Raw genomic sequence first — 217332 nt, 5'->3', positions numbered from 1 at the left:
CAGCAATTCTATTTTCGGTATGAGACCAATACTCTTTTTCAATTTATAATCCAGTTCATTCGCCCATTTTGTCGTTAGAAACTGGACGATCTCTTCCTACCATTGATAAATAGATGCCGATTTCGCCATTCGCTGTCTATCGTATAAGCCATGGACACCCGCTCAGGATTCTGGGAGTTCCATGCATCTTCAGCCATCTGGATCTTTTGTTTTGCCGTTTCCAATGTAAAAGGTGGCAATGGATGTTTCTGTTCCATAAATTTTAAATAATATGATTAACAATTTCTTTTGACTTCAGAACAAGTTCATTTGACCTAAAAAGCTGACTTTCAATAATAGCGCTTTCAAACAATAGATAGATATGCGCAGCCAATAAGCCCTCACCTAGTATTTCTGTGAAAAATCTTCTCAGATCATTTTTGTGAGACTGTATGACAGAAAGAATTGCACTTTGATTTTTTGAGAGCTCAGAAAGAATATTTAGGAAACTACAACCTCTAAAATTTTCTTTATTATTCATATGAATAATAAAATCAAATGCAGCCAATATGGATTGTTTATGGCTGACTGAGTCTTGCGTATATGCGCGGAGCTCCGAAAACCAAAAGGCATGTCTAGAGGTCAAAAAAGCGATGCAAAGATCATCTTTGGATTTAAAATGCTGATAAAAACTAGCTTTGGCAACCTTTGCCTCACTTATGATCTGATTTATCCCTGTGCTATTGTATCCCTGTTGATGGAATAATAAGGAGGCTGTATTTAAAACTCTCTCTTTCAGGTTATCCATTTCTTTAAAATTTTGTAATACAAAAATAGAAAACAATCATTAAACAGACAAGTCTGTCTGTTTAATGATTGTTTTAAATAGACGCATAAAAGATACCTGTCATAAAACAATACTAGCTGTAATTTGTCTTATATTCAGTCGGTTATGGTTGTTTTTTTGAAGTTATCACTATATATAAAATTAGCTGTAAAGAACTTTTATCAGCATTCTCAAAAACTTAATGTGCATTAAGTTTACTACTTAATCTAGATTATTCTTTAAAAGAGCGGCCTTATCTAATTTTATAAGTGAGAAAAATAGGTCGCGAATGTGGCCTATTGAGATTATCAAAGATTATCAAAAAATTAAAAAACAACATTATGGCAAGTTTTCCAATTCGTGATCAAAAGAAAGATCATTTGATTACTCCAGAAAATGCGGCTCTAGTCATTATTGATTATCAGCCAGTACAGGTTAATTCGATTGCCTCCATGGATAGGCAACTCCTTATCAACAATATTGTTGGGTTGGCCAAGATGGCAAAGCTCTATAATCTTCCTATCATCCTCTCCACTGTCAATGTGAAAACTGGTTTGAACTTTGAAACAATTCCCCAATTACGGAAAGAGCTTAAAGGGATACCTTCTTATGATCGTACGACAATAAATGCTTGGGAGGATGTGGAGTTTTTAAAGGCTGTTAAAGAAACAAAACGGTCTAAACTCATTATGACTGCCTTATGGACTGAAGCCTGCCTTTCCTTCCCTTCTTTGGATGCACTACAAGAAGGATTTGAAGTTTATCCGGTTGTTGATGCTGTCGGGGACTTCTGTAGCAGCACATGATGCCGCATTGCGCAGAATTGAACAAGCCGGAGGTCAGCCGGTTAGTGTTGCACAACTTTTCTGTGAATTACAAAGAGATTGGGCGAGAGCAGATACCGCCCATGGCTTTATGAATCTTTTATAGAAACTGGCGGAACTGCAGGTATTCAGTTTTCCTATGACAAAGCGGAATAAAGAATGGGTATAAAAACATTATAATGGTTAACAAGCTATCCCCAGGATAATCTTTATCAGCGATCCTGGGGATAATTGAAAATAGCTCAACGATTCCTGGCATCAATTAACTAACTTTATGTAAAAGAACCTAAAAAATGAAAAAAGTATCTAGCTATTTGAAGGTGATCGCTTTTTACCTGCTTACATTGCTTATTTTTGTTGGCTCATCTGCGATTACAAAACAGCTTCCTTCATCAGATCTGTTCTCTATAATCGTTGCATCCATCCTTACTTTTGCCTTGGTTTATTGGTTCGTTCGTAATGATAAAAGTACACTTTCCAAAAATGGACTAGGTTATAATAGAAAGAGTCTTATATACTTTACATCAGGATTTGTCATAGGTATGGTTATGGTCTTTATTATGACCGTGATTGTATTCAATTTTAGTAAGGTTACTTTTACCCGATCACAAACTTTCAACCCAAATATTTTTGGTGTATATATTCCTTTGTTTCTTTTTGTGGCTTGTCGTGAAGAGCTTGTCTTTAGAACATATATGCTTTGGAAATTAAAGGCAACTACTGGTTCTTTTATCGCAATGATTATTGTTGTAGTGATTTTCATTATTGAGCACCTTCTTGGAGGGTATACCGTTGTAAACGCACTTATTGGATCGGGATTAGGAGCGATCCTATTTGGATTTGCTACCCTAAGAACAGGAAATATTGCGTTATCAGCGGGGCTTCATTTTGCTTGGAATCTAACACATTGGTTATTTGGCTTCAAGGGAATACAGGTTTTTTCGTTGAAACAGTTCACAAAGGAACAGAACAGCAGGCTGAAACAGTCGCATTTATAGGCTATGTTGTTGCAATGACAATAGGCATCGGTGTAGTTTATCTATTCTTTAAACCTTTAAAACTGCGATTGGAAAAATAAAGAATCAACTAAAAATTATCAATACTAGGAATACGATAGAGTAGCCTTCATTATTTCAAAAGATCATTTCACACATCCAAAGCTTCTCCCCTGATCTATATAGCTTGCAACCTAGTCATAATCCAGCATCGGCATCGACTTCCGTATCGGGCTGCTCAAGTCTAAACGAGCTATTCCACCAGATATTCATAATCAGGTGGAACTCTTGAAGGGCAATATGCGTCTGAAACAGGCAGAGAGTCATACATTGATCGAGATCCAGATTCCTTTTTAACAACGATCGGCTAATTAACTTTCTGTTTCAAAGATAATTGTAATAAAAGAAGTTTCTAATGTGAGCGTCAAGGTCAAGAATGAATGCGTTTCGAAAATAAAACATAAAATATGTTATATATCAATATTTTATACCTATACTTGTAACATAATCAGGCTCCGCCTTTGCTTTTCTGAAATCGTCAAAGTTTCACTTTCCGCTCAGTTTTGCATTTTCAGAAGCTAATTTTGTTGTCAAAATAATAGGTGAAGTACCTTTTTTGAACTTGCATAAACCCAAGCCCATTAAAATACAAAACATCATTTCTTGTGAACAAATAGATTTATCATTGCAGGGATAGCAGTATCTTTTCAATAGGTTTAATAATGAATAATTTAATACTAATATATAATACAATGCAAGAAGGAACAGTAAAATTCTTTAACCAGACAAAAGGTTTCGGTTTTATTACACCAGCTGATGGTGGTGAAGACATTTTCGTACATGTTACCGGTCTAATCAATGAAGTACGTGAAAATGATAGCGTAACATTTGATGTAGAAAACGGAAAAAGGGCATTAACGCAACTAATGTACGTATCGCTTAATTAAGTAGAATACTCAATCTCGAAGTTGCATGGCGCATCTTCTAAGAAAGTGTAACAGATTACTGTTGCACTTTTTTTTTTGTTCCTCCCCTTATCAACTAATCGGTTGTTCCTTAGTTCTTTTTAAGCTTAAATCAACATTTCAAGATCCTTTAGTTAGATACGGGAAATTAGGGAGGTGTAATTTTTTTAGGACTATACGCAGATGGAAACGTCTTATTTGGAAAGGAATAGTACAAGATCGAATAAATCGTTGTCTTATGTAATAGAAACAAGACTGGGTTTAAAAAAACTTTTATATAATGTACTCAAATTCTATAATAAGCGTGAGAAAACCTGCTTCGGTTTTCCTAATTTTATCCTGTAATTAGAAAAGAAGATACTTTCAAGAAAAAATGGAATCATTGGATAAGGATAGGGAATTATTATTAGCCATTTCAACTGGAGACGAAAAAGCATTTGGTCGTTTATATGAAATCTATTATGCCAAACTGATCGTTTTCTTAAAGAAGTTTACCTATGAAGATCCTTCCAAAGCCGAGGATATCCTACAAGAGGCCTTCTTGCGCGTATGGCTATACCGCGATCGTATTCTTGAAATTGACAACTTCCAAGCTTGGCTTTATAAAGTCGTCAGCATGGAGAGTTTAACGTTCTTACGCAAGGAAGTCCATGCCAAAAACAAGGTTTCCCGACTTAAGTTGCAATACGACCAAGAGCTTCTGTCTACTATACATCTGCCCCGCGCAATGGAATTTGATGAGATCAAAAAGATTGTTTATCAAACCGTTGCCAGTATGCCCGATCAGCGTCGAAAAATATATTTACTTAGCCGAGAAGAGCATCTCAATTCCAAAGAGATCGCCAGCCAACTTGCAATTTCGACGAGTACCGTACATAACACAATCAGTACCGCCCTTAAGCAAATCCGGCAAGCTCTTTCGGATCAAGGCTATCCAGTTTCCTTTGGAATTCTATTGTTATTAAAAATATTTTAAAAAAATAATAATCCCCAATAGTAGTCCGTTCAGAAACTACATTCCTATAATCAAAGGGGGAATAGATTGCTTTTTCTTTAAATTTTATTAAACCAATATCATGCACCTAAACCGGATAGACTATCTATTGGAATGTTATTACCTGCAACAATTGACCGAAGCAGAGTGGTCTGAACTGCATCATCTTCTGTTACAGGATGATCAAGAGACGGTCGAACAGGCTTTTATTCGATTGATGGAGAAATATAACACCGATCAGGAGACATTCGCTCCATTGGAGACCAGCCAAATTGAGCGTATCCTAGCCATTGATAAAGTTCCTGAAACCGAAATAATAATGGGTGGTCCTACAGAACATAAATCCAATGTTTTCCAGCTCAGACTTGGGATTGCGGCGGCTGTAGCCTGTATTGTTCTCGTTTGTGGGATCTACTGGTATCAACCCGAATCTAAAAAACGCCATCTCAACGAACCATTGCGGCAGACTTTGAGCCAGGACATGATGGTGGCATGCTCAGTTTGCCTAACGGAAGAATAATCCAACTTGACAACAGCAGTGACAATAAAAATTCTTTAGCTGTGAGTGCTGGAGTCTCCTTGCAGTATGATAGCGCGCAGGCCGTTTATTCTCTGAGTCAACCTCAGGCCCAAGCGCAAAATATTTATCACACCATTGAAACTCCAAATGGAAGACGCTATCACCTCACGCTGAGTGACGGTACACAGATCTGGTTAAATGCAGGTAGCAAATTGCGCTTTCCAATTGCGTTTAATGGTGCATTACGCGAAGTTTTCCTGACTGGTGAAGCTTATTTTGAAGTCAGTAAAACCCACAGCTCCCCTTTCTGGTCAATATCAACAACAATGACAGCAAGATTGAAGTCTTGGGAACGCATTTTAACGTTTCCTCCTATCCCGAAGACAATGGTTTTGTGACAACCTTACTGGAAGGTAAGGTTCGTATTTTCAATAAACAGGCTGAATTGATTTTACAACCCGGTGATCGGGCTATTAGTTATGCAGATGGCTCTATACAATTAAAAAATAGGGCGATAAACAAGACTGATGTTGACTGGAAAAATAATTACTTCAGCTTTTCAGATGATAACATCGAATCTGTTATGCTGGAACTGGCGCGATGGTATGATATCAAGGTAGAATATCAGGGACCAAAATCAACGGCCACATTTTCGGGTAAGATAGGTAAAAACTCAGTTTCACCCAAGTCATGGAAATCATCGGTGGAGCCGATATTAAATTCAGTTTAGATACAACCGCTACAAACCGCAAAGTCGTCATAAAAACGGCTTATTAAACCTACAAACATAAAGATACTGTTCCCCTCAAAGGGAACAGTATGAGAATTATAAAACTAAATTTAAAACCAATTTTTAAGTATGAGACACTTTACCCCAATTAAGTGCCCTTTCAAATATGCGGATATGCATTTTTGGAAGCGGAAAGCATCATTGATGCTAACATTCAAATGTGGTGTTGTACTGGCAGGAATGAGCTTGCAGTCGATTGATACACTCGCATTTTCACAATCAGCAACCCACAACAATCAGCGTATTCTTCTAGTGACAGCACTCAAAAAAGTAGAAGGCAAAACCGGGTTGGTATTTTTTATAGATCTGCAGATATCAAAGATATTTGGGTGGTGGATCCCAATCTGATCAACAAGACCAATGAAGCGGTACTAGAGGAACTTTTTAGTCAGATACCATTCCAGTACACCATAAAAGGTAATACCGTTGCTATCAATAGAATTAACAAATTGAAGCCTATATCAGGTATTGTAAAAGATGCGAAGGGAGATCCTATTGCAGGCGCCAGCGTAACAGTTAAAGGTACGGCTAAAGGTACTTCAACGGGACCTGACGGTGGATTTAGTTTAGAAGTATCCGAAGGAGAAATCCTTTTGATCCGTGCCGTTGGTTATGAAATCCTGAAGTTCCGGTCGCCAATCTGGCGCAACTAAAGAATATTGTATTGAAACAGCAAACGCAGGTACTCGATGAAATGGTTGTAGTAGGTTATGGTACCCAGAAAAAAGCTGTTGTGTCCGGTGCTATAGCCTCCGTAAAAGGCGAAGAACTGGCCAAGTCTTCCTCTATCAATCTTTCCACCTTTGCTGGCCGTCTGCCTGGTGTGACAGCGATGCAAAATAGTGGTGAGCCGGGCGGTGATGGTTCTACGCTACGTATTCGTGGTATAAACTCCTTGTCTGGAGGCAATAGCAGTCCATTGATTGTCATTGATGGTGTGCCTTCAAGAGCAGGTGGTATCGACCGAATCAATCCAAATGATGTGGAAAGTGTCTCTGTACTGAAAGATGCTTCCGCAGCAATTTATGGCTCGCGCGCGGGTAACGGAGTGATCTTGGTTACAACCAAACAAGGCAAGATGGGTAAACCACGGTTCACCTACGATTTTACCTATGGTCTCCAACGTCCTACACGAACACCCAAGATGGCAAATTCGGCACAGTACACCGATATTATTAATGAAGTAACCAAAGTATATCCCGAAGATCCATCCCAATGGTCAGCGATATGGAAAGCACTTAATACAGGAACAGGTATCTATAAAGGCCCCTCGAAGACTATCGAAGCAACCTATACTCCTGCAGATCGACAAAAGTATATGGATGGATCCGATCCATTACGTTACCCAAATACCGACTGGTTCTCCGCTACAATGAGAGATTGGGCTCCACAACAACGCCATAATCTACAGATCACTGGCGGTACAGAAAATACAAAATACCTTGTTTCGCTGGGTTATTTGGATCAAGATGCTATTTATAAAAATTCGGCGACCTATTATAAACAGTATGACCTTCGGACAAATTTTGAATTTAAGCTAAATGATTACATTACAGCACGGCTGGCCATCACCGGTCGGGAAGAGTCTCGCAATTACCCCACACGCAGTGCCGGAACGATCTTTCGGTTCCTGGTCCGTGGACTCCCCACAAATATCGCTACATGGCCCAATGGTCTCCTGGTCCAGACCTGGAACAAGGAGCCAATCCTGTCGTTATTACCACAGGTGATACGGGGTACGACCGCAATACCAGAGACTATTTGCAAAACACGGGGTCCATTGATGTTAAGATCCCTGGAGTTAAAGGGTTGAAATTAACGGAACTGCCTCAATAGACAAGTATTGGGGCGTAGCAAAAGATGGGAAACACCATGGACACTTTACGACTGGGATAAAATAACTTTCGAGGCCGATGGTGTAACACCCAAGCTTACAGCACGTGTGCCTGCCGGAATAGAACGTAAAGCCCAACTTAGAGAGGCACAGGAAGATCAACTGGCAGTAAACCTTTCGGCTCTTCTATCCTATGACACAAGTCTAAAAGGGGACACAATATCTCCACTATCGCAGGATTAACACGTGAAAAAGTAACAAATAACGGCTTTTTGCCAATCGAATGGATTTCCCTTCCGCTCAGGTTGAACAATTAAATTTCGGTGACCGCGAGCGTCAGACAATGGGCAACGAGAATGTTTATGATAGAGCCCGCCTGAGTTATTATGGCCGGTTCAATTACAACTACAACGAAAAGTATCTTATCGAATTCAATTGGCGTGTAGATGGATCTTATGTTTTCCCCGAAGATGGGCGATTCGGGTTCTTCCCTGGAGTTTCTGCTGGCTGGCGTATCTCAGAGGAGAATTTTTTAAAAATAACGTTTCCTTTGTCAATAACTTAAAACTTCGGGCCTCTTGGGGGCAAATGGGTGCTGAGGCTTATTATGGCGGAAGTTTGCAGGAATATAAATATTTGTCCCTCATGAATACTGGGTCTGGTGTTTTCAATGATAGGGTGTTTCAAACACTCTACGAAAGTGATATTCCAAACCGTTACTTTACATGGGAAGTTGCCAACAATAGCAATATCGGATTGGAAGCATTGTTTTTAAATAACCGATTAAATCTAGAACTTGACTATTTCTATAATAAAAGGACAAGCGTTTTAACAAAAAATCCAGGGCAAATTCCCGAAAGCTCTGGTATTGCTGGTAATCTCCCTATTGCCAACCTTGGTAATCTCATCAATAAAGGCTACGAGTTTAAATTGACTTATACCGATAAAATTGGAGAAGTTACTTATAACGTCGGTGTCAATGGTGGTTATGCGCGCAATAATGTCCAGTACTCCAGTGATGTCGCCAATACGCCGCAACATCAGCGGCAGATTGGAAAGGTGACGGATTCATGGCTCGTTTATTTGTATGACGGCGTATTTAAAGATCAGGCAGCCATTGATGCGAATACAATAGATTACAGTGGACTTGGGCAAAATAAGCTTAGACCGGGTGACATGAAGTTTGTCGACTATAACGGGGATGGAAAAATCACAAGCGATGATAGGGTCCGTCTTAATCAAAATGGTAGTCCCACATTTACTGGCGGCTTTAACTTCGCTGCTCAGTATAAAGGATTTGACATAAGTGTGCTGCTGCAAGGTGCCACAGGAGGACTTCGGAGAATCGCCTCACTTGAGTCTGGCGCTATCGGAAATTACCTCGAATGGTCCTATGAAAACCGATGGAGTATCGACAATCCTAGCGACAAAGATCCCCGATTGACAAACCGATCGGATCAATATTATATGAACGATAATACCTATTGGATTAGGAGTACCAACTATCTGCGGCTCAAAAATGTTGAACTAGGTTACAATTTATCAGACGATTGGTGCAAACGGATCGGTCTCCATTCTGTTCGGCTTTACACGAATGGTATTAACCTTATCACATGGGATAAAATAAAGATATGGGATCCCGAATCAGATAATAGTGCCGGCGCATATTATCCACAATCCAAAATCATCAGTTTTGGTGTCAAAGTCGGTTTATAAACTTTAGTACAACATTAAAAGCATAATTATGAAAACGATTATTAAAAATAAATTCTTTTCTATCCTGATATTGGTGATCTTTCTTTCAACATCCTGTAAAAAGACTTTCTGAATGTTACTCCCCGCGATCGCTTTCAGGATGAAAAAGTATGGCAGGACTCTGTGCTGGCTGAAAAATTTGTCAGTGATATTTACAATGCATTTGAAACCAGTAATTCTGGTTTTACAGAGCAGATGCAGGCCTCCGCTACCGATGAAGCGATTTGGAATCACTCCGATGCCTTCCGTTTATTGAATATGGGAACTATCACGGGGCAACACTGGGCTGGGATGGCACATCGAGATGGTGGGAACGGATGTATGTCTACATTCGATTCAGCAATATTGCCATTGAACGCCTTTCCGATGCAAGCAAAAATGGAATCTCCAATCAATATTCAAAAGATAAACTCCTAGCACAGGCTTACTTTATTCGCGCTTATTGTTATCATCAGTTACTCCGTTATTATGGTGGCGTTCCGATCATAACAAGCAGTTACGACTATTCGGAGGATCCCAGCATTTATGAAATCAAACGGAACAGCTATGAAGAATGTGTCAACCTGATTGTCAAAGATTGTGATGAAGCTTCCAGACTACTTGGACGTAAAAAATTGGATAAAGGACGTGTCACAGCCCTCGCCATTTTAGCACTTAAATCCCGAATGCTCCTTTACGCAGCAAGCGATCTACATGACAATGCGAAATTGACAGCAAAAGTTACAGACCTGAGTGATTTAAAAGATAAACTACCTTTATTATGTTATATGAGTGGTTCCCAGCAAGAACGGTATAAATTGGCGCAGGCCGCAGCTAAAGCTGTATTAGATGCTGGAACTGGATATAAACTTAATCTTTCGGATCCAGTATCTGCTGCCGAAGGTCGGGCAAATTATAAAAGCATTGCCATGGGTGGCGGAAGTAAAGCTCCTGGTATCGATCCTGCCGCTGCGACTGATCTTCTTTTTGCACGTTATTTCATCATTGAAAGTAGCTCCTCACAGGGCCTGCATAATGGACCAAATGGCTACCGAAATTGGGGTGGTAACCAGCCCATTGGGTGGTTGGTGGATGATTATGAGATGGCGGACGGTAGCAAATTTAGCTGGAACAATCCCGCACAGAAATCTGCTCCTATAAAAACAGGGATCCGCGTTTTTATGCTTCCATTCTCTACGATGGTGCAGATTGAAACCCAGAGACAAATCGGGTTATGGATTTGATCCGGCCAATCAGATCCAAACCGGTTCCTACGATTTGATAATAGATGGGAAATTGACTAAAGTTTCTGGACTTGATACCAAGCAAAGTTCAATAGAACCACATAATGGAACCTGGACAGGTTACTATATTCATAAGTTTATTGATCCAGATCCTGATATTGTCGATGCTCAAGGAAGACAATTTGTACCTTGGCCCTATTTTAGATATACCGAAGCGGTGTTTAACTACATTGAAGCATGTATTGAACTGGGTGAAACGGCGCCAGCCAAAGATTGGTTAAATAAAATTCGATTCCGCGTCGGTATGCCTGCTATTACTGCAACGGATCAAAATACGTTGCGGGAAATATATCGACATGAACGCCGCATAGAAATGGCTTACGAACAACAGCGTTTTTTTGATGCGCGCCGTTGGTTGATTGCCGCCGAAACGCTGGGCCGTAAAGTGACGATCATCCAAGTCAATGGGACATTCAAACCCGGAAAATCACTCTCAGGCACTTATAGATATGATGAAACTATATACGATTATACCTATACACCTCAAGAATTTAATACAAGAGAAGATCGTGCCTGGAAAAATCAGCTTTATTTCTTACCACTTTCACGGGATGAGATCCGAAAGAATCCATTGCTAGTTCAAAATCCTGGCTACATTGAATAAATAGCAAGCTACCTTTCATTACACGGGGCATTTGGTTGACAAATGCCCCGTTTTTTCTTCCTTATCATCGTAATGTTCACTTATTCTACATCCATTACTATTGAAGCAAATAATGACCATCGACCCGAGTATAGCTTATTACCTCAGCAGATGCTGCTCTGTGTTGTTATAAATTTAATTAGTGATGGAATAATTTGAATAATATTATAGCGATCTAATTATGGATCTTTATACCGTTAGATATTTAGCTTGGCTGCTAGGTTTATCTTGATCATTTCATTAGTTTTGGTAGTGTTTCCCTGTCAGAAAGCGCTTTTTTAATCATCAATACAGTCCACTGGATGTTAAAAGGAGCCTAACAAAACAAAAAAGGTAATGACGCCTTGATTATTGTTGCTTTGCCGCTTTATTATTGTCAAACAGGTAAGTTCCGAAATTATAGGCCACTTGCTTGTCGTCTAATAAGGTAAGTTCCGCCATAAAATCGCCGTTTGGTAAATAGTTGCTAATTTTAAAATGATAGGTTTTAATTTGCGGTAATGTTGTTATGTCGAATGCTGGCTCATCAGGACTTCTGACAGAACTCATTACATATAGCGAAAACTGTACATCTTTTCCACCTATTGAAAGTCGACTACGTCCAAATGTGTCCTTTGGTTCAGAGAAAACAATAGAAACTTCGTTTTCCTATCGACTCGGTAAATTCCATTTGTCTTCATGGTACGAAGACCAATGCTTGGCGAATACCGGGAGTATGTCATTTGAATACTGTCTTTGTCCAGAAAATGTAAATAGACGTCATTGGAAAAGATAATCCCACCACGTTTATTGAATACACGACTTTTACCGGCATGCCACACTTCCCCTTTCAGATCCGAGCTGTTTACAAACTCGTTTGTGTCGGACCTATTTTGTCCACTACACCGAATAAACGAAACAACCGCGAGCAATATAAAGTATTTTTTCATAGCTAGATGATTTGATTTTTCTTGCTAATGCTAATTTTTTCTAAACAACAAGGCCATGACCACAGTAACAGAAAGTATTGTAGAAAATACAAACAGTATATTGTACAGCCAGGATCCCTGTGGATAGAAGCTATCGTTAGCCAGAAAAAACTTTTGCTGTTCAGGATCATTCGGGTTATAAAACAATAGGTATTCTTTAGCTACCTTTTTTGAGTAGCTCTGTTTAACAATTCAATCCGCATTTCCTCAAAACGCCGCTGCCCCATAATGGGGAAAAATGAATACAATTTTTCTGCTTTATCTATTTTTTGTGAATACGAACGTCCATTGGTCGTAAACTGATATTCCAAATCGACATATGCGTATTTAGTCTTTCCGCCTTGAATGTCAGCTGTAAGGTTTAGGATGGAAGGCGTTACTGCGACCCAGTTGGGATGCGTCAGCACAAATTCTTTCCGCTCCAAATACGGACTTACGGAAAAGATACTAATCACTATACTATAAACAACGATTAACAAAATAACGGATGCGGTGAGCTTGCTCATTTGCATTGTTACACGTTTCCCGTTGACATCATATCGAACCTTCTCGCTACCATCTAGATTGCTTAATTTGCTGACAATCATTTTTGTCAATGGAAAATAGAGCAGAGAAGAACATATCAAGGCATAGAGCAGATAACGGTAACTGTTGATTACAAAAACAAACACAACGATAAAGGCGGCAACCACCAACCATTGAATGCATGTCCAAATTATTTTCATCTATATAAATTTTCGAAATAAAAATAAGGGATTCGACAATATTCATGACCTCCTATTTAAAATCCGTGAATAGAAAATTACGATTCGTTGGACAATTGGAAAGAAACGCTAACACTTATATCATGGTTTTTACTACCATTTTCTCGATCCCTAAATCTACAATGCCGATTTCAGCATTCGGTTGTTGGACAATAGATAAATGATATAGATTATGTTAACCCTGTATTTATAGGAATTCATCTCTCTTGTTTAGAATTATTACTAATAATACTGTACTTTTGTCCCATCATCATACTTTATCGAAAGCAATGGCAAATAAGACGACCAAAAAAATAGTCTAAAAAAGTATTTCAACAATTACATCTTTATATCGGATTACTTTTTGGTCTTATTTTTTTGACCGTTTGTGTTACAGGTATGCTCCTGAGTTTTGAGAAAGAACTGACGCCTTTGCTATGGCCTAAAGAACAGCGGGTTTTTGTCCTAGAAAATCGCTTACCCATCGATGCGATTGTATCAAAGGCAAAAATATTTTTCCGAATAAAAGGCTTTTTCGTATGGAAATCTTCGCTGATCCCTCAAGGAGTTATCGGGTTCAATATGGTTCAAAAAAAAAAATATTGGTATGCCTATATCAACCCTTATACGGGTGAAGTCCTGTCTAAAGGCGCACAGGCGGAGCGTTTTTTCAAAAAGTATTGGACATCCATCGGTTTCTTTTGATTGACAAAATTGGAGCTACCATTACGGGGATCTCGGCCATTGCGACCCTATTTCTCGCGATAAGTGGGATTTACCTATGGTGGCCCAAAAATAAACTCCTGCTCAAGCAACGTCTTAAAATCAATATGTCCGCTTCTACCAAAAGAAAGGTGTGGGATTTTCACGCTGTGGGGGATTCTATGCGGCATTATTTCTTCTTATTTTTACCCTAACCGGTTTAACCTGGAGCTTTGACTGGTACAATAAGCAGTTTTTTAGACTATTTGGTGCAGATATCAAGATAACAAAAGAAAGGTGAAAAATCCAACAACGAACATTCCTGTTGTCTTTTCGCCTCTTGAGACGATGTATCAGCAGATTAACAACCTTTATATTAATCCGGGAAATATACTAATGACATTTCCAGATCAGGGAAATCTAGCTTTTCATTGACAAAAGAATCTTTTGCTGGCACACTGTTGCAGATCAATCAGGCTTATTTCGACAGCAGATCTGGAAAGCTGATTAAAAACACCCCCATGAACAAGTTGCCTTTGGCCGAGCAAATGCGAAAGATGGTTAAGCCCATCCACGTTGGTTCGGTATTTGGCCTTCCTTCAAAATTATCGTGTTTCTGGCGGTTAGTCTTGCGGCCACCCTCCCGATAACCGGTCTGTGGATATGGCTCAATAAGAAAAGTAAAAAGACAACAGCCAGAAAAAAGCGTAGACCTAGAGATCAAACTGCACCCCTAAATTTGCCATAGTCCCAGTCCCTTTGATATAATAACGACCTTCATTGGTTGCACCGCGTACTTCGGCATGGATGGGATAGTAATCAGCATTGAATAAATTGTTGATGGAGAATAAAAAGGTGAATTTCTGATATTTGTATCGCGTTTGAAAATCAACCAGATTATAACCGGAAATCGGGTATTTTCCATAATTATATTCTGCCGCAGGAAATACGTCCCGCCACCCAAATGGAGGTATTGCAAATACACATTCCATTGATCCGTTAACTTGAAATCGGCATTTAGATTAATCTTGAATGGAGAAATAATGGAGTTGTCTAATTTATCTTTGTAGTTGCCTTCATTTTTCAGATCCTGACGTCCATCCATATAACCAAGCACAGTTCCTAAAGACAACCATCGAACGGGCTTTATGTTTCCAACAAACTCAATCCCATAAATGTGTTGTGGTACTTGACTCAGTTCATAATTGCCCGGTGTAGAGGTTTCCGCAAAAGTGGTTCCTTTCTTAGACGTGCTATAATACCCCGTCACCTGGTAGTCCCATATATCCATCTTACCATTTACGCCCAGTTCGAAATTATTGACCACCACAGGTTTAGGATCTATTTGGCTCAATGGCACACCATTACGCAGAATAAGCCCGACATCACCGATGGAATATCCTTGTGAGAACGAAGCAAAAGGTTGCGCATAACTATATTTATTGTACCGCGTGGCGATATTAAAGACAAAAGCATCTGAATTATTATTTTCACCAGCAGTTAGCTTTCCATTTTTGGTCAGATCACCCACCTTAAACCGGATATTTTCATAGCGCACCCCGCCTTTTAAAATCCAATCAGTACCAATGTTCAATTTACTCTGCAGGTAGAACGCCACATTGTTCATATTCATATCTGGTGTAACCAGATCATCTTTCATAGTTTTCTGTACGGTATGATCCTTCAGAAAATCAGCACCGTAGATCAGGGACATATTGGTCGATGCACCCAGCTGAAAAGGTGTATTAAAGTTTAGCCTTGCTCCTTTGTGGTCAGAATAATTTTGATTGTAAGTTTCAAAGACCGTATTCATATCCTCATAGTACAAGCTCAAATTTGCGGCTGTCTTTCCATATTGACCATCATACTTTAAATGAAATGCTTTGTTATAGGGCGTACCACCGTTAATGACGGTATCAGAAGGCATGCCAATGGCTGGTGACTTGTCAAAATCGCCTTTGGTACCGACATATTTACTATCCTGTAAGCTACGATAATAATTACCCATAAATTCGACATGATGATCAGGGGCTAGTTGATAGCCAATTTTGGCGAGGACATTATAAGAATCTGTCTCACCCAGTCCATAAAACGGACTGGCAACTGCCCCATCGGAGCTGCGAACCACACCGGTGCGCCCAGCTTTACCTTGAATAACATAATCCCATTTGTCTAACTGCCCTGAAAATACCTGAGCAATATTGTATCCATAAGTTTCGCTCGGTTTTACCAGATTCAGCGAATTATTGAGATAGGTTGACGAACTCAGTTTTTACCTTTCTGCGGCTTTTTGGTAATGTAGTTTATCACACCTCCTGCAGCCCCATTACCATACATCGCTGTAGCACCATTAATAACCTCGATGTGATCGATTGCACTGGCATCGATCGTCCGCAAGTCACGCCCACCATTACGTAAAGGAGTAGATTGTGGAATACCGTCAATCAATACCAAAAAATTGCGCCCACGAATTTTGGCTATAAAGTTATTTTGACTTTCCTCGCTGGGTGAAATGCTGGGCACCTTCTGCATCAAGATGGATGGCAGGTTATCGTTGATCTGTCGCTGCTGATCGAGCGCCTTACCACCGATATAGGTGATCGATGATGGCACTTCATCAATATGTTCCGCTAATCGACTTGCTGTAACCACAACCTCATCCAAACTCTGTTGCTCAGCAGTCAACGTAAAAGCCTCTAAATCATATTGCTCTTCGCGCAATTCAATATCTTGCGATAGCTTGCCAAAACCGACGGAACTTAATGTCAATCGGTATTTACCATAATCAATATCGGTTAATCTGAAGTAACCGTCTTTATCAGACTTGGTACTCTTTGCACCATGTAGCTGAACATGCACACTTGCCAAAGGCATACCTTGCGCATCGACTACCCTACCTAAAATCGAGCCCTTTTGTTGTGTTTTGGAAACCGAATTATGTAAAGGAGTTTTGCTGCTAAATACTGACCCTGTGGAGACGAATGGGGATAAGGAAAAAGAACAAGATAATAATGCGATTGTGAGCTTAGATGGATTAACTTTCATTTCTTGTAGCGGTCTGTAGATGATTATGGTGCCAATTAAATTCAAAATAATAACGGCCCAAAGATATCATTATTTTGAATAAATCTAAATACAGGTACAGGAAAAATATTTCCAAGCTATCAATTATTGTGTACGCAGCACAGACAAGCCCTATTGTCCGTGCTGCGTGCTTAACCTTTGAGTAAATCCCTTATTGTGTAACCTGAAAGCTACTTTGGACTTCGTTAAGTTTTGCATATGTAGTTGTTAATATGGAAGCTGGTAGATCTAACTTAAAGTAATTTATCAAAACCGACTGTAGCTCCTTCTCGTTGGTGATTTCGCTGCTTTCCTTGCCACCCTTATTATCGCGGATATTAAATTCCTTGTTGAAAAGCGCGTATCGTGCATGTTCATCAACACGGGTGATCATTAGAAACTTATTAAACATTGAACTGGGACCGGTCGCTACATACCAATTGGCCATATCCACATCCGATACCTGCACTTCCTCTAAAGTAAACTTATAAATGGGGAGCCATTCATTTTTGAACACATCCAACCGGTAGAAATTATCGTCCAGGCTGATCAGACGAAATCGACCGTTTGGAGTTTCCTGCTCCGAATTAAATACGATCGGCGCTGTCAGTGTCATTGAGCCAAAGCCCACATCGACTAGATACTTCTTGCCTTCGATATCGGTCGTCAGCAGCATATGTGTACGTGCGGTTTCTGAGCCATCTTTGCTGCTCCACAACACTCGCGCCAGATGCATTTTCATATTAAATCCCAGCGTTTGCAATACTTCTTTGAATAAAGAATTCTGCTCGTAACAATAGCCACCCCGTTTTTCAGTGACCAGCTTCTGGAAAATATCCGCTGTATCGATTGCTGGGACAATGCCTGTAAATGAATCTATGTTTTCAAAAGTAATATGCTTCGGATGCGCCTGCGTAAGCTTTTTTAATGTTTCTAGATCTCCAGAAATGCCTTCCGATATTGCTATTCGCTCCAGATAGCCTTTTAATGTTGAGTCTTCCATTATTTTAAAAATTAAATCTCTATTCTCATTTCCAATAAATTGGGCTTAAACCCTGCTTTGCTGTATGCTTTTTCGCACTTTCGTTCTGATCGTAAACCTGCAGTCTGACCTCGGAGATCTTTTGTTCCTTTGCCCAGCTTGTCAATGCCTCCAGAATTAATTTGTTGATACCCTGACCGCGATATTCAGGCCTGACATACATAAATCCCAAATGGACATATTTCGCATACTTTTGATAAGGCTTGGCATCGACTATTTTGGCATAACCCGATCCGACGATCTGATTGCCGATAGCAGCCACCAGAACCTCTGCTTCCGCTGATTTTATTAATTCCAGCAGATCATAATAATGAAATTCTCCTTCTTTTAAGGTTTCGTCATAGGGGCGCTCGGCTGCAACAATTCCCTGTTCAAATTCAAGTAATACATCGATTTCATTCTCCTGTGCTTGTCTGATTTTTAGTTCCATTTCTAAGAGCTGTGTTTGTGCTAATTGTAATTATACCTGTTCAAATTTGGGGCAATAAACGGTTAATGCAATATACTAAAATCGGCGGCTCGAGGATCGGATTAAATGTCAGGTTGTTGTAAATTGCTACAAAAGTGTAGGGCTTGTTACAGAAGTAAATAACACAATCGATTGCATTTAATTCCTTTTCGTAACATGTAAGTTTTTTGATAAATTAATAGTAAACAATTAAAGATAAATTATGAGAAAAATTAAATTCGCGGCACTTCTCGGTGCGGCACTGATCTGTTTTGTTTCCTGTCAGAAGACTATTGTTAAATCAGAGGCCGAGGAAAAACTGTCCTTGCGGGCGGCGACCCCAGGTCCCAACGGCTATGAAGTTCCGCTAGGTGGCAATGCCTTTGTTACTGCAGCACCCTCCGGCGCAGCTGAAGTTGTCAATAGCAATGGCTTAGCCAACTGGACCAATGCCAATAGCATTGTGAGCACCTATGTCAAATTGCCGCAGGGAGTAACATTAAGCGTGAAAATCCGAGCGAAAGTATTGCCCAATGGTGACAGCAGCGTGGTCAAGCTGACCATCAACGGTGTCAGCAAGCAGCTGAGTCTCAAGGGCGGCACGGTAAAGGATTATACCGTCGGTAACTATACAATCAATGCTGGCGGTTATGTCAAAATGGACCTGCAGGGTGTTTCCAAAACTGGCGGTTACTTTGCCGATGTTTCCCATCTTATTTTGAGCGGATCAGCGACAACAGGTACCGCAATCTACAGCGACAATAATATCGACAATACCTACTATTGGTCAAGACGTGGACCTTCCTGTCACTTAGGCTACACCGTACCGACCAGTCAGCAGGTCTCCTATTATTATAGCGAAATCAACGTCCCTACCGGTGAAGATAAAATTGGTTCCTATTTTATGGCCAATGGATTTGGCCAGGGCTATTTTGGCATGCAGGTCAATTCGGCTACGGAGCGCCGTGTCCTGTTTTCAGTATGGAGTCCTTACAGCACGGACAATCCAGCAGAAATACCCGTTGAAGATCGTATTACACTCAACCGCAAAGGAGCTAACACCACGACGGGCGAGTTTGGCGGCGAGGGTTCCGGTGGACAGAGTTACATGAAATACAGCTGGACAAGTGGTAAGAGCTACAAATTCTTACTTAAAGGTGAGCCTGATGGAAATGGTGCCACTGATTTTACCGCCTGGTTTAATGATCCTTCGGTCAACAGCTGGGTACTGGTGGCGAGCTGGAAAAGACCCAAGATATCCACTTATCTGACCAACTTCCACAGCTTCCTTGAAAACTTTAACGCCGATAACGGCTACCTTGGACGCTCGGCAGATTATAAAAATCAATGGGTACGGACAGCTTCGGGCACCTGGATGCCGGTGGTTCAGGCCAAATTTACAGTGGATGGAACCTATTCCAGCAACCAGCGCATCGATGCCATGGGCGGCAGCAATGGAAATAGCTTCTTCCTCAAAAATGGCGGCTTTTTCAATACCGTGGTTAGCCCCGGTACCTTGTTTACGGTAACCAATGGAAATGCTGCACCTGCGATAGATCTTACGACACTGCCTAACCACAGCGGCGCTGTGACAGGGCATGTTGCGTGCCTTCAAAAAGGGCTTCCGATTATGTCGGAAGCCCTTTTTGAAGGTAGCTATTTGCGCACTGGATTTATTGGTGCCAGATATTCCTAATCGACGACTTCCAAATTTATTAAATCAGCATTTTATTGTAAAAGTGATTTAACTGATGTATTTTTATGGCCGTGAAAAGAATATTTCTTTACATATTTCTATTTTTGGTTATCGGGGAATCGACGATGCTATCCCAGCTGGCAAAATTGCCCAAGCTGTATCAGCATTTTACGATCCATAATGAAATAGGTCCTCCATTATCGCTCATGGAATTTCTTTCTATGCATTACTGGGGGCAGGATCTTCCTGACAATGATGAGCAGGAGGATATGAAATTACCATTCAAAAAATACGATCTTACAGCGTTTTCATTTGTATTTGTATCAAATCATAAGCTCCATTTTTCTAAACCACCTCAAGTAGCCTTCATTAAAGCCTTTGGCTTAGCTAAACCTGATAATTATTCTCAATCCTATATCTCGGCCTTATTCCGTCCTCCACAAGTATAATTTGTAACTAATCAGTATGTTCAAAACAACCTGATTTTTTTCAAGTTGTAGGCCTTTTTATGTTCAAAAACAAGGCTTGCACGACTATTTTATACATTATACTTTATTAGAATGCTTAATAGAATAATACAGTTTTCAGTTCAAAACAAACTGGCGATTGGTCTATTTATAGTGCTATGGGTCAGCTATGGCATCTACCAAATGACCAAGTTGCCCATTGATGCAGTACCAGATATTACCAATAATCAAGTTCAGGTCATCACAACAGCTCCTTCGCTTGGTGCTGAAGATGTGGAACGCCTCATCACTTTCCCCGTAGAATTGGCTGTCAGCAATATTCCCGAAATTAAGGAAAGCAGAAGTATGTCAAGGTTCGGTCTATCATTAATTACCATTGTCTTTGAAGATGGTACCGATGTGTACTGGGCGCGACAACAGGTCAGCGAACGTCTTTCGCAAATTGAAATCAACGAAAATGCGAGTGCCCCAATGCTGGCTCCCGTCACTACTGGCCTGGGGGAAATTTATCAATATGTTCTTAAACCTCAACAAGGATACGAACAAAAATATACTCTGGCTGATCTACGGACAATCCAGGACTGGACCGTTCGGAGACAGCTCCTCGGCACCCCTGGTGTAGCTGATGTCGCGACTTTTGGTGGGGAGCTCAAGCAATATGAGGTTGCCGTCAACCCCGCTAAGTTAAAAGCAATGAATATTAGCATCAGCGAAGTATTTGCTGCCTTGGAAAATAATAATCAGAATACGGGTGGAGCTTATATCGAAAAAGGTCCGGCTGTGCTTTATATACGGAGTGTTGGTTTGACCAAGTCCATTGCCGATATCAATAAAATCGTTGTTAAAGATAATGCCGGCATTCCGGTATTGATAAGTCATGTTGCCGATGTCAAGCTCGGATCGGCGATCCGTTATGGAGCGCTGACCATGGCCGGTCAAGGTGAGGTCTGCGGCGGTATCGTCATGATGCTCAAGGGAGGCAACTCATCGGATGTTATTAAAGTTGTAAAAGATAAGATCGATCAAATTCAGAAAAATCTGCCCAAAGGTATTGTTATCGAACCTTTCCTCGACCGGACAAAAATGGTAAACAATGCTATTGGAACCGTTGAACATAACCTGCTTGAAGGTGCGCTTATTGTTATATTGGTCCTTGTTCTATTTTTGGGTAATCTCCGCGCCGGACTTATCGTGGCCTCAGTCATTCCGTTATCTTTACTCTTTGCCATCAGTATGATGAATTTATTTGGCGTCAGTGGCAATTTGATGAGTTTAGGCGCTTTAGATTTTGGTTTGATCGTCGATGGAGCCGTAATTATTGTAGAGGCTATTTTACATCATATTCATTTCTCCAAAAAGTATCATCATGTGGATCGTTTATCCCAGCAGCAAATGGATCAGGAAGTAACTTCTTCTGCTGCCCGCATGATGAATGCTGCTGTTTTCGGACAAATCATTATCCTGATCGTCTACCTCCCTATTCTTTCGCTTACCGGAATTGAAGGCAAGATGTTTAAACCAATGGCTCAGACGGTTGCTTTCGCTATTCTAGGCGCCTTTATCCTATCGTTGACGTATGTGCCCATGATCAGTGCAATCTTTGTGAGCAAAAAACTCAATCATCAACCTAATTTCTCAGATAGAGTCATGGCTGGTTTGGAAAAAATTTACCAACGCGCACTAATCCGGGCATTAGCCGTTCGTAAAATACTCATTGCGATTACCATCTCACTTTTTGCGATTTCAATCCTTGTTTTTTCGAAAATGGGCGGTGAATTTATTCCACAATTGGAGGAGGGAGATTTTGCTGTAGAGACTCGCTTACTTGTTGGCACAAACTTATCGACCACGATCAATGCCATCGACCGGGTTTCTGTGGCCCTAAAAACCGTTATCCCGAAGTTGAAAAGATTGTATCTAGGATCGGGAGTGCAGAGATACCTACCGATCCCATGCCTATTGAAGGTGGTGATATGATCATTGTGCTCAAACCGAAGTCCGAATGGACGAATGCTACATCATTTCCAGAACTCGCCAGCAAGATGTCAGCTACGGCGCAGGAAGTGATGCCGGGAATTACAACGGGATTTCAATTTCCCGTGCAGATGCGTTTTAATGAACTGATGACAGGTGCAAAACAAGATGTGGTCTGTAAGATTTACGGTGAAGATCTGGATAAGCTGGCCAGCTATGCTGAAAAGCTTGAGAGATCGCCAAATCTGTCAATGGAACAGCAGATTTGTATGTAGAATCCGTTATTGGAATGCCGCAGATCGTGATTGACTACAACCGGGATGAAATTGCAAAATATGGTCTAGATATCGCCACAATTAATCGTACCGTCAATGCAGCTTTTGCTGGCGCTGCTGCAGGCAAGATTTATGAAGGCGAAAAAGCTTTGATCTTGTGATACGTGTTGGCGATGAAGGGCGTCGCAACATTGAAGATGTCAGAAATCTACAGATCACCACGCCAAAGGGAATACAAATTCCGCTTAATCAGCTCGCTCATATTGACGAAGTTGAAGGCCCCAATCAGATCCAGCGCGAAAATGCCCGCCGCCGCATTATCGTCGGATTCAATGTTAGGGGCGTGATGTTCAGAGTATTGTAGATGAACTGGAAAAGAAAGTCAACACAAAGCTCAAAATGGATAGCGGATACACCCTGACTTATGGCGGAACATTTGAAAATCTTCAACAGGCCAAGTCCCGCCTGAGTGTTGCTGTACCCGTTGCATTGCTTTTAATCTTTGGAATGCTCTATTTTGCGTTCTCTTCCCTAAAAGACGGCGCACTTATCTACACCGCGATCCCACTTTCTGCCATCGGTGGTATTTTTGCTCTAGCAATTCGTGGAATGCCTTTTAGTATCTCCGCAGGTGTAGGTTTTATTGCACTATTTGGCGTCGCAGTTTTGAATGGAATCGTGTTGATTTCCGAATTCAACAGGATAAAAAAGGAAGCTGTGGTTACAGATATGAAGGAACTGATTCTGATGGGTACCCGAAATCGACTTCGGCCAGTACTGATGACTGCCGCAGTCGCATCTTTAGGTTCTTACCCATGGCATTAAGCAATGGTGCGGGAGCTGAAGTGCAACGCCCACTGGCAACGGTCGTTATCGGTGGCCTGATTTCCGCAACCTTCCTGACGCTATTTGTATTGCCCGCTTTGTACTTACTTTTTAATAAGAAAAATATAATAAAGGCAAAAGTTATCACCCCTGTCCTATTGATCTGTTTTTTCCTACCACTGTCCAATCTTTCTGCACAGACAGCGACCACTATCCATCCTATATCTTTAGCAAATGCACTACAGATGACAGCGCACAATAGCTATCGTATACAGCAGCTTCGGCTCGCTGAACAGTCCAAAGAGAAATTAGCAAAAACAGGGTTTGATCCGTCAAAATTAGAAATCTCTGGCGATTATGGCCATGTAAACAGTACTTATCAGGACAATCGCGTTGGTGTTAGCCAGATGCTGAGCTTTCCCGTAGTGTACAAGAGACAGACAGCCCTTCTGCAAAATGATCTTTCCATTGCACGAGAAGCAACTAAAATCAATATACTCGAGATTCGTACGGCCGTTAAAAGGCTTTACTTTGATTATTTGGTGATGGACAAGCGCAAGGAGCTCTTACTACACGCAGACAGCCTATATCGTCTCTTTGAAGCCAAAACGAGCAAACGCTTTGAAGCCGGGGCTGCGAATATATTGGAGCAGACAGCAGCAAAGACACAGCGGCAGGAGATTAACAATCAATTGAGTTTGCTCCAAAAAGATATGAACATGACGCTGAATCGCTTTAATTTTCTATTACAAGATAGTATTCGCTATGTTCCGGCATCCGAAACCGTCAAGTATCAATGGACTTCGCTCCTCAAGGCGGACTCGACCGGACTGATGGAAGCACTTCCATTTTACCGGATTGCGCAGCTTCAGACTGAAGCTGCACAGCAACAGTGGCAACTGGAGCGCGCCAAACTTCTTCCTGAGATTACCCTGGGATATAATAGCCAAACGTTAAAGGGGCCGCAGACTATTAACGGCCAAGAGGTTATGTACCGCTCATCCGATCGCTTGGGCTATTTCAGTGCCGGCATCAGCGTACCTCTTTTTTGGTGCCCAATCCAATCGAATAAATGCCGCTAAACTCTCCTGGCAAAGCCAGTTGAAAGAACTCGCTTATGTTAAAAACGAGCTCAAAACAGAGCGTGATAACGCGCAGGAACAAGTCCAAAAATTTGAAAAAGTGCTCCACTACTATGAGAGTCAGGGATTAAAGCATGCCGAAACAATTTTTGTCACCGCCGATCAGCAATTTGTTAATGGTGAAATAGATTACCTACAATGGGTCATTCTTGTCAATCAAGCCATCAACATACAAAGTGAATATATGAACACCTTAAACAGTTACAATCAGGCAGCCATCCAACTAAGCAAATTATACAATGAATAAATCGATAAGCACAATAATATACGGGAGTTTCCTCCTTTTCTGCAGTCTTTCCTGTACACGGGGAGAAAAAGCGAAAACAAAACAACAACAGTTGTAGCGGATTCTTCTCATGTGGATGAAAATGTCCAATTGGATCCAAAACAGCTTTCCGCAGCCGGTATCGTCGTTGGATCACCGACAGAGGAGCGTATCAGTGGTAAAATTACCCTCCAGGGTAATGTGGCCGTGGCACCAGAGCATACCGTGAGTTTAAGCTTTCCAATTGGCGGTTATATCAGGTCCACCACCATGCTCCCCGGAAAACCCGTTCGAAAAGGTCAGGTACTAGCAACCATTGAAGACATCCAATTTATCCAACTTCAACAGGATTATTTGACGGCCCAGACAAATTATGCGCTAGCCGAGACAGAATACAAAAGGCAGTACGAACTGAATCAAAGCAAGGCTAGCAGTGACAAAGTATTTCAACAGGCCAAAGCTGAAATGGATCGTGAACGAATACTCATTAGTTCATTAGCCGAAAAGCTTCGTCTGATTGGAATTGCTCCACAAAAACTGACCACGGCAAACATAAAAAAAGAGGTTCCTATCATTTCGCCGACCAATGGTTTTATTACGAAAGTCAATATTACTGTGGGTAAATACACCGCGCCTACAGATATTCTATTTGAGATTGTCAATCCATCGGATATGTATCTTTCGCTTAAAGTTTTCGAAAAAGATCTTCCAAAAATAAAAATCGGAAGTACAGTTGCTGCCTATACCAATTCTGATGTAACAAAGAAAATTGCAGCAGCCGTTTTTTTGGTCAACCGTACTTTTGACGAAAATAGAATGGCGGAAGTCCTGTGCCGTTTTCAGCAATCTGAATCTATATTGACCCCAGGAATGTTTATGAACGCAGATCTGAATGTAGACAATACCACTGCTTTAGTTGTGCCCGAAGACGCTGTCGTCCGTTGGCAGAATAAATATTTTGTCTTTGTTCAGCGCCGTTCAGGAGTATTCCAGATGAATGAAGTAAAACTTGGTATACAAGACAAAGGGAAACAACAGATTATTTCGCAAGAGATCAACGCAGATACCGCACTAGTCTTAAAAATGCCTTCGCACTTTTAATGAAAGCACAAAATAAGGAAGAATAGGACCATATCTTCTGAATGAATAAATATAAGCGGGTGGTCTATCGTAAGATAGGCTGCCCGCTTATGGTTTTCTTAAAGCTTAATGCTAACACCCAATCCCAACCTAAAACTCGAAGATTGAACAGCATTTAACTGGCTTATCGTGCTGGTACCATCGATCTTAAACAGTTGGTCCGTACCTGTTCCAGTCTTCAGGCCTGTATAACCGATCTGTACAAAAGGGAAAATTGTTTTGGCAACCTGGCGCTCCAGCCGGAAGTTCGCTTCCCAGCCCAGACCTTTTGCTTTATGGGTAAAGCTAATGGGATGGTTAAAATCCTCCTGCAGGTTCCAATTGGCATTTGCTACATAACGGGGAAAATATAGGCCGCTGACATCAAGCCGCAGACTCCAGTGATCAGTATGATAATCAGTCTTTAATCCCAAAATAAGACCATGCCATCGGGGTTTATAGGTGCTTTTCAATTCTTTGCCTTCGACAAGCGGCGTCACGCCATCCAGCATATACAAGGTTTGATAGCGACCAAAATAGCCGGTATGTGCTGCAAATGCGAACTTTTCAGTTGTCCGGATTGTGTAAAAATTTCCGCCCGGATATTGCTTGATTGACCTCGATTGGCCTTAAAATCATAATCTGCTGTTTTTACAGCTCTATTATCGCTTGCATAATCAGCATCATTGACGGTACCTTGGCTGATCCAAAAGTGACTAAAGGAAACGTCGGCATGTAAAACCGAAGATAGCGCTACCGTTGAGGAAAGTCCTATTTCAGGTCCCTGAGTTTCCGCCATTTAAGTTCGGATAATATATTGGGATTTTGTCCATTTTCATCACCCGCAATATTCCAGTCCAATTTTTCCTGATTCCAGCCAATAACAGGAGTTATCGCGAATTTAGGCTTTTTTCTTGCGCAAAGACTGCAAATGCAAACAAGCTGGAACAAAAGAGGGCAAGATATTTTTTCATACACAAAAAGATCATACACCCCGATCTACTGGGGTGTATGAAAAGATCAGCTTAATAATTAATTTTTAGGATAGACCTGTGCAATAAAGGACTTATCTGTTGCGGATAATACCGTATTGTTGCCAACACTAAAACCATTGGTTGTCAACGCGCTGCTGATAGAATAGTGCATAATAGAATTCTTGTCATAGCTGCTGTACTGGGTCTGTGTTGTTGCATATTTTGCAAACAGATTATTATCAACATCACTTTTACTCCAATAATTTGGATATCCCGCGTAATAGGTATATACCTTGTCTTTATCCCATGGAATAGCCGCCAAAGGATGCTGATGTTCGTGGATCATACCGAGTGCATGACCAAATTCATGGATTACCGTCCGGCTAAATTCGGAATCTGGTGTATTGTCATCAAACCAGCCAAAATTCATGGTTTCCTCATTCGAAGCGATACGCAATGCGTCAGTACCAATATACGAGTAAGACCCAGCACCATCCGTGAAGGTAACTCTTAACTGTGCGTTACCACTGGTGACAAAACGAAAGGTAATATTGGCGTACTTGGACCATTCATTGGCGTATTGCATTACTTTTTGGCGCACTTTGGTCGATCCACCATACAGGCGTACGGTGATAACACTACCATTGGTCCATTTTTTTGCGCTGATCACCGCGCCTCTAGGATCTGTACCACCAGGCAAATAGACGTCTTTACAGACATGTGCATCTTTAAAGCCGGCTGGTATGTCAGCTTTTGAAACAGGTTTCAGTTCTTCAGAATCTTGTGGGGCTTCTGTACTGTCTGCGTTTTTGTTGCAAGCTACGAGCGTAGCCGAAGCGGAAATGATCAATCCAAATAGGATTTTTTTCTTAATTCCATACGTTTAATTTTTTAATCAATCATAATTTAAGTCAGCTTACAACGTGGCCACATGAAAAACTAACAACCAAAAATGTAACACTGATGTTACATTAAATCAAATCTAAAAAATATATTTTATTGAAACAATAGTATTTTTGATAAAAAATAAATTAAGTTTAGTTACTGTGTATTGTTTCCTTACAGTCCCTCACCAATCGGCTAACAATGCTTGTTCGAAGGTAATATTAATAACATTGTAAAAATATTTAATGTATTCTACAACAATTTGTTTTCTTAAACGTTTTCTAATCATAGATAACATTTAAATTATGATTAGATTTAAGAAAAACGCAACTTATTTTTTTAGTTGTGGACTGGCGGCACTTCTTCTAACGGCTTCTGTCTCCTCCTGTACGAAGGACAATACGGTTCTTTATCCTGCTGATACAGCAGCAAACTATTTGGAAAATCTCCGTAACTACAAAAAGAGCGATCACCAGATTATGGCGGGTTACTTTCGTACTTGGCGGGACAAAGCAACAGATCCTGCGACCAACAAGACATCCATGAAGGAACTTCCAGACAGTTTGGATATCGCCTTTGTCTTTCCAGACTATACACCTGAGACCAATGCTTTTGGGATTCGTTAAAGACCTCCTATGTACCGCATTTAAGAGCACGTGGTACCAAAGTGGTGATGACTGCGGATATTGGTGCTGCGTTGGATAAGAGTTTTCCAAACACTGCCGCAGGTTACGAGGCACTTGCAACCAAAATCATAAATGATAAAATCACAAAGTATGACTTGGATGGTATCGATTTTGACGTCGAACGCTCCTCAATACCGAAGATTTACAACGAGCCACAGGTGTTTTTACAGCCCTTTCGAAATCTTTGGGGCCAAAATCTGGTACAGGCAAGTTGTTGATCTATGATACCAATCAAGAGGGCAATACACCGTTATTTACAGCCGTTCATGGCTTACTCGATTACGTATTGGTGCAATCTTATGGTCGTTCGGTCAATGGTTTGCAGAGTACTTTTAATTCCTATGCCGGTAAAATCCTTCCCAATCAATATTTGATCGGTTTTTCTTTTTATGAGGAGAATGGTGCAAATTGGGGTGATGTTACCTCGCCATTGGCAAGCAGCAGAGCATATAGCTATACCAACTGGAATCCTACACAGGGGAAAAAAGCTGGCGTATTTAGTTATGCAATAGATCGCGATGGCGTCCCTTATGGGCAAAATCAGATTGTCCCAACCAACTACTCGGTTACGCGACAATTAATCTCATTGGTTAATCCCTAAAAAATAGCCTATAGCTAATCTGGCAATTTCCGCTTTTGGCTATTTCGCTTAGTTTAATAGCAAAAGGCTGACTTACATTTTTGCAAGTCAGCCTTTTTTGTATTACTGTGCATTTAACCAATGTAAAGTGAAACGCTACCCTGTCCGTATCTAGAAGAGGAAACTATATTTTAATACCGACTGGAATCCACGTAACGGAATGGTTTGGCGGTTTTCCAGGTTCGCAGTCAAACTGTAACTGGTATATATTTTTTTGTTGCCGATATTATTGATATTGAGTTCCAGACTATGTTTACTTTTAAGTGGTTTATAGCGGACGGATGCGTCTAGAAAGCCATTGGCGATTGGATCAAGTCCACTGCTTTGATAACTACCATAACTCCAGGTTCCCTTCACAAAAGATAAGTGCCAACGACATACAGCACTCCCAAACTATGGGTATTTGATGTATATCGGTTGGAACTCCGCTCCGCCTCACTTTTTAGTCGATTTCGAAAATTGCTATAGGTATACTGATAGGATAATGTCGTATGGGAGATGCCCTTATATTCTAGCCTTGGGCTGACTGTTATTGTCGTTCCAGTGGCTGCAGCAAATTGACCATTCAAAAATTGATTGTATTTATTTTGATTGGCGCTTGCATTGACACCCAAATAAATTCCCTCTTTCAATAAGGATTTCGACATACCCAGTGTCAGGGCATTACTGCTCGTCCGATTGTCATAGGGCATCAACTTACTGATAATCCCCTGCTGTGTCACATCCTGACCGACTAGATAATCATTTTGTGTCCGCAGATGTGACGCTGTTACATTCAGGTAAAATAAGCTGATTGGTCGTTCGATAGCATAACGCAATGTATATGCTTGGCTTGCTGTAAAATACAGTGGTGCAGCGAAACTTTTTATTTCCCTGAAATTACTCAAAATTGGGTTCGGATAAAGCTGATTTAGATCCGAGTTTTCTTGATTGAAACGTAGGGACAATAAGAAATAATCTCTATTAGGTAGGTAGGCTTGCATAGATACAGTCGGTGTAAACAGTAGTTTCTTCGTCACTGTGGTTGAACCCGCTTGACGATCCGCAATATCCCAGGCGTTCCAGGTCAAAGGAAAGGCGCCGGAAAGGATAAAGTCTTTATTTTTCCAGTCCAGTTTTACACCAGCAGACATTTGCTGCTGTTTCCAGCGCAGATTGTTGTCGGGAAACCTTTCGTTATCAAATACAGCCCCATCTTTGACCAAGTTTAATGCCGAGTTGAGTTCTTTATCGAGGTAATTTAAACGGGCAAAGTAAGTACGTTTTAAGCGTGTATTATTACGTGTATAGGCCACTTGTATATTACCATTGGTCTGGGGTAAAGAAACCGTTTGTCGAACAGCATCATAGGGCTGATTTTGATTTAAATAATTCGCCATCACGCCAGGCAATACCTCCAGGCGGTCCTTATGCCATTTTCGATCCAGATCCAGATTAAAGGTGATCAGATCCTTATTTTTTAATTTGGGCGTATACTCCATGGATTCGGATATAAAATTCAGCTGATCCCGCCCCCATTGGTCATAGCGTGCACCATCATCCAGTAGCCAGGTGTGGTGGTTTTGGTTTTCGGCTTTAAAATCGATTGTATTTTTTAAATAATACCGATTATCATTACCTTCCAAGGTGAAGCTACCACGCCCATAAAATGGTTTTTTTGTCGTATTATAATAATTATTGTAAGTGACTTGACTGCCATCAGCCAATAGATATTTTTGCGTGCCATCGCTGCTGAGCCGCTCCCGATCGGCCCACAGATTGCCATTCACGCTAGAACTCCATGCCTCGGACCACTTATAAAATTGATTGGTATTAAAGGCGACAGATCGATTGTTGTAGTATTTGTTTGTCGGCACTGAGGGCGTTGCCGCTGCGATCGGTTCGGTCAGGTTGAATGAGTTGATGGATTCCACATCGTTGTTAATGCGCTCACCAATTGAATTATATTGCAGTGTATTCAGGGTTTTATACTTCTTTTTGAAGCTCATGGTATTCCCATTGATAAAACCATCAATTGGTGCAGCAATACCAACAGTAGCTTCGCCTGACCAGATCATTTTCGCATCTTCGTTAAGAACAAGATTCAAGGCGACATCTTCAGAGTTGCTTACCCCTTGTTTGACTTTTTTATGTTCATGATTTTGGACAAGCTCAACGTCTTTGACCGCTTTGGGTTGTATTGTTCTTGTGCCAACGCCATAGCCATTTTGAAAGATATTGTCCCCATCGACATACATCCGGCTGACGGTTTTACCATTGTGCTTGATGACGCCGTTGTCGTCAACCTCTATACCGGGCATGCGGCGCAGTACATCGCCGATGTTCCTGTCTTCTGCAGAAACAAAGTTGTTGACCGCATAGCGTGTGGTATCACCGGCGCGACGTACCGCCAGCGGTTTGCTCTTGACGGTAACATCTGCCAGTTGAATAGACTTTTTGACCAGTTCAAAGTCCATTTTTTTGCTTTGGTCTTTATAGTCCTTACGGATTTTCTCATACGAAATATGGCTGACCTCGACCCATTGGGCTTTAGACATCTCTTCTTTTGTCAGATTAAATGCATACTGCCCCGCACTATTGCTTCTGACGGTATGGAGGCTACTGTTGGCATAACCGATAACGATGGTCGCATAGGCTATGGCCTGTTTGTTGCTACTGATGGTACCCTCAATTTTCTCCTGGGAAAAAGTAAGTGTGGAGACCATAGTCAAGCATAGGCTGCAAAAGATTTCTTTCATCAGAATCGTTATTTGATCGTGCGTTCAACCGGATTGTTCAACTGAAATTTTTGTTTATTTTTTCCGTTTTCTTTCATCAGGGCCTCAGCTTGTTCCTGCGAGATTTCGCGTCCGTCCTGTGTTTTGAACTTTACGGTAGCACCGGCGGGTAATTGCGCCATCATCGCTCCCAGCTTGTCCGCTTTACTATTTTCCATCGCCTTGCGGTATTTTTCATAGGGAAGTTCGGGTAGTTTGTCGATCTCCATCAAGGGCATCTTGTCGGTGACCTTATCCAATCCCGCATAACGAAAGCGAACCTCATTGGTCAAATCTTTGGCTTCAAGGATGGCACCGGGCAAGCCATTCAGCTTCCAGGGGCCCACCGGAAATGGGATTTCTTCGGTAAACCAGGCCTCATAGGTGCGACCACCAAATTGTCCTGTCGCCTTGATGCATGCATAGCCGCCGATATCCCGCTTTTCTTCGCTGATGGCCCAATCTATTTTATAGTTTTTGTTAGGGTGCACCTTATACAATTGGCCGAGCATCGTCACTAGACACGGGCTTTCCCCAGTTCCGAAAGGTGTATACAGATTGACCAGTCCATCGGACTGATCAACAGCATCCATACTGATATGAAGTGCCCCTTGCTCCTGATTCTTTTCCATAGGTGCCATGGAATAGAAAGAGCTTCCATTACCGATATACAGGTACATGGAACGTGTAATAGGGTCTTCCTTTTTTGTACTATCAGCGATATGTTCAAAATCATACTTAATAAACATATTCACTTGATTGTCTTGAGCAAATAGCCCTTGGACGAGGAGAAAAAGACCGATAATAACGGTCAGCGAAAACTTTGTTGTGTTCATTTTTATTACTTTTATATTGTCAGTGGATCAAAAGTAGAATGGAAGTGCGGCTCTCATTTCTATTGCTTTGTTAAATACTGTTAACCGGAAACGGAATTGTTAACTACTGTTAAGTAATGTTATGAACTGTTAGCAAATCCCTCTTTTTCGTGGATTTTAGCTAGCATTGTAGCTGAGAATTTTATTATGAGTACACACAGGAAAACACGCGTTATCATTGCCTTACTGATCGCTAGCACGATAGCTGTTATTGTCATGCAGGTGTTTTGGTTGTCCAATGCCTTTCGTATCAACCAGCAAAAGGAAAAGATCATGATTCAAGGTGCGATCAAAGATGCCATAGATGTCGTGCGCCTCAAAACGTATTTCGGTATTGACACCTCCCTTTCCAAAGAACAATCCTCCATTCTGCGTGCAATGGGTGGTATACTTGACCAAGTTTCCAATAATGAACTAAAGGGTGTGCAGATTCATCGGCAGATTACAAAAGATTCAACGACGAAGAAAAGCTGTGATACCTGTACAAACGTCTCAAAAAAGACGACCCACGAATTTCGGATGGATATCGCAGAAAGTGGCAAGGATGTCGAAAAAAGCTAGTAGATTCGATTTTACGGGCAAATCATATGAGCAAAGTGCCGAAGCATGTAAAAGTCACCACGCATAGGGTTCAGGATACCTTCGTTCAACTTTCTTCACAGGGTAACAAAGAGATAGATACCGCATTCGCAAAAAAGCCTGGACAGCCATCAAAGTCTACCGTCACGCGACATTCCAGTGGTTCTGCTGTTAAGGTATATGCAAACGATACCGAATCCACACAAAAAGATTTGGATACGCTTGCTATTGGCCGGTTGCTGGATTCATTGATAGACACCAATTTTGATGAACTGCAACTGAAAAATCAATTTAAAGTGTCCTTTGCTGCCCTTGCAGATAGTGCCAAGCAACCCTTGATTCCGTCGCTCACTACCTCTTGGTGAGAAGTACCATCAGTCCTAGCTACAGCGCCGTGATTAGTGTAAAACCTGATTTATTCACGAGCTTAGATGGCATGAAATGGCTTCTCTTCGTTTCTATCCTTATTTTGGGGATGCTATTTTATACAGCGCTTGCCCTCATCAATTCCTTCAATCGCGAGAAGCAAATGACCGAGATTAAGAATGATTTTATCTCCAATATGACCCACGAGTTCAAACACCGATCGCCACAGCGAGTCTGGCGGTGGAGTTGATGAGTAAGTTTGGGATAAAGGACAACCCCGAAAAGCTAGATGAATACCTCAATATCTGCGGTGCTGAACTCAAGCGTGTGTCAAGTATGATTGAAACCGTGCTTCGGTTGGCGCAAGATAATCCATATATTTTAGAAAAAGAGTCCACCGATCTCAGCCAGATCCTGCATGATTTTCAGCGTCAGACAAGATCCAAACTTGATGAAGCGAAAGGAACGTTGATAATAACAATCGCAGACGATTTTCCAACTGTTGAAGTGGACAAGACACATTTGGAAAATATTCTCTATAACCTACTCGATAATAGCTTGAAATATAGTCGACAAGTGCCTGCTATTCAGATTGGTGTTAGTCTAGAGAAGCAATACTTTCGGCTATCCTTTGCTGACAATGGTATGGGAATTCCAAGGGATTACTTGGACCGTGTATTCGATCAATTCTTTCGGGTACCCATGGGCAACGTGCATGCAACCAAAGGCTTTGGCTTAGGCTTATCCTACGTAAAAAAATTGTGGAGCTCCATGGTGGCACCATTCAGGTGGAGAGTCAATTAGACAAGGGAACAACATTTGTCCTTTATATTCCAGTTAAATCTTAATTCGTTTGTTATCACCCTTATGAATAAAATAAAAGTATTATTGGCCGAAGATGAACCTATGATGGGCAAGCTGATCAAGGAAGCCTTAGAACTCCGAGACTTTGAAGTCGTTTGGGCTGTGGATGGTCTCAAAGCATTTTCCTCATTCTGTGTTGCACGGCCCGACATCTGTATATTTGATGTGATGATGCCCTACAAGGATGGGTTTACCTTGGCGCAGGAAGTACGTGGACTAGCGAGCGAAGTTCCGATTATATTCCTGACGGCAAAGTCGACGATTCAGGATCTCGCCACAGGTTTTGAGGTTGGTGCCAACGATTATATCAAAAAACCATTCAGCATGGAAGAATTGATTATTCGAATGCATGCGCTCCTCAATAGGCGCTCTTCCTTGAAAAAATCTCCTAGCAGCTTGACAGAAGAATATGTCATTGGCAAATTTCATTTTAGCTTCAGGAATCTACAGCTCAGTATAGGCAATAAACAGCAGATACTATCTTATAAAGAAGCTCAATTACTGAAACTACTGGTTGATCATCGGGATGCTGTACTCGACCGTAAGGTGGCGCTGGACTATGTTTGGGGTGATGATAGTTATTTCAATAGCCGGAGCATGGATGTTTTTATCAGTAAACTGCGCAAATTTTTGGAAGGAGATCCCACGATTAAGATTGTCAATATCCGCGGCAAGGGGTTCAAGCTAGTTGTTGGTTGACCTGTCTGTTGAGCTTAATTTTTGCCGATTAGGTACCCATTCTTTATTAAATCGCTTTGCCTGTAGTCCCATATAACCTAGATTGATGGTTAAAACATCCTCGCCTTTGTTACCGCTGGTGTAGTTATCCAAGATAAGACAAAAGGAGATAAGCAATTCAATATCAGCGTTTTCGTTGCTCGTGATTCGATAGGTATCTCCTTCCAGCCAGGTAATCAGATCCTTTTGCCACCAGGCGATCTGATCATGGTCTTTATAAATGGAACATTTCCTGCCCCGATGGCGATATATGTCGTATACTGCATCCTTTGTTATACATTGGAAGTGTGATCTAAAATAAGAGACTGTTTTAAAAGTATAAATTTGGCTTTCAGAAAATGAAATGACATATTTGGCCTTGATCCATTGGAGACATTTAACAATCCTTATTTTAAGCATATTATTGTCTGCACCCATCACCAGTATTTCAGGTTTGAGCTGGAGCGGTTGTTTCGAAACGACATAGGTTAATATATCGTTTATGAAAACCTTGTATTTGTCGCCAAGTGAAAGTTTCTTTTGATAAATATCTATAATCATGGCGAATGAAAAAGTCTTGTTTCGTGAAACACAAAAATTGATAAGCGCTAAAATCAATCCTTATCGTATAATTTTTATTTGCACTACAGATCTGGACATTTATATATCCTTTCAATATCCGAGGCCTGGCGGAGCTCTTTTAATTGATATCTGGTATCATTGCTATCAATAGAGACATGCTTAGGTAAAGCCATTACCCCATTTTCTATTTGCATCACTAAATGGTTATCCACATAGTATTGCTGGATTTCCTCCTGATCCTCTTTATTCGTTTCATTATTGTGGTAACGCCGTATTTCGGATGAAAAAATCAATAGGCCGTTTTCAAAATAGTAGGCATATGTCCAGGAACTTGCTGCCTGATCATCATCCCCCACACCACTATCAGTCACTTTTTCACGGTATTATTTTCGCTGTAAATAACAATAGAAGCCTTTATGACCCCACATTTGTTGCTATACGGATAAGACTTTGTTTTGAGCTTCAGTGCATCGATCCGCTTTACCTCTTTGCTGATCCTGCTGCTGTGGTCAAGCCCTATTTGTGTGGAATTGTTTAATATGCTGTCCAATATTCTTACTTCTTGATCAAAACGTTGCCGCCAGCCCATACCAAACTGTTTTTTCAACTGCTCAAAATATTTTTCATTATGCTGCTCGTACCGTTGCTTCTCGCCAGGTATAATTTCGCAACCACCTTCGATGCGTTCATAGCGGATACCCCATTTTTTGATGGTGCTGTCCAATGCGCAGTAATATCCCTCCGGAGGCAGCTCACCCTGCCGATAATCTATCCATTTTAAGCTGCTGTCTGCGCCTTTTCTTCCTTCCGCGGTATTATTTCGGGCGGTTTGTGTTCCATCGCAGGAGAAGAAAAGAAAAAACAACAGGCAGAAGTAGTATCCTATTTTCATATGATTTCCAAAGCTGTATAGTTCGATAAATCTGTTCCTAAAATCCGTGGTTTTATGCGCCACATCATGGTTCTGTTCTGAGGATTCCCTTCGGTCAGATCTTTTCTCAAAAACGAAAAAGGTAGATATTATTTTTAGGAAATACAAGTTCATCATCCTGAACTACAGGGTTTTCGTTTAGGTCTTCTGCCATTTTCTTGACCAAATTTAGCGGGCTACTGGAAAAGATCGGCATCTGTTTAAAATGAAGCTGCCCTGCCCTATTATCGGCAAAGATTTCGGTCAATTGTTCATCCTCATATTCCAATGTCAATCCGGTTGTCATGCGATGTTGCATCAGGACAACACCCCGCTGATCATTTGCATTTGTTGCTTCTATTGCCTCCATGACGGTTTTCAGCTCGGCTTCGGTGATAAAGTCTTTTAGTAAGTTGTAGGTATCCAAGACATAATCTTTCATGTCTGCGGGGTTATGTTCTGATGTAACTTTACCTAGAACCTCATCAAAGGCAGCAACCTGTAGCCTGCTCATCCGAAACGTCACTTTTCCTAATCCCAAAGTGGGCAACAATTCCCAATGACTATTGTCAGTTTTTTCTCTCATGTTTGGATCAACTATCAATACCTTCTAAATCTCATTATTATCCTGCTGAAAGCCCTTGATCTCCTTGTGCTGATTTTTTCGTGTTTCAAAGGCGACGAATTCTTCACAGGCATTTTGGATAACTTCGGGCAGAGGATCCTCATTTTTACGCCAGCTAATTTTCTTTATTGGCCAGTCACAGTTTTCGTTGTAAGATTTATGCGCTTTCAGCTTTTCATTGGTCAGTCTAAAATCGTTGCACCAATAGGCATGGCCCAACCTGAAATTTGTATAGAAATCGTCTAGGCTGTCAAATAGCGCATGAGCATAAGCTGATGTTTTTAATATATTGTTCCAGGCCGTTTCTTCGCTGATCAATCCAGCCATAAATGAGGTCCGGGATAATTCAATGACCCGGTTTAGGTCAAATCCCCAGAGCAATTGTGGAGGTCTGTTATCCTTTTGTTCCCAACAACTCTCGACATAGGCCTCAGGCAATTCTGTGAGGGCCGCTATCCTGCGTTGCATGTTTTGTCTGGCCTCTACTGGCATCAATGCCTTATCGGTGGCAAAAAGCTGGCTGTGCATGCCGTTAAAAAGCCGGTCAATGGTTTCGTGATAGGACTGCGCCGACAGCACCCCCAGCTTTGGTCATTGCCCGTGAGCCGCTCCTCTTTGCTTGTCACTATAAAAGTCCTGAAACCCTTCACTGCCGCCCCCTGGCTTCACAAGGCCAGTACTCCAGGGTTTCGATCCACTCACCATGCTGATAACCATCGGGCGCATCCAATTGCAAAGCTTCCCGTTTCTCCTGCGGGAGCCAGTCGGCACCATACAGTTGGTAATACCGCTTTTGCTCCTTGATTCGTTTACGGGTCATTTTCCGAACTAAAAACTGCCGAGTAAAGCCCCAAGGCTAATGCAAGTACAATGCCGCTATAGTACATCCAGGATTGTACTTTATTTATTTCCCGCAGCCTGTCCAGCACGGCATAGGTAATCACGACCACCACAGCAGCGAGTACAAAAGCTGCCCATCCTGAAACAGCGGCATTACCATCCTGCGGATTATACTTGGGACGGGCGTCCTTTTCGCCCGGTTGATTCTGGATAAATTCTTGCATATCTGTTATTTAAAACGTTTTCCTACCGCGTTAAAAAATAAGTTTGCGTGTAAATGGTGCCTTCCGAACTTGCGGTATTTCTAAAAGTCAACTTGTTAGCCGTTAGTTCAACAATTGTTTGTTCGTTCTCCCACAACAGGAGTTTATTATTTGCTTTCACTTCGTAAGGCAACTCATCCTCACCCTCGGCATTTGTTTTTACGCGACCATTGGCGGAAAAATCGAAGTAAACGTTTTTAGGATCATTGTTAATGACTTCAGGTGGTTCATTCCCTGTTTTTGTTTCCTCTATAAATTCCACGAGGTTCCAACGTCCCAGAATTTTCTGCCGCATGACCTGTACGATTTTATTTTCCTCACTGTCTCCCTCCTGATCTGGATTGTCTTTTTTACAGGCGGAACTTAGGGGCAGGACCGCAATTATGAGGAATATAGTTGTTAAAAATTTATTGGTTTTCATCGACTTGCTATTTTCTTAACGTAATTGTGGTTGTATATGTTATATCATCTTCTTGTTCAATACTGCGCATAATGAAACTCGTCTCGGTCAGTTCTATGATCGTATAGGTGCCGCCGTCAATATCGATTTCAGCACCATTCAGTTTATAGTCATCCTGTCTTTCATCGGAACTATTGATGACATAATATATGATGCCATCCTGACCAAAATCAATATAGTCTCCCGTTTCTCCTGGCTTTGTTTTTACCTTGGGGGATTTGGAGGTTCAAGCGTTTCTGTAGCCTGCGAGACAAAGGTCCATTTTCCCAATATCCTTTCCGATATAGGCTTATCGGATATTTGATCTTTTTACAGCCCACCACACTGAAGGTGAGGAGCAAAACGAAAAGATTAAAAATTGTCTTTTTCATCGGTCTATAATTTATTTTCTATTTACTCCACATGATATTTTAAAGAGAGGTAATAGTACCTATCGTCCTTTGGCTGGTAATAGGCTGTGTCCTCCACCTCATCATTGGTGGTGGAATAATCGACAACAGTTTGCAATGCGCCAAGCTTTTTACCTATAGCGGCAGCCACCTTTTCGGCACGCGCCTTTCCGTCAGCAAAAGCTGCTGCGATCACCTTTGAAAAATCTTTTACGGGTAGATAATTTACCTTTCGAGCAGTAATTGATTGTGTACCGTTTTTATCCATCATCAGGTTACTCAGCTTAATGATATCAGCAGGGGCCGATGTTTCAAAACTGTACTGGCTACCTATGGCACTGTACTGCGTTAGTGCAAAGGCCAGTTTATCTTCTTTAAACCGGCTGATATCAAGGCACGCTGCTTTAACCTTTTCGAAAAATGCTTTTTTCTTTCAATGGGCTTCTTTTCTTCGAGATAGGCAAGCTCTTCGGTAATGACGATATCCAGGGTATACGACTTGACGGTTCTTTCGATTTTTGCCATACCTCTTACTTCTATAAAAGGCTTTTCTGTACTTTGTCCATAAACGCTGTAAACGCTTACAATGGAAAACAGGAATACAAGGATATTTTTCATCTGTATAAATTGTTTATTCATTCGTTAATTTTCCCTTTAAGGCATTCATGCTGCCTTCGGCGGTTTTAGTTGTGATGAAGCTATCAGATTTATTCATTGAGTGTATGTTTTAAGCGGCATTCATGAGCTCGCTTTGCTTGATTATTCATTCTCCTGTGTGATTATTCATTCACAATTTGTTTTTTAATTGTATTCCTAAACTCGTTTCACTCGGTTTGAATAAATCATGATGGTTTCATGATATTTTTATTAAAACTTTTGTAGAAAACGGAATTTTCGCTCAAAAAACTTCCGATCAGTGGTACCGGTTTCATGACTTCATTCGATGCATTGATAATACCCAAGACCAAAAGGATCAGGGGAGCAAGCGTGAGTAAAGAAAAGATACCAGACAAGGTCGGTATGACGGTGATCAGGATTCCGGTGATGACCGAAATGATGATACTAAAAATAAATACACCCAGGCTTTGTTCCAGATGATAGCTTACATAGGCATCTTTTTCGGTCCGGTTTTTATAAGAGAAATAAGCGATCAGCCAGCCAACGATGGTGATATAGGATACGATTGCAGTGGTTTTGTTGTCCATAAGATAAAATTTAAAATGAAGTTCTTTTTATACAAAGGTGCTACCGAAGGTCAACATTGTCCAAGAATAAGGCCTATACAAAGTATCTACAAGTGAAAAAGAATAGCTCTATAAAACGTCTACAGCGCTGTTTGATCTATTTTTGGACCCTGTAGGCCGGGGGATGAGCTAGATATTATGGATTAAGTTGTATTTTTATGAACAAAGAATTTTGAAAATTACTATTCCATACCGCGAACTGTTATGAAGATCTCTATAAGCCTCAGTCTGATCTTACTTGTATTTTTCAGCTTGCTAAAGCCTGCCGGTGCGCAATCGCGCATTGCGGATTCGCTGCGGACAGTTCTCCGCCAGCCGGATCTGGCCACTGAAAAGAGGGCAATGACACTCGCACAGCTTGGCCGGGTCCTGTATGAAACGGATCTGCCTGCAGCTTTAGCTTCGGCAAATGAAGCTTTGCGCTTAAGCCGCGGACTTTCCGATGGCCAATACGCTGCCTTCGCGCTGGCCACATTAACCTACCTGAATGTGCAACGGGACAGTCTGGTACTCGCCCAACGGAATATCGATAGTGCATTGATCTATAGTGCGACATCTACAGATAAGGTTGTCAATGGCTATGTATGGTTAAGAAAGGGCTGGCTGGAATATATCGTTAATCAGCCGGACAGGTCCAGCGCCAGTTTGTTTAAAGCACTTAAAACCTTAGAAGGACAACCTGCGGATGCTTATCGGAGCTTGGTATACCATTACTTAGCAAGTATTTACGGAGACCTCAAAGACAATACAAAGTTAAAGACATACACCAAATTAAGCCTTCAATCGGCGTACAGTTCGGGTGACCCAGATATGATCTGTAATGCTTACCTGGCTGTAGGTTCCTCTTTCCTGAAGGATTTTAGACTGGATCGCTCGAAAAAGCAATTACTGGATTCTTCGATTTTCTATAACCGACAACTGCTACAATTGTCGAAGGCGCAATCCGACAGGATTATCAACCATATCAACAGTGGAGCTGCTGCGCTAAATCTAGCCAATATTTATTGGGAGTTCTTTCCGAAGCAGTATAAAGACAGTGTTGATAAATACATCAACCAAGCCCTGATCATTGGCCGAAAGTCCGGTCACGAGGAGATCATTGCCAATAGTTATGGAATATTGAGCGAGTATGCTATTGCTGATGGCGACTACAAGGCCGCGGAAAAGCTCTTTCTGTTGGGGCTCAGCGAAGTAGAAAGCCATGTTGGCAGCAGCCTACAGGTCAAAGCTTCTATGCTCAAGGGACTGGCCTCTGTCGCCGAAAAAGCGGGCGATCCTGCTAAAGCATTGGCTTACTTCAAGCGATATATGCAGTATGAGAGTCAGGTCTATGACGCTGGAAAAATGGCCATTGCACAAAGGCTGGAAGTCCAATACGAGGCCGAGAAGAAGGATAAAGAACTGGAGCGGCTGCAAGAGCGAGCCGCCTTTAACAAAAAGCTCAATGTTATTTACATCGGCCTGATTATCGCTGGTGCACTTGCGCTTACTTTTCTTTTCCGTTCCTACCACTTTCGGCTCAAATCATCCATTCAACAGGAAAAATTGCAGGCAGAAGAAGCTGCGCGGCTTAAAGCAGAACAGGAACTGTTGCAGGAAAGGCAAGACAGGCTCCAAAAAGAGCTGCTGGCCGGCAATCTGCAAGTAGAGCAAAAAATGAGCTTCTCCAGACGATGCGCGATAAATTGGCTGACCATCCCGAATATGATATGCTCAAAAATCAGATGGAGCGCATCCTAAAGGAAGACCTGCGGATGGATGAAGATGTGGAACATATCAAGAGCAGTCTAGCCGATATACACCCCGAGTTTTTTAATAGGCTGCAACAGTTAGCCGAGAACAAGCTTACCCGTCTGGATCTAAAGCATTGCTCCTATATCCTGATGGGGCTTTCCAACAAAGAAATTGCCAATCGACTTGCTGTAGACCCTAAAAGCATTCTGATGGCACGTTATCGGATCAAACAGAAGTTGAAACTTGAAAAAGAGGATAGCCTGGATCTTGCCATACAACGGCTGAGCTGAAAACAAAAGCATACTATTCGTTGAATTTTATCAGCCAACCAGTGAACATTCAATTCACTTTCTAGCGGAGCTACCGCTGCGACTTACTCCGCACGTAATCGCTCAACAGGATTTGTTCGTGCTGCACGATAGACCCTTGCCCCGATGATTAAACAGCAGCTTAATGCCACAATAACCAATGTGCCAACATAAGGTTCAAGTCCTACTGGGGAGTGATAATGATAGATCACCTGAAAAATAAACTTACTTGTAAATAGATAGCCCAAAACTGATCCAACAGCAAATGCAATCAGGAGAATACGGACAAACTCTTTACTGATCAATTGAATGATCTGAACGATCGAAGCACCCAGTACTTTACGAACACCGATTTCCCGGTTTCTCTTATCAATATTTAATGAAATCTGCGCAAATAATCCCGATGCCGATAAAAGCAAGGTTACCACAGCGAGAAAAAATGCGATGGATCGAAAAGCTTCGGTCATTCGGATCTCTTTTTCAATCACATCCGACTGTAGGTATGCGCGGTACGGCATATTTGGCATTAACCGATTCCAGGTTGACTGCAAATATTTATTCACTGCTCCAAGTTTTTTCTTTGTCAGCGCGAATAACCAACGATTTATATTCATCTGGTTTTGCCAGATGTAATACACAAGGTGGTACAAGTCCGTGTAGGCCATATTCTTTGTAATCATTCACCACACCGACAATGGTATAACGCACACTGTCCAAGGTTACCTGTTGTCCGATAGCCTGTTTCAGCTGCAGCCGCTGAAGAAAAGTTTCATTGACAATAATTGACTCTTCCGAATCCTTTCCTGTGCTGAAAAAATGACGGCCTTGCAGTAGTCGAATGCCCATACTGTTTAAATAATCTTCACCTCCAATACGTGCGACCTGTGTTTGTATTTGATCTTTTCCGGCTACGGCAGTTTGCGTGTAGGAACTTTCACCAATCTGTTCGGTGGTCCCTGCCAGGTTTTTGATCATTGGATTCTGGCGCACTGCTGTGCTGAATAAGGTATATTCTTGGGGAGTATTGATGGTCACAACTGCGACCTCATTTATGGCATAACCAAAATCAGCCTTTTGTTGGAAACGTGCATTTTTGGCCATCACAATTCCAACGACCAGTGCAAAACAAGACAAACTAAACTGCGCGACAAGCAAAAATCGTGTAAAACGGCTTGATGCACCTAAAGCAGTTTTTCCTTTAAGGATCGATATTGGCTGGAAGGAAGTGATATACAACGCCGGATATAATCCTGAAAGGATTGCACAGACTGCTGGGATAAATAGCAGAAATAACCAGAAACCAAAATCGCGCCGATAGTCAGGAGAAAGATCAAGGCCAGTAAGCTGATTGACTGTTGGTAATAATAACTGGACAAAAAGTATGGCCAGAGCGGCAGATAAGAGGCAAAGAATCATGTTCTCCGTCAGAAATTGCCCGACAAGCTGCCGTCTGACGCCGCCAACCACTTTTCGTATGCCGATCTCCTTCAGTCGGCTACTGGCAAATGCGATAGAAACATTGGTAAAGTTGAAACAGGTGATCAACAGGATCAACAGGGACATAATCGCTGGAACAATAACCAATACACCACGTGGATTTGTATTCAGCTGGCTACCATAGATATACCCCGGCATATCAATATCCGAACTGGTTGCCAGTTCTGCAAAAGGTTGAAAGGTAAATCCTTCGATGCGCTGATCCTTATGATGCTGATTGTTAAGTGCTATATAGGGATTCAGGTTAGCCATGGCAGAGGTCGCCCCTTCCCTATCAGTCAATTCGATAAAGGTGGTGACGGCATTTGGCCGACTCAATCATCCGCGGCTGAAAGACCGAATTTAGCTCCATTGTTATAGGCGGTAATCATATCAAATTGAATACTCGAATTGGTCGGAATCTGTTTTGTGACGGCCGTGATTGTATAGATATTCGGTGTACCGTCTGCTGCAATCAGTGTCACAGACTGTTCTACAGGGTTTTGTTTTGGAAAGTATTTATCAGCGACGGTTTCACTGATGATCAATTGATTGGGTTGGTCAAAACCGGAGAGATTTCCATCTCTCAGCGGAAAATTAAATAAATCAAAAAGCGGTCTATCTGTAAAATGAATGTGCTCATCAAACGTGTGCTCCCAATCTTTACCACTACAGCTGCATTGCTGAACCGCACAGTGCGTCCCAAGCCAGTCTTTTCTTTTACCAGGGCATCCGCAATTGGAGAAGGTATAGTCGCCCATGGCTGCTTGGTTCCATCCACCATGCGTATGCTGTTCAGACGAAAAACAGCTTGCTCACTCCGCAGGTTTTTGTCAAAGTTTGCCCTATAGTTGTAATTAAGATAGGATAATATGCAGCAGGCAATGGCGAACCCCAAACCTAAAATATTAAGCGTCACATAGACTTTGTTGTGCCAGAGTATTCGGATGGCAATCTTCAGGTAATTGGAGAACATACGATCATTTTTAGCTATCACAAGCCAAATACCATACCAGTAGCTCAGGAATCTTAATTTATGCCTCCTAAGGCCCATCACTAGCTATTGTAGCGCTGTGGATAAAAAGCGCAATGTACGTATGCGGACAGTTTTTAAAAATACTGTTCACATACGTACACTGCCAGTAAAAAACCAAAGAAATTTGTAGATTGAGCACTATGGAAGACCGGTCACTTTTAGAAAATATCAATAGACATATTACGCTCACGGAAAACGAGTGCTCGTTGTTTTTGTCCCTGCTTAAGAAAAAGAAAATACCCCGAAAAAATAAGCTCTTGACGCAAGCAATTGTGCGATTCGATCTATTTTGTTGATTGCGGTGCGTTGCGGGCATTTTATTTGGATGTATCGGGTAGAGAATCCACGATTATGTTTGCTGTAAAAGACTGGTGGGTAACGGATATGTATTGCTTTGTAAATATACTTCCTGCCATGTTGACCATAGAGGCCATTGAAGAAAGTACGGTTTACCAATTGAAGAAAAATGATTTAGAAAAGTTGTATCAGACGGTACCGCAATTTGAACGCTTTTTTAGGATATTGATGCAAAATGCCTATATCCGGGAACAATTGCGTGTGGTGCAAAATCTTTCGATGACAGCAGAAGAACGCTATGATATATTTGTGAAAAAATATCCTGAGGTTGCAAACAAGGTAAAGCAAAAGCAGATCGCTTCGTATTTGGGTATCACTGCTGAATTTTTAAGTATGATCAAGCGAAAAAGTTGGAAACCTTAAACTAGTTTATTTTTTTGTATCTGATAAGGCCGTTATTTAGCATCAACTAACGAACGTAAAAACTATGCTTATTTTAATTGCAGGCCCCTATCGTGGTGGCACCAACGATGATCCGATTTTGATGAAGCGGAATCTAGACAAGCTCGAATCTTTTGCACTGGATATCTTTCGGAAAGGCCATATTCCCTTTATTGGAGAATGGATGGCCCTTCCACTGATAAAATTGGCTGGATCAACCAAGGTCGGTGACCAGCAATGGGAAGAAATTCAATATCCTGTCGCACATCGGATGCTCGAAAAATGTGATGCTGTATTGCGTATTGAAGGAGCATCCAAAGGTGCGGATGAAGATGTGCGCCTGGCAAAAGAAAGAGGATTAAAAGTGTATTATGATATCGCCGAAATCCCTGTGGAATGCTAATGTAGGGTGAACCAGTTGATACTTAAATCGGAGTTGGATCTTTACCGCTCTGATTTGAGTTTATCAAGACTTTGGTTAGCCGTAGTATATATCACCGATTAGCTGACCAGATTCTCTAAACTCGTTTGCTATTTATCGCCTTAGCCCAATTTGTCCTTTTGCATCGTGGACATTGTGGAGAATCAGTACTGACACGAGACAAGACATTTCCGCAATACATGCATGCAAATGGTCCTTCATTCGCCGAAGTATCAACAGACCTGTAGGATGAGGGAAAAAGTGGTAGCCCATATTTGGTTTGTTCATCGGAATAAAAAGTACACTCAGAGTCCCATCAACCTCCAATACTCCTTCCCTAACTTGGCCCAGGTGCTCGATATTCAAATTTCGTAGTTCGGAAAAGAACTCCATCCGTGAAAAAGTGTTATCATTCTCATGTTTGATGTCAAAAACACCATCTTTAACAATCAGCAATACCTTGCCCTCTAGTAACTGAGCCACTGTTTCCGACTTCGAAGTAATCCAAGTGATGGTTTTATAAATTGCGATTACGCATATAAAAACAACAACGGCATGAAAAATTGGGATATCCTCCTGGAACATAGGATCTCCTGCTGCGGATCCCAAACCTATTATAATTGCGACCTCAAAAAGTGTTAGCTGCCGTACTCCTCTTCTTCCAGACAAGCGTAGTATCGTTAAGATAAGCAAAAACATAATAGTCGAACGGAGGCCTATTTCAACGAGAAATGAAGTGTCTATGTCGTTGGCAAAAATTTTCTCCAAGTTAATCATAATTCAAAAACAAGCTATCGATTCCTTAAAATTCCATCCGCCTTCTAAATCATTTATATTATAATCAAATAATATATAGGCTAGTCTTTAAACAAAAAAGCTAGGTTGGAAAGGTGCCTAGCTTTTAAAATTCTTCATGATTGGACAAGCAATCTATATATATTCAACAATGTCCAGGTATAAACTGTTTGAAATAATTTCATTTTATAGCGACAGAGAAAAAAAAAAGCATGTGAGAGCCTAAAAGTAAATTAAAACAAACGAATCCTAAAAAGCATTTGTTATTTAATTAGTTTCACTAAACAAATAATAATATGATTTTAAACAAAACATTTTTCGCGTCTCTAGCCACAGCAGCCATCCTAGTTTCATGTAATAATCAGACACCACAGGAAAAAGCCGCTGAGAGTATGGAACACGCTGAGGAAAAAGCTGCTGATGCCAATGAAGAAGCGATGAATACTTCAGAAGATGCCGCGACGAAAGATGCCGAAGCTGTAGTTTATTCAGATAAAGCTGCGGCCAATGCAGCAATTGCGTCAGTACCCGCTCCAACACTATCCAATGATAAAGCCAAAGAGCTTTATACAAAATTAGGTAAAACATGGGTAGATCGTATCAATGCTGACTCGCATGAGAAAGCAGTGGATAAAGAGAAATCGTTGTTGGATATTAAAAATGAAATCGAAAAAGATCTTGCAGACGGAAAGATATCCGCTGCAGACAAAGATAATATCATGAAATATCAATCCGATTGTTTAGCGGCTATCAAAGCTGCACTTTAATACCAAATTATCAGTTCAGTCCTAAAGGATATAGGGTGGTTTATCTTAAAACCATCCTATATCCTTTAGTTTTTAACACACATAAGGTTACTTACCTTTCAAAAAGATTCAATACGCTTCCCCAGAATAAATACAGGAGCATATGTCTGTGCATGTTTCGGTTTTAATTTTAAAGTCCCTTTTTCCCCTGCAGCCAATAGCCTTGATGTTTAACAGCTGCATGCATTTGCGTTCGGATTACTTTTCGAAAGTTTTGTACGGAGTTTACATTCCCTGTAAGCACAAAGTAAGCGTCGGACCAATATTCATTTTTGAAAATGGGTAACTCTTTAATCTGATCTGGATCAGAAAACAGGGTTGATTTTGGAAACACAATGCTATTTTCCAAGCCGAGTATTTCCGGGATAGCATTGTTCTCTGCATCCAATTCAAAAAGGAACAGATGTTCCTTCTTTTGCTCCTCCATAACAGGCAAAAAGAACAGGCCAATGCCAGTGAAGTTTCATCGCCAAAGAATACGATTTTCTCCGCCGCTTTATCGTAGTACTTTTGTTCTGTTCGCGGTTTGTTCAGTACCAAGCGATCGCCAACTTCCAAATGATTCATAAAGTCGCTACCACAACCATTTCCATGGATATGTGCGATTAATTGCAGGCTATTTTTTTCGCTGTTTATCTCAGCAATGGTGTATCTTCTGGCATTGGTATCAGAAACACGTATATCAAAAAAGGCACCAACGGAAAACTGCAGTTTTTCAAAATCTCCCTGTAAACTAATTCGTTTGACAGTAGTCGACAAATATTCAGTTTGACTTACTTGTACCTCGGGAATTTGCGATACGAATAAATTAAGGGTATCAAAGACCCATTTTGGAGCGCTCGGCATAATGTTATGTTTTGATTGAACACAAAGAACGCCACTGACCTCAGCATAAAAAAGAATAAAGAGTTGTATTGATTGGACTAATCGCGGTTTTTGCTACGAAACACTTTGGCACTCATACCGGATATCTTGGTAAACAAGCGGGAAAAATAGGGGTAATCTTCATAACCCAATTCAAAAGCAATCTCCTTAACTGACTTGTCAGAATGATAGAGCAATCGTTTGGCCTCCAAAATCACACGTTGCTGGATATGATGCGAAACAGAAAAACCAGTTACATTTTTCACCGATTCATTGAGATAGGAAACCGAAATATTAAATTGAGCAGCATATTCCGCCGGACGTTTCAAGGTCTGAAAATTTTGTTCCAACGAGAGGAAAAAGGCTTTATTAATCCGTTCGAACCGCGATTGTGACTCAGCAGTGTTGCTATATTTCAAATACAACGATAGCTGCAACGCAATCAAGGTATTGGTGCTGTCCCTCAATAAAGAAAAATGCAATTTGTCAGTCGTGCGTTCGTAGAGTTCAATGCACAAATTATACGTCTTCTCAATAATCTCAAGATCTTCCAAGTCAATCGCCAAAGGTTTTAGGGGCGAGATGCTCTGCAAAATAGTAAGATATTCGGCAGCGATATTTTCGTTGCTGATGATCAGCATAAACATTTCTATATCTTCCACCTTCACTGCCCTATGCACTTGATCCGGCGATTGATAATATATGGTCGGTTTATCTGTGCGGTATTGCTGAAAATCTATTTCCATTACAGTAACACCACTTTTCTGTAAAACAAAGAAATGATAATCGTGCCGATGTGCCTGCATGACTTCCTCATCTTCCCAAAAAGATTCCGATGAAACTTTTGCAAGTGCAATGCCATGCCCAAATTCTTTGGGCAGCGTCCTTACTGGAATATCTTTTTTGTGCTGCATCTGTTGCTGGAAATTTATCATTCGCTTTTATTAGCCGCTGATTGGAAAACAATCTATTTTAATTACATTCCGATTAAAATGGTAGTAATAATTCCTCGCCGAGAATAAACAGTTCTAAACTATCCGCCAAATAGAAACCCATACAACGGATCATATTGGGGATATAACCGAAAAACCGCTTAAAAGCCCCGCAAAATGAGTGGGGTGTTTGTAACCCACCTGCTGGGATATCTGGCTGATTTTTAAATCAGTGGTCTTTAGCAAGATCTTGGCCCTATTCATTTTACAGGCCGTCATATAACCAAAAATAGTTTGGCCAACATACTTTTTGAAGTTCAGCTTCAGGTATTGTTCATTCGTCCCCACCTCTTTTGAAAGGGCTGAAATGGTGTAATTCTGATCCAGGTTGTTTTCAATCATTTCTTTTACCAGAAGCACTTTCTCCTGTTGATCAGCCGGCACTTTTGATCGGGCAGATTTGATGTTGTTTTGCACTGAATCTAATAATAGACAGAGGATCATGCTAACTTTTGCCCGCAAATAAACGCGCATAAGTACATTTTTGAGGCTCGTTTGCTTTAAATCCATCAATTTGCCAACAATGGCTGGAATATGGTCTATCAAACAGCAGTTTTGTTCATCCCTGAATAGCAATTCATGCGAAAAGCTATCTTCCAAACCAACTTCACGGATATAGGCATGGTCGAAAGCCAATATAAAATAATTGCTTTTCTCATTGCCAGCAATAGCTAAAGTGGCATCGTTTAACTTAATAAATACCTTTTGTTCCGCCGCAATGTCCCCTTTAAACCATTGTAATGGATTGCTACCTGATCAGCAAGATTGACAACTAAGGCATAAACTTCTGTTTTTAAACTCACTTCATACTCGGCACAGTTTTCTGCTGCAATCATCCGTAAGCCATTTGCTTGTCGATCTATCACCATTGGCTCCTCGGCCAGATCACCCCTATCTTGATAAATTTCTTTCTGCGTCATCTTGTTTTCGGAATACGTTACTTTCTTGCGTATAATACTTTTTACTTTTGCGTCGCCTTATTTAGATTAAATACAAATAATTATCAAAAATACTGTTATCGTTTCAATGGAACAAATAAAATATATATTAACTCTTGCTCTTACCTGTTCGTTCTATTTCGTATATGCCCAGGTTGCCCGTATTTCCGGTACTGTTCATGATAACGAGGAAAAGGCGTCTCCCACGTTACTATTCAGATTAAGAACAGTCAACTCGCGACAATGACTGACGCTCAGGGGCATTACCAATTAACGAATGTACCCTACGGTGATCATGTGCTGTTCATTTCCTCCTTAGAGCTACATGCGAAAGAAATCTCCTTACGTGCTTATCAAAAGAGCCAACATGTCAATATCCATGTGGAGATGAGAAGCAAAAATGACCTTGAAGAGGTGAAGGTAGAACGTAATTCAACCAAAAAGAAATGGAGATCGGTGGCTTTGCGGTGGCCGTTGTCGAAACAAAGGAAGCTGCACTGCGCAACCTGACCACTAATGAGCTGCTCGACCGGACCGTCGGTGTACGTGTCCGCCAAAATGGTGGTGTTGGATCCCAGATTGAATATAACCTCAACGGGATGTCGGGCAGCACAATAGGTATATTTTTGGATGGCATAGAAGTTTCTACCTATGGATCTTCGTTTAACCTCAATAATATTCCGCCCGCCATGATAGAGCGCATCGAAGTATACAAAGGGGTGCTCCTCTCATTTGACGGGCGATTATGTGGGCGGTGCCATTAATGTGGTCATGAAAAAGATGTTGCCCAAAACAATGCGACTGTAGCGACTTCTTACGGTTCTTTTAATACCTTCAATGCCGATGCGAGCCTCACCCTGCGGGATAAAAAAACGGACTTTCATTTAGAGGTTCCGGCTTTTATACCTACACGGACAATAGCTATGAAATGTGGGGAAATTCTCAAAATATACCGACAGAAATGGGATACTGACCCGGGATTTTAGGGCAAAAAGATTTAACGATACCTATCGGTCAGCAGGTGGACGTTTTGAATTTGGTTTTACAGATGTGAAATGGGCAGATCAGTTTTTCTTGGGTTATAATATCTCAGACACCTATAAAGAAATACCCCACGGCACAACGACTGCTCAGCCCTACGTTGGCCGTTTTTCGAGTATAATGCACATGTATTCAGCTTAAACTATAACAAACGTAATATTTTTGTGGATGGATTGACACTGAATGTCAATGCTGTACGCAGCAAACGCAGCACCTATGTGCAGGATACGGTAACAACATTGTATAATTGGGACGGAAATCCGGTGGTGCTACATACAGATTATATGATCGAAAATGGTCTTCCCCCAATGACGATGAAATCACCCAACGGGGCACAACAAGGATTGCCGTCGATCACACAGGTCGATCGCACAATAACAAATGTCCGTTCAAATTTAGGTTATATGATCTTACCGGGCCATCGGGTATCACTCAACCACAAGCTGGAAAAAACCGACCGCGACGATACCAATCTCCTAAGGCCTATCAATAAAGATTTACTGATATTAACAGGCGTTACCAAGAATATTCTATCGGCAAATTACGAAGCACAGACTTTTAATAATAAGCTGAAAACTAATATACTGATAAAATATACCGCCAACAGTACCCAGCAGACCAATCCAAACCCAACGTATAACGCTGATGGATCATATACCCTCAATCCAGAGACAAAAACACCTTTAGCGACAACTTTGGGTATGGTGCCACGATTTCATACAATATCTTGCCGAATCTGTTTTTGATTACTTCGATGGAGAATGGTAAAATCATGCCCTCCGAAGAACAGATGTTTGGGAATCTCGAAACCAATATATTGCCTAATCTCAATCTTACACCCGAGAAAAATATAAATTATAACCTAGGTTTCCGATTGGCAAATATAACATTTGACCAGCATCGGTTCTCGTTCTATGGAAGTGCCTTCTGGCGAAACGGCTACGACAAGATTACCCGACAGACAGTCGATAGTATTGTCACGGATTCCGATCTGGATATTCAGGCATCAGCTTTCGTTAATCTGGGTCGTACGCAGTCCAGGGGTGTGGAAGCTGAGTTGATCTATGTCTTTGACAACAAACTTAATGTCATGGTCAATTTTTCTAAATTCAATGCCCTATACAAACGGCAATTCGATGCCGCCGGACGTGCAGATGACCGCTATAATCTACAGATTCCAAACGAACCTTATTTTACAGTCAATGCAAATGCACAGTATCGCTTGGATAACGTCTTTCAAAAACGTGCCATCATGAACCTTTATTACAATATGGGCTATGTAGGGCATTACGATATCGCATGGCATCCTTCTGAGGGGAGCCTCACCCCTAGCCAGTTTGCACATGATCTAGGACTAAGCTATCGCTTTCCTCCGGAAAACTGGTGGCAAGTTTTGATACAAAAACATCTTTAATACAGCGTTGTATGACAACTTTGGTGTTCAAAAGCCTGGAAGGGCATTCTACATCAAACTCAATTACACGATTAGCAAATTCTTATAGTAAACAATAGTAAAATGAAACCATCATGATTTATTCGATCATGCTAATGAATAAATCTGATAGCTTCATCACAATTAAAAAAACAAATTTATACAGATGAAAAAAATCTATTAAAAACCGTTCTATTTGGCGCATTGGCTGCGTCAGTAACCTTAGGTAGTTGTAGTAAAGATAGCGGGAATCCGGGCGCAGTAGTCCCTCCAGAGGAAAAACCTACTGACAACAGATGGATTACATTGACCGCTGCACTAAAATTGACAAACGATGGTGACGGTAATGGTGGTACAATGGCCTACGCCATTTCACCTGAGCAAGCGATTGACCCTGCTTTTGAGCTCGATGTTTTTAATGGCAAAGGCTTGAAATTTGATTCACCTAGAACCTCGCGTATACAGGCATCTGCAGATGGAAAATTTTTATACGATATTCAATATACAGGAACTGATGGTGGTATTTTCCAGAAATACGCCGTAAATGGGGCAGAAAAATATGTAAAAAGTGGCAACGAAGTGAATGCAGCTGTTATTCTGGGCACCTCACCACGTTGGGTTAAATCAGCTGAAGGGATCGGTATTGGTGTGAGTGCAACAACACTGACATCTTTACAGGTACATTTCCGGCGGTAACTTTTGGCAATATCAAGTCTACAGCTACTGTGGCGTCTATCAATTTGGATAATCCAAGTATTTTAAACACGGCTTCATTTACTATTCCATTTACTGATGAGCAGTTGGCTCAAGGTTATTCGATCGGCCGTATCGATGTGCCGATCATCAACCAGGCAAAGAATAAAGTCTATATCGGCTGTAATATTTCGAAAGTCAATCCAAAGGGCACTCCTAGCCAAAATCAGGAGACGGGCGTAGTTTCCTGGCCAAGCGATGCTGCCAATATTGCGGGTACGGTCACTTTGGTTGTAGACTATCCTTCATTTAAAAATCCGAAATTGATCTGGTCTACACAAAGCAAATATGGTAATAATGGTTACCGTACCATGACCCAGTATATTGCTGAAGATGGCCATGTTTATCAATCCACTGGTGCGAACACAACGAGCTACCCACATATCTTGCGCATTGATAAAAATACCAATGACTATGACAACAGTTATGTATTCGATTTATCGAAAGCACTAGGTGTTAGTGGTCTTGCTGGAATCAAAGCATGGAAATACCTAGGTCAAGGTAAAGCATTTGTCCTATATGACATTGATAAAAAGGTGGTTATTTGGCGCTAATAGACCTCAATGCTAAAACAGCAACAAAAATTGCCACAGAATACGAGTCTAAATTAAACTTTGATCAACAGCAAAGTATAGCTCAGGTGGGCGACAATGTGTATGTTCCATTGACACCTATCAGCGAAGCCGGAAATGTATTTGTTTACAACTGGAAAACGGGTAAATTGACGAAAGGTGCTAAGCTATTGAATGGTACAGGACATCGTTATATCGGTGCTTATTAATACAATATATATTGTATAGGACCTCATTTAAATGGTCGCTCTGATTTTACAGAGCGACCATTTTTGTTGCGATCCAATTTTAACTAGAAATGATTTTATCTTTTAAGCGATAGCTGATTAAGGAAAATAACTGGCCATATCCCGCTGGTGTATACCAGCGTTTAATTCCTTTTTTAAAGAAATGGTCACAGCCCTGGAAAAATCACCCTTATAGTACAGATGGATCTGTTTTGCATGAAGGTCGGTAGCCATTGAATAGTTGGAAATGATGTCGCTTGGTTTTTTCTGAATTGTTTTTTCAAGAAGGAAAGCCATATCATTTAAATGGTACACCCAGTCTTGAGCAAGGTACTTCATTGCCGTATCTCTTCGCCAACAAGGTTCATAGTGATTATTATTCACAGTGTAATTCGTCAGCGCAAAGTTTCTACTTGTCTTTCGTATGCAATAGTTCGCATGGACAATGGCATAGTCTCCACCGGCATCAGCAATAAATAATTGCGCTCCGGTCAATCGCACGAGATTAAACGCTCCAATGTAACTTACAGCTTCCTGTACTGTTTTGCAGGTTTTGAGTACATCCGTGACAACCTCCTCGCTCCGGTCCTGTTTGTTGGGGTTCCGAATAGCTGCAATTTCATCTATTGCTGTGTAATCCATAAATAGGCCATGTTCGTTCATGCCGCCCTGCGGATTTTTGTACATTATTTTATTCAGTTTCTCCTCATCAGAAAGCTCTGTCCAGATCATATAACCATAGGTTTCTCTTTGCTGTGGGTAAAACCATAACCTATATTTAAGATCAGGCGACTCATCTTCGTTATTTCCGACCCAAATATGTCGACCATCATTGACCATAAATATGGTACATGCAGCACTTGTTAAGCAAGTTATAAGACACAAGACGATAAAAAGCTACAATAAAATTTTCGTTCCATCGGGTAATGATTTTTACAAATTTACCCTAAGACAGCGCATCTGCTGTTCGCGTTTATCCACCCGAACACATTCCATTGCTATTTAAGGTCTTTCAGTTTGATTGAGGGGGCTTATATTTTTTAACCAGTCGAGAATTTAGTATTTTTATTCTAAAATAGATCTTATAATATAGCTCCAATGAATGCTTTTCTTATGTGTTTTTCTGGCGGTGCATGTGTTCTCTTTAGCTTTATGCTTTTTTTTTCTATCCACATGCACAAAATGTAAAGGCTAACAGATGGCTTGCCCTATTTGTATTGCTGATGGGCAATTTGCTTTTAGAAGTTAGCCTTCGCGGATTTGCACTTCGATTTACTCGTTTCAGTATAGGGTTTAATGCTTTGCAATTTATGATGGCACCCAGTCTTTTGTTAAGCGCTCTTTACTTTGTAAAACCTACCAGAACTTTTGCAAAAAAAAGACTTTTTACATTTCTTGCCCGCCTTGGCTTTTGTAGCGGCTGCATTACTTCTAGTTGAAGGTGGTACTGATCTGATGATCAAGAAACTATTTCCTATAGGCTCGGCGGATTTTCTGGTACGTGACCTATTGCCTTTGCAGCTGGTGCTATATATCATCTGTACTTACCTTACATTGATTCGCTATAAAAAGGCGGCCAAAACTGCGACTACTTTTGGCGAAAGCTTGACCTGGCTTCACCATTTTTTACTGGTTCTGAGTTTGGTGCTGCTATTTTGGATCAACGATGCTTTGATAGGAATAAATTTTATGCTCGAAACTATGCCTGTCGTATATACAGGTGCTATCTTTTTATGGCTACTTTGTCTGGCCAGCAATATATTAGCCTGATATCCCAGAACACCGTTCCAACCGATATGATCGATGATCCACAGCCAAAACGGACGAAAAAGGAAGCACGAATAAGCCAGCCTATACTGGTCACTCTCGCAGCGGAACTAAATAAACAGATTGTTGAGCAACAGATTTATTTAGATAGTGAGTTGAGTCTTCCCATTTTGGCAGAGAAGCTTGGTATTAGTGTTCACGATGCTTCTTACCTAATCAATGAAGTCACTGGTTATAGTTTCTACAATTTCATCAATTGCCAACGTGTGGAACAGGCAAAAAAATTGCTGGTTTCTGGCGAGGCAGAAAGGCTAAATATGGTCGGAATAGCTTTTGCATCCGGTTTTAATTCAAAGACAGCATTCAATACCGCTTTTAAAAAATGGACTAATATGTCACCTATGCAGTATGTCAAAAGTTTGGACAAGCCATAAAGTATTTGGATCCAGAAAACACAATAAGACTATTTTAATATCCGCTGATGTAGATTTAAAAATCATTGAATACAGCGTCTTATAATCGACCTAAATTTTGCCTGGACATTTTTTACGATAACCTGTTTTTATTGAAACGTATTTTCAGGTCTAAGGCCCTTCAATTGTTTATTAATTATACGGATACTATCACGTAAAGCATTGTTTTGATCCTCAGATCCTCAATCTGTTGCTGGATGTTTTCATCTCTTATTTTTGACCTTCCTTCTGGTGATGAGGCACGACCGCAGGCTGCTAAGGAAAGCAAAATTATAATGGCAAGTTTTTTCATGTTTTTTAGCTGATAGTTGGCGGAGTCCTAAAAACTTACAAAGTAAATCTACTGCTGTAAGTTTTTGAACAGTTCCGCTACTTATAGGAAAATTAGAAAATATGAATCGAGCAATAGATAACGACCAAATCCTTACATTTAATAAAAAGTAGCGATGATGGATGAGAGACAGTTCTTAATACTTATTAATGAGCATCAAGGGATTATCCATAAAATATGTCGCTTATATCGCGATGTTCGCGAAGATCGGGAGGATCTTTTTCAGGAAATAACTTTTCAGCTCTGGAAATCCCATGATAGCTTTAAGAACAACTCGAAAATAAGCACCTGGATTTATCGCATTGCCCTGAATACTGCCATAGCTACATTCCGTAAAAAGAAACAAGATGTCGAATATCGTCCTACTTTGCCCGAAATGGCCGAAGAACAGCCGGATGAAGAACTTGCTTTACGCCAGGAGCGATTATTCAGCGCTTTAAAACAACTTGATGATGGAGACAAGGCGATCATTACCCTGTACCTTGAGGATTTGAGTTATCAACAGATCGCAGATATTATTGGCATAAGTGAAAATTATGTCGGTGTCAAACTCAATAGAATAAAAATCAAAATTCAGAACCTTCTAGCCTGTTAATTATGGAATTTAATGAACTAAAATCTACCTGAATACGGTGAAAACACCCGAAATTTCTCCAAGGGAAATCCAAAAGATGTTATCAGAGAATAGACATCCTGTTTTAAAAAACATTAGGAAGCAATTAACCATAGAAATCATAGGTTGGTGTATTTTCCTGACATGCTACTATACGATGTTTGACGGCGACAGAAAACCTGTCTGGATCAATATATTGCTTGTTTTCTCAATCTTGTTGCCCATCATCCATAACCTTATGGGCTATCGTTTTGCAAAATATCTTGTCCAGGGTAGCAATATCCAGGAATCGTTGAAAAATTACCTGGCAAAGGTCAAGCGTTATGCCGCAATCTCCATTATTTCAAAGCAGCTGTTTCTGATCGGGCTTCTACTTTTTTTTACCTATGGACTAAGCTTTAATACAAATAAGTCTATTTCGCTGGTTATTATAGGTTTGCTGTTTATCATTCAACTTCTGCTCACCTTTAGGATATGGGCAAAACGTTTGGCTGGCTTGGAAAAGTCAATCAACTTGCTGAATTGATTGGCCTCTCCTCTTGGCTTTTTCGTTAAGGTTGGTATAATAGGCGATTGTCGATTTATCCTGTTGTGGTCAAATTTGACCTTATTTATACATAGATGATCAATTATATTTTGTAACTTCACCCTAGCCAATCACTAAAGATTGGAAATTAAGCACAAGCATATCTCCCGCGCACAAAATCACATGTCCCAGTCCGTTAAATTCGACAATGTAAATACATTGTTTTCTAAAGCTTTAAAGCAAAAAATCAATCATTATTTTATAAATTCAGCAAAGCAAAAACGGGTAACCGAAGAATTTATTTGAAAGCTTCCATCCTATTGACGAGCTTTATCCTACTCTATATTCTTTTTGGTATTCGTGCCGCTTCATTGGAGCATTGCGATCCTATTATGCGCCATTTTCGGGGCCAACCTCGCTGCGATTGGTTTCAATATTATGCACGATGCGGGCCACAATTCGTTTTCGGACAACAAGCGATTGAATACCGTCCTATCCTATTCACTCAATCTCTTGGGTGGCAACATCTATTTCTGGAAACTCAAACACAATATCGCCCATCATACCTATACCAATATCGACGGTGAAGATCATGATATCGAGGTTAAATTCATGCGCATACATCATGATCAAAAATTAAAAAACATCACCGCTACCAGCGCTTTTACTTTCCGCTGTTATACGGTATCTCCTATCTCGCCTGGATTTTTATCAGGATTACGAAAAATACTTCCGCGGCCGTATGGGCAATGATACGGAGCGTTTTCATTTTCCGGTCAGGGAGCGTATTATTTTTTGGGTTAGTAAGCTCATCCATTTTACGTTATTTGTGGTTGTTCCCATTATATTTGTCGGCTGGCTGCCTACGCTTCTTGGTCTATTGATTGCCGGTGTAGTCTGTGGAATGAGCCTGGCAACTGTATTCCAATTGGCCCATGTGGTTTCGGGAACAGAATTCAAGACCATCGAGGCCTCACGCGTGGATGAAGAATGGATGATCCATCAGATTCAGTCAACAGCTAACTTCGCTACCAAGAGCAAAGTATTGACCTGGTTGCTTGGAGGCCTTAATTTTCAGGTCGAACATCACTTGTTTCCAAAGATTAGCCATGTACATTACCCAGCGCTCAATCGTATTGTGAAACAAACCTGTAAGGAGTATAAATTACAATATAACGAATTTAAAACATTCTGGGCGGCTTTCCGGTCGCATATCGGCGTCATCCATGCGATGTCAAGATAATCTGAAAGCAATGCTGATGTAGTTCCGCGAGGCAATAATTGTCCGGCGGAGCCGATCAATTAAGCCTCTTGTTATTTGTTAAAAAGTGCGTATGCAATAACTGATTATTTCATACTTTTGTGTGAACCCAATAATTAGCTAATTTTTCAGAAACAAGCGCTATGCAATTTAACTTCACCTTTGATTCCAGTCCTTTTAAGACATTGATCGCTTTTCATAAGATTATCAAATCTTTTGAGGAAACGGCATCGTCCGAAGTTGAATTCCAGGCTACTTATGCGAAATCTTTGCTGGAAGAGATCAAAAAATATCCGGCACTGGTCAACGGAATTGAAAAAACCGAGGATTTACACCAATATGAGCCTATTATCAAAGTCCTTTTAGCAGATCTGTTCCCCAGATCGTTGACTAAAAACGAAATAAAGGCCGTTACGATTCCCTTCTATCTGTATACCTTCAATCATAGCGAACGCTTAGACAATATCCTCCGTGATGCCGGCGATCATTACGATTTTAGCTACCGTGATATCGCTCCGGATACCTATTATATTCTGAATTGCTGTATGATCATCAGTCAGTACTATGGTATAAAAGTGGATGCCATGGATACACCGATATTCTTGGATATTCCGGATAAAAATAATATCATGCATCATTACCGGGTACTGTTCAATGCAGATTTTATGGATATTATTCCGACAGATCGTGCATTGGAGCTTTCCGAAGCGGACATTATTGAGCTGATTGACAATTTTTCAGATATCGCCCTATGGAAATCCAAATTCCCTGAGCAAAGCTGGATTCTGAAAGGCTTCGCCATTATGACCCTTTTGATGCGACGACGGAGAATGCCGTGTCAAGCTTCAAAAGTAATTTACTACGTGAAGACAAGGCGGCTCAGATGGAAGAAATTCAGGATATTTTCAGATCCATTTACAAAATAGACGATCTGCGGATCGGATTGACCTCCTTTGAAAAAGTCAGGAAGAGTTTAATTTGAGAATCGTTGAAAAACAGTTGTACAGCCATCTGCTTTACGATTCGACTATTGCCGAATGTCAGGAGATGCTCTGTAATGAAACGTTGGAAAATATGCTTAAAAAAGAAGAGCTGCTGGTTGTCCCGGACATCGATAAATTACCTACAGTAGACCCAAAAAAGCATTTTTATCAACAAACTCAAACAGCAGCATGTGAAGAGCTTTATCTTTGTCCCCTTGATACAGGATGACAAAGTACTCGTATATTGAGATGTCCTCCTCCAAGGTGCGCGCACTGAATTCGGTCAATGCCAATAAACTCGACGTTGTTTTACCTTTTATAAAAGACAAAGTATCCAAGGCATTTTCTGAAACAGAGAACCAGATTGAAGCGATCATCCAAAAGAATATACCTCGATTCATCCCAGTGTCAAATGGCGCTTTCAGGAAGAGGCAATCCATTACCTCAATGATAGAGCTTTTGGAAAGGATTATACCTTACAGGAGATCGTCTTTGAACATGTGTATCCGCTCTATGGCCAGATTGACGTACAGGGCTCTTCGGAATCCAGAAATCAAGCGATTAAGCAGGATCTGATCAATCAGGCAAAAGACCTGATCGCGCTTTTCACTGCGATAAACGAGCAGCATAGCTTGCCCCTGTTTGAGCAGAAGGTCTTTGACTTGGAGCGGAATCTGGAAACACTTGACCATTCACTTTCCACCGATACCGAACAGGTTATCCTGGATCATTTTAATCTGGATGTACATCCCATTCTGGACAACTTTCGGAAAAGCAATAAAACTAGCCCCATCGTTGCGGCTATTGATGCCTATTTCGATCGAATAAACCCAGCCCTGGGCGGATTTTATGAGGCACGTCAGGATTACGACAATTCGATCACCCTGATCAATAAAAAGCTGGTCACGATCCTCGACGAAAAGCAAGTCGAGGCACAGGACTATTTTCCGCATTATTACGAGCGCTATAAAACAGATGGCATCGAGCATAACCTTTATATCGGAGCTTCCATTGCGCCGGATAAAAACTTTGAACTCTATTATCTCAAAAATTTGCGCTTGTGGCAATTGCAGGTCATGTGCGAAATGGAAAGTCAGTTTAGAGTGCTGCAGCCAACACTACCGCACCAGTTGGAGGTGGCTTCGCTGATACTGGTCTTTGCAACACCGATTTCCATCCGTTTCAAAATGGATGAAAAACAGTTTGATGTCGACGGATCCTACAATGTACGTTATGAAATCGCGAAAAAACGTATTGACAAAGCGAAGATCAAAGGCTCGACAGAGCGTATTACCCAGAAAGGAAAATTGGTCATTGTCTATTCACATGTTCATGAAGAGACGGAGTACTTGGGGTACATCAACTTGCTTCAACACAAAGGTTTATTGAATGACGATATCGAAAAATTTGAAGTTGAGGATTTGCAGGGACTGATTGGTCTTAAGGCCATTCGCGTTGGATTTAAAGTGCAGGATAATAGATAAACGCGGTTATTTGTTATGAAACGTAGTTTTTATTTCAGTTCTTCAATCTCTTTCACAGTAAGCCCAGTGCCCTTAGCAATATACTCTTTAATTCCTGGTCATTTATTCTCCTATTTATTATGGCCAATAGCGTAGTGAGTACTACAACTGAAAAGGAGTTTTGATTAGCACGTAACTCGGACTCATTTTGATCCAGTATTTTGTAACTATTGAATGAGTAGCTAATTCAGTACCCACAAACTCTTGCAAATAGAAAGATGGCCTATAATCACAATTGTCATCTGCCAAAATCGCAATTGCTGTGATGGGAACTTGATACTTGTCGAATATCTTGTAAAAATAGCGGAACATACGTTCGGCCAGGTCTCCTTTTCCTTTTCGAGATTGAACTTCGATATGGCATAACACAAATTTTTCGCTTCCATCTTTAAGATAAACCTTGACAAGCTTGTCAACAAAACGTACTCCCTTTCCATTTGGTTCGGGTGGAAATAAACTTTCAAACTCTTTGTCAAGGTAATCAAACGGCCTAGATAGATCGAATATGTCATTTGCTTTAACAAAGAAAAAGCGTAGAAAATGTATAAAGGTCTGTTCTAAAATAGATTTCCAAAGCAGGTCATCCGTGCGATTTGAAAACTTTGTCATAACTCTGGTTATTAATTAGTTAACAAATATACGGATAGTAAATATAAAATGCTAATAATTTTAGTGTTGTGTATTTGTATTGAGACGCCTCATAGGTATGATTCCATGAGAGTGATATCCTTCGGTCTTGTTATTTCTTATGTACATTGATTTTTAATTCCAGTGAAAAGCTACAGGTACTTTTTGTAATCCACTGTTACATCGTTATTCACTTTTGGTCCAGCGGTGCTCCGGCCTGATCGATGATTCTATTGAGTTCTTTGGTCATTTTCTCCACCATTGATGGGTACTTTGCTTTCAAATTATTGTTTTCTGAAATATCTGCCGATAGGTTGTACAGCTGAACAGCGGGCATATTGAGCTGTTTGGCTTTGTTTTCATCGGGGCGCTCCAGCCACCGGATCCATAGGAAAGCGCCAGTTTCCAATTTGCGTGACGGATTGAAAAGTTTCCAGAAATAGAATGGAGTATCGTGTATTTACGCCGATAACCTTTTGCACCCTTAAATAGTGGCAATAGACTAAAACTATCTTCGCCTTCGTTGGCTGCCAATTTTGGTTGGTCAATGCAGCAGCGGTTGCCATAAAATCAGTCAGGGATATGGTGGCTTCACTTACTGCCCCGGCACGGATCATCGCGGGCCATTTGGCAATAAAGGGAACACGATGGCCGCCTTCATATATATCTGCTTTATTTCCCCGAAAAATATAGTTTGCCAAATGTCCTTTTTGTTTAAGCTGCTCTAAGTTGGCGGCTGGCGCAGCACCATTGTCGCTGGTGAAAATAATAAGCGTGTTTTGTGCCAGTCCAGCCTTTTCAACAGCCTGTACGAGCTGGCCGACCACAGCGTCGGTCATTAACACAAAATCACCATAAGGAGTAGTTCCAGTTTTTCCGATATAGTCAGCTGTAGGGAGAATGGGTGTATGAGGCGAAGGAAGTGCAAAATAGAGAAAAATGGCTTCTTACCCTTTTGTTGTTCACCGATATAGTCCACAGCCTTCTGCGTCAGATGCGGCAATACCTCGGCATGCTTGAAATCATTGCCAATAGGCCCTTCACGCCAGAATGCCGGGCCAGGGCTTGCTGCAATGCTATCTATTGCAGTAGCAGTAACCTTGTTGTTCTCGATGTATACGTAGGGTGGAATATCCAAGGAGGCTGTGATCCCATAAAAATAATCAAATCCGTGGGAGGTCGGTCCGTCTAGGATAGTTTTCATCAGATCAACATTACCTGTAGCATCTTTCTGCCAGCCAAGTCCCAGATGCCATTTCCCTATGACAGCAGTATGATAACCATTTTCTTTAACAATGAGGCTACGGTAGTGCGTTCCTTTGCAATAAGTGGTGGATCATAACTCCATAATACACCATCTTGCAGGAAGTCCGCCAGTTGTATCGTCCCGTGAGTATACTGTAACGCGACGGTGTGCAGACGGAAGATGAGGTATGTGCATCGGTAAATACCATCCCTGCAGCGGCCAGCTGATCCAAATGGATTGTTTTGATTTTAGAATTTTTGTTTAAGGAACTTAGATCGCCATAACCTAGGTCATCAGCCAGTATATAAATAATATTCGGTGTATTCTGGGCGAATAGTGATGTGCAAATCAATAGGGCCGCAATTGCGAGAAGGTTTTTCTTCATTTCTTGCTTTTAATCTTTATTTAATCGCTTTGAAATCAACTCAATTGTTGAAGTTTGTATAGGAAAGGAGTTGGACAGCTCTTTCCATTTATCCAATGCATTTTTGTTTGTTCGATGCTATCTTCTATCAATTGTTTGGATAGTTTTGCTCCCAGCCCGAGTTTTCGCAAATGGCTGATTGTGGGCTTGGTGCCTTCACCCATTACCATTGTACTCTGCTCGCCATTCGGCCCACTGGAAAATGTAAGGTCATAGGCGGGCGCAAGTTTCCATTCGCCATATTCGTCCATTAAAAAGCTGAAGTTCTTAGCGTGATCATCTCTATTGTGCGCCAATACGTTAAAGACGGCGAGGCGAAACATTTTTTCTATTTCTCGGACATCTTTTGTGAGTGCGCCCGTTAAATTGAGCAAATCTTCATAATCTAATGCTGGTGTTCTGAAATCACTATGCAATAATCCACTTGCGGTATGCATATGTAGGCGCCGATTACCATCCCTATCAAAACGTTTAACGGCAAAATATCCAGCTCCTTTTTGCGAAGGTAACAAATGTACCTCAGGCATTAAAATACCTGCTTCTTTCGCCATCAATGCATAAACATATTCAATGGCGCCAGCATCATGGCCATCTTGGCTGTTCGGGAATTTAACAAGCCAATGTTCAAACTCCATATCGAGCTGCTTGGCGCCATAGACGATATGCTGTCTCTTCCCATCAAGACCAATCAATGCTTTCGGGCGAGCCCCTGCGGATGAGCCGTTCAAGGCCAGTAACTCCTCAATTACATCTTCAGAAGTTCCTCTTAATACTTCCTGAGTTTGTTCTGCTAAAGCGTCAAGATCAATGAAATCATTAGCGTCGTCAGGACTATGATCAGGCTCATAAATCAAAGCTCCCATACCAAACCGTCCGACATGAGCCAAGCGATCCAGTGGCGAAAGATGAGCAGGCAATATGCCTTTTGATCTTGCTGAACGGTCGAAAAGCAATCGTCCCCATCCATCGGGTAGGCTATCGCTAAAGACTCCGGCCAAGCCTTCAAAAGGTTGGCGCGGAAGCGCGACAACGCCCGTTTGCAAAGGCAAGCGGAACGGTGAGATCTCCAAACCTTTCTGTAAGAACTCCATATCGTATTCATAATAGATAACCCCGTCTCGAATGGCTAAACGTCCTACGCGCTGGATTTCAGCTCCGAAATCCAATCCGACCTTAACTTCTACAGTTGGATAATTCATTGCTTACTTCCTCTTTTCCGTGATATTTGCGTTGTATCTTTCAAAACATCATCAATCGATGTAAAGTTCGGCTTTACTGGTTTTAGCTCATTAAGGATATCTTCTATCCCACCGACAACCATTAAAAGTTTCAAAAAGGACTCCAGTGAAATAACCCCTGTTTGTTCAAATTTTCGTAAAGTAGCCAAGGGAACCCCCGATCGTTTAGATAAACCAGCCTGTGTCAATTCCATGGAAAGACGCCTGTCCCGAACGTTGTTGGCTAATTTCTGCTGCGCTTTAGAGATAGATATAAGTGATATCATAATAGTACTTATTAGTAAATAATAGTAGTTACTAATATTATTGTAGTACAAATATAATAAAATATGTTGATGAAATAAATACCTAAGCGGGCGATATGCTATTGATTTACCTAAATATTGGATAATAGGACAAATGGAGGGATTTATAGGTACTTATATGCCGAAAATGGTCACAATTCGGGTGAAGTTACTTATTCCCGTTTTTTCAATGACAATCAATATCTTTTTAAAGGGCCTGAAGAGATGAAAAATGAATATGACGTCGTGGCCTGGTACAATATTAAATACGTATTCGTTAAAGAAATAGCCTATTAGAATAGGCTCTTCAACTGATTTTTATAGGTCCGGCCCAGTGGCAGCTTCTCCCCGTCCTTCAAATGTACATAAGCCATATCGTATGAGGTAATATGGACACCCAGGACAATATAGGATTTATGAATACGGATAAAACCGAGGTCACGGTATTTTTCTTCAAAGTTTGACATGCGATCAAGGATCATATATTTTTTAAAAGGCGTAACAAGCACTATATACTCGCCACATCCCTGCACCCATCGGACATCCGCCAGCAAGATCTTGTTCATGATATAATCCGATTTAAACATGATGTATTCTTCCTTTTTCTTTTTTTCCATCGAATCACGGAATTGTAGGAAATCCTTTGCTTTTAAAATCGCTTTGTTAAAGCCTGCAAAATCCACCGGTTTGACCAGGTAATGGATCACATCCAATTCGAAGGCCTTTACAGCATATTGGGTTTCCATTGTCAGAAAGATACACAGGGGCTTATACGGTAAGTTCAATAAGAGATCAATACCATTGATAAAAGGCATATTGATATCCAGGATAACGAGATCTACGGGGTTCTTTGTGAGATAGTCTAACGCGTCCTTTGGGTGCTGAAATAGCGCTACGAGCTCCACATCCGCTATTTGACTGCAGTAGTGCTCAATAAGCTCCAATGCCGGGTATTCGTCATCAACCCCTACTATGCTCAATTTTGCCATAAATATTCAATTTGTAAGCTAGTCTGGTAGCTATTGTCTTCACGTAGACCAGTCCTAAAAGTAAATTTCTCCGGATAGTATTTTTCCAGTAGCGAAAGAATTGCTGTATTCCCTAACCCACTATCCGTTAGGTTATCCGACAAATTCTTGTGTTCAGCCACGGAGTTCTCGACCTCAAACAAAAACTCACGCTCTCCTATGGTATACCTGATTGTGATGAAGCTGTCAGCCTCTATACCAAGAGCACTGTGCTTGAGCGCATTTTCAAATATGGTCAGGAAAATTGCTGGTGGAATCTCAATAAGCTCCAGCGCTTCCTCCTGCCGCAGGTCAAAGCGGATGTTAAGCTGATTATTGTAGCGGAGCTGATACAGGTCGATCAGGGAGACAATCGATGCAAATTCCCGGGCGATGCTTATCTTGGTTTTATTGGTATCATAGATCACATATTGTAGCAGCTTACTGAGCTGTAGTATAGATGCTGAGGTGTTTTCAGCTGAACGAATGCTTCCCGAATAAATATTGTTCAGGATATTGAATAAGAAGTGCGGGTTTAATTTGGATTTAAGCAGATCCAGGTGCAACTTTTCTTTTTCCTCACCGAGATCTTCGTAATCCTTTTCGATCAGAAATTTATCTTTTGTGATCCCCAAAAATGATGCAACCAGGATAACAATACCCTGTACAATATATACATTGAACAGAAAGGTTGTATTGGAAAGGTTGTGATCAAAACGAACGTCGAAGACTGCCGGTTCCAACAAAATCCGAAAGAGGCTTGATACCAAAAAACAGATCAGCGAATAGAGAATAAATTTGGGGTATTTATTGGCGAGATAAAATTGTGGAACAAGATAAAAATAGACCAGATAATAGATCCCTACATTGAAAAGAAAGACGACCAGCACCCCCAGATCAATTCCGGCATATCCAGAAAGTAATTTTCTGTAAAGATCGTCAGCAACAAAAACACCGATAGGAAAAAGATATGTTGCAGTTTCACCAAAAGCCCCAATGCGACTGCATCAGTTTTCGAGAATCCTGGAATTCAGCAAGATTCTAAAAACCAATAATAAAAAGACAATATTTACAACCAACAGCATTGTTTATCCTGGATTTCGACTCAATCAAATATAAGATCTTTTGGGAGGTCAAACTGCAGTTTACTGATAAAAACTGTCGTTGATTGAAAAATAAAATTATCAAATCCGCTTATAAATATATTTGGGTGAAAGGGATACCAATATAAACTTACATGAGCATCAAGATATTTTTTATGTCCATCATTTTGCTGGCCTTTAGTCCGCTGGCGTATGCGCAGCGCAGTGATACCTATAATATGTGGTTTCAATACCTGTTATCCGCCAAACTGACGGACAAGAGTACCCTTACGGCCCTGTCGCAATATCGTTCCTTTGATTTGGCTTATGACACGCGCCTGTTTTTGGTCTCGGCTTACGTGGATTATGAGGTTGCTGATGATGTTAGACCTGCATTGGGTGCGATGTTTCTCACCTTGAATTCCTATAAAGCAGACGGTGGAAAAAGAACACGCTACGAAAAAGACCCTTTCAGCAAGTCAGTTTAGGCGGAAATATCGGGCGCACGTCGGTTTCGCACCGTTTTCGGGTTGAAGAACGTTTTATCAACAACCCCAATGAGTTTGTGCTCCGCCTACGTTACCTGATTTCATTGCGGATCCCTTTTAACAAAGCTGGCCAACCCGAACAATACTATGGCATTCTTAAGAATGAGATCCGGATGAATGCCAAAAAGATGAACCCTTTGACAGCAATCGCCTGACGGCAGGCTTCGGCCGGAAACTGGGTAAAAATGCCGCTGTCGAAATTGCCTGGATCAATCAGGTAGAGACGGGCAGACCCAGCAACTATGCCTATGTCGGCTACAGAAACAATTTCGATTGGAGAAAAAATAAATAATAACATAAACATTCTTAGCTATGCTTACATTCCTCGGTTTTTTGATGATCGTCATTTTTATGCTCTTGATTATGCTGAAGAAAATGACACCGATTACCGCCTTAGTCATTATTCCGGTCTCGGTAGCACTACTTGCGGGCTTTGGGTCCGATCTTGGTGAAATGATGAAAAATGGTGTAAAGGAAATCGCGTTGACCGGTGTCATGCTGCTATTTGCCATTCTATATTTTAGCTTAATGATAGATACGGGGCTTTTTGAACCGCTGGTTAATATCATATTAAAGGCGGTTGGGGATAATCCCGTCAAAACCACCCTTGGTACAGCGATATTAACTACCCTGGTTTCGCTCGATGGCGACGGCTCCTCCACCTATATTATTGTGGTTGCGGCCATGTTGCCCTTATACAAAAACAGGGCATCAACCCATTGGTGCTTACCTGCATAGTGATGCTTTCTGGTGGTATTATGAATATCCTTCCCTGGGGCGGCCCTACCGCTCGAGTAATGAGTTCGCTCAAACTTGGGCATACCGAAATCTTTGTTCCTATGATTCCTATTATGGCGATAGGCATTTGCTGGGTGTTAGTTGTGGCCTATATTTTAGGCGTAAAGGAAAAGGGGCGCATTGCCAAACAAGGTAAATTCAAGAAATACACAAGCACAGGCATCGCCGGCGATCTGGATCCGACGCTACTTCGGCCCAAATTAATCTGGATCAACCTCCTGCTTACCCTTATCCTGCTCGTGGTTATGATTCTGGATATCGCCCCGTTGGGCATCGCCTTTATGGTGGCATTCTGTATCGCTTCAGTCATCAACTATCCTAAATTAAAAGATCAGCAAAAATAATGGCAAAACATGCCGGCAATGCGTTATCGGTTGCGGGCATGATCTTTGGAGCCGGTATTTTCACAGGGATCCTCAATGGCACAGGAATTATGCAGGCCATGGGCAATAGTATGATTGGCATTGTTCCAAAAGGCTGGGGCATGCACCTGAGTATTATAACCGCGATTTTCAGCGTGCCGCTCACCTTTTTCTGACGAATGATGCCTATTATTTTGGTATTCTGCCTATTGTCGCCGCAACAGGTCATAAACTGGGAATCCCAGCTGATATACTGGGGCGTGCTAGTCTTGTCGGTCAGGCCTCTCACCTGCTGAGCCCGCTGGTTCCTTCCACCTATTTATTGGTGTCACTCGCGGGTGTAGATTATGCAGACCATCTCCGGTACACGTTAAAATGGGCCATAGGATCCTCGCTTGTTATGTTATTGGCTGCCGTCATGCTGGGCACTATTTAACCCTACAATCTGAGATAATTTCATTATATTTCACTAGTAAAATAAAGACTTAGATAGCGCGATTTTCAGATGAACCTCTTTTATGCAAGGCAAACTTTTACTGGCCCCTACCTCAAAAATCTAACATTATACGTGTTTTTAGCATTGATTGCCGGTGTTGCCATGGGGTATTTTGCACCAGAGGTAAGCCGCGCACTTGGTGGTGTAAGCCGTTACTTTTTCATGATCCTGGAGATGCTTATCCTTCCCGTTATTTTTATGGCGGTGACCCATGGTATCTGTCAACTCGCAGACCTCAGCAATGCGCGTCGGATTGTATGGCAGGTGCTGCTTTATTTTATAACAATCAGTACGATCGCCATTGCATTGGGTTTTTTCTTTGGCTTTATTATTCAGCCTGGTGCTGACACCGGGATTCGTCTTGCAGCAGGCAGTCCCTCACTGCCCGATCAATTTGAATTGGATGATCAGCAATTACATACCTTTTTATACGTCAACAGGCACGGTATCTTTCTCAGTTTTTCCATTATCGTGGGAATACTGATGAATTTTTCAAAAGAAGAACCCGCTTTCTGAACGTACTCGACCAGGGACAGCAGCTGTTTTATACCTTTATTAAATACCTCTATTTTATTTTGCCCTTGATTATCCTCTGTAATATCGCTTATGGGGTAGCGGTGTATGGTGTAGATACTTTATTGCCGCTGAGCAAGGTTGTGGCCACCGTATACCTGGCAGATATTGTATTTATCGTGGTTGTACTCGGTTGATCTCCTATGTGTTGAAATTTGATCTGCTCCGCTTTTTGGTCAACATCAAAGAGGAAATCCTGCTTGTGATCACGACTTCTTCGTCAAAAGCCGCATTTCCGCTTATTTTTGAGAAATTGGAATCCGAAGGCTATAGCCGTAAAATCTTACGGTTTGTGATTCCCTTGGGCTATAATTTTAATCTTGCTGGCGCATGCATCTACCTCGCTGTGGCCTGCTGTTTTCTAGTGCAGTTTTACCAGATTCCACTGGATTTTGGCGACTATCTGTTGTTGTTTGTTATTATCACTTTTACGTCCAAGACCGCTTCGGGCGTGCCCGGTTCCGGATTTCTGGCACTTATATTCACACTCAATAAATTCGGGAAGATTCCATTAACAGATATTGCCCTACTCTATAGCGTGGACCGTTTTATGAATGAAGCCCGGTCGGTCACCAACTTTATTAGTATTGCCGTTGCCGGAGCGAGTATCTCCAAGATAGCCCAGCGCCGCCAGTAAAGTTGTTTTCATAAAAGGAGTGATGGCGCGCCCGCCAATCACTCCCAACTAAACCACCACCAAATAAACATATATTAAATAAACGCAGTCTTTTTAGGTTTCTACTCAAAGGCGTTTAATTCCCAAAACCGCCAGCATATTGTCCATAAGCTGTCAGTGTAAAGCGGAAATAACGCGCTTGCACCGGCGCATAGAAACTGATATTCCGAAGTTGGGGATTAGCCGCTGTACCTGCAGGCATACTGCCCGTATAAGAGCCTTGTACGGTCCAGTTGACCCCATCATTGCTGCTGGCCACACGCATCGCTGTAGGCGCCGAAATATACGTTGAACCAAAGTAATCCCAATATCGTGGCGTAAAGGTAAATCCGCTTATATTTTTGGTTTTGCATATCCACCGTAAAGGTAACCGCTGGCGCTGTGCCAAAGGCCAATGCCGAATGCCAGCCGGTCGCCGCATTGTTATCAAACACCAATGCCGGTGCCCCGGAGCATAGTCGTTGTCCGTGGAACTGGCTGTTGCCGTCCAGGCCGTCCGGTCTACCCGATTGCCCACAGGTGCGGGATTGGCTGGATTGATATTCTGCAATTGTACATCCACTGAAAGGTAAGCAAGACCTAGGGTTTCATGCGGTGCTACTGGCCCTTCGTCTGCAATACCCAGAGGCAACAGATAACTACGGCCCGGCACAAAACTCGTGGTATTGCGCAGTGCCAACGCAAATGGTGTTGCAGCATTGAGGCTTCCGCTGGCAATGGAAACGCTGGCCGGACTGAAAGCAAAGCTGTTCGCCGGAAAAGCCACATAATTTGTTTGGTTGGCCTGATTATATCCCGCCAGCAGATCCTGCCGATCCCGTAGCGCCACAATCAGTGCCTGACCAAAGGCTGTATTTACGCCCGCTGTCAGATTTAAATTACCGCTGATTACATCACCAGTGGGTGTACGGTTGATCACAATCGGTATGACACGGTTGCTGGGCGCGCCATTGAGCTGTGTGGTGATCTGGTTAAATCGTACCCGCAAATACATGACCTGCCTGTTGCTGCTCAAAGGAAGACCGGAATTTGTACTGGCCAGGCGTATTGGCACCACATACTGCTTGCTGAAGTCCAGATTGCTCGTTTGTCCCAATGTGATGTGCAATGAGTCAACGGAACGTTCCTGCCCGGCAGGAATACGGACCTGACCGGTGTTTGTTAACACAAAAGCATCAGCAGGAAAAGCCGGAGACTGCGTCTTATTTGCCAGATCATATGCGGAAAGCAGTGAGGTGTCTATGGCTGCTGTGACCTGTACTTCCCGGTCAAAGGCCCGTGTCAATAATACCGGAAAAGCTGTCCCCGCTCCCGCGAGCACATTGCTGCGCGCCGTGACATAGCTGGCGTCAGCAGTATTATAGGTAGCACCGGCAGGCATATAAATAATCAAGTCCTCTGGTGTACTCATATTATCCTTACTGCAACTGACTATTGCGCAGACCAGGATTATCCAGCCTATACTGCGTACAATTGAGGTACGCAGTTTATTTAAATATCTTTTCATACGATCTCTTATCTATCGTTAATAATTATTTATTGTCTAAACGCCTACTCGCAACGTACATTGGGCACCCATTGAATTGTGCTGGCAGCAACCGCATCGCGGTTGTGGCCACTGATATCACGTACGGTCCTTCCCTCCGCTGCATTAAATTTCCAGTAGCCAATTAGCCCCGCACTGGCCGGGTCTATACCACATTTTCCATTGCTAACCTCAGCCTGCGTCAATGCTCTGGACCAAATACGCGCTTCACTAATAGCACCATTTAATCCGCGACCCCGGGCCGAACGCCCAAAGTGAAAACCGTCCTCCCACATATTTGTCAGATCCACGGTTCGACTCGCCGTTGTCGTCGCCAGAAGTACCCCATCGACATAAACTTTGAGTTGGCTGCCGTCATAAACTGCCGCAATATGGTACCAAGTTCCGGTGTTAAACGTAAAATTCACATTTGTGGAAGTTGGGCCCCCGATACCTGTAGCTGATTGGGCTGGACAGTCACATCTCCAAAACGCAACAGGAAGGTTTCCTCGATGCCCATAATGCTGCTGATAAAGGGTGAGCCCGCCTGAAAACGATTGACCATGATCCGCGTCTCCATCGTAATAGCTGGCATAGCCTTTAATGCATCATTATTCTGTGAGAAATCCACTTTAAAATAATTACCGTTAAGTGATGCTGCCGTAGTAATTGTCACCTGATTGATAATCAGGTAAAGTGTTCTGGAAGATTCTATTAGTGGTATTCCGGATACATTACGAACCGTAACCGGCATCATATAGGCTTTGCCGACCTCAAAAAGCTCGGTTCCATTCACTCGGAGGCTGACTGCATCGGACACGGTCATGCCGGGTTGTATCTGTACTTCATTGGCAGACAGTGCATAAGATCCCTGTGGAAGCGCCTGATAGGCTGTGCCAAAACGCTGATTGTAGGCTGCAATTAATGTGGTATCTACCGCTATTTGCGCTGTCACCGCCCGTGCAGTGGGCTGTGTGGCTGTGACCGTGAAAGCCTGTGCTCCACCGGTATTATCTACCGTCAGCCTTGCTGTGTTATTGACTTCCGCTAAGGTTAAATAAACACTGTTTGTATTGACTTCATCGCTTTTACAGGCAAACAATAGACTGCCCATTAAAAACTGAATAGCCAACTATATATTCTTTTTTCATGATATTACCTCCTTCAATTAACGTACTGCGGGATTCATAATCTGTATGGCCTGTCGGGTCCATTTATAATCTGGATTATTCGGATATTCATATTCGGTATGGTAGCTTCCAATGCCGCCCTTAGGCCCTTCTGTCGGATTCCAATACGCAAAGCCCAGCAGCGAGGGGATCGTGCCCAGTCGTGGATCGGTAAAATTTACACCGCCATCCCGCCACCAATTTTCAAAATTTTCACAGGGCACAAATTTATGTGGCGGGCACTCACCAAGTCCATAGTTCAGCAGTCTGCCCTGGAGAACCGAGGGTGAACTCGAACCATAGGCCTGTTGCATAAAATAATTGTAATAGGGTGCCACACCGGGATGACTGTATCCATCAATAATCAGTAGCTTGTCGGTCCCCGATGCCGGGCCAAGATATTTTCCTAAGGCCTGAAACAGCCGCAATACATGTGGGTTGTTGCCATTTACGGCATAACGGTTTCCAAAAAGGAATTGACTTCTGCAAGTTCCCCAGGTTCATAATCTAGGTCAAATCCGTCAATATTATATAAAGCAATTGTATCGGCAATGGCTTTTGCGACATTATCTATCGCTTGCATGACATTTGTTTCAACCAATTCAGGATCATTCTGCCGCATAATCCGTTCCACGCCACTGCCAAAACTTGTGATGACAAATCGTGTTCCTTTTTGTTGCCGTATCCGTTGCATGGTCTCAAAATTGTGTGAGCCAATGGGTGGCATCCCACCCCAAAATGCAACGATGTCTACACTGTCGGGAATCTGGTCTATTACACTGACCGTCTCCGGGCTCCCCGGCGTCCCAAGTCCACCCCACCAGCCGAAGTAGATCTGATGGTCGCTGCGCTTGTATGCCCGTAAGTTTTCGTAATATTCATCACTTCCGACAGGAACCAGTTTTGTGACCGGCTCCGGCACCGGGATATTCTGCTTTTCGCAGGCAGCAAGCAAAGCAGTCCCGGCAAAAGACAAGTATATAGCAGATTTTTAATTGTTTTCATTGTGTTTTCAATTTTTGTTTACACCTCTATTCCGGACAGCGGATCCCGGTGACCCACAGCGGGGTCCCATTGACTGTTCCCGTATGTCCATGCCCCGTCGCGTCAGCGATCGTATTCCCTTGGCCAGCATCAAACTTCCAGTAGCCATATAAGCCATCCGATTGCGGATTTACAGCACACATATTATTCAAAAGCTGAATGCCCGTGCGCGCCTGCGTCCAGAAACGCAATTCCTGTACTTGAATGGGGTTGCCATTGGCGCCAAAAAACATCTGGTTGAGATTAAAAGTACTTCCCGGAGGTGCTACTGTAGCAGCATCTTCGACACCGTTGACATAAATGCGAAAGCTGTTGGCCTGCCCGTCAAATACATAAGCAATATGGTACCATTGATTGACCGAAAAACGAGTCCGGGATGCCGGTTGTACACCTTTATATTTGATCTGCAGCTGATCGGGTGATATCACGACATCACCAAAACGGGAATAGATCTCATCCGGATAAGCTGCAAAGAGTGTCATATTATTGCGGAATGGTCCGCTTGTCACGCGTACCCGCATTTCTACGGTAAAAGCGTTCAGGTTACTAATCGGATCCGGAATGGCAAAACTGACACCATTGGCCTGCGACAAGTCCAGGGCTGGATTCACCAGCACTTGCTGGATCTGTGCATAAAGCACTTTGGAACTCTCCAGAATCGGAAAGTCATTAGAAGAAACACTTGCTACTTCAATAGGGACCAAATATTGTGTACCGACTTCAACGGCTCCCGCCAATGGGAGTATCTCAATCTGTATTGCGTCTGATACACTTGAGCCACGACGGATAGCTGCCTGAGTAGCACTCAACCGTATAAGCTGGGCGGGCAATGCCTTGAAATCTGTGCCGTTCTGTGCATTATAGCTGTCCACCAGCGCCGGATTGATACGAAAAATGACATCCAAGTCCTGATTGACGACCGCGGAGGCACTTGCCGTTACAGACAAGGAACCACCGGTATTATCCACGGACAATCCCACAAAAGGGTTAACCTGTGCACGGGTGATGTATATTCCACGCTGCTCCACAGCTGATTTCCGGCATCCTGCCAGCAAGCAACAGAGCAAGCCAAACAGGACGAAAGGAATCTTTTTATCCAATATTTTTTCATAACCATAGTCTATTAAATAATCAATCGTCCATTACCTCGGTTTGGCATCCCACCAGACCCGCGTACCACCATTATCGGGTCCCCGAGCAAGGTCAATGCTCGCGCGACCTGTGCACCGTTCTCCTGATATTGTTGTAAGGGATAAGGCAAGCGGCGGACCTGTACGGTACTATTGACTGTTCCACCGCTCCGGTTGAGCGCTATGGGAAATAACCTCGGAAAATCCGTGCGTCTGAATTCTGCCCAGGCTTCCTGTCCATTGGGGTACATGGCGATCCATTTTTGGGTGATGATACGCTCGAGATTGGTATTAAAGTTATCCGCCTCATTCCATCGAATGGTACTGCCGCCCAAGGAAGCCGTACTGTAGGCACTGCCCGGCGCATAGTCGGTATAATTTGCCGGTCTTGCCGTCGCATTGGACAGATAACCTGTAGGCATCGCTACCCCTAACTCCGCAAAAGAGAGCTGAACACCAGTTTCGTACAAGGACTGCGCATTGCCCCCATGTTCCAGCCCCGCAATGCACCTTCAGCACGGAGAAAATAAACTTCAGATGCCCGCATCCAGGGCAAGCCTGTGTCGTTGGTCACATTCAGCTGTGAAAAGGGCTGATACACCGCCGGCACCACATTGATGCCTGTACGCACTCCTACATATTCATTGGGACGTACAGTGGAAGTTGCGAAGAATACCCCGATCCGCGGATCGCCATAACCACGTAAATAGGAATCCATGGATGCGCCCATCCGTGCTTCATTGTAATCCTGGGTTAAGGTGCGTAAGGGATTTTTGAAATTTAATCCCGCCGCCGGCTTTTGTATGGCCGCATCCCCACAGCTGTTAAGAGGCCTGCAGGATGGCTGACCGCCTCTTCGGCAAAGCGTTTGGCATTCGCCGGATCGACATAAGCCATCCGAATCGCTAAACGCAGTTTCAATGAATTGGCATATTTTGCCCATTGCAGGTAGTTGCCCGCATAAATCTGGTCGTATGGTGCCAGCGGTGTCCCCGCTGCTGCCCCACGTTGATGCAGCAGATTTGCCGCACGTCCCAGTTCGCCGATAAAAGTTCGGTATAGACTTTCCTGGCTGTCGTATGCCGGGGTGAAGGTGCCTGTCGGGATCTGCGAATAAGGAACAGGACCATAACTATCGGTCATGCGTACCATGCCTGTGATCTTGATCAGCTGTGCAACAGAAAACTGCAGGAATCACCCGAGAGTGTTGTTGCCTCCTGGACCTGCTTCCAGGCATTGAGCAACCGGCCCGTCAGGTTAAACTGCTCGTTCACCCAGGTCAGGTTGAAGCCATAGGTCAGGTTGTTGGTATTTCCGTTCCAGTTGTTTGCCTGGGCCATGTAGCCCGAATAACAATCTGCGGCAAGATTAAATGCGATTTGGTAGCTGTTTACAAAATTGGTACCGGCACCGGCGTCAGCGGCCGGGACAACAGCATTGATCATAATCGGAAAATTGCGTCCCGTGAGGTAACCGTCGGCTTCCATCTGCTCACGTGTGGCATTATATGGATTGGTATTGTATTCAGCATAATTTTTGGTGCAGGCAGCAGCGAGTACGGTCAATACCGCGCAGCCGATTCCCAACATCCGAAATCTATATCTTTTATATGAATTTTTCATTGTTATGTACGTTAAGGTTAAAACTGAGCGCGGACACTGAAACCAAAACTCCGGTAGCTGGGCTGGCGGAAATAATCTATCCCCTGATCATAAGTACCCGTAGAGGAAGTCGATTCAGGGTCAAATGGTGATTTATTGTAAAACATAAATACGTTTCTGCCCGTTAGCGCCACACGAATATTTGGTGCCTTTGGACCAAACCATTTGGCCGGAAGATTATACCCTAGGGCAACTTCACGCAAGCGAACATTTGTCGCACTGTAAATATAGTAAGCTGCCATACCGCTCGCACCGTTGCCCAATAGATTGTAGTAGCCCTGTACATTGGGGTATTTGCTACCATAGACCATCACACCGCCGTTATCGCGGTCCAGTGCCGACTGCTCCGAAACGCCAAATGCATCCATAATGGATTGGGTATAGGAAGCGCCTATTCCCCCTACCCGGGCATCGATCAGAAAGGAAAGGTCTACACCTTTGTAAGAAAATTGATTGTTCCAGCCCAAGGTATAATCCGGCATGGCACGCCCCACATAGCGCCGCGGAATTGTTGTGCGACCGATCGAACCATCGCCAGGATTTACCCATAGGTTACCCTGATTATCTTCCCGCAGTACCTGGGAAACATAAAATCGGCCATTGAACCGCCTACGGTCAGCACATTCTCAAAATCCCCAGACCACCAACACGGCGCTGCTCATTTTCATAAGGCTCACCCGTGGCCGGATTAATAAAACCTTCTGAAAGACGCATGACACGGTTTCTATTCAGTGAAAAGACCAGGCCTGATGTCCAGTCCAGGGCACCAAATTTGCCACGGTGGGACAAGCTCGCCTCAATTCCCCGGTTGCGGATATCACCCGCATTATAAAAGAACACCGTATAGATGCTGCTTCCCAACAAGGGCTGTTCGAGCAGCTGATTGGTTGTATTGGACTGGTATACGGTCGCATTCAGTGACAGTCGGTCGTGTAGGAAGCGTAGCTCCATGCCGGCCTCGTACGACTTTGTCCGCTCCGGACGGTAGTCTGCAAATGGGGCTGGTCGGAAGGAATCGTCTACTAAAGAAAATACCGGATTGGCTACGCCAAAACGGGGTGGATTGCCTACCTCGGCATAGGAGAAACGAAGTTTAGCAAAAGATATCGCCGCCTTGGAGATATTCCATTTATCGCTGATCACCCCGAAATACCGATAGAAGGATAGAAATAAGAGGAGGTCGTGGCAAAACCCGACGGCAACTGCGAAGGCCATTCATAACGGCCAGTTAAGTCCATAAATAGCCAATTCTGATAGCCCAGTTGGGTGGTTGCAAAACAGACTGCAGCTCGGTGGCACTATAACTCTGTGTCGCTGGATTATCTGTATTTTCCTGTACAGAATAAAAATTAGCGAGACGTAGCAGGTTACCGCCCGCCCCTAAACCGTCCATACGGTCTTTCTGATAGCTTCCACCCAGATTGGCCCGCAAAGAAAAACGGTTGTCTGCAAAATTATGCTTCATACTGGCAATCAGGTCCAGGTATGTATTTTTGTTCGTCGTCTTGCCGGTCTGATAATAGCCAAATTCGGAAGCAAATAGTCCCCAGGTACCGGCCGGTCTTTTGGTCTCGCTTTCCAGCACACTATTGTCGATACGGACACGGCCGGTCACATCAAGCCAGTTTGTCACTTTGTAGTTGGCCGTGACACTCATCATATAGCGATCGGTATTGGATACACGACTTTGGGCATCGGTAATCCAATAGGGATTTTGCATGCCTAGGCCCTGATCCTGATAAGGCCAGAACTGGGTCGCAATCAAGCGGTTTGGATCATAGCGTGAATACACCTGATACTTTTTAAAATCATCTCCCGGCGGAAAGAGGTAAACAGGTACGATCGGGTTTTGGTATTGACCCTGCGCCACCATATTATTGTCTTTTAGACGCACGTACATTCCGCTGAAATCTGCGGTGAGACGATCTGAAAGCTGCGCGTTGTGGCGCAGGTAAAAGTTATAGCGGTCAAAGGTGTTATTTCTGATAATACCTTCAGCATTGTTTGTTCCTACTGAAAAAGTGTCTGGCTTCTTTCCGTACCACCAGCTATACTTGCTCCATTGCTGATGTTGTAACCCGTCTGGAAAAGTCCCGCGGCCGGTAGTCCGAAGGTTGAGGCAGCTTTGTTCCCAGCTGGCATATTCCTGTGGATTAGACTGACCATAGGTATTTTGAAAACGTGGCATTACAAAAGGCGTAAAGAAATCCGAACTGTGGGATACATTGACACGGATATTGCCAAACAGTCCCTCGGTGTCACCACGGGTACCTTTTTTGGTATTGACCAGAAGCACACCATTGGCACCCTGATTACCGTACAATGCCGTCGCGGAGGGGCCCGTCAGGGCGGTGATGCTTTCAATATCTTCGGGATTAAAGCTGGAGATCCCCTCCCCGCTGACGACTCCTTCAAAAGGACCGTTGGTGCCGCCACCATTGTTATTCGGAATAGGAATACCGTCGATCACATAAAGTGCGTTGTTGTTTCCGGCTATGGACTTTGTGCCCCGCATGACCACCCTTGTCGCGCCACCGATCCCCGATGAGCTTGAGTTGATGGTGACCCCGGCAATCTTTCCGGTCAGACTGTTCACAAAGTTGGCATCTTTATTCCGCGTAATTTCCTCGCCTTTAAATTCCTGCACATTATAAGTCAGTGCTTTGACGGATTGTCGGATACCCAAAGCTGTCACCACGACCTGATCCATTTTCATTTCTTCCTGTTGCAGGACAATCTGGAGCATTTCTGCGGACTCGACTTTGTGCTCTTGCCGCACATAGCCGACAAAGGAAAAAACAAGAATATCGCCGATGCTGGCGTTCAGGTTAAACTTCCCTCGGCGTCCGTTGCGCCACTCTGTCCGGTATTTCGGTTTAATATGGATACACCGGCAATACGTTGTCCCGTACTGTCGCGTACGATACCCTGTATCGGGATGAACATTTCCGTTTCCGGACTGCTTGCAGGCAATTTTTGGCGCAGCACGACGGTATTCGCATGAACAGTATACGCCAGGGGCAGCCCTTCAATACAGTCTCCAGCGCTTCACTGACCGATACATTAGACAGATCAATACTGCGCTTTTGATTTTTGGGAATAATCCGTCCATCGTAGAAGAGATCGTACCCGCTTTGCTTGCGGATCTCTTTCAAAAGAGATTCCAGAGAGGCCTGCTGTCGCCTTATCGTAATTTTCTGTGCAGAGGTCAACGCGCTCACGTGTGTTAGCGACACGATGAGAAAGGCAGTGGTTAGTCGCATAATCAGCCATATTTTACGGCATAGTATTCCATCTATACCAATTTTAATTGTATATTTTTATACATTTGTTTAGTTTGGTTAATATACAGCATACCTTGACTTTCCAGGGCTTTGGTAGCTGGATGTGTAAACAATTGAAAGATTGGGCCAAATCTTAACCAGGGGTGTTTCAGGCACTTCTGGTTAATCTTGTGGATCTAATAGGTTATCCGAAGTCTCTTTTCATTTTATCATTCATTTTAGGGTTTATATAAGGGTTATTTAGAAACATATACCTTACGGCCCTGGATTTTGAAATGGGCCAGTCCCGAGGATTCAATTAACTTCAGCACGGCAGACAGGTTGTTCTTGCGTGAAATCCAGCCACCAGCCTCCATATCCGCGGGTACGCTGCTATCATAGATAAATTCGACGTCATACCATCGGGCAATTTTGCGCATTGCTGTTTTAAAGTTGATATGATTAAGGGAGAAGTCGCCATCTTTCCAGTCCACAATTTCATCGATGTCCACTTCCCTGACGGTGATGCCCTTGGACGTGGCAATGGCCTGTTGTCCCGGACGGATGATCTGGTTCCGTTGTCCATGGATGACCCTTACTGATCCTTCCAACAGTGTCGTATTGATCGCTGCCTCATCCGCATAGCTATTGATATTGAAATGAGTCCCAAGTACTTCGATCTCCTGATCACCCGTTTTGACCACAAAAGGATGTGCCTTGTCTTTTGCCACTTCAAAATAAGCCTCGCCTGTTAATTCCACCCTACGCTGTCCCTTACTGGTATAGAGTGCCGTACTGTAGGTCAGGCTCGAGGCGGCATTCAACCATATCTTTGTTTGATCGGGAAGCGTCACGACATAAGTCTGACCGTTGGTTGTGGATAAGGTATTGCTACTATGTGCATTGGTACTGTTACCCAAGATCTGATATAGAATTTGACCATCAGCTGTTTTGGTGACGGTGACTCCTGCCTGACGGGCGATCTCGCCTTCACCTGCTTCGCCCAAAAGAATCTGCTTCCCATTGGCGAGCGTAAGCGTCGCACCGACGCTACCGGGAGCGATGTCTTTATGCTGCGGCACAGTTACGAGCGTATTGTTGTGTGAAGACTGACTATAATAAAAATACCAGCGCCAAATGCAAACAGCAGGATTGCTGCCGCTGCAATACGCGGCCAACGCCTGATTTTCTTTATTGATACCCCGGCAGCTGCTGCCGGATCAGCTCCAGCTGCTGCTGTTTCTGCAGTTCGTCAAAACCGGAAACATCCGCTGTCTGCAGCTGATGGTACCAGCTTTCGACGATCGCCTGTTCTTCGGGAGTCGCTTGTCCCTCCAGATATTTAAGTAGTAATTTTTCTGATTCTTTCATTGGTTATTCAGAGGGCCGCATTGCTGGCCCTATATACCTATGACAAATAACAGGATGCGAACAAGTATCGAATCATCAAAAAAATAAAAAAACAGGTAAAAATCAGATAATCAGAAAGATAATAAAATAGAAAGGTCCCAGATTTTTCCTTAGAATTTTGAGTACATTGGTCATTTGTTTGGCAATCGTATGCTCGGAGGTACCCAGACGCTCCGCGATCTGCTTATGGGAGAGCCCTTCTTCGCGGCATAGTTTGAAAACCTCTTTCATCCGCGGTGGCAGGCTGTCCACCTCTTTTGGATCAGCTCCTGGAATTCTTTTTCCCGTATCTGTAGGTCAATCAGGTAATTCCCTTCACGTATAAATTCCTGCAGCGAATCCAGGTAAGGAGCTTCTTTGCGCCGTTTATAGATCAGGTTGAGCGAGCGGTTTCGGATTGCTGTAAACAGATAATTGGCCAGTCCTGTGGTCAGCGTCAATACTTCGCGCTTAACCCAGAGTTCAGTAAAGAGATCCTGAATCAGATCTTGCACATCTTCGGCGCGACCCAATTTCTTCCAGGCATGCTGCTGCAGTGCAGTTTTATATCGGTCATAAATTTCCAGATAGGCCGCATGATCGCTAGCCTTGAGAAGATTAACCAGCTCCGGGTCCGAAAGATTACGATACTGCTTCATCTGCTGTTTTCAACTATATTTTTGTCCGTCGATTCATTCGGGTAGATCATGAGGACATACAGCCTCAACTTGTCAACATTTAAGATTTATTTGTCAATATTAAAGATTTATTTGCAATTGTCCTAAAATTTGGCTGTTAAAATCAAGTGCCCTAAAAAAGAAAGCGCCGGTATTAGTACCGGGCGCTCTTCAACTAAACCACCACTAAATAAACATGTAATAAATAAACGCAGTCTTTTTAGGTTTCTATTCAAAGGTATTTAATTCCCCAAAACCGCCCTTCCTACCCTGTGTCGGATTCCAACTGGCCTCCCAATAATTTCCTGCCATTTTCTTTTCTCCACCGTGGTATATTCGGCATAATCAACCATGATAGCTGTGGCATTAGTAGTCATAGGACTGTCCGGGATTATCGGCAGATCGTGTGGGATTTTGTTTTGTTCCTTTAAACGAAAGTACCGTATTTGGCAACGAACTGAAAACTAGCACAATTTATGGATCACCTAATTATGATGCCCCATAGGCAGTTTGATTCTTTTTAATTCTTCTAAATCATGAATAGGACGCTCTAATTCGTAAGGAATAGGCTGTCCCGAAAACAGTTGAAAATATTGCAGGCAGGCGTCTTTCCACCAGACGGCATCGCGCGCTTGCATTCTAAGCTTGGATTGTACCGATTTAAAACGATAAGGATCTATATGTTTCTCCATTCGATCCCAAACTTTTTGAAATTCACGTACTTTCTGAACCCCTTGATCATAATGGTAACATAACGCTGTCCAAAGTGTTTTACCACTTTTCATCCGATAGTCCCAGGGCACATGATGAAACCATAACAACAGATTTTCCGGACAGTTTGCGCGAACGCCATATCGCTTATCCAAGGGTGGATTATATTGCGCAACAGCATTGCTCCCATATATACTACGGTCAAAACCTATTCCCAGGCTATCTGCGTTATGATAATACCAAGGCATCCAATCCGGACGACCACCGGGTATGTCTCCCCAGGGTTCGGGTCCGTAATGATGGTCAAAGGCAAACAAATGATGCAAGCCTAGCGGCATCATATAGTCAACGGCAGCCTCCCGTGAGTTCAGCATGATTTGTTTAACGGGATCAACAAATGCCTCCTCGCGGCTAAATGTGAGGCCTATCCATTCCCCTGCGATTTGCGCTGAAGAAAGTGTATTATTCCAGGCCAGTCGCCCAAAGGCATACCAATTGGCTTGCGCAAAATGATGACCTGTCCAATTGCTATCTTGACCAATATTGGCGACAGCCGCGATTGCAGTCTCGCGATGCAGATTTCCACTGCTAGCTGTCATCTTGGCTATAGTAGATCCCTCCCCATGAGCAAAAGTATCGCTATCCAGTACTTCCCTAAATAAGGGCGCCAAGTACACCAAATGGTTGGAGAAGCCTAAATACTCCTGTGTCAACTGAAATTCGAGCATCTTGGCTGTATGCGGCATGGCACCGAACAATGGATTGAACGGTTCGCGGGGTTGAAAATCTATTGGTCCATTTTTATCTGGACAATAACATTATCCCTAAATTTCCCATCAAGTGGCACAAATTCCTGATAGGCTTGTTTAGCTCGGTCATCTTTGGTGGGATGATAAACAAATGCCCGCCAAAACACCATACCTCCATAGGGTTTTAGTGCATCGGCAAGCATATTCGCACCATCCGCATGTGTCCGCCCGTAATCCTGTGGCCCGGGCTGTCCTTCTGAATTCGCTTTGACTAAAAATCCGCCAAAATCGGGTATCAAGGTATAAATTTCCTTAGCCTTGGCTTTCCACCAGCGTTGAACATCTTTACGGAGAGGATCTGAGTCAGGTAAACCACCCAAAATTTTGGGAGAAGAAAAATTCACTGATAGATATACTTTGATCCCATATTTGCGAAAAACATCTGCTAGCGCTTTCACTTTGGCAAGATAACCCGCATCCAATACCTGTGCAGAAGCATTTACATTGTTCAATACGGTAGCATTAATACCAATGGAAGCATTGGCCCGCGCATATTGCTCGTACCTAGGTGATAGCTTTTTCGGCAGTTCCGCCCAGTGCCATAGCGAATGACCGGCATAACCGCGTTCTATGGTACCATCCAAATTATCCCAGTGATTCAGTACACGAATATCATAGGATGGTATCTCAATGATTTTGGAAGAGGATAACTGCCCGCCTGTTTCCTGCAGGCGCAACAAATGATAAGCAGCGTATAATAAGCCGATTGGACGACTGGCGACAACCTGGATTTTTTCTCGTTCTGATTGATTTGATAGCCATCTTTTAACTGCTTTTGCTTCACATCGATTTGCAGGGTGATCGCAGCTCCTTTCCAATAGTCCAACAGCTCTTGCTTTGCCAAAGCTACAGTTGGATCCGCTGACTTTATACCTAGGATATCTACGCCATGTATCGCCTTCCCGAGTTTGGAAAATCGTAACCACAACTGACTCCCATCTTCCGGTCTGGCGAGAAAAGGAATACACAACAAAGCCATCAATAAAAGCAACTGCACACGCATAATCAAAAAATGTTAGAGAATGTATAAAATCGTTCGTTAAGACGACATGCCATCTATGGTTTTAATAAATCCGTTTTCATCATATTCAAGCTCGATCACTTTCATGCTCCTTAACCAGGTTTTTCCGCCCGATGGAACAGAATCATGATAAAAAGATACCATTTGCCCCGGAATTCCAAAATACTATGATGCGTGGTCCAGCCAACAACCGGTGATAAGATCACTCCTTGATAAGTGAATGGACCATATGGGTTGTCCCCTAGGGCATAGCAGATAAGGTGACTGTCGCCTGTTGAATAAGAAAAATAATATTTGTCTTTGTATTTATGCATCCAAGATGCCTCAAAAATCGTTTTTCGGAATCCCCTTGTTTTAAGGATTGTCCATTTTTATCCAGAATGACAAGATCACGCGGCTGTTCTGAAAACTCCAGCATATCTGCCGCTAATTTCACAACCTTGGGACTCAATGCGGCGTCATTATCCTGCGGCAATTCGTTCGGCACAACAATTTTATTGTTTCGATAAAATTGCAGCTGTCCACCCCAGATACCACCAAAATACAAGTAATAGGATCCATCCTGATCCTTAAAGGCACATGGATCTATGCTGTAGCTTCCTTTTATTGGATTGGACTGCGGTATAAATGGCCCATAAGGTCTATCCGCTACAGCTACTCCGATTCGAAAGATATCGTTTTTATCCTTCATGGAAAAATACATATAGTATCTGCCATCTTTCTCCGTCACATCCGAATCCCAAAGCTGTCGACCGGACCAAGGAATATCTTTTACCGCCAATACTTTCCCATGGTCAACCACTTCAGCTTGTACATCTTCCAAGGAAAATACATGATAGTCTTGCATATCAAAATGATCGCCATTATCATTTTCGGCTATCCCACTCTCCCGATCATGAGAGGGATAAATGTATATCTTATTTTCAAAGACATGTGCGGATGGATCCGCCATGTAGTCAGTTGGATATAAATATCTACTCTTTTTCATTTTTTTACGATTACTTTTTTTTGAGTCAATGCAATAATATCTTTTAAAAAGGGTTTGGCTTGATAACGACGGTCAAACAAGAGCGGATAATCCGTACGTCCAGGAATAGGCCAGCCATTTTTCCATGAATCTCCATCCCCAACGCCCCAGAGGGTCACTCGGGATATCTTATCCTGATGTTTCAGATATAGCCTAAAAAAGTCAACATATCGTTTTCCAAGTTCCGCCATCTTGTCTGCCGGCAAGCCTTTTTCATAGGGGTTCGCCTTCTTACTGTAAGCATGGCGTTCGCCAACTTCAGCCCCATATTGGGCCGCACATGTGGAAGTACGGAAATGTCCATCTCTGTCACCATCACTTTCACACCTAGACCTGCAAACCCAAGAATGGTCTTTTCAACTTCTGCCAACGATGGATTGTCCAGCGCATTATGTTCCTGCATACCGATTCCACTGATCTGTCCGCCAGCGGCTTTCACCTGTTGCACCATGGCCATAATCCCTTTTCGCTTTTCGGGAATGGCTGTTGAATAGTCATTATAATACAATTCGGCATTGGGATCGGCTTCATGGGCAAACTGAAATGCCAATTTGATAAACTCGGGACCAATAATTTCGTAAAATTTACTTTTACGCCATTCCCCATTATCCAATATAGCTTCGTTGACAACGTCCCAACCGGACACCTTCCCTTTATATCGAGACACGACAGTATGTATATGCTTGCGCATGCGCTCAATCAATATATCCCTGGATACATCTTTTCCATTTTTATCAACAAAAACCAAGCCGGAGTCTGCGAATGCCAGATTAATGTATGACCGATGATCTGCATCTTATTTTGTTGGCCAAAAGCTATAAAGCGATCTGCGTCTTTAAAGAAAAATTCTCCCTCGCGAGGTTGCAAAAACATACTTTTCATGCAGTTCTCAGCCACAATGGAGTTGAATTGTTGTTTGACGACTGCAACGGCCCTAGCATCCCTTTCCCAAATCTGATCGAGGTTGAGGGCCGTCCCAATAAAAAAATTTATCTTCAAAAGCTTCCTTTAAGGACAATGAGTCAGGCTCCTGGTTTATACAGGGCGTAGCCGCAGAGAAAACATTTACGCCCATAAGGGTTGTTGCAGCCAATACAATAGTCTTTAGTATATTCATGGTCTAGTTGAGTTTAATTATTATGTCGGGATTCAATATCCTGATTGATTTTGTCTATCGTCCTGTCATCCAATTCGTATTTGGAAATGATATACATGGCAAGTAACAGAAGCAGCGCTGGAATGACAGCCACCAACCATAGGATCCCTATTTGGGCTGTGGCGGACTGTGCTGTTGCATTATCTTTGTCAAATGCAACATAGGCGAGCACCAGTCCCGAATAATACCCCCAAGGCCATACCGGCCTTGTAAAAATACCTGTGAGCGCATTGACAATTCCAGATATCCTTTTACCGGTTTTGTATTCCCCATAGGATATGACCTCCGGTACCAGTGCCCACATATATCCTGTAGCGACGATAACCCCTGTAGATTTGATAAATTGCGCAATCAGCACCAAGCCGATATTCCCCTTAAGGGTTTCATTTGATGAAATAATATATAACATCAGCATGCCCAGAATCGCGATCCCCAGGAACACATAGAACATTTGCTTCTTTCCGATTGCACGTTTGATTGCCGGCACAAGGGGCATAAAAATAAATGCAGGTAAAGATCCCAAGGCCATAAAGTAAGGAAGCATATCCGGCGCATTGACATTATAGATCATATAATAAGAACCTGCCGAATTTCCGACGGCCATCATGGCAAAAGCAGTAATGAAGAAATAAGCCAGAATACGCAAGGGCCGGTTGTGCTTAAATTCTTGCCATAGATCAGACACCCGAACGTTTTCGGTATCTTTCTCATCCATAATGACCCGCTCTTTTGTTTGTGAAAAACAAAAAATAGCAGTACCAAACCAACCAAAGCATAGATAAACATTGTCGTAAACCAGGCTTCGGCAGAGTCCTTCGAGTTGATCTTTCCATCCGGAGAGAAATATTTCACGACAATAGGTACACCGTAGCCAACCGCGAGCCCGCCAATATTGGCCATAAACATGCGGATGGACGTCAGTTTCGTCACCTCATCCGTATCTCTCGTTAAAGAGGCATTTAAAGCACCATAGGGAACATTAATCAATGTATACAACATCGACAGCCCGACATAAGTGAGGTAAGCATAGGTCAGTGAGCCTGAAAACCCATTCCAAAAGCACAATATCGCAAAACCCGTAAGCGGAATTCCTCCCAGAACTAAGTAAGACCTATATTTACCCAAACGGGGATTGCTTTTGTCGACAAACGCGCCTACGATAGGATCCCAAACAACGTCAACAATACGTACGACGAGAAACATAATACCCGCTGATGCCGCAGATATTCCATAGACATTGGTATAAAAAAGCAATAGGTACATCGAAACGGTCTGGTAAATAAGATTCTGCGCCAGATCTCCTGCACCGAAGCCTACCCTTTGTTTCATTGAAAGCTTATAAAAGCCCTTGGCAGGCTTTACAGCTGTTGTCATTTGGTCCATATATAATTGGTTAATCGAATATTGAATTACTGAGGTAAAACTACAAGTACCTTTTCGAGGGCGACTGATACAAATGTTTTATATGCTAATAAAAATGTTTAAAAAGACCCTTAAACACGGAATAATAGAAAACATTGCAACGAATTCACCCTCGAAGGATACTTGACTCTATTTAATCGGCTACATATTTTATGAGGTAGCTTTTTGTCTGTCCCCGGTAAATACAATCGACTTTGGCATGATCTGCGAGCGAGCCCGCTTGCCTTACTGTAATCTTCACCTCTGGATTAGCTGAAAATGCTTTTACAGCAGGAATCTTTTGCCTTTTACCTGAATAGGAGCCGCAATTTCATAAGTATTGTATCCAATGATCCCATTCTCATCTGTAGATCTTACCGGAATGGCAGATAGGGCTAGTTTTTTACCATCTACAGTAATATCGACTGTCGGTGCTATTGGACGTACAATTTTTTGATCTTTCGAACTAAAGCCTAGTCCAATAAAATCAAAAAGTGCATTTTCATCTCCACCTTCTGCAACTAAATATAAGGCGTGTTTGCGGTCCAGCTGATCAACGATATCGGCTACATCGACCGTAAATTGTGTGACCTCCGATTTGGAATTTGCTGGAATACTTATTTGGGCAATCCTTTTGCCTTTCCAAACCTCATTATCCCAAGGGCCATCTAACCATACATTGACCTTAAATGCGGCTTTTGTTTTTGGTGTTATAAACAGGTTGAAGGCTGTTTGGTTCCCTTTTAGTTCCTTGAAAGGCTTTCAATCCAAATTTATCCTGATGGAGTCCCCAAATCCGAAATATTTGAAACCGACAATATGTCCATTTTTCATATTGGTTATGGGCATATGATTATCCCAAACATCCCAGGAATCCTGTTGTAAACTGATATCAGAAAGATAACAAGCGTAGCCAGCAGAATAGTACTGGTAAGGAGCTAAGCCGTAAAATGGAATCCTTCGGAAGTGACTTCTGCACCTTTATACTCCTTTCCTGTTTAGCTTTGACTGTCAGGTTTTCCTGATAGGGATCAAAGGCACGGATGGAAACCATCCCACCCTCCTTCACAGATTTTTCGTCCCATTCCACCTTGATGGGTTCGACCACAGCCTGTCTTGCAAAGCCAAATCCTCGTGGTGGTCTGTGATAAAATACATACCATTGTCCATTGATCAGCTCAATACTGCCATGTGTATTATGCCCGGCATTGCTGGTTTCAATACCCGAACCATCTTTGTTCAATACCGGAGCCCTGGAGTCTACCAATACCCCACCACCCTTCCATGGCCCTAAGGGTGAATCTGCGACCGCATAGCGTAGGGTTGAATTGGAACTAGCTACACCATATTCGGGTCCCGAATAACCACTATATACCGTAACGTATTTGTTGCCGACTTTTCGGATGGAGGAAGCCTCAAAAAAATTAAAAGTTCCCAGATCCTCACCTTTAAATATATTCGGATATGTGGTTCCTTTTGGGTCGCGCAGCTCACCATATCGTGCGCTCGCCGGCAGAAGATAATTGATAATTTCAGTTCCGGGTCTTAGGGAATACATGGTTTTTTGATCCAATTGTGCCGCCATTGACCGTTGAAATCCCCAGAACCCATATGCCCGGAATCCGATTTCGAAATCGGGGTCTTTCGGATCCGTCACGTACTCAATATAGACCGCCGGATCAAAGCCCAGGATGCTTCCCGGCAAAGTACGTTTGCCATCTTCCGTCAGATTTATTGGTTTAAAGGGGCCGTTTGGCCGGTCTCCTTTGACAACCATGGCTTCCTGTGCTCCCCTCTGCTGTGTGGAAACAAATAATATTCCTTCTTTCCATCTTTCCTTTTGACCTCCACAAGGTCTGGGGCATACATAACATCCCATTTGGCGTCCATTGGATAGGTGAAAATAGCGCCTTCATCCCGCCAGCTTGTTAGATTATCAATAGGTGCAGACCACATACGGATATCCGGGCCGCAATAACTAGTAAAGCGTAAATCATGGGAGCCGATGATATAAGCACGATATTTTCCAGGGTGATCTGGATCTTCAAAAACACGGGGCTCACCATCAGGAAGATGCTCCCAAAGCGGAAGATAGGGATTTCCGATCGATTGGTGCACGTATCCTTTACTGTAATCCATTATCTTATTTTGTTGCTGTCCCATCAAGATCTTTGTAGACAGAATCCCTGTGACGGATAATAATAATACCATTGTCCGTTTTTTTAGGACAATATTCAGTTGCTTCATAAAATTCTATAAATTAGTTATTTAAATTGCTTAATTATACTTTTCGTTGCGCCATTCAATTTATTTGTCCACGTTTAGGGTTCCTCCCTACCAATGATCGGTACGAAATGGAATCGCCAATAATCCCTCTTTACTGATCAGGTTTGCATCTTCTGGATTATTGCTCCAGGCATAGCGAACAGCTTGTGGATGTTTGACTGTTGGATGGCTCAGCACGACTTTATTGTGTTGAATAAACGCATTCGCCCATACAAATTTTCGGTCCGCACCCGCTATAGCGAAATGCTGTAATGTTTTTCCATGGCGGATTGCCAATCCTTTTCCGATTTGATCAAAGGAAACCAGGATCTTATCTCCTGCTATCTGCATCCCTTGGTATCGGGGTCCGGATGCGGCTATATCTTCGCCATAGACTAGCCTACGAGCCGCTAAGAATAGTCGCTTCGCAATATCCTTTTTATTTAACGGATGAATGTCATTCCATTCCCCTAGATCGTAAGTCACTGCTAATGCCGTTCCCGGTATTTTATGACTGACCTGAAACTGAGCTTCTCTCAGAAGCGCCCAATTTGAGCCGGTTGGAACCGTATCCTTAGGCATAAAGTTGGGGAGCTGCACCAGCAAAAAGGAAGCTGTGCTTGTTGATACAGGGTACGCCAGTTTTTTATCAGCGCGCTTAGATAGCTTTCATAGTACTCGGGCTTACTTGTATTTGCTTCGCCCTGATACCAGATTACCCCCTTAATACGATAGTTTGCCAAGGGATAGATCATCCCATGATATAGACCCGAACCAGCTTTAGCAAGTTGCTGCAGCCGACTTTTGTACTTGTCTACCTCATGTTGATCAATTCCGACTTGCCAACGCCACCCACCGGCCAGATCTATCGCGACATCATCTATTTTCAATTGATATGGCTTATCGGGTGTAAAGCCTCCATCGGTGCCATTGCACCGCAGTCTGATGCTCAGGCTGTTTTGTCCGGTATGAAGTATACCCGCAGGCACATCATAAACCCGTGGTGGATAACGATAAGCTGTCGTACCAATGAAATGACCGTTGATATAAACGGAATCACTGTCAGTCAAGGTGCCCAAATACAATTTCGCATGCCGACCGTCTTTGGCCGCTGGAAGCATAAAATGCTTTCGATAATAAACAATACCCGGTTTGGATTCTTTTGATTACTCCAATAATCAGGTACTTGCACAACTGGCCAGGACGAGTCGTCAAAGTCTTCAGCGGTCCATAGGTTCTGGCCCTTATCTTTTCAAGTATTTGGAGACTATCTACCGCTGCCCGATCAATCAACAGGTCGGGGAACTGCTTTAAGTGCTGCTGATCAATCCAGCTTTCTATCCCCGAGCCACCCAGGCTGGAAACGAGCATTCCTACGGGAATACCATTATGCTGGTAAGATTCCTGCGCATAAAAATATGCTAAGGCTGTCCAGTTCATGACATCCGAAGCGATGCCCGAGTGCCACCTCGCGCCGGAAAGTATTGCTTCTTTCGGCTCCAGCGCACTATTTTGCGTCGGTACCTTAAAATAACGTATCATGTGATTATTGGAAACATTGATCTCCGGAAATCGCTCAACAAGTCGCTGGATCGGTGTTTCCATGTTGGACTGTCCCGAACAGAGCCATACATCGCCGATCAGAATGTCCCGGATCACGAGTTCATTGATCTCCATGAGATATGGGCCGCCATACTGCTGTGGTGGAATAGTTACGCTCCACTTACCATCTTTTCCAGTTTCGGTATAATAATAGCTCCCCGAAAACGAAGCGTTATTTTTCGCCCGGAGCAGCCCAGCCCCAAATCTTAAGTTCGGTATCTCGTTGTAAAACCATACAGTCGCTCACAAGTGCAGGTAGGCGCAGCTCGGCCCAACAGGGCTGGAGCAGCAAGACCAAGCCAATGGCCAGCATGACATGGCGCAAAAAATATGGCACAAAAAGAAAGCGCGCGCTATTCATCATATCCCTTTCGTTTATTTTCCGAACTTCCAACAATCAAAAAATAAGATATTCGATGGCGCTTTACCTTTAAAGACAAAGTACAGATCATGGACGCCGGTGACTTTATTGGAAAGCGGCGTATCCACCGTGGTCCATCTGTCGTCACCCCTGTCATTGGTACTGGTATTGTTGCTAAAAGTAGGCCATCAACGGCATTTAACCTTACCTCCATGTTAACGTCACTATGGTGTGTTGTACCGAGTCTCGCAAAGAATGTTGTTGCCCCATTTTCACCAAAATCAACGTTTTTCAGGCTCGTGTAGGCGCCATTTTTGAGTGCTTTGATAAAAACACCCACTTGATTATTTTGATATGATTTAACATATTCGGACCAGGAGATGGTTTCCGCCTGCGTGAGTTCATAAGGATTTAATGTTGTAAGCGCTTGGACCCCGCCCGAGTTCATCTTCATCGCTTGCACACTGCCATCGGGATTAAACTTTAATTCCTGCATGGCGACCGAGCGTGTGAACCCACCGCCGCCTCTCAAAGCCCCATTATGGTAAAAGAAGTAACTTTTACCCTTAAAGTCGATCACTCCGGGATGGTTGGTGAAAGCCGTACCTTCGGCAGGCATGATAACACCCCGTAGGTCCAGGGACCTTCAGCTTTTTTGCTTGTCGAATAAGCGATATATTCAGGTAAAGGACCTCCCGGCCAAAAAAGATAATACAAACTGTTTCTTTTATACAACCAAGGACCCTCTTCATAGCCCGTAGGTCGTTTCGGGTCGCCCTCCCTTTTTCCGAATGCTGCCGCCGTCATTGGAACCTCAACGATATTGCCCGTATAGGAGATCATATCTTCATTCAGCTTGACATATTTCAGCTGGGGATTACCCCAGTACATATGCGCCTGCCCATCATCATCAATAAATACAGTCGGATCGATATCGCCCCATTCACTCTGAACAAGCGGTTTTCCCAAAGGGTCATGAAATGGCCCTAATGGGCTATCACCGACAGCAACGCCGATCGCTCCACGATTGTTCAGCTTGGAAATGACAGGTACATACAGATAAAATTTGCCGTTTTTTTCAACACATTGCGCCGCCCAGGCGTCGCCTTTGCCCATTCAAAATCAGTATACGAAAGGATAGCACCATGATCGGTCCAATTGACCATATCGTTGGTTGAATATGCCCGCCAGTTGTTCATATTAAACCAGGTCGATTCTTCCTCATCCTGTGTGGTATAGAGATAGAGGCGATTATTGTATACCAATGGTGCTGGATCGGCCGTGTAGGCTGTTTGTATAATCGGATTCTGGGCCTTTAATGTATTGATCGTTACCAAGACCATAATCAGAAATCCAAAAAGTAAGCGCGTTAAAAAATGTCGTCTCATATCGTCTTAGTTTGTTGTAAAGTGGAAATAATCAAAATCTACGTAGCCGCCAGCCGCCTTACTTGCGTAATTAAAAAGTGCAAAGCGATACCCCATAAAATGAGGTATTGTATAGCTCATCTTCAGTTCGTTGCCGATGGCTTTCCACTGGCTTCCGTTGGTGCTGTAATAAAATTGGGCGATATCCTTTCTGTTCCTAAAATCGCAGCTGGCTTTTAGAAATATACGTTGTTCTTTTAGGGCTATTTTTGCTACCTCTTCCGGAATCCCGGTATGCGCATTGACCATAACCAATGATTTGTCTTTCCCTTCCATCCGGACTCCCAGCAGCCCATAGTTTTTTTGCAGTAGGGACAAACCGGCGAAATCGCCATCTTTCATCTGCGACACATCAATAGCGATCGAACCGCTACAGGTGGGGCCTATCGTACGTTGTGTCAGCGTGTTTTTGGCCTGCAGAAAGTCGTTGGCAAGTTCACCCGTTTTTAAGCGCAAAAACCCGATACGTTCCGTTACCGACCATAAGTTTGAGTCAGGCTGATGGTTCCATTGCCATACTAAGGGCAATGCAGATTGGTCTTTCGTTCGGCTAAACTCGTCGGAGCTCACAATACCCGGCATGAGGCCTTTGCTCTCGGGTAGTTTCAGCTTGCTTGGAACTTTGCCCTCTTCTCCCATTACTGGCCATGCGTCTTTCCAGCCGACCGGTACCAAATAAGGAATCCGACCGACAGCACCATGATCTTGAAAAAGGTAAGCATACCATTGTCCATTGGGCATATCAATCAAACCGCCTTGCGCCACGCCTTGATCTTGTAAAACAACTTTCCCTTCATATGGACCTTCCAATTGGCGCGCGATGTACAATTACGGTGCGCATTCCGCCTGCAGGCCAGGAAATATTAAAAGATAATACATGCCGTTGATCTTGAATAGCTGCGAACCTTCGGCCGGTAATCCCATCTTGGCGCCCTTGGGCAAACTTGGTAAGGTAGCATTTTCGATCAAAGTACGTTCGGTTCCGGCCCTAATCCCCGTAAGGTCTGCCTCCAATTCAGCAATATGCAGACGCCCGCTACCCCAGATCATATATATTTTCCATGATCAAAGAACAAGCTATGATCATGCAACATCGGGCGAAATTCATGTGCGCGCCAAGGCCCATTTTCTATATCTTTTGTGGTATAGATATGTGTTTTCCCCGTATTGGAAGAAAAGGTGCTCAGATAATAGCGGCCCTCATGAAAGCGCAGGCTACTTGCCCAGGAGCCATGTCCATAGGCATTTTTATGATGCGACAGGTTGAGCGCATCACTGTCTGCCAAATGATCATAGGCATAGTTAACCAGGGTCCAGTTGACGAGGTCCTGGGATTTCATAATCGGAACCCCGGACTCATGTGCATGGTCGTGCTGCTCATATAGTACGTATCGCCGACCCGTATCATCGACATATCGGGTACATCGGCGAAAATAATCGGATTTTGTGCCTCCTGTGCCGATACAGCTTTGCAGGAAATTACGATCAGAAACAGGATAAGTTTTCCTAGGCTTTTCATTTTTTAAATAGCAATTGCGAAACATGATAGAGGTCATTTTCCACACATTGAAATCATGCCCTCCAGGCTCCAAATAATAGATATGAGGTACCCCCTCTTCCGAAAGATATGCATGAGTACGCTTACTGATGTTGAGCAAACCATCCTGCTCACCACAGGAGATCCACAGCAGTTTTAGCCTGTCTTTAGCTTCTTTTGGAACAGGTAGCAATTCCTGCGGCATCTTTGTATTGGGTGCAGAAGAAAAGCCACCGACCCAGGCAAAGGTGTCGATATGGCCCAGTCCGAAATTCAGCGCCTGCCCTCCGCCCATCGACAGCCCAAAAATCGCTCGCTGTTCGCGGTCCTTGAAAACAGGAAACTGTTTTTCAATAAAAGGAATCAGGTCGTTGAGCAGGTCTTTTCAAAAGTCGAAAATGCAGCCACCCGATCAGGTGCCATGACATTCCCGCCGGCGCGATCATCCTGCATCGCACGGCCATTGGGCATAATCACCAACATGGGTTCCATTTTCCTTCGGCATAGAGATTATCAAAAATAACCTGTGGGTTTCCATGTCTGAACCATTCCCGTTCATCGCCGCCTATTCCATGCAAGAGGTACAGTACCGGATATTTGTTTGCGGTGTTGTATCCGGGAGGCGTATAGATTAAGGCTTTTCGTAACCCCTACCGTCTTTGATGGGTAAACAAGGGAGTCGATTTTTCCAGTCGATGGCAATTTTCGCTCCACATCAAATCCTTGTGGTGCAGCCTGCTGCGCTTGAGCCATTAAGCTGGCGGAAAAAGCACACAATAGGGTGCAGATTATCTTCTTCATCGTATAATTGGTTTAACAGTACATCAATTTTAGGTTAGGCAAGCGATAGAAACAACAGCCTAATTTCAATTTATAAACAATAGCTGATTCAATAAGAGCAACAATAGCCCATAACAAATTAAGTCGCCACTTTCCTCTTGAGCACCCGCAATGCCGCTGCCACAATGGCGTCGGCGTTTAAGCCATATTTATCCATCAATGCGCTTGGCGGTCCCGATTCACCGAAACTATCGTCTACCGCCACATATTCCTGCGGACAGGGCATTTGTTTGGCCAACAATTGTGCGACACTGTCGCCAAGTCCACCGATACGGTTATGTTCTTCAGCGGTAACGACACAGCCTGTTTTAGCAATGGAAGTCAGTATTGCACGCTCATCCAAAGGTTTGATGGTATGGATATTAATGATTTCGGCATCGATACCCAAGGTTTCCAATTCTTCTCCCGCAAGGATGGCTTCCCAGACAAGGTGCCCTGTTGCCAAAATGGTCACTGCGGTGCCGGGATTCAGCATGACGGCTTCACCGATCACAAATTGCTGATCTTCAGGTGTGAAAACGGGAACAACAGGTCGTCCAAACCGCAGGTAAACCGGACCTTTGTGTCTGGCAGCAGCAAGCGTCGCAGCCTTCGTCTGATTATAATCGCAAGGGTTGATCACCGTCATTCCCGGAAGCATTTTCATCAATCCGATATCTTCCAATATCTGATGGGTCGCTCCGTCTTCGCCCAAGGTCAGGCCAGCGTGTGAAGCTGCGATTTTTACGTTTTTATCGGAGTAAGCAATAGATTGCCGGATCTGGTCGTATACCCGTCCTGTCGAAAAATTGGCAAATGTCCCTGTGAACGGTATTTTTCCACCGATGGTAAGTCCTGCCGCAATCCCCATCATATTTGCTTCGGCAATGCCGATCTGAAAGAAACGTTCCGGAAAGGCCTTGATAAAATCGTTCATTTTAAGGGAACCGACGAGATCTGCGCAGAGAGCAACCACATTTTCGTCCTCCTTTCCTGCTTCCAGCAAACCGGCACCAAATCCAGAACGCGTGTCTTTTGATTCTGTATATGTATATTTCTTCATCTTAATTCTATTTCAAAATTTCCTTTCTAGGAGACGATATAATCGCCTAATGTTTCTGCATTCTGATTTAAAGCGGCACGTAGCTGCTCATCGTTGGGTGCAATACCATGCCATTTATGCGAGCCCATCATAAAATCGACGCCATTACCCATTTCGGTATGGAGCAACAGCATGACTGGCTGGCCAGCTCCGGTTGAAGCCTGCGCTTTGCGAAGCCCTGAAATCACAGATTCGATATCATTTCCACGCATGACCTCAATGACCTTCCAGCCAAAAGCCATCCATTTGCGGGGCAGATCGCCCAGCGAAAGGACATCGTTGGTGGCGCCGTCAATCTGGGCACCATTGTAATCTACAATACCGATCAGATTGTCCATTTTGTTGTGGGCGGCATACATCGCCGCTTCCCATACCTGTCCCTCCTGCAACTCGCCATCGCCCATCAGTGCATATACCAATTGTTTATCCTTATTGAGTTTTTTTGCTTGGGCAGCACCTATGGCGACAGAAAGACCCTGTCCTAGGGAGCCTGAAGCGACGCGGATACCCGGCAGTCCTTCATGCGTTGTGGGATGCCCCTGAAGCCGCGAATTGAGTTTTCTAAAGCTGGCAAGCTCATCAATGGAAAAATATCCTGCCCGCGCCAAAACACTGTAAAATACCGGAGATATATGTCCATTGGAAAGGAAAAACAGATCCTCCCCACACCATTCAGATCAAACTGATCGTTGCGCTGCATCAATTCGAAATATAGACAGACCAACAGCTCGGTACAGCCCAATGATCCGCCAGGATGTCCAGACTGACAGCCATGCACCATGCGGACGATATCTCTTCGGACCTGCTTAACGATCGCCTCTAAATTATGTATACTATGTTTCATCATGACCATCTCAATTGTTACTTTGTGCAGCTACCCGTTTATGATCAGCTAAAAATTGGGCAAGCCCGCTGTCCGTCAATGGATGTTTTAACAGCGAGAAGATCGCCTGCAAAGTTCCTGTCATGACATCCGCACCGATCTTGGCACAACCCAGTATATGCGCACTATGACGTACCGAGGCCGCAAGAATTTGGCTCTGAAAATCATAATTGTCATAGATGGTCCGTATTTCACGGATCAGTGCCAGCCCATCGACAGAGATATCATCAAGCCTGCCCACAAAAGGCGATACATAAGTGGCTCCGGCTTTTGCGGCCAAGAGTGCCTGGCCCGCAGAAAATACCAGGGTACAGTTGGTCTTAATTTGTTTTGTGCTAAAATATTTGATGGCTTTAATGCCATCTTCGGTCATTGGCACTTTAACAACAATCTTATTGTCCAGGGCTGCCAAAAGCAGGCCTTCCGCAATCATTGCGCTATAATCAGTCGAAATCACTTCAGCACTTACATCACCGTCTACAATAGCACAGATCGCTTTGTAATGTGCATGTACAGCAGCTGTTCCCGTAATTCCTCTTTAGCCATGAGCGAAGGATTAGTCGTTACTCCATCTAAGACACCTAAATTTTGAGCCATACGAATCTCACTGAGACTTGCGGTATCGATAAAAATTTCATTTTTTTGAGTTGATTAGTTTTGTATTCGCCGGATCTCCAGCGATTGGTTATAAGACAAAACTATCGCTTTCAGCTAGATACGATTGCAACAAATAAAAAAAAAAAAGAAGGGTAAAAATGTTTAAAACAGATTATCCTTCTTAAAAAATGCATTAAAACAATGCCTTTAAGCAACGATTGTATGCTTATTGGACGGATGTACTTTTTGTGACTGGATGTATTCACTTGGCGTCATTTGATATTTAGCCTTGAAGACTTTTGTAAAATAGTTTGGATTGGCAAATCCCGTTTCGTAAGCGATTTCAGAAATGGACTTATCGCTTTTTTCTAACAAGCTCGCCGCCTTTTCTAGTTTTACTGAGCGGATAAAATCTACGGGTGACATTCCGGTAAGTTCCAGTAGTTTGTTGTAGAGGGAGGCTCTGCTCATCGAGGTGTGGGCACTCAAGGCTTCGACCGACAACTGCGGATTATCGATATTATCGTGCACATAACTGAGCACTTTCTGTAGAAATTTATCCTTTTCGGATTTGATCGTCATTTCGGGAGCTAGTATAGATACCTGTTTACTGTAGACTTCCTTAAACGCCTGGTTCAGCTGCAGCAAACTGTTAACCTTAGCCACCAGGACATCCATATCAAAGGGTTTGGTCAGGTAACCCACCGCACCCGACTCCAGGCCACAGACAAGGCCGTTATCCACCTGCGATGCCGTCAGTAAAACGACAGGGATATGTTTTGTCCGCTTATCCTGTGCAAGCTTCTGTGAAAATTCCATACCGTTCATATAGGGCATCTGAACATCGCTCACCACAAGGTCCGGATGATGAAATAGTGCCTTTTGCCAGCCGTCCTTCCCGTTGGTGGCCTCGATAATCTGATAATGCTCTTTTAGAGACTCGTGGAGGTAGTACCTAAAATCTTCATCATCTTCAATAATCAACACCAGCGGACTTTGTCTAAGCTCTAGTGGCTGTGCTGATACAACCGCCTCCGGCTCCTGTAGCCCTTCGTATAGCGGCTCGGCCTGATCCAGCCATAGGTCAAATTTAAAGGTGCTCCCACTGTCGGGCTGGCTGTTTACCGAAATTTCGCCATGGTACATCTGAACAAATGACTGTGCGATCGAAAGCCCAATACCGGAACCCTGGCTTGCTACAATACCCTCCGTATCATGCTGGAAAAAGCTTTCAAATATCGACTGTTGCAATTGCTCAGGGATACCTATGCCCGTATCACGCACCTCAAGATACACATGCAGTTTGGTGTCGACCATGCTTACCGAAGATAGCGTTACTGCAATATCCCCACCCTTTTTCGTGAATTTAAAGGCATTATAGATTAAATTAAATAAAACGCGCTCAACCTTATTACGGTCAAATCGGCAATATAATTTTTCCTGGCAAGGATAAAAAGAATAATCTATTCCTTTTGCAAGGCCATGTCCTGAAATGAGCGATATACTTCCTGGACAAAAGAGACCAGCTCACCGGCTTCATCCTGCAATTTCAGTTCATGGTATTCCATTTTTCGAAAATCAAGTAACTGGTTGACCAGGTTCAGTAGGCGACGTGCATTACGGCTGATCAAATTAAGCTGGTCGCCCAGTTTGCTATCTTTATTTTTAGCGACCAAAGCATCTATCGGGCCCATGATCAAAGAGATCGGCGTTCGGAATTCATGACTTAAGTTGGTTAAAAACCTGATTTTCATCGCATCCACTTGATGCTTGGTCTCCGCATCCCTTTTTGCTGTTCGATCAGCTGCCGCGCCTGGATGCGTTCCTGCTCAAGGGCAAATTTCTGCTTCAATTTTTGAATACCACGGTGCCTGATGGACAGCAGCACTGCGATGAAGGCCAGTACATAAAATAAATAGGCATAAATTGTACGCCAAAAGGTGGCGCAACGTGTATCGCTATCGATTTGATTTCCTTGTTCCAAACACCATCATTGTTGCTCGCACGTACCTCAAAGACATAATCCCCAGGATCCAAATTCGTGTAATAGGCGCTATTTTCCTTTCCGTTACGAATCCAGTTTTTGTCGAAACCCACAAGGCGGTACTCATATTGGTTATCTTCCGGCACGGTAAGGTTTAGTGCCGCAAAAGAAATAGAAAAATTCTGTTTATACTTCAGGTTGATCCGATCGGCAGTCAACAGAGACTGTTGTATTGGACCTTTTTCGCTAGGCTGAATGACCACATTGTCAATTTTTAGGTCGGTCAGTGCGACTTTGGCCGGATTGCTGTTGGTTTTTAAATGAGCGGGATAAAAATGGTTAAACCCCTTCTGTCCGCCAAAGTAAATTTCTCCGTCATCCATTTTTAACGATGCCCCGAGCATAAAGGCACCTTCTTGCAATCCGACTGCATTTGAATAATTCTTAAACTTATTTTGTGCTGGAGAATAACAACTCAAACCTTTGTTCGTTGAAAACCAAATCCGGCCTCTATCGTCTTCGATAATGCTCTGGATGGCACCATTCGCGAGTCCATCTTTCTCGGAAAGCGTCTCAAATACTGATTTTCCTTTTCGCAGCAGACCGACCCCATTACCGTTTGTTCCGACCCACAAATTCCCTTTTTTATCCGTATGTATAGCTAATATATAATTGCTTGGAAGCTTATTTTTTGCTTTATCATAACCTGTCGTCCGTTGTTTCAAAGGATCGTACATCAGCAGTCCCGAGCCATAGGTACCTATCCACATGTTATGATCCTGATCTTCCGCCAGCGCACGTATAAAATTCCCCGGCAGCTCGATCCCATCGTCTGACTGCTCTTCGCGCTTGTATTTTTGACAATTCCGCTCCCCTTCTGGATGATGTTCACGCCGCCGCCGTTTGTCCCGACCCAGGTATTTCCCCGAAAGTCAACTTTCAAACAAAAATATCGTTATTATTCAAGTTGTCTGTTCTACTGCCGACAGTGTATCTTTTGAGGTTTCCAGAAGGAGATCATAACAGATCAGTCCCTGTTGATAGGTGCCGATCCAAAGCTGGTCCAGGTTTCTTTCCAAGGTCAGCACCGTGAGATCTTTAGGCAGGTTGGCAGAAAGCGCAACAGGCGACAATCGATCCGTAGTGCGATCGTATTTCCAAATGCCACCACCGTCCACGCCTAAAAACACCTTATTTTGGTAGGCTGCAAACGAGGTCACTATGGCTGGATCGCCGGTCATACCTTCCAGGAAATCCAGGCTTTTTAAGCTAAATTGACTTAAATTGGTGTCGAATTTATTTAAGCCGCCCTGAAAGGTACCTATCCAGTAGATTCCACTGTTGTCCTTAAAAATAGAACGTATCGATTTATGGGAAAGGCTATGCACATTACTTGGGTCGGGCTTAAAGGTCCGAATGGTAAAATCACTGGTATTAAGGACATCAAGGCCATTGTCCGTTCCGATCCATAGGTCCTGCTTTTGGTTGTAACACAAGGTATAAATGCGTGGACTGCTCAAAGAACCTTTTCCGGCTCCAAATTTATTGAACTGCGTATCGCCCGGATTCAAATATTTAAGTCCGAGCATAGACCCGATCCAGATTCTACCCCGATCATCTTCGACAATGGAAGTAACTTCAATCCCATTCCCATAACCTTCCTGTTCCGAAAGAACTTCAAAACGTTTGATGGTCTTTAAATCTGCTGCGATACGAAAAATTCCGTTCTCCGATGATACCCACATGTTGTTGTGCCGATCACGAAAGACGCAGCCCGTTACTTTGCCGGCAAACGTTTCCACAATACGTCGATAGGTCGGATCCATCTTTTTTGTAGATCATTGACATCCAGGATATACAGCGCACCATAGGACGCGATCCAGATATTTCCATTTGCGTCCTGATCAATTGCGTTAATTGCCGTGCTGAGCCATTTACCATCGGGTGTAAGATTATACGAGCGGATGCGGTCCGCTTCCCGATCATAATAACTTAATCCGCCGCCATTTGTACCAATCCATATTCTGCCCTTCCTGTCTTCACTTAAGGCCGAGATATGGTTTGCCATTAAACTGTTCGCTTTATTGGCATCATAGCGATAGACATTGTAATGACGCCCGTCGAAGCGGTTCAGCCCATCCTCTGTCCCCAGCCAAAGAAAACCATAGCTATCGCGATAGATACTATAGATGGTATTGGAAGAAAGTCCGTCTTTTGAAGTATAGCGCTGAAATGTTACAGGCTTGTTTTGCCCATAGGAAAATAAGGTTAGCAACATCCAGCTTAATGCCAGTAAAATCCGTATCATATCTTTAGGTATATTATCCAACCCCAAAAACTTGAGGTGAACTGTCAACTAAATTATCAAATTAATCCCGACCAAACTAGTCTGCACAAGGATTTACACGCTATTGGCAGTCATTTTTGACATTCTTATCCTTCATTTAAACATTCTTGCTATCCGTACGAATTTACATTGGCTAGCTTTGGTCTACAATTATAAACGCTTTGAAAGGCATCTCCTCTTATGGGGAAATTGTGTCTCAGTGATGCAACCGGTTGCGATGCAATTAAGATCGGGAAAATAAACCAATTATTAAACAAAAATATGATAGCACAGAACAGTCCCTAAATGACGGTTCATTTTTGCCAAATGAACCGCGCGAACACAGGTATTATTATACCTAACCAGTTCAAGAAAAATTAACCAATCATTCTTCAACCTATTTATCAATCAACATGCGATGATGATTATATGTACACTCACACAAGTAAGGCATTGGAAAAAGCTATGGGGTATAGCTAAACCGTTCACTTTACTGCTGTTCCTGCTTTATGCGGGACAAGCAACACTCTATGCCCAGGCCAAGCGGCCGATCACGGGCGTTGTCGTCGATAGTAACCACAAAAAAGTGAGCGGCGCTTCCATTAGGGTAAAAGGCACATCATTGGCCACGGTAACCGACGACAACGGAGCTTTTATGATCCAGGTACCGGAAGCTAATCATTTGTTGACGGTTTCCAAGCTGGGATACGGCCAATTGGAAGTCGATATCCACAATAAGAACAGCGTAGAAATAGTGCTGAGCGATAAGACCATCGAAATCGAAGAAACGGTGGTAGTCGGTTATGGCCGCCAGAAAAAGGAAACCGTTGTTGGCGCTATCGCGCAGACTTCAGGCAAAATTCTGGAACGCGCGGGCGGTGTCTCCAGTGTAGGGGCTGCATTGACCGGCAACGTGCCGGGGTGATTACCACGGCAAGTACAGGAATGCCCGGAGAGGAAGATCCCGTATTGTGATCCGTGGGCGTAGCACCTGGAATAATACAGACCCCTTAGTCATGGTCGATGGTGTGGAACGCCCACTATCTGCGGTTGACATCAGTTCCATTGAAACCGTCTCAGTACTCAAAGACGCCTCGGCAACGGCCGTTTATGGCGTCAGAGGGCAACGGCGTTATTTTGATCACCACCAAGCGGGGTAGAGAAGGCCAAATGCTGATACGTGGTACCGTCAATAACATCGTTAAGACCGTTTCCCAGCTTCCGGGTAAAATGGATTCCTACGATGCACTGCTGCTGCGCAATAAAGTCATTGCGTATGAACTGGGCATCAACCCGGCCAGTTGGGCCGATTATACACCGCAGGATATCATCAATAAATACCGTTTCCCGGCCGACCAAACCGAAAGAGAACGTTATGTAAATACCGACTGGGCAAAAGAGCTTTTTAGAAGCCAGGCATTTTCGCAAAATAGCAGTGTGAATATTGCAGGCGGCACCCCTTTGTCAAATATTTTGCCAATGCGGATTACCTCTACGAGGGCGATATGTTCCGCCAGTTTGAAAATGCCAGGGTTATAAAGCCGGCTATGGTTTTAACCGGCTCAATGTACGTTCGAATCTGGATTTCCAGCTGACGCCAACAACCAAATTTTCAACAAATCTCGCGGGTTCACGTGCTGTCCGCAAAAGTCCATTTGGTGGTGGCAATAATTACTCCTATTGGATTGCAGCCTACACCGTAGCGCCGGACGTTATCTATCCACGTTATTCCGATGGCACCTGGGGATTTAATGCGCCAAACCCAAATGCCGGAATAAACTCTGCCCGTGTACTGGCCATCAGTGGAACGGAGTATACGACTACAAGCCGCATTACCACAGATTTTACGCTCGAGCAAGACCTTAAATTTTTAGCAAAAGGACTGAATGTTCGTGGAACGCTGTCGCTGGACAACACTTTTGTTGAAGCCAACCGTGGTATCAACGACGCAAATAACAACACCCAAAGCAAGTGGATAGATCCCAAAACCGGACTTCCGACCTACCAGATCCCTTTCGATGGCACCAATAGATTTGATTTTGTGGAAGGCATCGACTGGACCACAGGAGCAGGATTTGTCGACGACAGACTCACGTACAGAAGGTTATTTTATCAGTTGCAATTGAATTACGCAACGACCATTGCTCAGCAGCACAATATTTCGGCGATGGGGCTAGTCAACCGCAATCAATACGGAAGAGGGAGCACCGTCCCTTCCTATCGCGAAGACTGGGTATTCCGCACGACCTACAACTATAAAAACAAATATATGCTCGAGTATAATGGCGCATATACCGGATCGGAGAAATTCGCCCCGAAAACAGATTTGCCTTTTTAATTCTGGTGGTGTCGGCTGGTTAGTTTCGGAAGAAGAGTTTATGAAACCGTTATCTTTTTGAACACTTTAAAGCTGCGTGGCTCCTATGGGGATATCGGCGACGATAGTGGTGGTGGACAATTTCTCTATTTAACCCAATGGGCTTACGGCGGTACTTCAGGAATGGGTGTCGACGGTCGTTTTTCCTACTCCGATGGAAATACCAGTCCATACATCTGGTATAAAGAAAATGTGCTTGGCAACCCAAATATCCGCTGGGAAAAGTGAAGAAGTTAAACTTTGGCGTGGACTTCGGACTGTTTAACGGACAGATTTCCGGAAAGGTAGACTTTTTCAAGGATCATCGGACGAACGTGCTGATCACGGGGGCGGAAGGTCCATCCCCTCCTATTTCGGCGTGGAAGCCCCAACGGCCAACCTCGGAGAGGTAGAAAATAAAGGTTACGAGGTCGAACTGAAATTCAATAAACAACTCAACCCCGATTGGCGGATATGGGCCGATATCAATTTTACCCATGCCAAGGATAAAGTCATCAATGCCGATGCTCCTGAGTTGCTGCCCGAATATCAAAAACCGGACAACAAACAGGTGAGTCAAACCTATTCCTATGTCAGCTCCGGATATTACAATACCTGGGATGAACTTTATGGCAGCACCATACACGAAAGCAATGACCTTGCTAAGCTTCCCGGCAATTATCACATACTGGATTATAACGCTGATGGTATTATCGATGCCAAGGACAATATCCCCTATGCCTTTCCTCCGTTCCACAAAACACCTACAATTGTACGGTTGGCTTTGACTGGAAGAATTTTAGTGTTATGACGCAATGGTATGCTGTCAACAATGTCACCCGTCAGGTTGTCTTCAATAGTTTCTCGGGGCAACTTAATTTGGCCTACGATGAGGGATCCTACTGGTCAAAAGACAATATCAATGCCGATGTGCCACTCCCACGATGGCTATCACAATCGAGCAGCTACGCACCTGGCAACAGGTATATGTTTGACGGCTCATATATTCGGTTGAAGACAGCAGAAATTGCTTACAATTTCAATCGCGAATCCGGCGTAATCAAGCGCCTGGGGCTTCAAAATCTGCGCCTGTTCCTGAATGGCAACAACCTGGTCTTTTGGTCGAAAATGCCGGATGACCGGGAATCCAATTATGCCGGCACAGGTTGGGCTTCCCAAGGCGCTTATCCTACGGTAAAGCGGTTTAATCTAGGTGCAAACATTACTTTTTAAAGCAATTAGACAGATGAAAAAATATTTCAAGGTAATTTTTATAACGGTGTGCTGTGGTCCTCTACATCATTACTCTCCTGCAATAAATATCTAGATAAAGAGGAACAGTCCAATGTATCATCCAAAGAAGCATTTAAAAACTTTATCAACTTCCAGGGCTATACAGAAGAACTGTATAACTGCGTGGTCAATTTCAGCAACAACTACTGGACCAACTCATGGAACTGGGGCGAGGATGAAATAACCTCCACAGCCAACAATTTTCATTTCGTAAACAAGATCGATCAAGGCAATTTTTGGGGTTGGCAAAGGGAATTCGACGGTTGGGGTGCTGGTTGGATGGATCAGGGTGATTTTACCACCAGAAACGACGATGTATTTGCCAATCGTGCCTTCCGAGATCTATGGAGCGCCGCCTGGTTTGGGCTCCGTAAGATAAGCCTGGGCTTAGAAAATATCGATAAACTGACCGAAGCAACGCAGGAAGAAAAGAACCTGATCAAGGGACAACTTTTATTTTTCCGCGGCTGGTTTCACCACCGACTGATGGAATATTTTGGCGGTATGCCCTACATCAATTATGTACTTCCCAGCGACCAAAAGCTCCGCCTGCCCAGACTTAGCTACCAGGCCTGTGCGGATCTTGCCGCGGCCGATTTTAGGAAGCGGCCAACCTCCTACCGATTGATTGGGACAATACAACCGCTGGACAGCGTACATTAGGTAAAAACCAGCTGCGCATCAACAAAATCATGGCACTGGCCTATCTTGGCAAAAACTACCTTTGGGCGGGAAGTCCACTGATGAATTTTCAGTCTACCGGAAGTAAAACCTATCAGGCCGATTATTGCAAAAAAGCGGCCCAGGCCTTTGGCGAATTGCTGTCCCTTGTGGAGAGCGGCCAGACAAATTATGCGCTGGTACCCTGGCCAATATCCATTTAAATTTTTATACCACAGGGCAAAACTGGGCCATGCCAGGCAGTACAGAGGCCATATTCAGGGGCCTTATATTGATGCATGGGTTTCTAACTGGGGAACGAGCAAGCAATATATTCCACTGGAGGTTGGAGATGGGGACCTTAAGTTTAACCCAACGGCAAATTACGTCGATTACTATGGCATGAAAAGCGGCCTGCCGATCAAGGACATAACCCAGTCCGATGCAGAGTCGGGATACAATGCCGAATATCCCTGGAAAGATCGGGATCCGCGCTTTTATAAAGACATTATTTTTGACGGGACAAAAGTCGTTCAGGGAAATATGTCGGCATCCGAAGAAAAAACCGCTACGCTAATCTATTCACGGGCGGAAGCTATCGGGATACCCGCACCGGCAGCCAGACGGGCTACGTCTTGCGCAAATTTATCCCTTTAACATCCAATAAATATGATCAGGCCTATAGTTACGGTACCAATCTTCATATTTACGTTCCTTACATGCGCCTTGCGGATGTCTATCTGATGTATGCCGAATCTGCCCTGATGGCTTCCAATTCGGCCATGGGCAAAGCAGACAATTATGGCAAAACAGCAGTTGACGCAATCAACATTGTACGCGACCGCGCCGGTGTGGGCCATGTCGATAGCAAATTTCTCAGCTCCGCAGCCGCCCTGCTCCCTGAGCTCCGCCGCGAACGCGCGGTGGAACTTGCCTTCGAAGGCCACCGCTTTAATGATCTGCGCCGCTGGTTGTTATTGACCGAAGCGCCTTACACCTTAAAGAAAGCAGTTTCCTTTGATCGAGCAGGCCTGTTTAACAACCAGGATCCATCTCAAAATCGTGTCGTCAATATCCAAGAGCATATCATTTTGGAGCGCAAATTCACGAGCAAACATTACTGGTTGCCACTAAAGGTCAGAGATGTCAATATGTATCCCGAGTTCTATCAGAACCCAGGCTGGTAACAAGTTTTTCATTTAACCATTCAAAAATGAAGTACAAAAAATTAACGATAGCACTATGTCTTGATTAAGCTGGATCGCCACCACCGAAGCAATGGCCAAAACATCCCTTGATCCAAGCCCTGGACAAACTAAAAATATATTCCGGACATTTTTGACAGCCGCAGCTCCGGACAGTAGCGGCATAGACAGTACGGCACTTGTACAGGTCGCATTCCGCAAAGTCCAGAAAAAGATCTCATGGGCAATGTGCAGACCATTAATATCCCGCAATTGCTCGACAAGAGCTACAATACCCACAGCCTGGAAAATCTAGATGCCTTTCTTCCCGGTTATAACGGGAATATCTGGGGATGAACGGTTATCTGGTCTTAGTGGATGGATTTCCGCGCGATGCCAATAATGTTATGCCTACCGAGATCGAGCAGATCAGTGTGCTAAAAGGAGTCAATGCCATTGCACTCTATGGTAGCCGGGCAGCCAAAGGTGTGATCAGCATCAGCACCAAGCGCGGGAAAGCTGGCGGTCAGCAGGTTAAAATCAGGGCCAATGCTGGTGTCAATACGGCAATCAGTTATCCAAAATACCTGGGCTCAGCAGAGTATATGACATTGTATAATGAAGCCCGCCAAAATGATGGGCTAAGCCCACTTTACAGTGCCGAAACGATCTATCAGCACGCAGCCGGGACAAACCCCTTTCGTTACCCCAATGTCGATTATTACGCATCGGACTATATCAAAGACCATTATAACCGCTATGATGCGACAGCCGAAATTTCGGGGGCAATCAGCGGGCGCAGTACTATACCAACTTTGGTTTTTGGTCCGAAGGAGCCATGCTCAATTTTGGACAGGCCAAGAAAAATGGTGGTGCCAATCGATTTAATATGCGTGGCAATATTGATGTCAAAGTCAGCGATATCATCTCATTGAATGTAGATGCAGCAGCCAGCTTCTATATTTCCAAGGGGTGAATGCAAACTATTGGGAGGCTGCGGCCAACATTCGACCACACCGCTTCTCGCCACTCATCCCGATCGATATGATCGAGGAAGGCGATGTCAACTCGATGGTATATGTCAACAACAGTAATTTTCTGATCGATGGCAAATACCTGCTGGGGAAGTCAGCTGGACCAGACCAACGCCTTTGCAAATGTCTATGCCGGTGGCACCAACCGTTACCTCAACCGGCAGTTTCAATTTAATACAGGTTTGAATTTTGACTTAAAAATATCCTGGAAGGCCTGGTTTTCAAAACCAACCTCGCCGTGGACTATCAGTCCAATTACAATCAGTCCTACAACAACAATTATGCGGTATATCAAGCTTCATGGAACAACTATGATGGAAAAGATCGGATCAGTGGCCTCACAAAATATGGTGATGACCGCATATCGGGTATCCAAAATATCAGCAATAGCAGTTATCGGCAGACCATCGGGCTCAATGGCTCCCTGAATTTTAATCGCACGTATGATAGCAAGCACCATGTGTCGGCAATCCTATTGGCCAATGCCTTTCAGATCGCTACCTCCGGTAGCTACCATAAACTCAGCAATGCCAACTTAGGGCTACAGTTAGGCTACAACTATTCAGGTAAATATTATGTTGACTTTAGTAGCGCCTATAGCCATTCAGCGAAATTGCCCGCGGGAAACAGGCAGGCCCTCTCCCCGACACTGGCTCTTGCCTGGCGCCTGTCAAAGAAAACTTTCTCGCCAACAGTACTGTTGTCAATGAGCTAAGATTGTCCGCTTCGGCAGGGATTTTAAACACCGACCTGGACATCAGCGATTATTTCCTGTATCAGGGCTATTATACCTACAACAATGGAGCCTGGTATAGCTGGGCGGATGGCGCATTGGTACACTCTTTTGACCGACGTAGAGGTGACAATCCAAACATGAAATTCCCAAAACGCAAGGAATTTAACCTCAGTCTTGAAGGCGGACTTTACCATAACCTGATCACCTTCAATACATCTTACTTTTTTAACCGCATGAGCGGCGGTTTGGTACAAGCGGAAACGCAATATCCGATGTATTTTATGACCGGTTGGCCCGTTTACTCGGATCTTCCCTACATCAATTACAACAGTGACGAACGCCGGGGTCGACTTTGGTGTCAATCTGAACAAGCAGATAAACCAAACTTTTGTGTCCCTGGGGTTCAACGGTATGTACTATACGACGAAGGCCGTAAAAGGGATGAGCTCTATCAGTTTAGCTATCAAAATAGAGCCGGAAAACCGCTCGACGCACTTTGGGGATTACAGCATGATGGTTTTTATAGCAGCCAGTCCGACATAGACAATTCGGCCTTTTCTTCATTTGGTGAGGTAAAACCCGGTGATGTGAAATATAAAGACCAAAATGGGGACGGCACCATCGATACGCGCGACGAAGTCTACCTGGGTAAAGGCGGATGGGCCGGATCACCACTGACACTCGGACTCAACCTGACGGTCAAATGGAACAACCTTACCCTATTCGCTGCCGCTACAGGTCAGTTTGGTGCCAAGGCCATGAAAAACAGTTCCTACTTTTGGGTAGATGCGGAGGATAAATATTCGGTGCTCGTCCGCGACCGCTGGACAGAGTCTACCAAAGAGACTGCCACTTATCCGCGCCTGACCACCTTCAACAGTGATAACAATTTTCGAAGCTCCGACTTTTGGCTCTATAAAACCGATCGCATCAACCTGTCCAAAGTGCAGCTTTCCTACGATTTCCCCAGACGAATACTCAGTTCCAAATTTATCCATGAATTAGGTATTTACGCCAACGGATCCAATCTGTTGATGATTGCAAAGGAAAAAGAAACCATGCAACTGAATGTTGGACAAGCGCCTCAAACCCGATTCTTCAACGTCGGCCTAAAGGCGCTATTTTAATCATGAATAGTAAAAATGAGAATGATGAAAAAATACTAACCCTAGCTATCCTGAGCAGCCTGTTATTTTCCTCCTGCGAAGATATGTTTGAGCCGGCTCTAGAGAATAACCTTGAAATTGAAACGGCCAATAGCCGGCCTTTATACGCCCAGGGACTGCTTTTAAACGGATATAACCGGATTCCGGGCAATAGCTACAGCTTTGATGAGGTCGCGACAGACAATGCGGTGAGCAACGATAAGAACAATACTTTTCTAAAAACGGCAACCGGACAGTGGACAAGCATCAACAACCCTTTCGACCAATGGCGCAACAGCTATGCTGCCATACAGTATCTGAACAATTTTCTGTCCTTAACAGATCAGGTCGAATGGGCCATGGAACCGAAAGTCAGCGTCCTGTTCAACGACCGAATGAAGGGCGAAGCCTATGGCCTCCGTGCGCTGTTTATGTTCCATCTGTTACAGGCGCATGGCGGCAGGTCAAGCACAGGAGAAATACTGGGCGTACCGATCCATTTAACTCCCGAGACCGTCAATTCGGATTTCAATCAACCTCGTGCATCATTTGAAGCCTGTATGCAACAGTTGTACGATGATATCAAAAAGGCGGAGGAGCTATTGCCGATGGATTATGAAAATATCAGCAATGATAGCCAGGTTCCGGTCAAATATGCCGGATCCGTAAATGCCAACGATTACAATCGCGTATTTGGCTCCACGTTCAAATTACGGATGACCAAACGCATCGCACAGGCTATCCGTGCCAGGGCAGCGCTATTAGCCGCAAGTCCGGCCTATAGTGAAGGCAGTAAAACGACCTGGGAGCAAGCCGCGACCTATGCGGGACAGGTCATCCAGGCCAAAGGCGGTGCAAGTGGTATCGACCCCAAAGGGTTTACCTGGTACAATAAAGAGGTGGTCGACGGCTTAACCTCCGGATCCAATCCAGCCGAAATCCTTTGGCGCACCGACAAAGGAAATAGCAATAGCATGGAGCAAGACCATTTTCCGCCTACCTTATTTGGCAGAGGCCGGCTCAACCCCACGCAGAACCTGGTCGATGCCTTCCCCATGGAGAATGGCTATCCCATTAGCTATGCCAATTCGGCCTACAATAAAGCCAATCCTTACGATAAGCGGGATCCCCGATTGAAGGCCTATATTATTGTCAATGGTGCCACAGCAGGTGTCAGCAATACAGCGATCAATACCACAGCCAATAGTCCGACAAATGACGGCCTGAACAAAGTCGAAACTTCCACACGCACGGGTTATTACCTGAAAAAACTCCTGCGTCAGGATGTCAACCTCAACCCTTCCTCATCTACCCAGCAAATGCATTTCAATGCCCGTATACGCATGACGGAAATGTATCTGGCCTATGCCGAGGCAGCCAATGAGGCTTGGGACCTACAGGCATGGGGACTTTTACCTTCTCCGCCTACGATATGATCAAAGCGATCCGCCGGCGTGCAGGTGTAGGCAGCAACAATGGCGATCCCTACCTGGAACAGGTCAAAAACAATAAAGATCAAATGCGGCAGCTGATCCGGAACGAACGCCGGCTGGAGCTTTGCTTTGAAGGATTCCGCTTCTGGGATCTCCGCCGCTGGAAAATGGATATCAATGTCAGCGCAAAGGGAATGAGTATCAGCAATAACAGCTATACCGAAATACCTGTAGAGAATAGACTCTATGAAGCCTATATGAATTACGGCCCAATCCCCTACAGTGAGGTACTTAAATACAGCAATCTTGTACAAAATACAGGCTGGAATTAAACTTAACATGCACACGATGAAAAAGATCAGTATCCTTTACGCGATGGCTTTAGTAAGCCTGGCGTCCTGCAAAAATAACGACTGGGAGTTCCCAGATTTTGAATTTCAATCGGTATACTTCGCTTACCAGACCCCCATCAGAACAGTAACCCTGGGCGAAGACATCTTCGACAATAGCCTCGACAACCAACATAAGGTCAAGGTTATGGCGACCACGGCTGGCGTGTATAACAACAAGAAAGATATTCGTATCGACTTCGTTGTCGACAACAGTCTCACACATGGACTCAGCTACTCCAATGGGCAGGCCGTGACCGCATTGCCTGACAATTATTATCGGCTGGCAAGCAACCAGATCAGCATCCCGAGCGGTAGCCTCACAGGTGGTGTTGAGGTGCAGCTGACCGACGCGTTTTTTGCCGACCCCAAATCCCTGGAGACCTATTACGTCCTCCCGCTAAGGATGACAAAAGTTGCCAACGCCGATTCCATCCTCTCCGGTAAAACTTCCTACAGACAGCCCATAGGGCTATTGCTTCCGACTGGGATGTCGCGCCAAAAGATTTTATCTTTTATGCCCTCAAATATATCAATCCCTGGCATGGCAATTATCTGCGCCGGGGTACCGACCAGATTGTTGGCAAAGGGGCCAACAGCAACTTGACTAAAGATGTTGTCCGACACCAGGCCTATGTCGAAAAAGACGAAGTCAAAAATGTCAGCACTGCAGCACTTAACAAATCGGTCTTGCCCCTATCTTTTAAGGGAGCTGGTGATGTCAATATCAATGTCAACCTGAACCTAACTTTTAAGGAGGACAATACCTGTAGCATCAGCTCGGCCAGTGCCGGCATATCCGCTACTGGAAGTGGAAAGTTTGTCAAACGGGGCGAAAAAAACAGCTGGGGCAATGCCGACCGGGATGCACTTTATCTAGCCTATACAATCGATATGGCACAAATGAGCATCAGCAGTAAGGACACCCTCGTGATGCGGGACAGGGCGGTGAAAATGGAAACTTTACGCCCGTCAAAAAGTAATAGCAATTCAATCATGAACAACGATGAAAAAATCAATAAAACGCTCGTTATCCTATTTTCATTCGGCACCGTCTGGAGTTCCTGTTCCAAATATCAAGCCCTGGAATATGCTGTCGGAAAACCGGAGAAAGTGCTGGCGCAGGAAGATATAAATGCCTACAATCCCTAAAAAGCTATTTGGACAAACAGGCAAACCCCGGTTTTAAGCTTGGTGTAGCGCTCAATATGAATGATTACTTTAACAAAGGGGTGCTCTACCGACTGGCCAACCGTAATTTTGAGGAGATGGTCATGGGTTATGAAATGAAACATGGTTCCATTGTGCAGGCCGATGGAAGCCTTAACCTGGCACGTGTCGAGCAGCTGATCAAGGCGGCACAGGAAAACAACATGGCATTATATGGCCATACGCTGTGCTGGCATTCGGGACAGCATGGCGCCTACCTGAATAAGTTAATCGCGCCTGTGGTTATACCAGGCTCGGACGGGCCGGCCCTCGCCGGACATGCCTTAAAAATGAGCAACCCTGCTGTCGTCAATGCCTGGGAAGCACAGACAGCCACAGACATTAACCCGACGGAAATAGAAAAGAATATGTATTGAAGATTGTGGCCCGGGGCAGCAAAGCGGGTAATATTGAATTGATCTGCAGAGCACCTCCAATTATTCCGGCGACAATATGGGGTCATTGGCTTTAACAACAAGCTACAAAGCGTACGAACTTAAAGTGACGGCAACCGCAGCGCGTAACCGTTTTATCATCAATTTTGGCCAATACGATGGCACCATTTTCATTGATAAGGTTGTGCTGACAAAAACAGGCAGTTCGGCAAGCCTTATTGCCAACAGTGATTTTGAAAACAATATTGACGGCTGGTTTGGCTGGGGAAACAATTCCACCAGGGCACAGTCCGCCGATGGCGAAGGTTATGGCAGCCCTGGGGTAGCACGATCGAGAAAACAGCTGCCGAGAAAGAAGCCATACTCAGTAAAGCGCTGGAAACATTTATTGCCGGTATGCTTGAGAAAACGAAAGCTTATATCAAAGCCTGGGATGTGGTCAATGAACCCATGTCCGACTGGCCGGACCAATATGCCCTAAAAACGGGAGTCGGCAAAAGCGATCTGGCGGATGATGAATTCTACTGGCAGGATTACTTAGGTAAGGATTATGCCGTGAAAGCCTTCCAGTTTGCCCGCAAATATGGCAACGCCAATGATCTCCTATTCATCAATGACTATGGCTTAGAAGGCAGTGGCAACAAATGCAAAGGACTCATCGCCTATGTCAGCTACATCGAAAGCAAAGGCGCTAAAGTGGATGGGATCGGCACCCAGATGCACATCGATATCCATACCAGCAAAGATAACATCGTGAGTATGTTCAATCTATTGGCCGCCACGGGCAAGCTGATCAAAGTATCTGAGCTTGATATTGGCCTGGGAGATGGCATCAAAACCAGCAATGCGACCGCTGAAATGTATCAGAAACAGGCTGACCTGTACAAATTTGTCGTCGAGAAATACCGCGAGATCATTCCCAAGGATAAACAGTACGGTATCACCCTATGGAGCCCCTTGGATAGTCCAGATCAGGAAAGTTCATTCTGGCGGCGCGGGGAACCGATCGGATTATGGACTGAAGGATTTGTCCGAAAGCCCGCCTACCAGGCTGTTGCTGAGGCCTTGTCCGCTATAAAATAAGATCATTAATCACCTTTTAAATAGTTAAATTATGAGAACAAACAACAAGTGGTTACTGCTGGTCTTTTTATTCGCTATTTTTTCCAGCTGTTCGCGGCTGGAAGAAAAAATGCTGACCAGTGAATCCGAAAGAAGTCTTAAGGGCAATATCTCCGCGCAAGCGGTGACAAACTGGCCAAGGCCGACGCCGACCCTACATGTAGGCGGAAAGTACCTCAAAGACCCCTGTGACAATAACATTGTCCTGCATGGGGTAGCCATTACGCCCAGCCCTTGGTTCAATGGTTGCCAGTATGGCGCCAACTCAGGTTACTGCACTTGGGACAACTACAATGTGCAGGGCGCGCTCAATTATAACAAGGCGGTCATGGACAAGCTCAGCAGCGCCGCCGACGGCTGGCACCTCAATTATATCCGTCTGCACATTGATCCTTACTGGACCAATGATCCGGGAGCGCCCATTCCCGAAGACGATATCTCCAGGTTCAACTACAACCGCCTGGTTACCTACACCGATCAGGTCATTATCCCCTTGATCAACCATGCCCGCAGCCGGGGTATGTATGTCATCTTGCGCCCTCCGGGTGTATGTCCGCACCGTATCGCGGTCAATGATGCCTATCATACTTATCTCAAGACCGTCTGGACTTTCCTATCGCAGCACGCTGCCCTGAAAAATGCAGACAATGTGATGTTTGAGCTGGCCAATGAACCGGTTGAGATCCTGGGGACAAACGGTACCTGGGGAATGACGGGCAACGAACATTTTGCTGCATTGAAAAATTTCTTTCAGCCCCTGGTCAATATCATCCGTAACAACGGGGCCAATAATGTCTGTTGGATACCTGGCACCGGTTGGCAGTCCCATTACCAAGGCTACGTCAACAATCAGATTTCCGGTGGCAACATCGGCTACGCCGTGCATATCTATCCGGGATACTGGGGTGGTGTCAATACCTATCAAGCTTTTCAGAATGCCTGGAATACCAATGTCAAACCTATTGCTGACATCGCTCCGATCGCCATTACCGAGACCGACTGGGCGCCACAGGGATACGGCACCTTCGGTACCGGAACCACGGGTACAGCGGGTGGCAATGGTTTTGGCGCCAATCTAAAATATATCGTCGATCAGTCCGGCAATGTAAGCTGGAACCTGCTCGCTCCGGACAATCTGCTTCACAAAGGAGATCCCAATGCCGGCACCGCCTATAACAACGATTGGGAGGCCTGCGCAGCTCCTGCAAAACAGTGGTTTCAGCAATATGCCACCTCCAATTACCCCATGTCTAACTGCACCGTCACTAGCCTAGTGAATAATGGGGTTTACGAAATCGAATTTCAGACCGATGTCAACAAAGTACTTGATTTGAAATCAGGGGAAGATGCCAACGGCGCAGTACTCCGACCCTGGACCCGAAATAGCGCAAATGCACAGCGCTGGGTAGCCATCGATGCGGGCAATGGGTACTGGCGCTTTGTTTCCAAAGCAAGCGCCAGTAATCGCTGTATTGACCTGGCGAGTAACAGCAACGCGCTCGGAACTGCCATCCGGCTCTGGCAAAATTATGGCAATGATGCGCAGGCCTGGAAGGTCACCGCTGTAGCCAATGGCTATTATAAAATTACCTCAAAGGTCGATGCCACACGCGGTTGGGATGTACCCAACTGTACCATGGATGGCAACTCCAATCTGCATCTTTGGGATTACTACGGTACATCCTGTCAATTGTTTAAATTCAAATTTATAGCGATGAATTAAAGGTTATCTTTTCGCGGTAAGCAAGCTTACCGCGAAATAGCTTAATTTTAAAAACATGAAAACCTTCACCATGCGACAAATACATTTTAAAGTCCTGCTATTGCTCATCATGGCATGCAATTTTTCGGGTACAGCCAGCTTTGCCCAAGACAAGAACTTCCATATTTACCTTTGTTTTGGGCAATCCAATATGGAGGGACATGGCCAATTCGAAGCCCAGGACACGACCTCCATCGAACGGTTCCAGGTACTGTCGGCAGTAGACTGTCCCGACCTAGGGCGGCGGTATGGCCAATGGTCTCCCGCCCGGGCACCGCTTACACGCTGCCACACCGGACTTACACCTGCAGATTATTTTGGCCGAACGCTTGTTGAAAATCTTCCCAAAAATATTGAGGTCGGTATCATCAATGTTTCGGTAGGCGGCTGCCATATTCAATTGTTTGATCAGGACAGCAGCGCGAGCTACGTCGCAAAGGCACCGGAGTGGATGAAATCCATGCTTGCTGCATATGACAACAATCCCTATGGAAGACTTGTGGCCCTAGCCAGGATAGCTCAGCAGAAGGGTGTTATCAAAGGGATTTTGCTTCATCAGGGTGAGTCCAATACCGGCGATCGCCAATGGCCCGATAAAGTGAAAAAGTCTATGAAAACCTCTTAGATGATTTACAGCTGAAAGCCCAAGATGTCCCGCTGCTTGCCGGCGAACTCCTATCGGCCGAAGCTGGAGGGAAATGCGCTAGCATGAACAGCATTATCCAGACCCTGCCAGCTACGATACCCACCGCCCATATCATCTCCTCCGTAGGTTGTGAAGGTATTGGCGACGGACTGCACTTCAGCCCTGCGGGGTACCGACAGCTGGGCAAGAATTATGCAGCAAGCATGCTTAGATTGCTGCAGAAAAATAAAGCGTAAACGCTGCAGACCGTTAGGTGCAGGCAAAATGAGGATCAGTCAAAAAACAACATAGCAACTACAGGTCGTTAGGCGATTTCTAACACAGTAGCTATGTTGTTCTGAATAAAATGATCCGGCAGGGTGACTTCCAGCATACCATCAAGCTGTCTATATCCTATTTTATCAGTGCTTCCGAGCAGGCGAATAGATTTAATTGCCCGGGAATTGGCAGCCGAACGGCCCAGGGACTTAATTGTAATTTGTTTTTCGGCCGTTGTTCCCATAATAAAGGCATACAGGATATTTCCTCTTGTCGTAAAACGGACATCATCACTGGTAAAAGCTTTACCTTTTCCTTCATTGAAGCCCTGCACACTCAGTGAAGGAGCGTCCTCTTGTGCTGGTCCCTCGCCAAAAATATGCCAAGGCCGGGTCCCAATAAGGGCCTCTTTATGTACCGTCATCCAATTTCCAATGCCCTTTACCACTTCCTTCGCTTTATCGTCGATAGAACCATCGCCGCGTAAGGGCACGCTCAAGAGTAAATTACCATTTTTACTGACCACATCAATCAACATATGAATAACGGTTTTGGCCGATTTATACTGATTATTATCGTAAATCCGGCGATCATAATGCCAGGAACCTATGCAAGTGCAGGTCTGCCAGGGCTGAGGTTCAATCGTATTGCTCTGACCCCGTTCGATATCCCATACCAGGCATTTCCGTTGCTGTTCATTCAGGATTTTACCGTTGATGACCACATCGACTTTACCCTTATTCGCCTGCATGCTCTTATTGTAAAAATCGGCCGCAATCTCCAGTCCAACATTGCTGATAGGATAAAGCGGTAGTACCGTATCGTCAAAGTAAACCATGTCAGGCTTGTAGTTGTCCATCAGTTCCAGCGTACGCGCTTTAAAATTTTCACAGTACGCTTTGGTCGGGATACTCACGCCGGAGGCGACATCCCAATGCCACTGCCGATGAACCGTGTTGTCGTCTTTGCTATCTAAACTAGGCTCATGATCCTGAGCGTAGAGCTCCTGTGGATCGTAATCTGCCCACCATTTTCCGGCGCCATCTTTCTTTGTCAACTTCCCGTCGTAAGGTACTCCGGCAAACTTTCCGGCTTTATCACTTCGTTGCGCCGTTTCGTACCAGGTCCAGGCATGCGCTGCGTGAACGCTCACACCAAATTTGAGTCCTCTTTTTTTAGCAGCACGCTCCCAGCCGCCAACAATATCTTTTCTAGGGCCAAGGTTGACACTATTCCATGAATGGTGGCTGCTGCGATAAAGATCCAGATTATCATGATGATTGGCCAGGGCCATAAAATACTGGGCACCGGCATTTTTATAGAGCTCCATCAGCTCTTCCGGATTCCAATTTTCGGCTTTCCATTGATGGATTACATCCTTGAAACCAAAAACGGAAGGATGGCCATATTTTTCGAGATGATACCGGTATTGATCTGATCCTTCTTGATACATGCCGCGTGCATACCAGTCGCCCCTTTCAGGCTGGCACTGTGGCCCCCAATGTGCCCATATACCAAATTTGGCATCCCTGAACCAATCAGGTACCTGATAGTTTTCAAGTGAGCGCCAGTCGGGATGAAATGGAGCTTTCCCAAGATACGCATAGGCAGCGCTAAATTTACCAAGAAAAAGGGTCGGAATAGTTGCCCCGAGAAACTTAATAGCTGTTCTTCTGTTCATTGTATGATGATTTTTCGATCAAGATGCCAGGCTCCAAACCTGCCCGACAAAGAGATTCGGTTTATAATTTGTTATTTTCTTGAATACCAAAAGTAAATGTTTTGAACCTTTTCATTCGACTGCGCTTCAAAAAGGTGCCCTTAGAAAGGGCACCTCCACCTAACACTACCTACGAATAACTAAAAACATACATTTCCTGGATCAATTGTTCATGTCATTGCCTTTCAGATTTTTATTATTGTCCAATTCGGACTGTGGAAAAGGATAATACATCGCTTTGACAGACCAGCCGCCTTTTTTCAAGGGTTCCAGCCAGCTTGGATTGGCCATCCCCATCTTAAGAGGTCAAAATACCGTTGATATTCACCCAAGAATTCAACAAATCGCTCATGCGCGATAATATTTTTGACCGTATTTAAAGGACACCATTTTTGACCAAACCCTGCACGATCAATCCGTCTACGTCGGGGATTGTCCCATTGGATTTTGATACCATAGGTGTGGCTGCTCATCGGGAACGATATTATTGGCTCGCTTGCGCACCAAGTTGATGTATTGCTTTGCTCCGGCGATATCGCCACGTTCGTTGAGACATTCGGCATAGAGCAGCAGCACATCGCTATAGCGAAAAATACGATCGTTGTTGCCATTATCAAAATCCGCGATCTGCACATCCGGACAATATTTACGGGTGCCAAAGTAATCTTTATTGGTCGCCAGGTTTTTCATCCAGTCCGCATAGTCCGTGACCTTACCATCCAATTGCGTAAACTTTGCACCATTCTCGCACCATAAGGTCATATATTTCCGGGGTCTCCATCTTCAAATTCATCGTGGGCCATTTTATTGGGGGCCAGATTCCACCAGGCACCACCCGTTCCGTCAAACATGCCAATTTCCTGCCAGCGCCATGAACTCGATATATCGTCCCCAGCCAGCCCGGTCCATTGTAGAGTTGCACCTCAAAAACAGACTCCTGATTATTCTCTTTTGTTTCCAGAAAATTATCCCTGTATGAGGACATCAACTGATACTCCTTGCTATCAATCACGCTTTTCAACTGGATCTCGGCATTGGCAAAATCCGCTGCCTGTCCTTTTGCGAGGATGGGTTTATACAAATAAGTTTTGGCCAGGTAAGCCTGGGCAGCACCTTTGGTGGCCCTACCGATCATTTTGCTATCGGCGTAGAGCGCTGCCCGTGTTGGCAACAATTCCGATGCTTTCTTAAAATCATCCACGATCAGCGCATACACGGCACCCGCCGCTGCGTTGCCCGGATAATAATCTTCATTGGTTTCAACAGGTTTGCTGATCAGTGGAATGGTTTCCCCAAACAGCATGCCCAGGTGCAAATAGTTCAGCGCCCGCAGAAAATACGCTTCTCCCAACAGTCTATTCTTTCTATTCTGGTCTATTTCACCCTCAAACTTCTGAATACGGTCGATGGCTAAATTTGCCGCAAATACCCCGTTCCAAAAATCTCTCCAGGTCTGGGCGGCCATCCCGTCACTTGCAGGTGTATTGTAGGTATCCTGATACATGGGTTCCCATTTGAAGGTATGATTGTAATCATCCCCGGGAGCCAAAAGTTCATAATACAAACTACGTGCATATCCCCCTGCGTACGGCCGATCAGAGCCTGATAGGCCGGTATGACCGCATTTTCCAATTGATCTGCTGTTTTATAATACGTGTCCGTCGACAATTCCTGCGGGTTGGAGAGATCCAGATTCGGTTTGCAGCCCGAAAACTGGATCAACAAGGCAGCAGCTGCTAGTTTTATATAGTGTCTATTCATGATGTCGATTAAAGGATTAGAATGTAAGTTGAATACCCATAAAATACTCTCTCGAATTTGGGAAGCTGAGTCCCCATGGCGTTTGCCCATCGATGCCTCGGCTCAGGTTGGAGCGGGTATCGCCCGACCCCACTTCGGGATCATAACCCGAGTACTTGGTAAAGGTCAGTAGGTTTTTTGCACCAACATAAAACCGCAAACGGTCGATCTTCCAGCGTTCGAGCCTCTGCCCAGAAAAAACTGTAACCAATGTTGAGGACTTTAAGCCGCAGATAAGAACCATCTTCCACAAACCTGTTGGATGCCCTTAAATTTTGATTGGGATCGCCGAGCACAGCACGTGGGATATCGGTATCTGTATTTTTGGGTAGACCGTCGTTTCACCGGATACCGGATTTTTGAAGACAAGTTCTTCCGCGCGGTAGCGGTCCAGCGTTGATGCAAAATTATTGTAGTAATGGTACATCCCCTCGCCCCAATAACGGCTATTGTTGTAGATATCATTTCCTTGGCTTCCCTGCCAGATCATCGACAGGTCAAAGGTACCAATGGCACTTTTGTAGTTGACATCCGCATTGAAACCGTAGCTAAAATCAGGTATTGGACTTCCCAGAAAATCCTTATCCTGATCATTTAAGACCTTGTCCCCATTTCGGTCATTGAAGCGCACATCCCCAGTGCTGCATTTGGTGCAAAAGCCTTATCGGCATCCAATTGTGCCTGGCTGGTATATAAACCGTCGGTGGTATAGCCCCAAAATTCCCTATCGAACGGCCGACGGCGGTCCTTGTGACATTTTCCCCGCCAGGCGAGATCGTTCCCCACAGAATTTCATTATTGTTGCCCAGGCTCAGCACCCGGTTTTTCACGAAGGAAATATTGGCGCCGATATGATAGCCAAAATTACCGACCTGATCTTTGTAGGATGCCAGGATATCCCAGCCCCGGTTTCGTATGCTTCCGGCATTCAGCACGGGGAAGTTGTTGACGTAGCCCGCAGTGAACGAAATGGGTACATTGATCAGCATGTCCTCCGTCTTCTTATTGTAGTAATCCACCGTCAAAGCCAATTTGTGATCAAAGAGCTCCAGATCGAGACCAAGGTCAGTTGAATACTGACTTTCCCATTTTACATTCGGATTGGAAGGCGTCTGTGGCAGGGCACCCGTCACCATCACATTGTTCAGGTAATACCAGACATGGTCGAAACTAACCGTCCGCTGATATTGATATTGCGCAATATCCGAATTACCCAGCAGCCCATAGCTACCACGGAGCTTCAATTCGCTGATCGCCGGAAATGCTTTCATAAAGGATTCCTGACTGATCCGCCAGCCTGCCGATACCGAAGGAAAATTTCCATAGCGGTATTGATTACTGAAGTTGGCCGATCCATCGCGCCGCATGTTAAAGGTCAACAGGTAACGATTGTCATAATTATAGTTTACACGGCCCAGCATGGAGTACATGGCCGACTGGCCTACACCCGACCCCACCAGGCGGGAACTTGCCAGGAAGCCGAATTAAGGATCAAAACATCCGGACTTGGCAAACCCCGGGCACCCGCATTGACCGCATTGTACCGGGACTCTTCCGAGGTGATCCCCGCCAAAGCCGAAATCGCATGTTTACCGAAATTATTTTCATAAGTCAGCGTATTTTCAAATAGCCAGCGGTTGTTCTGGCTGCTGGAGATATTGAGTTCGTCCGGATTATGGTTCTGATACTGACCGACGGAGTAGTTACCGATATAGCCTTCATTGCGTATGCGGCTAAGGTCTACGCCCATATTAAATTTATAAACCAGTCCTTTGATGATCTCATAGGTAGCCCAGGCATTGCCGTTGACCGAAAAGTTGTCATTGACGTTTTTGTTGAGGTATGCATTCGCCAAGGCACTCTGCACATCCGTTCCGTTGCCCGCCCCGGCAAAACCAGTGCTGCTGTTGGCATCATATAAGGGCAGTGTCGAAGACCACTTTTGCGCATCGATGATATTTTTGTCGCTCCAGTTGCGTCGCGTATACCCCAAGGAAAGTGTTTCGCCGATCTTGAGTTTTCCTTTGGTAAAATCAGAGATAAACTGTGCGCCATAATACTTGTTTTTGTCCTGGATAATAATGGATTTATCTGTAGCATAAATGCCGCTCAGCCTAAAATTGGCATTTTGAGATCCACCGGAGACCGAGAGATTATGCCTTTGGTAATTGCCCGTCTGCAGCAGTTCATCCATCATATTATACCCTGTCCGATGGCCGAGGGTTTGGACAACGCAGGCAGATAGTCTTTGCGCGAAGGATCTTTATTGTACATTTCCTCATTAATCAATTCGGCCAGTTGCTGTCCGTTGAGCAGGGGACATTATGGGAAATATTTTTGATGCCGCCGAAAGCATTGTAGTCGAGCTTTACATCCCCGCTTTACCCCGTTTTGTGGTGACCAAAATAACGCCATTGGCTCCGCGGGCACCATAGATGGCGCTGGATGCAGCATCTTTAACACCTGAATGCTGGCAATATTATTTTCGTCCGGCATAGCGCCACCGATCATCCCATCCACCACATAGAGTGGATCCGTGCCGTTAATGGATCCAACACCACGGATGCGGACGGCACCATTGGTTACCTGCACCCCGGGTACAGCACTCTGAAGCGTGGCAATTGTTCCGCCGGGGACTTTGACGAGGTCCTTGGTATCCACTACGGCAATAGAAGACGTCAGATCCACCTTCTTCTGCTTACCATAGCCCACCACCACAACCTCATCTACTGCAATTTCCGAAGAGACAAGCGGGATGCTGATTTCTGAAGAGTTACCGACTACATATTCGACATGATTATACCCTACATTGGATACAATAAGGATTTCGCCCGGATTGAGCTTGAGTACAAATTCGCCTTTCTCGTTGGTTGAGGTACTGAGAGTTTTGTTCTTCACTTTGATCGATGCCCCGATAATCGGTTTTCCCTGATCACTTACGATCTTTCCATGAACGACTTTTTCTTGGGCAGACAGTCGTCCAATGGACATTAACATGGAAGCCATTAACAACCACTTCACTTTCCTGTTCCTTTCTTTAGGAAAACAAAAGAAAGAAGACACATAATTTCTGTTCATAATCTTATCTGAGATAAATGTCTTTTTTGCCCCTGGAGGCGCTTACTTGGTTATTTATTTAAACGAATTGGTTATTACTAGCCTGTTGACTGCGGCAGAAAAATACAAGATGCATTGCTAAAGATTCATTATCCCCTTTCTCCGATCATTCCTAAGAATGCGCTAGCCATTCGCCAATTGGTTATAAAGCAAAGCTAGAGGTTTCATAAAAATGACCTTGCAACAAATAATTAAAAGAAGGGTAAAAATGTCTAAAACCCATCAACAACAGATTAATTCCGTTTTTTTCAATGCAAGTCAGATCCTTCGCCAAATTTAATCCGCAGGAGACCCGTTAATATCGCATCAATAGGCCGGGGCGTATTCATTGCTAGATTTGCGCGAAATTCAAGCGCTGTATCTGGGATGAAAAATAAGAAAATAATAAATGTAAAAAAACACTTAAAAATAATTCCTTAATTTATATCTTTGGAATACCAGTAGATTAGCTCATCATAACCAATAACCAAATCGCTGTATATTTTTATCATTCAGCGGATTATATAGCATACCTTTAACATGAAATTAAACAGCCGTCTTTCCCATACGATCCTTGCTTTGCTCTTTTGTACCTCTTTATTTGCGCAGGCATCCAAAGAGCTCCATTATTTTGATCTACAGAATGTCCGGCTATTACCAAGCGCCTTTCATCATGCGCAACAGCTTGACCTGCAGTATGTATTGGAGATGGATCCGGACCGTCTGCTGGCTCCATTTTTAAGGGAAGCTGGATTAGCAGTCGTTAAAGCCTCCTATACCAATTGGGAAAACACAGGCTTGGATGGCCATATCGGTGGTCATTACCTTTCTGCCCTTGCGTATATGTATGCTTCTACCGGTGATCCGCGCATCAAGGAACGGCTGGATTATATGATTGTAAACCTGAAGCGCTGTCAGGATGCAAATGGAAATGGCTATATCGGCGGCGTCCCGGGCGGCAAAGCTATCTGGGAAGAAATCCAGTCCGGAAATATCCAATCGAATACATTTAGCCTAAATGGCAAGTGGGTACCGCTTTATAATATCCATAAGACCTATGCCGGCCTGCGTGATGTCTACTTGCTGACCGCGAGCCCGACGGCCAAAAATATGCTTATTGCGATGAGCGATTGGGCCTGCAGACTGGTGGCTCAGCTCTCCGACACGCAGATACAGGACATGCTGCGCAGTGAACACGGCGGACTCAATGAAACTTTTGCAGACGTTGCGGCTATAACCCAAAATCCCAAATACCTGGAGCTTGCGCGCAGGTTCTCCCATCAGGCTATCCTGGCTCCCTAACCCAACATCAGGATAAATTAACAGGCCTACATGCCAATACACAGATCCCAAAAGTCATTGGTTTCGCCCGGATTGGCGAACTGAGCAAGGATGCGGAATGGACCGGGGCTGTACGCTATTTCTGGGATAATGTTGCATTGCATCGGTCCATTGCCATCGGCGGAAATAGCGTCAGTGAACATTTTAACCCGACAAATGACTTCTCAAAGATGGTTCAGGGCATCGAAGGCCCGGAGACCTGTAACACCTATAATATGCTGCGGCTCACCAAGCTGCTGTACCGCACAGATCCACAGGCCAAATACATCGATTTTTACGAAAGGGCACTATACAATCATATTTTGTCCAGCCAGCATCCCGAACATGGCGGCTTTGTTTACTTTACGCAGATCCGCCCGGGACATTATCGCGTCTACTCCCAGGCACAGACGAGCATGTGGTGCTGTGTTGGATCGGGCATGGAAAACCACGCCAAGTATGGCGAAATGATTTATGCCCATACAGATGATGAGCTGTACGTCAATCTCTTTGTTCCTTCCAGCGTGCACTGGAAACAAAAGGGTATCGAGATTATCCAGGAGAACAACTTTCCAAAAGAAGCCTTTACCTCGCTGACCGTTCGTTCCAAAACAAAATGTGAATTTACACTTTACTTACGTAAGCCTAAATGGCTGAAAGCTAGCCCTGCAGTTTCGATAAATGGGAAAGCCTACCCTATCGTGGATTCCGCGGCGACCCATGTCATCATAAAACGGGTCTGGAAGCCCGGCGATCACCTGCGCATGGAGTTGCCAATGGAAATCCAGGTTGAACAGCTGCCTGACCAAAGCAACTATTACAGCATATCCTATGGCCCTGTTGTGCTCGCCGCACGTTCGGGAACGAGTGATCTCACAGGACTAAAGGCCGACGATAGCCGGATGGGCCATATCGCGTCCGGAAAGCAGGTCCCCTTGCGCGATATCCCGCTGCTAACAGCCGATCCTGAAGCCATTCCGACCCTGATCGACCCTATCCCTGGTAAACCCCTGCATTTTACGCTAAGTGGACTTCGTCAGGGGAAAGACAGCCTGCGCATGGAACTTGAACCCTTCTACGGGATTCACGATAGTAGGTATATCCTCTATTGGCCACAGACCACGGCCGTCCAACTTCGAGAGCTGCAGGATAAGATCGAAAGGGATGAACGCGAAAGCCTTGCCCTCCATGCCATCACGGTGGATAAAGTGATTGCCGGGGAACAGCAGCCCGAATCGGACCATTTCTTTCGCGAAGAAAATAGCCAAGCGGGAAGCTTTGCCGATACACGCTGGCGTGAAACCAGTGGTTGGTTCAGTTACCAGCTAAAAATACCGCTGCCAGTACACTCTATCTAAAATATATGACCGATACAGCCCTGCGGACCAGCGAAATCTGGATCAATGGAAGCCTGCTTGAGACCCTAAAGAGCAGCGATAGCACTGCTGCTGTTAAAACCTTGCGCATCAAGCTTCCTGAGGGGATTAGCGCATTGCCGGCAATAGAAGTAAAAATAAAGGGGACATCAAAGTCCCCAGTCATAAAATTTTGGAAATACGGACGCTGCGTCCGAATGAATAAACGCGTTATTTAACGCTATAGGATACCGTGGCGGTTTTTAGCCAGGGTGATGTCAGCCGAATGCTAATCTGGTCACCCGCTTTGCCCGTTGATTGTACATAAACGATCATTTTGCCTTGATGGACCCGCTGTTTATTATCCGTATAGTCGCCCATATCCGTATTATTTCCGGCCTCCATACCCAATAAACGCGCATTCCCAGCAATTTCGCAGGTAATTTCATCTTCCGATAGAACCACGGGAATACCCTTTTCATCGACAAGTTGTACCATGAGCTGCAAGAGCCCACCTGCTTGAATCGAGGGGTCGCCAACAAGCGTCGCCTGAATGGTTGCCGGCCGTTGGCTGGATTGGATCGCATGGCGGACAACTTCCTTTCCATTGCTGTCCAGCCCGATCACTTCCAGTCTACCCGCGGCATAAGGGATATCCCAAAAGATAATTCCTGTTTTCGCATCATATTTTTTCTTCACCCAGCGTCTGCCCATTCAGTGTTAACCGGGCTGCAGCACTATTGGTATAGCAGACTACCCGGATCAGCTGACCGTCCTGATAATTCCAGATCGGCCAGGCATCCATCGAGGGTCTTTCGTTCTTTCGTTGCTCCTGCTGAGCTTCCGAAGCGGACCACATCTGTTGTACCGGTTGCCCCGGCCAATGGATAGGTTCCCAAATAAGCCATGGGCTTTTCTGCCCACAAAGACTGGCGAAAATATCCCCTGGGTTTGATAAAGCCTGCAAAATCAAGTAAGCCCGAATAAAAACCACGCGAAGGCCAACGGCCCGATTCGCCCAGATAGTCGATCCCCGTCCACAGGAACTGTCCAAATATATGCGCATTGTCACGTACAGCTAGCCAGGCCGGAAGATCATGCCGATTTTCACTGCCATAGATAACACGTGTTGGGTAACGCTGGTGGTCTTCCTGATATCGGCTCTCCGTATAATTGTAACCCGCAATATCAAGTGCTCCGGGGTAGGCCGTTTCGTTAGACATCGCCACACCCGCCAGGCCGGCCGTTACCGCCCGGCTGCGATCGTATTTTTTACCACAGCAGCAAGGCGTTTGGCAATATCCCCAGACGCATGGCATCCGGTGCATCTTCCTTATAACCGCCATAAGAGGCTTGGGTAAAACCGCCTTCTTTTTCTCCCCGTTCAATATCGGATGGGAATAGGGATCATTGGGGTAATCCACTTCATTGCCTATGCTCCAGGCAAATATCGAAAGATGGTTGCGGTCCCTTTGGACCATGTCGGCCAAATCCCGCTCCCCCATTCTTCAAAAAAATCATAAGCGCCTTCAAAACCCGGTATGCCGACGTTCCAGCCCTGTAGCCACTTCCGCTTCGGAAATTCCCATTCATCAAATGCTTCATCCATGACCAATAGCCCCAGCTCATCACATAAATTATAAAGTGAGGTTGCCTGTGGATTATGGCTCGTACGCACGGCGTTAACACCAAGCGATTTCAGCGTGAGCAGGCGCCGCCGCCACACTTCAGGATAAACCTCGGCACCGAGTACACCGGCATCGTGATGCAAACAGACACCTTTCACCTTCATCCATTGCTTGTTTAAGGCAAAACCCTTATCCGGATCAAAGGTAAAAGTCCGAAAGCCTGTCTTTACTTCGGACTGATCGACCTGCTTGCCATTTTGCCATACTGTTGTCCGCAAGGTGTATTGTATGGGCTGCGTTAAGTTCCATAGTTTGGGATTGGATGCTGTCAATTTCAGATCCAGGCGTGCTTTATCGGTAGCAGCGATCGTAAGCTGTCCGGTTTTTTCTCAACAAGCCTACCTTCGGCATCGACGAGCTCCTGTTGCACGGTAACAGCGCTACGCTGGGACGAACTGTTGACCACCGTAGTTTCGGTATTGAGCACACCTTTCTTGCCCTTGATTTCCGGATAGGCGTATACTCCCCATTGATCCAGATGCACCTGATCGGCCTTGACGAGCCAAACATCGCGGTAGATTCCGGATCCTGTGTACCAGCGCGAATCCGCACTTTTGCTATGGTCGACCTTGACCGCAATGGTATTTTCCTTTCCAAATTCAATATACGGGCTGATATCGTAGGAAAATGATACATAGCCGTTGGGCCGCTTACCGACAGATTTCCCATTGACAAAGACCTCACTGCGGTTGTAAACACCTTCAAAATAAAGAAAGACCTTCTTTCCCTGGTCTTCAGCAGGTATGGACAGCTGTTTCCGGTACCAGCCTATACCGCCTGGTAAATATCCCGTGGCGCTGGCGAGGTTTGGACTCAAAGGATACTTTACGCCCCAGTCATGCGGCAGCCTGACCGTTTTCCAGGCCTGCTCGTTTGGTGCTGTTGCGTTTTGTGCTGCGCCCGCAGTTTCTAACTGGAACTGCCAGTCTGCATTGATACGCTGGGCAACACCAAAGCCCGGCTGGGCGTAAACGGCGCTCAGCCCGGTTAAAATTGATACGGCAAGGACCGCTATATTTTTAATTATTATATTCATGTGATGTAGTCGTTTAGGTTGATCTGATTGTTATTAATGCGTTGGAATGACCGGTACGATCTGGCCATTCGTATCGAAATAAAGCCGATCCATGCATACTTCACGATGGAATCCCGCGGCATCCCCATCCTGATCCCATTTGGGTAACTAAATCGGTGATAGACAATATACCATTCGTCGGTTCCGGGGACCTGCAAGACCGAGTTATGACCGGTACCATAGATTCCTTTTCCCGGATCTTTTGCAAGATCAGATTGTTTTCGGGCACCCGGATTGGCCCATCGGGAGAGGTTGATGTCCCATAGCGAACCCGGTAATTCTCGCTGCGGGTATCATCTTCTGACCAAAGAAAATAGTATATTCCATTGCGAAAGATCACATATACCCCTTCACGAAATGTTTTGTCGGGCGTCAATACCTTTATTGTATTCTTTTTGATGGAGATCATATCGGTATTTAGTTCGGCAACGGCAAGATAGCCGTTCCCCAATACAAATAACTTTTACCCGACCTGGGGTCATTGAACACCGCGGGATCGATCTCCTGCCCGCCTGTTACACCTGGAGGTTTGAAATCGATCAACGGGGTACCTGAGTCCTTGAATGGACCCGTTGGCCGGTCCGCTACGGCGACACCGATTTTCTGCGCCGCCGTAAAATAGTAGTAATATGTATAGTCGCCTTTGACTTTTTCTCGATGATCGTTGGCGCCCAGGCATGACGTGGTCCCCAGGCAACCTCCTTTTTAAGATCCAGGATGACGCCCTCATCCTTCCAATGGATAAGATCGGTCGAAGAAAAGGTCTTGAAATAGAAGCCGCCCCAGCCATCAAAGCCATCACTGGTCGGATAGATATAATATTTTTGGGTTTTGTGAGCGTAAAGAATATCGGGATCTGCATAAAAGCCGTTCAGAACCGGGTTCCTTTTCAGCGCAAGCGGTATATCCTTAGGTTTGCCCCAATGAGACGTCAATTGGATCAGCTCCTCTCTGGAAAGGGGATAATGGTTCCATGACGGGGATGAAAATCCATATCAATCTCCTGATCGATCACTTTAAAACGATCCAGATCATCGGAAATACAGAATTGGTATTTTCCTTTACCATACACATCATACATCAGGATATATTGATCCGACTGGTTTCGCCTGAAAACACTTGATCCCTCCACGGCATCCTTTGTTTGCTGTTTATACCCAGGCTGTTCGATCCATTTTCCCGAAGTCAGGGAATCCGTCATGGCAAGTTTGATCCCATTGCCGTGCCCTTCCGTTTTGTAGAAAAGATAAAAGAGTCCGTTCTTCTCGATAATATCGCCATCAATACAGGATTTACCATTTTTAGGCATGAAGAGCACTTTTGGCTCCGTTTCAAAATCGGTAAAATCTTTATTGGCATAGGCGTAATAAATGATATCCGGACCATTTCCATGCTGCATGGACCAATAGACCATATATTTCCCTGCTGCCGCATCAAAAATAGTCTGTGGCGCCCATACGCGCTTCAAATCTTCCTGGCCGCTGAATCGCTGCTGGAAATCGATGGCCCGATGCGACCAGTGCAGCAGATCCTGCGATTTTAGCAGGACCATACCGCGATTGGAATCCCAGCCTTTGGCGGAGGTCATATCGGTCAGTACCATATAGAATGTCTTTCCATCTTCAGCCCGAAGGATATGCGGATCCCGTACACCTCCGGTTTTACTGATGCTCTTCGAATCCAGTATCGGACGGTTACCGTTCAGCGCACGGTAGGTATAGCCATCGGTGCTAATGGCAAAACAGACCGCTTCATCGGCCACCGCATTACCTTTAAAATAAGCAAATAGATAACCGGCAAAATCCTTGTCGGTAGGCCCCTGCCTATATCCCTGCGCGTATGCCGATGCCGTAATATTCATCAATAAAAATGCTATAACCGTAAATCGCATGTATAAAATAATTTAGTAAAAGGTGGCTTGATCTGACAACGATGCGCTGTTCCGAGAAAGGTCCCAGCGCATCGCGTATGTCTTTTTTAATTGTTTAACATTAATAACCTGGATTTTGTTCCAGTTGTCCGTTCGAAGACAAAATATCTGCCCGCGGTATCGGGAGCCAATAATGTTTTTCTTCAAACTTGCGGCCCGATAATGCCTCTTTTCGCGTATAGGTAAGCCCATTGCTTCCTTTTGTCACCGTGATTCCGCCGGCTGGCGCATTCTCTGTTATGTTGGCGATTTTCCATCTCCTTACATCATAAAAACGGTGTTCCTCGAAGGCCAGCTCTATCCGGCGTTCGTAGCGCAACAGTTTTCTAAATTCATCTTTCGATTGCCCAACAGGGATTTCAGGCATCTCTACAGAAGGTCTTGTCCGAACTAAATTTAACGCCTGTCTAGCTGTCAGGCTACTACCTTTGGATAGCATATCCGGACCATAGGCTTCATTAGCCGCCTCTGCAAAATTTAACAGGATCTCCGCATAACGAAAATAATTCCACGGTTGAAATCCCGCATTTCCCCAAGGATTTTCCAGCGGATAGGCATCATTCATAAATTTGCGCAGGTAATAACCGGTTTTCGACGTGTTCCAGTTGTCCCTTCCTTCCCTGCTATCCTGGCCGCCAGGTATAAATGTTTCAACCGCGCGTCCTCTGTACATCGAACCATTGTGTAGAATTGTTGCATCAAAGCGTGGATCACGGTTTACATAGGGGTTACTGGGATCGTATCCTGAAGCAGCATTTACAGTTCCATCCTCATTAAAAGGAGCTAGACCATTTTTCATCTGATAGGCATCCACCAGATTCTGGTAAGGCGTATTTCCACCCCAGCCCCCATAGCCGTTTGGTCCATTGGCAATTTCCAAATGAACATGATTGGCATTTTTGGTATAATAACGGGCAAAAATAGTTTCCGGATTCCGGTCAGTCAAAAATAAGGATTGGTATCCGCCTGTGTACAGGCTGAATTTATTTAGCGAAATCAGGTCTTGCGCTGCCTGAGCCGCCGCAGCCCAGGTACCCGCGTTATAAAGCGGACTCGCTGCATACAGCAGCAGCCTTGATTTTAAGGCCATTGCGGCAGCCTTCGTCGCCCGGCCGGTTACCCAGCTGTTGTCATTGTTATCCAGTGGCAGTTTTTCAATCGCTTCGTCCAGTTCCCTGATCACATAATCCATTCCTTCCTGAATAGACTTGCGCTCAAAAAGGCTTGCCGTATTTAAGTCATCTTTCAAACCATATACGGTATCGCCCATCAGGACAACCCGGCCAAAGTTGCGAATGAGGTCGTGATAGCGAAATGCCCTGATAAACTGTAGTTCACCTTCAAGATGCCGTTTATGGGAAGCGCTCATCTGAATAGTAGCCAGTACTTTTTCGCGTAATTACATTCACGGATACTGCGGTAGCTACGGGCCCAAAGCGATCCGGCGGCGCCTAAATTTTCAGGCGATAACTGCCCCGGATAATGAGCCAGGTATTGTCATCATTGGTATACATGGATTCATCGGACAGTGATGACCAAAGGGCGTATTCAAATCCACGTCCAAAACCCGGATTAGTCCCGTCCGCCTCGTTTGATATCATTTTTTCGCCGATGTATCTGTTGATAATAAACGCTTCCAATACAGCTGTATCTTTCTCAATTGCTTCTGTCGATATTCTGTCTGTTGCCGTCACATCCAATAGATTTTTGTTGCAGGCGGATAAGACTGTCAGTCCTAAGCCCAAAGGCACAATATATTTAGTGATAGATTTCATTGCTTAAGTTCCTCTTTAGAATTTTAAATTTGCACCTACATTAATAATACGTTGTTGCGGATAGAATTGACCGCTACCGCTATTCCCTTCCGGATCATAATCCTTCACTTTTGTGAGGGTCAATAGATTGAATCCGTTGACATAAAAGCGAAGTCCGCCCAGTTTCAATCTCGATAAGACCTCATTGGGCAATGTATACCCTATCTCCACATTTTTTAAACGTAAAAAGGAAGCATTATTCAGCCAAAAGGTGTTATTGTACAAGCCACCGCTCACCGCCGAAGAGGCACGTTCAGGGACTTTCGGATAGTTTCCGTCCGGATTATTGACCTCATTGAACCGATTGTCGGCCCAGGTACTGTAGAAGTTTCCTACTGTTCCGGACTCCGGAAGCACGTACTGACTTACTTTAGCCTGCCCGGCAAAAAGAACGGAAACATCTACATTTTTATAAGCGGCATTCAGATTAAAGCCGTAGGTAATCTGGGGAATATTCCCATATTTTGTCCGTATCATATCATCTGCCGTTATCTTACCATCTTGGTTGTAGTCCTGATAAATCAAATCCCCGACCTGTGCTCCGGGTGCCTGTGGGGCCGCAGCGAGATCTGCTTGGGTCCGGTTTAATCCAATGGCGTTATAGAGCAGATAGGTTCCCAGCGGTCTTGATGTCTGGCGCTGATAATCCAAGGTACCGCTGGCCTCATCAATGAAGATAATTTTACTTTTGGCAAAGGTAAAATTACCGGATACTCCCAGCTGAAATCGCCCTGTTGTTGATACGACAACGTTCCTTCAAATCCTTCGCTATTCACCTTACCGATATTCTCTGAAGGAACCAGCGGTTTGGAACTATTCTCTTTGTATGGATTGACAATCCCGGAAGTCGCCGGAATAGACGCATTTCTTTCGGTCAGAATATCCGATCTCTTTTGTTGGAAATAAATGGCCTCTATTGTGAAATTCTTGAGAAATTGTGCATTTAATCCTACATCGAGCTTCTTGGACACCTCCCAGGTAATTGCCGGATTTGCCAGTTTTGCCAATTTAACATTGGGCTGTATCTGGCTTTTGTCATTTAGTAGCGCGACCAGACCATTTCCTACCAGGGTATAGTTATCGTAGAATTGGAACCCGTCGACATTATCGTTACCAAGGGTACCGTATGAGGCGCGAAGTTTCAGGTCATCTAAAAATCCGATCTTGTCTGCAAACCAGTCTTCTTTGCTGATACGCCATCCGGCAGATACGGAGGGGAAATATCCCCATCGCTTGCCTGCGGGGAAAATCGAAGAGCCATCTGCCCTGAGCTGTCCTTCAAACAGGTATTTTTCATTATAATTATACGCTATCCGGCTAATGATACTCTGTCTCGTATAATTAGAACTATAACCTGAATTAAGGTAATCTGTCGCAGCGGATCCACCTTGTGATAATTCAGGCAGCTGGTTGGAGAGATAATTAAAACGCTGCGCGTCAAAATATTCAAATGCCTTTTACTTTGCTCATAGCCTACAAAAGCATTGATTGCGTGGGCACCAAAGCTACGTTCAAAATTCAGCTTTATATTGCTTGTAATCAAGGATTCATTGGTATGTGATTCGGTCAATGTAGCCTTATTGTTATTTCCGCCGACAATGGATTCTTCGTAAGTATTTTTTGCCGGGTCATACGCATTTAGCACGTAGGGCACACTGAAGTTTTTGCTAAAGTTTGCGGATTTGTCCACCGAAAGAAAACCATCTACGGATAGGCCCGCTACCCAAGGAAGCTGATAGCTTGCTTTGAGTATGCCGTTGAACACCTGTTTGGGATTGTCTACAGTCCCACCGATATCTGTGGCCATTAAGACCGGGTTGGATCCTCAATGCCCCGCGTCGGCAAGCCATTGGGATAATATGCGCTTACCGTAGGATAGGCTCTATAGATGGAACGAAAAATATCGCCGGCAGATGCGATCGGGAATTTACGGTCTTCCTGTCTTCCCGAAAGAGCGAGCCCCACCTTAAAGCCATCGGTTACATTGGCTTCAAGATTTGTTCTGAAATTATACTGCTTGTATTTGGTGACGCCCTTTTTGTATAAGCCATCCTGATAGACCGAACCCAAAGACATAAAATATCGCACATCCTCGGTTCCGCCGGCCACAGACAGATTGTGCTGGCTTTGTATTGCTGCTTTTTCAGGGTGGCATCTGCCCAATCGGTATTGGGGTATAAAAGTGGATCAGATCCGTCCCTGAATTTTTGAATCTGTTCGGTTGAATAAATCTGGTTCATTCCGCCCGAAGAACTATTTCCATAGGCGATTTCATTTCTTAAAATGGCATACGTTGCGGCATCAGCCATTTTAGGCAAGCGCGTCGGTGAACTGACGCCGAGATTTCCGCTATAGGTGATCGAAGGTTTACCGCTTTTTCCACGTTTGGTCGTGACTAAAATAACCCCATTTGCTGCCCTATTCCCATAAATTGCCGCTGAAGCATCTTTCAGCACCGAAATACTTTCAATATCGTTTGGATCCAGACGCTCCAGCCCGCCTATTTGTCCGGGTACTCCATCGACGACAACCAATACGTCATTACTTCCGGTAGTTGCCTGTCCACGCACCGTAATGGACGAACCGTCATAACCGGGCTCACCGCTTCGGTTGTTGATTACCACGCCAGAAAATCGTCCGGCGAGGGAATTGGATAAATTAGGCTGCGGGCTTTTCACGATATCTTTGCCCTTCACTTCAGAAATAGAGCCCGTTAAGGTCGCTTTTTTTGCGTACCATAACCCACCACCACGACATCTTCCAGCACACGGTCGTCTTTTTCAAGCCGGATTATCAGATTTGTGGTTTCGTTCAAGGGGACTCTGTAGGTCTTGTAGCCAATAAAGGAGACCATGAGCACGCCCTTTGCGGCATTCAGTTCAAATTTCCCCGATTTGTCTGTTGAAGTCCCCTTCGCCCCGCCTTCCATAATCACAGTTGCACCTGCGATAGGCTCGTTGGCCATATTCAGGACCTGTCCCGAAATTTTCCCCTGGGCGTATAACAATGTTGGCGCAACGCTCAACACCGTATACAAAGAAACAATTTTTAGGTTGTTCATAAATTTCTATACGAATTAAACAGTAAATAATACAATCTGGCCAGAATAGACAGTGAAGATGATAAGCGATGGTTTACATAGGTTACATCAGATGCATTGCTACTTCCCGCGAGATCTATAATTGATTATATGGTCAAACTTAGGGGATTTTAAAGCTCCAGACCGTATACAAATCCGTCAAATACCATATAGTTTTCGGTCAAAAAGTGGGTTTTCAGTAAAAATCAGCGTGTTTTTCGGCTCATGCCCCCATCCGGTAGCCCGGATCTGGGGCGCTTATACTGTGAAGGTCCTACAAGATATTAGCCCGTGATTAACATCCCTTCGCTCCGGACTTCTGATATTCCGAAGGAAGCTGTCCGAACTCTTCCTTAAAGCATTGCCGAAAGTAAATAGTGCTATTAATTCCGACCATAAAAGAAACTTCGGTCACGTTGTATGTTCCCGAACGCAACAGTTCAGCGGCTTTATGTATCCGTATTTTACGCACGAGCTGATTGATGTTCTTTCCGGTGATCCCTTTTAGTTTGCGATATAAGGTGGATTGGCTCATATTCATCTTTTCTGCCAGGGTAGCAGCATCAATACCTCATCCTGCATATGCTGTTCGACGATTGCCATAAAATCCTGAACAAATGCATTCTCACGCCATAACTCATCTTTTTCGGCTTGCCGGTTTTCTACAAAGTCCGTTGGTTGATCCAATTTGATTTGCTGTAGAACAGCCTTATTCATGGCTTTCTGTTTCCGCAACAGGTTATCAATACGTTTGAGCAATAAGGCTGCGCCGATCGGTTTTGTGAGATACGAATCGACTCCGAGCTCATAGCCTCGCTGCCTGTCCAGGTCCGTATCCCTGGCCGTCAACAGGATTAATGGGATATGGCTTGTCGAACGTTCCGCCTTCAATTTTTCGGCCAGCAGAAAACCATCCATATCGGGCATCATAATGTCGCTTATCAGCAGGTCGGGGATCCTATTTTGTGCAATTTCCAATCCAACCACGCCATTTTCGGCCAGCAAAACTTCGTAAGTTGCGGATAAGGTATCGCCCAGATAGGCGCGTAAATCCGGATCATCTTCCACCAAAAGGATCAATGGACGGCTGACGTCCATCGCGATATCATCAGATTCCGCGATCGATTCCACTATGTTCGGGCTATCGACGCCGACTTTGTTTGCTAAAAAGCGGACGGATACCGTCGTTCCCGCTCCTTCGACGCTTTTAATCTCGATCTTGCCCTGATGGATAGCCGTCAATTCCTTGACCAGGGCCAGCCCTATGCCCGTTCCCTGGATTCCCCGGCCGGGAATCTGATAGAACTTATCGAAAATCCGATCCATTTGGTCCGCAGGGATGCCGCGTCCCGTGTCTTCGATGGATAATACTGCCCAATGGGTTAAATTTGACTGTTCGTACGTAAGGCTCAGCCTGATATGCCCCGAATCCGTATACTTATAGGCGTTGGAAAACAAATTATCTACAATCAACTGTATAATCTCAGCATCAAATAAGGTACGATAATCCGTTGTGGGCAAAATTGCAGCTATCTCGACATTTGGTTTGTTATTTAAGGTCCGATATTTATCCACGATATCGGTGAGCATGTCACTTAAGGTCCCGGCTTCAAGTACAAGCGGTTTAAACTGCGATTCGACCTTCCTGAACTCCAGAAGCTGGTTGACCAATGTAAAAAGCCGATTGGCACTTTTCTGAACCGTATGAACCAATCCTTTGTTTCTGGGAGACAATTGCTCATCGTGGGACAAATCGTCGAGAGGCCCTAAAATAAGTGTTAAAGGCGTGCGCAGTTCATGCGTGATGTGCGTATAGAAATTCATGCGCTCGCTATGCAACTGTTCATCCTGCAGGTGCTGGCGCTCTTTGAGCCGCAGTTCGGACTCGGCCTTTATTCGTTTGATGTAAAAGAAAATAAGGGCATAAATGACCAGCAAAAAGATCAGAAAATAAACAATTTTTGCGGGCAGGCTCAGATAAAATGGCGGTTTGATCTTAATCAGTAAACGTTGGTATGACTGGGACCATTCCCCATTTTTCATGCGTGTGCGAATCAACAGTTCATGATCTCCATAGGGAACATTCCGAAAATCAAGGTTCGTTTCGTTGCCCAGAAAAATCCATTCGTTATTGAGCCCCTGAAGCCGGTATCCAAACTCGACCAATCCATCCAGCGCATAATCCATGACCGCAAGCTCGATACGAAAGCTATTCTCGTTGTGATCAAGCCTGATCTCATCGGATGATGTAAGATATTTGTCTTCCGTTGCATTCGATTCGCCGGAACGGAAAACAATAAAGCGGCTTAGGCGAATCGGAGATTTTGGTAGATTTGAAGGGATTTCATTCGGGTCAAAATAACATATGCCGTCCTGCATACCAAAATAGAGCTGTCCTGCCATATCCCGCCCCACACTTCCGTTTATAAAACCTCCCAATGGCAGGCCGAATGACTGATCGTATTGCAAAAAGCGTTTTCTTTCGGTAAAAAGCGTAGCATTCCTGACTTGGTCGAACACCAGATATGCCCATTTTGATCTTCCGAAAGGCCATTGACAAACAGCCAGGCGGCATCTCCCGGAGGCATTAAAACTGTTAATTCACCAACTTTGCGTTGCGCTTCCTGCAAAGCTATTCCCTGATTGGTCGCAATCCAGATGTTATTATTTTTATCGCGTAGCAAATGATTGACGGTATTATTGCGCAATCCATTGCCGCTATCCATTTTCCGGATCAGCTGTCGATTAACATTATACACGTAGAGCCCCTGCCCATAGGTTCCCACCCAGATATTATCCTGCCCATCCTCGACAAGCGCCCGAGGCGCATAATCGCCCAGCATCGGATCGTTGATCAGTAATTTCTGTACGCTACGATTGTGCGGGTCATAGATAAACAGGCCTTGGTATGCAGCAATCCAGATGGCACCACGGCGATCTTCATAAATCGCGCGAACCTCCGATACGGGTTCACCCAGGTCTATCGTATGCCATGTGGTGGATCCAGCATAGCAAACTGCAACACCGCCTTTGCGTAAACCTAACCAGACATGCTGGTTATGATCCTTGAATGAAGCCAATATAAAATCATCAGGACTACCATTCTTTTGCGTGATCCATTTTCGCAATCTGCCATTTGTGCCCATTTCTACGATTCCGGAGCCTTCGGTCGTCAACCAGACTGCGTCTGTATTTCGAACGATAATATTACTCACTGTTGCAAGCCGATCCGGCAATACGGCTCCTGTCGGGAAAACATTAAAAAGGGTTTGATATGGCTGATCACGCCGACGCCACCGCCATATACTGCGAGCCAGACATTCCCAAATTTGTCGGGTGTGATATGCTGTACCATGGCGTTATTTCCCTTTCCCAGGTCTAGAAGCTGTATTTGCCGGACTCCTTCGACCCTTTTGTCATATCCATAATCCGGCTGTATAACAAAAAGCTGGGATGATTCTGCGCCTATCCAAAGTTTCCCCCAATTTCTTGAATGGCATAAATAAAGGGTTCATTTGCATTTTTAGACGAGCTAGCCAAAGAGATATGCTTTAGCTGACCACTGGCGGTATGGTAGACGGCAAGCCCTTTCCGGGTGCCGATCCAGATATTCCCGTATTGGTCACAAAACAAAACTTTAACCTCGTTGTCGGGAAATTCAGCTCCCGAATTTTGGTAAGTCAACTGTTTTAAAGATCGACGTACCGGATCCAGGATCGTCAATCCTTCTTTGACATGGCCCACATAGAGCATTCCTTTCCGGTCTTCGGCCAAGGACCATATACTGTTTTCCGGGAAACCAGGTAAATTGCTTCTGTTGAAGTGCTGAAATTCTTTGCTGACCGGATCGAAATACTGGATCCCCTGATGATAAGTCGCCAGCCATAGGCCACCATCCCGGGCACGGATCATATCCGTAATATCATTTGTAGCAATGGATTTTGGATCAGCCGGATCATGCACATAATAGCTGAATTTATTTGTCTTTAAATCAAGGACATTCAGCCCATCAGCGCGTGTGCCGATATATAGCTTATTATCGTCATGCAGCAGCGTATTGATCTCGTTGCTATTGACGGTGTTCCCATCTTTCTTTTTGGAAGCATAGTAAGGCTTAAATGCCTTGCCGGCAAATCGGTTTAACCCAAGTTCTGTCGCAACCCACATGAAGCCCTCGTCGTCATGTACAATATCCAGCACCTGCTGGTTTGTCAGACCTTCGGACAGCGAAAAAAACGAGCCCGATCCACCTGTCCAGCTACTGTAAGGCATTGCCCTATTAAGATGAGAACTAGCAACAATTTCTTCATGGGACGACAAAAAAAAGCAAAAAAGAGAAATAAAAACTATTTTCCGTATAATACAACCCCAGCACCCGATTGTAAGGTTAATCTGACAGTTTTCTCGTGGCTTAGACTGATCGTTTTCTGCTCCGACCTGCGCGACTTGTTGTCGCTAATGCAATGCACAAGGTTCTGAGAAAGCATGGGCAGCGCCACCTCAATTGTCTTTTCCTTTCCTTCGGCATTTACTGCAGCGATATACCATTGCTCTTTTTTGCGTCGCGCCAGCACCACATATTTTCCGGGATAACCATCCACAAACAAGGTTTCATCCCAAACGGTTGGCACCTGCTTCATGAAGTCGATCACATGCGCGGGCATTTCCAGTAAATTGTTGGGTGTGATCCCAAAATTCTGTACGGGAGTCTGGAACAATACCGCCGTTGCCAGCTGAAATGTTTCCGTTGTCTTACGGACCGTGCCGCCATTGTTTTCACGGTTATGCCGTTTGTTGAGCAGCACGGGACCAAAATCCATGGCCCCGACAGCATTCCGTATAAAGGGGTGCAAAGTCGCATTGAAAGCTTCGTTATCATTGGCATCCTGAGTAAAGATCAGGTTCTCCGAAGCCAATACCGCTTCACTTCCCACAAAGTTGGGATACATGCGTTCCCAGCCACGGGGCAAGGTACATCCATGGAAGATCACGGTTAGTCCAAAATCATTTGCATCCGCAAGAATATCTTCGTACAACTGCAATGTTTGCTGTTTGTCACCGCCAAAAAAATCCACTTTGATGCCTTTGATTCCAATGGACTGCATCCAGGCCATTTCCTTTTTACGGGCGATGGCCGTATTCATCCGATTTTTAGGCGTCTGTGGTGCGTCGTTCCAGTAGCCGTTGGAGTTGTACCAAAGGCAGAGGCCCACCCTTTCTCCCGGCCATAGGCCGCGAGTTCCTCGATTTTTCGGTGTCCGATCTGTTTGTCCCACCAGTTGTCCACCAGGACAAATTCGTAGCCCAAGGCAGCAGATAGGTCAATGAATTTCTGCTGATCTTCGAAATTGATACTGCCGTCCTGCCACTCCAGCCAGCTCCAGGTGGCGCGGCCAAAGGTATAAGGCTTACTTGCGGCATACTGCGGTTCGACCAGATCGAAGGGAACGGTGGTTTCCACAATAGGTTTTAGCGTACTGCCCACAGTGATCGTGCGCCAGGGCGTAAAACCTGGTAGCGCCAGCGTCGGAGCCGCGTCGCCCATGCCGTTGTTTTCGCCTTTTTCAGGAAATGCAATTTGGTAGAAACCCGATTTTGTGCCCTCGCTGAGCTTAGTCCCGCAGTAGCTTCCATTCACTCCCGTTTCCGAAAGCAGCACCCAGCCCCGGGAGCCGACATGAAACAGCGCCGGAAAAGTGTAACCCACACCGTATTGCGAAGCTACGCCCATCGCCTGATCCGGTACATAGCCTTCTTCATAGCTTGGTTTTGTTTTCTTCCATCCGATCATAGCTGTAGCCTGCGCAGTCAGAAAGGTGCTGGTTGAGGCCGGAAATTTAAAGCCGCTCATTTCTTCCTCGACCCGAAAATTTGCGGGTTCACCGACCTGCGGAATAGCATAGCGAAAAGCAATATCATTATTGCTGACCCTAAAGATCACGACAAGCTGCTGTTTTAAGTCATTCTCCAAGGTACACTGCAGTTCATTTGCCTGATAATGTACCAGCCGACGTTTGATTTTAGGCTCCTCATACTTTTGGTCGATTGTCCGGCTGTCCGAGGCAACCAAATGCAGATTATTGGCAAGATCTACCTTGTCACCCCGCAAGCCCAAAGGCGACAGTTCTAACATTTCCTGGCCAGCCAGGTTCACGCGATAATAAAGCCTGCCCTTGTCTAGCGATAAGTTTACCACCAGTTTTCCGTCCGGTCCGGCTACACGGAGTTCCTGTGCACGCAAGGCTGAAAACAGCAGCATGAAGAACGCGCCAAGGGCGATCCGTTTTTTAGGGTCAATAAATACATCTTATGTTTCATACACATCATTCATCCATTTCATTAAAAGGGCCTTCACTTGCCATATTGATCCGTTTTAGGGTGCCATCGGCACGATATTCAAGGGGTCGGTGCCGATAAAGATGTTTTCCATTGCTTTATAAGCTAACCATTATTTAGTTTGCAGTTTAATCAGGGTAAAGGAATACGGCGCCAGGCTGTCTGTCAGTGCCTTGCCCTTAAACCGGATATCTGCCTGCTTTGGATGTATATTCAGTGGTTCTTCGATGCTGTTGCTGAGATTCAGGTCTTTGCTCGCCAGCGTGATTTTCTGGGCAACAGGCGCAAATTTCCTGTCGGTCGCGATGGCGAAACGCATCGGCATCGGCTTGCTGGTGTAATTGACGACTTTGATCAGCAGTTCCTTCGTATGCTGATCGTATACCGCAGAAGCATACAGGCTATCCCTTCCGGCAACGGGCTGCCCCGCCCTATCGACCGGAATAATATCCGAGCCTTTGTGGGTGGAATATAATTTCTGCACCTGATAGCTCGGCGTTCCATACACGCGGAGATTGTCGACCCAGATCAGATCCGGCGACCATTGCCAGCCATCGACATGTCCGAATAAGGGCGCATAAGAAGCCATCTCGACCACATCCGCGTTGCGTTCGAGCCCGGTCATAAAAGCTGCTTCGGAAAGCGCTGCCTCCCAGGTGCTTTTTCCGGGACCATTAGGCCTTGTGGTATGCGAAGCATATTCACCCGCAAAAATTTTCGGCCCTTTGCGATCATAATTGTCGTAGCGGCTGGCACTGGACAGGAACCAGGATGGCGGCCGATAGTAATGCTCGTCGATGATGTCTATATGCATGGCCCGCAGCCTGTCGTCCAGAAATTCAAAACGCTCCCCTTCGGGGTCCGTTCCCGAACTGGCGATAATGGCGATTTCGGGATGTTTTTCAGCCAAAGCTTTCTTGAATACTGCCAAACGCTCAATATATTGCGGCCCCCAGTTTTCGTTGCCCACACCGATCATCTTGAGGTTGAAGGGCTGCGGGTGCCCCATATCCGCACGTAGTTTACCCCATTTGGTGCTTACCGCTCCATTCGCAAACTCAATCAGATCCAGTGCATCCTGTACGTATTCATCCAGCTGATCCATTGGCACTAGTTCGCCACTGTTAAACTGGCAGGCCATGCCGCAATTGAGGATCGGAACCGGGGCCGCACCAATATCTTCCGCCAGTAAGAAGTACTCATAAAATCCCAGTCCAAAAGTTTGGAAATAATCCGGCGTCAAGCGGTGGCTAAATTCGGTGTTCCAGCGGTTGATGATCAGTTCGCGTTCGTCGATCGGACCCACGGTTTTTTCCACTGGAACCTATTGGCCAGATCCCGGCCCTCGACAATACAGCCTCCGGGGAAGCGGATAAAGCCAGGCTTCATATCTGCCAGCATCTGCACCATATCTTTACGCAGTCCTTTCGGCCTTCCTTTCCAGGTATCCAGCGGAAACAGCGACAGCATGTCCACATCCAATATCCCTGCGCCTGTAAACCATACTTTTAGCTTTGCCTTGCCCGTCGTAGCCGTAGCCTGTAACCTCAGCGCAGTCTCTGTCCAGGTAGCTGTTGATTGCAAGGGCGTTTGCGCTTCAGCGATCACGCGCTCCCCTTCGTCCAGCAAGGCCACATGGACCTGCATGCCCGGGGCATTACTTCGATGCTGCAGGCTAAATTCGTAGGTTGCATCCGCTTTGATGCCCATGCCCCGAAAGCCCTCATTCTGTAAACCCAGCTTGCTTTCCGCATTATTCGTTAACCGCACATAGCGCTTATTGCCTTTGCGCTGCCCATCATTAAGCAAGAGGTAAGCCCCTTCGCCCGAAGTATGTTCCAGTTTTTTCCATCCCATCCAAGGGTTGTCAAATTCAAAGGATCTATTTTTGACCAGCTCGGCATAGATCCCACCGTCCGCTCCCAGGTTGATATCTTCAAAAAATACACCCCACATATGCGGTGATATCTTTCCTTTGGGCTTATCCAGCTGTATATCTAATTCAACCGGCAGCTGTGCTGCTGCCGACGCTGCCAATCCCGTTGCCAGCAGCAACATTGAAATCTTTTTTTCATCCATCCAGATTGATCCATTGCCATATTAATTAAGTTCCAATACAATCACAGAAAATGCTGGGACCTCGATATCTACAAGCCCATTTTGAACCTTCGCCTTGTTGTAGGCTACGGGCAGGATTTTCTTCGGTATTTTAAAAGAGTTGTAATCCTGCAGCTTGTCCGCCCGTAGGATTCTTCCCGAGACTGTTGAAGCTTTCAGTCCGCCCAGGTCCACACGAATACGGTTTGTTTTTTTTTGGGATCGATATTGACGAGGGAAATATGTGTGCGTCCCTTCGTGTCCTGCGAAGCCGAAGCCGATACCGCCGGAAGTTTTTCGCCGTTAAATTCAAAATCTGCCGAGTGCAGTGTAATCGGGATCAATTTTGCATCCTGATGCACCTTATACATCTCCATGACGTGATAGGTCGGTGTTAGGATCATGCTTTTGCCGGATGTTAGGATCACGGCCTGCAGCACATTGATCGCCTGTGCCAGATTCGCCATTTTGACACGGCGGGCGTTGTTATTGAAGATGTTCAGGGTCATTCCCGCAATCATGGCATCGCGCATGGTATTTTGTTGGTACAGAAAGCCCGGGTTTGTGCCCGGCTCCACATCATACCAGCCGCCCCATTCATCCACGATCAGATCAATATTTCCTTTGGGGTCATATTTGTCCATGATAGCGATATTCTTTTCCACCAGTTCATTCATAAACCAGGCCGACTTCATCGTTTTAAAGTACTCCGATTCCGAAAATTCCGTTGCTGAGCCCTTTTTGTCCCAATTGATCACCGCATAATGATGCAGGCCCATTCCCTTCATCAGGCTGCCGGGAATATTTTTGAGGAGTGTTTCCGTCCAGTTATAATCCGCACTGTTGGCCCCCGAAGCAATCCGGTACAAACCAGCGCCATTGGTCCAGTCCGACATAAAGGTGGCGTACTTGCGGTAGATATCCGTATAGTAGTCCACGGTCATATTGCCGCCGCAGCCCCAGGATTCATTTCCGACACCCCAGAATTTTACTTTCCAGGGCTCCTGGCGTCCATTTTACGCCTCAGGTCCGACATCGGACTTTTGCCGGCAAAATTTACATATTGCACCCAGTCCGCCAGCTCCTGCACCTCGCCGCTGCCCACATTTCCGGCCAGATACGGTTCAGCGCCCAGCAGTTCGCACATGTTCAGAAAATCATGCGTACCAAAAGAATTATCCTCGGTCACGCCACCCCACCAATTGTTCACCATACTGGGACGTTGCGCCTTGGGGCCGATGCCATCCTTCCAATGGTACGTATCCGCAAAGCAGCCGCCGGGCCAACGTAGGTTGGGGATATTCAGGTTCTTGAGCGCTTCGATCACATCCGTCCGTACGCCATTGGCATGCGGAATCGAATCATTCTTTTCCCCACATAAAATCCATCGTAAATACAGCGGCCCAGGTGTTCGGCAAAATGGCCGTAAATATGTTTGCTGATCGTGATATCCTTTGCCGAAGGCTCCAGTTTTATGCTGCTCTGTCCCAGGCTTAGGCCGAGATCAGCATAAAAGCAATTCCAAGTTTTAAATTAAGTTTTCTCATAAAATACTTTTATTTTACCGTAAAGCGATATGTTGTTTTCGAACTATACTTTTCCCCGGTTTCAATACCGTAGATGCGAAATTGGGGTGGTTTGGAGCATCCGGGAAATGCTGCGTTTCGAGGCAGAAAGCCGAGCGGAAAGGATAGCTTTTTCCGGCTTTTCCTTGGGATCATCCGCCGTCATAAAATTGCCGCTGTAGAACTGGAGCCCAGGTTCGGTGGTAAAGACCTCCATCTGGATCCCTGTTTTGGGAGCATACACAGTGGCGACTTTCTGAAAACCCGCTTTCTTGTCGAGCTCAAAATTATGGTCATAGCCTTTGCCGATCTTCAGCTGCGCATTTTCATCCTCAATATGGGCGCCCACGAGCCGTGGTTTTGTAAAATCAAATGCCGTACCCGACACCGGCAGGCTTTTTCCTGTTGGGATCAGCGTATTGTCAACTTCCGTGATTGCTTTCGCATCAATCTGCAGCTCATGATCCAGGATGGAGGGATCACCGGCACCATTGAGGTTAAAATAAGCATGATTGGTCAGGTTTAGAACCGTTTCTTTATCCGTCGTGGCCTGATAGGCGATTTCGAGGCCACCATTTTCTTCCAGTGTATAAGTGACCTGCATCTTGACCGTGCCCGGATATCCAGCCTCCTGATCCGGAGAGTTATAGGCCAGGGTAATTGAAGTATCGCTATTGCTGACCAGATCCCAGACCTTGTTGTATACCCCATTGGTACCACCGTGAAGCGAATTCTCGCCATCGTTTTTTCCAGTGCATAGGATTTACCGTTCAGTGTAAAGGAAGCTTTGCCGATACGGTTGCCGTAACGCCCCACGATCGCGCCGTAAAAATTATCCGCATTATCCTTATATTCTTTAGCCGAATCGTATCCCAAAATCACATCAGTCATTCCGCCATTCTTTTCGGGAACGCTCAGGCTCACCAGCCGGGCGCCATAATTTGTTAGCGTCAGGTCAAGTTTATTGTTCTTCAGGCGGAATAAACGGACATCCTTTCCATCGATCCGGCTATCAAAAGCAGAATTTGAGACCGTATCCTGCCCAGTCTGCTGCGGGCTGTTTTTTGTTGCATTGGACTGGCAGCCACAAGTCAATAAAGCGCAGGCCAGCAGGCTTATAATCAGTTTATCTTTCATCTTTGTTTAAGTTTATAATCCAGCTTTCGATGGATTTTCTCCCGGTTAAGCCGGGAGAAGGTTTACACAAATTGATTTATTGTTCGGCGGCAGGACCTATCCTACCAAAAACGAACATAAATTGCCGTTACCATTAATAGCGTAACCACGATCAGCGCCAGTACGGAGGGTTCCACTTTAAACATGGCGCGGTCCAGGACAAATGCTTTTGGATTGATTTTTGGCCCGAAAAGGCTGACGCCGATCATGGCCAACAGGGTAAAGACAAATGCCAAGCCCATGCAGATCTGGAAAGGGATCTCATAAACGCCTGCTTTATTGGGATACGCCGTATAGAGCCATGTTTCGGGACCAAAGACCTTGGTTGCGAACTCATTAAAAAATATCGACAGCGCGAAACCCGAAATCAGGCCCGTGATCGCTGCTGCACCGGTCGTTCTTTTCCAGAACATCCCCAATAAAAACATCGCAAAAACACCGGGACTGATAAAACCCGTGTACTTTTGGATAAATGTAAATCCACCGGCACCGCCGATTCCCAGGCTGTCATTCCAGGTAAACAATACCGAAAGTAAAATCGAAACGACGATCGTAATTTTGCCCACCCAGACCATCTTTGTTTCGCTGGCCCCCTTATGGATGTATTTCCGATAGATGTCCAGCGTAAAGATCGTCGCGATGCTGTTTGCTTTTCCTGCCAATCCCGCGACAATGGCTGCTGTAAGCGCTGCCAGCGCCAGTCCTTTCATGCCATTGGGCAGGTAGCCCAAGATCGCTGAATACGCATTATCTGCATGGAATACTCCGCCGGGGGCCATCTCCTGCTGCAAGGCCCCATTTTTATAGAGAACATAAGCCGCAATCCCCGGAAGCATCACAATGATGGGCATAAATAGCTTGAGAAAACCCGCAAAAGGATCCCCGTGCGTGCCGTCTTTAGATCGGCGCCCAAGGCCCTTTGCGTGATATACTGGTTGCAGCCCCAGTAATTGAGGTTGACAATCCATATCCCCGCCAGGTACATGCCGATTCCCGGCAGCATCAGGTATTTATTGATTTCCTCCTGACTGGCCCCGGCCGCAGGTTTCTCGACAAATAAGTTGAAATGTTCCGGCGCATCTTCCATGAGCTTGTTAAATCCGGCAAGGACATCCCTGCCCAGTCCAAAATGCTCGCTCACCAGGGTCAGCGCCACATAGGTCGTGGCGATCCCGCCCACAATCAGTACAACTACCTGGATGACATCCGTAAAACCGATCACACGCATTCCGCCGAGCGTAATAATGACCGCAAATACGGCAAGGGCCACGGTGATGGTATGGAAACTATCCCCACCGCCGGCCATACTCGAAATGGCGATGGCACCCAGGTATAAAATCGAAGTCAGGTTGACAAATACATATAAAAACAGCCAGAAAATAGCCATGATCAAGCTGGTCGTCTCATTGTACCGATTATTTAGAAACTGCGGCATCGTGAAGATCTTGTTTTTCAGGTAAACCGGTATAAACCATACCGCCACAATAATCAGGGCGACTGCAGCGATCAGTTCGTAGGCCGCAACCGCAATGCCAACCTCAAAACCATTACCGCTCATGCCGATAAACTGTTCCGCCGAAATATTCGAGGCAATCAATGAGGATCCGATGGCCCACCAGGTCAATGAACCTTCGGCCAAAAATAATCCTTGCTGCTACTTAAGCTGCTGGTTTTTTGACGATAAATATAATAGCCGTATCCCGCCACAATGAAGAAGTAAACCACGAAGATCACGTAGTCCACCATTGCAAATTTTTCCATATTTTCCCTAATTGGTTATTTTATCAAGTGATCTTCGAATTTCTGAATAGGATCCGAAGATCAGCTGTACCTATTATTTACCAAGTAAATAATACAGTTCATTCCATTTCAATTGATCTTCGAGCTTGCCCACGGTGGTATCCTCGTCGATCAGCACATATTCTATCCCCGCCATACGCGCAAAATCTTGCAGGTATTCAGGCGTCAGGCAGAGGCTATAAGCCGTATGGTGAGCGCCGCCGGCAAGGATCCAGGCACTGCAGCCCGTTTTCATATCCGGAAGCGGCTTCCACAGCACACGTGCAACGGGAAGATTTGGCAGTTCGGCCTGTACCTCAACACCCAATACCTTGTTGACTATCAAACGGAAATGTGTTCCCATGTCTACCAATGATGCATTCAAAGCATCGCCAGATTGGCCATTGAAAACCAGCCGGGCTGGATCTGCTTTGCCTCCGATGCCCAGGGGTGAACCTCAATACGTGGTTTTCCAACAGCCAGTGCCGGGTCTACTTCCAGCATATGCGAGCCCAGCACCATGGCATCCTGCGGATCAAAATGATAGGTATAATCCTCCATAAAGGCGGTGGTTCCAACCAAACCCGCGCCCATGACCTTACAGGCCCTGACCAATGCTGGCGTCTTCCAGTCCCCTTCACCGGCAAAACCGTAACCTTCGGCCATCAGGCGCTGTACCGCCAACCCCGGAAGCTGCACCATGCCATGCAGATCTTCAAACGTATCCGTAAAGCCCTTAAAGTTTCCCTGTTTCAAAAACTTGCGCAGTCCCACCTCAATCTTAGCCGCCTCAATGAGATTATTATGGAATTCGGCACCCGCCTTCACATTATCCGCCAGTTCATAATTGGCTTCATACACCGCTAAAAGCGCGTTGATTTCATCCGCCGTACTGGCGTTGATGACCTCGACCAGGTCCCCAATGGCATAAGTGTTTACTGAAAAACCAAATTTTGTTTCTGCTTCCACCTTGTCGCCATCTGTCACGGCCACATAGCGCATATTATCCCCAAAGCGCGCAAATTTGCCCCCTGCCAGTCGTGCCAGCCCGCTGCCGCCCGGCACCAGACATTGATGCGTTCCAGTACCTCTGTATCCTGCCAATGCCCCGTCACGACCTTACGGCCTATTTTGAGGCGGCTGACGATATGCCCAAATTCGCGGTCACCATGTGCACTCTGATTTAAATTCATAAAATCCATATCGATGCCGCTCCAGGGGATGTCGCGATTGTACTGCGTATGGAGATGCAATAGAGGCTTTTGCAATGCCTTTAAGCCCCGTATCCACATTTTCGCCGGCGAGAACGTGTGCATCCAGGTGATGATTCCGATGCAATTTGCCGTACTATTTGCGGCCGTTAGCGTCGCAAAGATTTCATCCGTATTTTTACGATCGGTTTATACTTCACCATTACCGGAATCAGGGTCTGGGTATTCAGATAATGTGCAATTTCTTCCGCATGTGCTGCGACCTGTTTTAATGTTTCTTCACCGTATAGGTCCTGGCTGCCAACGACAAACCAGACCTCAAGTTCTTTTAGATTGATATTCATTTTTCAATATTAATTTCGTTATAGATTTTGGAAAGCAGCAGGTTACTGGCCATAGTAGGCATTTGTACCATGCTTGCGCTCGTAATGTTTTTGATCAATGCCGGTTTCAGGCGTGCGGCATCCGGGTTGATCTGCTCCGTCAGCCAGGCCATTTTGGCCACCTGTTCAAGCACGGCACTGTTGTACACAGACTTCATTCCATCCTTACCCCAGACAAATGGCGCATGATTTCCGACAAGGATCATTTCCACCTCCTTATAGTCCAGTTGCTGCTGATCAAAGTGGTTGATGATCTGAAAGCCCGTTTCATGTTCGTAGTTGCCGGCAATCATTGCATCGTCCATTGGCGGCGCACAGGGGATATCCGAGGTTAAGTGATCGGCATGTGTCGTCCCGAAAATGGGGATATCCCTTTGCTTTGCGCCCAAGCCGTGGCATAAGTAGAGTGAGTATGCGTAATGCCCCGATCTCCGGCCAATGTTTGTATAGCACAGCATGCGTTTTGGTATCCGAGGAAGGCCTCAGATTACCTTCGATCACCCTACCCTCAAAGTCCACCACCACCATCAGTTCGGGCGACAGTTCTTCGTAGGGCACACCACTGGGTTTAATCGCAAAACGCCCTGCTGACGGTCGACAACACTCACATTTCCAAATGTAAAAGCACCAGTCCCAACTGAGGCAGCTGCATATTGCAGCGGTAAGCCTCTTCTTTAATTGAATTATACATAGTACTCATTTTGTGATTAAACAGTAACAGGCATTGATACCCTATGCTCTACAAAGGCACCGAGGGCTTTGTATTTTTCATAACGTTCGGCATAGATGGACAGCTGTTCCTGCTGAGGTTCATAGGTACGTTCAAAGCCCTGGCCCATGGCTTGCATGGCATCCTCCACCCGATCGTACAATCCGGCAGCCGTGGCTGCAAACATGGCGGCACCAAGCGCACAGGTCTGCTCGCTTTTGTGGATACGAATCGGCATGTTCATGACATTGGCCATCATCTGCATAATAAAAGGCGATTTTTGGCCACGCCACCGAGGCCGATCAAGCCTTTATCGGGATGCCCTGATCCACAAAGCGCTCCACGATGGCTTTGGCCCCAAAGCAGGTCGCCTCGACAATCGCCCGAAAGACCGCCGGCGCATCCGTACCCAGCTGCAAACCCATGATTGCCGCTTTGAGCGACTGATCCGCGTCTGGCGTCCGACGGCCATTGAGCCAGTCCACCGCCAGTTCCGAATCCACAGTAAGCGGTAATGCGGCCGCCTTTTCGCTTAATCGCAACAATAATTTTTCCTCCATTGCCGTCAGGATGTTTTCGCGCACCGCGTCGCTAAGGTCCTCCAGTTCCGGCAGCAGGTTATAAGCCGGCCATAACAGCAGCTGTTTTAACCAGGCATAGGCATCACCAAAGGCAGACTGCCCGGCCTCCATGCCGATCATTCCAGGGATAATGGAACCGTCCACCTGCCCACAGATCCCTTGACCAATACATCCGCCAGCTCTTCTTTTGGTGCAACCAGCATATCGCAGGTGGATGTTCCCATGACTTTGCTCAGGTAATAAGGTTCAATCTGTCCGCCCACGGCACCCATATGGCAATCAAATGCGCCCACACCAACGACAACGGAGGTCGAAAGACCTAGACGCTCTGCCCATTCCGGCGAAAGGTGGCCCGCCGGCTTATCCGATGTATAAGTTTCTGAAAACAGACGATCGACAAAGCCGTCCAGCAAGGGATCGATACCCGCGAAGAATTCATTGGGAGGCAAGCCCGCAAACTCAGCCGCCCAAAGCGATTTATGTCCGGCCGCACAGACACTACGCTTGATCGCGCTGGCCTGTTTTCCACCTGTTAACAAAAATGGAATATAGTCACAGTGTTCCACCCAGCTAAATGTTGCTTGGCGTACCTGCGGATCTACTCTAACGGTATGGAGCAATTTGGCCCAGAACCACTCCGAGGAATAAATGCCCCCTACATATTTCAGGTAATTAACAGCGTAGCCTTGGGTATACCGATTAATCTCTTTGGCCTCCTTGACAGCGGTATGATCTTTCCAGAGGATGAACATGGCATTGGGATTGTCCTTGAACTCTGGCAGTAATGCCAGTGGCACACCCGCTTCGTTCACAGCAACCGGTGTGGAACCCGTGGTGTCCACCGAAATTGCTTTTACCAGCTCCCCGATATTTTGTATCCCGGATTTTTGTAAACAATCTTTTACAGTGGCCTCCAGGCCTTCGATGTAATCCAGGGGATGTTGTCTGAACTGGCTGTGGGCGGCATTGCAAAACTCACCCCTTTTCCAGCGCGGATAATAAAATACGGAAGACGAAATCTCCGCCCCACAACTTGCATCAACCAAGATTGAACGGACAGAATCGCTGCCATAATCCACCCCGATGACATATGATTTACTCATTTTAACTGAATTTGGTTTATAATCTATAATTCGATTTAAAGCTTACTTTTTGGTGTTTGTCCAGCAGGATAATCGGCCCAAAATTAATTAGTGTCAAATTAACATTTATTTTTTTAAATATGAAAGAAAATTTTCATATTTAAAAATTGAACTATCTTCATCTCATCGAAACAAGATAAATCCAAGGCTGATGGGTACGGGGTAATTCCAGCTTTCAAAAGCGGGAGTGCACATTGTACGATGCATTTGATCAGCTGTTTAGGTTTATCAAAAAAATAGATTAAGTCAAAAGAGAGACAAAACAATAGATAATGGAATATTATAGAGAAGACTCAGCAATCCTTTTAGCAGTAGACTGTATTATCTTTGGATTTAACGGCGAATCCCTGGAGGTATTATTGATAAAACGTGATTTTGAGCCGGAGCGGAACAAATGGAGTTTGATGGGAGGTTTTGTTCAACCGGACGAAAGTCCTGAATTAGCTGCCAGCAGGGTATTAAAAAAACTGACGGGGTTGGAAAATGTTTACATGGAGCAATGCAGTGTCTTTGGTGATCCAAAACGTGAGCCCAACAGCCGAGTTGTCAGTATCTGTTATTTTGCGTTAATTGATACGCAAAAATATACGCATATTTTAAGTGAGGAATATGAGGCCAATTGGTTTCCATTGCAAAACTATCCGACGTTAATCTTTGATCACGATCAGATGATTGCTTCGGCACAGCATCGCCTGCGGATGAAAGCAGCGCTCTATCCTATTCTGTTTGAATTATTGCCGGAGAAATTTACCATTCCCCAGATTGCCGCTTTATACGAGGGGGTATACAATATTGAATTTGATAAACGCAATTTTAGCCGTAAGCTGCTCGCCTCCGACCTCATTATCAAACTGGACGAAAAGGATAAGGAAAACTCCAAGAAAGGTGCTTTTTATTTTAAATTGAATACAGCCATCTACAAGGAGAAGATCATGTCATTTTTGCGCTATTTGCCAAGCTGGTTTCCCGAAAACTAATCCGGGAAAAACAGTGGCAAGTCCGCTGCTGCTGTAATCCTTTTCTATTTATTTATAACTGTTCGAGCAGCTCATCGATATTTAAGCGGTTCATGTAATTGGCATCCGCAAATCTGTAGGTAATCCTACCCCCTGTGTCAACGACAAAAACAGCCGGAACAGGTAATTCATTGCTGTTGTTCCCATTATAGACCGGCAGCTTTATCCCCAAACTTTCATAAACAGGAATCACCTCCTCCTGCAGTCCGAAGTCGATCCCGAGCTGTTTGGCCAAGGTATTGTTTTTGTCTGTCAATAGGTCAAAATCCAACTGCTGATCGGCTTTTAATTCTTTGCTGTAATCGGCCATTTGTGGGGAGATGGCGACAAGGCTTACCTGCCTGTCCGTGAGCTGCTTCAGATGATGTTGCAATGCTTTTAACTCGAGATTACAGTAAGGGCACCAACTGCCACGAAAAAAAAGCAAGCACCACTTTTCCTTTTTTCAGCAGTGTTTTGAGCTGTACAGTTTCATTTGCGGTATTTGGTAAACTAAAATCAGGAAATATCGCGTTTATGCCGACACTTTTCCCTTCGATGTTCTTCCCTTTCAAATCCTGAATAGATTGTGCGAATACCTCCAAAACCGCGGCCGGTAGCTGAGCTGCCAAATCCCGGTTCAGTTCGTCAATTTGCTGCTTTAAATTTTTCATATCTTATTTTCTATTTCCGCAAAGTTTTAAAAGATAATTTACATCCACAATACCGCATATAATTATCCCTATGGGTCAAAAAAGTCACTTTTATGCGAATAGCGAAAAGAGCAAAGAAAGAAAAAAATGTCCAGTAGAATTTACTGTGAATGCCATCAGTCTGCTTTATGTTGTCAATTAGCAGACTTAAAGCGCTATCTTTGTGTTATTATTTTAGCGACCTGAAGCTGCGGCAGCAGAAAGGTAGCAGCACAGTCATTACCCTTGGGCAAGCTCAGGGTGGTACAAAACGTTTTGAAGAAGCATTAAAGACGCTGCCCGGACTCCGCGATCTTTCTATAAACGGGCTTTCGATCGAATTAAAAACAGACAGCGATATGACAGCAATGGCCGTACGCCTGTTGGTAAACAAGGGCGCCGATATTGTTTCCGTAAACCGCAATGATTACCAGCTCGACGATATTTAAAAACATATTTTGAGAACACCTAATGAACAACTGTACCAATCTTTAGTGTGAATGGAATAATATTGCACCAAATGAAACAATTATCCTTATATTTTGGTATATTTGTATATCAAATAATTGCTATCTGAAATAAACAGTTCAGGATATGAGAATTCTCTTAACCGGGGTTACCGGATATATCGGAAAACGTCTTTTGCCTGTGCTGTTGGAACAGGGGCATGAAATCATTTGCTGTGTAAGAGATAAAAATCGTTTTGATACATCGGCAATCTCGGCCCCTATTCAAGTAGTTGAAGTTGACTTCCTCGATCAAAAGACACTAAAAATATCCCATCTGAAATTGATATTGCTTATTTCCTGATCCATTCCATGGCTACACAGTCGGGCGACTTCCAGCAAATGGAGACTGAATGTGCGACCAATTTCAAAAACTGTATTGAAAAGACCAATGCGCAACAGATCATCTATCTGAGTGGAATAATTAATTCAGATCACTTATCGAAGCATCTCGACTCGAGAAGAAACGTTGAAAACATCCTGAGTAGTGGGCGAATTCCCATCACTACCCTACGCGCTGGTATTATTGTGGGCTCGGGAAGCGCATCCTTTGAGATCATACGTGATCTTGTCGAAAAACTCCCGGTTATGATTACACCCAAATGGTTGCAGACAAAATGTCAACCCATCGCCATACGCAATGTGATCGAATTTATGATCGGTGTGATCGCTAATCCACATGCATTTAACAATAGTTATGATATCGGAGGCCCTGATATCCTTAGCTATAAAGAGATGTTGCTGCAATATGCTGCTGAACGAAAACTCAAGCGACACATCTTTATTATTCCGTTGATGACACCGAGGCTCTCTTCCTACTGGCTCTATTTTGTAACATCGACGTCCTATAACCTGGCCAAAAACCTGGTCGATAGCATGAAAGTAGAAGTGATCTGTAAACCGAATAATCTAGCGGACGAACTCGGTATTACGTTGATAAATTACAGACAATCCATCCGATTAGCTTTTCAAAAAATTGAAAGCGACAATGTGGTGTCCAGCTGGAAAGACGCACAGACCAGTAAAATTTTATCGGTCGGGCTCAGCAGGCTACTCGAAGTACCCAGTTATGGTTGCTTTAAGGATATCCGTATGGCTCCGCTTCAGAATAGTGAAGCATCATTGACCAAAATCTGGTCTATTGGAGGGAATTCTGGCTGGTATTATGGCAATTGGCTCTGGAAAATCCGTGGATTCATGGATCAATTGGTCGGAGGTGTGGGTATGCGAAGGGGCGAAAAAATAAAAGCGATCTGGCGGCAGGTGACGCACTTGATTTTTGGCGCGTATTAATCGCCGATAGAAAGACGAAAAGATTATTGCTGTACGCGGAGATGAAGCTTCCGGGAGAAGCTTGGCTAGAATTTAAGATTGAAGATAATATGCTACTACAGACGGCGACCTTTAGGCCCTTAGGCATCGCCGACGGCTCTATTGGTGTGCCGTATGGCCTTTTCATGGCTTCATATTTAGGGGCATGATAAACAGAATAGCTAAACCTTAAAAATAAGAATTGATAAATGATGGTTTATAATGAAAACGCAATTGCTACATTTGAAAGAAGATACAGAGCTAATTTTATCAACTCGTTGGGCGGATTTAAAAGCTTGGTATTGGTTGGGACCAAAAACAGCGACGGAAGTGAAAATCTAGCCACGTTGAGCAGTTTATTCCACCTGGGCGCAGATCCTGCACTTTGCGGCATTATACTTCGGCCAGCGACAATGTTTAGCAGTACGTTGGATAATATCTTGGAGCAGAAATGGTATACAATTAATCATATCTCACCCGAATTTGTGTATAAGGCGCATCAATGTAGTGCAAAATATCCAAAAGGTGTTAGCGAATTTGAACAGGTTGGACTTACCCTGAATATCTGGAAAATATTCCTGTCCCTTTTGTCCAAGAAAGTAAAATAAAATTCGCCTGCAGCTTTGTTCAGAAAACAGCCCTTGAGCTGAATGGTACAACATTGATCATCGGCCAAATTAAAACAGCTTTTGTGCCCGATAACTATATAAAAGATGATGGCTATATCGATATCGAAGAAGCCGGGACAGTTACCTCAAGCGGACTTGATAGTTATCATACGACATCTCGAATTGAAAGATTGCCTTATGCGAAGCCTTAGGCAACCTTTAGCGGGAATTTACATTTTCCATTAAAGGCGATATCGAAGCGATAAATTGCGCCAAATCTCTGTCGCAAAGTGCTGATCTGAATGCCTGTTTTCAAAAAACCAGTAGTCGCCTCTTTTTACTAGTTTCTGCTCAATTCCGTCGAGCAAAATCGGCAATTCCGCATCGAGCTTTGATAAAGACTTTTCAATAACACCAGTTGGTAATCCTGCCCTTTGTAAGTTAAGCGGAACACCTGCGAACGGTGTTGTTCCCCGCTTATCCCTTCCATTGTGACTTGCATAAATATAGATTTTCTAAAAATTTTAAAATACAGCAATTACGCCAATACGAATAGACTAAAAAGTATTGTAATCGATCGAAAAACCAGCCTAACAGCACATACTTTTTATAACGAATATCAACAAATAATCGTGCCAAAGTCGATGATCTTTTTTCAATTTGATTTGGTCATTTTGGCTACAATCAAGCTCAATTTGGCAACAAGTACGCTACGCCTTCTTTAGACATTTGTGGTATGGAATCAAACAATAACACGATGCAAAAGACAATTTTCATTACAGGAGCTTCTTCCGGTCTGGGAAAAGCAACTGCCAAACTATTTCAACAGGCGGGTTGGAATGTGATCGCAACCATGCGAAATCCCGAAAATGAAACAGAACTTAGCGAGATCGAAAACATTACATTATTAAAATTGGATGTTACCGATCCTGCCCAGATCAAAGAAACTGTAGCAAAAGCAATCTCTTTAAGCAAAATTGATGTCGTTTTCAATAATGCGGGTTATGGGTTAATGGGAGCGTTTGAAACATTGAGTGACGAAAAATACTTCGCCAGATCAACACGAATCTGTTGGGGTATTGCGCGTTACACAAGCATTTATTCCCCATTTTAAAGCACAGAAAAGTGGTTTATTTATTTCGACCACATCAATTGGTGGATTTATGGGATTCCCACTACATTCCATGTATCATGCGACAAAATTCGCTTTGGAGGGCTGGAGCGAAAGCATGTCCTTTGAATTGAAAAAGTTTGGAATATCGATCAAAACAGTTGCTCCGGGCGGAATAGCGACAGATTTTGCTAGCCGTTCTTTGGATGTGAACCGAACTTCCGACTATCAGGACATTGAAGACAAACTGTTCGAACAAATGGGTCTGATGATGCAAAATGCATCCACGGCCGAGCAAATTGCCCAAGTGGTGTATGAAGCTGCAACGGACAATAAAGATCAAATACGTTATCTGGCAGGCGAAGATGCACATGCGCTCTATGAAAGACGACTACAAATCGGGAAAGAAGCTTTCAGACAAGAAATCGCAAAACAATTTGAGGCATAATTTTTAAAAGAGCAACTGTCTCTCCGGGCAGTTGTTTTTTGTAAATTTGTAAAACAAAAACAGGATGCATAGTATCAATTCCATATCCGAATTTCATAGGCAATTGTCCTTGCCCGCCCCATTACATCCACTGGTAAGTGTCATTGATGTATCTGGAATCAAACCCGATGAAAGCGACATTTGGGAGCAGTTCTACGTGAATTTCTATAGTATTTCACTTAAAAAAGATGTTACTGCAAAATTAAAATACGGACAACACTATTACGATTTCGACAAAGGAACAATGAATTTTATTGCTCCCAAGCAGATCCAATCTTTGACGATTGCTGAAATCAGAAAGATGAATGTCGAATGCGGAAAAGGTTACATGCTTCTATTTCACCCTGATTTTTTGTATACACACCCACTAGCCACCAAAATAAAAACTACAATTTCTTTTCGTATGCGCTTAATGAAGCATTACATCTCTCCGAACGGGAAGAAAGAGACATTATAGAGATTTTTCTTAAAATCGAAAGAGAATATCAGCATATCGACAAACATACTCAAGGTATTATTTTGTCGCAAATTGAAATGCTCTTGCAATACAGCAACCGTTTCTATGAGCGTCAATTTATCACACGAAAAGCGGTTAACCATGCGCTGCTGACACAATTGGAAAAATTGCTCGATGATTATTTCGACAGCGAAGAAACATTAAAACAAGGGCTTCCGACTGTAGAACATTTAGCAGAAAGCCTTCATGTATCAGCACGTTATTTAAGCGATTTACTACGTTCAGTTACCGGTAAAAACACACAACAGCATATTCACGATAAGTTAATTGAAGAAGCCAAGGAAAAACTTACGGCGACAAGTCTTTCCGTTGCAGAAATTGCCTACCAACTCGGTTTTGAACATCCACAATCGTTCAATAAGTTGTTTAAGAAAAAAACCAATGTTTCCCCTCTAGTATTCAGACAATCTTTTAATTGACCGCTCCTCAGCCATCCACTCGATTTCCTGTTCCTGTATTTAATGGCCAGATTAATCTACTTTTAATTGCCTTTTTATGACTTTTCTTCTTTTAGATAGGCTTACTTTTGTCGCAAATGTCTCCCGTTCGCGATTTAAGAAGAGCAGAATGAAGAAAGAATCACGCATCATATCGCTCATTGTAGGTGGCACACTGCTTATGGAAATGCTTGACACCACGGCGATATCGACGGCCTTACCCAAAATGGCACATGATTTTGAGAGTAATGTTGTACAGCTCAGTGCGGGCATTACCTCCTACACCGTCATGTTAGCCGTATTTATTCCGATCAGCGGCTGGATTGCCGACCGCTACGGCGCAAAAAAGTTTTCAATTTGGCAATTATGGGATTCATACTTTCTTCAATCGCATGTGGACTAAGTACCAACTTAACAGCATTTGTCATAGCACGTATTTGCCAGGGTACAGCCGGGGCACTCATGGTACCAGTAGGCCGTCTCATTGTGCTCAAGCATACCGAAAAGAAAGATCTGGTCGAAGCGATCGGTTATATTGCCTGGGCTGGGCTATTGGGCCCTATTATCGGCCCCGTGCTGGGCGGATTTTTTACGACATATTTTAGCTGGCACTGGATTTTCTTTATCAATATACCATTCGGCGTATTTGCGCTGTGGGCAGTAAATAAATTTATTCCAGCCATGGACTCAGAAAATAACCGGCCGCTTGATATTATCGGTTTTTTTATCAGCGGTATCGGTCTTGCCGGAATCATGCTGGGTACTGAAATGATCAGCGCAGCCAAAGGCAATTATGCAAAACCACTTGTGGCTATTGCAGCAAGCTTTGCGCTAATGGCAGTTGCAGTCTGGCACTCCAAACGTATCAAGTATCCTTTGATCGACTATCGTATTCTCAAGGTAAAAACGTTCCGGATTACGGTATATTCCGGCTCGATCACCCGAATGGTGATCAATGTCGCGCCCTTTATATTGCCCCTTATGTTACAGTTGGGTTTTGGACTGAGCCCATTTCATGCAGGTCTACTCTATATGGCCAATATGTTGGGTAGTATGAGTATGAAACCGGTAGCCATGTGGATCACACGAAAATTTGACTTCCGTAAGGTCTTAATCGGAAACGGTATTATTTTAACACTTGTAACCGCTGGACTTTCCCTGCTTTCAATACAAACTCCGATCTGGCTTGTGGCGATTGTGTTCTTTTTCTCAGGCCTTACACGGTCGCTCCAATTTACAAGCTTAAATACCTTGGCCTACGCAGACGTACCAAATGAACAGATGAGCAACGCGAATACATTGTATAACACCGCACAACAAATGGCACTTGGTATGGGGATCGCCTTAGGAGCAGTAACACTTCACTTGGCAAGCAGTTATTATCAGGACAGCGTTTATCAGATGCGGGATTTTAGCTTGGCCTTGCAGTTAATTGCCGCTTTATCCTTGCTATCCTTAATCGAATATTTCAAAATTAAACCGAGCGACGGACGTAATTTAAGGGGACTACCGTCAAGCAAAGAAATCCAGAAAGCCGCTTAGCTTACATCAACAAAATTTGGGACTATTCCTCAGGTCGGATCAATAAGACATTATAAACTATCTATAAGATACCAGCTCAAAATAATCCCGATAATAAAAATCAGTACTGCTGTAATGGTAATCCCGAAGGAGCCCTGAGCAAAATTTTCATCTTCGATTTGCCTATTTGTTTTACGGTACTTAAAGAAGGCCAATATGACTGTCAATGCACCGATAATCACAATGGTTACACCCACAACGCCCGAATATCCATGATGTGATTGTGGGACTGCTCCGGTTTTCAGAACCAACTCGATCTGACGAATAAAGAGCGAAAACTTAACAACCACAAATCCAAAGCCCATTATGCCGAGGCTTGTTCGGATCCACGCCAAAAACGTCCTTTCGTTAGCAAGGTGGTCACTCACTTTTTTTTTGCACAATACTATTTGCCATATAAAAATAAATTTTGTTCAATAACTAAGTTAGGGATTTTAAAAAATTGACTGAATAGATTACTATGAAGAAAATGAAAGGTCCGGAAAGACCTTTCATCTAAAAAAATGGACAGTATACCTACTTATCCAAGGGAAGTTTGACTCCTTCTTTGATTTCGTCATTGGCATGCAGCAAGATCTGATCACTTCTGTTCAGCTTACCAAAAACTTCGGTAGAATCATGCGTGGATACCCCTTCTTTGATGTCCACAAAATGTGTCTTACCATCTATGAGCTGAATCACATACTGCCTTTCTGTCGAACGTACAATACTATTGGATGGCACCAATAAAGAATTGGCTCCGGCAGACAATGGAATATCGACCTCACAGTATAAACCGGGTTTGAGTTTGTTATCTGAGTTGGCGACATCGACCTCTATCGCTTCGGACTGCATGGCACCCAACGAATTTGCTGAACGGGCTATCATCCCTTCAAACACCTTATTCGGGGTGTTATTAAAACGATAAGCGACCTTTTTCGAGAGGTCTACTTTATCGACATAGGTTTCGGGGATCTGCACTTCCAACCGTAATTTATTGAGATCCTGCAGGATCAACAGGGGTTGATCATTTCCTTTTCCCGGTCCCACCAGTGCTCCTTCAGAAACGTTACGCTGCACGATGACACCATTAAAAGGCGCTTTGATATTCAGATAAGATTGCAACATTTCAACTTCTTCCACATTCGCTTTTTCCGACATGGCTACCGCTTCGTCAGCTTTCATCTTTGATAGCGCATTGTCCAGATCAAGCGGCGATACAGCCCCTTCCTCCTGTGCGGCATTTTTGAGCCTTTTATATTTATCCTTGCTCGCAGAAGCGGTCTCCTGTGCCTGTACAAAACGCGAATGTGCGGCCTGTACCGCAGCAAGCATTTCTGGTGCCTCCAGCTGCATCAGCAGCTGCCCCTTTTGACAACCGCTCCTCTGTCCACGAAGATATGCTTAACAAAGCTGTTCATTTTGGCATATATATTTACCTCATTAAAGGGTTTGAGCTTACCGGGTAAACGTACACTGCTGGACATGACTTTCTCTTGTATGACTGTTGTCTGATAGGTACTGGCCTTAGCCGGATTTTTCGGCGTCAGGTCAATCGGCTTTTCAGTGTGACCGCAAGCGGAAAGTAAGCCTGTCAAAAATAATAAATAGCCTATTTTTTTCATCCGTTTGATTTTCTTATTCATTACTCAATTTTGTCTTTAAGGCATGCATGCTGCCTTTGGCGGTTATATCTTTAAATACGATTCTTATATTGTTCAATGGTACATTCTTTCTTTATCATCGCAGTTCCTACTGTTGGATTTCGATTCGGAAAGCCCACTAAGTTTTTTAGTTTACACTATACGCGTCTTTTTCCATCAGCGGCTTTCGATGATCGGGCTCGTCCTTTGGCAACAGTGATTCGGAATCGAACGTTGATTTTCCTTCATCCACACAAACAGGAGCGGCAGAATAAAGAGGGCCGCAAAAGTGGAGGCAAAAAGACCACCAATAACGGCCCGCCCCAGGGGCGCGGCCTGTTCACCCGTCTCTCCCATTCCCATGGCCATGGGAATCATACCGGCAATCATCGCCATACTGGTCATCAGGATTGGCCGCAGCCGCGTTGTCGCGCTGGCCAAGGCAGCAGTCCTGGCATTGCGGAAGTCCAGCCGTAGCGCTTCAGCATTGGATACGATCAAAATGGCGTTGGCTACGGAGACCCCAGTAGACATAATCATACCCATGTACGATTGCAGGTTGAGCGTAGATCCGGTGAGCAATAGCATGGCCAACGACCCTAGGATCACTGCAGGAATAGTGACCAATGCGGTCAGCGAAAGCTTCACACTTTGGTAGTTCGCCGCCAGCAGCAGAAATATAACAACCACTGCACAGGCTAAACCTAATTGCAGACTACCCATGGTATCGAGCAATAGTGTCGACATCCCTTTCATTTCCACCACAACACCGCGTGGTGGAGCCGGAAGTTCGCGGATAGCTTGTTGCACGTCAGCTGTTGCTGTCCCCAGGTCCTTCTTATGGATATTTGCCATCACTGTCAAATACCGCCTTGGCCCCTGCCGGTCATATTCACCTGGTAAATATTGTGTATTGAAAGTAGCGATATCGCCCAAAGTTGGTGTAAGCTGCCCTTTCACCAGCGGAATTTCACGTAGCTCGTCCATTGTATTCATCACATATTCAGGCACCTGCACCTGTACCTGATAGGTATAGGTATTGTTTTCGTCAAGCCATTGGATCTTCTGGGTAAATCGGCTCGATGAAGTGCTGGCCGTTACCGAACGAGCAATATCATCCATCTGTAGACCAAGCTGGGAGGCTTTGAGCCGGTCGATCGAAATAGAAATGGTTGGCAGCCTGAGCGGTTGCGCGATCTGCACATCACGCAGATAGTCGATGTGCCGTAATGAGCTGACTACCTGATCCGCGTAGACCTTCAGTTCGTCCATTTTCTTTCCAGCTATGCGCACCTCGATCGGCGTTGCAGCTCCTGACTCATAATCTTTTCGGTCATATCAATAGGCTCAAAATTCAGGCGCAATTTGGGTAATTTATAATGGATATTACGCCGTAAGACATCTTTGAGTTCATCCATATTGACGTGATAGTCCGCATTCAGGTTCACCTGGATCACGGCTTCATGCGTCCCGGTATTGAATACATAGAGGTTGCTGACCCCATAGCTGCTGGGCACCAGACCAAGATAGGCCGAACTGATGGCGACCTGATGGTTGACCGTACTATCGATTACCTGCAGCACCTGTTTGACGGACTCTTCGGTACGCTCCAGCCGGGTTCCATCGGGCTCTTTGATCCGTAATTGAAACTGCCCATTGTTGACTTTGGGCATCATATCCTTGCCGATGTACACAAATGCCACTGCCGCAAGCGCCAGCGTGAGCAACAGATAACCGATGATGACTTTACCCTTATGGCGCATGGAGCGATATAGGCTGAAGCGATAACGCTTTTTGATCTTATCGAAAAAGCCCGGCGAGTCCGACTTGAAATGACCGATATGATGCTCTTTGAGCAACCAGTTGGATAAAATAGGTACCAAGGTCTGTGCCATAAAGTACGAAGCGATCATCGTCAATCCAATGGATAACGAAAGTGGCAGAAACATCGCCCGGGAATCCCCGTCATCATAAAGGAAGGTGCAAATACGGCCAAAATACAGAACAGAATCAATAGTAGTGGAACGGCAATCTCCTGACAGGCATTGTAGATCGCCTTACGCTTGTGTGTACCCTGTTCCTGATGCTGGTGTATGCTTTCAATGGTTACCGTGGCCTGATCGACAAGGATACCGATGGCCAGAGCCAAGCCGCTCAAGGTCATGATATTGATGGTCTGGCCAAACAATGTCAGCAGCAGGACGCCGATCAGGATGGATACCGGTATGGTGACGATAACGATCAGGCTGCTCCGCCAGTCGCGCAGAAACAAGAGTACCATGAGACCAGTAAGCAAAGCGCCGAGCCCACCTTCGTGTAAAAGACTCTGCACCGAGTTCATAACCGCTACTGACTGGTCAAATTCATAAGACACCTTCACATCCTCCGGCAGCAGATTCTGGATTTCCGGCAGCTTGGCCTTTAGATTGCTGACCACTGCCCAGGTGGATGCATCCGAAGTCTTAACGGCAGGAATATAAACAGAGCGCCGACCATTGATCAGTGCATAACTTACCGTCACATCCGAGGCATCCGATACGCGTGCGACATCTTTGATATAAATCGGGATCCCATTTTTTGTCAGAATTGGGATATCAGCAAAATCTGTAACATTCTTGATCAGTGAATTGATGGTGGTTACATACATTGTATTGTTGAGGTGCAGGTTACCGGATGGCGACATCACGTTAAATTTGGACAACGCCATCACCACCTCATCGGCGGTCAGGTTGTAGCTCCGCAATTTATTGGGGTCCACATTTACCGTGATCGTCCTGGAATTGGCGCCAAATGGTGGCGGCGCGGAGAGGCCCGGTACAGCAGAGAACATGGGGCGTACCAGCGTGCTCGCCATATCGTAAATCTCCTTGAGGCTTCTTGTCTTTGAAGAAAGCACCAACTGACCTACGGGCAAAGAGGAAGCATCAAAACGGACCACCTGCGGTGGCAATGCTCCCGGCGGAAAAAACTTCATGGCACGGTTTACCTGCAGCGCCACCTGCGCCGAAGCTTCGGCCATATCGGTATTTTCGTAAAAACTAAGTTTCAGGAGCGTAAGCCCCTGGATATTTTTGGCGGATATATTTTTAATGCCATTGACATAGAGAAACTGATCCTGCATCCGGGAGGAGAAAAAACCTTCCATCTGCTGTGGGGACATCCCGCCGTAAGATTCAATGACGTAAATTGTCGGTGAATTGAGCTGCGGAAATATATCGATCGGTATTTTCAGTACAGCGAGTACCGAAAAGAGCAGCAGGCTCAGGGTGATGATCACTGTGGTAATCGGCCTTCGTAAAGCAGCTGTGACTAGTGACATAAGTGATTAGTTAAAAAGTTGAAGAAAGCCATCGACATTGTTCTGTGCCACCACCTGGTGAAACAATGCCAGATAATAATTATACTTGGCGGTGATGTAATCGCGCTCTGCCTGATTAAGCATATTTTGGGCAACATTGACCTCCACGATATCAATTAGCCCATTCTTATACAAGGAAAACTTCTGGCGGTAGGCGGCATTTGCTGCCTTGGTCTGACGCGGAATTTCCTTCAGACGTCTTTCTGCAGTTGCCACTTCAGTGGCCGACTGTGCTATATTCATGGCGATGTTGGCCTGTTGTTCCTGTAGCTTTTGACCAGCCTCGTCCACCCTAAGACGCTGCGTATTGAGTTTTACCTTTTTGCGGCGCAGATCAAACAGGTTGTAGTTGATCCCTAGACCAACAAGGTAATTACCACGTTGCAGCCCAAAGCCATCGGCGAGCGAACCATAACTATTATCGCTATGTACACTGGATGCCCTTCCCCAGACTGCGCCAGATAGAAACAGCTTGGGACGGTAACTGTTGGCAACCAGCTTCTCTTCCATCTTCGTCTTGTCGAACAACGCATTATAGTAGGCGATCATAGGATGCTGACGGCCGCCATCGAGTTCAATGGGCGCGTTCTTTACCTGCTCGAAAAGAATCTTTTCTGCAGTGGTATCCGCCACAATCTGTGCTGGGGACATACCCGCCAAAGTAGCCAGCTGAATCCGCAGTTGCTGTTGCTGGTTATCCAGTTCGATGAGGCCAAGCTGGCTACGCGATATTTCAGCATCCGCCATGCTGGTATCCACCCCTGCACGAATTCCACTTTTGACCAGCGCAAAGATCGATTGACGTATTTCCTGATTACGGGCTATACTGCGCGACTGAATTCCGATCAGGTCATGCAACTTCAATAACTGCAGATAACTATAGATCGTGAAGGACTGTAAGTCATACTTCGACTGTTCAAAACGGCGGTTCTCCACGGTCACCTCCGCCTGCGCGAGCTGATCCTGGGCATTGAATTGACCAAAATTATAGACCTCCCACTGGAAGGCCGCAATGCCAAGATTGCTGCTCACAGCCTGATAATTATTATTGGGACGTATACCACCATTATTGGTCGGCACGAGACCAAATCCGAAGTAAGGCCCCGGCACATTATTATTGGAGCCGACGTCTGCCTGATACGAGAGCTGTAGGCTCGGCAGACGGTTGTTTTTGGCTTCTGCGGCGCGGGCCTGCTGCACCTTTGTACGGACATAGTCGGTGCGTAAGGATGGCGCATGCTGCGTTACCGACGACAGCAGCTGGTTGAGTTTGATAGGCACATGACTCTCCTGTCCATAGCTAAACAAGCTACAGCAGAGCAGCACATGCCCCATAAGGACAAGTTTCTGAAACATATAAAAGCTTATTTTAAAATAAATGAATGTTTGCAGTCCCATTGGGACCCACTCAATACGATTAAAATCGCTTTTTTATCATAAAGTCAGCTGAAGATTACGCAGGTATAGCCGTTCGAGTGGCAATACTATTTTAGAAAAGAAGTTACCAATCGAAAACGTGCTCGAATTCGGAAAGAATAGATTGAAAAAATGAGTAATGAAAAACTCCTTTACCTTAGCGACAAAGTGACGAAGCGGCGAGAGCGTCAGACAGACAACATCTTTTACATCAACCCAATCCAGGTATTCCTGTTTTCGTTTACTAAAGGCTTTGATAACGGTGATAAACTCATTCTCGCCCTGCGTTTTGCCTGATGATAAAGTGAAAATCCGATCAAAGGCTTCACGATCAGCAGCATCGCACTTATCAGTAAGAGAAATTGAAATATAACTCGTCTTAACATAGGTTGTTTGATATCTAAAGCACAGCATTTTGATTTGTGTACGCTACAAATATAAACAATGACGCAGTAGGCGAATGTAACATTGACGTAACGAAACCTTTTGTAAACATGATGTTGCAATCACATTGCTCCATTCAGATATCCAACAAAGCTACAAGGGCAATTTGAACCAGAACGTTGCTCCCTATCTTACCTCACTTTCCACGCCGATAACACCACCGTGATTCTTTATAGGTTATGACTAGGCTTAAAAAAACTGTTCCAATTCATTTCTGTGATCCTCGCCCCATTGGGCCGTTACCTCGATGACCGGTATAAGACTTTCACCTAACCCAGTCAGTTCATATTCTACTTTCAGCGGAAGCTGATCAAAGACGACTTTATTGATTAATCTGTGTTCAATCAACTGGCCAAGCTGCGCATCAAGAACACGACGGGTTGCATTGGGGATTTTCCGCTGCAGCTCACCCGGACGCTTGATACCTGAATGTATTGCCCAGAGCAGATTTATTTTCCATTTTCCCTGAACAACCTGCAAAAACAGATGTAAACCACAATCTAAATTGACCGGAAGCTTTTTTTTCGTACATAGCTGATATATTTTACGAAGGTATAAAGTGAGTATAGATAAATTTATCCGTAATTGACACGGTTACTTTATGCCCTTAACTTTGCAACAAAGTAAATATAAAAATATGAAATACAAGTTATTTGGATCAAAAACAGGACTGCATGCCAGTGAAATAATATTGGGAGCAGCCAATTTTGGAACAAGAAAAGGCTACGGAGCCGATCCTGAGGAATCAAAAAGATTTTAACAGCTTATGCAGATGCAGGTGGTAATTTTATCGACGTATCTGATGTTTACCAATTTGGAGAAGCAGAAGAAATCGTTGGTAATTTTATACAAGGCCGGCGAAGCAATTTTATTATCTGCTCAAAATATACCAGAAGCAGCGACCCCAGCCCTGCAATCAGTAATTTTGGAAATAACCGTAAATCCATGCGTCAGGCTGTTGAACAAAGTCTGAAAAGATTGAAGACTGATTACATTGACATATATATGCCTCATTATGATGACGGGGTAACTCCGCTGGAAGAAATAGCCATAGGGCTACAGGATCTGATCAGAGAAGGAAAAATACTGTATGCGGGACTGACGAATTTCCCGGCATGGAAGGCGTCGGCCATTGCATCAGCAATGAAACTCACTGCTTTACAGATTGAATATAATTTATTGAAACGTACCGCAGACCGTGAACTGATCCCGATGGCTAAGGAATTTGGTTTAGGAGTCATGATGTACTCGCCATTGGCGGGCGGACTGCTCACCGCTAAGTATAGAAAGGGCGAAGCGGGACGCATCAGTCATTCTAATGACACTGAATATACGGAAGACGAGAAAACCAAACTGGTCATTGATGAACTGATATCAATCGCGGAAAAATATGAAGCAACTCCCGGTCAGATTGCGTTTGCATGGAATTTATCAAAAGAGGCATTCCCATTGCTAGGAGCGCGAAATCTCAATCAATTTGAGCAAAGTATTAGCGCTACTGAAATTAATTTGACAGCTGAGGAGCTGGCCAAACTAGATGCTTTAAGCTCCATTAGCCTCGGGTATCCGCACGATCTGTTGAATACGGTACGTGGTTCATTTTTGAAAGATTCAAACTAATACAAATACGAAAGAATTAACATAAAACGTAATCTATAGCAATTCTTAAAGTATATAAACTAAATTTGAATTTAAAATTGCGCCACATGCCAAAAAGAGATTCTATTTTAGTGAACAGCATGGATTCCAGCAGCGGTATGGCTGTTGGCCTATGGGATGGTTCAACTCCGGGCATCCTAAAAGCGCTGAATCCACATCGGCATGACCACTATACCTGCATGCTTGTTGAAGCTGGGCAGTTGGAAGTCTTATTTGATTTTGAACAGCTGACCATGCCTGCAGGAACACTTTTTGTCTGCCCACCGCACCAGGTACATCAGATCACCACGGCTTTAGGGGCATCTGGTTATTACATTTCTTTTGAAGGCCATCATATGACCAAATCAGCCAAGGACATACTTGATGCGTCTTTAAATGAAACCATTATATTATCACTTTCAGCGGCGGAGCAACAATGGTTTACGGCAATCCTAGACTCCCTGAAAAATTTGGACAGTATAAACAATACCGCAAATAAGGAAGTGCAACAGCCCTTGCTGTCAGCTTTTATAACGCAGGCGGTAATTTGTCACGATCGCAGATCGGCCGCTGGGTCCATAAGTCACAGCCCCAGGGTTATGAGTATAACCAACGAATTCAGAAATCTTGTAAAGCGTGATTACCGCAGCCTTAAACGCCCCGCAGCATATGCCCAGAAGCTAAATATCTCCGTGGCCCACCTAAACGATGTCGTTAAAATGGTGACGGGCTTATCCGCATCCGCGTTGATCCAGAAGGAAATACTAAGCGAAGCACAGCGCCTGCTCTATTATTCGCAATTAAGTATTAAGGAAATTGCGGTCCAGCTAGGTTATAAAGATACCAAGTATTTTATCAGGCTTTTCACAAAAAAGCTGGACGATCACCTGGTGATTACAGAAAGACACTACGCTCAAATCCAGACCTGGACTAGACGATCCTATCCTATTCAACTCAAACACTGCTTCTTTTTTTGTCCACCTTTTACCTTTGTTTGTCAGTTTTCCTGCATTCATTTTTTGATCAATTTTGCACTATAGATACACTGTACGGTATAGTATATCGCATAATATAAATTCTTAGGTCTTATGGAAGATCATAATTTAGCAGAGAATCCAACTTATAAATTATCAACCACCCCTGAAGGAATTGTCGATTCTCTTTTGGTTCATTTTAATTCCAGGGATATTGAAACCATGCTCGGCTTCTATGAGGATGATGCAGTCGTTATCAGTACCAGCGGTGAGCCCAAACGCGGAAAAATAGCGATCGCCCATGAGCTGCAGCAGTCCTTCGGATTTGGATTGCCGATGGAAATTGTTGCCCGGAATATTTATTCGACGGATAATCTGGCTTCACTGGTCCTGCATTGGAAAATCGCCGGAACAGGAAATAACGGCGAAAAAGTAAATATTACAGGAACTTCAAGCGATTACGCCAAGAAAGGGCCTGACGGATATTGGCGATGCTGGTTTGGAAATCCATTCGGCGTGCAGGTACGCAGCTTATTTTAATCAATTTTACAAATTTAAATAGTTCAGATATGAAAATCTTAGTAATCGGTGGTACAGGTCTTACCGGGAGACTGGTCACAAAAAGCTGGCAAACCTTGGTCATCAGGTGGTCATTGGCTCGCCTTCACATGGAGTGGATCTCATGACGGGAGAAGGTCTTTCCCAGGCGCTGGAAAATACAGAGATCGTAATCGATCTATCCAATTCCTCCTCTCCTGAAGAAGAAAATGCAATCCACTTTTTCAGACCGCAGGAAAAAATCTGGTAAAAGCGGAGCAGACCGCAAACATCAGGCATCACCTCGTACTTTCCATTGTCGGAACGGACGATGCGCTGGAGATCGGATATCTTCGCGCAAAGAAATATCAGGAAGACAACATCAAGAACTCCGGAATACCTTATACAATCATTCGTTCAACACAGTTTTATGAGCATACTGATGCCATCATTGCCGTTCAGGGACAGGCTGACGAGGTATTTGTTTCGAAGATCGACTACCAGCCCATTGCCCTGGAAGATGTCACAGATTACATTGTACAGTTTGCACTCGAAGAGCCTAAAAATGGTACGGTAGAGATTGCTGGGCCTACAAGGGCAAATATGGATGATTTTGTGGCAAAATATATTGCGATATCCGGGAAGCCCATAAGGGTTGTTTCTGACGAGGATAGCAAATATATGCATCTTGCTGTTCCTAAATCCCTGCTTGTTCCTGCTGGGCAATATAATGCTGGCAAGATTCATTTTGAGGACTGGGCGCTGAATACTGTGGTAAGTTAAGCCGTTAAAAATGATCACTTCGCTAGATGCTCTTTCGTAGTTCTTTTATCCTTAAATGCAGGTCGGTGTCGACTTGCATTTATTGTTGATCGCTATCGAGATCAGCCTTTGAATATTGTTCCAAGTAAGTTGTTTCCTTTTGAGTACTACCAAACTAGATTTTGCCAAAACTTATCATTCCTAAAGTAAATAACACGATATTGCAATATATGTCAATAGCTGATTGTCATACGAATATTAGAAAAAACAGATTTAAAATGAAAAATAAACTAGCCGCTCTATTAATTGCTATCCTTCCAACCTTTCTATTTGCACAAAATATTAATTCCGAAAAACTTGATACTTATTTTAATTCAATTGAAAATAAAAATCTAGGGATCGGCAGTCTATCTATATTTAAGAATGGGAAAGAAGTCTATACCAAACATTTTGGTCAAAAAATATACCTGGATTGATCTACAATCAAAGTACAAAGTATCAGGTTGGCTCTGTTACCAAAATGATTACAGCAGTTCTAATTTTTAAGTTAATCGAGGATAACAAATTACATTTGACCGATAAACTTGCTGAGTTCTATCCTCAAATTCCCAATTCGGATAAAATAACCATAAAACATCTTCTTGGCCATACCAGCGGACTAGGCAGTTATGTTGTTAAAGATGGCGAAGTATGGGTAACTGAAAAAACAACTGATAAACAAATCATGGACCTGATCATCCAACAGGGGAAAAATTTTGAACCGGATGAAAAGGTCGCTTATTCAAATTCCGCATATTATCTACTTGCAAAAATCCTTGAAGAAAAATACCGAAAGTCCTATCAAAAAATTGTTAGAAATGAAATTATAAAACCGCTCGGATTAAAAAATTTAGATTCTTTCAGGCCCAATCAAAAAAACGTTTATCCACCTTATCGCTATAATGATAATTCTTGGCATCTATTAGATAAAGATCTCGACTTTCTTAATGTTATAGGCGTCGGCGACATTGCTGCAACCTCGTATGATTTAAATGTCTTCGTGAACAATTTGTTCCACAACAATATTATTAAAAAGGAAACGCTTCAGTTAATGGAACCTCTAATAGGAAAAGAAAATTGGGGAAGAGGAATCGCAGTCTGGGATTTTGAAGGGACCATATTTTATGGACATGGTGGGGATACCCTGGGATCCCATGCGGTTCTAATTTATAATAAAGAAGCCGATATTTCAATTGCTTATAATACCAACGGTGAACGGATCAAAAAGGAAGATTTCATAAAAATGTAGTTAATGTTCTTTATGATAGAGAGGTTAAACTTCCAGAACTTAAGTAAGTTTTCCTCATGTTCCAGATGCCCTTTGCTGAGCTGGATTTCCTAAAGATCGATACGTTAAGTAGTTGGTGTATATCATTAGAAAGTGCTGGAATTTTTTCAAGCTTCCAGCACCCACATTCCAAAAAATGAAGCCCCAATTATAAAACCATTCCACCGTCCATAAGGATTTCTGTTCCGGTCATGAAACTTGCCACATTGTTATCTGACAGGTAAATAACAGCTTTGGCTACATCTTCCGCAGTTCCCATTTTTTGTAAAGGGATTCCGCTGATTAACCATTCATCAAGACCTTCCAATGTTTTTTCATCCAGTCCTGCTTTGGTCATAATCTCCGTTTTTGTAGGCCCCGGGCTCACTAAATTTACTCTGATTTTTCTTGGTGCCAGTTCTGCAGCAGCGGTCTTCGCAATGGAATTCAATGCTGCTTTGCTTGCCTGGTAAATCGAGCTATTTGGTTTAGATGTGGTCGCGACGTTGGATGAAAGAAATACCACTGAAGCACCATCGTTCAACAGGGGAATAAATTTGCTCAAGGTAAAATAAGCTCCTCTGAAATTAATACCCATTACATCGTCAAAATTTTCGGCACTCATATTTTCGATCGGACCTAAACTTCCAGTGATGCCTGCATTAATAAACAGGATGTCAACTTTTCCGAATTGCTTTTCAACTTGGGTTTTGAAATTTTCAATATCTTCCAATTTCCCTTGATCTGCCACAAAAGAAATAGCCCCTAACGCTGCAGCAGCCTTTTCAATGGCTTCTTTTCGTCTTCCGGTGATAATTACTTGTGCTCCTTCTGCTATTAATTCTTTTGCGGTTGCATATCCTATTCCGCTGTTTCCACCTGTTACGATGGCTAATTTGTTATTGAACTTATTCATTTCTTTGATTTTTTTACAAAGTTATAGGGGAAATGGTATACTTTTGTTATCAGTATAACGGAGTATATCAGTATCATCAATTATATCATTTAACTTTGTGATCATGGAAAGAGATCAGACAGAAGAACTTAGAGCTTTGCAGGACACACTCTATTTCATTGGAGGAAAGTGGCGAATTCCTGTTATTAATTCGCTTTGCAACGGCAACCGACGTTTTCGCGAAATTGAAAGAAGTATCCCCGGGATTACGACAAGAATGCTTTCAAAAGAACTGAAAGATATGGAGTTAAATAAGTTGGTTAAACGAACTGTTTATCCCGATATTCCTGTTTTAATTGAATATGAACCCACTGAATATTGCAGGACTTTCGGGACTATTATTTCGGAAATGATTATTTGGGGTAGAGAACATCGAAAAATGATTGTGGAGGATAAGGTTTAGAATCGTATTATTTGTGCTACAGTTGTTCGGCTAAAAAGCCGCTGATGATAGTACATATGAAATGCTTACAAAGTTCTTTAAGGAAATAGGTCATCCTGTAAAGCCATGAATTAAACAGAGATTATTATTCCCTATACACAAAGAACAATAACAATATGTATCATGGCCGTTGCGCTATTAAATACCCAGGATAGTTTTTTTGGTTTAACCTCACAGTCAAATGGATTTTTAGTTGAACTTTTGCTAATTGTTATTAAATGCGATTTGAAACTGGCTTTGCTATCTCATTTGGCGTCTTTCCAAATTCTTTCTTGAACGCGTAGGAAAAATGCGACAGGTCTTCAAAACCTACTTCGAGATAGACATCACTTGGTTTCTTGGATTGCTCGGCGATTTGAAAATAAGCTTCCTGCAATCTTTTCTTCTTGAGCCAGATGCCCGGGGTCGTTCCGAATATGCGTTGAAAATCCCGCTTGAAGGTCGATAGGCTCCTCCCCGTAAAAATGCAAATTTCTCCAGGCTGATGTTAAACCTGAAATTTTTGTTCATGTATTCCTTTAAATTAATCCGATCAGGTAACGAGAAATTGAACAATATGTTAATCAGGTCAGGATTCGATTTCAATAGAATAATCAATAATTCCTCTCTCTTTACGTCAACAAAATCCGCACTGATCTCAAGATCACCGGTATAGTAAGGTTCCAGTGATATTATAAAATTCTGGATGAGCTTGTTTTCCGGTATAAAAATAAAGGAGTCACTGATGGTTGATGGCCGGACGTCATAAACATGCCGTTCAAGGAAGCGCTTCAGGAATGCTTCATCCAGGGTGATGATGATTTTTTCAAAAGCATCATTGTCCTTGTATTTCGTATAACGTACCAAATGATTTTTCCGGGCGATACAATAGTCGCCCGGTTTCATTGTGTAGTTTTCTCGCCGTCATAAGCCTTCATATCGCCCTTCAATAAGTATAGAAAATAGTTTTCCGGTATATAGTTCTCGGGAGAGATCTCCGGGCCAAGGTGACAGGATTGGATGTTGTTAACTTTCATGGTTTACCAAATATACTGTTCCTACAGATTAATTTTGCGTGTTACTGAAATTGTAGCTGTCCACACTTGCAAGTATCGCTTCCTCTCCGGTGCGGAGAGCGTGCGCAGTGTTGTTCTTACGGTAAATCCTTTTTGAGTAATGCAAGAATAATATTTACGCCCAAAAATCCAGTACCGCCGGTTACTAAAACTGTTTGATTGTTCATTTCGGATCAAGTATTAGAATTTGTAAGTCAATTGTATGGCGTTTTCGGCATATTCCCAGAGCCTTTTGGCAAGCGCTTCATCGTTCATGGCTGCTGTATGATGGCCGGACAAGGCCGGATATCCCGCATATTCTTTCGGACCGTCCGGGCCGTAGAATTTACCACCCTCAACGGATGGATCTGTTGCTGCAAACAGGCTTGGCAGGGCACCCTGCCACGGCTCCATCACCTGATCAAATGCAGCAACCATACCTTCCAGATTTTCACCCGGGATATTCCGCTGTAAATCGGTTCGCGTGACGCCGGGATGCGCCGCCACAGAAATGGCCGATATACGGGCATTTTTGAATCTCCGGTCCAGCTCGTAGCTAAACAAGATATCTGCCAGCTTGCTTACGGCATATTCACGCCATTCATCATAGTTCTTTTCCAGTCTGAGGTTGTCAAAGTCAATGCTGTCCACCAAAGTAGCCGCCCCACTGGAAAGTGTCACTACTCGGGCATTGGCGGTCTGCTTAACGAGCGGCAGCAAATATCCTGTCAGCGCAAAATGCCCCATAAAGTTTACGCCGAACTGCATTTCAAAGCCATCATCCGTTTTAGCAGCTGGAGGAACCATCACTCCGGCATTGTTGATGAGCATATCCAGTTTTGTATGCTTTTGCATAAAGTGATCTGCAAATTCCCGAATCAGGCCGATGTTTGCGAGGTCCAGCATTCCATAGTCCAATGTTCCCACCCCAGCCGTTTCGGACTGAATTTTTTTGATAGCATCTTTTCCTTTCTGGAAATCCCTTGCGGCAATGGTCACATGTGCACCTGCTTCATACAGCGCTTTTGCTGTTTCAAACCCTATACCGGTGTTTGATCCGGTAACGATTGCTATTTTCCCCGATAAATCAGGGATGTTATTTTTGTCCACATAACCTTTAATTTTTTTACAAAGTTCGTCGAATTGCTGTTATGTCGTTTTGTTGTGGAGTTCAAATTTCCTTTGTTGTGAAGGTCAACTCTGTTGATTATAATCTGATGGCCACTGCTCGTTTTTGCTGGCCGCGTTACATCGCCTTTGCTATAGGATTTATCAGAATAAGGGAGCTTATGAAATACTTCTGGTCCATTTCCACAGCTCCCTATAAACGTACGTATTAATCTTCTATTTCCAGATGAGTACTCAAGGCAATACGGTTCCAGCCATTGATGGTGACGATGAGCATGATGATCTGAGCGATCTGGTTTTCGGAGAAAATCTCGGATGCCTTGTTGTAGGTTTCTTCACTTAATCCGTTTTGGTGTATAAGGGTTACTTCCTCCGTCATTGCCAGTATGGTCTGCTCTTCCTCGGTGAAAAATTTGGTAGCCTCTCTCCAGGCACTCAACAAAAAGATACGCTCTGGTCTTTCACCGTTTTTGATGGCATCCTTGGTGTGCATGCTAATACAGTAAGCACAGTTGTTGATCTGTGAAGCACGGATTTTGGCGAGTTCTTTAAGCGTTTGCGAGATCTCAATTTTTGACAGATAGCCTTCCAATCCTAACATTGCTTTGAATGCCTGTGGTTCTGTTGTGCTGATGTTGATTCGTTTTCCATTTTTCTTATTTTTTATTTTGATACTACAAAATTGGATAATAGAGAGCCGGAAAAATTTAAACGGGTTTAAGAAAAATTTTTTTGCGGATTTCGCTGAGATACTCGGGTGTAAAGCCTAGATAGGAAGCAATGAGATATTGCGGTACACGTTGGAGAAATGCAGGTTGATTCTTGAGAAATTGACGGTATAGCTCTTCCCTAGAGTGTTCGTAAAGCATCTTGACACGCATCTGAGCAGCGGCATAGGCTTTCTGGTACACCATGCGAAAATACTTTTCCATGACCGGGTGATTTTCCATTAGATCATTGAAGGCATTCTGGCGAATGACCAGGATTTCCGTTGGCTGTACAGCCTGAATATAAAACTCTGTGGGCGTCTGATTTATATAAGAGAACGTCTCTGTCATCCACCAGTTTTCGATCGCGAATTCAGTAGTCTGCTGAACACCCTTTTCGTTGATGAAAAATTTTCTTATAATTCCATCCAGTACAAAATAACTTGCTTTGCAGATCTGCCCTTCGGTCAATAAGTTTTCTTTCTTTTTAAGCGTCTGGGGCTCAAAATATCCAGTAATGTCGGTAAATTCATCATCGGAAACCTTTATAAATTTATCCAGGTGTTTTTTGAACTGTTCAAGCATTATTTTAAATCTGTTTTCATCATTTTTAGTGCCATTAAGATAGTAAAAAATAAGTTATGTAACCTTAACATACTTGGTCTGATTCTTTTAGTATATTTACTTGCCTGCCTACATTCAGGGCATTAAAAAATTAGGCGTTACCTGTTACGAAGCTTATGTTGTGGATGGTCAAAAGCCTTTGGCCATTGGTTACAATGATGATACGGAAGAGTAACTATCCTATATTAGTTAAATTAAATACAAGAAAAAAATGAGCCAATACTTTTGGATTGCCATACCTGCAGAGCTATTTTTTCAGTATTGCGGAGAAACGATGGAAAAACATCGTGCGCACGCCTATATTGAAACGATAAACCGCGGTTCAGGCAAGCGTAATTATGTGAAATATAACAAGGAAAATCAGTCGGCGTTTTTGGAAAGCTTTTCATCGGCGGATTATTATGGTTTTTTCTGTCTACCTATCCCTTTTCAGATCAGGAGACAATCACAAGCTCCGGTCTCTTCTACGATTCGCCTGTAGCCGAATATACAATCGCAGGAAGTGGTGGTTATGAAACTGATCGTACAAGAGAAATCATCCACCTGCGGCAGATCATGAAGCAAGCTGACAAATCCTCAAAAGCCTTTTTGCGGCCTTGCAACGCACCCTCAAAAAGATCCCCGATTTACGCGATACGTTAAGAAGTGGAAATAAAACCCATTTTTACCTGCCGACATCAAAAAGTATCATTCCACAAAACGCGCATAGCCGGCTTATAGAAATGCCCTGGGAAGAACATTGCATCAGCAAAGACCTGGTCTACCGGCAAGAATAATTCCTATTAAGTGTGGTACACCATAGTTGCTCCCAAATAGCTACACCTTACGTTGCCAGAATGAGGATTATCCTAACCAAAACAAAGAAAAACGAACTACTGGTATTGTTATAAAATCACCTGCCCTTTTGAACAAAGCTAATTAGGACTTTTGAACAAAACGGCGCATGTTAATCCGTCCTAATTTTGTCTCAGTAATAACAATTAAATATGTTCAAAATGGAAAAGAATAATTATCAGGAGTTCAACAACAACCTATCGGTTCGGGCTTCAATGCAAAATCAACAGCCAATGATGTCATTCAAAACATCGATCTTACCGGGAAAATCGCTATTGTCACTGGCGGCAACACAGGAATTGGGTTGGAAACCACCAAAGTTCTCGCCGCAGCTGGAGCTACAGTAATCATACCTGCGCGCGATATTGAAAAGGCAAAGAAGAATCTGCAAGGAATTAGAAATGTCGAAATTGTCGCAATGGATTTAATGTCTCCCACATCTATTGATGCTTTCGCGGAAAACTTTATCGCGTCAGGAAGGCCATTACATTTACTGATCAACAATGCAGGTATTATGTGGGTACCACTTCGCAGAGATGCACGGGGTATAGAATCCCAGCTGGCGACCAACTATTTAGCCCTATTCCAGCTCAGCGCCAGATTATGGCCGTCACTAAAAAAGCCAATGGAGCACGCGTGATTAATGTTTCTTCCCACGGTCATCATTTTGCGCCTTTTAATTTCGATGATCCCCATTTCCTCCACAGCGCATATGAAACGTTACAGGGGTATGGACAATCGAAGACCGCTGTCAATCTTTTTCAATGGAACTGGATGTGCGGGGACAATCTTCCAATATCAGAAGCTATGCCGTTCATCCAGGTTCTATTGGTGGAACTGAATTAGGCAGAGAAGCTCCACTGGAACTATTTCAAAAAATGGGTTTTGTGGATGCACAGGGTAACATGCTCCCGAAGTTGCTGCATCGCTAAAGACGGTGCCACAAGGAGCAGCTACAACAGTATGGTGTGCTACAAGCCCTTTATTGGAGCATATTGGAGGGGTCTATTGTGAGGATGGGGACATTGCAGTACTATCATCAGATATGACCGATCAAAAGGCGTACATCCTTATTCACTTGATGAAACCAATGCGAAGAAACTATGGAAACTGACAGAAGAGATGACGGGTATTCGCTTCAATCCGTAAATCAGCTTACCACTGGGGCGGGATCTGCATTTTGCCCCAATTTAACAATGAACTTTTAAACAAAGTAAATGCGGTTATTTCTTATCTTTAGATTATTGATTTCTCAAAAAAAAAAAAGCAAAAGTCATGGAATACCAAGCCCGATACATTACCGAAGATATAAAGCTTTCGAGCTACGAAGACAAGTTTTCAAATCAGATATTATGTTTGACCAGCATATGCTGGTCTGGTTTCTTTCCGGAGAAACCAAGATTGTACAGGCTGATGCTACCTATATCTGTGGAAAAGGGGATATTTTTCTAATTCCCAGAAATCAGTTGGCGACTATTATTAATTATCCTAAAGACGGTGAACCTCATAAAACTGTTGTCATGCATTTATCATTAGAAACATTAACGGATTTTTATGCAGGCAAGCATATAAATCCCCAACCCAAAAATTCACCGAAGATTTTTGTTTCAATAATCACCCGCTCCTGGAAAGTTGCCTGGCATCGCTTATTCCCTATTTCGACATGAAAGACATTCCTGCAGATATTGCCTCCATTAAAATTACCGAAGCCATCAGTATTCTCCGAACGCTGAACCAAGAGATCGATGATGTGCTTGCTAATTTTGAAGAGCCCGGAAAAATCAACCTTGTCGATTATATGGAAAAGAATTTTATGTTCAATCTTCCACTGGAAAAATTTGGTTACCTCACCGGCAGAAGTCTGACAACCTTTAAGCGGGACTTTAAAAAGGCTTTCACCATGACTCCACAACGCTGGTTAACACATAAACGTTTGGAACTTGCCTACTATCAGCTTACAGAAAAGAAAAAAAGCCCTTGGAAGTCTGTTATGAGGTAGGATTTGAAAACCTCTCCCATTTTTCATTTGCTTTCAAAAAGCAATTTGGATTGGCTCCAAGTCGTTTGGTCGATCCCTATCCTAGTTTCAGGCGTTCTTCCTGCAGGTCCAAAAGATACAATTGCCTACGAATAGGGTCTTCGTTTATATTGGGAATACTTACTTTTTGTCTCTGGCTAGATCAGCCCGTACTTTCTGTACAAAATCAAGCGAAACCCCAGCAACACGCACGATAACATCATCGGTAAGCTTAAGCTCATGAATCAAATTTTCCACTACCTCATAGCTTTTCTCCTCAGCACCTCGTTCTATTCCTTGCTCGATACCTGTTTCGAGGCTTTTCTGAATAGCCTCGTTAAGCTGTTGCTCCTGATATTGGCGCACTGCTTCAGCATCCCATTTACGTTTTAGACTTACATCATACATTGCTCGTTCCTCCTTATTCAACTTTGCGTACTCCGCTATTTTAAATAATTTTTCAAATATAGTCTTCTTCAGATAGACCGGAATCTTGTTTAGCTTTGACATATTACGTAAAACATAAAGCCAACGATCAAGATCATTTTCTAATTCCGCCTCTACTTTTGTAAAGTTACGCAATTGAACGTAAATAAACCCCAACTCTTCATAAAAAACTCGACCTGTCTCCCTGTTACACAAACAGATATCGTGAAGGACAGCGCTGGATTCTTCTGCATGTGAAAAAGTAAATCCATCCATGAGTACCACAATGTATACTTCGCTTATCGCATAATTCCACGCTCGCCGCTTTCCTTTGGGAGCCTGATCTGCAATCAATTTACTGCTATAGTAAAGCATGCGTTTTTTTAAATTTATCTGTGCCGTACGCTGTACTTCAATCACAAACTTCTCTCCATTATCAGCGGTACAGATCAGGTCAAAGATCACGGTACCGATCTCCTCGCTATCCCCAACATGTTCGTTCTTTTCGTACAATAAATCGACAATAGATTTCCGTCCACGGAATAACCCATTCAATAATGAAATCAATAAATCCTTATTGGGTTCGGATCCAAAAATGCGCTTAAATGCATAGTCTGAAACTAGATCTATATAAACTGGCTCGCTCATAGATACAATAATTGGTTGTTAGGAGTAAATATCGGAAAAACAATTCAATAAAACTAATATTTTTAGTAAAATTAAGTATAACAGAATGTAGCCAGTAAATACTTTTTAATCACCTAATTTTTTTACGATCCGTAATTCGGTTACAAGATTCCGTAATTGGGGTAAGCAGCTGACAGGCCATCCTTCGTAATTTTGGGTAACAAAAATAAGAAGCAGATGAAAACAAGAAAATTAGGCCAGCAGGGGCTCGAGATTCCAATAATAGGCTTAGGCTGCATGGGGATGAGCAGTTTTGCCTCCACAGGCGATATCTACGGCAAGGCAGACGAACAAGAATCCATTGCCACCATCCACCGGTCATTGGAACTGGGTGGCAATTTTTTGGATACGGCCGATCTCTATGGACCTTTTGAAAACGAAAGGCTGATCTCCAGAGCTATACGCGGCAAACGAAACAAATTTATCCTAGCCAGCAAATTCGGCTTTGAGATTGATGATAATGATCAGGTGACCTGGCGCATCAACGGTCGGCCGGAGTATATCCAAAAGTCTATCGAGCGCTCGCTGAAAAATCTCGATACCGATGTAATTGACCTCTATTATATGCACCGCCCAGACCCCAATGTGCCGATTGAGGAAACCGTGGGTGCAATGGCCGAGCTGGTTACAGCGGGCAAGGTCAGGTACCTGGGTATTTCCGAAGTCAGTGCCGAGCAAATCCAAAAGCACACGCGACCTTCCCGATCACGGCTGTGCAGAATGAGATCTCCTTATTTGGACGTGAGGTGGAGACCAATGGTATATACGACCTGACAAATGAGCTTGGTATAGGACTGGTCGCCTACTCCCCTTTGGGCCGTGGATTTATCACGGGTGAGATCAAGTCGGCGGACGATATCCCCGAAGGTGATTTCCGTAGGCTTATCCCCGGTTTCAGGGCGAACAGTTTTATAAAAACCTGGATCTGGTGCGGGAACTTGAACAAATTGGAAAAGAGAAAGAAGTTACTCCTCACAGCTGGCCCTTGCCTGGCTGATCCAAAAGGAATCGTGCCGATACCGGGTACAAAAAGAGTGCGCTATGTGGAGCAGAATATTGCTGCGACTGACATCCTATTGACAGCCGAAGAGTTGCAGCGCATTGAGGCTATTCTGCCGGTTGGACTGGATACCGGTTCCCGGGATGTAAGTATGCCCTTGCAGCCCTAGAAAATATTAAATGCCATGCTTGCAGCAAGCGCATGGCATTTTCCTTAAATTCGTTTATTATTTAACAGGTATTAATAGCATGTCAAAGAAAGAATCAGTATTGATCAGGATCAATAACATCACTGACTATCATGAAGCATTGCAGCTCCCCAAACCCCAGCATCCGCTTTTTAGCATCACGGATTTTTCAAAAACAAACATACACATCCTGCGGTCGAGACGACCTTTCAGCTCAATTTATACTGCATTTCTGTCAAAGAAGATGCGCAATGCGTATTGCGATATGGGCCACATCAATATGACTTCAGGGAAGGCCTGATGACCTTCTTTAAACCCGGCCAGACCATAAGCGTTGATCCGACGACCGTCCATGCCGAAGTAGGCTATTCCCTAGTTTTTCATCCCGACTTTATCCGCAGCTATGACCTGGCAAACAAAATCGGCAGCTACAGTTTTTTTGACTATGAAGTCAACGAAGCGCTTTTTCTGTCCGACCGGGAAAAAGAGCAGATCCGAAATATTGGGAAAGGGATCATAAGCGAGTATGAAAATACGATTGACAGCTATAGCCAGGATGCTATTGTCAGTTTCATTGATCTGTTGCTGGTTTATTCGCAGCGGTTTTATAACCGGCAGTTTATTACACGTAAGGTACACAATGTCCCTTTGGTCATTCGGTTCGAACAATTATTGGATCACTATTTTAATGACGAAACCGAACGCAACGGTTTACCACAGGTAGGGTATTTTGCCGAACGGCTCCACATGTCGAAAAACTATTTAAGCGATTTATTACGTTCACAGACCGGTGACAGCGCACAGAACCATATCCAACATAAGCTCATTGAAAAAGCGAAAGATCTACTGTCCGGATCCGAACTTTCCGTTGCCGAGATTGCCTATCAACTGGGTTTTGAACAGCCGCAGTCACTCAATCGTTTATTCAAAGAAAACAGCGGTCTCACCGCTTGAATTTAGAAGAAGGATGAATTTTAACAAGCTTTAACTTTGCTGCAGTCATCTTTGAAATTTTAGCGCGTACATTTTTTACATTGTTCTATTGCGCAAGACCGAAAGGCAGTGTTTTTCGGTCGTAAGCGTGGCAAGCTCCAACAAATTGATGTAGAATGATTAATTGCGTGCGGGGTGCGTTGGCGCGGGATAATCCCTGTCGACATGCATCTGATTAATCAAAATCTCATTGATCAGGTGGCGCATTGGCTTGTCATTAACCGCAATTTTTACAATTTTGTTTTTGTAATAGATATCACCTTCAAATTCGCTTTGGATTTTCTCCGCGAAAGCAGGCGATATCGATTTGTAGTTAAGTACAATTTCGGTTTCCTTTTCTGCTATTTTTTTAACGTCAAGGTCCAGATTACGCCATACTCCGGAGAGAAAAAGATTTTTCTCGGCGGTGGCACTTTTAATTTTTATCCTTTAACGTGTAAGTATACAGCATATGAATACTTGGCTTGGAAACATCTTTTGCTGCTGCCGCGACCAATTTATTATACTCTTTTTCGTTATCCACAACCGTTTCAATGCTTATCCCCTGCTCCTCGATTTCAAAGCTGGCAGTCGAATCTGTACTTCCCAGGGTTGTGATTTTCATTTTGCTGTTGACAGACTGGCCGGACATGTCTGGAATGGATTCTTTTACACGTTCAAAGCTCGCACCCAAACGTTGCGGAACCAATTTAGCTGTCAGCGTTTGGGCAGGCAGACTGCCCACTGCAGCAATAAAAAGAAGCATTATACAAGAAAATTTTCTCATCATCATTATTTTTAATTCGTCATTGAGCACTTTCGGTCATTCTATTTTTTCTAAATTTACTGGTTTTATGGCAACTATCTTCTGCTATCTACTATTTGACAGCAATCATTTACAATTCGCTGGATTTTCAAGCATTTCCGAAACAATCGCGCATAAAGATATCTTAACTGCTGCCGGCAGCTCAGGTGCCGAAGTCTTACAACATTTAAGCGTCACTTCAAAAAGGCTTTTACCATGACTCCACAACCCATATATTCAACGTTGCCAAAGTATTTCAATTGGTTTAGCAATCCTCCAGCTTATTCGCATTTCGAGATGAATAAAATTGAACCTTAATAAGGAAAAAAGATTTGGAGTAAATATTTTTTTATACATTTGCATAACTGGTTATGTAATTAATTATATTGTTATGGACATATTTGAAAAAACAGGTAAAATGGCATTAGGTAGTAGGCTGCGCTTTATGGCTTCACAGATTACCGAAGAAGCAGTCAAGATTTATGAACTGTACGATGTAGATTTTTCACCAAAATGGTTTCCTGTATTTTTGTACTGTCAGAAGACGGAACAAAGACGATAACGGAAATAGCGAACGAAATAGGACATTCTCAACCGTCTGTTACAAAAATCATTAAAGAAATGGCTTTAGCCGGATTAGTTATAGACAATATTAAGTCCAATGACAAACGCAGGAATGTAACGGGGCTGACCGAAAAGGGAATAAAGCTTTCTGAAAAAAAAAAAGTACAAATTGGCGATGTTGATCATGCAATCGATGAAATTATCAAGGAGGCTACGCACAACCTTTGGGAAGCACTGGCTGAGTGGGAATTTTACTAGATCAAAAACCTTTACTGAAAAGAGTACAGGAACAAAAAAACTCCGTGAAAGTAAGGATGTACAAATCGTACCCTACGAGCCCAAATACAAACCCGCTTTTAAAGCGTTAAATGAAGAATGGATATCCACTTACTTTGAAATGGAGGAAGCCGACTATAAAGCATTGGATAATCCTGAAGATTATATCTTGGCAAAGGGAGGAAAAATATTTGTAGCATTATACAACAGCGAACCACTTGGCGTTTGTGCACTAATGAAAATGGATGACCCTAACTATGATTTTGAGCTTGCAAAATGGCTGTTTCACCAAAAGCTCAAGGCAAAAATATAGGCTGGTTACTTGGACAGGCTGCTATATATTCAGCCAAAGATCTGGGAGCATCAAAAATATATCTTGAAAGCAATACTATTTTAAAACCAGCCATTAATTTGTATTACAAGTTAGGTTTTAACAAAATAGTAGGACATTCAACTCCTTATAAACGTTGCAATATTCAAATGGAATTGCAATTAAAAGATTAAAAATGTGTGATAAAAAACAGGTTAGCATTATCTACGGATTATGGCTATATTAGAAACAAATCCAATGTGGACTAAACAATAGTAAAGATATGAGTATAGCTAATTTTGACGAAATCATTCGCCGCAGTATGGAAATTAGAAAAAATATCGCGAACTGGAATTGCTGCACCATGGAAGTGAATGGACTGTGGAGGAGGACGCGCTGGCTTATTTAACGGATGCTGGTTTAGTAGGCAGAAACGTTATGTCGCAACAACAACGTTGGCCGAAAGCCGGTTCTGAAGCGGAATTGGAACATAAACTTGGCTAAAACATTTGGTGGCTAATTGTCTTGGCGGAAAGATCTGGAATTGATATTAGGGCGGCGGTTGATCGATTTTTAACCAAAACGGAGGCCGTTTTAAAATAAGTATGTAATTCCACAAAATCGCCCCTATCCTAGTTTAAGGCGTTCTTCCTGCAGGTCCAAAAGATACAATTGTCTACGAATAGGGTCTTCGTCTATATTGGGAATAATTACTTTCTGTCTCTGGCTAGATCAGCCCGTACTTTCTTTACAAAATCAAGCGAAACTTCAGCAACACGCACGATAATATCATCGGTAAGCTTAAGTTCATTAATCAAATTCTCCACTACCTCATAGCTTTTCGCCTCAGCACCCCTCTCAATTCCTTCTTTAATCCCTTTCTCAAGACCTTGTTCGATACCTGTTTCGAGGCCTTTCTGAATAGCCTCGCTAAGCTGTTGCTCCTGATATTGGCGCACCGCTTCTGCATCCCATTTACGTTTTAGACTTACATCATACATTGCTCGTTCCTCCTTATTCAACTTTGCGTATTCCGCTATTTTAAATAATTTTTCAAATATAGTCTTCTTCAGATAGACCGGGATCTTGTTCAGCTTTGACATATTACGTAAAACATAAAGCCAACGATCAAGATCATTTTCTAATTCCGCCTCTACTTTTGTAAAGTTACGCAATTGAACGTAAATAAACCCCAACTCTTCATAAAAACTCGACCTGTCTCCCTGTTACACAAACAGATATCATGAAGAACAGCGCTGGATTCTTCTGCTTGTGAAAAAGTAAATCCATCCATAAGTACCATGATGTATACTTCGGTGATCGCATAATTCCACGCTCGCCGTTTTCCTTTGGGAGCCTGATCGGCAATCAACTTACTGCTGTAGTAAAGCATGCGTTTTTTCAAATTTATCTGTGCAGTACGCTGTACTTCAATCACAAACTTCTCTCCATTATCAGCGGTACAGATCAGGTCAAAAATCACGGTACCGATCTCCTCGCTATCCCCAACATGTTCGTTCTTTTCGTACAATAAATCGACAATAGATTTCCGTCCACGGAATAACCCATTCAATAGTGAAATCAATAAATCCTTATTGGGTTCTGACCCAAAAATGCGCTTAAATGCATAGTCTGAAACTAGATCTATATAAACTGGCTCGCTCATAGATACAATAATTGGTTGTTGTATGTAAATATCGCAAAAACAATTCAATAAAACTAATATTTTTAGCAAAACCAAGTGTAACACTTTTTGAATTCGTTCCAAAGTTAAATCCCCAACCTTACAAAATGCATAAGGCGCACCATTTGGGTGCGCCTTGTCATCCATTATGGACGTCTTCGCTTACTATAGCGTCCCAGTAAACGACTGGTTACAAAACTGACCAGTGTACCCAAAGCAGCCGTAAGGACAGTCTGCAGTACATCACCGAGGGAAATGCTCGCCCAGATGGAGCAGATTGTTCCACCGATTGTGGAGATACGGAGATCATTCAGCTTCATCGGCTTTGCTCCTTTCCAACGCTTCCTTCGAGCCTTTCTCTGTTATGCCGTGAGCCTCTGGCGGGGGCTCCTCCCGATCAATACTGTCTCCACGATCCCTAGCCCCAAAGCCAGGTATTTTAATACATTCCCCACCTTATCCGGTAGTTTGACAGGCGCCGCCAGCACCAGCTGCAGCACCTGTCCTATTTTGTTAAAGATCTTTTTCATCCTTTTTGCGTTTTTCAATAGACAGGATGAGTGGTTGATAGCATTATATTCCGACTGCAAATTGATGAAGCCGAATGGCGTTAAGAATGAATTCTCGTTTGAACATCGTGAGTTTGAATTCATTCAGCCATTGGGCAATAGCAATTGCACCAAGGAATATAGCGGATGACCAATCATCCTGTCTTTTTCTACCACCAACACACCTTTCGATAAACATGAAGGGCAAAGAATAGAAAATATAGCTTTCTGACTGTCAAGCTTTGACGGAATCTGGCGTAAATATGAATCACTGTCCGAGCGCAGCGAGTTTGATTCATATAGCCAGATAACTAAAAAGATGACACAAAAGAAAGCCATGATCTATTCCCGCCCTTTCAGGTATTATCGAATACTCAAATACACTTCATCACCCATATCCCAGAGGCTATACACCAGCGCTTTGAGCTTAGCTAACGCCTTCCCACTTCCTACACCCTGTCCCTCACCGGTTAGACTGGTGACCGGAGCGATGCAGCCGAGCAATTCGTCCTTGGCATTATTAGCCGCGTGGATCAAGATTCCTTCACGGTTTAACACATGCGGGATACCGATCTGCTCACCATGCCGCTGGTAACGGACCTTCTCCAGTTTGTACTGACCGATCGGAATGCAGCTGATCCGCCTGATGTTATTGCGGTCAGGCAGCTCGATGGTATGGCAGATATGCTCTCCATTGAAGGTGATCGTTCCATTTGTTCCCTCAGCCCCATATTTCCGGAAGAGCTTGAGGATGTGTCTGTTGTTCATGACAGGTTATTATGGAATGTCTACGTCCACGATGGTCATCGCGTTATAAGGGTTGTTCTTGAGTGGATAGAATTCCCCGTTAACCTCCTGATACATCGAAATACCGACAATGATGTATACCACTTTTGCAGCATCTACGACCAATGGTGCCTGTAGTGTCTCCTCGACGTGCACACCAATCAGCGGAATGTAGCCCGATTTGACCATCACCGGACGCGGAGGTACTTCATCCGTGCTCAGCTCGGCAGCGGCCAGTGTAAACAACATGTGCGTCGCCCCGTTCAGCAGCATGACATCATTTTGTGGGTTGAATTCAGGAATGATCAGTGTGGCCTCACCGGCGGTACGGTCATAGGTTGGTTCCAGTTTTCACCCAGCAGCATTTTTAGGCTACTGGCCTGGTTAAACTCAAAGCCCTTGAGCATTGTACTGTTTTCCTCCAGAAAGATACGCTCGCCACGTGCATTTGCCGAATCCGACTTTTGTATCCTGTGGATCAGCGACGTCAGCCTGTTGCGCATCGTATTGTCTGCAAATGTGCGCAGCAGATTGTTCAGCTGAATACGTAGGAGTTTGGCCGTACCTGCGGCAGTACCAAATTCGGCCATATTTTCACGTGTTCGCTGAAAATTGGGATCCGTCTGGATCCGGGCCTTGTCCACACCGCCTTTCATGCGGACTTCATAACCGCGACTGCGGTGTTTGCTAAAAGAAAGGTCCCCGACCTTCCTCTAAACTTGATTAAACTTTCTTGTTTTGCCATGATATTTAAGTTTTGATGACAACACAAAGATGATGGGCATTAAAACCCCCACTGTCCAAAATGACCCGATATGGCCAACATGGCTTAAATAGTCAGTATTAGACTCGGAATGGCAGTATATGGCACTATTTGTCCATCATGGGCTAGTATTTAAGTACTGTTAGTGTACCGCGAGTGTACTGAAAAGGTACCAATACCCTACCAAAAAGGTACTGGAGAGCTACTGAAAAGCTACCAAAGAGTTACAGCAATCCGTAGACTGCGTGTAAGTAAAATGTGTGGGGATGGTAGCCTCCTGTTAATAGCCCCGTAGGATGGTACCGGAGCAATAGCCAAGATCAAAAAGGGGCTGATATTATCGTATGTAATAGATTAACTGGTAAATATCAAAATGTTGTTATACAAATATTTAAAACAAAATATGGATTGAATCGTTTAAAGTAGAATTATTAATTTTTTTCTTAAGGGCTGTCGTTAAAAGTGCGCATCGTGCATCTATCGGCAGAGAGGTATCCAGCTAACAGGAAAATCATGGTACCACCTATGGATTGTCTGTGGCATGACCATATTATGCCCCACAGCACTCCATCAGCCCAGATAAACATGAGCAAAAATATCGACTTTGCATAAATCCAAAGATGTTGCCCTGGTACTCGATCTCAGTCCCAGGCAGGCACAGCGCAAATATCAGCAGGCAAAAGATGCCTATAGAAAGGCCAAGCACCAGCAACTTACCATACATGAATTTGCAGCATATTATGACTTACCCCTAGCGGAAGTTATTGATCGGCTTTAAATTTCTAAAATTGGGGCGCAAGCCCGCCCCTAACTCTTATCTTTCATTTACCAATGCCCATTCTTCCCTTATTTTCAGTAGTCTATCGTAAGCCTCAGCCGGCACTTTCAACTGCTCCTGATCTATGCCAAGTAGCTGCACAATATAATCATTGCCCTCCTTGTATTGGTCTTTTATGGCCAGCTGTTGGATCAATAGCCCCCGACCGGCGCGGAAAAATACATTAGGCCACAATTTTTCAATTTTTGCCAGCGAGTCTATATCAACAGTGCCCTCCCGGCCATCCAGTAAACGTACATCGACCAGCTTGGATCTGGCGGATCCTTCCTTGAGATGGAAATACGCAATCTGAGTTATTCTCACCCATTCATTGACAGCACCTATCATTACCTCAATCTGTTGGCTGACCTCTTTGAGACAAGCCTTCAATCTGTTTTCGTCACTGCTCAAACGATCGTGGTTGGCGCGCAATCGTTGCTTCCGATTTCTTAGCTCATTCAATTCATGCTCATAATTCATCCGAAGCTCATTACTCTTTTTTTTCCTCCGCTCGTATCTGCTCATCTTTCTGCAAAAGCCATTTTTGCATTACTTTTACCCGCTTTTTTTTTATAGTTATTAATCTTTCTTTCCTTTCGAAAGGCATAATAGAACTGAACCATGATAAAGCAGAACATAACCACGACAAAATCCCGCTCAAAATAATCACCTTTTGAAGATCTTGTCCAAATACCACTAAATAGACCTTGTAAACAACTCTTAATGCCACAGCTCCCAAAACCAAAACGAGTAGCGCAAATTGGATCAGATAGCGTATTATTTCATTTTGCCCCAGAAATTTGTACGAGTCAAGTCTGTATATGACGAATGCAACAGGCACTATCGCCATTAGCATTAATATCCAACTAAAAAGAAATATCAAACCATGTTTTTTCATGGTTATACTCGAAAATAAAGATTCTTCAGTCGTGTAAAAAGTGACCATACAAGATGAAATAGCTGCTAATAATAAAATTATCCACAAAGTTCCATACCAGGAGCGAAAGAAAGATTTAAGTGTTATCATAATAGGTTGACAATAAGATTAATCTCTAAGTTAATAATATGTATGATTACTTAAGGTAACGTTTCCTTTACATGCTATCATAGATTTAATTTAAGCCTTCGTAGACTTTGCAAATGCGTTTAAGTAGCATTCAAGCGTGTTTCATACTTATTTCGACGACACCAATTTCGTTTTCGCCGATCTCGGCCTTTGTTTCCTTCGCTTTTTAGTGATTTGGTTTTAGATTCGCTGTTCGATCGAATTATAAAACTAATTTAAATTTTTAACAACGGTGCATACTAGTTGCCTGATGTATAGCATTGGCATGCCGCTATATCTCTTGAGGCCTAGCAATCACCGACAAACTAAGCAGAATGAACAAATACACATTTGATGAGATGGGAGTCAGACAATGGCTCAGACAGTTGTACAGCTCAACCGTCGAACTCCAGATGATGGAGCAAAAGCTGATCCTGCTCTGCCTACGCAGCTGGCTTATGTCTCGCTTTGAACTTTCGGAGAGCCAGGTTGAGTATCTGATATCGCTGTCATCAGACTTCAAAAACAATCTTGCCCAAGAGATCGCCTTTGCCATCAACAACCAGGCAGACATCACTTTGGAAAAGCAGACCAATGAAAAAGCTGCCAGTACCCTCTCCCGAGATTCGGTCAAGGTGACGGAGTATGAGTCAAACAAGATCCAGTCAGATACACTTGAGATACCCGTAGAATCTAAAGCAAATGACATCTTCAGTCGCCGTTTAGAGGGGCATTTGATCGTCAGGATTTACTATACACTTCTTTAGGTGATCTAAAATAATTCAACAAAACGCCATGGGCCATATCTCTCTCATGGCGTTTTTTTTTTTCATGAACTATTCATTTACAACATATTAAAAGTGAATCGCTTTATCAAACATTTAAATGCACATTTCAATGTAGAAGATCCCTGTCGCCATGCACTGATCCAACATACTAAAGTACGTCAAGGTAAGCGCGGGCAGATCTATTGCCGGGAGGACGAGAGCCGTCCCTATTGGTGCTATGTGCTCGAGGGTATGGTGGGCGCATATGAGCTTCAACTCAGAAAGCCGTATCTCCACTGGATCGCCACGGAAGGGCATTACTTTACAGGCACCAAGCACGAGTATAGTTTTAACAGCCAGGATCTGAATATCCAGTTTCTCAAAAGAGTAAAATTGCCTGTATACCCCTAACAGTTTTGCAGGAGCTGCAAGACCGGTATCCAAGCATGCATCACTTTGTGAGTATCATGCGGCAGCGGAAATCAGATTTTTTCAATAAAAGGGACTTATTATGGCCCAAGATGCCATGGCCAGATATGCAAAATTCAAGGAGCTAATGCCTGTGCTGTTGCATAGTCTGAACAATAAATTGCTGAGCCAATTTTTGTACATAGATCCAAAGACAATATATGAAAGCAAAAGAAATCAATAAAAGTTGAAATACTACCGTCAGACCCGATTTTTCGATTTTTAATGTCCCCTCCTTTGTAATAGACAAACGGATAATGCTAACAAAAATAAAAATAGGATGATGAATGATATAGAAAAAGGTATTAAAAGATACCGTCGCAAGTTTGCAGTCTTTCCCTCCATGGGTAAGGGAATAAAGACCACTTTAGTAATAAAAGCCTCCACAGTATGGAAGCTTTTATGTGGCCATCCTGTTATAAACAAGATGATCAATTATAACCCTTATGAATATACGGAATATTCATATAACAAAATTAGGAACTTTAAATTTTATGGCTTTTAAATCATGTAAAAGCCGACATAATCATGAGTTGGTTCAGTTTTACGGGTTCAGACCCATCACAACCATCGCACTATACATTGGCCGGAGAAACTCCGCCATCATGTGCAACTCCTACCGAACAGATGTGTGCTCTTCAGGCAACAAATTCTGCAGGTTCACCAGTTATCACTGATGCATTGAAAAATGAAATCATTAATTCATTGCAAAATCAGGTAAACGGTACAAATGTGCGATTAAAATCGCGATAGGAATATTGTTAAGACATCAGCGTTCGCTAACTAAGTAATAGGGTATGAAAATTCATACCCTATATTTTTTGCGGTTTACTCTATTTCTTCTATCACCAATACTTCCATCTCCTCTTCGCCCAGTACTGCTTCAATACCGTATGCGGCCAGCTGTGCGTTAAATTCCGCCAGGGTTTCATAGGGTGCAATTTCTATTTTTTCTTTGCTATTGACACGGTCTAAAACAGGTGGAAATTTTCCGCCTAGATCCGTCATGACCGCCAAGACTGCACTATTTTCATATACCATTCCTTTTGCAAGCGTATCTTTCGGGGTAGGCTGTACAGGACAGGACTGCAATATGAGACAGGGAATCTTTTTCATCGCTTTATACGATCGCATGCCTAAAAAACTATGCAGATCATTCAGCACCATTCTTGCCTGTACCGAATCCGGTCTTGATATTTTATCCAATCGTTCATAGGACAGCGCATGCTCCCGCGACCATACGCCTCCCTTAGCTTCAACATCTTGGTATTGATCCAGATTTTTAACCTTTAATACGAGTCTTTCCGGCCTTGGCACATAGTCAGCCGGACTTATTTTTGCCCAAATGAATTTAACGGCGCTACTGATCGAGGCATTGTAAAAGAGGTTTTGATCATATTTGTCAGGCTGTCTTTTTTATTTTTAAGGATTCGAAAGGGGCGCCGTTTTGATAACCAGCTATCCAAACACCATATTTAACAGGTCCAGTTTCCTCCTTGTTTCGTCCGATCAGGTCTCCCTTACCAAAATCATCCTTTAAAGGTAAGTCTATTAGTTCTTTCTTATAGAGCTCTAGTATGTTTTCTTCGGTTACTAACTTGCTGCTGGTTATCGCTTTCACCCCTCCTTTGTAAAGAAATACAACATGCGGGACACCTAGATGCGGGAACCGCTGTTTTAAATAAACATCGGCATAGATAACGGGCAAGTTGACCTTGTTTTCTTTAAGGTAACTGTTCCCGGCGAAGAACTTGTCGATGGTTGCTTTATCCTGCCAAGTTACACTAATGATCAGAACTTTATCTTTCAACTTGTCCTGTAGCTTTTGCAACTTGGGCATAGACTGTATACAAGTGCCACAATAGGTGTCAAAAAAATCCAATATTACCACTTTGCCTGCTAGCTTTTGAAGATCCAACGGTTTTCCTGTTCCGCGCATTTGCTGAATAGCACTGGGGGTACAAAGGTATCCCCGATTTTTAAAGCCTCCTTGGATATTATATTTTCAGCAGTTTGTGCAAAGGTATTAATCGTCAGGATCAATAAGATAAATGAAACGAATAGTTGTTTTAAATGATTCATGTTTTAAAGTGTTAATTGTTTAGCGTAAGTTTTGAGGTATTTTCCTATAAGGACTGCTGGCTCCGGTAACCGGAAAGCATATTTCCGGCTATCAGGTGCCAAGCTATACGTTAGCCCTTGGATATTTCTTTGTATAGTTTTCTGGAATCTTGGATCCAGATTTAACCGTTTCAGGTCAGACCAACTCCTTCCCCGAAACAATAGTTCTTTCTGCCGCTCCTGCAGTATGGTAGATAATAGCATATTGCCATCAATTTCGGCCACTGCCGTAAAGCTATTTTTATCGAACCTATTTTTTAGCAATGCGTTTAGCGCAGCTAATCCTTCTTTGACTTTCCCGATACGGACGGCACATTCGGCTTTGATAAGGTATATCTCACTTGTCGTTAGGCCCACAAAAAGAGTTGCTAAGGACTGATCATAATTTCCTTTAAAACTGTACGAACCTTTGGGATAGTCGTTGCTCCTAAAATACAACTGCTTTCTAAGGTCATTAGCAGTATAACTTGCGTATAAATTGGAATCCACCAATCCATTGTTTAGACTCATAGGCCCTGGTTCTTAAAAATGCTCATGTTATTGATATTCCCAATCTTTTAATTGAAATATTAACTTTTAAAAACCTAACACATATCTCTTATGATGAATCTTGTATCCCATTAATCGACCAATTCAGAAAGCATCATACCGGAGAGATTACTTGTAAGCTTTTAGATGGTTCGCGCTAAAATTATCCTCCAATCCAAAAACTAATTAAATCTTCACTGTGCAAACAACCAAACAGGAATATAGACAGTTTTTAAAAGATCACTTCAAGAGGCTAAAGCTTAGAGCTCCTTTATTTTACAGCTGTGATTTTGGGCTTCGATTTGACTTACAAATTGGTGAAACCAATACAGAAAAATACTTTCACAACGTTAACAGACGTGCAACGACAATATTTCAAAGTGCCTTTGACAGTTCAGACAATGTGTTTCTAATTTTAATGGACTATAAATACAAACATAGAAAAATTCGATGCTCGAACTTTATCTTTAAACAAATTCAGGATCTCCATGCAGCTGAAATAAGTTTTTCGAAAGAAATAAGGCTTTACGATCCCCGCGATAAATTTGATATTCGAAATCTCGCCATTATTAAACTGAAGTCAGGCAGAGTAAATCATAAAACCTTATTAATGGCAATCGCAAATCAAGACTTTCCTTCAAGATTCCCGAGGTTAGCGTATAATCATATAATTTCGAACAAAGAGATTTACTTTATAAACATCAATAAAAAACTTATTTTTAATATGTACGATGACAGAGGGCTTGATCTTGTCGCTAGTGATCTTGAAACACTAAGACCAATTTACGAAAACCACAAAGACTGGATTCTTGACCATGACAGGGCGCAAATAGAAAAGCTCTTCACATAAAATCAGATCCCAGTTTTGTTCGTGTAAATTGGTGCGAAAGAAAAAAATGGATCGGTATTCATGAACTTATATGTAAAAATAGGAATATGAAAATTATCAGAATAGCAATGACACCGCTTTGCTGCATTTTGGCTAGCATCATTTTTTTGGTTTGCATTAAATGGGACTGGTCATTTTCCTTATCCCCATATTAATCCCATTGGCCGTGTCATTAAGCAATTTTGACATGATCAGTTTTCCAAAAAAATTGACCTTTCCGAAGTTCTGGTTTTCAATGGCGATAATAATTGGGTTATCTTTACTGGTATGGCCAATAGCAGATTATATGCACGCGCATCCCTATCCAAATTCACATTCCTAAACGGCCGTGAAAATATTGTCATCATATGGTCCGCACTTGTTGGATTTGGAGTTGCATTGGGTATACATGCACAGAAGGATAAATGTGATAATATTAACTTAAATATAACAACGAAAACTAAAGAATAATATATGGACATAAAGCTAAGTGTTAACAGAGATTTGAATGCAAATGACATTCTGCAACTATACCAAGCTAATAAATGGAGCGCAGCCGAAAAGCCAGAACTACTGATGAAAGCCCTCTTAAATTCGCATTCTTTAGTTACTGCATGGGATGGTACGACATTAGTAGGCTTAGGGAATGCTATTTCCGATGGGTATCTCGTGGTTTATTATCCGCATCTATTAGTGCACCCCTCCTATCAAGGCAAAGGGGTTGGTCGTTTGATCATGGATAAAATGCAAGAGATTTATAAGGACTTTCATATGCAGATGCTCACCGCCGATGGAAAGGCTATCGACTTTTATAAAAAGAACGGCTTTGAACGAGCAGGTCAAACGGAACCAATGTGGATCTATTCCGGTGGTGACCATTAAAATTGAGGAAATAACAAAGTTCGAGCAAATATTATCAGCAATAATGGAATGACGCATACATTACAAATATCAAATAGTAATTCCTTGTTAGATTCTAATTCACAAATTGAGAGGAATTGGTTTTATTATCTATTTATGGGCAAACTACCTGAATATAACAGATTAAAAAAACTTAAACGTATTGATTATTGGTGGATAGAAATTGACGATTTAAATAATTCAATTGGAAGGAAGATTCCCTTTGATGCTTTTAAATATCCAATAAGCGGATTGAGTGATGTAAAATTAAATTTAAACTCCATTCAACCCATAAAAACATAGATAGAGCGTTGTTTAACGATATGTGGAGTATATATGACAAACGCGATTTCAACAAACTTGAGCAAATGATTTCCAAATACTTGAAAAAATGGAAAAGCACTGACAAATTTGATCCCCTTTGTTTCCTTCAATAATAATTGATTTAAAATATCCGAAGGATATAATTGAGTTAGAAACGATTGAAGAATTAGTAAACCAAGTTGATTATATTGGGTATGAATGGACTGAATCGGAACGATTGATTGATTCGAAAGGAAACATGTATAGTACTGAATACCTAAATTTTGGACATCCGGTTGGAGTTGTGGTACCAATCAAAATTGATGGAAGTATAACGAACGAAGAATTAATCCATTTAATAGGGAATAACAAACTTAACTTTAAAATTATAGATTAAATTATTCTCAACAACAAAGGGAGCTCTTGCCCAACGATGATCTTCAAAAAATGGAACTCAAATTGTGATTTATTAATATAAAAATACTATTGCTGATGCATACCGCTTAATCTTTAAACTATGAACTGGTTGTACATTTTTAAACATTGGGGAAGCACTTTATTACTTGGTGCAGTTCTTTTTATTCTCTCGAGGGATTAGGCGCTGAAGAGGCAATTGTTTTTGCGCTCATGCTATCGGCCGCAAGTTTAGTCTTCTCTTTACCCACCCTATTGGTTTATATTTTAGTTTTCTACTGGCTTAAAAAAAAAGAATAGCATGGACAGAAAATGGGTAAGATTAATTTTGGTTTCCACTACGATTCTGGGCATTGGAATAACTCTTTTTTGGGTTAACTTCATTGGAATTATGCAGCCATTAATCTGCTATTCAATTGCTGCAATTGTTTCCAGTTACTTTTTTGATATAGAAAAAGGATGATTTCCCATAAAGAACCTTAGAGTTTTCGATCTCTTCGACAGAAAGTCCTGTACCCTTAGCAATATCAGCTGTAGGTAGCCCCATTTCCTTAAATGCTTTAGCAGTCTCAACTGCTTTTCTACGCTCCCCTTCCGCTAAACCTTCCGCTAAACCCTTAGCTTTACCTTCTGCTAGACCTTTAGCTTTACCTTCCGCCAAACCTTTAGCATGACCTAAAGCTTCTCCGGATTTTTTGGCCGAATTAAATACGTTCTCAGCATCACGCTTATGTTTTAAACTTGCTTCGTATGACATGAGTTCCTCCTCCGTTAATTTACCTATCTCCCTATCTCAAAGATAAGACCAAATATTCTTTTATCCAAAAATGATGGCAATCTATCCATGGTACTCAAATGTTTAAGTAAGTACAACCACTGATCCATAACGGTCTTCAGTTCTTCCGGCTGTTTATTAAATAATGGAAGCGAAATCATTTTATATCCCAATTTATCATAGAATATTTCTTTGGTCAATTTGTCAGACAGCGCCACATCATAGAAATAAGGACGCTCTGTGACACGGGATATACCAGAACTTCCATTTCTATTCATGTCAAACTCCAAAATACCAATAAAGTAAACCTCCGGTAGGTAATAATCACTACCCTTCTTACCTCGCGCTAATTGTTTATTGATGAGACGTGAGGTATAATACACCGCGCGCTCCTTAAAAATTCTTGAAAGAGCTGCTGCATCTCAATGATGAAAACCTCACCATCGCTGCCGATACAATGTAAATCAAATACAACACGACGCATTTCCTCATAATCGCCATCTTGTTCTACAGGTTTATATCTTAGATCCGAAATTATCTTCTCTCCATGAAATAGACTATTGAGAAACTCAATTAGTAAGATTTTGTTGTCCTCTCTACCAAAGTAAAATTTCCAACCGAAATCGGTACGTGGATCTACATACCTACCCAAATGTTTTTTTGATCTAGCCATAATATTTATTAATTGGTTATCAGGCAAATACACAATAGTAAATTGAAAAGTACTAAAACAATTAGTAAACAAACATAGACGGAAAGTATTTTATATTGATAATCAATCGCACGAGCTGAAAAATTACAGAAGCCTAGTCTTTATCAAATTTTATGAGTTACTTAGTATGTCTTAAATTAGCTCTATAGCCTAGTAAATAATATCGATTATGTATAAATTACTTTTAATCACTTTTCTTACCGTTTGTTGTCTTAATAGCAGCTCCGCACATTATCCTATTAACGCTGTAGATAAAATACAAAACACTTATTCTTATGCGTATATACGGGTGGAAGGAAAATTCCTATCGAAAAAACTAAAGGTAAAAGTTGACCTAGGAGATTCAGATGAACAGATCGCGGAAGGTGAAAAACTTTCCGAAATATTGACCAATAAAAAGTCGTATGCTTCCATACTGAACTATATGTCTAAAATTGGTTATGAATTAGTAAATACATTCGATTTAACCGATAACTATAATGGCTCAGGCGGAACTTCTGGTATTATTTACATTATGAAAAGAGTTGAGGAATAATAGGTTTGAAATTGTCATAAAAACGATTAGTAGCTTTGATGGAGAGAAAAAAAAAAGATATATTTTAAAAACTGGGAATTAACGGTCGATTATAATATAACCAAAGGAACTTACGAAAAAACTGCATTTGGAGGAAGTGATATCTGCGGATGTAATTACTGCAAGAACTTTTCTGACAATAAAGACAATATTTATCCTGATGAAATCAAGCTTTTATTCGAAGATTTGGGAATTGATTATAAAAAGAATGTGAAGTATGGCATTATTATAATGATGAGCTTGGTTACCATTGCTATAGTGGGTGGTTTCACTTTAAAGGATCATTTCAAGATAAAAATTACGTCAGCCAAACAAATGAAATTTGTCCCATAATCGATCTCGTTCCAATTAATGAGAATTTCAGCATAGGTTTTAGCGAAAATAATCAACTTAACTTTTTGAAGACAAAGAATTGTTAGTGCAAGTGGAATTTAGCGCAAAAACAAAGTGGACAATAGATAAATCTCTGGAAAGTTATTGACACCAGAGTTCAAGTTAGTTAAATATAATTGTCTTACAATATGGTAAACGGCGGTGAAAAGCAATTGTCCCTAAAAATATTTCCTTTACCCCTACGTCTCAGTATTTTAAACAACAATAAATACCAGCTTTTTAATCCTCCTTTATCATTCAGATCGAAATATATTTCATCATGCTTTTAGGTTCATGACTGCACTAAATTGATTAATTTTAAAAAAGTCTTGATATATGTCTAATTTCATAGCGCAGCTCCAATATAGAACACCACAAGAAGGTGGAAGAGAGACACCTGCTTTCTCTAAATATAGACCACAGATCAAATTTGATTTTGACGAAATGCAAACATCTGGTGAACAGACATTTATCGATAAAGATATCGTGTATCCCGGGAGGAAGTCAAAGCGGTGATTCGGATAGCTGCTGTCATATATTTTAAAGGAAGACTAGCTGAAGGTATGTTATTTGAATTTCGGGAAGGGCCACGTGTGATTGGTACAGGAAAGATCTTACAAATATTGAATGATACATTAAAAATACGTCATTGATCGAAGTGAACGGTTACGCTCGATCAGGCTCAAGCAGGACGATAATCGGAATGTGATTTAATAAAAATGCTATTCTGGAAAAGTATGGTCTTCCCCTACTCCGCTTTTCGAATAATCAAAAAAGATCTATCAAGTTCAAACACCATTATAGGTTTCAGAAGAAGGTAAAACAGATTAAAACCCTAACATTTAAGATGATAATAATCTAAAATAGATAACAAATCCGCTTGTCTAAGCCTTCTTTTATGAGCTATAGCAATCATTATCGTCATTAAAACAAGAGAGCACGATGATGCATAGAGCGTGCTCAGTTCGAGCCCACCTTTTGTAAATGGTTTTGTAAGGAAATCCCCAAAAGTTGCTCCAAAGGGTCGTGTAAAAATAAAAGCAATCCAGAATAATAGGATTTGATTGAGTTTGGTGAAGTAATGTAACAGCACCACCAATATGATTATACTACCTGTTACCATCGCCCCATGTAGATAGCTCAATCCCAAGTTGTCACTTAGAAAATCGCCGAATGCTGTCCCTAAGCTATTGGAGAACAGAACAGCTATCCAGAATAGTAGCTCTTTTTCTTTTCAACAATTGGATATACTTCCAAATTTTTATATTTTCTATACCAAAAGAGAAAACTGGCCACAAGACAGAGCGCTAATATTATACTTCCAAACAGATAACCCATGCGTAGGGTTCGATCAATAAAGTCGGAGATCTCGGTACCTAAAGTAGTCGTACCTATTATAACAAACCAATACTTTACAGGCTCATATTCTTTGGCATTGAGCTGGATCAGCAAGGCGACAACTAAAATGACTAAAGTAATAGCTAAACCTATCACATAGCCGTAATTGAGCGTCATGGAAATGAAATCACCCAGGGTTTCTCCCAAGGTTGTAGCCACCACTTTCATCAGCCAAAACAAAAGTGTGATGGGCGCTACTTTATTTAGATACTTCATATTCTTTTTTAAACAAAGCTATCGTACAATTTTGAAGAAAGTTAGAATTGGTCAGAGCTCTATTTTAGAACGTTTTTTCTCGATCTGTGCAGCTACTGCTATACTTATTTCATAAAGTACCACCAATGGACAGAAAACAATAAGCATGGTTTGCATATCTGGCGTTGGGGTTACTATCGCGGCGATAATCAGCATAATAATGATCGCATATCTCCGGGTCGAGCGCATCAGTTTGGGGCTTAAAAGTCCCATTTCAGCAAGTATCAATACTAAAATCGGCAACTCAAAAATCAGTCCTGCTCCCAGTGTTAGGGTTACTATAGAAGAAAGATAAGAATCAATTGAGATTTGGTTTTGGATCACCTCACTTACTTGAAATCCCACTAAAAAGCGAATAGAATAAGGTGCAATAATATAATATCCAAATAAGATTCCCAGAAAAAACAAAAGGCTGGTGTAGAAAACAAAACCTTTGGTTGCTTTTTTTTCTCGTGCGGTCAAAGCGGGTTTTATGAACTGCCACAATTCAAAAAGTAAATAGGGAAATCCCAATATTAAACCAATAATTACCGAAGAGTTAAGCTGTAACGTAAATTGCCCGGCCATTTCGGTATTTATGATATTAAATTTGATTTCCTTAATACAATATTCGGATCCCAAATCGAATTTCTTTCCGATCCAACACAGCATTTTGTAAGTCCAAAAATCTTCACGTTTGGGTCCCATTATAATTTTATCGAAGATGAAATCAAAAAATGAAAATGCCCAAATTGTAAATAGGAAAATCGCAGCAGCAGACCTAATAAGGTGCTTTCTTAAAATACCTAAATGATCGAAAAAGACATTTCACTAGTACTATTCATTTCTACGCGCTCCTTAAAAAGATTTAACCACCTAGAGAACCCAATTCTTTTGTCTGCCATCTCGATTTATCAGTAATTTCCGTAGTATTCTTGAGCCTTTTTTGAAATGTATCCACCGATCATAAAACTGAGAAATATAAAATAATATACGGTGAAAACTAATGCATGATTTCCCAATAGCTCAGTGCCACAGAGGATCATAATATACACCTGGCTGAAAAAAAGGTTTGTCCTGGCATGTACTGAAAAACTGATCATCCTTCCGATTAGACCAAATAATGGTCCGCCGACTATTAATGGTAAATAGATAATGGGATATGTAAAACTAAAGGTCACAGCTATTCCGGCACAGCTGCCCAAAAGTAAAGCATTTTTCCAATTTAACTTTCGGCTGAACGCCAATAGACTTCGGACATTCAATTTATTGCTGATTGAAAGAAAGTATCCAATTAATGCAAACTGACCTAAATAGAATATTTGGGTTAATGTTTTAAAGGATGATGATACTAGGCTTGTCGAATCGGATTTGCCTACCTGGAATAACTGAATGAGACAAAAACCAGAAATGGAGATCACTATAATCGCAGCAAAGGCTGAAAATATATTTAATTTGACTGCTAAGGAAGCTAGATATTTCATGATGGGTCTTCCCTTAAGAACAAATACAGTGATCAAACATATCAGAAGTATTGCAAGTGCATAAAAAAGGATCTCCCATTTACCTGCAAAAGAAATTGAGTCTACTACTGATGTTTCTATTCGATCCTGTTGATAAAAATAGACTGGCAGCAGAATAAAAATAGCCTGCAAAAATAAAGTGATTATTCCACCCATTATAAGTAAAATACCGTTGCTTCTGAATCTGACGTCAGGGTTTACTTTTTCGTATTCTTTCTCAATGGTAAATATAGATCCAATACGTTTCATTGCTATCATCCATATTTCATCGTCTGGCAGTTCTGATACAACTAACTCATGCATGATGTCCTCAAGGTGATTTCTCAATTCTTCCTGATCATCTGGGTCTAAGGAAGTTTTTCGCAATTGCGACTGCCATTCAATTAATCTGATCTCTAAATTTGGGGAAATGGTTTCCATAGGTTGCTCAAAAGTTCGTTCATAAATTCCCAGCTCTGCTTTTCCTCTTTAACTGGTTCATTCCTTTTTGGTAATGGTATAATATCGTCTGCGTTTTTCATTTTCTGCAATTTTCCATTCTGATTGAATGAGTTCCCTATCTTCCAATTTTCGAAGCACCGGATACAATGTACCATCGGAATATAATATTTTACCGCCGGACACTTCCTTGACCTTTTGATAATCTCATAACCATAGCTCTCACCATCCATCAGGGTAGATAATATGATAGGAATCGAAGAAGCAGCCATTAATTCTTTAGACAAATCTGACATAGTGTTTTTTTCAAATATACATAGAACTTCGATGTATACATAAAAAAGAAAAAAAAATGTTTTTTTAATCTTGAAAAAACCGAAAATTTGATCGTACACTACGATCCAGAGTCTCTTAAAGCAAAAAAAGCCTCCCCTATTAATCTTTATGGGAGGCAAAACAAGCTAAATGTCAGCTCGTAGCTTATGTTGATTGGCTATGGTCTTTATCTAGTACGATACTCCGGAACTACTGTTTCTACCCAATCCTCTTCCATACAGTCAGGACTATTTTGACAATATCTTAAAAATTCATCCTGAATTTGTATTTGAAGAGACACTTAATCCCACATTAAGCTATCAACTGCAACACGATATCGAGTTCAATAGTGAAGCTGGAAGGGACAATTATTGTATGCTCTATTCCTATTTCTTAATGAATGTAAATGGCCAACAGAAATATGCAGCACAGCGCAAAAGAATATTTCACTTATTTCCTAAAGTGAATGAATTATTTGCTTTTATTGAACAAGGAGGTACGTACTTTGGACATCAACAGAAAAGATTGCTTGCGGAAGTGGAATATGCGATCTACCTGATGCCCAAAGATAAAAGCGAGCTTCAAAAAACATACGATATCAACAAACAAAAACAGCTGTATATTCAGGGGCTTATACAACTTGTAGCCGATGAAGTAGCAAATAATGAGGGAATTGAACCTCAGCGGAAGTCAAGCCAGATCAAACGGCTCAATAAAATAGTAGATGACATAAATCTGTTAATAACAGATAATTTCCTATTGAGAAGAGTGCAGAATTTTCCAAGCAATTATTACGAATATTATTGACGTTAAAAGGCATCAACTAAAATTACTGTTAGTGTATTAAAAGGCTACATATCAGGAGGAGTGCGAGAAGTCATGATTTCTGTACCATTAGATGTAATAGCCACTACTTGATCTGACAGTTGGGTGTCTTTTGGTTGATACCCCACAACATGGCGACTGAGCGATTACTCTCCCCACGGGCTTTTAATTGAATTATATTTATTTGAAAAAAAAGTCCAGTTATAAGTAACATAACTGAACTCCGTAGTTTTTATTTATACACTTAGTGGGACAGTCCCGACCGGTACACAATTCTATAACCTCCTCTCATTATAAACCGCGTTTGACATTTTGAAACTTTACCTCCGTCAATTTGCTGATTAATAAAAAAACTTGTCTCAAATCGATAGAATTTCGTATCCTTCCACCCCAATGTTGATCAATTATTGTAAAAACAAAGTAATCATCGAACCATTAAAAAAACAAATACCACTTTTTAGTGGTCGTTTTATTCATAATATTCGATCTTCCTTTTTATTAAAATTCCACCTTCAAATTCGTCTTTAGGATTTCTTTTAATAATCTGCTTTTGTTCAACCCAATTTTCATAATTATCATAAATATATGAATAGGTTGATGATTGTATGGTAGGGCTTTCTTTAGATCTGCTTTTTTCTTCTTCTATATCGCCATGTGAATTGTATTTATAATTTTTGTTTCTTTAAAATAAGAAGAATTTAGCTCGATTGGTTTATTTGAATTGTCATATGTGATATCAACAACCCCTGATATATTGCCATCAAAATTGTCAGTTTTTTCTTGAATCATATTTTTATTCCGATCATATATTTTAGTGACAATAGAAACTAACAAAAACTCTTTTTTGTTTCGTCGTATTCATAACGTTTTACTGTTTCGTCATTTTCATTATAAAAATAATCCGTGTATGCGCTAAATTGATTCAGATTTAACCTATTGCCTTCGTACCGGTTTTCAATCTTCTTTGTCAATTGTTTTTGTTCATTATAAGAGAACAAAATCTCCCCATATTTATCCCCTGTAACTGTGCCAATTAGTTCTATTTTGCAGAGTTTTCCTTTTCATAGATATATCTTTCATTTAAATTGTAATTATTTTTATTCTTGCTTTTGTCAAACTCTACGATATAGATATTTGAAACGGTACCATCTAAATTGTACTCTTTATATTGATCCAGTCCTTGCATGTCGCTTCTGTTAATAGGCCGCCCCGCTATTCCATGGTAGGTTATTTCCTCTGTTTTTATCTGGGGTTTAGTTTTCTGTGTGTCTTGTCCAAAAGCAAAAACGCACAGTAAGAACATTGACATAAATGCTGTTATTTTTTTCTCATATCGTATTTTTTATGACCTATCCCCATATATATATAGCCTCGCGAAATAGTACACCAAAGCTTAATTCACCATTTTTAAAATAGCGCGAGCTCGCTACCGAACTTCATTTAATTGACCCAACCTCACTTATGTAAATATACGACCGATCTTTTGGTATGAAAGGCTATTTTATAATTCGTAAAGCTGTATTTATTATCCGCTATCATTTTTCAATTATCGGGATAGAATTATGGTATAATACTTCTTAATGGGACAAGATTAATAACTAAACCTATTATGCAGAGCAACGATTTGTAGAGAAAAGATGAAACTGGCTGAAGTCTGTTGTGACATTGTCTTAAAAACGATAAATCTCTTTATACGGTGCAAAATAAGCCACATACAGAATAAAATCTATCAGTGAGTATCAGATATATTGCTGATCTTTAGCCTTTAAGAACATGCTTGTAGGTAAATGCAATCCGTTTATCATTTAAATTCCATTGGGCCATTTCGTAACATTTTAAACTCAATGACCGGCAATCAGGTTTGCCATGATAGATTCAGAAATTTGGAAAAATGGGGTACTTACATGTTGTTTATAATAACTTGAAGCAAAACTAAAGCTTGTTTAGAATGATCTTTACTTTCATTTTATTTTGACCACAACTTTTCCTTTCGCTCTTCCATTTTCGACATATTCCAAAGCTTTGTTGGTTTCTTCAAACGGAAATACTTTGTCTATAATAGGCTTAATGATTCCAGACTCTATCAATTTTGTAATTTCATTGAGCTGACTTCCATCTGCCTTCATAAAAGGAACGTGTAATCAACGCCCAATTTTTTTCGCCTTTTTCTTAATCCCGAAACTCAGAAATCTTGTTACCATCTTCACCAGCCAATTCGCATGGATAGCTTCAGCAAACTCAGGTGTTGGTGGACCGGAAATTGAAATGACCCTGCCTCCTGCTTTTAAAATATTTAATGATTTTTCAAGTGTTTTATTATCCTGGCTATTTAAAACGAGGTCATAATCTTTCAGTATTGCTTCAAAATCCTGTGTTTTATAATCAATTAAAACATCAGCGCCTATTTCTTTCAGGAAATCAAAACTTTTGGCACTTGCAGTTGTCGCAACAGTTGCGCCAAGATGTTTCGCCAACTGGATCGCAATGGTACCTACTCCTCCCGAACCTGCCTGAATAAATACCTTTTGTCCTTTTTTAACTGACCAATTTCCACCAGAGCCTGCCACGCTGTGAGTGCGACCAACGGAACCGATGCAGCTTCTTCCATCGAAAGATTCTTTGGTTTAAAGGCTAAATCTTCTTCCCTCACCGTTATATATTCTGCAAATGTACCTATATGAAAGTCGGTCGGCCTAGCATAAACTTCATCTCCAACATTGTATTTTTTTACATTATTTCCCACTTCCTTTACAATTCCAGCAAGATCGTGACCTAAAATAAGCGGCATTTTGTAGGGAAGAATAAGTTTGAATTCCCCTGTTTTTATTTTCGAATCTAACAGATTTAAGCCTGTTGCATAAATCTCCACCAAAACTTCATTGTTTTTAATTTTTGGTAAAGAAACATCTGTCAGCTGAAGGCCTCCTTTGTATATTTATTAATTAGAAATGCTTTCATGATTATTTCAATTTTATATACTCTTTTTAGCATTGATTATATTATAGGACGTCTTAGGCGCAATCCTATTAAGAATGGAAATAACCTTTGTATCCCCACTTTTATCGTTTCAACGTCTTTCTTCATACCTAAAATCAGCCCCTTGACCAGTTGTTGCGTACTTATCTTTTTATCCTGCCGATCGGCGACCATATCGGTATCGACCAAAGGTGGAAGCAATTCAAAAACTTTCACCGAACTATGGATTGCCTTATTTTTCAAATTCATAATGAAAAATTTAATAAGAACTGAACCAATCTTTTAATTTCTCAAAAGACTGATTCAGCTTGTATTTATGCCTGAGCTAATTTTGCCATAGCTTCCCCAATCGCATTTGCGTAAACCTTTGTATCTCCAACAGGAATATCAAACAAATTGTTTTCCAGTCCAATAAACAGTTCCTCCGCCACTTCACTGGGCGCAATTCCTGCCGCCCCACCTATTTCAGCAGAAAAATCGGTGTTTACCAATGGAGGATAGACCTCATAGACCTGAAGTTTTGCTGCTCTTCATAAGTTTTCTCAGAGCTGTAGTATAGCTATGTAGTGCCGCTTTCGTTGCACCATAGGTTGGAAGAAATTTATGACTTCCATATACAGCAATAGACGAAACGTTGACCACCGCTGATTCTTCTTTTTCCAACAAATGTGGAATCATTAATTCTGTAAAGTGAATGATCGCAAAATAGTTCGTATTCATCTCGATCATTGCTTTTTCGTGTGCATTGGTCGTTTCACTGAGTAAATATCCAAAAGCTGCTCCCGCATTATTAATGATGATATTTACATCATGATGATTTGTCTTCAAATCTTCTGCAATCCGTATTCTATCTGTTTCTACTGATAGATCGCCCTGAATGGCAACGGCATCTTTCAACTCGGTCAACGCTCTCTGAAGACGGTCCTCATTACGTCCGTTTATAATAATTTTATTTCCTGCTTCATTTAATTTTTTGGCAATTGCCAATCCTATTCCTGCGCTTCCGCCGCTAATGAATATAGTATTTCCTGTTGTTTTCATTTTGACAAATTTCGTTTGATATTATTATATGTATATAACTGTGTTCTTATTTATTTAAAAATGGATAATCTGTATATCCCTTTTCACCGGGTGTGTAGAAGGTATCCTGATCCGGAGTATTTAGTATAGAATCTCTTTTATAGCGTTCTACAAGATCTGGGTTAGCAATAAATGGAACACCAAAGGACACTAAGTCGGCATCTCCCTCCTCAAGGACCTGTTCTGCTGTCTGTTTATTGAAAGCACGGTTAATGATAATAGTTCCTTTATAAATTTCACGAAAATGCTTTGCCACGTGCTGAATCGCATTTTTATTACCCGTTACATCGGTGAAAGGCTCTATTAAATGAATGTAGGCCAGATCATAATCATTTAACCGGCTGACAATGTAATTATACGTCGCAATGGTCTCATCATCCACGGCAATTCCCATTATTCCATTCAACGATGGATTGAGACGCACGCCAACATTTTTGATGTCAGCCACTTCTCTGATCGCATCTAATATTTCAAAAAGAATTCTTGCGCGATTTTCAGGAGAACCTCCGTATTCATCTGTTCTGTTATTGGCATTTTTGCTGAAAAACTGCTGCAAAAGATAGCCGTTTGCACCATGAAGCTCTATCCCGTCAAAACCAGCACGGAAAGCATTGATAGCTCCTTGTTTAAAATCGTTAACTGTCCTTTTGATATCTGCAATTGTCATCGGCTGAGGAGCAACGGTAGGTTTAAAGCCTTCTAAAGTAAATGCTTTCTGCCCAGGATTAAAATCGGATGGAGCCAGAGGTAACCTGCCTTCATGCAAATCGGGATGCGAATAAGCTCCAGTATGCCAGAGCTGGGCAAAGATCTTCCCTCCTTTATCGTGAACAGAATCAGTGACCAATTTCCAGCCTTCAACCTGGTTATCGGTATAGATTCCGGGAACATTGATAAATCCGATACCCTCCTCACTGATAAAAGTGCCTTCGGTAATGATCAGTCCGGCTGTCGCACGCTGCGCGTAATATATCGCAGTCAGTTCGGTTGCAACATTACCCTCGTTGGCAGATCGGGCTCTGGTCATCGGAGCCATTACTACCCTGTTATTTAACCGTTTACCATTAAGCTCGTAGCTTTCAAACAACTTGTTGCTCATATTTCAATTCTTTGGTTTAATATTTAAAATATACTTTTTAGTCTATTTTGTTTCAAAAAAATTACAGCAGATACTGCTCTAATTCTTTTTAAGGTCCTTGATAAGTTCTAGCATCAATTTTCTCGATCCCATCGTCCTGCTCAGAACAATTCCACCTTCTATCGCTGAAAACATTTTAAAGGCAAAAACTTCTGCATTTAGGTTTTCTGAAAATTCACCGTTAATTTTCCTTCTTCCAGTACATTTGAAAGAGCGATCTGACCAGCATTCAGAACTGCTGCAACCTTCTTTTTATCGAAGGAAAATTATCATCAGCCTCAACAGCGGTGTTAAAGATGGGACAGCCTCCTGCGATATATGTATCGATTGGGTTCTTATAAAAATCAAGATATAAAAAGATCTTGTCTCTCGCTGTTTTACTTTGGATACAACGGATGCCACTCTTTCGGTTATTTTTTTTTGGGAATAGTCTACAACCTGTTCCGAAAGATCCTCTTTTCCATTGAAATGCCCATAAAGACAGCCTTTGGTTAACTTGGTCGCTTCCAAAACATCGTCAATGCTCACACCCGAGATCCCTTTCTCATTGTAAAGCGGGCTGGCGGTTTCAAGAATAAATTGTTTTGTTTTTTCTGCTTTTGTCAACATCTGTTTTATTATTTACGCTACAAATATACTAAAAAGTATATTTTAAAAACAAACAAAATATACTAAAAAGTATATTTTGACATTTTAAACATATTATGCCAATTCCGCCAAAAAGTATTTAACCTGTCTGACCTGGTTTGTTAGAAGAAACGATTTCCCGATGAATGACGGTTATATCTGTTTATTCAGTCAATTGTAGATGGATACACTGAACTGGTTCCGGCTAAGTGTTACCTATTCGTAATCTGGTAGTATAATTTCTTTCGCTCTATTCTTCTTATTGTCTTTTTATCTTCTGAAAAAACGCGCATCAACCATTTTACAGGTTTGCTTCCAACAATGGCTATCAATTGATTTAGGAGTGCAACTCCGACTCTCGACTCGGATATACTATACGAGGAATACCCGGAGGCAGCTTTTGACACTCTTGAACGTAGGGTTTCATTATTTTTTCGTAGTTACGGAAAGCCTCTTCATAATTACCTGCTCTATAAAGCTCTCCAGCAAGGATATAGGCGCCTGCCACGGCAAGGTCTGTACCTTTTCCTGCAATTGGTGTAGCACACCAAGCGGCATCACCTGTAATGACAACCCTTCCCTTAGTCCATTTATCAGTCTTGACTTGACTGACCCTCTCAAAATAAAGATCTTCACTCTCTTTTATCTCATTAACTAATCGTTCAGATTCCCAGCCTGCACCTTGTATACGATCAATAAGCGCTCTTTTCTGATCTGCTTCACTTAGGTCTTTATACGCCTTCTCTTTTGCCAGAAAAGTTACCGAAGCCCTTGTCTTTCCATAATTATCAGGCCTCAACATAAATACAATGCCCTTTGGCGCATTATACCAACGTGCCCACCGACTGTCGGTATTATTTCGAAGGATAGTAAGATAAGCGGTATATAAACCTAAATAGTTAAAACGAGGACGACCGCCAAAGGCAAGATCACGCGTTGCAGAACCGATACCTTCAGCTATAACCACAATGTCAAAGATATCCTTTTTCCACTTGCAAAATCCACCTTGACCTCATTTTCACTTTCTATCAAATCAATGATGTGATCACCAAAAATATATTCTACACGCTTCGCGGTGAGATCGTACAGTATCTTAACCAGATCGCCACGTAGGATCTCAAGTTCCTGAGTCATGCTCATTGAACTATCAGATGGAAATTCTGCTATTGTATGATTGTCGGAATTAACGAAACGTAGCCCAATCTCGGTGGTATTATGTGCGCGGATCTCTTCCAAAATACCCATCTTAAGCGCAATTTCTTTTGCTGGTCCTTTCACGTCTATATTCTGTCCGCCCAGTCTCAAGGCTGCTGCACGCTCTATCACGGTAACCTCGAAGCCGTACCTATCCAGCCAGTAAGCCAATGTAGGACCGGCGATGCTAGCACCCGAAACCAATATTTTTTTGTCTTTCATAATTATAATTTTCAATCTTTTGATTAGACAAACAACCTAAAGATCAAAGTAGTTCAAAAATACACGCAAATTTTTCACACGGGTTCTATAAAAATCCGAAAAAGCAAGTAAAGCTTTTTTGTGTAAAAACACACTATAAAGTCTCGGTACTTTATATCGGCATATGAAAGACTGAACACAAAAATGTTGTAATCGAAACTGCAACAAGTACTGAAAGAATTTATAGTTAATGAACTAAGCGATATTTACTCCAAAAAGATGACCTATTAATGCAGTCACACCCATTGCTATGGTACCCCAAAAACAGATCCTGCCCACAGCAACGCCTATATTTGAGCCCCTGTTTTTGCAGAAATTGCCCCAAGAATCATTAAAAAAATAATCGTAAAACCATATTGTAAATAGACCATCAGCTCAATTGGTGCAAATAATGATACCATAAATGGAAGCACGGCTCCGAGAGCAAAAGAGCCAAATGATGCTATTGCCGCCAACAGAGGCTTGGCTTGCGTTATTTCATTTATCCCCATTAAATATCCCTGTATTGGAGAGGTAATTAATGATGATAGTTACGACCAATGCGATCCCGTTAATCATTTGAAATATCTTTTTCATATTGCGCTGCGCTAAATTAAGTTTCATAATTACAAAAATTCCTTTTGCTGTCTTGCGAGTAATTATTTAGAGTAAAATTATATCTAGAACTAAATTTAAAAAGACAAATTTATAGAATTTTTGACACGAGGCTATTTTATATTTTTAAAACTCAGGACAAAATTATAGTCTGATCTACGCTACTAAATCAATGTTTTTTGCTGTTGACAAAAATACTTATATAGCAAAAATGTATTAGTTACTGATATAACGATCAATATGATATATAGTGGGGCTTTATCGACACAACAATCAGTTCTTTTAACTACGGCCTTCCCTACTCTTCTTCTCGACTGTGCGTACAGCCTAAAGTGTATTTAGTCCATGTGGTAATAAAAATTTTATATAAAAAAGTTAAACATATGTAAACGTTATTTAGTATTTATATATATTTACAAGAATTAATGAAAGCCTTAAAATTAAGACGATCAATGTTGCCGTCCACTTTGAATATATAGTGTTAATGCCGGTCTTTAATCTGGGGCTTTAGTAATGAACCAAATTATTTTTAAGAACTCAAAACCTAAATGTTAGTATTTAATCCCTAGATTTTGATTAATTGAAATCTGCCGGACATCTAAGCAAGGCTTAACTTAAAATGAATAAATATCCTCATAAAACCTCAATTTCCAACTCATGAAAAAGTTAAATAGCTTATTATTATTGCTATGCCTCATACAGGGCGCCTTTGCACAAAGGCATGCTCATGCAGACAATCTGGTCATCATTTCGGTAGATGGTCTACGTTGGCAAGAGTTATTTAAGGGCGCAGAGAAAGATCTGTTGTTAAATGCGAAATTTAATTCGCAGGATTCCCTCGAAAGAATAGCAAAATATTGGTCTGATGATCTAATTCAAAGAAGAAC

General features: G+C 43.2%; 308 protein-coding genes and 33 pseudogenes (2 of these 341 running past the window's edge). 140 read left to right on the top strand and 201 right to left on the bottom strand.

Annotation, left to right across the window (positions count from 1 at the left end):
• The 3 genes from KUH03_RS43805 to KUH03_RS43795 all read right to left on the bottom strand — a co-directional run.
• Positions 1 to 7: the start of a nuclear transport factor 2 family protein gene (locus KUH03_RS43805; RefSeq protein WP_257097895.1), read on the bottom strand. The gene continues 152 nt to the left of window position 1, outside the view; the window shows 7 of its 159 coding nt (coding positions 1-7); it begins with the start codon at positions 5 to 7; its stop codon lies off the left edge, out of view.
• Positions 8 to 74: 67 nt separating this feature from the next.
• A complete protein-coding gene (locus tag KUH03_RS43800) occupies positions 75 to 257 on the bottom strand; it encodes a nuclear transport factor 2 family protein (protein ID WP_257090832.1) in 183 nt (60 codons plus the stop codon).
• 5 nt (positions 258 to 262) lie between these two features.
• A complete protein-coding gene (locus KUH03_RS43795; RefSeq protein ID WP_257090831.1) occupies positions 263 to 787 on the bottom strand; it encodes a TetR/AcrR family transcriptional regulator in 525 nt (174 codons plus the stop codon).
• Positions 788 to 1146: 359 nt separating this feature from the next.
• Here KUH03_RS43795 and KUH03_RS43790 point away from each other — a divergent pair, with 359 nt between their 5' ends.
• Positions 1147 to 1611, top strand: coding sequence for an isochorismatase family protein (locus tag KUH03_RS43790; protein WP_257090830.1), 465 nt, complete (start codon positions 1147 to 1149; stop codon positions 1609 to 1611).
• 311 nt (positions 1612 to 1922) lie between these two features.
• Positions 1923 to 2627 (top strand): CPBP family intramembrane glutamic endopeptidase, encoded by a 705-nt coding sequence (locus KUH03_RS43785; protein WP_257090829.1) that lies wholly within the window; start codon positions 1923 to 1925, stop codon positions 2625 to 2627.
• A gap of 195 nt (positions 2628 to 2822) precedes the next feature.
• Here KUH03_RS43785 and KUH03_RS43780 read toward each other — a convergent pair whose 3' ends face one another.
• Positions 2823 to 2951, bottom strand: coding sequence for a hypothetical protein (locus KUH03_RS43780; RefSeq protein ID WP_257090828.1), 129 nt, complete (start codon positions 2949 to 2951; stop codon positions 2823 to 2825).
• Between the two features lie 425 nt (positions 2952 to 3376).
• On the opposite strand from KUH03_RS43780, the pseudogene KUH03_RS43775 reads away from it, so the two are divergent.
• The 13 genes and pseudogenes from KUH03_RS43775 (at position 3377) to KUH03_RS43715 (ending at position 11369) form a co-directional block, all read left to right on the top strand.
• Positions 3377 to 3567 (top strand): annotated as a pseudogene (locus tag KUH03_RS43775) (cold-shock protein).
• Positions 3568 to 3962: 395 nt separating this feature from the next.
• Positions 3963 to 4565, top strand: a complete 603-nt coding sequence (locus KUH03_RS43770) for an RNA polymerase sigma-70 factor (RefSeq protein WP_257090826.1) — start codon at positions 3963 to 3965, stop codon at positions 4563 to 4565.
• 100 nt (positions 4566 to 4665) lie between these two features.
• Entirely contained in the window at positions 4666 to 5103 is a 438-nt protein-coding gene (locus tag KUH03_RS43765) for a hypothetical protein (protein ID WP_257090825.1), read from the top strand.
• 41 nt (positions 5104 to 5144) lie between these two features.
• Entirely contained in the window at positions 5145 to 5501 is a 357-nt protein-coding gene (locus KUH03_RS43760; RefSeq protein WP_257090824.1) for a FecR family protein, read from the top strand.
• Positions 5450 to 5833, top strand: a complete 384-nt coding sequence (locus KUH03_RS43755) for a FecR family protein (RefSeq protein ID WP_257090823.1) — start codon at positions 5450 to 5452, stop codon at positions 5831 to 5833. The genes KUH03_RS43760 and KUH03_RS43755 overlap by 52 nt, the downstream gene beginning before the upstream one ends.
• A gap of 204 nt (positions 5834 to 6037) precedes the next feature.
• Positions 6038 to 6241: a hypothetical protein gene (locus KUH03_RS43750; RefSeq protein ID WP_257090822.1), complete on the top strand. Its 204-nt coding sequence runs from the start codon at positions 6038 to 6040 to the stop codon at positions 6239 to 6241.
• Complete coding sequence (locus KUH03_RS43745) at positions 6226 to 6546, top strand: carboxypeptidase-like regulatory domain-containing protein (RefSeq protein ID WP_257090821.1); 321 nt, start codon at positions 6226 to 6228, stop codon at positions 6544 to 6546. The genes KUH03_RS43750 and KUH03_RS43745 overlap by 16 nt, the downstream gene beginning before the upstream one ends.
• An 11-nt stretch (positions 6547 to 6557) precedes the next feature.
• Positions 6558 to 7706 carry a TonB-dependent receptor plug domain-containing protein gene (locus KUH03_RS43740; RefSeq protein ID WP_257090820.1) on the top strand — a complete coding sequence of 383 codons (1149 nt, stop codon included), beginning with the start codon at positions 6558 to 6560 and terminating at the stop codon, positions 7704 to 7706.
• Between the two features lie 30 nt (positions 7707 to 7736).
• Complete coding sequence (locus KUH03_RS43735) at positions 7737 to 7970, top strand: hypothetical protein (protein WP_257090819.1); 234 nt, start codon at positions 7737 to 7739, stop codon at positions 7968 to 7970.
• Positions 7971 to 8010: 40 nt separating this feature from the next.
• Positions 8011 to 8292, top strand: coding sequence for a TonB-dependent receptor (locus tag KUH03_RS43730; RefSeq protein ID WP_257090818.1), 282 nt, complete (start codon positions 8011 to 8013; stop codon positions 8290 to 8292).
• A 23-nt stretch (positions 8293 to 8315) separates the two neighbouring features.
• Positions 8316 to 9443 carry a hypothetical protein gene (locus tag KUH03_RS43725; RefSeq protein WP_257090817.1) on the top strand — a complete coding sequence of 376 codons (1128 nt, stop codon included), beginning with the start codon at positions 8316 to 8318 and terminating at the stop codon, positions 9441 to 9443.
• 263 nt (positions 9444 to 9706) lie between these two features.
• The gene (locus KUH03_RS43720) at positions 9707 to 10705 is read left to right on the top strand and encodes a RagB/SusD family nutrient uptake outer membrane protein (RefSeq protein WP_257090816.1); all 999 of its coding nucleotides are present in this window, start codon (positions 9707 to 9709) and stop codon (positions 10703 to 10705) included.
• Positions 10671 to 11369 (top strand): RagB/SusD family nutrient uptake outer membrane protein, encoded by a 699-nt coding sequence (locus tag KUH03_RS43715; RefSeq protein WP_257090815.1) that lies wholly within the window; start codon positions 10671 to 10673, stop codon positions 11367 to 11369. The genes KUH03_RS43720 and KUH03_RS43715 overlap by 35 nt, the downstream gene beginning before the upstream one ends.
• Positions 11370 to 11756: 387 nt before the next feature.
• On the opposite strand, the gene KUH03_RS43710 is transcribed toward KUH03_RS43715, so the two are convergent.
• From KUH03_RS43710 to KUH03_RS43700, 3 genes are all read right to left on the bottom strand, one after another.
• On the bottom strand, positions 11757 to 11957 hold the full coding sequence (locus tag KUH03_RS43710; protein WP_257090814.1) for a hypothetical protein: 201 nt from the start codon (positions 11955 to 11957) through the stop codon (positions 11757 to 11759).
• Positions 11958 to 11989: 32 nt separating this feature from the next.
• A complete protein-coding gene (locus KUH03_RS43705) occupies positions 11990 to 12337 on the bottom strand; it encodes a hypothetical protein (RefSeq protein WP_257090813.1) in 348 nt (115 codons plus the stop codon).
• Positions 12338 to 12537: 200 nt separating this feature from the next.
• The gene (locus KUH03_RS43700) at positions 12538 to 13101 is read right to left on the bottom strand and encodes a hypothetical protein (protein ID WP_257090812.1); all 564 of its coding nucleotides are present in this window, start codon (positions 13099 to 13101) and stop codon (positions 12538 to 12540) included.
• 366 nt (positions 13102 to 13467) lie between these two features.
• Between KUH03_RS43700 and KUH03_RS43695 the strand changes: the two are divergent.
• Positions 13468 to 13824, top strand: a pseudogene (locus KUH03_RS43695) (PepSY domain-containing protein); the annotation flags it as partial.
• Positions 13821 to 14036 carry a PepSY domain-containing protein gene (locus KUH03_RS43690; protein ID WP_257090811.1) on the top strand — a complete coding sequence of 72 codons (216 nt, stop codon included), beginning with the start codon at positions 13821 to 13823 and terminating at the stop codon, positions 14034 to 14036. The pseudogene KUH03_RS43695 and the gene KUH03_RS43690, both read left to right, overlap by 4 nt.
• Before the next feature lie 518 nt (positions 14037 to 14554).
• Here the strand turns inward: KUH03_RS43690 and KUH03_RS43685 are convergent.
• From KUH03_RS43685 to KUH03_RS43665, 4 genes are all read right to left on the bottom strand, one after another.
• Complete coding sequence (locus KUH03_RS43685; RefSeq protein WP_257090810.1) at positions 14555 to 15949, bottom strand: TonB-dependent receptor; 1395 nt, start codon at positions 15947 to 15949, stop codon at positions 14555 to 14557.
• 137 nt (positions 15950 to 16086) lie between these two features.
• A complete protein-coding gene (locus KUH03_RS47645; RefSeq protein ID WP_306429355.1) occupies positions 16087 to 16866 on the bottom strand; it encodes a TonB-dependent receptor plug domain-containing protein in 780 nt (259 codons plus the stop codon).
• 190 nt (positions 16867 to 17056) lie between these two features.
• On the bottom strand, positions 17057 to 17887 hold the full coding sequence (locus tag KUH03_RS43670; RefSeq protein ID WP_257090809.1) for an arylamine N-acetyltransferase: 831 nt from the start codon (positions 17885 to 17887) through the stop codon (positions 17057 to 17059).
• A 25-nt stretch (positions 17888 to 17912) separates the two neighbouring features.
• Positions 17913 to 18356, bottom strand: a complete 444-nt coding sequence (locus KUH03_RS43665) for a GNAT family N-acetyltransferase (RefSeq protein WP_257090808.1) — start codon at positions 18354 to 18356, stop codon at positions 17913 to 17915.
• 241 nt (positions 18357 to 18597) lie between these two features.
• On the opposite strand from KUH03_RS43665, the gene KUH03_RS43660 reads away from it, so the two are divergent.
• From KUH03_RS43660 to KUH03_RS43645, 8 genes and pseudogenes are all read left to right on the top strand, one after another.
• Positions 18598 to 20070: a DUF3472 domain-containing protein gene (locus KUH03_RS43660; RefSeq protein WP_257090807.1), complete on the top strand. Its 1473-nt coding sequence runs from the start codon at positions 18598 to 18600 to the stop codon at positions 20068 to 20070.
• Between the two features lie 125 nt (positions 20071 to 20195).
• Entirely contained in the window at positions 20196 to 20519 is a 324-nt protein-coding gene (locus KUH03_RS43655; protein ID WP_257090806.1) for a hypothetical protein, read from the top strand.
• Between the two features lie 111 nt (positions 20520 to 20630).
• Positions 20631 to 22786: pseudogene (locus tag KUH03_RS47640) on the top strand (efflux RND transporter permease subunit).
• Between the two features lie 14 nt (positions 22787 to 22800).
• Positions 22801 to 23150, top strand: a pseudogene (locus tag KUH03_RS50080) (efflux RND transporter permease subunit).
• 35 nt (positions 23151 to 23185) lie between these two features.
• Positions 23186 to 23664: pseudogene (locus tag KUH03_RS47620) on the top strand (efflux RND transporter permease subunit); the annotation flags it as partial.
• 192 nt (positions 23665 to 23856) lie between these two features.
• Complete coding sequence (locus KUH03_RS47615; protein ID WP_373564911.1) at positions 23857 to 24693, top strand: TolC family protein; 837 nt, start codon at positions 23857 to 23859, stop codon at positions 24691 to 24693.
• A complete protein-coding gene (locus tag KUH03_RS47610) occupies positions 24635 to 25000 on the top strand; it encodes a TolC family protein (RefSeq protein ID WP_306429348.1) in 366 nt (121 codons plus the stop codon). The genes KUH03_RS47615 and KUH03_RS47610 overlap by 59 nt, the downstream gene beginning before the upstream one ends.
• A 111-nt stretch (positions 25001 to 25111) precedes the next feature.
• Positions 25112 to 26119, top strand: coding sequence for an efflux RND transporter periplasmic adaptor subunit (locus KUH03_RS43645; protein WP_257090805.1), 1008 nt, complete (start codon positions 25112 to 25114; stop codon positions 26117 to 26119).
• 98 nt (positions 26120 to 26217) lie between these two features.
• Here the strand turns inward: KUH03_RS43645 and KUH03_RS43640 are convergent, their stop codons facing one another.
• The 3 genes from KUH03_RS43640 to KUH03_RS43630 form a co-directional block, all read right to left on the bottom strand.
• Positions 26218 to 26649: a hypothetical protein gene (locus KUH03_RS43640; RefSeq protein WP_257090804.1), complete on the bottom strand. Its 432-nt coding sequence runs from the start codon at positions 26647 to 26649 to the stop codon at positions 26218 to 26220.
• On the bottom strand, positions 26634 to 26936 hold the full coding sequence (locus tag KUH03_RS43635; RefSeq protein ID WP_257090803.1) for a hypothetical protein: 303 nt from the start codon (positions 26934 to 26936) through the stop codon (positions 26634 to 26636). The genes KUH03_RS43640 and KUH03_RS43635 overlap by 16 nt, the downstream gene beginning before the upstream one ends.
• 233 nt (positions 26937 to 27169) lie before the next feature.
• Positions 27170 to 27961: a M12 family metallopeptidase gene (locus KUH03_RS43630; RefSeq protein ID WP_257090802.1), complete on the bottom strand. Its 792-nt coding sequence runs from the start codon at positions 27959 to 27961 to the stop codon at positions 27170 to 27172.
• A 340-nt stretch (positions 27962 to 28301) separates the two neighbouring features.
• Between KUH03_RS43630 and KUH03_RS43625 the strand changes: the two genes are divergently transcribed.
• The 3 genes from KUH03_RS43625 to KUH03_RS43615 are packed head-to-tail and all read left to right on the top strand — an operon-like array spanning position 28302 to position 29283.
• Positions 28302 to 28622 carry a glycoside hydrolase family 18 gene (locus KUH03_RS43625; protein WP_257090801.1) on the top strand — a complete coding sequence of 107 codons (321 nt, stop codon included), beginning with the start codon at positions 28302 to 28304 and terminating at the stop codon, positions 28620 to 28622.
• Between the two features lie 47 nt (positions 28623 to 28669).
• A complete protein-coding gene (locus tag KUH03_RS43620) occupies positions 28670 to 28900 on the top strand; it encodes a hypothetical protein (RefSeq protein WP_257090800.1) in 231 nt (76 codons plus the stop codon).
• Positions 28894 to 29283 carry a hypothetical protein gene (locus KUH03_RS43615; RefSeq protein ID WP_257090799.1) on the top strand — a complete coding sequence of 130 codons (390 nt, stop codon included), beginning with the start codon at positions 28894 to 28896 and terminating at the stop codon, positions 29281 to 29283. Before KUH03_RS43620 ends, KUH03_RS43615 begins: the two co-directional genes overlap by 7 nt.
• A 150-nt stretch (positions 29284 to 29433) precedes the next feature.
• Here the strand turns inward: KUH03_RS43615 and KUH03_RS43610 are convergent, their stop codons facing one another.
• The 3 genes from KUH03_RS43610 to KUH03_RS43600 are packed head-to-tail and all read right to left on the bottom strand — an operon-like array spanning position 29434 to position 32914.
• Positions 29434 to 29679, bottom strand: a complete 246-nt coding sequence (locus KUH03_RS43610; protein WP_257090798.1) for a hypothetical protein — start codon at positions 29677 to 29679, stop codon at positions 29434 to 29436.
• A complete protein-coding gene (locus KUH03_RS43605) occupies positions 29676 to 32027 on the bottom strand; it encodes a hypothetical protein (RefSeq protein WP_257090797.1) in 2352 nt (783 codons plus the stop codon). The genes KUH03_RS43610 and KUH03_RS43605 overlap by 4 nt, the downstream gene beginning before the upstream one ends.
• A gap of 41 nt (positions 32028 to 32068) precedes the next feature.
• Positions 32069 to 32914, bottom strand: coding sequence for a GLPGLI family protein (locus tag KUH03_RS43600; protein ID WP_257090796.1), 846 nt, complete (start codon positions 32912 to 32914; stop codon positions 32069 to 32071).
• A gap of 186 nt (positions 32915 to 33100) precedes the next feature.
• Between KUH03_RS43600 and KUH03_RS43595 the strand changes: the two genes are divergently transcribed.
• The 5 genes and pseudogenes from KUH03_RS43595 (at position 33101) to KUH03_RS43575 (ending at position 35461) form a co-directional block, all read left to right on the top strand.
• Positions 33101 to 33514 carry a hypothetical protein gene (locus KUH03_RS43595; protein WP_257090795.1) on the top strand — a complete coding sequence of 138 codons (414 nt, stop codon included), beginning with the start codon at positions 33101 to 33103 and terminating at the stop codon, positions 33512 to 33514.
• Between the two features lie 26 nt (positions 33515 to 33540).
• The gene (locus KUH03_RS43590) at positions 33541 to 33897 is read left to right on the top strand and encodes a hypothetical protein (protein WP_257090794.1); all 357 of its coding nucleotides are present in this window, start codon (positions 33541 to 33543) and stop codon (positions 33895 to 33897) included.
• Positions 33898 to 33926: 29 nt separating this feature from the next.
• Positions 33927 to 34148 carry a hypothetical protein gene (locus tag KUH03_RS43585; RefSeq protein ID WP_257090793.1) on the top strand — a complete coding sequence of 74 codons (222 nt, stop codon included), beginning with the start codon at positions 33927 to 33929 and terminating at the stop codon, positions 34146 to 34148.
• A pseudogene (locus KUH03_RS43580) lies at positions 34148 to 34746 on the top strand (sensor histidine kinase). The gene KUH03_RS43585 and the pseudogene KUH03_RS43580 overlap by 1 nt, the downstream one beginning before the upstream one ends.
• Before the next feature lie 19 nt (positions 34747 to 34765).
• Positions 34766 to 35461, top strand: coding sequence for a response regulator transcription factor (locus tag KUH03_RS43575; protein ID WP_257090792.1), 696 nt, complete (start codon positions 34766 to 34768; stop codon positions 35459 to 35461).
• Here the strand turns inward: KUH03_RS43575 and KUH03_RS43570 are convergent.
• From KUH03_RS43570 to KUH03_RS43540, 7 genes are all read right to left on the bottom strand, one after another.
• On the bottom strand, positions 35447 to 36040 hold the full coding sequence (locus tag KUH03_RS43570; RefSeq protein ID WP_257090791.1) for a hypothetical protein: 594 nt from the start codon (positions 36038 to 36040) through the stop codon (positions 35447 to 35449). The two genes, KUH03_RS43575 and KUH03_RS43570, sit on opposite strands and share 15 nt — an antisense overlap.
• 83 nt (positions 36041 to 36123) lie before the next feature.
• Positions 36124 to 36432: a hypothetical protein gene (locus tag KUH03_RS43565; RefSeq protein ID WP_257090790.1), complete on the bottom strand. Its 309-nt coding sequence runs from the start codon at positions 36430 to 36432 to the stop codon at positions 36124 to 36126.
• Positions 36429 to 37016 carry a hypothetical protein gene (locus KUH03_RS43560; protein ID WP_257090789.1) on the bottom strand — a complete coding sequence of 196 codons (588 nt, stop codon included), beginning with the start codon at positions 37014 to 37016 and terminating at the stop codon, positions 36429 to 36431. The genes KUH03_RS43565 and KUH03_RS43560 overlap by 4 nt, the downstream gene beginning before the upstream one ends.
• Before the next feature lie 43 nt (positions 37017 to 37059).
• Positions 37060 to 37557 (bottom strand): hypothetical protein, encoded by a 498-nt coding sequence (locus tag KUH03_RS43555; protein ID WP_257090788.1) that lies wholly within the window; start codon positions 37555 to 37557, stop codon positions 37060 to 37062.
• A gap of 24 nt (positions 37558 to 37581) precedes the next feature.
• Positions 37582 to 38175 carry a DUF1266 domain-containing protein gene (locus KUH03_RS43550; RefSeq protein ID WP_257090787.1) on the bottom strand — a complete coding sequence of 198 codons (594 nt, stop codon included), beginning with the start codon at positions 38173 to 38175 and terminating at the stop codon, positions 37582 to 37584.
• Between the two features lie 230 nt (positions 38176 to 38405).
• Positions 38406 to 38660, bottom strand: coding sequence for a hypothetical protein (locus KUH03_RS43545; protein WP_257090786.1), 255 nt, complete (start codon positions 38658 to 38660; stop codon positions 38406 to 38408).
• Positions 38661 to 38682: 22 nt separating this feature from the next.
• Positions 38683 to 39120 carry a hypothetical protein gene (locus KUH03_RS43540; RefSeq protein WP_257090785.1) on the bottom strand — a complete coding sequence of 146 codons (438 nt, stop codon included), beginning with the start codon at positions 39118 to 39120 and terminating at the stop codon, positions 38683 to 38685.
• 52 nt (positions 39121 to 39172) lie between these two features.
• Here KUH03_RS43540 and KUH03_RS43535 point away from each other — a divergent pair, with 52 nt between their 5' ends.
• Positions 39173 to 39463 carry a hypothetical protein gene (locus KUH03_RS43535; protein ID WP_257090784.1) on the top strand — a complete coding sequence of 97 codons (291 nt, stop codon included), beginning with the start codon at positions 39173 to 39175 and terminating at the stop codon, positions 39461 to 39463.
• Positions 39464 to 39552: 89 nt separating this feature from the next.
• On the opposite strand, the gene KUH03_RS43530 is transcribed toward KUH03_RS43535, so the two are convergent.
• The 3 genes from KUH03_RS43530 to KUH03_RS43520 form a co-directional block, all read right to left on the bottom strand.
• On the bottom strand, positions 39553 to 39819 hold the full coding sequence (locus KUH03_RS43530; RefSeq protein WP_257090783.1) for a hypothetical protein: 267 nt from the start codon (positions 39817 to 39819) through the stop codon (positions 39553 to 39555).
• 77 nt (positions 39820 to 39896) lie between these two features.
• Positions 39897 to 40166, bottom strand: coding sequence for a hypothetical protein (locus KUH03_RS43525; protein ID WP_257090782.1), 270 nt, complete (start codon positions 40164 to 40166; stop codon positions 39897 to 39899).
• A 224-nt stretch (positions 40167 to 40390) separates the two neighbouring features.
• Positions 40391 to 40753: a DUF4870 domain-containing protein gene (locus KUH03_RS43520; protein WP_257090781.1), complete on the bottom strand. Its 363-nt coding sequence runs from the start codon at positions 40751 to 40753 to the stop codon at positions 40391 to 40393.
• A gap of 243 nt (positions 40754 to 40996) precedes the next feature.
• On the opposite strand from KUH03_RS43520, the gene KUH03_RS43515 reads away from it, so the two are divergent.
• On the top strand, positions 40997 to 42532 hold the full coding sequence (locus KUH03_RS43515; protein WP_257090780.1) for a LuxR family transcriptional regulator: 1536 nt from the start codon (positions 40997 to 40999) through the stop codon (positions 42530 to 42532).
• Positions 42502 to 42816: a LuxR C-terminal-related transcriptional regulator gene (locus KUH03_RS43510; protein WP_257090779.1), complete on the top strand. Its 315-nt coding sequence runs from the start codon at positions 42502 to 42504 to the stop codon at positions 42814 to 42816. Before KUH03_RS43515 ends, KUH03_RS43510 begins: the two co-directional genes overlap by 31 nt.
• Before the next feature lie 83 nt (positions 42817 to 42899).
• On the opposite strand, the gene KUH03_RS43505 is transcribed toward KUH03_RS43510, so the two are convergent.
• From KUH03_RS43505 to KUH03_RS43490, 4 genes are all read right to left on the bottom strand, one after another.
• Complete coding sequence (locus KUH03_RS43505; RefSeq protein WP_257090778.1) at positions 42900 to 43397, bottom strand: ABC transporter permease; 498 nt, start codon at positions 43395 to 43397, stop codon at positions 42900 to 42902.
• Positions 43390 to 44583, bottom strand: a complete 1194-nt coding sequence (locus KUH03_RS43500; RefSeq protein WP_257090777.1) for an FtsX-like permease family protein — start codon at positions 44581 to 44583, stop codon at positions 43390 to 43392. Before KUH03_RS43500 ends, KUH03_RS43505 begins: the two co-directional genes overlap by 8 nt.
• 62 nt (positions 44584 to 44645) lie before the next feature.
• A complete protein-coding gene (locus KUH03_RS43495; RefSeq protein ID WP_373564910.1) occupies positions 44646 to 44900 on the bottom strand; it encodes an ABC transporter permease in 255 nt (84 codons plus the stop codon).
• The gene (locus KUH03_RS43490) at positions 44897 to 45307 is read right to left on the bottom strand and encodes a hypothetical protein (RefSeq protein WP_257090775.1); all 411 of its coding nucleotides are present in this window, start codon (positions 45305 to 45307) and stop codon (positions 44897 to 44899) included. Before KUH03_RS43490 ends, KUH03_RS43495 begins: the two co-directional genes overlap by 4 nt.
• 345 nt (positions 45308 to 45652) lie before the next feature.
• On the opposite strand from KUH03_RS43490, the gene KUH03_RS43485 reads away from it, so the two are divergent.
• A complete protein-coding gene (locus KUH03_RS43485; protein WP_257090774.1) occupies positions 45653 to 46066 on the top strand; it encodes a Crp/Fnr family transcriptional regulator in 414 nt (137 codons plus the stop codon).
• Between the two features lie 64 nt (positions 46067 to 46130).
• A complete protein-coding gene (locus KUH03_RS43480; protein WP_257090773.1) occupies positions 46131 to 46487 on the top strand; it encodes a DUF4406 domain-containing protein in 357 nt (118 codons plus the stop codon).
• A 132-nt stretch (positions 46488 to 46619) separates the two neighbouring features.
• Here KUH03_RS43480 and KUH03_RS43475 read toward each other — a convergent pair whose 3' ends face one another.
• Positions 46620 to 47174 carry a DUF421 domain-containing protein gene (locus tag KUH03_RS43475; RefSeq protein WP_257090772.1) on the bottom strand — a complete coding sequence of 185 codons (555 nt, stop codon included), beginning with the start codon at positions 47172 to 47174 and terminating at the stop codon, positions 46620 to 46622.
• Between the two features lie 422 nt (positions 47175 to 47596).
• Between KUH03_RS43475 and KUH03_RS43470 the strand changes: the two genes are divergently transcribed.
• On the top strand, positions 47597 to 48067 hold the full coding sequence (locus tag KUH03_RS43470; RefSeq protein WP_257090771.1) for a hypothetical protein: 471 nt from the start codon (positions 47597 to 47599) through the stop codon (positions 48065 to 48067).
• 264 nt (positions 48068 to 48331) lie between these two features.
• Here KUH03_RS43470 and KUH03_RS43465 read toward each other — a convergent pair whose 3' ends face one another.
• From KUH03_RS43465 to KUH03_RS43450, 4 genes are all read right to left on the bottom strand, one after another.
• A complete protein-coding gene (locus KUH03_RS43465) occupies positions 48332 to 48952 on the bottom strand; it encodes an FAD-binding oxidoreductase (protein ID WP_257090770.1) in 621 nt (206 codons plus the stop codon).
• Between the two features lie 77 nt (positions 48953 to 49029).
• Positions 49030 to 49884, bottom strand: coding sequence for an AraC family transcriptional regulator (locus tag KUH03_RS43460; RefSeq protein WP_257090769.1), 855 nt, complete (start codon positions 49882 to 49884; stop codon positions 49030 to 49032).
• Positions 49885 to 50034: 150 nt separating this feature from the next.
• Complete coding sequence (locus KUH03_RS43455; protein WP_257090768.1) at positions 50035 to 50598, bottom strand: helix-turn-helix transcriptional regulator; 564 nt, start codon at positions 50596 to 50598, stop codon at positions 50035 to 50037.
• A 50-nt stretch (positions 50599 to 50648) separates the two neighbouring features.
• The gene (locus tag KUH03_RS43450; RefSeq protein ID WP_257090767.1) at positions 50649 to 50882 is read right to left on the bottom strand and encodes a hypothetical protein; all 234 of its coding nucleotides are present in this window, start codon (positions 50880 to 50882) and stop codon (positions 50649 to 50651) included.
• Positions 50883 to 51143: 261 nt separating this feature from the next.
• On the opposite strand from KUH03_RS43450, the gene KUH03_RS43445 reads away from it, so the two are divergent.
• From KUH03_RS43445 to KUH03_RS43410, 8 genes are all read left to right on the top strand, one after another.
• Positions 51144 to 51410 (top strand): carboxypeptidase-like regulatory domain-containing protein, encoded by a 267-nt coding sequence (locus tag KUH03_RS43445; protein WP_257090766.1) that lies wholly within the window; start codon positions 51144 to 51146, stop codon positions 51408 to 51410.
• Complete coding sequence (locus KUH03_RS43440) at positions 51347 to 51664, top strand: TonB-dependent receptor (protein WP_257090765.1); 318 nt, start codon at positions 51347 to 51349, stop codon at positions 51662 to 51664. Before KUH03_RS43445 ends, KUH03_RS43440 begins: the two co-directional genes overlap by 64 nt.
• A gap of 166 nt (positions 51665 to 51830) precedes the next feature.
• Complete coding sequence (locus KUH03_RS43435) at positions 51831 to 52082, top strand: hypothetical protein (RefSeq protein ID WP_257090764.1); 252 nt, start codon at positions 51831 to 51833, stop codon at positions 52080 to 52082.
• 23 nt (positions 52083 to 52105) lie between these two features.
• Positions 52106 to 52687, top strand: a complete 582-nt coding sequence (locus tag KUH03_RS43430) for a hypothetical protein (RefSeq protein ID WP_257090763.1) — start codon at positions 52106 to 52108, stop codon at positions 52685 to 52687.
• Entirely contained in the window at positions 52669 to 53355 is a 687-nt protein-coding gene (locus KUH03_RS43425; protein WP_257090762.1) for a TonB-dependent receptor, read from the top strand. Before KUH03_RS43430 ends, KUH03_RS43425 begins: the two co-directional genes overlap by 19 nt.
• 222 nt (positions 53356 to 53577) lie before the next feature.
• Positions 53578 to 54069 (top strand): hypothetical protein, encoded by a 492-nt coding sequence (locus KUH03_RS43420; protein ID WP_257090761.1) that lies wholly within the window; start codon positions 53578 to 53580, stop codon positions 54067 to 54069.
• Positions 54070 to 54098: 29 nt separating this feature from the next.
• A complete protein-coding gene (locus KUH03_RS43415; RefSeq protein WP_257090760.1) occupies positions 54099 to 54680 on the top strand; it encodes a hypothetical protein in 582 nt (193 codons plus the stop codon).
• Positions 54671 to 54907 (top strand): hypothetical protein, encoded by a 237-nt coding sequence (locus tag KUH03_RS43410; protein WP_257090759.1) that lies wholly within the window; start codon positions 54671 to 54673, stop codon positions 54905 to 54907. Before KUH03_RS43415 ends, KUH03_RS43410 begins: the two co-directional genes overlap by 10 nt.
• A 117-nt stretch (positions 54908 to 55024) precedes the next feature.
• Here KUH03_RS43410 and KUH03_RS43405 read toward each other — a convergent pair whose 3' ends face one another.
• Complete coding sequence (locus tag KUH03_RS43405) at positions 55025 to 55765, bottom strand: carcinine hydrolase/isopenicillin-N N-acyltransferase family protein (RefSeq protein WP_257090758.1); 741 nt, start codon at positions 55763 to 55765, stop codon at positions 55025 to 55027.
• 528 nt (positions 55766 to 56293) lie between these two features.
• Between KUH03_RS43405 and KUH03_RS43400 the strand changes: the two genes are divergently transcribed.
• Both KUH03_RS43400 and KUH03_RS43395 read left to right on the top strand, forming a co-directional pair.
• Positions 56294 to 56695, top strand: a complete 402-nt coding sequence (locus tag KUH03_RS43400) for a hypothetical protein (RefSeq protein ID WP_257090757.1) — start codon at positions 56294 to 56296, stop codon at positions 56693 to 56695.
• Positions 56696 to 56721: 26 nt separating this feature from the next.
• Complete coding sequence (locus tag KUH03_RS43395) at positions 56722 to 57126, top strand: AraC family transcriptional regulator (protein WP_257090756.1); 405 nt, start codon at positions 56722 to 56724, stop codon at positions 57124 to 57126.
• A 175-nt stretch (positions 57127 to 57301) separates the two neighbouring features.
• On the opposite strand, the gene KUH03_RS43390 is transcribed toward KUH03_RS43395, so the two are convergent.
• Positions 57302 to 57457, bottom strand: coding sequence for a hypothetical protein (locus KUH03_RS43390; RefSeq protein WP_257090755.1), 156 nt, complete (start codon positions 57455 to 57457; stop codon positions 57302 to 57304).
• Positions 57458 to 57611: 154 nt separating this feature from the next.
• Between KUH03_RS43390 and KUH03_RS43385 the strand changes: the two genes are divergently transcribed.
• The 5 genes from KUH03_RS43385 (at position 57612) to KUH03_RS43365 (ending at position 60822) form a co-directional block, all read left to right on the top strand.
• Positions 57612 to 58091 carry an RNA polymerase sigma factor gene (locus tag KUH03_RS43385; protein WP_306429347.1) on the top strand — a complete coding sequence of 160 codons (480 nt, stop codon included), beginning with the start codon at positions 57612 to 57614 and terminating at the stop codon, positions 58089 to 58091.
• Positions 58092 to 58128: 37 nt separating this feature from the next.
• Positions 58129 to 58635 (top strand): hypothetical protein, encoded by a 507-nt coding sequence (locus tag KUH03_RS43380; RefSeq protein ID WP_257090754.1) that lies wholly within the window; start codon positions 58129 to 58131, stop codon positions 58633 to 58635.
• Between the two features lie 360 nt (positions 58636 to 58995).
• Complete coding sequence (locus KUH03_RS43375) at positions 58996 to 59388, top strand: fatty acid desaturase (RefSeq protein ID WP_257097889.1); 393 nt, start codon at positions 58996 to 58998, stop codon at positions 59386 to 59388.
• Positions 59378 to 59878, top strand: coding sequence for a fatty acid desaturase (locus KUH03_RS43370; protein WP_257090753.1), 501 nt, complete (start codon positions 59378 to 59380; stop codon positions 59876 to 59878). The genes KUH03_RS43375 and KUH03_RS43370 overlap by 11 nt, the downstream gene beginning before the upstream one ends.
• A 161-nt stretch (positions 59879 to 60039) precedes the next feature.
• A complete protein-coding gene (locus KUH03_RS43365) occupies positions 60040 to 60822 on the top strand; it encodes a hypothetical protein (protein ID WP_257090752.1) in 783 nt (260 codons plus the stop codon).
• Positions 60823 to 61019: 197 nt separating this feature from the next.
• On the opposite strand, the gene KUH03_RS43360 is transcribed toward KUH03_RS43365, so the two are convergent.
• Positions 61020 to 61319 carry a hypothetical protein gene (locus tag KUH03_RS43360; protein WP_257090751.1) on the bottom strand — a complete coding sequence of 100 codons (300 nt, stop codon included), beginning with the start codon at positions 61317 to 61319 and terminating at the stop codon, positions 61020 to 61022.
• Positions 61320 to 61379: 60 nt separating this feature from the next.
• On the opposite strand from KUH03_RS43360, the gene KUH03_RS43355 reads away from it, so the two are divergent.
• The gene (locus KUH03_RS43355; RefSeq protein WP_257090750.1) at positions 61380 to 62363 is read left to right on the top strand and encodes a hypothetical protein; all 984 of its coding nucleotides are present in this window, start codon (positions 61380 to 61382) and stop codon (positions 62361 to 62363) included.
• A gap of 141 nt (positions 62364 to 62504) precedes the next feature.
• Here the strand turns inward: KUH03_RS43355 and KUH03_RS43350 are convergent, their stop codons facing one another.
• From KUH03_RS43350 to KUH03_RS43320, 7 genes are all read right to left on the bottom strand, one after another.
• Positions 62505 to 63011 carry a hypothetical protein gene (locus tag KUH03_RS43350; protein ID WP_257090749.1) on the bottom strand — a complete coding sequence of 169 codons (507 nt, stop codon included), beginning with the start codon at positions 63009 to 63011 and terminating at the stop codon, positions 62505 to 62507.
• A 208-nt stretch (positions 63012 to 63219) separates the two neighbouring features.
• A complete protein-coding gene (locus tag KUH03_RS43345; RefSeq protein WP_257090748.1) occupies positions 63220 to 63366 on the bottom strand; it encodes a hypothetical protein in 147 nt (48 codons plus the stop codon).
• Positions 63367 to 63388: 22 nt separating this feature from the next.
• Positions 63389 to 63910: a sulfatase-like hydrolase/transferase gene (locus KUH03_RS43340; protein ID WP_257097887.1), complete on the bottom strand. Its 522-nt coding sequence runs from the start codon at positions 63908 to 63910 to the stop codon at positions 63389 to 63391.
• Entirely contained in the window at positions 63868 to 64278 is a 411-nt protein-coding gene (locus tag KUH03_RS43335) for a hypothetical protein (RefSeq protein WP_257097886.1), read from the bottom strand. The genes KUH03_RS43340 and KUH03_RS43335 overlap by 43 nt, the downstream gene beginning before the upstream one ends.
• A 52-nt stretch (positions 64279 to 64330) precedes the next feature.
• Positions 64331 to 64660: a sulfatase-like hydrolase/transferase gene (locus tag KUH03_RS43330; RefSeq protein WP_257090747.1), complete on the bottom strand. Its 330-nt coding sequence runs from the start codon at positions 64658 to 64660 to the stop codon at positions 64331 to 64333.
• 35 nt (positions 64661 to 64695) lie between these two features.
• Positions 64696 to 65898, bottom strand: coding sequence for a type II toxin-antitoxin system HipA family toxin (locus KUH03_RS43325; RefSeq protein ID WP_257090746.1), 1203 nt, complete (start codon positions 65896 to 65898; stop codon positions 64696 to 64698).
• Positions 65895 to 66203, bottom strand: a complete 309-nt coding sequence (locus tag KUH03_RS43320; RefSeq protein ID WP_257090745.1) for a helix-turn-helix transcriptional regulator — start codon at positions 66201 to 66203, stop codon at positions 65895 to 65897. The genes KUH03_RS43325 and KUH03_RS43320 overlap by 4 nt, the downstream gene beginning before the upstream one ends.
• A 117-nt stretch (positions 66204 to 66320) precedes the next feature.
• Here KUH03_RS43320 and KUH03_RS43315 point away from each other — a divergent pair, with 117 nt between their 5' ends.
• Complete coding sequence (locus KUH03_RS43315) at positions 66321 to 66518, top strand: hypothetical protein (protein WP_257090744.1); 198 nt, start codon at positions 66321 to 66323, stop codon at positions 66516 to 66518.
• Here KUH03_RS43315 and KUH03_RS43310 read toward each other — a convergent pair.
• Positions 66515 to 67210: a LytTR family DNA-binding domain-containing protein gene (locus tag KUH03_RS43310; protein ID WP_257090743.1), complete on the bottom strand. Its 696-nt coding sequence runs from the start codon at positions 67208 to 67210 to the stop codon at positions 66515 to 66517. The two genes, KUH03_RS43315 and KUH03_RS43310, sit on opposite strands and share 4 nt — an antisense overlap.
• The gene (locus tag KUH03_RS43305) at positions 67198 to 68118 is read right to left on the bottom strand and encodes a sensor histidine kinase (protein ID WP_257090742.1); all 921 of its coding nucleotides are present in this window, start codon (positions 68116 to 68118) and stop codon (positions 67198 to 67200) included. Before KUH03_RS43305 ends, KUH03_RS43310 begins: the two co-directional genes overlap by 13 nt.
• Positions 68119 to 68486: 368 nt before the next feature.
• Between KUH03_RS43305 and KUH03_RS43300 the strand changes: the two genes are divergently transcribed.
• The 8 genes from KUH03_RS43300 to KUH03_RS43265 all read left to right on the top strand — a co-directional run bounded on the left by KUH03_RS43300 (position 68487) and on the right by KUH03_RS43265 (position 71724).
• Positions 68487 to 68798, top strand: a complete 312-nt coding sequence (locus tag KUH03_RS43300; protein WP_257090741.1) for a DUF2490 domain-containing protein — start codon at positions 68487 to 68489, stop codon at positions 68796 to 68798.
• An 8-nt stretch (positions 68799 to 68806) separates the two neighbouring features.
• Positions 68807 to 69013: a DUF2490 domain-containing protein gene (locus KUH03_RS43295; RefSeq protein WP_257097884.1), complete on the top strand. Its 207-nt coding sequence runs from the start codon at positions 68807 to 68809 to the stop codon at positions 69011 to 69013.
• A gap of 157 nt (positions 69014 to 69170) precedes the next feature.
• Complete coding sequence (locus KUH03_RS43290) at positions 69171 to 69596, top strand: SLC13 family permease (protein WP_257090740.1); 426 nt, start codon at positions 69171 to 69173, stop codon at positions 69594 to 69596.
• Entirely contained in the window at positions 69581 to 70000 is a 420-nt protein-coding gene (locus KUH03_RS43285) for an SLC13 family permease (RefSeq protein WP_257090739.1), read from the top strand. Before KUH03_RS43290 ends, KUH03_RS43285 begins: the two co-directional genes overlap by 16 nt.
• Complete coding sequence (locus KUH03_RS43280) at positions 70000 to 70194, top strand: hypothetical protein (RefSeq protein WP_257090738.1); 195 nt, start codon at positions 70000 to 70002, stop codon at positions 70192 to 70194. Before KUH03_RS43285 ends, KUH03_RS43280 begins: the two co-directional genes overlap by 1 nt.
• A 329-nt stretch (positions 70195 to 70523) precedes the next feature.
• A complete protein-coding gene (locus KUH03_RS43275) occupies positions 70524 to 71030 on the top strand; it encodes a cation:dicarboxylate symporter family transporter (RefSeq protein WP_257090737.1) in 507 nt (168 codons plus the stop codon).
• The gene (locus tag KUH03_RS47605) at positions 70928 to 71224 is read left to right on the top strand and encodes a cation:dicarboxylate symporter family transporter (protein WP_306429899.1); all 297 of its coding nucleotides are present in this window, start codon (positions 70928 to 70930) and stop codon (positions 71222 to 71224) included. The genes KUH03_RS43275 and KUH03_RS47605 overlap by 103 nt, the downstream gene beginning before the upstream one ends.
• A complete protein-coding gene (locus KUH03_RS43265; RefSeq protein ID WP_257090736.1) occupies positions 71221 to 71724 on the top strand; it encodes a cation:dicarboxylate symporter family transporter in 504 nt (167 codons plus the stop codon). Before KUH03_RS47605 ends, KUH03_RS43265 begins: the two co-directional genes overlap by 4 nt.
• Positions 71725 to 71839: 115 nt before the next feature.
• Here the strand turns inward: KUH03_RS43265 and KUH03_RS43260 are convergent, their stop codons facing one another.
• The 51 genes and pseudogenes from KUH03_RS43260 to KUH03_RS43005 all read right to left on the bottom strand — a co-directional run bounded on the left by KUH03_RS43260 (position 71840) and on the right by KUH03_RS43005 (position 104631).
• Entirely contained in the window at positions 71840 to 73270 is a 1431-nt protein-coding gene (locus KUH03_RS43260; RefSeq protein WP_257090735.1) for a BT_3987 domain-containing protein, read from the bottom strand.
• 44 nt (positions 73271 to 73314) lie between these two features.
• The gene (locus tag KUH03_RS43255; protein WP_257090734.1) at positions 73315 to 73716 is read right to left on the bottom strand and encodes a LamG domain-containing protein; all 402 of its coding nucleotides are present in this window, start codon (positions 73714 to 73716) and stop codon (positions 73315 to 73317) included.
• Positions 73713 to 74420, bottom strand: coding sequence for a DUF1735 domain-containing protein (locus KUH03_RS43250; RefSeq protein ID WP_257090733.1), 708 nt, complete (start codon positions 74418 to 74420; stop codon positions 73713 to 73715). The genes KUH03_RS43255 and KUH03_RS43250 overlap by 4 nt, the downstream gene beginning before the upstream one ends.
• Positions 74421 to 74456: 36 nt before the next feature.
• Positions 74457 to 74891, bottom strand: a pseudogene (locus KUH03_RS43245) (glycoside hydrolase family 18); the annotation flags it as partial.
• A gap of 14 nt (positions 74892 to 74905) precedes the next feature.
• Positions 74906 to 75412, bottom strand: coding sequence for a glycoside hydrolase family 18 (locus tag KUH03_RS43240; protein ID WP_257090732.1), 507 nt, complete (start codon positions 75410 to 75412; stop codon positions 74906 to 74908).
• Positions 75413 to 75488: 76 nt separating this feature from the next.
• The gene (locus KUH03_RS43235) at positions 75489 to 76601 is read right to left on the bottom strand and encodes a DUF1735 and LamG domain-containing protein (RefSeq protein WP_257090731.1); all 1113 of its coding nucleotides are present in this window, start codon (positions 76599 to 76601) and stop codon (positions 75489 to 75491) included.
• Between the two features lie 23 nt (positions 76602 to 76624).
• Positions 76625 to 77436 (bottom strand): annotated as a pseudogene (locus KUH03_RS43230) (SusD/RagB family nutrient-binding outer membrane lipoprotein).
• Positions 77412 to 77774 (bottom strand): SusD/RagB family nutrient-binding outer membrane lipoprotein, encoded by a 363-nt coding sequence (locus KUH03_RS43225; protein ID WP_257090730.1) that lies wholly within the window; start codon positions 77772 to 77774, stop codon positions 77412 to 77414. The pseudogene KUH03_RS43230 and the gene KUH03_RS43225 overlap by 25 nt, the downstream one beginning before the upstream one ends.
• A 23-nt stretch (positions 77775 to 77797) precedes the next feature.
• Positions 77798 to 78253: a SusD/RagB family nutrient-binding outer membrane lipoprotein gene (locus KUH03_RS43220; RefSeq protein ID WP_257090729.1), complete on the bottom strand. Its 456-nt coding sequence runs from the start codon at positions 78251 to 78253 to the stop codon at positions 77798 to 77800.
• 17 nt (positions 78254 to 78270) lie between these two features.
• On the bottom strand, positions 78271 to 78786 hold the full coding sequence (locus KUH03_RS43215; RefSeq protein WP_257090728.1) for a hypothetical protein: 516 nt from the start codon (positions 78784 to 78786) through the stop codon (positions 78271 to 78273).
• A 121-nt stretch (positions 78787 to 78907) separates the two neighbouring features.
• Positions 78908 to 79435, bottom strand: coding sequence for a TonB-dependent receptor (locus tag KUH03_RS43210; RefSeq protein ID WP_257090727.1), 528 nt, complete (start codon positions 79433 to 79435; stop codon positions 78908 to 78910).
• An 85-nt stretch (positions 79436 to 79520) separates the two neighbouring features.
• Positions 79521 to 81071: a TonB-dependent receptor plug domain-containing protein gene (locus tag KUH03_RS43205; RefSeq protein ID WP_257090726.1), complete on the bottom strand. Its 1551-nt coding sequence runs from the start codon at positions 81069 to 81071 to the stop codon at positions 79521 to 79523.
• A gap of 44 nt (positions 81072 to 81115) precedes the next feature.
• Positions 81116 to 81280 (bottom strand): carboxypeptidase-like regulatory domain-containing protein, encoded by a 165-nt coding sequence (locus KUH03_RS43200; protein WP_257090725.1) that lies wholly within the window; start codon positions 81278 to 81280, stop codon positions 81116 to 81118.
• 84 nt (positions 81281 to 81364) lie between these two features.
• The gene (locus KUH03_RS43195) at positions 81365 to 81565 is read right to left on the bottom strand and encodes a hypothetical protein (RefSeq protein WP_257090724.1); all 201 of its coding nucleotides are present in this window, start codon (positions 81563 to 81565) and stop codon (positions 81365 to 81367) included.
• A 247-nt stretch (positions 81566 to 81812) separates the two neighbouring features.
• A complete protein-coding gene (locus KUH03_RS43190) occupies positions 81813 to 82637 on the bottom strand; it encodes a FecR family protein (protein WP_257090723.1) in 825 nt (274 codons plus the stop codon).
• A gap of 109 nt (positions 82638 to 82746) precedes the next feature.
• A complete protein-coding gene (locus KUH03_RS43185) occupies positions 82747 to 82926 on the bottom strand; it encodes a hypothetical protein (RefSeq protein WP_257090722.1) in 180 nt (59 codons plus the stop codon).
• Positions 82927 to 83028: 102 nt separating this feature from the next.
• Positions 83029 to 83196, bottom strand: a complete 168-nt coding sequence (locus KUH03_RS43180) for a sigma factor-like helix-turn-helix DNA-binding protein (RefSeq protein ID WP_257090721.1) — start codon at positions 83194 to 83196, stop codon at positions 83029 to 83031.
• Positions 83193 to 83603, bottom strand: a complete 411-nt coding sequence (locus tag KUH03_RS43175; RefSeq protein WP_257090720.1) for an RNA polymerase sigma factor — start codon at positions 83601 to 83603, stop codon at positions 83193 to 83195. Before KUH03_RS43175 ends, KUH03_RS43180 begins: the two co-directional genes overlap by 4 nt.
• Positions 83604 to 83863: 260 nt before the next feature.
• Positions 83864 to 83998 (bottom strand): hypothetical protein, encoded by a 135-nt coding sequence (locus KUH03_RS43170; RefSeq protein ID WP_257090719.1) that lies wholly within the window; start codon positions 83996 to 83998, stop codon positions 83864 to 83866.
• Between the two features lie 108 nt (positions 83999 to 84106).
• A complete protein-coding gene (locus KUH03_RS43165) occupies positions 84107 to 84931 on the bottom strand; it encodes a hypothetical protein (protein WP_257097881.1) in 825 nt (274 codons plus the stop codon).
• Positions 84914 to 85818: pseudogene (locus KUH03_RS43160) on the bottom strand (alpha-glucuronidase); the annotation flags it as partial. The gene KUH03_RS43165 and the pseudogene KUH03_RS43160, both read right to left, overlap by 18 nt.
• Positions 85740 to 86144 (bottom strand): hypothetical protein, encoded by a 405-nt coding sequence (locus KUH03_RS43155; protein ID WP_257090718.1) that lies wholly within the window; start codon positions 86142 to 86144, stop codon positions 85740 to 85742. The pseudogene KUH03_RS43160 and the gene KUH03_RS43155, both read right to left, overlap by 79 nt.
• Before the next feature lie 36 nt (positions 86145 to 86180).
• Entirely contained in the window at positions 86181 to 86306 is a 126-nt protein-coding gene (locus KUH03_RS43150; protein WP_257090717.1) for a hypothetical protein, read from the bottom strand.
• Between the two features lie 97 nt (positions 86307 to 86403).
• Positions 86404 to 87150 (bottom strand): family 43 glycosylhydrolase, encoded by a 747-nt coding sequence (locus KUH03_RS43145; protein WP_257090716.1) that lies wholly within the window; start codon positions 87148 to 87150, stop codon positions 86404 to 86406.
• The gene (locus KUH03_RS43140; RefSeq protein ID WP_257090715.1) at positions 87147 to 87380 is read right to left on the bottom strand and encodes an endo-1,4-beta-xylanase; all 234 of its coding nucleotides are present in this window, start codon (positions 87378 to 87380) and stop codon (positions 87147 to 87149) included. The genes KUH03_RS43145 and KUH03_RS43140 overlap by 4 nt, the downstream gene beginning before the upstream one ends.
• Positions 87332 to 87880, bottom strand: coding sequence for an endo-1,4-beta-xylanase (locus KUH03_RS43135; protein WP_257090714.1), 549 nt, complete (start codon positions 87878 to 87880; stop codon positions 87332 to 87334). Before KUH03_RS43135 ends, KUH03_RS43140 begins: the two co-directional genes overlap by 49 nt.
• A gap of 8 nt (positions 87881 to 87888) precedes the next feature.
• Entirely contained in the window at positions 87889 to 88188 is a 300-nt protein-coding gene (locus KUH03_RS43130) for an endo-1,4-beta-xylanase (protein WP_257090713.1), read from the bottom strand.
• A gap of 131 nt (positions 88189 to 88319) precedes the next feature.
• Positions 88320 to 89608: pseudogene (locus KUH03_RS43125) on the bottom strand (glycoside-pentoside-hexuronide (GPH):cation symporter).
• Between the two features lie 1030 nt (positions 89609 to 90638).
• Complete coding sequence (locus KUH03_RS43120; RefSeq protein WP_257090712.1) at positions 90639 to 91523, bottom strand: hypothetical protein; 885 nt, start codon at positions 91521 to 91523, stop codon at positions 90639 to 90641.
• A complete protein-coding gene (locus KUH03_RS43115) occupies positions 91478 to 91993 on the bottom strand; it encodes a hypothetical protein (RefSeq protein ID WP_257090711.1) in 516 nt (171 codons plus the stop codon). Before KUH03_RS43115 ends, KUH03_RS43120 begins: the two co-directional genes overlap by 46 nt.
• 87 nt (positions 91994 to 92080) lie before the next feature.
• Entirely contained in the window at positions 92081 to 92593 is a 513-nt protein-coding gene (locus tag KUH03_RS43110) for a hypothetical protein (protein ID WP_257090710.1), read from the bottom strand.
• Entirely contained in the window at positions 92548 to 93090 is a 543-nt protein-coding gene (locus tag KUH03_RS43105) for a sialate O-acetylesterase (protein WP_257090709.1), read from the bottom strand. The genes KUH03_RS43110 and KUH03_RS43105 overlap by 46 nt, the downstream gene beginning before the upstream one ends.
• Positions 93074 to 93688: a sialate O-acetylesterase gene (locus KUH03_RS43100; protein ID WP_257090708.1), complete on the bottom strand. Its 615-nt coding sequence runs from the start codon at positions 93686 to 93688 to the stop codon at positions 93074 to 93076. The genes KUH03_RS43105 and KUH03_RS43100 overlap by 17 nt, the downstream gene beginning before the upstream one ends.
• A 97-nt stretch (positions 93689 to 93785) precedes the next feature.
• The gene (locus KUH03_RS43095) at positions 93786 to 93977 is read right to left on the bottom strand and encodes a hypothetical protein (RefSeq protein WP_257090707.1); all 192 of its coding nucleotides are present in this window, start codon (positions 93975 to 93977) and stop codon (positions 93786 to 93788) included.
• Positions 93978 to 93988: 11 nt separating this feature from the next.
• Positions 93989 to 94422, bottom strand: a pseudogene (locus tag KUH03_RS43090) (carbohydrate-binding protein).
• A gap of 128 nt (positions 94423 to 94550) precedes the next feature.
• Complete coding sequence (locus KUH03_RS43085; RefSeq protein ID WP_257090706.1) at positions 94551 to 95090, bottom strand: family 43 glycosylhydrolase; 540 nt, start codon at positions 95088 to 95090, stop codon at positions 94551 to 94553.
• Complete coding sequence (locus KUH03_RS43080; protein WP_257090705.1) at positions 95006 to 95317, bottom strand: hypothetical protein; 312 nt, start codon at positions 95315 to 95317, stop codon at positions 95006 to 95008. The genes KUH03_RS43085 and KUH03_RS43080 overlap by 85 nt, the downstream gene beginning before the upstream one ends.
• A gap of 51 nt (positions 95318 to 95368) precedes the next feature.
• Positions 95369 to 96211 (bottom strand): hypothetical protein, encoded by an 843-nt coding sequence (locus tag KUH03_RS43075; RefSeq protein ID WP_257090704.1) that lies wholly within the window; start codon positions 96209 to 96211, stop codon positions 95369 to 95371.
• A gap of 18 nt (positions 96212 to 96229) precedes the next feature.
• A complete protein-coding gene (locus KUH03_RS43070) occupies positions 96230 to 96451 on the bottom strand; it encodes a hypothetical protein (protein ID WP_257090703.1) in 222 nt (73 codons plus the stop codon).
• The gene (locus KUH03_RS43065) at positions 96448 to 97293 is read right to left on the bottom strand and encodes a family 43 glycosylhydrolase (protein ID WP_257097879.1); all 846 of its coding nucleotides are present in this window, start codon (positions 97291 to 97293) and stop codon (positions 96448 to 96450) included. Before KUH03_RS43065 ends, KUH03_RS43070 begins: the two co-directional genes overlap by 4 nt.
• An 8-nt stretch (positions 97294 to 97301) precedes the next feature.
• Positions 97302 to 97430, bottom strand: a complete 129-nt coding sequence (locus KUH03_RS43060; RefSeq protein ID WP_257090702.1) for a hypothetical protein — start codon at positions 97428 to 97430, stop codon at positions 97302 to 97304.
• Positions 97412 to 97525 (bottom strand): hypothetical protein, encoded by a 114-nt coding sequence (locus KUH03_RS43055; RefSeq protein WP_257097877.1) that lies wholly within the window; start codon positions 97523 to 97525, stop codon positions 97412 to 97414. Before KUH03_RS43055 ends, KUH03_RS43060 begins: the two co-directional genes overlap by 19 nt.
• Complete coding sequence (locus KUH03_RS43050; RefSeq protein WP_257090701.1) at positions 97494 to 97739, bottom strand: hypothetical protein; 246 nt, start codon at positions 97737 to 97739, stop codon at positions 97494 to 97496. Before KUH03_RS43050 ends, KUH03_RS43055 begins: the two co-directional genes overlap by 32 nt.
• A 118-nt stretch (positions 97740 to 97857) precedes the next feature.
• Positions 97858 to 98820 carry a transketolase family protein gene (locus tag KUH03_RS43045; protein ID WP_257090700.1) on the bottom strand — a complete coding sequence of 321 codons (963 nt, stop codon included), beginning with the start codon at positions 98818 to 98820 and terminating at the stop codon, positions 97858 to 97860.
• A 26-nt stretch (positions 98821 to 98846) separates the two neighbouring features.
• Positions 98847 to 99703, bottom strand: a pseudogene (locus KUH03_RS43040) (transketolase).
• Between the two features lie 10 nt (positions 99704 to 99713).
• Positions 99714 to 100339 (bottom strand): annotated as a pseudogene (locus KUH03_RS43035) (transaldolase family protein).
• A gap of 207 nt (positions 100340 to 100546) precedes the next feature.
• On the bottom strand, positions 100547 to 101806 hold the full coding sequence (locus KUH03_RS43025) for a response regulator (RefSeq protein ID WP_257097875.1): 1260 nt from the start codon (positions 101804 to 101806) through the stop codon (positions 100547 to 100549).
• Positions 101803 to 102093, bottom strand: a complete 291-nt coding sequence (locus KUH03_RS43020; protein WP_257097872.1) for a HAMP domain-containing sensor histidine kinase — start codon at positions 102091 to 102093, stop codon at positions 101803 to 101805. The genes KUH03_RS43025 and KUH03_RS43020 overlap by 4 nt, the downstream gene beginning before the upstream one ends.
• 94 nt (positions 102094 to 102187) lie before the next feature.
• Positions 102188 to 103141 (bottom strand): triple tyrosine motif-containing protein, encoded by a 954-nt coding sequence (locus KUH03_RS43015; protein ID WP_257097870.1) that lies wholly within the window; start codon positions 103139 to 103141, stop codon positions 102188 to 102190.
• A gap of 144 nt (positions 103142 to 103285) precedes the next feature.
• Positions 103286 to 104149: a two-component regulator propeller domain-containing protein gene (locus KUH03_RS43010; protein WP_257090697.1), complete on the bottom strand. Its 864-nt coding sequence runs from the start codon at positions 104147 to 104149 to the stop codon at positions 103286 to 103288.
• A complete protein-coding gene (locus KUH03_RS43005) occupies positions 104101 to 104631 on the bottom strand; it encodes a two-component regulator propeller domain-containing protein (protein WP_257090696.1) in 531 nt (176 codons plus the stop codon). The genes KUH03_RS43010 and KUH03_RS43005 overlap by 49 nt, the downstream gene beginning before the upstream one ends.
• Positions 104632 to 105067: 436 nt before the next feature.
• Between KUH03_RS43005 and KUH03_RS43000 the strand changes: the two genes are divergently transcribed.
• The 3 genes from KUH03_RS43000 to KUH03_RS42990 are packed head-to-tail and all read left to right on the top strand — an operon-like array spanning position 105068 to position 106188.
• On the top strand, positions 105068 to 105574 hold the full coding sequence (locus KUH03_RS43000; protein WP_257090695.1) for a carboxypeptidase-like regulatory domain-containing protein: 507 nt from the start codon (positions 105068 to 105070) through the stop codon (positions 105572 to 105574).
• Positions 105575 to 105620: 46 nt separating this feature from the next.
• On the top strand, positions 105621 to 105809 hold the full coding sequence (locus KUH03_RS42995) for a TonB-dependent receptor plug domain-containing protein (protein WP_257090694.1): 189 nt from the start codon (positions 105621 to 105623) through the stop codon (positions 105807 to 105809).
• Positions 105810 to 105819: 10 nt separating this feature from the next.
• Positions 105820 to 106188, top strand: coding sequence for a hypothetical protein (locus KUH03_RS42990; protein ID WP_257090693.1), 369 nt, complete (start codon positions 105820 to 105822; stop codon positions 106186 to 106188).
• A 91-nt stretch (positions 106189 to 106279) separates the two neighbouring features.
• Here KUH03_RS42990 and KUH03_RS42985 read toward each other — a convergent pair whose 3' ends face one another.
• Complete coding sequence (locus KUH03_RS42985) at positions 106280 to 106507, bottom strand: hypothetical protein (protein ID WP_257090692.1); 228 nt, start codon at positions 106505 to 106507, stop codon at positions 106280 to 106282.
• 183 nt (positions 106508 to 106690) lie between these two features.
• On the opposite strand from KUH03_RS42985, the gene KUH03_RS42980 reads away from it, so the two are divergent.
• The 8 genes from KUH03_RS42980 to KUH03_RS42945 all read left to right on the top strand — a co-directional run bounded on the left by KUH03_RS42980 (position 106691) and on the right by KUH03_RS42945 (position 110145).
• On the top strand, positions 106691 to 106987 hold the full coding sequence (locus KUH03_RS42980; protein ID WP_257090691.1) for a hypothetical protein: 297 nt from the start codon (positions 106691 to 106693) through the stop codon (positions 106985 to 106987).
• Positions 106988 to 107044: 57 nt separating this feature from the next.
• On the top strand, positions 107045 to 107254 hold the full coding sequence (locus tag KUH03_RS42975) for a hypothetical protein (RefSeq protein WP_257090690.1): 210 nt from the start codon (positions 107045 to 107047) through the stop codon (positions 107252 to 107254).
• Between the two features lie 130 nt (positions 107255 to 107384).
• Positions 107385 to 107816: a TonB-dependent receptor gene (locus KUH03_RS42970; protein WP_257090689.1), complete on the top strand. Its 432-nt coding sequence runs from the start codon at positions 107385 to 107387 to the stop codon at positions 107814 to 107816.
• Positions 107813 to 108238, top strand: coding sequence for a hypothetical protein (locus KUH03_RS42965; RefSeq protein WP_257090688.1), 426 nt, complete (start codon positions 107813 to 107815; stop codon positions 108236 to 108238). Before KUH03_RS42970 ends, KUH03_RS42965 begins: the two co-directional genes overlap by 4 nt.
• 48 nt (positions 108239 to 108286) lie before the next feature.
• The gene (locus tag KUH03_RS42960; protein ID WP_257090687.1) at positions 108287 to 108961 is read left to right on the top strand and encodes a RagB/SusD family nutrient uptake outer membrane protein; all 675 of its coding nucleotides are present in this window, start codon (positions 108287 to 108289) and stop codon (positions 108959 to 108961) included.
• A gap of 29 nt (positions 108962 to 108990) precedes the next feature.
• Positions 108991 to 109182: a hypothetical protein gene (locus KUH03_RS42955; protein WP_257090686.1), complete on the top strand. Its 192-nt coding sequence runs from the start codon at positions 108991 to 108993 to the stop codon at positions 109180 to 109182.
• A complete protein-coding gene (locus KUH03_RS42950; RefSeq protein ID WP_257090685.1) occupies positions 109151 to 109615 on the top strand; it encodes a RagB/SusD family nutrient uptake outer membrane protein in 465 nt (154 codons plus the stop codon). The genes KUH03_RS42955 and KUH03_RS42950 overlap by 32 nt, the downstream gene beginning before the upstream one ends.
• On the top strand, positions 109594 to 110145 hold the full coding sequence (locus KUH03_RS42945; protein WP_257090684.1) for a RagB/SusD family nutrient uptake outer membrane protein: 552 nt from the start codon (positions 109594 to 109596) through the stop codon (positions 110143 to 110145). The genes KUH03_RS42950 and KUH03_RS42945 overlap by 22 nt, the downstream gene beginning before the upstream one ends.
• 12 nt (positions 110146 to 110157) lie before the next feature.
• Here KUH03_RS42945 and KUH03_RS42940 read toward each other — a convergent pair whose 3' ends face one another.
• Positions 110158 to 110442: a hypothetical protein gene (locus KUH03_RS42940; RefSeq protein ID WP_257090683.1), complete on the bottom strand. Its 285-nt coding sequence runs from the start codon at positions 110440 to 110442 to the stop codon at positions 110158 to 110160.
• 53 nt (positions 110443 to 110495) lie between these two features.
• On the opposite strand from KUH03_RS42940, the gene KUH03_RS42935 reads away from it, so the two are divergent.
• The 13 genes and pseudogenes from KUH03_RS42935 to KUH03_RS42875 all read left to right on the top strand — a co-directional run bounded on the left by KUH03_RS42935 (position 110496) and on the right by KUH03_RS42875 (position 120249).
• Entirely contained in the window at positions 110496 to 111077 is a 582-nt protein-coding gene (locus KUH03_RS42935) for a TonB-dependent receptor plug domain-containing protein (protein WP_257090682.1), read from the top strand.
• 109 nt (positions 111078 to 111186) lie between these two features.
• The gene (locus KUH03_RS42930) at positions 111187 to 111351 is read left to right on the top strand and encodes a hypothetical protein (protein WP_257090681.1); all 165 of its coding nucleotides are present in this window, start codon (positions 111187 to 111189) and stop codon (positions 111349 to 111351) included.
• A gap of 63 nt (positions 111352 to 111414) precedes the next feature.
• Positions 111415 to 111891: a hypothetical protein gene (locus tag KUH03_RS42925; RefSeq protein WP_257090680.1), complete on the top strand. Its 477-nt coding sequence runs from the start codon at positions 111415 to 111417 to the stop codon at positions 111889 to 111891.
• A gap of 2 nt (positions 111892 to 111893) precedes the next feature.
• A complete protein-coding gene (locus KUH03_RS42920; protein ID WP_257090679.1) occupies positions 111894 to 113039 on the top strand; it encodes a hypothetical protein in 1146 nt (381 codons plus the stop codon).
• 2 nt (positions 113040 to 113041) lie between these two features.
• Positions 113042 to 114493, top strand: a complete 1452-nt coding sequence (locus KUH03_RS42915) for a RagB/SusD family nutrient uptake outer membrane protein (protein WP_257090678.1) — start codon at positions 113042 to 113044, stop codon at positions 114491 to 114493.
• Positions 114460 to 114822 (top strand): RagB/SusD family nutrient uptake outer membrane protein, encoded by a 363-nt coding sequence (locus KUH03_RS42910; RefSeq protein ID WP_257090677.1) that lies wholly within the window; start codon positions 114460 to 114462, stop codon positions 114820 to 114822. Before KUH03_RS42915 ends, KUH03_RS42910 begins: the two co-directional genes overlap by 34 nt.
• Entirely contained in the window at positions 114773 to 115486 is a 714-nt protein-coding gene (locus KUH03_RS42905; RefSeq protein ID WP_257090676.1) for a DUF1735 domain-containing protein, read from the top strand. Before KUH03_RS42910 ends, KUH03_RS42905 begins: the two co-directional genes overlap by 50 nt.
• A complete protein-coding gene (locus KUH03_RS42900; RefSeq protein WP_306429898.1) occupies positions 115390 to 116031 on the top strand; it encodes a DUF5627 domain-containing protein in 642 nt (213 codons plus the stop codon). The genes KUH03_RS42905 and KUH03_RS42900 overlap by 97 nt, the downstream gene beginning before the upstream one ends.
• A gap of 8 nt (positions 116032 to 116039) precedes the next feature.
• Complete coding sequence (locus KUH03_RS42895; protein WP_257090675.1) at positions 116040 to 116465, top strand: endo-1,4-beta-xylanase; 426 nt, start codon at positions 116040 to 116042, stop codon at positions 116463 to 116465.
• Positions 116466 to 116541: 76 nt separating this feature from the next.
• Complete coding sequence (locus tag KUH03_RS42890) at positions 116542 to 116964, top strand: hypothetical protein (RefSeq protein WP_257090674.1); 423 nt, start codon at positions 116542 to 116544, stop codon at positions 116962 to 116964.
• Positions 116859 to 117566, top strand: a complete 708-nt coding sequence (locus KUH03_RS42885) for an endo-1,4-beta-xylanase (RefSeq protein ID WP_257097867.1) — start codon at positions 116859 to 116861, stop codon at positions 117564 to 117566. The genes KUH03_RS42890 and KUH03_RS42885 overlap by 106 nt, the downstream gene beginning before the upstream one ends.
• Before the next feature lie 31 nt (positions 117567 to 117597).
• Positions 117598 to 119328, top strand: a complete 1731-nt coding sequence (locus KUH03_RS42880) for an RICIN domain-containing protein (RefSeq protein WP_257090673.1) — start codon at positions 117598 to 117600, stop codon at positions 119326 to 119328.
• Between the two features lie 55 nt (positions 119329 to 119383).
• Positions 119384 to 120249 (top strand): annotated as a pseudogene (locus tag KUH03_RS42875) (sialate O-acetylesterase).
• 68 nt (positions 120250 to 120317) lie between these two features.
• Here the strand turns inward: KUH03_RS42875 and KUH03_RS42870 are convergent.
• The 11 genes and pseudogenes from KUH03_RS42870 to KUH03_RS42820 all read right to left on the bottom strand — a co-directional run.
• Positions 120318 to 121952 (bottom strand): alpha-L-fucosidase, encoded by a 1635-nt coding sequence (locus KUH03_RS42870; RefSeq protein WP_257090672.1) that lies wholly within the window; start codon positions 121950 to 121952, stop codon positions 120318 to 120320.
• 201 nt (positions 121953 to 122153) lie between these two features.
• Positions 122154 to 122282 carry a hypothetical protein gene (locus KUH03_RS42865; protein ID WP_257098102.1) on the bottom strand — a complete coding sequence of 43 codons (129 nt, stop codon included), beginning with the start codon at positions 122280 to 122282 and terminating at the stop codon, positions 122154 to 122156.
• The gene (locus KUH03_RS42860) at positions 122252 to 122464 is read right to left on the bottom strand and encodes a RagB/SusD family nutrient uptake outer membrane protein (protein WP_257090671.1); all 213 of its coding nucleotides are present in this window, start codon (positions 122462 to 122464) and stop codon (positions 122252 to 122254) included. The genes KUH03_RS42865 and KUH03_RS42860 overlap by 31 nt, the downstream gene beginning before the upstream one ends.
• Positions 122412 to 122714 (bottom strand): RagB/SusD family nutrient uptake outer membrane protein, encoded by a 303-nt coding sequence (locus KUH03_RS42855; RefSeq protein WP_257090670.1) that lies wholly within the window; start codon positions 122712 to 122714, stop codon positions 122412 to 122414. The genes KUH03_RS42860 and KUH03_RS42855 overlap by 53 nt, the downstream gene beginning before the upstream one ends.
• Positions 122704 to 123555, bottom strand: a complete 852-nt coding sequence (locus KUH03_RS42850) for a RagB/SusD family nutrient uptake outer membrane protein (RefSeq protein WP_257090669.1) — start codon at positions 123553 to 123555, stop codon at positions 122704 to 122706. The genes KUH03_RS42855 and KUH03_RS42850 overlap by 11 nt, the downstream gene beginning before the upstream one ends.
• Before the next feature lie 213 nt (positions 123556 to 123768).
• The gene (locus tag KUH03_RS42845) at positions 123769 to 124002 is read right to left on the bottom strand and encodes a hypothetical protein (RefSeq protein WP_257090668.1); all 234 of its coding nucleotides are present in this window, start codon (positions 124000 to 124002) and stop codon (positions 123769 to 123771) included.
• A 57-nt stretch (positions 124003 to 124059) separates the two neighbouring features.
• A complete protein-coding gene (locus KUH03_RS42840) occupies positions 124060 to 124422 on the bottom strand; it encodes a hypothetical protein (protein ID WP_257090667.1) in 363 nt (120 codons plus the stop codon).
• On the bottom strand, positions 124409 to 125248 hold the full coding sequence (locus tag KUH03_RS42835) for a TonB-dependent receptor (RefSeq protein ID WP_257090666.1): 840 nt from the start codon (positions 125246 to 125248) through the stop codon (positions 124409 to 124411). The genes KUH03_RS42840 and KUH03_RS42835 overlap by 14 nt, the downstream gene beginning before the upstream one ends.
• Positions 125233 to 125988, bottom strand: coding sequence for a hypothetical protein (locus tag KUH03_RS42830; protein ID WP_257090665.1), 756 nt, complete (start codon positions 125986 to 125988; stop codon positions 125233 to 125235). Before KUH03_RS42830 ends, KUH03_RS42835 begins: the two co-directional genes overlap by 16 nt.
• Before the next feature lie 171 nt (positions 125989 to 126159).
• Positions 126160 to 126228 (bottom strand): hypothetical protein, encoded by a 69-nt coding sequence (locus tag KUH03_RS42825; protein WP_257097865.1) that lies wholly within the window; start codon positions 126226 to 126228, stop codon positions 126160 to 126162.
• Between the two features lie 77 nt (positions 126229 to 126305).
• Positions 126306 to 126782, bottom strand: a pseudogene (locus tag KUH03_RS42820) (carboxypeptidase-like regulatory domain-containing protein); the annotation flags it as partial.
• 645 nt (positions 126783 to 127427) lie between these two features.
• Between KUH03_RS42820 and KUH03_RS50075 the strand changes: the two are divergent.
• Positions 127428 to 129801, top strand: a pseudogene (locus KUH03_RS50075) (beta-L-arabinofuranosidase domain-containing protein).
• Here the strand turns inward: KUH03_RS50075 and KUH03_RS42800 are convergent.
• The 39 genes and pseudogenes from KUH03_RS42800 to KUH03_RS47580 all read right to left on the bottom strand — a co-directional run bounded on the left by KUH03_RS42800 (position 129794) and on the right by KUH03_RS47580 (position 156064).
• Complete coding sequence (locus KUH03_RS42800) at positions 129794 to 130261, bottom strand: DUF4982 domain-containing protein (RefSeq protein WP_257090663.1); 468 nt, start codon at positions 130259 to 130261, stop codon at positions 129794 to 129796. The pseudogene KUH03_RS50075 and the gene KUH03_RS42800 overlap by 8 nt on opposite strands.
• Positions 130245 to 130325: a DUF4982 domain-containing protein gene (locus KUH03_RS50070; protein WP_373564909.1), complete on the bottom strand. Its 81-nt coding sequence runs from the start codon at positions 130323 to 130325 to the stop codon at positions 130245 to 130247. The genes KUH03_RS42800 and KUH03_RS50070 overlap by 17 nt, the downstream gene beginning before the upstream one ends.
• Positions 130300 to 131043 carry a hypothetical protein gene (locus KUH03_RS42795; protein WP_257090662.1) on the bottom strand — a complete coding sequence of 248 codons (744 nt, stop codon included), beginning with the start codon at positions 131041 to 131043 and terminating at the stop codon, positions 130300 to 130302. The genes KUH03_RS50070 and KUH03_RS42795 overlap by 26 nt, the downstream gene beginning before the upstream one ends.
• Entirely contained in the window at positions 130995 to 131522 is a 528-nt protein-coding gene (locus tag KUH03_RS42790) for a glycoside hydrolase family 2 TIM barrel-domain containing protein (RefSeq protein WP_257090661.1), read from the bottom strand. The genes KUH03_RS42795 and KUH03_RS42790 overlap by 49 nt, the downstream gene beginning before the upstream one ends.
• A 2-nt stretch (positions 131523 to 131524) precedes the next feature.
• Positions 131525 to 132286 (bottom strand): sugar-binding domain-containing protein, encoded by a 762-nt coding sequence (locus tag KUH03_RS42785; protein ID WP_257090660.1) that lies wholly within the window; start codon positions 132284 to 132286, stop codon positions 131525 to 131527.
• A 100-nt stretch (positions 132287 to 132386) separates the two neighbouring features.
• Positions 132387 to 132925: pseudogene (locus tag KUH03_RS42780) on the bottom strand (family 43 glycosylhydrolase).
• A complete protein-coding gene (locus KUH03_RS42775; RefSeq protein ID WP_257090659.1) occupies positions 132910 to 133260 on the bottom strand; it encodes a family 43 glycosylhydrolase in 351 nt (116 codons plus the stop codon). Before KUH03_RS42775 ends, KUH03_RS42780 begins: the two are co-directional and overlap by 16 nt.
• A 5-nt stretch (positions 133261 to 133265) precedes the next feature.
• Positions 133266 to 134186, bottom strand: a complete 921-nt coding sequence (locus KUH03_RS42770) for a glycoside hydrolase family 43 protein (RefSeq protein ID WP_257090658.1) — start codon at positions 134184 to 134186, stop codon at positions 133266 to 133268.
• Between the two features lie 130 nt (positions 134187 to 134316).
• Positions 134317 to 135624, bottom strand: coding sequence for a RagB/SusD family nutrient uptake outer membrane protein (locus KUH03_RS42765; RefSeq protein WP_257090657.1), 1308 nt, complete (start codon positions 135622 to 135624; stop codon positions 134317 to 134319).
• Between the two features lie 82 nt (positions 135625 to 135706).
• On the bottom strand, positions 135707 to 136030 hold the full coding sequence (locus KUH03_RS42760; RefSeq protein WP_257090656.1) for a hypothetical protein: 324 nt from the start codon (positions 136028 to 136030) through the stop codon (positions 135707 to 135709).
• Positions 136031 to 136045: 15 nt separating this feature from the next.
• Positions 136046 to 136720: a hypothetical protein gene (locus tag KUH03_RS42755; protein WP_257090655.1), complete on the bottom strand. Its 675-nt coding sequence runs from the start codon at positions 136718 to 136720 to the stop codon at positions 136046 to 136048.
• Positions 136654 to 137076, bottom strand: coding sequence for a TonB-dependent receptor domain-containing protein (locus KUH03_RS50065; protein ID WP_373564589.1), 423 nt, complete (start codon positions 137074 to 137076; stop codon positions 136654 to 136656). Before KUH03_RS50065 ends, KUH03_RS42755 begins: the two co-directional genes overlap by 67 nt.
• Before the next feature lie 143 nt (positions 137077 to 137219).
• Positions 137220 to 137366 carry a hypothetical protein gene (locus KUH03_RS50060; protein WP_373564588.1) on the bottom strand — a complete coding sequence of 49 codons (147 nt, stop codon included), beginning with the start codon at positions 137364 to 137366 and terminating at the stop codon, positions 137220 to 137222.
• 12 nt (positions 137367 to 137378) lie between these two features.
• The gene (locus KUH03_RS42745; protein WP_257090654.1) at positions 137379 to 137876 is read right to left on the bottom strand and encodes a hypothetical protein; all 498 of its coding nucleotides are present in this window, start codon (positions 137874 to 137876) and stop codon (positions 137379 to 137381) included.
• Entirely contained in the window at positions 137876 to 138034 is a 159-nt protein-coding gene (locus KUH03_RS42740) for a hypothetical protein (protein ID WP_257090653.1), read from the bottom strand. Before KUH03_RS42740 ends, KUH03_RS42745 begins: the two co-directional genes overlap by 1 nt.
• 14 nt (positions 138035 to 138048) lie before the next feature.
• Positions 138049 to 138765, bottom strand: coding sequence for a TonB-dependent receptor plug domain-containing protein (locus KUH03_RS42735; protein ID WP_257090652.1), 717 nt, complete (start codon positions 138763 to 138765; stop codon positions 138049 to 138051).
• A gap of 17 nt (positions 138766 to 138782) precedes the next feature.
• Positions 138783 to 139130 (bottom strand): carboxypeptidase-like regulatory domain-containing protein, encoded by a 348-nt coding sequence (locus KUH03_RS42730; protein ID WP_257090651.1) that lies wholly within the window; start codon positions 139128 to 139130, stop codon positions 138783 to 138785.
• 313 nt (positions 139131 to 139443) lie between these two features.
• On the bottom strand, positions 139444 to 139689 hold the full coding sequence (locus KUH03_RS42725; RefSeq protein ID WP_257090650.1) for an AraC family transcriptional regulator: 246 nt from the start codon (positions 139687 to 139689) through the stop codon (positions 139444 to 139446).
• On the bottom strand, positions 139686 to 141617 hold the full coding sequence (locus tag KUH03_RS42720) for an ATP-binding protein (RefSeq protein WP_257090649.1): 1932 nt from the start codon (positions 141615 to 141617) through the stop codon (positions 139686 to 139688). The genes KUH03_RS42725 and KUH03_RS42720 overlap by 4 nt, the downstream gene beginning before the upstream one ends.
• Entirely contained in the window at positions 141572 to 142363 is a 792-nt protein-coding gene (locus KUH03_RS42715; RefSeq protein ID WP_257090648.1) for a two-component regulator propeller domain-containing protein, read from the bottom strand. The genes KUH03_RS42720 and KUH03_RS42715 overlap by 46 nt, the downstream gene beginning before the upstream one ends.
• Entirely contained in the window at positions 142360 to 142503 is a 144-nt protein-coding gene (locus tag KUH03_RS42710) for a hypothetical protein (protein WP_257090647.1), read from the bottom strand. The genes KUH03_RS42715 and KUH03_RS42710 overlap by 4 nt, the downstream gene beginning before the upstream one ends.
• A gap of 110 nt (positions 142504 to 142613) precedes the next feature.
• Positions 142614 to 143420, bottom strand: a complete 807-nt coding sequence (locus tag KUH03_RS42705) for a two-component regulator propeller domain-containing protein (protein WP_257090646.1) — start codon at positions 143418 to 143420, stop codon at positions 142614 to 142616.
• A gap of 74 nt (positions 143421 to 143494) precedes the next feature.
• Entirely contained in the window at positions 143495 to 144361 is an 867-nt protein-coding gene (locus tag KUH03_RS42700) for a glycoside hydrolase family 97 catalytic domain-containing protein (RefSeq protein WP_257090645.1), read from the bottom strand.
• Positions 144289 to 145407, bottom strand: a complete 1119-nt coding sequence (locus KUH03_RS42695; RefSeq protein WP_257090644.1) for a glycoside hydrolase family 97 N-terminal domain-containing protein — start codon at positions 145405 to 145407, stop codon at positions 144289 to 144291. The genes KUH03_RS42700 and KUH03_RS42695 overlap by 73 nt, the downstream gene beginning before the upstream one ends.
• A gap of 189 nt (positions 145408 to 145596) precedes the next feature.
• The gene (locus tag KUH03_RS42690) at positions 145597 to 146802 is read right to left on the bottom strand and encodes an alpha-L-arabinofuranosidase C-terminal domain-containing protein (RefSeq protein ID WP_257090643.1); all 1206 of its coding nucleotides are present in this window, start codon (positions 146800 to 146802) and stop codon (positions 145597 to 145599) included.
• Complete coding sequence (locus KUH03_RS42685) at positions 146763 to 147521, bottom strand: hypothetical protein (RefSeq protein ID WP_257090642.1); 759 nt, start codon at positions 147519 to 147521, stop codon at positions 146763 to 146765. Before KUH03_RS42685 ends, KUH03_RS42690 begins: the two co-directional genes overlap by 40 nt.
• Before the next feature lie 63 nt (positions 147522 to 147584).
• On the bottom strand, positions 147585 to 147776 hold the full coding sequence (locus tag KUH03_RS42680) for an alpha-L-arabinofuranosidase C-terminal domain-containing protein (protein WP_257090641.1): 192 nt from the start codon (positions 147774 to 147776) through the stop codon (positions 147585 to 147587).
• The gene (locus KUH03_RS42675; protein WP_257090640.1) at positions 147758 to 148477 is read right to left on the bottom strand and encodes an alpha-L-arabinofuranosidase C-terminal domain-containing protein; all 720 of its coding nucleotides are present in this window, start codon (positions 148475 to 148477) and stop codon (positions 147758 to 147760) included. Before KUH03_RS42675 ends, KUH03_RS42680 begins: the two co-directional genes overlap by 19 nt.
• A gap of 92 nt (positions 148478 to 148569) precedes the next feature.
• Positions 148570 to 148908, bottom strand: coding sequence for a hypothetical protein (locus KUH03_RS42670; protein WP_257090639.1), 339 nt, complete (start codon positions 148906 to 148908; stop codon positions 148570 to 148572).
• Positions 148909 to 149142: 234 nt separating this feature from the next.
• Positions 149143 to 149220 (bottom strand): annotated as a pseudogene (locus tag KUH03_RS42665) (hypothetical protein); the annotation flags it as partial.
• Positions 149190 to 150283: pseudogene (locus KUH03_RS42660) on the bottom strand (aldose epimerase family protein). The pseudogenes KUH03_RS42665 and KUH03_RS42660, both read right to left, overlap by 31 nt.
• A 101-nt stretch (positions 150284 to 150384) precedes the next feature.
• Positions 150385 to 152083, bottom strand: a pseudogene (locus KUH03_RS42655) (sodium/solute symporter).
• Between the two features lie 73 nt (positions 152084 to 152156).
• The gene (locus KUH03_RS42650; RefSeq protein ID WP_257097860.1) at positions 152157 to 152516 is read right to left on the bottom strand and encodes a hypothetical protein; all 360 of its coding nucleotides are present in this window, start codon (positions 152514 to 152516) and stop codon (positions 152157 to 152159) included.
• Positions 152483 to 153656, bottom strand: a pseudogene (locus tag KUH03_RS42645) (L-arabinose isomerase). The gene KUH03_RS42650 and the pseudogene KUH03_RS42645 overlap by 34 nt, the downstream one beginning before the upstream one ends.
• Positions 153653 to 154153 (bottom strand): class II aldolase/adducin family protein, encoded by a 501-nt coding sequence (locus KUH03_RS42640; RefSeq protein ID WP_257090638.1) that lies wholly within the window; start codon positions 154151 to 154153, stop codon positions 153653 to 153655. The pseudogene KUH03_RS42645 and the gene KUH03_RS42640 overlap by 4 nt, the downstream one beginning before the upstream one ends.
• 22 nt (positions 154154 to 154175) lie before the next feature.
• Positions 154176 to 154253 (bottom strand): annotated as a pseudogene (gene araD, locus KUH03_RS42635) (L-ribulose-5-phosphate 4-epimerase); the annotation flags it as partial.
• A 149-nt stretch (positions 154254 to 154402) separates the two neighbouring features.
• Complete coding sequence (locus tag KUH03_RS47590) at positions 154403 to 154672, bottom strand: FGGY-family carbohydrate kinase (protein WP_306429896.1); 270 nt, start codon at positions 154670 to 154672, stop codon at positions 154403 to 154405.
• A 34-nt stretch (positions 154673 to 154706) separates the two neighbouring features.
• Positions 154707 to 155105 carry an FGGY-family carbohydrate kinase gene (locus KUH03_RS47585; RefSeq protein ID WP_306429345.1) on the bottom strand — a complete coding sequence of 133 codons (399 nt, stop codon included), beginning with the start codon at positions 155103 to 155105 and terminating at the stop codon, positions 154707 to 154709.
• On the bottom strand, positions 155102 to 156064 hold the full coding sequence (locus KUH03_RS47580; RefSeq protein WP_306429344.1) for a hypothetical protein: 963 nt from the start codon (positions 156062 to 156064) through the stop codon (positions 155102 to 155104). Before KUH03_RS47580 ends, KUH03_RS47585 begins: the two co-directional genes overlap by 4 nt.
• 335 nt (positions 156065 to 156399) lie before the next feature.
• Between KUH03_RS47580 and KUH03_RS42625 the strand changes: the two genes are divergently transcribed.
• The gene (locus tag KUH03_RS42625; RefSeq protein WP_257090637.1) at positions 156400 to 157104 is read left to right on the top strand and encodes an NUDIX hydrolase; all 705 of its coding nucleotides are present in this window, start codon (positions 156400 to 156402) and stop codon (positions 157102 to 157104) included.
• Between the two features lie 52 nt (positions 157105 to 157156).
• On the opposite strand, the gene KUH03_RS42620 is transcribed toward KUH03_RS42625, so the two are convergent.
• Together KUH03_RS42620 and KUH03_RS42615 are read right to left on the bottom strand one after the other, a co-directional pair.
• On the bottom strand, positions 157157 to 157570 hold the full coding sequence (locus KUH03_RS42620; RefSeq protein WP_257090636.1) for a peroxiredoxin-like family protein: 414 nt from the start codon (positions 157568 to 157570) through the stop codon (positions 157157 to 157159).
• Positions 157533 to 157796 (bottom strand): hypothetical protein, encoded by a 264-nt coding sequence (locus KUH03_RS42615; protein WP_257090635.1) that lies wholly within the window; start codon positions 157794 to 157796, stop codon positions 157533 to 157535. The genes KUH03_RS42620 and KUH03_RS42615 overlap by 38 nt, the downstream gene beginning before the upstream one ends.
• 167 nt (positions 157797 to 157963) lie before the next feature.
• Here KUH03_RS42615 and KUH03_RS42610 point away from each other — a divergent pair, with 167 nt between their 5' ends.
• The 10 genes and pseudogenes from KUH03_RS42610 to KUH03_RS42555 all read left to right on the top strand — a co-directional run bounded on the left by KUH03_RS42610 (position 157964) and on the right by KUH03_RS42555 (position 164333).
• On the top strand, positions 157964 to 158263 hold the full coding sequence (locus KUH03_RS42610; RefSeq protein ID WP_257090634.1) for a hypothetical protein: 300 nt from the start codon (positions 157964 to 157966) through the stop codon (positions 158261 to 158263).
• A gap of 145 nt (positions 158264 to 158408) precedes the next feature.
• Positions 158409 to 158624: an SDR family oxidoreductase gene (locus KUH03_RS42605; protein WP_257090633.1), complete on the top strand. Its 216-nt coding sequence runs from the start codon at positions 158409 to 158411 to the stop codon at positions 158622 to 158624.
• Positions 158625 to 158632: 8 nt separating this feature from the next.
• A pseudogene (locus KUH03_RS42600) lies at positions 158633 to 159801 on the top strand (DUF2867 domain-containing protein).
• A gap of 39 nt (positions 159802 to 159840) precedes the next feature.
• On the top strand, positions 159841 to 160239 hold the full coding sequence (locus KUH03_RS42585; protein ID WP_257090631.1) for a flavin reductase family protein: 399 nt from the start codon (positions 159841 to 159843) through the stop codon (positions 160237 to 160239).
• Between the two features lie 53 nt (positions 160240 to 160292).
• Complete coding sequence (locus tag KUH03_RS42580; RefSeq protein ID WP_257090630.1) at positions 160293 to 160451, top strand: hypothetical protein; 159 nt, start codon at positions 160293 to 160295, stop codon at positions 160449 to 160451.
• Positions 160452 to 160996: 545 nt separating this feature from the next.
• Complete coding sequence (locus tag KUH03_RS42575) at positions 160997 to 161353, top strand: SDR family NAD(P)-dependent oxidoreductase (protein WP_257090629.1); 357 nt, start codon at positions 160997 to 160999, stop codon at positions 161351 to 161353.
• Positions 161319 to 161798: an SDR family NAD(P)-dependent oxidoreductase gene (locus tag KUH03_RS42570; RefSeq protein WP_257090628.1), complete on the top strand. Its 480-nt coding sequence runs from the start codon at positions 161319 to 161321 to the stop codon at positions 161796 to 161798. The genes KUH03_RS42575 and KUH03_RS42570 overlap by 35 nt, the downstream gene beginning before the upstream one ends.
• Positions 161799 to 161862: 64 nt before the next feature.
• Positions 161863 to 162294: a hypothetical protein gene (locus tag KUH03_RS47570; protein WP_306429343.1), complete on the top strand. Its 432-nt coding sequence runs from the start codon at positions 161863 to 161865 to the stop codon at positions 162292 to 162294.
• Positions 162295 to 162356: 62 nt separating this feature from the next.
• Positions 162357 to 162773, top strand: coding sequence for an AraC family transcriptional regulator (locus KUH03_RS47565; protein ID WP_306429342.1), 417 nt, complete (start codon positions 162357 to 162359; stop codon positions 162771 to 162773).
• A gap of 76 nt (positions 162774 to 162849) precedes the next feature.
• Positions 162850 to 164333: pseudogene (locus KUH03_RS42555) on the top strand (MFS transporter).
• A gap of 50 nt (positions 164334 to 164383) precedes the next feature.
• Here the strand turns inward: KUH03_RS42555 and KUH03_RS42550 are convergent.
• The 8 genes and pseudogenes from KUH03_RS42550 to KUH03_RS42520 form a co-directional block, all read right to left on the bottom strand.
• A complete protein-coding gene (locus KUH03_RS42550) occupies positions 164384 to 164740 on the bottom strand; it encodes a YidH family protein (RefSeq protein WP_257090625.1) in 357 nt (118 codons plus the stop codon).
• Between the two features lie 148 nt (positions 164741 to 164888).
• A complete protein-coding gene (locus KUH03_RS42545; protein WP_257090624.1) occupies positions 164889 to 165707 on the bottom strand; it encodes an efflux RND transporter periplasmic adaptor subunit in 819 nt (272 codons plus the stop codon).
• Positions 165707 to 165997 (bottom strand): efflux RND transporter periplasmic adaptor subunit, encoded by a 291-nt coding sequence (locus KUH03_RS42540; RefSeq protein ID WP_257090623.1) that lies wholly within the window; start codon positions 165995 to 165997, stop codon positions 165707 to 165709. Before KUH03_RS42540 ends, KUH03_RS42545 begins: the two co-directional genes overlap by 1 nt.
• Positions 165998 to 166171: 174 nt before the next feature.
• A complete protein-coding gene (locus KUH03_RS47560) occupies positions 166172 to 167266 on the bottom strand; it encodes an efflux RND transporter permease subunit (protein WP_306429341.1) in 1095 nt (364 codons plus the stop codon).
• Positions 167267 to 167277: 11 nt separating this feature from the next.
• Positions 167278 to 169313 (bottom strand): annotated as a pseudogene (locus tag KUH03_RS47555) (efflux RND transporter permease subunit).
• Between the two features lie 6 nt (positions 169314 to 169319).
• Complete coding sequence (locus KUH03_RS42530) at positions 169320 to 170750, bottom strand: TolC family protein (protein WP_257090622.1); 1431 nt, start codon at positions 170748 to 170750, stop codon at positions 169320 to 169322.
• 36 nt (positions 170751 to 170786) lie between these two features.
• Entirely contained in the window at positions 170787 to 171182 is a 396-nt protein-coding gene (locus KUH03_RS42525) for a hypothetical protein (RefSeq protein ID WP_257090621.1), read from the bottom strand.
• Positions 171183 to 171401: 219 nt separating this feature from the next.
• Entirely contained in the window at positions 171402 to 171692 is a 291-nt protein-coding gene (locus KUH03_RS42520) for a helix-turn-helix domain-containing protein (RefSeq protein ID WP_257090620.1), read from the bottom strand.
• 157 nt (positions 171693 to 171849) lie between these two features.
• On the opposite strand from KUH03_RS42520, the gene KUH03_RS42515 reads away from it, so the two are divergent.
• The 9 genes and pseudogenes from KUH03_RS42515 (at position 171850) to KUH03_RS42480 (ending at position 176411) form a co-directional block, all read left to right on the top strand.
• Entirely contained in the window at positions 171850 to 171972 is a 123-nt protein-coding gene (locus tag KUH03_RS42515) for a hypothetical protein (protein WP_257090619.1), read from the top strand.
• Entirely contained in the window at positions 171957 to 172832 is an 876-nt protein-coding gene (locus KUH03_RS42510) for an aldo/keto reductase (protein ID WP_306429894.1), read from the top strand. The genes KUH03_RS42515 and KUH03_RS42510 overlap by 16 nt, the downstream gene beginning before the upstream one ends.
• A 65-nt stretch (positions 172833 to 172897) precedes the next feature.
• Entirely contained in the window at positions 172898 to 173890 is a 993-nt protein-coding gene (locus KUH03_RS42505) for an AraC family transcriptional regulator (RefSeq protein WP_257090618.1), read from the top strand.
• A 48-nt stretch (positions 173891 to 173938) separates the two neighbouring features.
• Positions 173939 to 174364 (top strand): DUF4440 domain-containing protein, encoded by a 426-nt coding sequence (locus KUH03_RS42500; RefSeq protein ID WP_257090617.1) that lies wholly within the window; start codon positions 173939 to 173941, stop codon positions 174362 to 174364.
• A 106-nt stretch (positions 174365 to 174470) separates the two neighbouring features.
• A complete protein-coding gene (locus tag KUH03_RS42495; RefSeq protein WP_257090616.1) occupies positions 174471 to 174632 on the top strand; it encodes a hypothetical protein in 162 nt (53 codons plus the stop codon).
• A pseudogene (locus tag KUH03_RS50055) lies at positions 174626 to 174850 on the top strand (NAD(P)H-binding protein); the annotation flags it as partial. The gene KUH03_RS42495 and the pseudogene KUH03_RS50055, both read left to right, overlap by 7 nt.
• Positions 174851 to 174964: 114 nt before the next feature.
• Positions 174965 to 175144 (top strand): hypothetical protein, encoded by a 180-nt coding sequence (locus KUH03_RS42490; protein ID WP_257090615.1) that lies wholly within the window; start codon positions 174965 to 174967, stop codon positions 175142 to 175144.
• A gap of 257 nt (positions 175145 to 175401) precedes the next feature.
• Positions 175402 to 175599 carry a hypothetical protein gene (locus KUH03_RS42485; RefSeq protein ID WP_257090614.1) on the top strand — a complete coding sequence of 66 codons (198 nt, stop codon included), beginning with the start codon at positions 175402 to 175404 and terminating at the stop codon, positions 175597 to 175599.
• Entirely contained in the window at positions 175596 to 176411 is an 816-nt protein-coding gene (locus KUH03_RS42480) for a serine hydrolase (RefSeq protein ID WP_257090613.1), read from the top strand. Before KUH03_RS42485 ends, KUH03_RS42480 begins: the two co-directional genes overlap by 4 nt.
• Positions 176412 to 176598: 187 nt before the next feature.
• Here the strand turns inward: KUH03_RS42480 and KUH03_RS42475 are convergent, their stop codons facing one another.
• Complete coding sequence (locus tag KUH03_RS42475) at positions 176599 to 177345, bottom strand: SDR family oxidoreductase (protein WP_257090612.1); 747 nt, start codon at positions 177343 to 177345, stop codon at positions 176599 to 176601.
• 103 nt (positions 177346 to 177448) lie between these two features.
• Between KUH03_RS42475 and KUH03_RS42470 the strand changes: the two genes are divergently transcribed.
• A complete protein-coding gene (locus KUH03_RS42470; RefSeq protein ID WP_257090611.1) occupies positions 177449 to 177787 on the top strand; it encodes a helix-turn-helix domain-containing protein in 339 nt (112 codons plus the stop codon).
• Positions 177788 to 178040: 253 nt separating this feature from the next.
• Here the strand turns inward: KUH03_RS42470 and KUH03_RS42465 are convergent, their stop codons facing one another.
• The 6 genes and pseudogenes from KUH03_RS42465 to KUH03_RS42445 all read right to left on the bottom strand — a co-directional run bounded on the left by KUH03_RS42465 (position 178041) and on the right by KUH03_RS42445 (position 181280).
• Positions 178041 to 178244 (bottom strand): AraC family transcriptional regulator, encoded by a 204-nt coding sequence (locus KUH03_RS42465; protein WP_257097856.1) that lies wholly within the window; start codon positions 178242 to 178244, stop codon positions 178041 to 178043.
• Positions 178245 to 178447: 203 nt separating this feature from the next.
• Positions 178448 to 178711, bottom strand: a pseudogene (locus KUH03_RS50050) (AraC family transcriptional regulator); the annotation flags it as partial.
• Positions 178708 to 178842: a hypothetical protein gene (locus KUH03_RS42460; protein WP_257090610.1), complete on the bottom strand. Its 135-nt coding sequence runs from the start codon at positions 178840 to 178842 to the stop codon at positions 178708 to 178710. The gene KUH03_RS42460 and the pseudogene KUH03_RS50050, both read right to left, overlap by 4 nt.
• 219 nt (positions 178843 to 179061) lie before the next feature.
• Complete coding sequence (locus KUH03_RS42455; RefSeq protein WP_257090609.1) at positions 179062 to 179970, bottom strand: oxidoreductase; 909 nt, start codon at positions 179968 to 179970, stop codon at positions 179062 to 179064.
• Positions 179971 to 180196: 226 nt separating this feature from the next.
• The gene (locus KUH03_RS42450; protein WP_257097854.1) at positions 180197 to 180655 is read right to left on the bottom strand and encodes a carboxymuconolactone decarboxylase family protein; all 459 of its coding nucleotides are present in this window, start codon (positions 180653 to 180655) and stop codon (positions 180197 to 180199) included.
• Between the two features lie 40 nt (positions 180656 to 180695).
• On the bottom strand, positions 180696 to 181280 hold the full coding sequence (locus KUH03_RS42445) for a Crp/Fnr family transcriptional regulator (protein WP_257090608.1): 585 nt from the start codon (positions 181278 to 181280) through the stop codon (positions 180696 to 180698).
• A gap of 100 nt (positions 181281 to 181380) precedes the next feature.
• Here KUH03_RS42445 and KUH03_RS42440 point away from each other — a divergent pair, with 100 nt between their 5' ends.
• From KUH03_RS42440 to KUH03_RS42405, 8 genes are all read left to right on the top strand, one after another.
• Positions 181381 to 181494, top strand: coding sequence for a DUF1398 domain-containing protein (locus tag KUH03_RS42440; RefSeq protein ID WP_257090607.1), 114 nt, complete (start codon positions 181381 to 181383; stop codon positions 181492 to 181494).
• Between the two features lie 36 nt (positions 181495 to 181530).
• Entirely contained in the window at positions 181531 to 181800 is a 270-nt protein-coding gene (locus KUH03_RS42435) for a hypothetical protein (RefSeq protein WP_257090606.1), read from the top strand.
• 514 nt (positions 181801 to 182314) lie between these two features.
• The gene (locus tag KUH03_RS42430; protein WP_257090605.1) at positions 182315 to 182500 is read left to right on the top strand and encodes a hypothetical protein; all 186 of its coding nucleotides are present in this window, start codon (positions 182315 to 182317) and stop codon (positions 182498 to 182500) included.
• On the top strand, positions 182458 to 182793 hold the full coding sequence (locus KUH03_RS42425) for an SDR family NAD(P)-dependent oxidoreductase (protein WP_257090604.1): 336 nt from the start codon (positions 182458 to 182460) through the stop codon (positions 182791 to 182793). The genes KUH03_RS42430 and KUH03_RS42425 overlap by 43 nt, the downstream gene beginning before the upstream one ends.
• Positions 182794 to 182917: 124 nt before the next feature.
• Positions 182918 to 183085: a hypothetical protein gene (locus tag KUH03_RS42420; RefSeq protein ID WP_257090603.1), complete on the top strand. Its 168-nt coding sequence runs from the start codon at positions 182918 to 182920 to the stop codon at positions 183083 to 183085.
• A gap of 5 nt (positions 183086 to 183090) precedes the next feature.
• Positions 183091 to 183267, top strand: a complete 177-nt coding sequence (locus KUH03_RS42415) for a hypothetical protein (RefSeq protein WP_257090602.1) — start codon at positions 183091 to 183093, stop codon at positions 183265 to 183267.
• Between the two features lie 238 nt (positions 183268 to 183505).
• The gene (locus KUH03_RS42410) at positions 183506 to 183820 is read left to right on the top strand and encodes a hypothetical protein (RefSeq protein WP_257090601.1); all 315 of its coding nucleotides are present in this window, start codon (positions 183506 to 183508) and stop codon (positions 183818 to 183820) included.
• Positions 183817 to 184152 (top strand): AraC family transcriptional regulator, encoded by a 336-nt coding sequence (locus KUH03_RS42405; protein ID WP_257090600.1) that lies wholly within the window; start codon positions 183817 to 183819, stop codon positions 184150 to 184152. The genes KUH03_RS42410 and KUH03_RS42405 overlap by 4 nt, the downstream gene beginning before the upstream one ends.
• Positions 184153 to 184311: 159 nt before the next feature.
• On the opposite strand, the gene KUH03_RS42400 is transcribed toward KUH03_RS42405, so the two are convergent.
• On the bottom strand, positions 184312 to 185244 hold the full coding sequence (locus KUH03_RS42400) for an Rpn family recombination-promoting nuclease/putative transposase (RefSeq protein WP_257090599.1): 933 nt from the start codon (positions 185242 to 185244) through the stop codon (positions 184312 to 184314).
• Between the two features lie 216 nt (positions 185245 to 185460).
• On the opposite strand from KUH03_RS42400, the pseudogene KUH03_RS50045 reads away from it, so the two are divergent.
• The 3 genes and pseudogenes from KUH03_RS50045 to KUH03_RS42380 all read left to right on the top strand — a co-directional run bounded on the left by KUH03_RS50045 (position 185461) and on the right by KUH03_RS42380 (position 187424).
• Positions 185461 to 186452 (top strand): annotated as a pseudogene (locus KUH03_RS50045) (aldo/keto reductase).
• Between the two features lie 79 nt (positions 186453 to 186531).
• The gene (locus KUH03_RS42385; protein ID WP_257090596.1) at positions 186532 to 186771 is read left to right on the top strand and encodes a hypothetical protein; all 240 of its coding nucleotides are present in this window, start codon (positions 186532 to 186534) and stop codon (positions 186769 to 186771) included.
• Positions 186771 to 187424 carry an AraC family transcriptional regulator gene (locus KUH03_RS42380; protein WP_257090595.1) on the top strand — a complete coding sequence of 218 codons (654 nt, stop codon included), beginning with the start codon at positions 186771 to 186773 and terminating at the stop codon, positions 187422 to 187424. The genes KUH03_RS42385 and KUH03_RS42380 overlap by 1 nt, the downstream gene beginning before the upstream one ends.
• Positions 187425 to 187878: 454 nt before the next feature.
• On the opposite strand, the gene KUH03_RS42375 is transcribed toward KUH03_RS42380, so the two are convergent.
• Positions 187879 to 188187, bottom strand: coding sequence for a hypothetical protein (locus tag KUH03_RS42375; RefSeq protein WP_257090594.1), 309 nt, complete (start codon positions 188185 to 188187; stop codon positions 187879 to 187881).
• A gap of 64 nt (positions 188188 to 188251) precedes the next feature.
• Between KUH03_RS42375 and KUH03_RS42370 the strand changes: the two genes are divergently transcribed.
• From KUH03_RS42370 to KUH03_RS42340, 7 genes and pseudogenes are all read left to right on the top strand, one after another.
• Positions 188252 to 188467: a hypothetical protein gene (locus KUH03_RS42370; RefSeq protein WP_257090593.1), complete on the top strand. Its 216-nt coding sequence runs from the start codon at positions 188252 to 188254 to the stop codon at positions 188465 to 188467.
• A gap of 171 nt (positions 188468 to 188638) precedes the next feature.
• A complete protein-coding gene (locus KUH03_RS42365; protein ID WP_257098101.1) occupies positions 188639 to 188809 on the top strand; it encodes a hypothetical protein in 171 nt (56 codons plus the stop codon).
• A pseudogene (locus KUH03_RS42360) lies at positions 188773 to 188859 on the top strand (hypothetical protein); the annotation flags it as partial. The gene KUH03_RS42365 and the pseudogene KUH03_RS42360, both read left to right, overlap by 37 nt.
• Before the next feature lie 9 nt (positions 188860 to 188868).
• On the top strand, positions 188869 to 189069 hold the full coding sequence (locus KUH03_RS42355) for a hypothetical protein (protein WP_257098099.1): 201 nt from the start codon (positions 188869 to 188871) through the stop codon (positions 189067 to 189069).
• Between the two features lie 163 nt (positions 189070 to 189232).
• The gene (locus tag KUH03_RS42350) at positions 189233 to 189400 is read left to right on the top strand and encodes a hypothetical protein (protein WP_257090592.1); all 168 of its coding nucleotides are present in this window, start codon (positions 189233 to 189235) and stop codon (positions 189398 to 189400) included.
• Entirely contained in the window at positions 189364 to 189591 is a 228-nt protein-coding gene (locus KUH03_RS42345) for a GNAT family N-acetyltransferase (RefSeq protein ID WP_257090591.1), read from the top strand. Before KUH03_RS42350 ends, KUH03_RS42345 begins: the two co-directional genes overlap by 37 nt.
• 160 nt (positions 189592 to 189751) lie before the next feature.
• The gene (locus KUH03_RS42340) at positions 189752 to 189901 is read left to right on the top strand and encodes a hypothetical protein (protein WP_257090590.1); all 150 of its coding nucleotides are present in this window, start codon (positions 189752 to 189754) and stop codon (positions 189899 to 189901) included.
• Positions 189902 to 190107: 206 nt separating this feature from the next.
• On the opposite strand, the pseudogene KUH03_RS42335 reads toward KUH03_RS42340, so the two are convergent.
• The 6 genes and pseudogenes from KUH03_RS42335 to KUH03_RS42310 form a co-directional block, all read right to left on the bottom strand.
• A pseudogene (locus KUH03_RS42335) lies at positions 190108 to 191063 on the bottom strand (Rpn family recombination-promoting nuclease/putative transposase).
• 164 nt (positions 191064 to 191227) lie between these two features.
• Entirely contained in the window at positions 191228 to 191401 is a 174-nt protein-coding gene (locus KUH03_RS42330; RefSeq protein WP_257090589.1) for a hypothetical protein, read from the bottom strand.
• A 42-nt stretch (positions 191402 to 191443) separates the two neighbouring features.
• Positions 191444 to 191671, bottom strand: a complete 228-nt coding sequence (locus KUH03_RS42325; protein ID WP_257090588.1) for a hypothetical protein — start codon at positions 191669 to 191671, stop codon at positions 191444 to 191446.
• Positions 191672 to 191992: 321 nt separating this feature from the next.
• Entirely contained in the window at positions 191993 to 192397 is a 405-nt protein-coding gene (locus KUH03_RS42320) for a DUF5675 family protein (RefSeq protein WP_257090587.1), read from the bottom strand.
• A gap of 9 nt (positions 192398 to 192406) precedes the next feature.
• Positions 192407 to 192607, bottom strand: a complete 201-nt coding sequence (locus tag KUH03_RS42315) for a hypothetical protein (RefSeq protein WP_257090586.1) — start codon at positions 192605 to 192607, stop codon at positions 192407 to 192409.
• Positions 192608 to 192720: 113 nt separating this feature from the next.
• Positions 192721 to 193071: a hypothetical protein gene (locus KUH03_RS42310; protein ID WP_257090585.1), complete on the bottom strand. Its 351-nt coding sequence runs from the start codon at positions 193069 to 193071 to the stop codon at positions 192721 to 192723.
• Between the two features lie 711 nt (positions 193072 to 193782).
• Here KUH03_RS42310 and KUH03_RS42305 point away from each other — a divergent pair.
• Positions 193783 to 193956, top strand: coding sequence for a hypothetical protein (locus KUH03_RS42305; protein WP_257090584.1), 174 nt, complete (start codon positions 193783 to 193785; stop codon positions 193954 to 193956).
• A 36-nt stretch (positions 193957 to 193992) separates the two neighbouring features.
• Here the strand turns inward: KUH03_RS42305 and KUH03_RS42300 are convergent, their stop codons facing one another.
• Together KUH03_RS42300 and KUH03_RS42295 are read right to left on the bottom strand one after the other, a co-directional pair.
• The gene (locus KUH03_RS42300) at positions 193993 to 194475 is read right to left on the bottom strand and encodes a hypothetical protein (RefSeq protein ID WP_257090583.1); all 483 of its coding nucleotides are present in this window, start codon (positions 194473 to 194475) and stop codon (positions 193993 to 193995) included.
• Positions 194476 to 194485: 10 nt separating this feature from the next.
• Positions 194486 to 194893 carry a hypothetical protein gene (locus tag KUH03_RS42295; protein ID WP_257090582.1) on the bottom strand — a complete coding sequence of 136 codons (408 nt, stop codon included), beginning with the start codon at positions 194891 to 194893 and terminating at the stop codon, positions 194486 to 194488.
• Positions 194894 to 195375: 482 nt separating this feature from the next.
• On the opposite strand from KUH03_RS42295, the gene KUH03_RS42290 reads away from it, so the two are divergent.
• The 3 genes from KUH03_RS42290 (at position 195376) to KUH03_RS42280 (ending at position 197028) form a co-directional block, all read left to right on the top strand.
• Positions 195376 to 195807, top strand: a complete 432-nt coding sequence (locus KUH03_RS42290) for a hypothetical protein (RefSeq protein WP_257090581.1) — start codon at positions 195376 to 195378, stop codon at positions 195805 to 195807.
• A 93-nt stretch (positions 195808 to 195900) separates the two neighbouring features.
• A complete protein-coding gene (locus KUH03_RS42285; protein ID WP_257090580.1) occupies positions 195901 to 196218 on the top strand; it encodes a hypothetical protein in 318 nt (105 codons plus the stop codon).
• Between the two features lie 585 nt (positions 196219 to 196803).
• Positions 196804 to 197028 carry a hypothetical protein gene (locus tag KUH03_RS42280; protein ID WP_257090579.1) on the top strand — a complete coding sequence of 75 codons (225 nt, stop codon included), beginning with the start codon at positions 196804 to 196806 and terminating at the stop codon, positions 197026 to 197028.
• 75 nt (positions 197029 to 197103) lie between these two features.
• Here the strand turns inward: KUH03_RS42280 and KUH03_RS42275 are convergent, their stop codons facing one another.
• The 3 genes from KUH03_RS42275 to KUH03_RS42265 all read right to left on the bottom strand — a co-directional run bounded on the left by KUH03_RS42275 (position 197104) and on the right by KUH03_RS42265 (position 198906).
• Entirely contained in the window at positions 197104 to 197592 is a 489-nt protein-coding gene (locus KUH03_RS42275; RefSeq protein WP_257090578.1) for a hypothetical protein, read from the bottom strand.
• Between the two features lie 85 nt (positions 197593 to 197677).
• On the bottom strand, positions 197678 to 198214 hold the full coding sequence (locus KUH03_RS42270; RefSeq protein WP_257090577.1) for a TlpA disulfide reductase family protein: 537 nt from the start codon (positions 198212 to 198214) through the stop codon (positions 197678 to 197680).
• A 146-nt stretch (positions 198215 to 198360) separates the two neighbouring features.
• A complete protein-coding gene (locus KUH03_RS42265) occupies positions 198361 to 198906 on the bottom strand; it encodes a RagB/SusD family nutrient uptake outer membrane protein (RefSeq protein WP_257090576.1) in 546 nt (181 codons plus the stop codon).
• Positions 198907 to 199123: 217 nt separating this feature from the next.
• Between KUH03_RS42265 and KUH03_RS42260 the strand changes: the two genes are divergently transcribed.
• The 4 genes from KUH03_RS42260 to KUH03_RS42245 all read left to right on the top strand — a co-directional run bounded on the left by KUH03_RS42260 (position 199124) and on the right by KUH03_RS42245 (position 200995).
• On the top strand, positions 199124 to 199774 hold the full coding sequence (locus tag KUH03_RS42260; protein ID WP_257090575.1) for a DUF3885 domain-containing protein: 651 nt from the start codon (positions 199124 to 199126) through the stop codon (positions 199772 to 199774).
• Positions 199775 to 200080: 306 nt separating this feature from the next.
• Positions 200081 to 200263: a hypothetical protein gene (locus tag KUH03_RS42255; RefSeq protein ID WP_257090574.1), complete on the top strand. Its 183-nt coding sequence runs from the start codon at positions 200081 to 200083 to the stop codon at positions 200261 to 200263.
• A 3-nt stretch (positions 200264 to 200266) separates the two neighbouring features.
• A complete protein-coding gene (locus KUH03_RS42250) occupies positions 200267 to 200674 on the top strand; it encodes a GNAT family N-acetyltransferase (RefSeq protein WP_257090573.1) in 408 nt (135 codons plus the stop codon).
• A gap of 48 nt (positions 200675 to 200722) precedes the next feature.
• Complete coding sequence (locus KUH03_RS42245) at positions 200723 to 200995, top strand: hypothetical protein (protein WP_257090572.1); 273 nt, start codon at positions 200723 to 200725, stop codon at positions 200993 to 200995.
• A gap of 826 nt (positions 200996 to 201821) precedes the next feature.
• On the opposite strand, the gene KUH03_RS42240 is transcribed toward KUH03_RS42245, so the two are convergent.
• Complete coding sequence (locus KUH03_RS42240; protein WP_257090571.1) at positions 201822 to 202166, bottom strand: hypothetical protein; 345 nt, start codon at positions 202164 to 202166, stop codon at positions 201822 to 201824.
• A gap of 23 nt (positions 202167 to 202189) precedes the next feature.
• Positions 202190 to 202857: pseudogene (locus tag KUH03_RS42235) on the bottom strand (PD-(D/E)XK nuclease family transposase).
• 328 nt (positions 202858 to 203185) lie between these two features.
• Between KUH03_RS42235 and KUH03_RS42230 the strand changes: the two are divergent.
• Entirely contained in the window at positions 203186 to 203431 is a 246-nt protein-coding gene (locus KUH03_RS42230) for a hypothetical protein (RefSeq protein ID WP_257090570.1), read from the top strand.
• Between the two features lie 747 nt (positions 203432 to 204178).
• Positions 204179 to 204358 (top strand): hypothetical protein, encoded by a 180-nt coding sequence (locus tag KUH03_RS42225; protein WP_257090569.1) that lies wholly within the window; start codon positions 204179 to 204181, stop codon positions 204356 to 204358.
• 319 nt (positions 204359 to 204677) lie between these two features.
• On the opposite strand, the gene KUH03_RS50040 is transcribed toward KUH03_RS42225, so the two are convergent.
• The 5 genes and pseudogenes from KUH03_RS50040 to KUH03_RS50035 form a co-directional block, all read right to left on the bottom strand.
• Positions 204678 to 205043, bottom strand: a complete 366-nt coding sequence (locus KUH03_RS50040) for a hypothetical protein (protein WP_373564908.1) — start codon at positions 205041 to 205043, stop codon at positions 204678 to 204680.
• A 5-nt stretch (positions 205044 to 205048) separates the two neighbouring features.
• Positions 205049 to 205456, bottom strand: coding sequence for a hypothetical protein (locus KUH03_RS42220; RefSeq protein ID WP_257090568.1), 408 nt, complete (start codon positions 205454 to 205456; stop codon positions 205049 to 205051).
• A gap of 51 nt (positions 205457 to 205507) precedes the next feature.
• Positions 205508 to 206284: pseudogene (gene tatC, locus KUH03_RS42215) on the bottom strand (twin-arginine translocase subunit TatC); the annotation flags it as partial.
• A gap of 104 nt (positions 206285 to 206388) precedes the next feature.
• Positions 206389 to 207417 (bottom strand): hypothetical protein, encoded by a 1029-nt coding sequence (locus KUH03_RS42210; RefSeq protein WP_257090567.1) that lies wholly within the window; start codon positions 207415 to 207417, stop codon positions 206389 to 206391.
• Between the two features lie 57 nt (positions 207418 to 207474).
• Entirely contained in the window at positions 207475 to 207576 is a 102-nt protein-coding gene (locus KUH03_RS50035; RefSeq protein WP_373564907.1) for a helix-turn-helix transcriptional regulator, read from the bottom strand.
• A gap of 549 nt (positions 207577 to 208125) precedes the next feature.
• Between KUH03_RS50035 and KUH03_RS42200 the strand changes: the two genes are divergently transcribed.
• Complete coding sequence (locus KUH03_RS42200) at positions 208126 to 208557, top strand: hypothetical protein (RefSeq protein ID WP_257090565.1); 432 nt, start codon at positions 208126 to 208128, stop codon at positions 208555 to 208557.
• 845 nt (positions 208558 to 209402) lie between these two features.
• Here the strand turns inward: KUH03_RS42200 and KUH03_RS42195 are convergent.
• From KUH03_RS42195 to KUH03_RS42135, 13 genes and pseudogenes are all read right to left on the bottom strand, one after another.
• Positions 209403 to 209573, bottom strand: coding sequence for a hypothetical protein (locus KUH03_RS42195; RefSeq protein WP_257090564.1), 171 nt, complete (start codon positions 209571 to 209573; stop codon positions 209403 to 209405).
• 41 nt (positions 209574 to 209614) lie between these two features.
• Positions 209615 to 209878 (bottom strand): hypothetical protein, encoded by a 264-nt coding sequence (locus KUH03_RS42190; protein ID WP_257090563.1) that lies wholly within the window; start codon positions 209876 to 209878, stop codon positions 209615 to 209617.
• 658 nt (positions 209879 to 210536) lie between these two features.
• Positions 210537 to 211049, bottom strand: a pseudogene (locus tag KUH03_RS42185) (zinc-binding dehydrogenase).
• Positions 211050 to 211066: 17 nt separating this feature from the next.
• A complete protein-coding gene (locus KUH03_RS42180; RefSeq protein WP_257097850.1) occupies positions 211067 to 211444 on the bottom strand; it encodes an alcohol dehydrogenase catalytic domain-containing protein in 378 nt (125 codons plus the stop codon).
• A gap of 125 nt (positions 211445 to 211569) precedes the next feature.
• Positions 211570 to 211800, bottom strand: a complete 231-nt coding sequence (locus tag KUH03_RS42175) for a hypothetical protein (protein ID WP_257090562.1) — start codon at positions 211798 to 211800, stop codon at positions 211570 to 211572.
• Positions 211801 to 211865: 65 nt separating this feature from the next.
• Positions 211866 to 212042 carry a hypothetical protein gene (locus KUH03_RS42170; protein WP_257090561.1) on the bottom strand — a complete coding sequence of 59 codons (177 nt, stop codon included), beginning with the start codon at positions 212040 to 212042 and terminating at the stop codon, positions 211866 to 211868.
• A 13-nt stretch (positions 212043 to 212055) separates the two neighbouring features.
• A complete protein-coding gene (locus tag KUH03_RS42165) occupies positions 212056 to 212592 on the bottom strand; it encodes an SDR family NAD(P)-dependent oxidoreductase (RefSeq protein WP_257090560.1) in 537 nt (178 codons plus the stop codon).
• Positions 212593 to 212638: 46 nt separating this feature from the next.
• Positions 212639 to 213730: an alkene reductase gene (locus KUH03_RS42160; protein ID WP_257090559.1), complete on the bottom strand. Its 1092-nt coding sequence runs from the start codon at positions 213728 to 213730 to the stop codon at positions 212639 to 212641.
• 291 nt (positions 213731 to 214021) lie between these two features.
• On the bottom strand, positions 214022 to 214378 hold the full coding sequence (locus KUH03_RS42155) for a TetR family transcriptional regulator (protein ID WP_257090558.1): 357 nt from the start codon (positions 214376 to 214378) through the stop codon (positions 214022 to 214024).
• Between the two features lie 355 nt (positions 214379 to 214733).
• Positions 214734 to 215363 carry an FAD-dependent monooxygenase gene (locus KUH03_RS42150; protein ID WP_257090468.1) on the bottom strand — a complete coding sequence of 210 codons (630 nt, stop codon included), beginning with the start codon at positions 215361 to 215363 and terminating at the stop codon, positions 214734 to 214736.
• On the bottom strand, positions 215354 to 215812 hold the full coding sequence (locus KUH03_RS42145; protein ID WP_257090557.1) for a hypothetical protein: 459 nt from the start codon (positions 215810 to 215812) through the stop codon (positions 215354 to 215356). Before KUH03_RS42145 ends, KUH03_RS42150 begins: the two co-directional genes overlap by 10 nt.
• Positions 215813 to 216138: 326 nt before the next feature.
• Positions 216139 to 216342 carry a VIT1/CCC1 transporter family protein gene (locus KUH03_RS42140; protein ID WP_257090556.1) on the bottom strand — a complete coding sequence of 68 codons (204 nt, stop codon included), beginning with the start codon at positions 216340 to 216342 and terminating at the stop codon, positions 216139 to 216141.
• Positions 216329 to 216454, bottom strand: a complete 126-nt coding sequence (locus tag KUH03_RS42135; protein WP_257090555.1) for a hypothetical protein — start codon at positions 216452 to 216454, stop codon at positions 216329 to 216331. Before KUH03_RS42135 ends, KUH03_RS42140 begins: the two co-directional genes overlap by 14 nt.
• Before the next feature lie 648 nt (positions 216455 to 217102).
• Here KUH03_RS42135 and KUH03_RS42130 point away from each other — a divergent pair.
• Positions 217103 to 217332, top strand: the beginning of a protein-coding gene (locus KUH03_RS42130) for a phosphoglyceromutase (RefSeq protein ID WP_257090554.1). It continues 742 nt past the right edge of the window; 230 of the gene's 972 nt are visible here — the first part of the coding sequence; the start codon lies at positions 217103 to 217105; its stop codon lies beyond the right edge, outside the window.

The organism is Sphingobacterium sp. E70 (genome assembly GCF_019285695.1).
In the GTDB taxonomy this organism is placed as follows: Bacteria; Bacteroidota; Bacteroidia; order Sphingobacteriales; family Sphingobacteriaceae; genus Sphingobacterium; species Sphingobacterium detergens.
The sequence above is the reverse complement of the archived record's forward strand: the minus strand, read 5'-3'. Positions and strand labels throughout refer to the sequence as shown.

Excerpts from the sequence above, each read along its gene's own strand:
- KUH03_RS43800 (WP_257090832.1), bottom strand. The coding sequence starts at position 257 with ATGGAACAGAAACATCCATTGCCACCTTTTACATTGGAAACGGCAAAA.
- KUH03_RS43795 (WP_257090831.1), bottom strand. The coding sequence starts at position 787 with ATGGATAACCTGAAAGAGAGAGTTTTAAATACAGCCTCCTTATTATTC.
- KUH03_RS43790 (WP_257090830.1), top strand. The coding sequence starts at position 1,147 with ATGGCAAGTTTTCCAATTCGTGATCAAAAGAAAGATCATTTGATTACT.
- KUH03_RS43785 (WP_257090829.1), top strand. The coding sequence starts at position 1,923 with ATGAAAAAAGTATCTAGCTATTTGAAGGTGATCGCTTTTTACCTGCTT.
- KUH03_RS43780 (WP_257090828.1), bottom strand. The coding sequence starts at position 2,951 with ATGACTCTCTGCCTGTTTCAGACGCATATTGCCCTTCAAGAGTTCCAC.
- KUH03_RS43770 (WP_257090826.1), top strand. The coding sequence starts at position 3,963 with ATGGAATCATTGGATAAGGATAGGGAATTATTATTAGCCATTTCAACT.
- KUH03_RS43765 (WP_257090825.1), top strand. The coding sequence starts at position 4,666 with ATGCACCTAAACCGGATAGACTATCTATTGGAATGTTATTACCTGCAA.
- KUH03_RS43750 (WP_257090822.1), top strand. The coding sequence starts at position 6,038 with ATGCTAACATTCAAATGTGGTGTTGTACTGGCAGGAATGAGCTTGCAG.
- KUH03_RS43730 (WP_257090818.1), top strand. The coding sequence starts at position 8,011 with ATGGATTTCCCTTCCGCTCAGGTTGAACAATTAAATTTCGGTGACCGC.
- KUH03_RS43725 (WP_257090817.1), top strand. The coding sequence starts at position 8,316 with ATGGGTGCTGAGGCTTATTATGGCGGAAGTTTGCAGGAATATAAATAT.
- KUH03_RS43710 (WP_257090814.1), bottom strand. The coding sequence starts at position 11,957 with ATGAGTTCTGTCAGAAGTCCTGATGAGCCAGCATTCGACATAACAACA.
- KUH03_RS43705 (WP_257090813.1), bottom strand. The coding sequence starts at position 12,337 with ATGAAAAAATACTTTATATTGCTCGCGGTTGTTTCGTTTATTCGGTGT.
- KUH03_RS43700 (WP_257090812.1), bottom strand. The coding sequence starts at position 13,101 with ATGAAAATAATTTGGACATGCATTCAATGGTTGGTGGTTGCCGCCTTT.
- KUH03_RS47645 (WP_306429355.1), bottom strand. The coding sequence starts at position 16,866 with ATGAAAGTTAATCCATCTAAGCTCACAATCGCATTATTATCTTGTTCT.
- KUH03_RS43670 (WP_257090809.1), bottom strand. The coding sequence starts at position 17,887 with ATGGAAGACTCAACATTAAAAGGCTATCTGGAGCGAATAGCAATATCG.
- KUH03_RS43665 (WP_257090808.1), bottom strand. The coding sequence starts at position 18,356 with ATGGAACTAAAAATCAGACAAGCACAGGAGAATGAAATCGATGTATTA.
- KUH03_RS43660 (WP_257090807.1), top strand. The coding sequence starts at position 18,598 with ATGAGAAAAATTAAATTCGCGGCACTTCTCGGTGCGGCACTGATCTGT.
- KUH03_RS43655 (WP_257090806.1), top strand. The coding sequence starts at position 20,196 with ATGCTATCCCAGCTGGCAAAATTGCCCAAGCTGTATCAGCATTTTACG.
- KUH03_RS47615 (WP_373564911.1), top strand. The coding sequence starts at position 23,857 with ATGACAGCGCACAATAGCTATCGTATACAGCAGCTTCGGCTCGCTGAA.
- KUH03_RS43640 (WP_257090804.1), bottom strand. The coding sequence starts at position 26,649 with ATGCTGGATGGCGTGACGCCGCTTGTCGAAGGCAAAGAATTGAAAAGC.
- KUH03_RS43635 (WP_257090803.1), bottom strand. The coding sequence starts at position 26,936 with ATGGCGGAAACTCAGGGACCTGAAATAGGACTTTCCTCAACGGTAGCG.
- KUH03_RS43625 (WP_257090801.1), top strand. The coding sequence starts at position 28,302 with ATGATTAGATTTAAGAAAAACGCAACTTATTTTTTTAGTTGTGGACTG.
- KUH03_RS43620 (WP_257090800.1), top strand. The coding sequence starts at position 28,670 with ATGACTGCGGATATTGGTGCTGCGTTGGATAAGAGTTTTCCAAACACT.
- KUH03_RS43605 (WP_257090797.1), bottom strand. The coding sequence starts at position 32,027 with ATGGTCTCCACACTTACTTTTTCCCAGGAGAAAATTGAGGGTACCATC.
- KUH03_RS43600 (WP_257090796.1), bottom strand. The coding sequence starts at position 32,914 with ATGAACACAACAAAGTTTTCGCTGACCGTTATTATCGGTCTTTTTCTC.
- KUH03_RS43595 (WP_257090795.1), top strand. The coding sequence starts at position 33,101 with ATGAGTACACACAGGAAAACACGCGTTATCATTGCCTTACTGATCGCT.
- KUH03_RS43590 (WP_257090794.1), top strand. The coding sequence starts at position 33,541 with ATGAGCAAAGTGCCGAAGCATGTAAAAGTCACCACGCATAGGGTTCAG.
- KUH03_RS43575 (WP_257090792.1), top strand. The coding sequence starts at position 34,766 with ATGAATAAAATAAAAGTATTATTGGCCGAAGATGAACCTATGATGGGC.
- KUH03_RS43570 (WP_257090791.1), bottom strand. The coding sequence starts at position 36,040 with ATGATTATAGATATTTATCAAAAGAAACTTTCACTTGGCGACAAATAC.
- KUH03_RS43555 (WP_257090788.1), bottom strand. The coding sequence starts at position 37,557 with ATGAGAGAAAAAACTGACAATAGTCATTGGGAATTGTTGCCCACTTTG.
- KUH03_RS43545 (WP_257090786.1), bottom strand. The coding sequence starts at position 38,660 with ATGCAAGAATTTATCCAGAATCAACCGGGCGAAAAGGACGCCCGTCCC.
- KUH03_RS43540 (WP_257090785.1), bottom strand. The coding sequence starts at position 39,120 with ATGAAAACCAATAAATTTTTAACAACTATATTCCTCATAATTGCGGTC.
- KUH03_RS43530 (WP_257090783.1), bottom strand. The coding sequence starts at position 39,819 with ATGATGGATAAAAACGGTACACAATCAATTACTGCTCGAAAGGTAAAT.
- KUH03_RS43525 (WP_257090782.1), bottom strand. The coding sequence starts at position 40,166 with ATGAAAAATATCCTTGTATTCCTGTTTTCCATTGTAAGCGTTTACAGC.
- KUH03_RS43520 (WP_257090781.1), bottom strand. The coding sequence starts at position 40,753 with ATGGACAACAAAACCACTGCAATCGTATCCTATATCACCATCGTTGGC.
- KUH03_RS43515 (WP_257090780.1), top strand. The coding sequence starts at position 40,997 with ATGAAGATCTCTATAAGCCTCAGTCTGATCTTACTTGTATTTTTCAGC.
- KUH03_RS43510 (WP_257090779.1), top strand. The coding sequence starts at position 42,502 with ATGCTCAAAAATCAGATGGAGCGCATCCTAAAGGAAGACCTGCGGATG.
- KUH03_RS43500 (WP_257090777.1), bottom strand. The coding sequence starts at position 44,583 with ATGGCTAACCTGAATCCCTATATAGCACTTAACAATCAGCATCATAAG.
- KUH03_RS43480 (WP_257090773.1), top strand. The coding sequence starts at position 46,131 with ATGCTTATTTTAATTGCAGGCCCCTATCGTGGTGGCACCAACGATGAT.
- KUH03_RS43470 (WP_257090771.1), top strand. The coding sequence starts at position 47,597 with ATGATTTTAAACAAAACATTTTTCGCGTCTCTAGCCACAGCAGCCATC.
- KUH03_RS43465 (WP_257090770.1), bottom strand. The coding sequence starts at position 48,952 with ATGCCGAGCGCTCCAAAATGGGTCTTTGATACCCTTAATTTATTCGTA.
- KUH03_RS43460 (WP_257090769.1), bottom strand. The coding sequence starts at position 49,884 with ATGCAGCACAAAAAAGATATTCCAGTAAGGACGCTGCCCAAAGAATTT.
- KUH03_RS43450 (WP_257090767.1), bottom strand. The coding sequence starts at position 50,882 with ATGACGCAGAAAGAAATTTATCAAGATAGGGGTGATCTGGCCGAGGAG.
- KUH03_RS43445 (WP_257090766.1), top strand. The coding sequence starts at position 51,144 with ATGACTGACGCTCAGGGGCATTACCAATTAACGAATGTACCCTACGGT.
- KUH03_RS43440 (WP_257090765.1), top strand. The coding sequence starts at position 51,347 with ATGGAGATCGGTGGCTTTGCGGTGGCCGTTGTCGAAACAAAGGAAGCT.
- KUH03_RS43405 (WP_257090758.1), bottom strand. The coding sequence starts at position 55,765 with ATGGTCAATGATGGTCGACATATTTGGGTCGGAAATAACGAAGATGAG.
- KUH03_RS43395 (WP_257090756.1), top strand. The coding sequence starts at position 56,722 with ATGATCGATGATCCACAGCCAAAACGGACGAAAAAGGAAGCACGAATA.
- KUH03_RS43390 (WP_257090755.1), bottom strand. The coding sequence starts at position 57,457 with ATGAAAAAACTTGCCATTATAATTTTGCTTTCCTTAGCAGCCTGCGGT.
- KUH03_RS43385 (WP_306429347.1), top strand. The coding sequence starts at position 57,612 with ATGATGGATGAGAGACAGTTCTTAATACTTATTAATGAGCATCAAGGG.
- KUH03_RS43370 (WP_257090753.1), top strand. The coding sequence starts at position 59,378 with ATGGGCAATGATACGGAGCGTTTTCATTTTCCGGTCAGGGAGCGTATT.
- KUH03_RS43365 (WP_257090752.1), top strand. The coding sequence starts at position 60,040 with ATGCAATTTAACTTCACCTTTGATTCCAGTCCTTTTAAGACATTGATC.
- KUH03_RS43360 (WP_257090751.1), bottom strand. The coding sequence starts at position 61,319 with ATGGATTGCCTCTTCCTGAAAGCGCCATTTGACACTGGGATGAATCGA.
- KUH03_RS43350 (WP_257090749.1), bottom strand. The coding sequence starts at position 63,011 with ATGACAAAGTTTTCAAATCGCACGGATGACCTGCTTTGGAAATCTATT.
- KUH03_RS43345 (WP_257090748.1), bottom strand. The coding sequence starts at position 63,366 with ATGCCCGCTGTTCAGCTGTACAACCTATCGGCAGATATTTCAGAAAAC.
- KUH03_RS43330 (WP_257090747.1), bottom strand. The coding sequence starts at position 64,660 with ATGAAGAAAAACCTTCTCGCAATTGCGGCCCTATTGATTTGCACATCA.
- KUH03_RS43325 (WP_257090746.1), bottom strand. The coding sequence starts at position 65,898 with ATGAATTATCCAACTGTAGAAGTTAAGGTCGGATTGGATTTCGGAGCT.
- KUH03_RS43320 (WP_257090745.1), bottom strand. The coding sequence starts at position 66,203 with ATGATATCACTTATATCTATCTCTAAAGCGCAGCAGAAATTAGCCAAC.
- KUH03_RS43310 (WP_257090743.1), bottom strand. The coding sequence starts at position 67,210 with ATGGCAAAATTGAGCATAGTAGGGGTTGATGACGAATACCCGGCATTG.
- KUH03_RS43300 (WP_257090741.1), top strand. The coding sequence starts at position 68,487 with ATGTCCATCATTTTGCTGGCCTTTAGTCCGCTGGCGTATGCGCAGCGC.
- KUH03_RS43290 (WP_257090740.1), top strand. The coding sequence starts at position 69,171 with ATGCTTACATTCCTCGGTTTTTTGATGATCGTCATTTTTATGCTCTTG.
- KUH03_RS43280 (WP_257090738.1), top strand. The coding sequence starts at position 70,000 with ATGGCAAAACATGCCGGCAATGCGTTATCGGTTGCGGGCATGATCTTT.
- KUH03_RS43275 (WP_257090737.1), top strand. The coding sequence starts at position 70,524 with ATGAACCTCTTTTATGCAAGGCAAACTTTTACTGGCCCCTACCTCAAA.
- KUH03_RS43260 (WP_257090735.1), bottom strand. The coding sequence starts at position 73,270 with ATGAAAAGATATTTAAATAAACTGCGTACCTCAATTGTACGCAGTATA.
- KUH03_RS43225 (WP_257090730.1), bottom strand. The coding sequence starts at position 77,774 with ATGACCGATAGTTATGGTCCTGTTCCTTATTCGCAGATCCCGACAGGC.
- KUH03_RS43220 (WP_257090729.1), bottom strand. The coding sequence starts at position 78,253 with ATGAAAAATTCATATAAAAGATATAGATTTCGGATGTTGGGAATCGGC.
- KUH03_RS43195 (WP_257090724.1), bottom strand. The coding sequence starts at position 81,565 with ATGGCTGATTATGCGACTAACCACTGCCTTTCTCATCGTGTCGCTAAC.
- KUH03_RS43185 (WP_257090722.1), bottom strand. The coding sequence starts at position 82,926 with ATGAAAGAATCAGAAAAATTACTACTTAAATATCTGGAGGGACAAGCG.
- KUH03_RS43180 (WP_257090721.1), bottom strand. The coding sequence starts at position 83,196 with ATGAAAGAGGTTTTCAAACTATGCCGCGAAGAAGGGCTCTCCCATAAG.
- KUH03_RS43175 (WP_257090720.1), bottom strand. The coding sequence starts at position 83,603 with ATGAAGCAGTATCGTAATCTTTCGGACCCGGAGCTGGTTAATCTTCTC.
- KUH03_RS43170 (WP_257090719.1), bottom strand. The coding sequence starts at position 83,998 with ATGACTACTAATGCCACAGCTATCATGGTTGATTATGCCGAATATACC.
- KUH03_RS43165 (WP_257097881.1), bottom strand. The coding sequence starts at position 84,931 with ATGACAGCTAGCAGTGGAAATCTGCATCGCGAGACTGCAATCGCGGCT.
- KUH03_RS43155 (WP_257090718.1), bottom strand. The coding sequence starts at position 86,144 with ATGCGTGTGCAGTTGCTTTTATTGATGGCTTTGTTGTGTATTCCTTTT.
- KUH03_RS43150 (WP_257090717.1), bottom strand. The coding sequence starts at position 86,306 with ATGGTATCTTTTTATCATGATTCTGTTCCATCGGGCGGAAAAACCTGG.
- KUH03_RS43145 (WP_257090716.1), bottom strand. The coding sequence starts at position 87,150 with ATGAAAAAGAGTAGATATTTATATCCAACTGACTACATGGCGGATCCA.
- KUH03_RS43140 (WP_257090715.1), bottom strand. The coding sequence starts at position 87,380 with ATGGCGGAACTTGGAAAACGATATGTTGACTTTTTTAGGCTATATCTG.
- KUH03_RS43135 (WP_257090714.1), bottom strand. The coding sequence starts at position 87,880 with ATGCGCAAGCATATACATACTGTCGTGTCTCGATATAAAGGGAAGGTG.
- KUH03_RS43120 (WP_257090712.1), bottom strand. The coding sequence starts at position 91,523 with ATGGTTGTCAAAGGAGACCGGCCAAACGGCCCCTTTAAACCAATAAAT.
- KUH03_RS43115 (WP_257090711.1), bottom strand. The coding sequence starts at position 91,993 with ATGAAGCAACTGAATATTGTCCTAAAAAAACGGACAATGGTATTATTA.
- KUH03_RS43110 (WP_257090710.1), bottom strand. The coding sequence starts at position 92,593 with ATGCCTAAGGATACGGTTCCAACCGGCTCAAATTGGGCGCTTCTGAGA.
- KUH03_RS43100 (WP_257090708.1), bottom strand. The coding sequence starts at position 93,688 with ATGGAGATCAATGAACTCGTGATCCGGGACATTCTGATCGGCGATGTA.
- KUH03_RS43095 (WP_257090707.1), bottom strand. The coding sequence starts at position 93,977 with ATGATGAATAGCGCGCGCTTTCTTTTTGTGCCATATTTTTTGCGCCAT.
- KUH03_RS43085 (WP_257090706.1), bottom strand. The coding sequence starts at position 95,090 with ATGGGCAAAGGCGACGCCTGGGCGGCGCAATGTGTTGAAAAAAACGGC.
- KUH03_RS43080 (WP_257090705.1), bottom strand. The coding sequence starts at position 95,317 with ATGGTCTTGGTAACGATCAATACATTAAAGGCCCAGAATCCGATTATA.
- KUH03_RS43070 (WP_257090703.1), bottom strand. The coding sequence starts at position 96,451 with ATGATCTGGGGTAGCGGGCGTCTGCATATTGCTGAATTGGAGGCAGAC.
- KUH03_RS43060 (WP_257090702.1), bottom strand. The coding sequence starts at position 97,430 with ATGGAACCCATGTTGGTGATTATGCCCAATGGCCGTGCGATGCAGGAT.
- KUH03_RS43050 (WP_257090701.1), bottom strand. The coding sequence starts at position 97,739 with ATGAAGAAGATAATCTGCACCCTATTGTGTGCTTTTTCCGCCAGCTTA.
- KUH03_RS43045 (WP_257090700.1), bottom strand. The coding sequence starts at position 98,820 with ATGAAGAAATATACATATACAGAATCAAAAGACACGCGTTCTGGATTT.
- KUH03_RS43020 (WP_257097872.1), bottom strand. The coding sequence starts at position 102,093 with ATGAAAATCAGGTTTTTAACCAACTTAAGTCATGAATTCCGAACGCCG.
- KUH03_RS43010 (WP_257090697.1), bottom strand. The coding sequence starts at position 104,149 with ATGGATCCGACCTATCGACGTATTGTGGAAACGTTTGCCGGCAAAGTA.
- KUH03_RS43005 (WP_257090696.1), bottom strand. The coding sequence starts at position 104,631 with ATGATACGGATTTTACTGGCATTAAGCTGGATGTTGCTAACCTTATTT.
- KUH03_RS43000 (WP_257090695.1), top strand. The coding sequence starts at position 105,068 with ATGATGATTATATGTACACTCACACAAGTAAGGCATTGGAAAAAGCTA.
- KUH03_RS42990 (WP_257090693.1), top strand. The coding sequence starts at position 105,820 with ATGCTGATACGTGGTACCGTCAATAACATCGTTAAGACCGTTTCCCAG.
- KUH03_RS42965 (WP_257090688.1), top strand. The coding sequence starts at position 107,813 with ATGACGCAATGGTATGCTGTCAACAATGTCACCCGTCAGGTTGTCTTC.
- KUH03_RS42955 (WP_257090686.1), top strand. The coding sequence starts at position 108,991 with ATGGCACTGGCCTATCTTGGCAAAAACTACCTTTGGGCGGGAAGTCCA.
- KUH03_RS42950 (WP_257090685.1), top strand. The coding sequence starts at position 109,151 with ATGCGCTGGTACCCTGGCCAATATCCATTTAAATTTTTATACCACAGG.
- KUH03_RS42935 (WP_257090682.1), top strand. The coding sequence starts at position 110,496 with ATGAACGGTTATCTGGTCTTAGTGGATGGATTTCCGCGCGATGCCAAT.
- KUH03_RS42930 (WP_257090681.1), top strand. The coding sequence starts at position 111,187 with ATGATCGAGGAAGGCGATGTCAACTCGATGGTATATGTCAACAACAGT.
- KUH03_RS42915 (WP_257090678.1), top strand. The coding sequence starts at position 113,042 with ATGAATAGTAAAAATGAGAATGATGAAAAAATACTAACCCTAGCTATC.
- KUH03_RS42910 (WP_257090677.1), top strand. The coding sequence starts at position 114,460 with ATGGGGACTTTTACCTTCTCCGCCTACGATATGATCAAAGCGATCCGC.
- KUH03_RS42890 (WP_257090674.1), top strand. The coding sequence starts at position 116,542 with ATGGGGTCATTGGCTTTAACAACAAGCTACAAAGCGTACGAACTTAAA.
- KUH03_RS42880 (WP_257090673.1), top strand. The coding sequence starts at position 117,598 with ATGAGAACAAACAACAAGTGGTTACTGCTGGTCTTTTTATTCGCTATT.
- KUH03_RS42870 (WP_257090672.1), bottom strand. The coding sequence starts at position 121,952 with ATGAACAGAAGAACAGCTATTAAGTTTCTCGGGGCAACTATTCCGACC.
- KUH03_RS42865 (WP_257098102.1), bottom strand. The coding sequence starts at position 122,282 with ATGGCCAATCCAAGCTGGCTGGAACCCTTGAAAAAAGGCGGCTGGTCT.
- KUH03_RS42860 (WP_257090671.1), bottom strand. The coding sequence starts at position 122,464 with ATGAGCAGCCACACCTATGGTATCAAAATCCAATGGGACAATCCCCGA.
- KUH03_RS42830 (WP_257090665.1), bottom strand. The coding sequence starts at position 125,988 with ATGATGGATGAACTGCTGCAGACGGGCAATTACCAAAGGCATAATCTC.
- KUH03_RS42795 (WP_257090662.1), bottom strand. The coding sequence starts at position 131,043 with ATGGTCCAAAGGGACCGCAACCATCTTTCGATATTTGCCTGGAGCATA.
- KUH03_RS42785 (WP_257090660.1), bottom strand. The coding sequence starts at position 132,286 with ATGAATATAATAATTAAAAATATAGCGGTCCTTGCCGTATCAATTTTA.
- KUH03_RS42770 (WP_257090658.1), bottom strand. The coding sequence starts at position 134,186 with ATGAATATTACGGCATCGGCATACGCGCAGGGATATAGGCAGGGGCCT.
- KUH03_RS42765 (WP_257090657.1), bottom strand. The coding sequence starts at position 135,624 with ATGAGCGCTTCCCATAAACGGCATCTTGAAGGTGAACTACAGTTTATC.
- KUH03_RS42760 (WP_257090656.1), bottom strand. The coding sequence starts at position 136,030 with ATGAAATCTATCACTAAATATATTGTGCCTTTGGGCTTAGGACTGACA.
- KUH03_RS50060 (WP_373564588.1), bottom strand. The coding sequence starts at position 137,366 with ATGAAAAATACCTGTTTGAAGGACAGCTCAGGGCAGATGGCTCTTCGA.
- KUH03_RS42745 (WP_257090654.1), bottom strand. The coding sequence starts at position 137,876 with ATGGCCACAGATATCGGTGGGACTGTAGACAATCCCAAACAGGTGTTC.
- KUH03_RS42730 (WP_257090651.1), bottom strand. The coding sequence starts at position 139,130 with ATGAACAACCTAAAAATTGTTTCTTTGTATACGGTGTTGAGCGTTGCG.
- KUH03_RS42725 (WP_257090650.1), bottom strand. The coding sequence starts at position 139,689 with ATGAATATGAGCCAATCCACCTTATATCGCAAACTAAAAGGGATCACC.
- KUH03_RS42710 (WP_257090647.1), bottom strand. The coding sequence starts at position 142,503 with ATGGTACAGCATATCACACCCGACAAATTTGGGAATGTCTGGCTCGCA.
- KUH03_RS42705 (WP_257090646.1), bottom strand. The coding sequence starts at position 143,420 with ATGCCTTACAGTAGCTGGACAGGTGGATCGGGCTCGTTTTTTTCGCTG.
- KUH03_RS42695 (WP_257090644.1), bottom strand. The coding sequence starts at position 145,407 with ATGCTGCTGTTTTCAGCCTTGCGTGCACAGGAACTCCGTGTAGCCGGA.
- KUH03_RS42675 (WP_257090640.1), bottom strand. The coding sequence starts at position 148,477 with ATGTCGGACTGGACCAATGGCGCTGGTTTGTACCGGATTGCTTCGGGG.
- KUH03_RS42640 (WP_257090638.1), bottom strand. The coding sequence starts at position 154,153 with ATGCTGTGCTATACAAACATTGGCCGGAGATCGGGGCATTACGCATAC.
- KUH03_RS47585 (WP_306429345.1), bottom strand. The coding sequence starts at position 155,105 with ATGATCGGCATGGAGGCCGGGCAGTCTGCCTTTGGTGATGCCTATGCC.
- KUH03_RS42625 (WP_257090637.1), top strand. The coding sequence starts at position 156,400 with ATGGAATATTATAGAGAAGACTCAGCAATCCTTTTAGCAGTAGACTGT.
- KUH03_RS42615 (WP_257090635.1), bottom strand. The coding sequence starts at position 157,796 with ATGAAAAATTTAAAGCAGCAAATTGACGAACTGAACCGGGATTTGGCA.
- KUH03_RS42610 (WP_257090634.1), top strand. The coding sequence starts at position 157,964 with ATGTTGTCAATTAGCAGACTTAAAGCGCTATCTTTGTGTTATTATTTT.
- KUH03_RS42605 (WP_257090633.1), top strand. The coding sequence starts at position 158,409 with ATGAGAATTCTCTTAACCGGGGTTACCGGATATATCGGAAAACGTCTT.
- KUH03_RS42585 (WP_257090631.1), top strand. The coding sequence starts at position 159,841 with ATGATGGTTTATAATGAAAACGCAATTGCTACATTTGAAAGAAGATAC.
- KUH03_RS42575 (WP_257090629.1), top strand. The coding sequence starts at position 160,997 with ATGCAAAAGACAATTTTCATTACAGGAGCTTCTTCCGGTCTGGGAAAA.
- KUH03_RS47570 (WP_306429343.1), top strand. The coding sequence starts at position 161,863 with ATGCATAGTATCAATTCCATATCCGAATTTCATAGGCAATTGTCCTTG.
- KUH03_RS42545 (WP_257090624.1), bottom strand. The coding sequence starts at position 165,707 with ATGCAGCTGGAGGCACCAGAAATGCTTGCTGCGGTACAGGCCGCACAT.
- KUH03_RS42540 (WP_257090623.1), bottom strand. The coding sequence starts at position 165,997 with ATGAATAAGAAAATCAAACGGATGAAAAAAATAGGCTATTTATTATTT.
- KUH03_RS47560 (WP_306429341.1), bottom strand. The coding sequence starts at position 167,266 with ATGGACGAACTGAAGGTCTACGCGGATCAGGTAGTCAGCTCATTACGG.
- KUH03_RS42530 (WP_257090622.1), bottom strand. The coding sequence starts at position 170,750 with ATGGGACTGCAAACATTCATTTATTTTAAAATAAGCTTTTATATGTTT.
- KUH03_RS42525 (WP_257090621.1), bottom strand. The coding sequence starts at position 171,182 with ATGCTGTGCTTTAGATATCAAACAACCTATGTTAAGACGAGTTATATT.
- KUH03_RS42515 (WP_257090619.1), top strand. The coding sequence starts at position 171,850 with ATGAAATACAAGTTATTTGGATCAAAAACAGGACTGCATGCCAGTGAA.
- KUH03_RS42500 (WP_257090617.1), top strand. The coding sequence starts at position 173,939 with ATGGAAGATCATAATTTAGCAGAGAATCCAACTTATAAATTATCAACC.
- KUH03_RS42490 (WP_257090615.1), top strand. The coding sequence starts at position 174,965 with ATGGATGATTTTGTGGCAAAATATATTGCGATATCCGGGAAGCCCATA.
- KUH03_RS42485 (WP_257090614.1), top strand. The coding sequence starts at position 175,402 with ATGAAAAATAAACTAGCCGCTCTATTAATTGCTATCCTTCCAACCTTT.
- KUH03_RS42475 (WP_257090612.1), bottom strand. The coding sequence starts at position 177,345 with ATGAATAAGTTCAATAACAAATTAGCCATCGTAACAGGTGGAAACAGC.
- KUH03_RS42470 (WP_257090611.1), top strand. The coding sequence starts at position 177,449 with ATGGAAAGAGATCAGACAGAAGAACTTAGAGCTTTGCAGGACACACTC.
- KUH03_RS42460 (WP_257090610.1), bottom strand. The coding sequence starts at position 178,842 with ATGAAAGTTAACAACATCCAATCCTGTCACCTTGGCCCGGAGATCTCT.
- KUH03_RS42445 (WP_257090608.1), bottom strand. The coding sequence starts at position 181,280 with ATGCTTGAACAGTTCAAAAAACACCTGGATAAATTTATAAAGGTTTCC.
- KUH03_RS42435 (WP_257090606.1), top strand. The coding sequence starts at position 181,531 with ATGAGCCAATACTTTTGGATTGCCATACCTGCAGAGCTATTTTTTCAG.
- KUH03_RS42430 (WP_257090605.1), top strand. The coding sequence starts at position 182,315 with ATGGAAAAGAATAATTATCAGGAGTTCAACAACAACCTATCGGTTCGG.
- KUH03_RS42420 (WP_257090603.1), top strand. The coding sequence starts at position 182,918 with ATGGAACTGGATGTGCGGGGACAATCTTCCAATATCAGAAGCTATGCC.
- KUH03_RS42410 (WP_257090601.1), top strand. The coding sequence starts at position 183,506 with ATGTTTGACCAGCATATGCTGGTCTGGTTTCTTTCCGGAGAAACCAAG.
- KUH03_RS42405 (WP_257090600.1), top strand. The coding sequence starts at position 183,817 with ATGAAAGACATTCCTGCAGATATTGCCTCCATTAAAATTACCGAAGCC.
- KUH03_RS42400 (WP_257090599.1), bottom strand. The coding sequence starts at position 185,244 with ATGAGCGAGCCAGTTTATATAGATCTAGTTTCAGACTATGCATTTAAG.
- KUH03_RS42385 (WP_257090596.1), top strand. The coding sequence starts at position 186,532 with ATGTCAAAGAAAGAATCAGTATTGATCAGGATCAATAACATCACTGAC.
- KUH03_RS42380 (WP_257090595.1), top strand. The coding sequence starts at position 186,771 with ATGACCTTCTTTAAACCCGGCCAGACCATAAGCGTTGATCCGACGACC.
- KUH03_RS42365 (WP_257098101.1), top strand. The coding sequence starts at position 188,639 with ATGGACATATTTGAAAAAACAGGTAAAATGGCATTAGGTAGTAGGCTG.
- KUH03_RS42355 (WP_257098099.1), top strand. The coding sequence starts at position 188,869 with ATGGCTTTAGCCGGATTAGTTATAGACAATATTAAGTCCAATGACAAA.
- KUH03_RS42345 (WP_257090591.1), top strand. The coding sequence starts at position 189,364 with ATGGCTGTTTCACCAAAAGCTCAAGGCAAAAATATAGGCTGGTTACTT.
- KUH03_RS42330 (WP_257090589.1), bottom strand. The coding sequence starts at position 191,401 with ATGAAGCTGAATGATCTCCGTATCTCCACAATCGGTGGAACAATCTGC.
- KUH03_RS42320 (WP_257090587.1), bottom strand. The coding sequence starts at position 192,397 with ATGAACAACAGACACATCCTCAAGCTCTTCCGGAAATATGGGGCTGAG.
- KUH03_RS42310 (WP_257090585.1), bottom strand. The coding sequence starts at position 193,071 with ATGAAAGGCGGTGTGGACAAGGCCCGGATCCAGACGGATCCCAATTTT.
- KUH03_RS42300 (WP_257090583.1), bottom strand. The coding sequence starts at position 194,475 with ATGAATTATGAGCATGAATTGAATGAGCTAAGAAATCGGAAGCAACGA.
- KUH03_RS42295 (WP_257090582.1), bottom strand. The coding sequence starts at position 194,893 with ATGAAAAAACATGGTTTGATATTTCTTTTTAGTTGGATATTAATGCTA.
- KUH03_RS42290 (WP_257090581.1), top strand. The coding sequence starts at position 195,376 with ATGAACAAATACACATTTGATGAGATGGGAGTCAGACAATGGCTCAGA.
- KUH03_RS42280 (WP_257090579.1), top strand. The coding sequence starts at position 196,804 with ATGAGTTGGTTCAGTTTTACGGGTTCAGACCCATCACAACCATCGCAC.
- KUH03_RS42270 (WP_257090577.1), bottom strand. The coding sequence starts at position 198,214 with ATGCGCGGAACAGGAAAACCGTTGGATCTTCAAAAGCTAGCAGGCAAA.
- KUH03_RS42265 (WP_257090576.1), bottom strand. The coding sequence starts at position 198,906 with ATGAGTCTAAACAATGGATTGGTGGATTCCAATTTATACGCAAGTTAT.
- KUH03_RS42255 (WP_257090574.1), top strand. The coding sequence starts at position 200,081 with ATGGCCAATAGCAGATTATATGCACGCGCATCCCTATCCAAATTCACA.
- KUH03_RS42250 (WP_257090573.1), top strand. The coding sequence starts at position 200,267 with ATGGACATAAAGCTAAGTGTTAACAGAGATTTGAATGCAAATGACATT.
- KUH03_RS42245 (WP_257090572.1), top strand. The coding sequence starts at position 200,723 with ATGACGCATACATTACAAATATCAAATAGTAATTCCTTGTTAGATTCT.
- KUH03_RS42240 (WP_257090571.1), bottom strand. The coding sequence starts at position 202,166 with ATGTCATACGAAGCAAGTTTAAAACATAAGCGTGATGCTGAGAACGTA.
- KUH03_RS42225 (WP_257090569.1), top strand. The coding sequence starts at position 204,179 with ATGTCTAATTTCATAGCGCAGCTCCAATATAGAACACCACAAGAAGGT.
- KUH03_RS42220 (WP_257090568.1), bottom strand. The coding sequence starts at position 205,456 with ATGAAGTATCTAAATAAAGTAGCGCCCATCACACTTTTGTTTTGGCTG.
- KUH03_RS42210 (WP_257090567.1), bottom strand. The coding sequence starts at position 207,417 with ATGGAAACCATTTCCCCAAATTTAGAGATCAGATTAATTGAATGGCAG.
- KUH03_RS42200 (WP_257090565.1), top strand. The coding sequence starts at position 208,126 with ATGCTCTATTCCTATTTCTTAATGAATGTAAATGGCCAACAGAAATAT.
- KUH03_RS42190 (WP_257090563.1), bottom strand. The coding sequence starts at position 209,878 with ATGTTCTTACTGTGCGTTTTTGCTTTTGGACAAGACACACAGAAAACT.
- KUH03_RS42175 (WP_257090562.1), bottom strand. The coding sequence starts at position 211,800 with ATGAATTTGAAAAATAAGGCAATCCATAGTTCGGTGAAAGTTTTTGAA.
- KUH03_RS42165 (WP_257090560.1), bottom strand. The coding sequence starts at position 212,592 with ATGAAAACAACAGGAAATACTATATTCATTAGCGGCGGAAGCGCAGGA.
- KUH03_RS42160 (WP_257090559.1), bottom strand. The coding sequence starts at position 213,730 with ATGAGCAACAAGTTGTTTGAAAGCTACGAGCTTAATGGTAAACGGTTA.
- KUH03_RS42155 (WP_257090558.1), bottom strand. The coding sequence starts at position 214,378 with ATGTTGACAAAAGCAGAAAAAACAAAACAATTTATTCTTGAAACCGCC.
- KUH03_RS42145 (WP_257090557.1), bottom strand. The coding sequence starts at position 215,812 with ATGAAAGACAAAAAAATATTGGTTTCGGGTGCTAGCATCGCCGGTCCT.
- KUH03_RS42140 (WP_257090556.1), bottom strand. The coding sequence starts at position 216,342 with ATGGGGATAAATGAAATAACGCAAGCCAAGCCTCTGTTGGCGGCAATA.
- KUH03_RS42135 (WP_257090555.1), bottom strand. The coding sequence starts at position 216,454 with ATGAAACTTAATTTAGCGCAGCGCAATATGAAAAAGATATTTCAAATG.